Annotated in this window: 196 protein-coding genes, 2 tRNA genes, 5 pseudogenes and 1 riboswitch (2 of these 204 cut by a window edge); of the genes and pseudogenes, 102 read left to right on the top strand and 101 right to left on the bottom strand. The window is 59.4% G+C overall.

Annotated elements, in window-relative coordinates:
- A protein-coding gene (gene thiC, locus TU81_RS17180; protein ID WP_048396126.1) for a phosphomethylpyrimidine synthase ThiC crosses the window boundary here: on the bottom strand, positions 1-1,487 show its 5' portion. Its footprint begins 403 nt before the window's first position; the window shows 1,487 of its 1,890 coding nt (coding positions 1-1,487); the start codon lies at positions 1,485-1,487; the stop codon falls past the left edge of the window.
- A 166-nt stretch (positions 1,488-1,653) separates the two neighbouring features.
- A riboswitch (TPP riboswitch) is annotated at positions 1,654-1,759 on the bottom strand.
- Between the two features lie 193 nt (positions 1,760-1,952).
- On the opposite strand from thiC, the gene TU81_RS17175 reads away from it, so the two are divergent.
- Positions 1,953-3,392, top strand: coding sequence for a TolC family outer membrane protein (locus tag TU81_RS17175; protein WP_048396125.1), 1,440 nt, complete (start codon positions 1,953-1,955; stop codon positions 3,390-3,392).
- Between the two features lie 93 nt (positions 3,393-3,485).
- On the opposite strand, the gene waaA is transcribed toward TU81_RS17175, so the two are convergent.
- Positions 3,486-4,763: a lipid IV(A) 3-deoxy-D-manno-octulosonic acid transferase gene (waaA, locus tag TU81_RS17170; RefSeq protein ID WP_048396124.1), complete on the bottom strand. Its 1,278-nt coding sequence runs from the start codon at positions 4,761-4,763 to the stop codon at positions 3,486-3,488.
- A 22-nt stretch (positions 4,764-4,785) separates the two neighbouring features.
- Positions 4,786-5,676 (bottom strand): LysR family transcriptional regulator, encoded by an 891-nt coding sequence (locus TU81_RS17165; protein WP_038978680.1) that lies wholly within the window; start codon positions 5,674-5,676, stop codon positions 4,786-4,788.
- A gap of 103 nt (positions 5,677-5,779) precedes the next feature.
- Between TU81_RS17165 and TU81_RS17160 the strand changes: the two genes are divergently transcribed.
- The 4 genes from TU81_RS17160 to TU81_RS17145 all read left to right on the top strand — a co-directional run bounded on the left by TU81_RS17160 (position 5,780) and on the right by TU81_RS17145 (position 9,242).
- Positions 5,780-6,112: a DMT family transporter gene (locus TU81_RS17160; protein WP_008004867.1), complete on the top strand. Its 333-nt coding sequence runs from the start codon at positions 5,780-5,782 to the stop codon at positions 6,110-6,112.
- 147 nt (positions 6,113-6,259) lie between these two features.
- On the top strand, positions 6,260-7,435 hold the full coding sequence (locus tag TU81_RS17155; protein ID WP_048396123.1) for an NAD(P)/FAD-dependent oxidoreductase: 1,176 nt from the start codon (positions 6,260-6,262) through the stop codon (positions 7,433-7,435).
- Positions 7,432-8,244: an aldo/keto reductase gene (locus tag TU81_RS17150; RefSeq protein ID WP_048396122.1), complete on the top strand. Its 813-nt coding sequence runs from the start codon at positions 7,432-7,434 to the stop codon at positions 8,242-8,244. The genes TU81_RS17155 and TU81_RS17150 overlap by 4 nt, the downstream gene beginning before the upstream one ends.
- 32 nt (positions 8,245-8,276) lie before the next feature.
- A complete protein-coding gene (locus TU81_RS17145) occupies positions 8,277-9,242 on the top strand; it encodes a hypothetical protein (protein WP_048396121.1) in 966 nt (321 codons plus the stop codon).
- An 84-nt stretch (positions 9,243-9,326) separates the two neighbouring features.
- Here TU81_RS17145 and hldE read toward each other — a convergent pair whose 3' ends face one another.
- Complete coding sequence (gene hldE, locus TU81_RS17140) at positions 9,327-10,748, bottom strand: bifunctional D-glycero-beta-D-manno-heptose-7-phosphate kinase/D-glycero-beta-D-manno-heptose 1-phosphate adenylyltransferase HldE (RefSeq protein WP_038978676.1); 1,422 nt, start codon at positions 10,746-10,748, stop codon at positions 9,327-9,329.
- Positions 10,749-11,009: 261 nt separating this feature from the next.
- A complete protein-coding gene (gene msbA, locus TU81_RS17135; protein WP_038978675.1) occupies positions 11,010-12,809 on the bottom strand; it encodes a lipid A export permease/ATP-binding protein MsbA in 1,800 nt (599 codons plus the stop codon).
- A gap of 116 nt (positions 12,810-12,925) precedes the next feature.
- Here msbA and TU81_RS17130 point away from each other — a divergent pair, with 116 nt between their 5' ends.
- Complete coding sequence (locus tag TU81_RS17130) at positions 12,926-13,567, top strand: BUD32 family EKC/KEOPS complex subunit (RefSeq protein WP_038978674.1); 642 nt, start codon at positions 12,926-12,928, stop codon at positions 13,565-13,567.
- A 42-nt stretch (positions 13,568-13,609) separates the two neighbouring features.
- Here TU81_RS17130 and TU81_RS17125 read toward each other — a convergent pair whose 3' ends face one another.
- From TU81_RS17125 to glnE, 16 genes are all read right to left on the bottom strand, one after another.
- Entirely contained in the window at positions 13,610-14,761 is a 1,152-nt protein-coding gene (locus tag TU81_RS17125) for a membrane protein (protein WP_048396120.1), read from the bottom strand.
- Between the two features lie 4 nt (positions 14,762-14,765).
- Positions 14,766-15,533 (bottom strand): glycosyltransferase family protein, encoded by a 768-nt coding sequence (locus tag TU81_RS17120; RefSeq protein ID WP_038978672.1) that lies wholly within the window; start codon positions 15,531-15,533, stop codon positions 14,766-14,768.
- A 39-nt stretch (positions 15,534-15,572) separates the two neighbouring features.
- Positions 15,573-16,529, bottom strand: a complete 957-nt coding sequence (locus TU81_RS17115) for a glycosyltransferase family protein (RefSeq protein WP_038978671.1) — start codon at positions 16,527-16,529, stop codon at positions 15,573-15,575.
- Positions 16,526-17,956 (bottom strand): PIG-L deacetylase family protein, encoded by a 1,431-nt coding sequence (locus tag TU81_RS17110; RefSeq protein ID WP_048396119.1) that lies wholly within the window; start codon positions 17,954-17,956, stop codon positions 16,526-16,528. Before TU81_RS17110 ends, TU81_RS17115 begins: the two co-directional genes overlap by 4 nt.
- A gap of 8 nt (positions 17,957-17,964) precedes the next feature.
- Complete coding sequence (locus TU81_RS17105; protein WP_048396118.1) at positions 17,965-18,861, bottom strand: antimicrobial resistance protein Mig-14; 897 nt, start codon at positions 18,859-18,861, stop codon at positions 17,965-17,967.
- Positions 18,861-19,991: a glycosyltransferase gene (locus tag TU81_RS17100; RefSeq protein ID WP_038978668.1), complete on the bottom strand. Its 1,131-nt coding sequence runs from the start codon at positions 19,989-19,991 to the stop codon at positions 18,861-18,863. The genes TU81_RS17105 and TU81_RS17100 overlap by 1 nt, the downstream gene beginning before the upstream one ends.
- Complete coding sequence (locus tag TU81_RS17095; RefSeq protein ID WP_038978667.1) at positions 19,975-21,732, bottom strand: carbamoyltransferase family protein; 1,758 nt, start codon at positions 21,730-21,732, stop codon at positions 19,975-19,977. Before TU81_RS17095 ends, TU81_RS17100 begins: the two co-directional genes overlap by 17 nt.
- A gap of 173 nt (positions 21,733-21,905) precedes the next feature.
- A complete protein-coding gene (locus TU81_RS17090) occupies positions 21,906-22,241 on the bottom strand; it encodes a YceK/YidQ family lipoprotein (RefSeq protein WP_048396117.1) in 336 nt (111 codons plus the stop codon).
- Positions 22,242-22,478: 237 nt separating this feature from the next.
- Positions 22,479-23,930 carry a lipopolysaccharide kinase InaA family protein gene (locus tag TU81_RS17085; protein ID WP_048396116.1) on the bottom strand — a complete coding sequence of 484 codons (1,452 nt, stop codon included), beginning with the start codon at positions 23,928-23,930 and terminating at the stop codon, positions 22,479-22,481.
- Positions 23,930-24,682 (bottom strand): lipopolysaccharide kinase InaA family protein, encoded by a 753-nt coding sequence (locus TU81_RS17080; RefSeq protein WP_038978664.1) that lies wholly within the window; start codon positions 24,680-24,682, stop codon positions 23,930-23,932. The genes TU81_RS17085 and TU81_RS17080 overlap by 1 nt, the downstream gene beginning before the upstream one ends.
- Positions 24,679-25,413: a lipopolysaccharide kinase InaA family protein gene (locus TU81_RS17075; protein WP_038978663.1), complete on the bottom strand. Its 735-nt coding sequence runs from the start codon at positions 25,411-25,413 to the stop codon at positions 24,679-24,681. The genes TU81_RS17080 and TU81_RS17075 overlap by 4 nt, the downstream gene beginning before the upstream one ends.
- Positions 25,413-26,219, bottom strand: coding sequence for a lipopolysaccharide core heptose(I) kinase RfaP (rfaP, locus tag TU81_RS17070; RefSeq protein ID WP_007902532.1), 807 nt, complete (start codon positions 26,217-26,219; stop codon positions 25,413-25,415). Before rfaP ends, TU81_RS17075 begins: the two co-directional genes overlap by 1 nt.
- Positions 26,219-27,340: a glycosyltransferase family 4 protein gene (locus TU81_RS17065; protein WP_048396115.1), complete on the bottom strand. Its 1,122-nt coding sequence runs from the start codon at positions 27,338-27,340 to the stop codon at positions 26,219-26,221. The genes rfaP and TU81_RS17065 overlap by 1 nt, the downstream gene beginning before the upstream one ends.
- Entirely contained in the window at positions 27,340-28,401 is a 1,062-nt protein-coding gene (waaC, locus tag TU81_RS17060; protein ID WP_038978661.1) for a lipopolysaccharide heptosyltransferase I, read from the bottom strand. The genes TU81_RS17065 and waaC overlap by 1 nt, the downstream gene beginning before the upstream one ends.
- A 1-nt stretch (position 28,402) precedes the next feature.
- On the bottom strand, positions 28,403-29,437 hold the full coding sequence (gene waaF / locus TU81_RS17055) for a lipopolysaccharide heptosyltransferase II (protein ID WP_038978660.1): 1,035 nt from the start codon (positions 29,435-29,437) through the stop codon (positions 28,403-28,405).
- Positions 29,438-29,784: 347 nt separating this feature from the next.
- The gene (glnE, locus tag TU81_RS17050; RefSeq protein WP_048396114.1) at positions 29,785-32,724 is read right to left on the bottom strand and encodes a bifunctional [glutamate--ammonia ligase]-adenylyl-L-tyrosine phosphorylase/[glutamate--ammonia-ligase] adenylyltransferase; all 2,940 of its coding nucleotides are present in this window, start codon (positions 32,722-32,724) and stop codon (positions 29,785-29,787) included.
- 384 nt (positions 32,725-33,108) lie between these two features.
- On the opposite strand from glnE, the gene aceE reads away from it, so the two are divergent.
- The 5 genes from aceE to msrA all read left to right on the top strand — a co-directional run bounded on the left by aceE (position 33,109) and on the right by msrA (position 43,074).
- Positions 33,109-35,754, top strand: coding sequence for a pyruvate dehydrogenase (acetyl-transferring), homodimeric type (gene aceE / locus TU81_RS17045; protein WP_048396113.1), 2,646 nt, complete (start codon positions 33,109-33,111; stop codon positions 35,752-35,754).
- A gap of 11 nt (positions 35,755-35,765) precedes the next feature.
- The gene (gene aceF / locus TU81_RS17040) at positions 35,766-37,727 is read left to right on the top strand and encodes a dihydrolipoyllysine-residue acetyltransferase (RefSeq protein WP_048396112.1); all 1,962 of its coding nucleotides are present in this window, start codon (positions 35,766-35,768) and stop codon (positions 37,725-37,727) included.
- A gap of 283 nt (positions 37,728-38,010) precedes the next feature.
- Positions 38,011-39,408, top strand: a complete 1,398-nt coding sequence (locus TU81_RS17035; protein WP_038978656.1) for an alkaline phosphatase D family protein — start codon at positions 38,011-38,013, stop codon at positions 39,406-39,408.
- A gap of 236 nt (positions 39,409-39,644) precedes the next feature.
- Positions 39,645-42,353 carry a putative bifunctional diguanylate cyclase/phosphodiesterase gene (locus TU81_RS17030; protein WP_048396111.1) on the top strand — a complete coding sequence of 903 codons (2,709 nt, stop codon included), beginning with the start codon at positions 39,645-39,647 and terminating at the stop codon, positions 42,351-42,353.
- 73 nt (positions 42,354-42,426) lie between these two features.
- Positions 42,427-43,074 (top strand): peptide-methionine (S)-S-oxide reductase MsrA, encoded by a 648-nt coding sequence (gene msrA / locus TU81_RS17025; protein WP_048396110.1) that lies wholly within the window; start codon positions 42,427-42,429, stop codon positions 43,072-43,074.
- Positions 43,075-43,182: 108 nt separating this feature from the next.
- Here msrA and TU81_RS17020 read toward each other — a convergent pair whose 3' ends face one another.
- Positions 43,183-44,019 carry a 23S rRNA (adenine(2030)-N(6))-methyltransferase RlmJ gene (locus tag TU81_RS17020; protein ID WP_048396109.1) on the bottom strand — a complete coding sequence of 279 codons (837 nt, stop codon included), beginning with the start codon at positions 44,017-44,019 and terminating at the stop codon, positions 43,183-43,185.
- A gap of 390 nt (positions 44,020-44,409) precedes the next feature.
- Between TU81_RS17020 and TU81_RS17010 the strand changes: the two genes are divergently transcribed.
- Genes TU81_RS17010 through TU81_RS17000 form a run of 3 tightly spaced genes read left to right on the top strand, consistent with a single transcriptional unit; the run spans position 44,410 to position 45,979 of the window.
- Positions 44,410-44,994 (top strand): PAAR domain-containing protein, encoded by a 585-nt coding sequence (locus tag TU81_RS17010; protein ID WP_048396107.1) that lies wholly within the window; start codon positions 44,410-44,412, stop codon positions 44,992-44,994.
- A complete protein-coding gene (locus tag TU81_RS17005; protein WP_048396106.1) occupies positions 44,994-45,566 on the top strand; it encodes a type VI secretion system amidase effector protein Tae4 in 573 nt (190 codons plus the stop codon). Before TU81_RS17010 ends, TU81_RS17005 begins: the two co-directional genes overlap by 1 nt.
- Positions 45,563-45,979, top strand: a complete 417-nt coding sequence (locus TU81_RS17000) for a T6SS amidase immunity protein Tai4 family protein (protein ID WP_048396105.1) — start codon at positions 45,563-45,565, stop codon at positions 45,977-45,979. Before TU81_RS17005 ends, TU81_RS17000 begins: the two co-directional genes overlap by 4 nt.
- A gap of 68 nt (positions 45,980-46,047) precedes the next feature.
- Here the strand turns inward: TU81_RS17000 and TU81_RS16995 are convergent, their stop codons facing one another.
- From TU81_RS16995 to putP, 9 genes are all read right to left on the bottom strand, one after another.
- Positions 46,048-46,365: a hypothetical protein gene (locus TU81_RS16995; protein WP_048396104.1), complete on the bottom strand. Its 318-nt coding sequence runs from the start codon at positions 46,363-46,365 to the stop codon at positions 46,048-46,050.
- 389 nt (positions 46,366-46,754) lie between these two features.
- Positions 46,755-47,042 carry a contact-dependent growth inhibition system immunity protein gene (locus TU81_RS16990; protein ID WP_048396103.1) on the bottom strand — a complete coding sequence of 96 codons (288 nt, stop codon included), beginning with the start codon at positions 47,040-47,042 and terminating at the stop codon, positions 46,755-46,757.
- Positions 47,042-47,263 carry an RNase A-like domain-containing protein gene (locus tag TU81_RS31180; RefSeq protein WP_390176100.1) on the bottom strand — a complete coding sequence of 74 codons (222 nt, stop codon included), beginning with the start codon at positions 47,261-47,263 and terminating at the stop codon, positions 47,042-47,044. The genes TU81_RS16990 and TU81_RS31180 overlap by 1 nt, the downstream gene beginning before the upstream one ends.
- Positions 47,264-47,419: 156 nt before the next feature.
- Positions 47,420-47,695: a hypothetical protein gene (locus tag TU81_RS16985; protein WP_231983808.1), complete on the bottom strand. Its 276-nt coding sequence runs from the start codon at positions 47,693-47,695 to the stop codon at positions 47,420-47,422.
- A gap of 55 nt (positions 47,696-47,750) precedes the next feature.
- On the bottom strand, positions 47,751-48,167 hold the full coding sequence (locus TU81_RS16980; protein WP_048396102.1) for a hypothetical protein: 417 nt from the start codon (positions 48,165-48,167) through the stop codon (positions 47,751-47,753).
- The gene (locus tag TU81_RS16975) at positions 48,167-52,975 is read right to left on the bottom strand and encodes an RHS repeat-associated core domain-containing protein (RefSeq protein WP_048396101.1); all 4,809 of its coding nucleotides are present in this window, start codon (positions 52,973-52,975) and stop codon (positions 48,167-48,169) included. The genes TU81_RS16980 and TU81_RS16975 overlap by 1 nt, the downstream gene beginning before the upstream one ends.
- The gene (locus TU81_RS16970; protein WP_048396100.1) at positions 52,975-53,712 is read right to left on the bottom strand and encodes a DUF4123 domain-containing protein; all 738 of its coding nucleotides are present in this window, start codon (positions 53,710-53,712) and stop codon (positions 52,975-52,977) included. Before TU81_RS16970 ends, TU81_RS16975 begins: the two co-directional genes overlap by 1 nt.
- A complete protein-coding gene (locus TU81_RS16965) occupies positions 53,702-55,720 on the bottom strand; it encodes a type VI secretion system Vgr family protein (RefSeq protein WP_048396099.1) in 2,019 nt (672 codons plus the stop codon). The genes TU81_RS16970 and TU81_RS16965 overlap by 11 nt, the downstream gene beginning before the upstream one ends.
- A gap of 361 nt (positions 55,721-56,081) precedes the next feature.
- Positions 56,082-57,566, bottom strand: coding sequence for a sodium/proline symporter PutP (gene putP / locus TU81_RS16960; protein ID WP_038978647.1), 1,485 nt, complete (start codon positions 57,564-57,566; stop codon positions 56,082-56,084).
- A 461-nt stretch (positions 57,567-58,027) separates the two neighbouring features.
- Between putP and putA the strand changes: the two genes are divergently transcribed.
- Both putA and TU81_RS16950 read left to right on the top strand, forming a co-directional pair.
- Positions 58,028-61,981, top strand: coding sequence for a trifunctional transcriptional regulator/proline dehydrogenase/L-glutamate gamma-semialdehyde dehydrogenase (gene putA / locus TU81_RS16955; RefSeq protein ID WP_038978646.1), 3,954 nt, complete (start codon positions 58,028-58,030; stop codon positions 61,979-61,981).
- Between the two features lie 218 nt (positions 61,982-62,199).
- The gene (locus TU81_RS16950) at positions 62,200-64,002 is read left to right on the top strand and encodes an acyl-CoA dehydrogenase (RefSeq protein WP_048396098.1); all 1,803 of its coding nucleotides are present in this window, start codon (positions 62,200-62,202) and stop codon (positions 64,000-64,002) included.
- A gap of 145 nt (positions 64,003-64,147) precedes the next feature.
- Here TU81_RS16950 and TU81_RS31175 read toward each other — a convergent pair whose 3' ends face one another.
- The 4 genes and pseudogenes from TU81_RS31175 to TU81_RS16935 all read right to left on the bottom strand — a co-directional run bounded on the left by TU81_RS31175 (position 64,148) and on the right by TU81_RS16935 (position 66,727).
- The gene (locus tag TU81_RS31175; protein ID WP_390176099.1) at positions 64,148-64,879 is read right to left on the bottom strand and encodes a methyl-accepting chemotaxis protein; all 732 of its coding nucleotides are present in this window, start codon (positions 64,877-64,879) and stop codon (positions 64,148-64,150) included.
- A 135-nt stretch (positions 64,880-65,014) separates the two neighbouring features.
- A pseudogene (locus TU81_RS31170) lies at positions 65,015-66,052 on the bottom strand (HAMP domain-containing protein); the annotation flags it as partial.
- Positions 66,053-66,197: 145 nt separating this feature from the next.
- Positions 66,198-66,500: a cell division protein ZapA gene (locus TU81_RS16940; RefSeq protein ID WP_048396096.1), complete on the bottom strand. Its 303-nt coding sequence runs from the start codon at positions 66,498-66,500 to the stop codon at positions 66,198-66,200.
- The gene (locus tag TU81_RS16935) at positions 66,497-66,727 is read right to left on the bottom strand and encodes a hypothetical protein (protein ID WP_048396095.1); all 231 of its coding nucleotides are present in this window, start codon (positions 66,725-66,727) and stop codon (positions 66,497-66,499) included. Before TU81_RS16935 ends, TU81_RS16940 begins: the two co-directional genes overlap by 4 nt.
- Positions 66,728-66,936: 209 nt before the next feature.
- Between TU81_RS16935 and TU81_RS31165 the strand changes: the two are divergent.
- From TU81_RS31165 to trxC, 6 genes and pseudogenes are all read left to right on the top strand, one after another.
- Positions 66,937-67,773, top strand: a pseudogene (locus TU81_RS31165) (MCP four helix bundle domain-containing protein); the annotation flags it as partial.
- A complete protein-coding gene (locus TU81_RS31160; protein ID WP_390176098.1) occupies positions 67,756-68,628 on the top strand; it encodes a methyl-accepting chemotaxis protein in 873 nt (290 codons plus the stop codon). The pseudogene TU81_RS31165 and the gene TU81_RS31160, both read left to right, overlap by 18 nt.
- Positions 68,629-68,850: 222 nt before the next feature.
- On the top strand, positions 68,851-70,593 hold the full coding sequence (locus tag TU81_RS16925; protein ID WP_048396093.1) for a potassium/proton antiporter: 1,743 nt from the start codon (positions 68,851-68,853) through the stop codon (positions 70,591-70,593).
- 34 nt (positions 70,594-70,627) lie between these two features.
- Positions 70,628-73,978 (top strand): mechanosensitive channel MscK, encoded by a 3,351-nt coding sequence (gene mscK, locus TU81_RS16920; RefSeq protein WP_048396092.1) that lies wholly within the window; start codon positions 70,628-70,630, stop codon positions 73,976-73,978.
- A gap of 48 nt (positions 73,979-74,026) precedes the next feature.
- Positions 74,027-75,490 (top strand): protein adenylyltransferase SelO, encoded by a 1,464-nt coding sequence (gene selO, locus TU81_RS16915; RefSeq protein WP_048396091.1) that lies wholly within the window; start codon positions 74,027-74,029, stop codon positions 75,488-75,490.
- A gap of 148 nt (positions 75,491-75,638) precedes the next feature.
- On the top strand, positions 75,639-76,073 hold the full coding sequence (trxC, locus tag TU81_RS16910; protein ID WP_038978638.1) for a thioredoxin TrxC: 435 nt from the start codon (positions 75,639-75,641) through the stop codon (positions 76,071-76,073).
- A 115-nt stretch (positions 76,074-76,188) separates the two neighbouring features.
- On the opposite strand, the gene TU81_RS16905 is transcribed toward trxC, so the two are convergent.
- Positions 76,189-76,959, bottom strand: coding sequence for a ParA family protein (locus TU81_RS16905; RefSeq protein ID WP_038978637.1), 771 nt, complete (start codon positions 76,957-76,959; stop codon positions 76,189-76,191).
- Positions 76,960-77,318: 359 nt separating this feature from the next.
- Here TU81_RS16905 and TU81_RS16900 point away from each other — a divergent pair, with 359 nt between their 5' ends.
- The 21 genes from TU81_RS16900 to TU81_RS16800 are packed head-to-tail and all read left to right on the top strand — an operon-like array spanning position 77,319 to position 95,779.
- Entirely contained in the window at positions 77,319-78,044 is a 726-nt protein-coding gene (locus tag TU81_RS16900; protein ID WP_038978636.1) for a beta-ketoacyl synthase chain length factor, read from the top strand.
- Complete coding sequence (locus tag TU81_RS16895; RefSeq protein WP_048396090.1) at positions 78,020-78,829, top strand: lysophospholipid acyltransferase family protein; 810 nt, start codon at positions 78,020-78,022, stop codon at positions 78,827-78,829. Before TU81_RS16900 ends, TU81_RS16895 begins: the two co-directional genes overlap by 25 nt.
- Positions 78,810-79,085: a phosphopantetheine-binding protein gene (locus tag TU81_RS16890; protein WP_038978634.1), complete on the top strand. Its 276-nt coding sequence runs from the start codon at positions 78,810-78,812 to the stop codon at positions 79,083-79,085. The genes TU81_RS16895 and TU81_RS16890 overlap by 20 nt, the downstream gene beginning before the upstream one ends.
- Before the next feature lie 9 nt (positions 79,086-79,094).
- Positions 79,095-79,349: an acyl carrier protein gene (locus TU81_RS16885; RefSeq protein WP_007903178.1), complete on the top strand. Its 255-nt coding sequence runs from the start codon at positions 79,095-79,097 to the stop codon at positions 79,347-79,349.
- On the top strand, positions 79,346-79,891 hold the full coding sequence (locus TU81_RS16880; RefSeq protein WP_038978633.1) for a COG4648 family protein: 546 nt from the start codon (positions 79,346-79,348) through the stop codon (positions 79,889-79,891). Before TU81_RS16885 ends, TU81_RS16880 begins: the two co-directional genes overlap by 4 nt.
- Complete coding sequence (locus TU81_RS16875; RefSeq protein ID WP_048396089.1) at positions 79,888-81,570, top strand: acyl-CoA synthetase family protein; 1,683 nt, start codon at positions 79,888-79,890, stop codon at positions 81,568-81,570. Before TU81_RS16880 ends, TU81_RS16875 begins: the two co-directional genes overlap by 4 nt.
- Positions 81,563-82,297, top strand: coding sequence for a glycosyltransferase family 2 protein (locus TU81_RS16870; protein ID WP_048396088.1), 735 nt, complete (start codon positions 81,563-81,565; stop codon positions 82,295-82,297). Before TU81_RS16875 ends, TU81_RS16870 begins: the two co-directional genes overlap by 8 nt.
- Entirely contained in the window at positions 82,294-83,241 is a 948-nt protein-coding gene (locus TU81_RS16865) for an LpxL/LpxP family acyltransferase (protein ID WP_048396087.1), read from the top strand. Before TU81_RS16870 ends, TU81_RS16865 begins: the two co-directional genes overlap by 4 nt.
- Positions 83,222-84,766, top strand: a complete 1,545-nt coding sequence (locus tag TU81_RS16860) for an HAL/PAL/TAL family ammonia-lyase (protein WP_048396086.1) — start codon at positions 83,222-83,224, stop codon at positions 84,764-84,766. Before TU81_RS16865 ends, TU81_RS16860 begins: the two co-directional genes overlap by 20 nt.
- On the top strand, positions 84,759-85,184 hold the full coding sequence (locus tag TU81_RS16855; RefSeq protein ID WP_038978628.1) for an acyl-CoA thioesterase: 426 nt from the start codon (positions 84,759-84,761) through the stop codon (positions 85,182-85,184). The genes TU81_RS16860 and TU81_RS16855 overlap by 8 nt, the downstream gene beginning before the upstream one ends.
- The gene (locus TU81_RS16850; protein WP_048396085.1) at positions 85,181-85,783 is read left to right on the top strand and encodes an outer membrane lipoprotein carrier protein LolA; all 603 of its coding nucleotides are present in this window, start codon (positions 85,181-85,183) and stop codon (positions 85,781-85,783) included. Before TU81_RS16855 ends, TU81_RS16850 begins: the two co-directional genes overlap by 4 nt.
- The gene (locus TU81_RS16845; RefSeq protein ID WP_048396084.1) at positions 85,767-88,106 is read left to right on the top strand and encodes an MMPL family transporter; all 2,340 of its coding nucleotides are present in this window, start codon (positions 85,767-85,769) and stop codon (positions 88,104-88,106) included. The genes TU81_RS16850 and TU81_RS16845 overlap by 17 nt, the downstream gene beginning before the upstream one ends.
- Positions 88,103-89,263 carry a hypothetical protein gene (locus tag TU81_RS16840; protein WP_048396083.1) on the top strand — a complete coding sequence of 387 codons (1,161 nt, stop codon included), beginning with the start codon at positions 88,103-88,105 and terminating at the stop codon, positions 89,261-89,263. Before TU81_RS16845 ends, TU81_RS16840 begins: the two co-directional genes overlap by 4 nt.
- On the top strand, positions 89,250-90,497 hold the full coding sequence (locus TU81_RS16835) for an NAD(P)/FAD-dependent oxidoreductase (RefSeq protein WP_048396082.1): 1,248 nt from the start codon (positions 89,250-89,252) through the stop codon (positions 90,495-90,497). The genes TU81_RS16840 and TU81_RS16835 overlap by 14 nt, the downstream gene beginning before the upstream one ends.
- On the top strand, positions 90,494-91,219 hold the full coding sequence (locus TU81_RS16830) for a class I SAM-dependent methyltransferase (RefSeq protein WP_048396081.1): 726 nt from the start codon (positions 90,494-90,496) through the stop codon (positions 91,217-91,219). Before TU81_RS16835 ends, TU81_RS16830 begins: the two co-directional genes overlap by 4 nt.
- Positions 91,219-91,701, top strand: coding sequence for a DUF3261 domain-containing protein (locus TU81_RS16825; RefSeq protein WP_038978622.1), 483 nt, complete (start codon positions 91,219-91,221; stop codon positions 91,699-91,701). The genes TU81_RS16830 and TU81_RS16825 overlap by 1 nt, the downstream gene beginning before the upstream one ends.
- Positions 91,698-92,894: a beta-ketoacyl-[acyl-carrier-protein] synthase family protein gene (locus TU81_RS16820; RefSeq protein ID WP_048396080.1), complete on the top strand. Its 1,197-nt coding sequence runs from the start codon at positions 91,698-91,700 to the stop codon at positions 92,892-92,894. The genes TU81_RS16825 and TU81_RS16820 overlap by 4 nt, the downstream gene beginning before the upstream one ends.
- The gene (locus tag TU81_RS16815; protein WP_007899158.1) at positions 92,891-93,349 is read left to right on the top strand and encodes a hotdog family protein; all 459 of its coding nucleotides are present in this window, start codon (positions 92,891-92,893) and stop codon (positions 93,347-93,349) included. The genes TU81_RS16820 and TU81_RS16815 overlap by 4 nt, the downstream gene beginning before the upstream one ends.
- Entirely contained in the window at positions 93,349-94,077 is a 729-nt protein-coding gene (fabG, locus tag TU81_RS16810; RefSeq protein WP_038978620.1) for a 3-oxoacyl-ACP reductase FabG, read from the top strand. The genes TU81_RS16815 and fabG overlap by 1 nt, the downstream gene beginning before the upstream one ends.
- Positions 94,077-95,303 carry a beta-ketoacyl-ACP synthase gene (locus TU81_RS16805; protein ID WP_048396079.1) on the top strand — a complete coding sequence of 409 codons (1,227 nt, stop codon included), beginning with the start codon at positions 94,077-94,079 and terminating at the stop codon, positions 95,301-95,303. The genes fabG and TU81_RS16805 overlap by 1 nt, the downstream gene beginning before the upstream one ends.
- A 29-nt stretch (positions 95,304-95,332) precedes the next feature.
- Positions 95,333-95,779 carry a hypothetical protein gene (locus TU81_RS16800; RefSeq protein ID WP_048396078.1) on the top strand — a complete coding sequence of 149 codons (447 nt, stop codon included), beginning with the start codon at positions 95,333-95,335 and terminating at the stop codon, positions 95,777-95,779.
- A gap of 134 nt (positions 95,780-95,913) precedes the next feature.
- Here the strand turns inward: TU81_RS16800 and TU81_RS16795 are convergent, their stop codons facing one another.
- The gene (locus tag TU81_RS16795) at positions 95,914-96,810 is read right to left on the bottom strand and encodes a LysR family transcriptional regulator (RefSeq protein ID WP_038978617.1); all 897 of its coding nucleotides are present in this window, start codon (positions 96,808-96,810) and stop codon (positions 95,914-95,916) included.
- A gap of 152 nt (positions 96,811-96,962) precedes the next feature.
- On the opposite strand from TU81_RS16795, the gene TU81_RS16790 reads away from it, so the two are divergent.
- Positions 96,963-98,204 carry an MFS transporter gene (locus tag TU81_RS16790; protein WP_390176097.1) on the top strand — a complete coding sequence of 414 codons (1,242 nt, stop codon included), beginning with the start codon at positions 96,963-96,965 and terminating at the stop codon, positions 98,202-98,204.
- A 181-nt stretch (positions 98,205-98,385) separates the two neighbouring features.
- Here the strand turns inward: TU81_RS16790 and hemE are convergent, their stop codons facing one another.
- The 11 genes from hemE to TU81_RS16735 form a co-directional block, all read right to left on the bottom strand.
- On the bottom strand, positions 98,386-99,453 hold the full coding sequence (gene hemE, locus TU81_RS16785; protein WP_048396076.1) for a uroporphyrinogen decarboxylase: 1,068 nt from the start codon (positions 99,451-99,453) through the stop codon (positions 98,386-98,388).
- Between the two features lie 251 nt (positions 99,454-99,704).
- On the bottom strand, positions 99,705-101,123 hold the full coding sequence (locus TU81_RS16780; protein WP_048396075.1) for an FAD-dependent oxidoreductase: 1,419 nt from the start codon (positions 101,121-101,123) through the stop codon (positions 99,705-99,707).
- 33 nt (positions 101,124-101,156) lie between these two features.
- Complete coding sequence (gltB, locus tag TU81_RS16775; protein WP_038978613.1) at positions 101,157-105,602, bottom strand: glutamate synthase large subunit; 4,446 nt, start codon at positions 105,600-105,602, stop codon at positions 101,157-101,159.
- A gap of 350 nt (positions 105,603-105,952) precedes the next feature.
- Entirely contained in the window at positions 105,953-107,545 is a 1,593-nt protein-coding gene (locus TU81_RS16770; protein ID WP_038978612.1) for an AAA family ATPase, read from the bottom strand.
- Between the two features lie 10 nt (positions 107,546-107,555).
- Complete coding sequence (aroB, locus tag TU81_RS16765; protein ID WP_038978611.1) at positions 107,556-108,656, bottom strand: 3-dehydroquinate synthase; 1,101 nt, start codon at positions 108,654-108,656, stop codon at positions 107,556-107,558.
- Positions 108,657-108,806: 150 nt separating this feature from the next.
- Positions 108,807-109,325, bottom strand: coding sequence for a shikimate kinase AroK (gene aroK, locus TU81_RS16760; protein ID WP_032830073.1), 519 nt, complete (start codon positions 109,323-109,325; stop codon positions 108,807-108,809).
- A gap of 4 nt (positions 109,326-109,329) precedes the next feature.
- Positions 109,330-111,405 (bottom strand): type IV pilus secretin PilQ, encoded by a 2,076-nt coding sequence (gene pilQ / locus TU81_RS16755; RefSeq protein ID WP_048396074.1) that lies wholly within the window; start codon positions 111,403-111,405, stop codon positions 109,330-109,332.
- A 13-nt stretch (positions 111,406-111,418) separates the two neighbouring features.
- On the bottom strand, positions 111,419-111,946 hold the full coding sequence (locus tag TU81_RS16750) for a pilus assembly protein PilP (protein ID WP_038978609.1): 528 nt from the start codon (positions 111,944-111,946) through the stop codon (positions 111,419-111,421).
- Complete coding sequence (pilO, locus tag TU81_RS16745) at positions 111,943-112,566, bottom strand: type 4a pilus biogenesis protein PilO (protein ID WP_038978608.1); 624 nt, start codon at positions 112,564-112,566, stop codon at positions 111,943-111,945. Before pilO ends, TU81_RS16750 begins: the two co-directional genes overlap by 4 nt.
- Positions 112,563-113,129, bottom strand: a complete 567-nt coding sequence (locus TU81_RS16740; RefSeq protein ID WP_038978607.1) for a PilN domain-containing protein — start codon at positions 113,127-113,129, stop codon at positions 112,563-112,565. The genes pilO and TU81_RS16740 overlap by 4 nt, the downstream gene beginning before the upstream one ends.
- The gene (locus TU81_RS16735; RefSeq protein ID WP_007899221.1) at positions 113,129-114,193 is read right to left on the bottom strand and encodes a pilus assembly protein PilM; all 1,065 of its coding nucleotides are present in this window, start codon (positions 114,191-114,193) and stop codon (positions 113,129-113,131) included. Before TU81_RS16735 ends, TU81_RS16740 begins: the two co-directional genes overlap by 1 nt.
- Before the next feature lie 219 nt (positions 114,194-114,412).
- On the opposite strand from TU81_RS16735, the gene TU81_RS16730 reads away from it, so the two are divergent.
- Positions 114,413-116,857: a penicillin-binding protein 1A gene (locus tag TU81_RS16730; protein WP_390176096.1), complete on the top strand. Its 2,445-nt coding sequence runs from the start codon at positions 114,413-114,415 to the stop codon at positions 116,855-116,857.
- A 269-nt stretch (positions 116,858-117,126) separates the two neighbouring features.
- On the opposite strand, the gene TU81_RS16725 is transcribed toward TU81_RS16730, so the two are convergent.
- From TU81_RS16725 to rpmE, 3 genes are all read right to left on the bottom strand, one after another.
- On the bottom strand, positions 117,127-118,395 hold the full coding sequence (locus TU81_RS16725) for a malic enzyme-like NAD(P)-binding protein (protein WP_007899225.1): 1,269 nt from the start codon (positions 118,393-118,395) through the stop codon (positions 117,127-117,129).
- Between the two features lie 183 nt (positions 118,396-118,578).
- Positions 118,579-119,379, bottom strand: coding sequence for a thermonuclease family protein (locus TU81_RS16720; protein WP_048396073.1), 801 nt, complete (start codon positions 119,377-119,379; stop codon positions 118,579-118,581).
- Positions 119,380-119,393: 14 nt separating this feature from the next.
- Positions 119,394-119,624: a 50S ribosomal protein L31 gene (rpmE, locus tag TU81_RS16715; protein ID WP_007899231.1), complete on the bottom strand. Its 231-nt coding sequence runs from the start codon at positions 119,622-119,624 to the stop codon at positions 119,394-119,396.
- A 170-nt stretch (positions 119,625-119,794) separates the two neighbouring features.
- On the opposite strand from rpmE, the gene TU81_RS16710 reads away from it, so the two are divergent.
- From TU81_RS16710 to TU81_RS16665, 10 genes are all read left to right on the top strand, one after another.
- A complete protein-coding gene (locus TU81_RS16710) occupies positions 119,795-122,014 on the top strand; it encodes a primosomal protein N' (RefSeq protein ID WP_048396072.1) in 2,220 nt (739 codons plus the stop codon).
- Between the two features lie 213 nt (positions 122,015-122,227).
- Positions 122,228-123,964, top strand: coding sequence for an arginine--tRNA ligase (gene argS, locus TU81_RS16705; protein WP_048396071.1), 1,737 nt, complete (start codon positions 122,228-122,230; stop codon positions 123,962-123,964).
- A gap of 1 nt (position 123,965) precedes the next feature.
- The gene (locus TU81_RS16700) at positions 123,966-124,673 is read left to right on the top strand and encodes an SPOR domain-containing protein (RefSeq protein WP_038978602.1); all 708 of its coding nucleotides are present in this window, start codon (positions 123,966-123,968) and stop codon (positions 124,671-124,673) included.
- Between the two features lie 230 nt (positions 124,674-124,903).
- Complete coding sequence (gene hslV / locus TU81_RS16695) at positions 124,904-125,434, top strand: ATP-dependent protease subunit HslV (protein ID WP_007899242.1); 531 nt, start codon at positions 124,904-124,906, stop codon at positions 125,432-125,434.
- A gap of 54 nt (positions 125,435-125,488) precedes the next feature.
- Positions 125,489-126,829 carry an ATP-dependent protease ATPase subunit HslU gene (gene hslU / locus TU81_RS16690; RefSeq protein WP_038978601.1) on the top strand — a complete coding sequence of 447 codons (1,341 nt, stop codon included), beginning with the start codon at positions 125,489-125,491 and terminating at the stop codon, positions 126,827-126,829.
- A 139-nt stretch (positions 126,830-126,968) separates the two neighbouring features.
- Positions 126,969-127,346 carry a gamma-butyrobetaine hydroxylase-like domain-containing protein gene (locus tag TU81_RS16685; RefSeq protein WP_038978600.1) on the top strand — a complete coding sequence of 126 codons (378 nt, stop codon included), beginning with the start codon at positions 126,969-126,971 and terminating at the stop codon, positions 127,344-127,346.
- Positions 127,347-127,602: 256 nt separating this feature from the next.
- On the top strand, positions 127,603-129,282 hold the full coding sequence (phaC, locus tag TU81_RS16680) for a class II poly(R)-hydroxyalkanoic acid synthase (protein WP_038978599.1): 1,680 nt from the start codon (positions 127,603-127,605) through the stop codon (positions 129,280-129,282).
- Between the two features lie 134 nt (positions 129,283-129,416).
- Complete coding sequence (gene phaZ / locus TU81_RS16675; RefSeq protein ID WP_030129227.1) at positions 129,417-130,271, top strand: poly(3-hydroxyalkanoate) depolymerase; 855 nt, start codon at positions 129,417-129,419, stop codon at positions 130,269-130,271.
- Positions 130,272-130,400: 129 nt separating this feature from the next.
- Positions 130,401-132,083, top strand: a complete 1,683-nt coding sequence (gene phaC / locus TU81_RS16670) for a class II poly(R)-hydroxyalkanoic acid synthase (RefSeq protein WP_038978598.1) — start codon at positions 130,401-130,403, stop codon at positions 132,081-132,083.
- A 59-nt stretch (positions 132,084-132,142) separates the two neighbouring features.
- Entirely contained in the window at positions 132,143-132,760 is a 618-nt protein-coding gene (locus TU81_RS16665) for a TetR/AcrR family transcriptional regulator (protein WP_048396070.1), read from the top strand.
- A 256-nt stretch (positions 132,761-133,016) separates the two neighbouring features.
- On the opposite strand, the gene TU81_RS16660 is transcribed toward TU81_RS16665, so the two are convergent.
- From TU81_RS16660 to TU81_RS16650, 3 genes are all read right to left on the bottom strand, one after another.
- On the bottom strand, positions 133,017-133,826 hold the full coding sequence (locus TU81_RS16660) for a phasin family protein (protein ID WP_048396069.1): 810 nt from the start codon (positions 133,824-133,826) through the stop codon (positions 133,017-133,019).
- 10 nt (positions 133,827-133,836) lie between these two features.
- The gene (locus TU81_RS16655; RefSeq protein ID WP_007899266.1) at positions 133,837-134,259 is read right to left on the bottom strand and encodes a phasin family protein; all 423 of its coding nucleotides are present in this window, start codon (positions 134,257-134,259) and stop codon (positions 133,837-133,839) included.
- Between the two features lie 243 nt (positions 134,260-134,502).
- On the bottom strand, positions 134,503-134,778 hold the full coding sequence (locus TU81_RS16650) for a polyhydroxyalkanoic acid system family protein (RefSeq protein ID WP_007899268.1): 276 nt from the start codon (positions 134,776-134,778) through the stop codon (positions 134,503-134,505).
- A gap of 153 nt (positions 134,779-134,931) precedes the next feature.
- On the opposite strand from TU81_RS16650, the gene ubiE reads away from it, so the two are divergent.
- From ubiE to TU81_RS31150, 11 genes and pseudogenes are all read left to right on the top strand, one after another.
- On the top strand, positions 134,932-135,702 hold the full coding sequence (ubiE, locus tag TU81_RS16645; protein WP_008005057.1) for a bifunctional demethylmenaquinone methyltransferase/2-methoxy-6-polyprenyl-1,4-benzoquinol methylase UbiE: 771 nt from the start codon (positions 134,932-134,934) through the stop codon (positions 135,700-135,702).
- Entirely contained in the window at positions 135,702-136,325 is a 624-nt protein-coding gene (locus TU81_RS16640; protein WP_048396068.1) for a ubiquinone biosynthesis accessory factor UbiJ, read from the top strand. The genes ubiE and TU81_RS16640 overlap by 1 nt, the downstream gene beginning before the upstream one ends.
- On the top strand, positions 136,322-137,926 hold the full coding sequence (ubiB, locus tag TU81_RS16635) for a ubiquinone biosynthesis regulatory protein kinase UbiB (RefSeq protein ID WP_048396067.1): 1,605 nt from the start codon (positions 136,322-136,324) through the stop codon (positions 137,924-137,926). The genes TU81_RS16640 and ubiB overlap by 4 nt, the downstream gene beginning before the upstream one ends.
- Positions 137,927-138,017: 91 nt before the next feature.
- On the top strand, positions 138,018-138,419 hold the full coding sequence (hisI, locus tag TU81_RS16630; RefSeq protein WP_007899278.1) for a phosphoribosyl-AMP cyclohydrolase: 402 nt from the start codon (positions 138,018-138,020) through the stop codon (positions 138,417-138,419).
- The gene (locus tag TU81_RS16625; RefSeq protein WP_007899279.1) at positions 138,412-138,744 is read left to right on the top strand and encodes a phosphoribosyl-ATP diphosphatase; all 333 of its coding nucleotides are present in this window, start codon (positions 138,412-138,414) and stop codon (positions 138,742-138,744) included. The genes hisI and TU81_RS16625 overlap by 8 nt, the downstream gene beginning before the upstream one ends.
- 24 nt (positions 138,745-138,768) lie before the next feature.
- Positions 138,769-139,047 (top strand): twin-arginine translocase TatA/TatE family subunit, encoded by a 279-nt coding sequence (locus TU81_RS16620; RefSeq protein WP_038978593.1) that lies wholly within the window; start codon positions 138,769-138,771, stop codon positions 139,045-139,047.
- Positions 139,048-139,057: 10 nt separating this feature from the next.
- The gene (tatB, locus tag TU81_RS16615) at positions 139,058-139,483 is read left to right on the top strand and encodes a Sec-independent protein translocase protein TatB (protein WP_038978592.1); all 426 of its coding nucleotides are present in this window, start codon (positions 139,058-139,060) and stop codon (positions 139,481-139,483) included.
- Positions 139,480-140,274: a twin-arginine translocase subunit TatC gene (tatC, locus tag TU81_RS16610; RefSeq protein ID WP_038978591.1), complete on the top strand. Its 795-nt coding sequence runs from the start codon at positions 139,480-139,482 to the stop codon at positions 140,272-140,274. The genes tatB and tatC overlap by 4 nt, the downstream gene beginning before the upstream one ends.
- Entirely contained in the window at positions 140,271-140,978 is a 708-nt protein-coding gene (locus tag TU81_RS16605; protein ID WP_038978590.1) for a 16S rRNA (uracil(1498)-N(3))-methyltransferase, read from the top strand. Before tatC ends, TU81_RS16605 begins: the two co-directional genes overlap by 4 nt.
- Positions 140,979-141,209: 231 nt before the next feature.
- Positions 141,210-142,289 (top strand): annotated as a pseudogene (locus TU81_RS31155) (methyl-accepting chemotaxis protein); the annotation flags it as partial.
- The gene (locus TU81_RS31150) at positions 142,275-143,147 is read left to right on the top strand and encodes a methyl-accepting chemotaxis protein (protein ID WP_390176095.1); all 873 of its coding nucleotides are present in this window, start codon (positions 142,275-142,277) and stop codon (positions 143,145-143,147) included. The pseudogene TU81_RS31155 and the gene TU81_RS31150, both read left to right, overlap by 15 nt.
- A 144-nt stretch (positions 143,148-143,291) precedes the next feature.
- Here the strand turns inward: TU81_RS31150 and mdoH are convergent, their stop codons facing one another.
- The 18 genes from mdoH to hutC all read right to left on the bottom strand — a co-directional run bounded on the left by mdoH (position 143,292) and on the right by hutC (position 166,570).
- Entirely contained in the window at positions 143,292-145,862 is a 2,571-nt protein-coding gene (gene mdoH / locus TU81_RS16595) for a glucans biosynthesis glucosyltransferase MdoH (RefSeq protein ID WP_038978588.1), read from the bottom strand.
- Complete coding sequence (locus tag TU81_RS16590; RefSeq protein ID WP_038978587.1) at positions 145,855-147,660, bottom strand: glucan biosynthesis protein G; 1,806 nt, start codon at positions 147,658-147,660, stop codon at positions 145,855-145,857. Before TU81_RS16590 ends, mdoH begins: the two co-directional genes overlap by 8 nt.
- A 321-nt stretch (positions 147,661-147,981) precedes the next feature.
- A complete protein-coding gene (dtd, locus tag TU81_RS16585) occupies positions 147,982-148,419 on the bottom strand; it encodes a D-aminoacyl-tRNA deacylase (RefSeq protein ID WP_038978586.1) in 438 nt (145 codons plus the stop codon).
- Entirely contained in the window at positions 148,416-149,387 is a 972-nt protein-coding gene (gene pip, locus TU81_RS16580) for a prolyl aminopeptidase (protein WP_048396065.1), read from the bottom strand. The genes dtd and pip overlap by 4 nt, the downstream gene beginning before the upstream one ends.
- A gap of 115 nt (positions 149,388-149,502) precedes the next feature.
- On the bottom strand, positions 149,503-150,423 hold the full coding sequence (locus TU81_RS16575; RefSeq protein ID WP_048396064.1) for an alpha/beta hydrolase: 921 nt from the start codon (positions 150,421-150,423) through the stop codon (positions 149,503-149,505).
- A 185-nt stretch (positions 150,424-150,608) separates the two neighbouring features.
- Positions 150,609-151,556 (bottom strand): choline ABC transporter substrate-binding protein, encoded by a 948-nt coding sequence (locus TU81_RS16570; RefSeq protein ID WP_038978583.1) that lies wholly within the window; start codon positions 151,554-151,556, stop codon positions 150,609-150,611.
- 251 nt (positions 151,557-151,807) lie between these two features.
- On the bottom strand, positions 151,808-152,608 hold the full coding sequence (hutG, locus tag TU81_RS16565; protein ID WP_038978582.1) for an N-formylglutamate deformylase: 801 nt from the start codon (positions 152,606-152,608) through the stop codon (positions 151,808-151,810).
- A gap of 10 nt (positions 152,609-152,618) precedes the next feature.
- Complete coding sequence (gene hutI / locus TU81_RS16560) at positions 152,619-153,824, bottom strand: imidazolonepropionase (RefSeq protein ID WP_038978581.1); 1,206 nt, start codon at positions 153,822-153,824, stop codon at positions 152,619-152,621.
- 17 nt (positions 153,825-153,841) lie between these two features.
- A complete protein-coding gene (locus TU81_RS16555) occupies positions 153,842-155,251 on the bottom strand; it encodes an amino acid permease (RefSeq protein WP_038978580.1) in 1,410 nt (469 codons plus the stop codon).
- A gap of 149 nt (positions 155,252-155,400) precedes the next feature.
- A complete protein-coding gene (gene hutH, locus TU81_RS16550) occupies positions 155,401-156,933 on the bottom strand; it encodes a histidine ammonia-lyase (protein ID WP_038978579.1) in 1,533 nt (510 codons plus the stop codon).
- Between the two features lie 115 nt (positions 156,934-157,048).
- Positions 157,049-158,572: a histidine ammonia-lyase gene (gene hutH / locus TU81_RS16545; protein WP_048396063.1), complete on the bottom strand. Its 1,524-nt coding sequence runs from the start codon at positions 158,570-158,572 to the stop codon at positions 157,049-157,051.
- 169 nt (positions 158,573-158,741) lie between these two features.
- Positions 158,742-159,593, bottom strand: a complete 852-nt coding sequence (locus TU81_RS16540; protein ID WP_053078303.1) for a quaternary amine ABC transporter ATP-binding protein — start codon at positions 159,591-159,593, stop codon at positions 158,742-158,744.
- Positions 159,590-160,441 carry an ABC transporter permease gene (locus tag TU81_RS16535; RefSeq protein WP_030129253.1) on the bottom strand — a complete coding sequence of 284 codons (852 nt, stop codon included), beginning with the start codon at positions 160,439-160,441 and terminating at the stop codon, positions 159,590-159,592. Before TU81_RS16535 ends, TU81_RS16540 begins: the two co-directional genes overlap by 4 nt.
- A gap of 71 nt (positions 160,442-160,512) precedes the next feature.
- The gene (locus tag TU81_RS16530) at positions 160,513-161,481 is read right to left on the bottom strand and encodes an ABC transporter substrate-binding protein (RefSeq protein ID WP_048396062.1); all 969 of its coding nucleotides are present in this window, start codon (positions 161,479-161,481) and stop codon (positions 160,513-160,515) included.
- 68 nt (positions 161,482-161,549) lie between these two features.
- Positions 161,550-163,022, bottom strand: coding sequence for a purine-cytosine permease family protein (locus TU81_RS16525; protein WP_038978576.1), 1,473 nt, complete (start codon positions 163,020-163,022; stop codon positions 161,550-161,552).
- 138 nt (positions 163,023-163,160) lie between these two features.
- A complete protein-coding gene (hutU, locus tag TU81_RS16520) occupies positions 163,161-164,849 on the bottom strand; it encodes a urocanate hydratase (RefSeq protein ID WP_038978575.1) in 1,689 nt (562 codons plus the stop codon).
- A 469-nt stretch (positions 164,850-165,318) separates the two neighbouring features.
- A complete protein-coding gene (locus tag TU81_RS16515) occupies positions 165,319-165,888 on the bottom strand; it encodes a HutD/Ves family protein (RefSeq protein WP_038978574.1) in 570 nt (189 codons plus the stop codon).
- Between the two features lie 13 nt (positions 165,889-165,901).
- On the bottom strand, positions 165,902-166,570 hold the full coding sequence (hutC, locus tag TU81_RS16510; protein ID WP_231669701.1) for a histidine utilization repressor: 669 nt from the start codon (positions 166,568-166,570) through the stop codon (positions 165,902-165,904).
- Between the two features lie 200 nt (positions 166,571-166,770).
- Here hutC and TU81_RS16505 point away from each other — a divergent pair, with 200 nt between their 5' ends.
- Entirely contained in the window at positions 166,771-168,135 is a 1,365-nt protein-coding gene (locus TU81_RS16505) for a formimidoylglutamate deiminase (RefSeq protein ID WP_048396061.1), read from the top strand.
- 123 nt (positions 168,136-168,258) lie between these two features.
- Here the strand turns inward: TU81_RS16505 and TU81_RS16500 are convergent, their stop codons facing one another.
- Entirely contained in the window at positions 168,259-168,828 is a 570-nt protein-coding gene (locus tag TU81_RS16500; protein ID WP_038978572.1) for a lipocalin family protein, read from the bottom strand.
- Positions 168,829-168,861: 33 nt separating this feature from the next.
- Positions 168,862-169,116, bottom strand: coding sequence for a hypothetical protein (locus TU81_RS16495; RefSeq protein WP_008068804.1), 255 nt, complete (start codon positions 169,114-169,116; stop codon positions 168,862-168,864).
- Positions 169,117-169,398: 282 nt separating this feature from the next.
- Between TU81_RS16495 and TU81_RS31145 the strand changes: the two are divergent.
- Positions 169,399-170,433, top strand: a pseudogene (locus TU81_RS31145) (HAMP domain-containing protein); the annotation flags it as partial.
- A 93-nt stretch (positions 170,434-170,526) separates the two neighbouring features.
- Entirely contained in the window at positions 170,527-171,291 is a 765-nt protein-coding gene (locus TU81_RS31140) for a methyl-accepting chemotaxis protein (RefSeq protein WP_370694726.1), read from the top strand.
- Positions 171,292-171,416: 125 nt separating this feature from the next.
- Here the strand turns inward: TU81_RS31140 and TU81_RS16485 are convergent, their stop codons facing one another.
- The 5 genes from TU81_RS16485 to TU81_RS16465 all read right to left on the bottom strand — a co-directional run bounded on the left by TU81_RS16485 (position 171,417) and on the right by TU81_RS16465 (position 180,909).
- Positions 171,417-172,019 (bottom strand): DUF924 family protein, encoded by a 603-nt coding sequence (locus TU81_RS16485; RefSeq protein ID WP_038978570.1) that lies wholly within the window; start codon positions 172,017-172,019, stop codon positions 171,417-171,419.
- Positions 172,020-172,022: 3 nt separating this feature from the next.
- Positions 172,023-173,033, bottom strand: coding sequence for a class 1 fructose-bisphosphatase (locus tag TU81_RS16480; RefSeq protein WP_038978569.1), 1,011 nt, complete (start codon positions 173,031-173,033; stop codon positions 172,023-172,025).
- Positions 173,034-173,335: 302 nt separating this feature from the next.
- Entirely contained in the window at positions 173,336-174,703 is a 1,368-nt protein-coding gene (locus TU81_RS16475; RefSeq protein ID WP_048396059.1) for a DUF3999 domain-containing protein, read from the bottom strand.
- Positions 174,700-178,272 (bottom strand): DUF2339 domain-containing protein, encoded by a 3,573-nt coding sequence (locus TU81_RS16470; RefSeq protein ID WP_048396058.1) that lies wholly within the window; start codon positions 178,270-178,272, stop codon positions 174,700-174,702. The genes TU81_RS16475 and TU81_RS16470 overlap by 4 nt, the downstream gene beginning before the upstream one ends.
- Before the next feature lie 186 nt (positions 178,273-178,458).
- On the bottom strand, positions 178,459-180,909 hold the full coding sequence (locus TU81_RS16465; RefSeq protein ID WP_038978566.1) for a glycogen/starch/alpha-glucan phosphorylase: 2,451 nt from the start codon (positions 180,907-180,909) through the stop codon (positions 178,459-178,461).
- 256 nt (positions 180,910-181,165) lie between these two features.
- On the opposite strand from TU81_RS16465, the gene TU81_RS16460 reads away from it, so the two are divergent.
- Complete coding sequence (locus TU81_RS16460) at positions 181,166-181,603, top strand: YkgJ family cysteine cluster protein (RefSeq protein ID WP_030129267.1); 438 nt, start codon at positions 181,166-181,168, stop codon at positions 181,601-181,603.
- Positions 181,604-181,820: 217 nt separating this feature from the next.
- On the opposite strand, the gene typA is transcribed toward TU81_RS16460, so the two are convergent.
- Positions 181,821-183,641: a translational GTPase TypA gene (typA, locus tag TU81_RS16455; RefSeq protein WP_048396057.1), complete on the bottom strand. Its 1,821-nt coding sequence runs from the start codon at positions 183,639-183,641 to the stop codon at positions 181,821-181,823.
- Positions 183,642-183,780: 139 nt separating this feature from the next.
- Entirely contained in the window at positions 183,781-185,235 is a 1,455-nt protein-coding gene (thiI, locus tag TU81_RS16450) for a tRNA uracil 4-sulfurtransferase ThiI (protein ID WP_008005335.1), read from the bottom strand.
- 330 nt (positions 185,236-185,565) lie between these two features.
- Here thiI and glnA point away from each other — a divergent pair, with 330 nt between their 5' ends.
- The 6 genes from glnA to ntrC all read left to right on the top strand — a co-directional run bounded on the left by glnA (position 185,566) and on the right by ntrC (position 191,739).
- Entirely contained in the window at positions 185,566-186,972 is a 1,407-nt protein-coding gene (glnA, locus tag TU81_RS16445) for a glutamate--ammonia ligase (protein ID WP_007907861.1), read from the top strand.
- Between the two features lie 134 nt (positions 186,973-187,106).
- Positions 187,107-187,655, top strand: a complete 549-nt coding sequence (locus TU81_RS16440) for a chorismate mutase (protein ID WP_048396056.1) — start codon at positions 187,107-187,109, stop codon at positions 187,653-187,655.
- Between the two features lie 101 nt (positions 187,656-187,756).
- Positions 187,757-188,272: a DUF4124 domain-containing protein gene (locus tag TU81_RS16435; protein ID WP_048396055.1), complete on the top strand. Its 516-nt coding sequence runs from the start codon at positions 187,757-187,759 to the stop codon at positions 188,270-188,272.
- Positions 188,269-188,874 (top strand): DUF4124 domain-containing protein, encoded by a 606-nt coding sequence (locus tag TU81_RS16430; protein WP_048396054.1) that lies wholly within the window; start codon positions 188,269-188,271, stop codon positions 188,872-188,874. The genes TU81_RS16435 and TU81_RS16430 overlap by 4 nt, the downstream gene beginning before the upstream one ends.
- 346 nt (positions 188,875-189,220) lie before the next feature.
- Positions 189,221-190,306 carry a nitrogen regulation protein NR(II) gene (gene glnL, locus TU81_RS16425; RefSeq protein WP_038978561.1) on the top strand — a complete coding sequence of 362 codons (1,086 nt, stop codon included), beginning with the start codon at positions 189,221-189,223 and terminating at the stop codon, positions 190,304-190,306.
- Positions 190,303-191,739: a nitrogen regulation protein NR(I) gene (ntrC, locus tag TU81_RS16420; protein ID WP_038978560.1), complete on the top strand. Its 1,437-nt coding sequence runs from the start codon at positions 190,303-190,305 to the stop codon at positions 191,737-191,739. The genes glnL and ntrC overlap by 4 nt, the downstream gene beginning before the upstream one ends.
- Positions 191,740-192,290: 551 nt before the next feature.
- Here the strand turns inward: ntrC and TU81_RS16415 are convergent.
- Positions 192,291-192,731, bottom strand: coding sequence for a hypothetical protein (locus tag TU81_RS16415; RefSeq protein ID WP_038978559.1), 441 nt, complete (start codon positions 192,729-192,731; stop codon positions 192,291-192,293).
- Between TU81_RS16415 and TU81_RS16410 the strand changes: the two genes are divergently transcribed.
- Positions 192,730-193,185, top strand: a complete 456-nt coding sequence (locus TU81_RS16410; protein WP_007949025.1) for a tRNA (cytidine(34)-2'-O)-methyltransferase — start codon at positions 192,730-192,732, stop codon at positions 193,183-193,185. The genes TU81_RS16415 and TU81_RS16410 overlap by 2 nt on opposite strands.
- 164 nt (positions 193,186-193,349) lie before the next feature.
- On the opposite strand, the gene secB is transcribed toward TU81_RS16410, so the two are convergent.
- From secB to TU81_RS16395, 3 genes are read right to left on the bottom strand one after another with little or no spacing between them, the layout of a single operon-like run.
- Positions 193,350-193,835: a protein-export chaperone SecB gene (secB, locus tag TU81_RS16405; RefSeq protein WP_007897410.1), complete on the bottom strand. Its 486-nt coding sequence runs from the start codon at positions 193,833-193,835 to the stop codon at positions 193,350-193,352.
- A gap of 55 nt (positions 193,836-193,890) precedes the next feature.
- Positions 193,891-194,145: a glutaredoxin 3 gene (grxC, locus tag TU81_RS16400; protein ID WP_018929204.1), complete on the bottom strand. Its 255-nt coding sequence runs from the start codon at positions 194,143-194,145 to the stop codon at positions 193,891-193,893.
- A gap of 1 nt (position 194,146) precedes the next feature.
- On the bottom strand, positions 194,147-194,560 hold the full coding sequence (locus tag TU81_RS16395; protein ID WP_038978558.1) for a rhodanese-like domain-containing protein: 414 nt from the start codon (positions 194,558-194,560) through the stop codon (positions 194,147-194,149).
- A 153-nt stretch (positions 194,561-194,713) separates the two neighbouring features.
- On the opposite strand from TU81_RS16395, the gene gpmI reads away from it, so the two are divergent.
- The 5 genes and pseudogenes from gpmI to TU81_RS16370 all read left to right on the top strand — a co-directional run bounded on the left by gpmI (position 194,714) and on the right by TU81_RS16370 (position 201,269).
- Positions 194,714-196,243 carry a 2,3-bisphosphoglycerate-independent phosphoglycerate mutase gene (gene gpmI / locus TU81_RS16390; protein ID WP_048396052.1) on the top strand — a complete coding sequence of 510 codons (1,530 nt, stop codon included), beginning with the start codon at positions 194,714-194,716 and terminating at the stop codon, positions 196,241-196,243.
- Between the two features lie 240 nt (positions 196,244-196,483).
- Positions 196,484-197,776: a murein hydrolase activator EnvC family protein gene (locus TU81_RS16385; protein ID WP_048396051.1), complete on the top strand. Its 1,293-nt coding sequence runs from the start codon at positions 196,484-196,486 to the stop codon at positions 197,774-197,776.
- A gap of 31 nt (positions 197,777-197,807) precedes the next feature.
- Entirely contained in the window at positions 197,808-199,127 is a 1,320-nt protein-coding gene (locus TU81_RS16380) for a S41 family peptidase (protein ID WP_038978555.1), read from the top strand.
- Position 199,128: 1 nt separating this feature from the next.
- Positions 199,129-199,926: pseudogene (locus TU81_RS16375) on the top strand (divergent polysaccharide deacetylase family protein).
- 104 nt (positions 199,927-200,030) lie between these two features.
- Positions 200,031-201,269 carry a trypsin-like serine peptidase gene (locus TU81_RS16370; RefSeq protein WP_038978553.1) on the top strand — a complete coding sequence of 413 codons (1,239 nt, stop codon included), beginning with the start codon at positions 200,031-200,033 and terminating at the stop codon, positions 201,267-201,269.
- Positions 201,270-201,272: 3 nt separating this feature from the next.
- On the opposite strand, the gene TU81_RS16365 is transcribed toward TU81_RS16370, so the two are convergent.
- The 7 genes from TU81_RS16365 to TU81_RS16335 form a co-directional block, all read right to left on the bottom strand.
- Entirely contained in the window at positions 201,273-202,028 is a 756-nt protein-coding gene (locus tag TU81_RS16365) for a substrate-binding periplasmic protein (RefSeq protein ID WP_038978552.1), read from the bottom strand.
- 73 nt (positions 202,029-202,101) lie between these two features.
- Positions 202,102-202,872, bottom strand: coding sequence for an imidazole glycerol phosphate synthase subunit HisF (gene hisF / locus TU81_RS16360; RefSeq protein WP_007897430.1), 771 nt, complete (start codon positions 202,870-202,872; stop codon positions 202,102-202,104).
- A 9-nt stretch (positions 202,873-202,881) separates the two neighbouring features.
- Positions 202,882-203,619, bottom strand: a complete 738-nt coding sequence (gene hisA / locus TU81_RS16355) for a 1-(5-phosphoribosyl)-5-[(5-phosphoribosylamino)methylideneamino]imidazole-4-carboxamide isomerase (protein WP_007897434.1) — start codon at positions 203,617-203,619, stop codon at positions 202,882-202,884.
- Between the two features lie 42 nt (positions 203,620-203,661).
- The gene (locus tag TU81_RS16350; RefSeq protein WP_048396050.1) at positions 203,662-203,919 is read right to left on the bottom strand and encodes a DUF2164 domain-containing protein; all 258 of its coding nucleotides are present in this window, start codon (positions 203,917-203,919) and stop codon (positions 203,662-203,664) included.
- Complete coding sequence (gene hisH / locus TU81_RS16345; protein WP_038978551.1) at positions 203,920-204,558, bottom strand: imidazole glycerol phosphate synthase subunit HisH; 639 nt, start codon at positions 204,556-204,558, stop codon at positions 203,920-203,922. It abuts the gene before it with no gap.
- A complete protein-coding gene (gene hisB / locus TU81_RS16340; protein WP_007897437.1) occupies positions 204,558-205,151 on the bottom strand; it encodes an imidazoleglycerol-phosphate dehydratase HisB in 594 nt (197 codons plus the stop codon). Before hisB ends, hisH begins: the two co-directional genes overlap by 1 nt.
- Before the next feature lie 284 nt (positions 205,152-205,435).
- Positions 205,436-207,100 (bottom strand): OFA family MFS transporter, encoded by a 1,665-nt coding sequence (locus tag TU81_RS16335; RefSeq protein WP_038978550.1) that lies wholly within the window; start codon positions 207,098-207,100, stop codon positions 205,436-205,438.
- A gap of 347 nt (positions 207,101-207,447) precedes the next feature.
- On the opposite strand from TU81_RS16335, the gene TU81_RS16330 reads away from it, so the two are divergent.
- The 5 genes from TU81_RS16330 to TU81_RS16310 all read left to right on the top strand — a co-directional run bounded on the left by TU81_RS16330 (position 207,448) and on the right by TU81_RS16310 (position 211,676).
- Positions 207,448-207,852: an acetyl-CoA sensor PanZ family protein gene (locus TU81_RS16330; protein ID WP_038978549.1), complete on the top strand. Its 405-nt coding sequence runs from the start codon at positions 207,448-207,450 to the stop codon at positions 207,850-207,852.
- Positions 207,853-207,929: 77 nt separating this feature from the next.
- On the top strand, positions 207,930-210,164 hold the full coding sequence (locus TU81_RS16325) for an AsmA family protein (RefSeq protein ID WP_048396049.1): 2,235 nt from the start codon (positions 207,930-207,932) through the stop codon (positions 210,162-210,164).
- Complete coding sequence (gene mutY, locus TU81_RS16320) at positions 210,161-211,228, top strand: A/G-specific adenine glycosylase (protein WP_048396048.1); 1,068 nt, start codon at positions 210,161-210,163, stop codon at positions 211,226-211,228. The genes TU81_RS16325 and mutY overlap by 4 nt, the downstream gene beginning before the upstream one ends.
- Positions 211,225-211,497, top strand: coding sequence for an oxidative damage protection protein (locus TU81_RS16315; RefSeq protein ID WP_007897448.1), 273 nt, complete (start codon positions 211,225-211,227; stop codon positions 211,495-211,497). Before mutY ends, TU81_RS16315 begins: the two co-directional genes overlap by 4 nt.
- A 103-nt stretch (positions 211,498-211,600) precedes the next feature.
- Positions 211,601-211,676 (top strand) — tRNA-Phe (locus TU81_RS16310).
- A gap of 84 nt (positions 211,677-211,760) precedes the next feature.
- Here TU81_RS16310 and TU81_RS16305 read toward each other — a convergent pair.
- Entirely contained in the window at positions 211,761-212,210 is a 450-nt protein-coding gene (locus tag TU81_RS16305) for a hypothetical protein (protein WP_038978546.1), read from the bottom strand.
- A gap of 261 nt (positions 212,211-212,471) precedes the next feature.
- Here TU81_RS16305 and TU81_RS16300 point away from each other — a divergent pair, with 261 nt between their 5' ends.
- From TU81_RS16300 to vapC, 7 genes are all read left to right on the top strand, one after another.
- Entirely contained in the window at positions 212,472-213,530 is a 1,059-nt protein-coding gene (locus TU81_RS16300) for a PDDEXK nuclease domain-containing protein (protein ID WP_048396047.1), read from the top strand.
- Positions 213,527-215,209, top strand: a complete 1,683-nt coding sequence (locus TU81_RS16295; protein ID WP_048396218.1) for an ATP-binding protein — start codon at positions 213,527-213,529, stop codon at positions 215,207-215,209. The genes TU81_RS16300 and TU81_RS16295 overlap by 4 nt, the downstream gene beginning before the upstream one ends.
- Before the next feature lie 55 nt (positions 215,210-215,264).
- Complete coding sequence (locus TU81_RS16290) at positions 215,265-216,239, top strand: alpha/beta hydrolase family protein (protein WP_048396046.1); 975 nt, start codon at positions 215,265-215,267, stop codon at positions 216,237-216,239.
- A 37-nt stretch (positions 216,240-216,276) separates the two neighbouring features.
- A complete protein-coding gene (locus TU81_RS16285) occupies positions 216,277-216,693 on the top strand; it encodes a hypothetical protein (protein ID WP_038978543.1) in 417 nt (138 codons plus the stop codon).
- A 6-nt stretch (positions 216,694-216,699) separates the two neighbouring features.
- Positions 216,700-217,152 (top strand): hypothetical protein, encoded by a 453-nt coding sequence (locus TU81_RS16280; protein WP_048396045.1) that lies wholly within the window; start codon positions 216,700-216,702, stop codon positions 217,150-217,152.
- Between the two features lie 180 nt (positions 217,153-217,332).
- Complete coding sequence (vapB, locus tag TU81_RS16275; RefSeq protein ID WP_038978541.1) at positions 217,333-217,563, top strand: type II toxin-antitoxin system VapB family antitoxin; 231 nt, start codon at positions 217,333-217,335, stop codon at positions 217,561-217,563.
- Positions 217,563-217,970 (top strand): type II toxin-antitoxin system tRNA(fMet)-specific endonuclease VapC, encoded by a 408-nt coding sequence (gene vapC / locus TU81_RS16270; protein ID WP_030129300.1) that lies wholly within the window; start codon positions 217,563-217,565, stop codon positions 217,968-217,970. Before vapB ends, vapC begins: the two co-directional genes overlap by 1 nt.
- Before the next feature lie 76 nt (positions 217,971-218,046).
- Here vapC and gabP read toward each other — a convergent pair whose 3' ends face one another.
- A complete protein-coding gene (gabP, locus tag TU81_RS16265; protein WP_048396044.1) occupies positions 218,047-219,441 on the bottom strand; it encodes a GABA permease in 1,395 nt (464 codons plus the stop codon).
- Between the two features lie 553 nt (positions 219,442-219,994).
- On the opposite strand from gabP, the gene TU81_RS16260 reads away from it, so the two are divergent.
- From TU81_RS16260 to TU81_RS16230, 7 genes are all read left to right on the top strand, one after another.
- On the top strand, positions 219,995-220,768 hold the full coding sequence (locus TU81_RS16260; protein ID WP_007897462.1) for an ABC transporter ATP-binding protein: 774 nt from the start codon (positions 219,995-219,997) through the stop codon (positions 220,766-220,768).
- 13 nt (positions 220,769-220,781) lie between these two features.
- Entirely contained in the window at positions 220,782-221,528 is a 747-nt protein-coding gene (locus TU81_RS16255; RefSeq protein ID WP_038978539.1) for an ABC transporter substrate-binding protein, read from the top strand.
- A gap of 78 nt (positions 221,529-221,606) precedes the next feature.
- Positions 221,607-222,302, top strand: a complete 696-nt coding sequence (locus TU81_RS16250; protein WP_038978538.1) for an ABC transporter permease — start codon at positions 221,607-221,609, stop codon at positions 222,300-222,302.
- Positions 222,299-222,988: an ABC transporter permease gene (locus TU81_RS16245; protein WP_038978537.1), complete on the top strand. Its 690-nt coding sequence runs from the start codon at positions 222,299-222,301 to the stop codon at positions 222,986-222,988. Before TU81_RS16250 ends, TU81_RS16245 begins: the two co-directional genes overlap by 4 nt.
- On the top strand, positions 222,969-224,198 hold the full coding sequence (locus TU81_RS16240; protein WP_038978536.1) for a methyltransferase: 1,230 nt from the start codon (positions 222,969-222,971) through the stop codon (positions 224,196-224,198). The genes TU81_RS16245 and TU81_RS16240 overlap by 20 nt, the downstream gene beginning before the upstream one ends.
- Positions 224,199-224,695: 497 nt before the next feature.
- Positions 224,696-224,771, top strand: a tRNA-Thr gene (locus tag TU81_RS16235).
- Positions 224,772-225,054: 283 nt separating this feature from the next.
- Positions 225,055-226,044: an Abi family protein gene (locus TU81_RS16230; RefSeq protein ID WP_048396043.1), complete on the top strand. Its 990-nt coding sequence runs from the start codon at positions 225,055-225,057 to the stop codon at positions 226,042-226,044.
- A 100-nt stretch (positions 226,045-226,144) separates the two neighbouring features.
- Here TU81_RS16230 and TU81_RS16225 read toward each other — a convergent pair whose 3' ends face one another.
- The 4 genes from TU81_RS16225 to TU81_RS16210 form a co-directional block, all read right to left on the bottom strand.
- Entirely contained in the window at positions 226,145-226,894 is a 750-nt protein-coding gene (locus tag TU81_RS16225; protein ID WP_048396042.1) for a hydroxypyruvate isomerase family protein, read from the bottom strand.
- Between the two features lie 205 nt (positions 226,895-227,099).
- Positions 227,100-227,810, bottom strand: a complete 711-nt coding sequence (locus tag TU81_RS16220) for an SDR family NAD(P)-dependent oxidoreductase (RefSeq protein WP_038978533.1) — start codon at positions 227,808-227,810, stop codon at positions 227,100-227,102.
- A 42-nt stretch (positions 227,811-227,852) separates the two neighbouring features.
- A complete protein-coding gene (locus tag TU81_RS16215; RefSeq protein WP_048396041.1) occupies positions 227,853-228,509 on the bottom strand; it encodes a DsbA family oxidoreductase in 657 nt (218 codons plus the stop codon).
- Positions 228,506-228,727: a tautomerase family protein gene (locus TU81_RS16210; protein WP_048396040.1), complete on the bottom strand. Its 222-nt coding sequence runs from the start codon at positions 228,725-228,727 to the stop codon at positions 228,506-228,508. Before TU81_RS16210 ends, TU81_RS16215 begins: the two co-directional genes overlap by 4 nt.
- A 373-nt stretch (positions 228,728-229,100) precedes the next feature.
- Between TU81_RS16210 and TU81_RS16205 the strand changes: the two genes are divergently transcribed.
- Positions 229,101-229,424 carry a helix-turn-helix domain-containing protein gene (locus TU81_RS16205; protein WP_038978530.1) on the top strand — a complete coding sequence of 108 codons (324 nt, stop codon included), beginning with the start codon at positions 229,101-229,103 and terminating at the stop codon, positions 229,422-229,424.
- Here the strand turns inward: TU81_RS16205 and TU81_RS16200 are convergent.
- The 3 genes from TU81_RS16200 to TU81_RS16190 all read right to left on the bottom strand — a co-directional run.
- On the bottom strand, positions 229,421-229,768 hold the full coding sequence (locus tag TU81_RS16200; RefSeq protein WP_038980193.1) for a type II toxin-antitoxin system RelE/ParE family toxin: 348 nt from the start codon (positions 229,766-229,768) through the stop codon (positions 229,421-229,423). The genes TU81_RS16205 and TU81_RS16200 overlap by 4 nt on opposite strands.
- Before the next feature lie 226 nt (positions 229,769-229,994).
- Positions 229,995-230,672, bottom strand: a complete 678-nt coding sequence (locus TU81_RS16195) for an RES family NAD+ phosphorylase (protein ID WP_048396039.1) — start codon at positions 230,670-230,672, stop codon at positions 229,995-229,997.
- Positions 230,672-230,686 carry the end of an MbcA/ParS/Xre antitoxin family protein gene (locus TU81_RS16190; protein ID WP_038978528.1) on the bottom strand. 396 nt of this gene lie beyond the right edge of the window, so only the last 15 of its 411 coding nucleotides appear in the window; its start codon lies off the right edge, out of view — the gene reads right to left on this strand; it ends in the stop codon at positions 230,672-230,674. The genes TU81_RS16195 and TU81_RS16190 overlap by 1 nt, the downstream gene beginning before the upstream one ends.

Genomic DNA, 230,686 nt, shown 5'->3' with positions numbered 1-230,686 from the left:
AAGTGTTCCTTCGGCGTCACGTAGCAGAGCATGGCGCAACCGAACCAGCCGATCATCGCCGCACCGATACCCGAGGTGATGTGGTCGTAGCCTGGCGCGATGTCAGTGGTCAGCGGGCCGAGGGTGTAGAACGGCGCCTCGTCGCAGCACTCGAGCTGCTTGTCCATATTCTCTTTGATCAACTGCATCGGCACGTGGCCCGGGCCTTCGATCATGCACTGCACGTCGTGCTTCCAGGCGATTTTGGTCAGCTCGCCGAGGGTTTCCAGCTCACCGAATTGTGCAGCGTCGTTGGCGTCGGCAATCGAGCCCGGACGCAGGCCATCGCCCAGCGAGAAGCTGACGTCGTAGGCCTTCATGATTTCGCAGATGTCTTCGAAATGGGTGTAGAGGAAGTTTTCCTTGTGGTGCGCCAGGCACCACTTGGCCATGATCGAACCGCCACGGGAAACAATACCGGTCACGCGTTTGGCAGTCAGCGGCACATAGCGCAGCAACACACCGGCGTGGATGGTGAAGTAGTCGACGCCCTGCTCGGCCTGCTCGATCAGCGTATCGCGGAACAGCTCCCAGGTCAGGTCTTCAGCGGCGCCGCCGACTTTTTCCAGGGCCTGGTAGATCGGCACGGTACCGATCGGCACCGGCGAGTTACGGATGATCCATTCGCGGGTTTCGTGAATGTGCTTGCCGGTGGACAAGTCCATGACCGTGTCCGACCCCCAGCGAATGCCCCAGGTCAGTTTCGCCACTTCTTCTTCAATGGACGAACCCAGTGCACTGTTGCCGATGTTGCCGTTGATCTTCACCAGGAAGTTACGGCCGATGATCATCGGTTCCAGTTCGGTGTGGTTGATGTTGGCCGGAATGATCGCGCGACCACGGGCGATCTCTTCACGGACAAATTCCGGCGTGATGATTTTCGGCACGCTGGCGCCGAAGCTGTAGCCGGCGTGCTGCTGATCCAGCAAGCCAGCGGCACGGGCCACTTCAAGCTTCATGTTTTCGCGGATGGCGACGTATTCCATCTCGGCGGTGATGATGCCTTTACGGGCGTAGTGCATCTGGCTGACGTTGGCCCCGGCCTTGGCGCGGCGCGGGTTGTTCACGTGGGCGAAACGCAGCTTGGTCAATTCCGCATCGGCCAGGCGTTCCTGGCCGAAGTTCGAGCTCAGGCCGGACAAACGTTCGGTGTCGCCACGGGATTCGATCCACGGTGAACGCACATCGGCGAGGCCTTTGCGCACGTCGATGATGACGTTGGGGTCGGTGTACGGGCCCGAGGTGTCATACACCACTACCGGCGCGTTGATTTCGCCGCCGAAGTCGGTCGGGGTCACGTCCAGGCTGATTTCGCGCATCGGCACGAGAATGTCCGGGCGAGTGCCCTGAACATAAATTTTTTGCGAGCGGGTAAACGGCTGAACCGATTGCTGATCGACCTTGGCCGAGTCACTCAGATTGGTTTCGATTTTTGATTTTGTAGTCATCACGGGCTCTCCAGACACACATCCAGGCAGTGGATTTTTGTCGGAGCGAACCTGTAAACGAATGGACGCACGGGCGCTGGGAAAACCAGCTGGTGCTGTGCTCGGTGCTCGAGGGGTGTTCGATTGTCGAACAACATCCCGGACGAAGCACAAGAGGACTCGCCGGGTGACGAGAAATCTTGTTCCCTACGCAGGCGCTAACCTGATCAGGTTCAACGGGATCCGAAATTATTCGATCTCAGCCTCATAGCAAGGCACCCCGACAAGAACCCGGCCAGTCTAGACACAACCGGCAAAGAACGCCAACTCCGCAGCAAACACCATGATGAATGGCGCAATTGCAGGATTGTTGCCTTGCCTGCGTGCAACTACACTCGCTACGCCGTGCCGCGCCTTGACGCTGCAGGGCGCCGCGCCGTAGCCTTGGCGCTCAAATTATCAGCGTAATTTTTTAGGGATGGCCTCATGCTGCGCAAACTCTCACTGGCCCTTGCCGTGTCTTGTGCGTCCAACGGAATGGCCTGGGCAGCTGAAGCGCCCTTATCGACCAAAACTGACCTGGTCAGCGTCTATCAGGAAGCGGTGGACAACAACGCCGACCTCGCCGCCGCCCGCGCCCAATACGGCGCTCAGAAGGAAGTCGTGCCCCAGGCCCGCGCCGGGCTGTTGCCCAACCTGTCCGCCGGTGCTGACCTGAACAACACCCGCACCGAACTCGATCAGCCATCGATGACCTCGACCCGAAGTGGCACGGTGTATCAGGCAACCCTGGCGCAACCGATTTTCCGCGCCGATCGCTGGTTCCAGTTACAGGCCGCCAAGGACGTCAACGAACAGGCGGCCTTGCAACTCTCGGCCACCGAACAGAACCTGATCCTGCAAAGCGCCGAAAGCTACTTCAACGTGCTGCGCAGCCAGGACACCCTGGCCTCGACCAAGGCCGAAGAAGCGGCGTTCAAGCGTCAGCTCGACCAGTCCAACGAACGCTTCGACGTTGGCCTGTCGGACAAGACCGACGTGCTGCAATCCCAAGCCAGTTACGACACCGCACGAGCCAACCGGATTCTCGCTCAGCGTCAGGTGGATGACGCGTTCGAAGCGCTTATCACCCTGACCAACCGCCAGTACAACTCTATCCAGGGCATCGTCCATACCTTACCGATCCTGCCGCCAGCACCGAACGATGCCAAAGCCTGGGTCGACACCGCCGCCAAGCAGAACCTGAATCTGCTGGCCAGCAACTACGCAGTGAGCGCCGCCGAGGAAACCCTCAAGCAGCGCAAGGCCGGACATGCGCCCACCCTGGATGCGGTCGCGCAATATCAGAAAGGTGACAACGACGCCCTCGGTTTTACCAACCCGAACCCGAACGGCGTGCGTTACGGCGGCGATGTCGAGCAGCGCACGGTTGGCCTGCAATTGAGCATCCCGCTCTACAGCGGTGGGCTGACCAGCTCGCAGGTGCGTGAGTCCTATTCACGGCTGACTCAGTCCGAGCAGCAACGCGAAGCGCTGCGTCGTCAGGTCGTGGAAAACACCCGCAATCTGCACCGCGCCGTCAACACCGACGTCGAGCAGGTGCAGGCCCGCCGACAGTCGATCATCTCCAACCAGAGCGCGGTGGAAGCGACCGAAATCGGTTATCAGGTGGGGACGCGCAACATCGTTGACGTGCTCGATGCCCAGCGTCAGCTGTACACCTCGGTGCGCAACTACAACAACACCCGCTACGACTACATCCTCGACAACCTGCGTTTGAAGCAGGCCGCCGGCACTTTGAACCCGGGGGATTTGCAGGATCTGACGCGTTACCTCAAGGCCGACTACAACCCGGACAAGGACTTCCTGCCACCGGATCTGGCCAAGGCTGCGGCGGAGCAATTACGGGCTAATCCGGCTCAATAAAAGCACAAGATCAAAAGATCGCAGCCTTCGGCAGCTCCTACGCGCCCGTTGGGCGCTGCCGAAGGCTGCGATCTTTTTTTGCTCGGCTCGGTCTTAACGCTCGATCAACCTGCCCAACCCATCCAACAACCGCTGCAACGCGCCCTGATTGGTGCGCATCACCTTCAGCCCCGCCTCTGCCATTCGCTGCGCATCGCTCGGCAATTCGAACAGCCGCTGCACCGCCAGCGCCAGACCTTCGGCATCTTCGACCTCAGCCAACGCCCCGGCGCTACGCAACTGCGCGGCGATTTCGAGGAAGTTGAACAGGTGCGGCCCACTGAGCACCGGCTTGGCCAGGGCTGCTGGTTCCAGCAGATTATGGCCGCCGTTCGGCACCAGGCTGCCACCGACGAAAGCGCTGTCGGCTAACGCATAGAGAAACAACAACTCGCCCATGGTGTCGCCCAAGAGCACCGACGTACCTGTGGTAACCGGCTCGCCCGTCGAACGCCGTACCGTGGCAAAACCCTGCTGCCGGCACAACTCGAACACCGGGTTGAAGCGCTCCGGATGACGCGGCACCAGAATCAGCAAGGCATCGGGATGATTGGCCAGCAGCCTACGATGGGCAGCCAGCACCACATCGTCTTCACCTTCATGCGTACTCGCGGCGATCCATACCGGACGATCCTGTGCCTGCCACTGCGCACGCAATTCGCCGGCACGCTGCAGCAGTTGCGGGTCGATGGTCAGGTCGAATTTGATCGAACCGGTCACTTCGACGGTTTCCGGGCGCGCGCCCAAATCCCGGAAGCGCCGCGCCTCGGCTTCGGTCTGTACCGCGAACAGGCTCATCTCGGCGAGCATCGGCCGGGTCAGTTTATGGAAGCGGCCATAACCTTTGGCCGAACGCTCGGACAGTCGCGCATTGGCCAGCGCCACGGGAATCCCGCGCTTGGCGCATTGGTGGATATGGTTGGGCCAGAGCTCGGTTTCCATGATTACCGCCAGTTTCGGCCGGGCCTGATCAAGGAATCGCTTTGCTGCGCAAGGCAAGTCATAAGGCAAATAGCAATGCTGGATGCGCGGCTCGTTGGCGAACAACGCCTGGATGCGCTCGGACCCGGTCGGGGTCATGCAGGTGACGGTGATCGGCAGCGTCGGATACCGTTGCAACAAGGCACGAATCATCGGCGCCGCGGCGATGCTTTCGCCCACCGACACCGCGTGCACCCAGAGGCCGTCCGGCTTCATCGCCGGTAGCGCGAGGGAGAAACGCTCGCCAATGCGCTTGGCGTACGCCGGCGCCTTGCGCGCCCGCAGCCAAAGCCGAATCGCTACCAATGGCAGCCCCAGGTAAAACAGCGCGGTGTAGAGAGTTCTATTCATGGCGGCGGAGTTTATCGGTTTTTTAGCCGATCGCCTGCAAGTGCACGGCAAAACGTTCCGCCAGCCAACGAGCCGCCGGGCCGAGGGGCTCGTCGCGCCGCCATACCAGCTCGACAATCAATGCCGGCGGCGTCCATTCGCTGCTCAGCTCGACCATCAGATCCTGATACGCGGGGTACTGCACCACATGTCGCGGCAACCAGGCCCAGCCAAGGCCGCGCATCACCCATTCAGCCATCACGTAGAAACTGTCGGCGCGCCAGACCTGCGGGCTGGCCGGCTCGCTGCCGGGATAAACGCTGGACTGCGTGGACATCAGCAACTGTCGATGCTGCGCCAATTGCTGACAATCGACCTGCGTCTGCTTCGCCAAGGGATGCCCCGCGCCGCACACCGTGACCATCTCGACGCTGCCCAATACTCGCCGCTCAAGGGCTTCGGGAATCTGGTCATGATAAAACAGCAAGCCCAGGTCAGCCCGCCGCTCCACCAGTTTGCGCGCCACATCACCTTGGGCGGCGCTGGTCAGCTGCACTTCGAGGCTGGGAAACTTTTCTGCCAGGGCCTCGAAGCTTTCAACCACCGCTTGATAGGGCATTGCCTCGTCCTGAGCCACACGCAGACTCGCTTCCTGGCCGCGCATCATCGCCAGCGCCCGGCCATTGAGGCGTTCGCATTGACGCAGCACTTCCCGCGCCTCCTCAAGCAGGGCGGTACCGGCTTCGGTGAGTCTCGGCTGACGACCACTGCTACGATCGAACAGGCTGATGCCCAAGTCCTCTTCCAGCAACGCAATCGAACTGCTGACCGCCGACTGTGCCTTGCGCTGATCCCGCGCCACCGCGGAAAACGAACGCTGTTCCGCTACGCTGACAAACAAGCGCAGCTGTTCCAGATTCCATTGCATGTTCATGGCTCAACCCATCTTCAGAGCAGATAGGTAATGACTTTACCGCATCTGGCGAATCTCTAGAATGCCGACCTCAGAAAGCAACACTTCACACGAGGATTGACCCATGACCGCTTACTACTACCTGGCCATCGCCATCTGCGCCGAAGTGATCGCTACCGTTTCGATGAAAGCGGTCAAGGGTTTCAGCACGCCACTGCCGCTGCTGCTGGTCATCGTCGGTTATGGCATTGCTTTCTGGATGCTGACCCTGGTGGTGCGCAGCGTTCCGGTGGGCGTGGCCTACGCGGTGTGGGCCGGCATGGGGATCGTGATGGTCAGCGTTGCGGCGCTGTTTATCTACGGGCAGAAGCTGGATGTGCCGGCGATGCTGGGGATGGCGTTGATTGTGCTGGGCGTGGTTGTAATCCAGTTGTTCTCGAAGACTGCGGGGCATTAACTGTCGCAACCAATCCCCTTGTGGTGAAGGGGATCCTGTGGCGAGGGGGCTTGCCCCCTCGCCACAATGGTTCTCTTGATCGCCAGCAAAACCTCCAATCTATGAGTCTGTATACTGCGCCCTCGTCTTGAACACTGAGGTCGCTGCATGCCATCTGTTATTTCCACCGACGTTCTGATTGTCGGCGCTGGTGTCGCCGGCCTCTGGCTGAATGCGCGTCTGCGCCATCAGGGTTTTTCGACCGTGCTGGTGGAAAGCGCCAGCCTCGGTGGCGGGCAGAGCCTGAAGTCCCAGGGCATCATCCACGGCGGCGCCAAGTACGCATTGCACGGTGCCCTGACCGGCGCCTCGGAAGCCATCGCCGACATGCCGCGTCGCTGGCGTGAAGCGCTGGCCGGCGACGGCGAACTGGATCTGTCCGGCGTACGCGTGTTGTCCGACGCCCATTACCTATGGTCCCCCGGCACTCTCGCCGGCAACCTCACCAGTTTTTTCGCCAGCAAAGCCGTGCGCGGGCGGGTCGATCAAGTTAAAGGCGATCAATTGCCGCCAGCGCTGCAAGACAAGCGCTTCAAGGGCAAGGTCTATCGCCTGACGGAACTGGTGGTCGACGTGCCGAGCCTGATCCAGCGCTTGGCCGATCTGGCTGGCGACGGTCTGTTGGCCGGTCAGCACATCGAACCGCTGCTGGAAAACGGCGAACTGGTCGGCTTGAAAGTCGACGAACGCGAGATCCGCGCCCAGCGCATCATTCTCAGCGCAGGTGCCGGCACCGCCGACCTGCTCAAGGCACTGGGCCTGAGCCAACCGGCCATGCAGCGTCGCCCCCTGCACATGATCATCGTCAAAGGCCCGGGCCTCAAACCGCTGTACGCCCATTGCCTGGGCGGCGGGCCGAAGCCGCGCGTCACCGTGACCACTCACCCGGCCGCCGATGGCCAGTGGGTCTGGTACGTGGGAGGCGACATCGCCGAAGCCGAAGGCGTGGCCCGCGATCCTGCGGAGCAGATAGCCACCGCGCAGAAAGAACTCGGCAACCTGCTACCGTGGATCGACCTGAGCACCGCGCAGTGGGCGACCTTGCGAGTCGAACGCGCCGAGCCGCTGCAATCGGGCCTGACTCGCCCGGACAATGCCTTCCTCGCCGAGCAGGATCGCGTGCTGGTGGGTTGGCCGACCAAACTGGCCCTGGCGCCGGACTTCGCTGACCGCGTCCTCGCAGCACTGCAACGCGACGGCATTCAGCCGAGCCATCCGGTGCCGCTGCCGGAACTGCCAAAACCGCCGATGGGCGTCCCTGCCTGGGAGCAACTGCTGCCATGAGCCAACCAACCCTGCACGACTTTCATCGCCCGTTGGGGAGCACCGGCCTGCTGGTTTCGCCCCTAGGTCTGGGCACAGTGAAACTCGGCCGCGATCAAGGGGTGAAATACCCCAATGGCTTCCAGATCCCCGACGATGACGAAGCGCGCATGCTGCTCAAACTCGCGCGCGACCTGGGCATCAACCTGATCGACACCGCGCCGGCCTATGGCCGCAGCGAAGAGCGTCTCGGCCCGTTGCTGCGGGGTCAACGTCAGGATTGGGTGATCGTCAGCAAGGTTGGCGAAGAGTTCGCCGACGGCCAGTCGCACCACGACTTCAGCGCCGCCCATACTCGCCTGTCGGTGGAGCGCAGCCTGCAACGTCTGGAAACGGATGTTATCGATCTGGTGCTGGTGCACTCCGACGGCAACGACCTGGCAATCCTCAATGACAGTGAGGTCTATGCGACCCTTGCCGAGCTCAAGCGCGAAGGCAAGATTCGCGGTTTCGGTTTTTCCGGCAAAACCGTCGAAGGCGGCTTGAAGGCTCTGGAACAAGGTGATTGCGCGATGGTCACCTACAATCTGAACGATCAGAACGAGAAGCCGGTCATTGACTATGCTGCTGCTCACGGCAAAGCGATCCTGGTCAAAAAAGCCTTGGCCAGCGGCCACGTTTGCTTGAGCCCGGGCGTGGACCCGGTACGCGCCAGCTTCGAGTTGTTGTTTGAACACCCGGGTGTGGCCAGTGCTATTGTCGGGACCATCAATCCGCTGCACCTCGCCCACAACGTCGCGACCGTTGCCCAGGTCCTTCGTAGCAACTGATGCCGCCCACGCGGCCTTAAGCAGGAGCCGACATGCCGCGTACGCTGATAAGAAAGAACCCGAGCAACTTCAAGACCCTGCCGTTATTCGTCGAAGCGACACCCGAAGGCCTGAGTTACCAGAGCGTCGGGATGCCGTTGAATTTCTCCCAGACTTTGCAACGCCGCCGTCCGGTAACGGTGCCCGACGCCGAGCGGTTCGCCCTGGAGCTGGCAAATCTCGGGGTCTCGGTGCGCCTGACTCTGCATTGGCAGAATCGCGATTACTGGGTGTTGGTGCGTCAGCGTCGGCAGGACCGCGGCGATGTGGTGCTCAAACTGATCTCGGGTTATGTGCCGGCCCATGAACTGAACCTGCCGCTGCACACGGCGACCCAGGAAATTGCCGAAGAGTGCCTTCTGGAAACCCCGGAAGGCTGGCTCAGCGGGCGTTTCAACGACACCTGGCTGCCCGCGCCCTACTCGTCCGCCCTGCATTACCGCGAAGCCCTACCGTTTCGCCTGACACCGCTGTCCGGCTCGGCGCGGCCGGTGCGCTGCGCCAACATGCCGCTGATCGAGCGTCCGCGGGCCTACGTGCATTTACCCACAGCATCGCTGCAATTGATCTATGACTTGCGCCTGGACGTGCCCAAGGAAGCCAAATCCCTGAGCCTGTTTCATGTCGACGAACGACTGGAGGGCGATCAATTGGTGGCCCGGCTCGATCGAAAACGTCCCGATTTGTATCTGATGCCACTGCAGGACGGCCAGCCGATGGCCGAGCTGTACACCCTGAAAAAGGATCAGCTCTACCCGGCGAGTACCCGCGGGTTGTATCTGGCAGAGAGTTTTGCCCGGCAGGAAGGGTGGCTGGTGAAGGATGAGCGGATTCGCTGGAAGGACTGGGTACGGCAACAGGGTTTGAGCCCGCCGGGGAAGGATTCCGGTTTAGCCCGCCTTCACGGAAAAGCAAAACAACTGCTGAAAAGAATCGTGCCGCGCAAGGCCGCACGATAGAACCTTGTGGTGAGGGGGCTGTTGTGGCGAGGGGGCTTGCCCCCTCGCCACAACAAGCTCCCTCGCCACAGTGACCGCGCCGTTTCAGTGATTGCGGATTTTCTCGACAATCGCCGTGGTCGAGCTGTTTTCCACCAACCCCAGCACTTTCACAGTCCCGCCGTAAGCAGTGACGATGTCTGCGCCAACCACCTGGTCGATCCCGTAATCGCCGCCCTTGACCAACACATCCGGCTTGACCTCGCGCAGGAGGTTTTCCGGGGTGCCTTCAGCGAAGCTGATTACCCAGTCCACGGCGCCTAAACCTGCCAGTACAGCCATGCGACGGTCGACGCTGTTGATCGGCCGACCCGGCCCTTTCAAGCGGCTCACCGACGCATCGTCGTTGACCGCCACGATCAGACGATCGCCTTGGGCACGCGCCTGTTCGAGGTAGGTCACGTGGCCGGCATGCAGGATGTCGAAGCAGCCATTGGTAAACACAATTTTCTCGTTGTGCGCACGCGCGTCATCGACCGCCAGCAGCAGCTGCTCCAGCCCCAACACTCCACGCTCGGAACCTTCTTCACGCTGGATAGCACGACGCAATTCCGGGGCACTGATGGCCGCGGTACCGAGCTTGCCGACCACGATGCCCGCCGCCAGGTTGGCCAAGGCCACCGCGTGGGGCAGTTCTTCGCCAGCGGCGATCGCCGCCGCCAGGGTAGAAATCACCGTGTCACCGGCGCCGGTCACGTCGAACACTTCACGGGCACGGGCCGGCAGGTGCAGCGCCGGATGATCCGGACGCAGCAAGGTCATGCCGTGTTCGCCACGGGTCACCAGCAACGCGCCGAGGTCGAGGTCGTGCATCAGCTGCGCGCCCTTACTCACCAATTCGTGCTCATCGGCGCAACCACCGACGATGGTTTCGAACTCGCTGAGGTTCGGGGTGATCAGGCTCGCGCCGCGGTAGATCGAGAAATCCTTGCCCTTGGGATCGGCCAGAACCGGAATCCCACGGGCACGGGCAGCCTGGATCAGCACCTGATGATTTTTCAGCGCGCCTTTGCCATAGTCGGACAGCACCAGCACCTTGATGCCTTCGAGCAGTTCGTCGACTTGCTCGCCCAGCGCCAGGGCGTCGGTTGCGAAAGGTTCTTCGAAGTCGATACGCAGCAATTGCTGGTGGCGGCTCATCACCCGCAGTTTGACGATGGTCGGCTGGTGCGCGATGCGCTGGAACAACGCCCGCACGCCGGCGCCCTTGAGGCTATTGACCAGGCTATCGGCAGCCTCGTCATCGCCGGTCACGCCGACCAGCGAGGCCGGCGCACCGAGCGCGGCAATGTTCAGGGCAACGTTGGCGGCACCGCCCGGGCGGTCCTCGATTTGCTCGACTTTGACTACCGGTACCGGTGCCTCAGGGGAAATCCGTGAGGTACCACCATGCCAGTAACGGTCGAGCATGACATCGCCGACCACCAAGACAGGGGCTTGATCGAATCGCGGCATGGACAACTTCATGGAGCAACCCACATACAAAATGAACAGGGGCGCGATATTAACACAGGGTTGGCGCTGGCTTGTGTGACGGCTGCAACCGGATGAATCGGCAGCAGTTTTTGCTCATTAATTGAGCAGAAATACCGATAACCGACGACAGACGTCCGCCAGTTGCAGCGCCCGGGTGTCGATTTCGCACTTCGCTGTCAGTGGATACAAACCACCGGACGCATTGCACGCCGGTGAACACGAGGGTGAGTCAGGCTCACCCTCGTATCGGGGTCAGGCGATGTCTTCAGCCGGGGCGTCGAGGCCCATCGCATGCAGGCGCGAGTAGTAGCCATTCTGCGCCAGCAGTTGAGTGTGGGTGCCACGCTCGACGATTTCGCCGTGATCCATGACCAGAATCAGGTCAGCCTTCTCGATCGTCGACAGACGGTGAGCGATCACCAGCGTCGTGCGACCTTTCATGACTTTATCCAGCGCGGCCTGAATGTGCCGCTCGGACTCCGTATCCAATGCCGACGTCGCTTCATCGAGAATCAGCAGCGGCGCGTTTTTCAGCAAGGCACGGGCGATTGCCAGTCGCTGACGCTGACCACCGGAGAGCAGCACACCGTTCTCGCCGACATCGGTGTCCAGCCCTTGCGGCAACTGGGCGATGAAATCCATGGCATAGGCGTCTTCGGCAGCTTTCTCGATATCGGCACGCGGCGCGCCGGCCAGATCACCGTAGGCGATGTTGTTGGCCACCGTGTCATTGAACAGCGTGACGTGTTGCGTCACCTGGGCAACATGACGACGCAGGTTGCGCAGGCGATAGTCTTCGATTTCCACGCCATCGAGCAGGATCTCGCCGGTTTCGTGGTGATAGAAGCGAGGAATCAGGCTGGCGAGGGTCGACTTGCCGCTGCCGGAACGGCCCACCAGTGCGATCATTTGCCCCGGTGCCGCGGTGAAACTGATGTTTTTCAGCACTTCACGGTGGGTTCCCGGATACGTGAAGCTCAGGTTACGCACCTCCAGGTGACCATTGACACGATCTTTCGCGACCGTACCCTTGTCCACCTCTGGCTCGACATCCAGTTGTTCGAAAATGCTTTCGGCTCCGGCAACGCCTTTCTGGATCGTCGAACTGACTTCCGATAGCTGCCGAATCGGCTTGGGCAACAGACCCGCCGCGGTAATGTATGCCACCAGGTCACCGGCAGTCGCATCGCCGCGCAGGAACAGCACCAGGAACATCAGCACGGCCATTGCGCTGTAGATCACCAATTGCAGCATGGGTGTGTAGACAGCACCGGTCTTGGTCATGCGCAACTGCTTGTTGGTGTTGCCCTGGCTGGCTTCGGCGAAGCGGCGCTCTTCATAGCTCTCGCCACCGAAACTGCGCACAACGCGATAACCCTGGATGGTCTCGGACGCAACGTGGGTCACGTCGCCCATGGCCACCTGAATCTTCTTGCTCTGCTTGCGGAATTTTTTGCTGGTGCTGCTTACCATGATCGCGATGAGCGGCAGGATCGCCAGCATCACCAGGGTCAGTTTCCAGTTCATCCACAACAGGTAGGCAAACAGGAACACCACGGTCAGGCCTTCGCGGATCACTACCTTGATGGCGTCGGTGGCGGCGCCGGTGACCATGGTCACGTTGAAAGTGATGCGTGAAATCAGGTGCCCGGAGTTATGGGTGTCGAAATAACGGTTGGGCAGTACCAGCAGCTTGTTGAACAGCTCAACGCGCAGGTCGTGCACCAGCCCCAGCGAAACCTTCGCCAGGTAGTAGTTACCAAGAAACGACCCCAGACCTTGCCATGCGGCGATCAGAATGATCAGCATTGGCACAGCCATCAATAGCTGCAAGTCCTTCAGATAAGGCACATTGGGAAAGAGCACTGCTTCCGGGTTGCTCAGGCCATCGACGAAATATTTGAGAATCCCGGCCAACATGGGCTGCGTCGAAGCAAAAATCACGAAGCCTACGATACTGATGGCGAACATGCCCATGTACGGACGCACATACGACAGCAGGCGCAGGTAAATCTTCAAGCTCGACGGCGCAGGCGAATCAGGGCTAGTCATGAGAACCCGTTGTATGAGAAAAGAGCCCGCAAGTGTAACACAGGCCATTTTAGTCACTGAGCTGCGGTAACATGGCCGGCTATCCATGCCTCACAGCGTCGACCACTGGAGTATTGATGCAAGCGCTTGACCATACCCGATATCTCGCCCTGCGCGAGGGAGCACAAGTCCTTGAAGCGGATGGTTCGGGGGACAAGGTTCTGCGATTGACGGACGGCTCAATCCTCAAGCTGTTTCGCCGCAAGCGCCTGCTGACATCGGCTGCCTGGTATCCATACGCCAAACGCTTTGCCGACAATTGCGATGCGTTGCGTGAACGGCAGATTCCCTGTCCGTCGATTCGCCAGGTTTATCGCATCCCGAGCATCGAGCGCGATGCCGTGCATTACGACCCGTTACCGGGCCAGACTCTGCGCCAACTTCTGGATATCCAAGACGATGCCGATCCATTGCGCGGTCAGCTGGGGGCGTTCATGGCCACTTTGCATGAGCGCGGGATCTACTTCCGCTCCGCACACCTTGGCAATATCGTGCTCACACCTGAGCATCAGCTGGGGCTGATCGACATTGCCGACATGCGGGTTTATCGCCGTCCGCTGCGCAAGACCCTGCGGCTGCGCAACTTCAAGCATATGGTGCGCTACCCGCAAGACCGCCAATGGTTGCTCGACGGTCGCGGCGAAGTCTTCATAGACAATTATGGTCAGACCCAGAGCATCTGCTCCCCGGAGGAACTGAGCATCGCCTTGCAAAAATGATCCAGACACCTTCGCCCCCGGAGCGGGGACGGAGGTCAGGTATTACGCCAGCGCCTGGCGCTGCGCTTGCAGCGCTCGCCCGAGGATCATCGCTGCAGGCAACAGGACCAGCGGCCATAACTCGTCCGGGTTACCGATCAACAGGCTGCCATCGAAGTTCAGCATCACCAGGGCACACGCCAGGTAGACGCCCCACACATCGCGCAGACGCCAGGCCTGCCAAATAGTGCTCGCCATCAACACGACAAACAACGCCAGCGCCACCGCGCCACTGTACAGCCCAAGCGCCACATAAATGTTGTGCGGATGCTGAATCGGCATCCAGCCGTCAATCAGCTGGGAGGTGTGGAAGTTGATGCCACAGCCCAACATCCAGCCGCAGTTCCGCCACTCGCCAACCATGATGTTAAAGATTTCGATACGGTAAGAATCGCCTCGAGCCCAGAGCGACTGATACCACGCTTCGTTGTGCACCATCAGAACCAGCAGGCCCAGGACCACAACCCCCAGCGCCACGACACTCCCCACCAACCGCGGCTTGTGGTAAAGGCCGTAAAGCAACCAGACGCCCAACAGGAATACAACCCCCACCAACGCTGTGCGCGCCTGGAGTATGAAGACCACCGCAAATATCGAGAAGACGACGGCCACCGCCCCTTCGATCAACTTTCGCTCCCTAATCCAGATTGGCAACGCCAACGCCAACGCACAAAGCAGCCAGATGCTGGCGTAGATAACATTCTGCAAGCGTGCCGGAAGCAGTGCCACCCGGCTACCGACAGCGTATTCACCCGATACCCAGCTGTAGAGTGCGCAGCCAAAAATGTACAACGCCAGAATCCAGAATTGCCCGCGAACAAACACAGGGCTGCGGAAAAACTGTGGATCGGTGAACGCACCGATCACCATCACGAACATCCAGACATAGAAGACGTGTTTGAAGAACTGAAACTGCCCGGCAATCGTCGCAGGCACCAGAAACCACAGAATGAACGCCGTCCAGACCCACACCAACGGCTGCTTGAACAGGCCAGAGCCTCGTTGCTTGATCAGGAGGACCAGGCCTGGCAATACCATCAGGCCGTAAAACAGATTGTTGGTCCACTTGGACGACCAACCGACCACAAAACTCAGAAGAAACAGACAGAGTGCCGCTCCAAAATACGACGCAATGGTGATCTTTCCGGGTTTCATGCCGCTAGATTCCATGAAGCACCCAACCCGTTGCCAAGCCGATAATAAGGACCGCTATCAGCTTGAGCCGATCGAGACGCTTGCGCTTCAACTTGTTCACACGCTCCTGTGGAACCACCACATGCTCACCGAAACCGGTATGCAATACCGCGTCGTTTTCCAGAATCAACGCGTAGCGGTTTGCCCCGGCATACAGGCGCGACAGGTCTTTCTCTCCGGAGAACCCGGAATACGGTGCATGCAACAGGTAATCCGCGCGACGGCGTAGCCCCGGGTTAAAGGAAAAACCCTGCCAGTCGGCTTTGTGCGAGCCCAGCACGTAGAAAGGAATGCCATGGCTGACTTTTCGTTCGCCCAGGAACACATAAGGACTGTGAACCATCAGGTCATGATTGAAGCTGCGCAACCACACCTGAAGCGCCTGTGGATCTTCTTCCAACAGGCGTTGGGATTCTTCGATAAACCCTTCGCGATAGAAATCCCAGTCGTCTTCGCAATGGAAAATCCACGACGTCTGCACCTGAGCGTAGGCGGCATCGATGGATCGCAACTGACCCAGACGCGGATTGTTGATGAAGAACTGGGTGTGCGCCCTCCAGTGTTCCGGAATACAGGCCTCTACGGCACTGTCGCCGGAGTCCTCGGTAATGAACACTTTATGAATGGGGGCCGTGTTGAACCGGTCAAGTGTCTCCAGAGTCCGCTTCAACAAATCGAAGCGACCGCAACTGGTGATGACGATCGAAATGTCGCTAGTCTCACTGAACAGCATTTATATGCACCGCACCATTGATTGTTTAATCGCCCGGCTTTACAGCCCCAGCGACAAGCGTAGTTTTTCTTTCCAGCTCAGCGGGACATGCTTGCGCAGCGGCGCCCGCATGGCATCGACAATTGCATGCCCCACCGCCCGGAAGGTGTAGCGCTGCTCAACCAGAGCCTGCCCGGCCAACGAAATGGCCTCGGTCAGCTGCGGGGACGCGCGCAACACGGCGAGTTTCTCTTTGAGTTCATCGCGCGTTCGATAGAGCACAATATTTTGCATGTCGACAAAGCCCAGCGCGCGATTCTCTGCTTCCCCTTGATCGTAAGCAAACAGCACGCAACCACAGGCCATGGCCTCGAAATTCTTGATCATGTATTCGCCCATGCCGACATCGGCACTCACGAAATAACGGATCCGGCTCAACGTCTCGCAGTATTCCTCACCCGACTTGGTGCGCGTGATCAACAGGTTTTCGACCTCGGCCACCGACTCGAGCATGGCCTTGCGACCGGCATACGCCACACTGTTGAGGCTGCCGACGAAGCCCAGCTCGATATCCCGTTCGCGCTGGCGGTTCTGCAACAGCGCCTGGTCGTAGCCCTTGGGCACGAAATGCGCGTCAAAACCTTCATCACGCAAGCGCTCGCTGACCATGAAACCCGAACTGATCACACGTGCCCAGGGCAGCTTGCGGTAATGGGCGCTGAACTTGCCGGTGTATTTGCACGGGATGTAGTTCTGATACGCGTCGTGTTCGAGAATAACCAGATTGGGCAGGGTCTGTATGAACCTCACCTGTCTGATCTCTTTTTTGAAGCGCAGGAACAATACGATCCGGTCATAGAGGGTCACATCGACGTGCTTGCGAAAATACCCACGCAAGTCGTCCTGCTCCGCACTGGTCAATTCACGCTTGTCGCAATCGCATTGCTCGGCGATACCGTCATACAGGCGATCGAGGATCGCTCGTTGCTCTTTCTGCACCAGAAACAGAACTTTCAATTGGTCTCTCTCTTTCCAGACAGCTCTTGGACCCAGAACAACTCGTGACGTCGCACCGTTTTACGGAAAAATTCGTTCTCACCGAATGCCGGCCAGCGCCGAGCCACCAGGCAACGCTGCAGCGCCCGGCGAAGCAAACGCTTGAAGGGAAGCCGGGGCTGAAGGTCGTGCATCATGCCCAACGACATTGCCTTGTGCCACTGATTTTCGGTCGACAGACAAAGCGTCCAGGGACGCAATGGTTCATGCATCTCCATCTGTGGCGGCAGTGCCACCCCTGTGCCAGCGTCGCCCATTGGCCAGCGATCGTTGTCGTGCAAATGATTGGCGTAATGCAACAAAGTGTCGGGTTGCCAGGTTGTGCCGCTCAGTGCCTGCATCACTGCCTGCTGCGAGCATAGATGGTCTGGATGAGGGTCGAAGCGCGGATGCGGCAAGACAATGACCTGAGGCTCGATACGTTCGATCAACTCGCGCAGATCTGCCAGCAGATTGTTCCAGGACGGCAGGCCATCAACGTCACTGCCCAGGGCAAACGGATTGAACCGTCGGAAATATCGGGTATCGCCAAGCTGTGCCTCACGGGACGCTACGGCCTCGGCCGGCACGCTCTGCATGGCCGGCAATTGCAGGCAGAAGTAACCCAGTTGAATACAGCGCTCCTGAGGCACCCCTCCCCACAACGGCACGCTGATACTGTCCCAGGCACGCAACGAGCCTTTCAACCGGGATGCTTCGACGCCATCGAGCCCCATCTGTCGATAGTGCCCGGCCTCGATTTCACCGGCGGTCAAGGTAACAATCCAGCTCTCACTCGCGCCGCTGTACAACCCGAATGCGGCCAGCTCGGCATCGTCGGCGTGGGGTGCGATCACCATCACCCGCTGACGGCGGTAGTCCGGATGCTCGAGCGCCCAGAGCACGGGCTCGCCGAGCAATCGGCAGAAACGCCCGCGCAATCGCAGCTCACCTCGCGACAGCACCTGCGCCTGACCCGTGAGGTTCAGGTAACGCAGGCCATTTACACCGCGCTCAAAGGTTTGTCGGTCGGGATTATCGCCACCCGACAACTCGACCACGGGATCGATAAAGCGCCCCAGCCACGTGCTTTTTACCCGCAACGCCAGCACCAGCGTAGCGTCATCGACCAGCATGACGCCCTCATCCAGACGCAGCCGCTCACCATCCAGATAAATCTTGGGCTGCGGGGTGTACGGCGGGAAGTTGTATTGATAATCGTCTTTTGGCGAATAAAACAGATGGTCGGCGAACCACGCCTCATGGGCAACCCAGCCCAGCACCGCAAGCACCAGCGGCAGCCACCAGGCAACCAGCACGCCAATAGCGATCAACAGCATCAGCGCAATCAGCAGGCCTATGCGTTTGTTGCGCCGATGGCGCTTGAGCAGTTGCTGTTTGCGGCTCATGGGTTGGCTCATACCGTGAAGACCGGCACAGAATTGCACCAGCGGTCCTTGTACTCACGGTCGGTCCGACCAAAGGAAAACCGCAGGGGTTTATTCAGCGCGCGTGCATGTTCCCAGGCGCTTTGGGTGTTGAGAAAACTCAGTACGCTGCCGGGGCTGAATTCGCGGGTCTCGGGATCGACACCGCCGTTGACATACTCGACGCTGATCCACTCCGGCGCCTCGACGCGGTACACCAGTTGAATCGCAATCGGTGCGTCGTTGAGGAAAATCACCGAGCCTATGAGCAACTCGCGCAACAGCTCGATCACCTCGCCCATACGCTCGGCACCGGTGGCCGGGAAACCCCAGCGACGCTGGAACAGGTCGCAATAGATAGCCGCCAGTTCGCTGCTGGAAAACTCGGTAACCGGCCGCGCTACACCACCTGCCTCTTCCAGAAGACGCAATTCGCGACGCTGGTTGTAGCGAAACTTCTTCGACAGCTCTTCAGGTGTCCTCGCCATGGCCAGTTGTTCGGTCTGCAGCTTGATGCCGGTAAAACGGCCTTCGCTCAGCGCCGACAGATAACGCCCGCGATGACGCAACGGTGCCTGGGCATCCGCGGCAGCCGGCAGGATCAATTCAGCATTGCCGAGGTCGAACAGGCCCTTTTTACCGCTGCGCTTGAGCACGTCCTTGGACAGCGCCAGGTCGCGACCCCAGGTCGGGATGGCGGCTTTCACTTCGCCGTTATGTTCCCAAGCCAGATAGCGCACCGGAATGTCAGCCAACTGTGCCAGACGCTCGACCACCAGAGGATGAGTCGCGACACTGCCGCCAAAACGTTGCCAGGCTTGTGCATAAGTCGATGCGTCGACCTGCGCCCAGCCACGTTCGCGCCAGCCTTGAAATCGGTTGAGCATCAGCCCCTCGGTGCCAGTTCGGTGACATGCGGCAAATGCCAGAAAGCATCGCGTACCGCGCGATCGGAGAAGCGCTCACGCAAGCGGTCAAACATCAGCTCGGCACATTGGCGACGCTGCTGCTCGTCCATCGCGGCCAGATGCTGCAGCCCTTGAGCCAAACGCTCGGCATCGCCCAACGGAAACAGAATGCCGACGCCTTCGACCACTTCCCTGGCCCCGCCGCACGCGGTCGCGAGCAACGGCACACCGGCGGCCATGGCCTCCAGCAACACCATGCCGAATGGCTCGTGATCGGAGCTTAGGGCAAACACATCGAAAGCACAGAAGTAACGACGAGCATCGGGCACCTGGCCGAGGAACAGCACTCGATCGCCGATACCCAGCTCGCGCGCCAAAGCCTTGAGGTCCTGTTCCAGCCGACCGCTACCAAGGATCACCAACTGACTGTTGGCCGGTAACCTCGGCAATGCCGCGGCAAAACCGTGCAGCAGCGTAGCCTGATCCTTGTCCGGATGCAGGCGCCCGACGTTGCCGACAATCCAGGCATCCATCGACAGACCGAGAGTTTCCCGGGCCTCACGAACCGATACCTGACTGGACTGCAACGCCTGCACATCGATACGGTTATACAGCGTCTGAATCCGCTCGACCGGCCATTTCGGCAAACAACGGCGCATGTCGTCACGCACCGCATCGGAGACCCCGAGCAGGCTCAGGCGCTTGCGGAAAATATTCGCGAACAGTTTGCGGGTGCCGCGCTGGTAATCGCCAAACGCGTGATGCACGCCAATGACCGGCAACGAAGTGCCGAGCAAGGCGATGTAGATCGGTTTGAAACGGTGAGCAATGCAGAAACTGAAATTGCGCGAGGCGGCGATCTTGCGCAAATCGCCGATGGCGCCCAGCTTCAGGCCACGAATGGCCTTGGAGCTGTATTCCATGAACAACACTTCATCGGAAGCGCAGCTCGCGGCGACTTCGGCATCGGCAGCCCCGGTCAGAAACACCGTGGTCACTCGATAACCGGTCCCCGCGAACAGGCTGGCGTACTGCCGGGCGCAGTCCAGAAACGGCCCGTCATAGCCGTGGCAGAACTGCAGCACATGGCGCTCAGCCGAGCGTGTCATAAGCGTCCGCGCCTTCTTTGACCACCAGAATGTCTTCCATGATCAGGTACTGCAGGTCGGAACCGAAGAACATATTCAAGGCGTCGGTCGGTGAGCAGATCATCGGTTCGCCACGACGGTTCAGCGAGGTGTTCAGCGACACGCCGTTACCGGTCAACACTTCCAGCGCCTTCATCATGTCGTAGTAGCGCGGGTTGTATTCGCGCTTCAACACCTGGGCCCGGGACGTGCCATCTTCGTGGACGACTTCCGGCACGCGGGTCTTCCACTCTTCAGCCACTTCGAAGGTAAAGGTCATGAATGGCGCCGGGTGATCGATCTTGATCATCTGTGGCGCAACGGTGTCGAGCATCGACGGGCAGAAAGGCCTCCAGCGCTCGCGGAACTTGATCTGATGGTTGATGCGGTCAGCCACGCCAGTCGCGCTCGGGCAACCGATGATCGAACGACCGCCCAAGGCGCGCGGACCAAACTCCATGCGCCCCTGGAACCAGGCCACCGGATTGCCATCGACCATGATCTTGGCGATGTTTTCCGGCATGTTCTCGAGCTTGCGCCAAGTTGGCTTGCTCGGATGACGGGAGCACGCGGCAATCACGTCTTCGTTGCTGTACGACGGGCCGAGGTAGACGTGTTCCATCTTCTCGACCGGTACGCCACGGGCATGGGACACGTAAGCCGCCGCGCCGACCGCGGTGCCGGCATCACCGGACGCCGGTTGCACGAACAGTTCTTTGACATCGTCGCGAGCGATGATTTTCTGGTTCAGCTTGACGTTCAACGCACAGCCACCAGCGAAGGCCAGCTTGCCGGTTTCCTTAAGCACATCGCCCAGGTAGTGGTCGATCATCTGTAGCGAGATCTTTTCGAACAGCGCTTGCATGCTCGCGGCATAGTGGATGTACGGCTCGTCGGCGATGTCGCCTTCGCGCTTGGGCCCCAGCCACTCGATCAGCTTCGGCGAGAAGTAGAAACCTTTGCCCTTCTCTTTATAACGACGCAGGCCGATGACGTTGGCGTAGTCGGTGTTGATCACCAGCTCGCCGTTCTCGAACGAGGCCAGACGCGAGAAATCGTATTTGTTGGCGTCGCCGTACGGCGCCATGCCCATGACCTTGAACTCACCGTCGAGCATCTCGAAACCGAGGAACTCGGTGATCGCACCGTACAGGCCGCCGAGAGAGTCCGGATCGAAGAATTCCTTGATCTTGTGGATCTTGCCGTTTTCGCCGTAGCCGAAAAAGGTCGTGGCGTACTCGCCCTTGCCGTCGATCCCGAGAATCGCGGTTTTCTCTTTGAAACCGGAGCAGTGGTAGGCGCTGGAGGCGTGGGCCAGGTGATGCTCGACCGGCTCGATCTTGATTTTCTTCGGATCGAAGCCCAGTTGCTCAAGGCACCAGACAATCTTGTTGCGATAGCGCTTGTAGCGACGGTTGCCCATCAGGATCGCATCGAGGGCGCGGTCCGGGGCGTACCAGTAACGCTTGGCGTAGTGCCAGCGAGCCTTTCCGAACAGGCTGATCGGCGCGAACGGAATCGCCACCACGTCAACGTCGGACGGCTTGATGCCCGCCTGCTCGAGGCAGAACTTCGCCGATTCGTAAGGCATGCGGTTCTTTGCATGTTTATCGCGCACGAAGCGCTCTTCTTCAGCCGCCGCGACCAGCTTGCCGTCGATGTACAACGCTGCGGAAGGATCATGGCTAAGGGCGCCGGACAGGCCAAGAATCGTCAATGCCACAGGGGTCTAGCCTCTTTAGTCTGCATGCAGGCGCAACGCGCCTCAAAATTAATGTGCCCTCGCAAGGGGCGAGAGACAGCTAAAGGGCGGGATTATAGCGTAAACGTGGCGGGAATGACCCTGCCCTTATCAGCACCGTGAAGATGACGTCGAGCCCACGCGTTCGCCTTCGCTCATCCGCGACCCGGGCGCCAGTAAATCCTGATATTGCCGTCCGTAGCCTGCCGATAAATCGTGTACGGCAAGGCAACCGTGTCCAGTGCACCAGACAAGGTCAGATCCAGCAATACGAATGGCACCAGAACACCAGTGGGATCAGGCGGCGCATGCAGGAGGCAAAAGTCGTGGGCCAGACCGCTGTAGATGCGAGGGATGGACTGGCAGTAGGTTTTTTGTTTCCTGAGGCCACGGGCGGCCGCCTCGTCATCCTGCAACACCGTGACAGCGGTCCCGCAGCCAGATAGCGCCAGTGAGAAAGTGCCCAGCAACACAGCCATTTTTATCGTCAAAATTTGCCCTCCGAGTACGTCAGGCAAACTAGCATCGTGGCTATTCAGGGCACAGTTCACGGGGTCTGTAGATCATGTAGGACGGTTCATAAGAACTTGTCCTCCAGATCTCGGGGGACTGATCTGACGCCATCGCGGGCAAGCCCGCTCCCACAGTGATGGCGCCGCAAACAAAACTTATGCATACCACTGAAACTGTGGGAGCGGGCTTGCCCGCGATAGGGTCGAAGACCCGATTCAGGCAGCGCTAGAGATATCTTTAGGCAACCTCTGATCAATCACCCGATACAGCGCACTGCTTTCGGGCCAGTTACGCATAAACCGAGCCCGATCCCGCGCGTACGCTGGGGCAAAGCTACTGACCGAGCCATGCTGACACATCGAATCCAGATCAATCAGCGCCCAGCGATCCTGCTGCCAGAACAGGTTATGGCCCTTGAAATCGCCATGGCTGATCCGCTCGCGAATCAGCTCCGCGAACAGGTGATCCAGAGCCTGCAACTCGGCTTGCGGCGCTTCGCCGCTTTCCACGTACGGCGCAAACCGCTCGATGATGTCTGGCCCCGGCAAATACTCGGTCACCAGGTACGCCCGGCTGCGCAGCCAGAGAAAACGCGTCTCCAGCAACGCCAATGGCTTGGGCGTGGCGATACCCAGGAATTCCAGGCGATTGCCTTCACGCCATGAGTGCCAGGCACGGCTCGGGCGCCAGAAACGCTTGAGCCAGTGGGCAAAGCCCTTGATGTTGTAGCGTTTGACCACCAATGTGCGCCCGGCCACCTCGACCTTGCCGACGCTCGCCGCGCCGCCGGTCTTGTACAGATGGCCTTGATCGAGCAAGGCATCGGCCTGCTCCAGCACCGGCAGCATCGCCGTCTCTTCCTCACGGCGAATCGCCCGCAAGCCGAACGCTCCGCGCTGGACGCTGAATAACGTGCACTCGCGGCCGACCTTGATCAGGAAATCCTTCAAGCGCCAGCGACGGACCTTGTCGATCTGCTTCTGCAACGCTTCCATGGGCAAGGCATGCTCGCCGTTTCCCAGCAGGTAATACACCAGCAATTCTTCGGTGAAGGGTTCCAGCGATGTGGGCAACTGGGCAAAAAACACCCCGAGGTTTTCCAGGACTTTCTGCTGCGACAGTGGCTTGCCAGCCGTCTCGGCACAGATCCCGGCGCCATCGATCAAATACAACTGACCGCCATGGCGCAACAGGTTGTCCAGGTGCAAGTCTTCCTGCCACAAGCCTTTGCTGTGCAATTGCCCAATGGCGCCCAACGCCTCGGCCAGCACCGCTGATTGCTCATCCGTCAACACCGGCAAGTGTTCGACCTGTTTCCAGGCGTCTCCCAGGCTCTCGGCACCTTCAAGGAAATCGAACAACAACCAGCCGCCTTCGCCGTCCTTCAGGCCATCAGCCAATAGCAACGGCGTGGTCAGTCCCTGAGCGGCGAGCAAACGCACGCCGTCCAGTTCACGCTGAAAATGCCGCGCCGCTTTACCGCCGACCAGCAACTTGGCCAACACCGGCCGTCCGCGCCAGACTCCGGCGCCAACGTAACGCTGGCCTGGCAACACTCGCAGCAGACTTAGCAGTTGTAACTCCGCAGGCCCCGCGGCATCGGCCAGTGGAATGTTCAGCGGCAGGCTCGGGCTGCGGCCGGCGTTTTTCAGTTCGGACAAACGCATTAACGCGCCTCCTTGTGACTGCGCCGCGCACTCAGGCGCGATACCCAACTGTCCACCAGCGAGCTGTTCAATGGCTGATCCAGATAAACCGCCAACAACTCGCGCAGCTGACTTTCGCTCCATTCCGGCGCCCGACGCAGCAACGGTTCCAGGTCCTTGACCCGATCACGTTGGCCAAACAGCAATGGCCGGGTTTTTTCCAGATCGATCAACTGAGCCTGATAACCGTCACCGGTGGCCCGCAGAAAAATATGCTTGGGATAGAAGCAACCGTGGAGTTGACGAACCTCGTGCAGGCGTCGCGCCAGTTGCCCACAGGCTTTCAGAATCGCCGAGTGCTGCACCGTGCTCAGGTCGGACCAGCGCTGCAACAGTGAATCCAGATCATCCCAACCGTCCAGCGCGCGGGTCAGCAGAATTGCCCGGACTTCGCCGTCGACTTTGCGCTCACCGAAGAACGCCGCCTGCAACGCAGGAACACCCAGCTTCTGATAACGACTGATGTTGCGAAACTCACGGGCAAAACTTGGCTCGCCAAACGGTGAATGCCATGTGCGCGTCAGGTAGTTGCTCTGGCGTTTGAGGTAGTAGCCATGACCTTCCAGCTCCAGCCGAAACACACTGCTCCAGCCATCACCAGCGGTATTGGGTTCATCCACCGCCTCGAGCTGTTTGGCCCAGAGCGCGTCGAAGGTGCCGAGGCCATGACGCTCAAGCAGCGCGCGGTCTTCAGCAGCCAGAAAATCAGTCATTCGCGTCCCTCGAAAAATCTCACCACGTGCCGAATCCGTTTCTTGTCGGCGGTATTGAGCCGGGTGCATTGGCGGTATTGCATGTAAAAGCGCAGACGCTGGGTGGCCGACAGGTGATATTTGGCCACTTTGTCCAGACAAGCCAGGTCTTTGGTGATCCGGTATTTGAGCCAGAAGCCGCGCCAGAAATTACCGTTGGGGCAGTCGATCAAAAATAGCCGGGGCTCATCGTCGATCAGCAGGTTGCGCCACTTCAAATCGTTATGGGTAAAACGGTGGTCGTGCATGGTCCGGGTATAGCCCGCCAGCTGCCGACTGATGTTGTCGACCCAGGCGCGGTCCGCCAGCTTCGGATCATGCCGACCTGCCAGAGCCGACAAGTCTTCGGTATTGGGCAGCTCGCGCGTGATCATCGCCCCGCGATCGTATGCCGCGCCGCGCCGCTCCAGCCCCCAGGCCACTACTTCGGCGGTAGGAATGCCCCACTTGGCGAAACGCTTGAGGTTCTGCCATTCGGCTTTCACCCGCGGCTTGCCCAGATAACGGCGCAGGCCTTTGCCGGCGCCGACGTAGCGCTTGACGTAATAGTTGACGCCATTGCGCTGGACGCGAATGACCTCGGACAGTGGATCGCGGGTCAGCCGCTCGCCCTCGAGCGCGAACACCGCGTCAAGACTGCCGAAGTCTTCTGCCAGATCGCTGTAAGCAGGTTCCAGTGTCCAACCCGACATCAGAGCGCATCCCCGTATCGCTGCTTACGCTCGTAGAGCTTGTTGGCCTTGCCTTCGAGCCATGCCAGCAGCCCCGCTTCTTCAGCCAGAATCTGGCGCAGCGGCTGCTGGAAATAACCCTTGAGGAAACGCAATTTGTCGCGACGGGTCAGGCCAATGTCGAGCGCCGAAAAATACAGCGCCGCCAGGTCCTTGTTGCGCCAGCGTTGGGTAATCGTCGGACGGGTCTGAGCACGGTGCAGATCGATCACCGACAGCTTGAAGTCGTCGGCTGTCACCGGTTTGTCGGTGTGCAGCAGGAAGTGGCAGATGTAGCAGTCGCGGTGGTTGACCCCGGCGCGGTGCATCATGCCGGTCATGCGCGCGACTTCGGCGATCAAGGCGCGCTTGAGTTTTGGCTCGGGCGGCTGCTTGACCCAGTCGATGCTGAAATCTTCGAGGCTGACGGTGGGCGCCAGCTCTTGCGTGACGATAAACGAATGCTGATCCGCCGGGTTGCTGCCCTTTTCGCCGTAAGCCACAGCGGTCATGGTCGGCACGCCGACTTCTTGCAGGCGCTGAATGGCCTTCCACTCCTGGCCCGCGCCAAGCACTGGCAGCTTGGCGGTCAGCAGGTTCTTGAAAATCTCGCCCCAGCCGATGCCACGGTGGATTTTCACGAAGAACCCGTGGCCGTCCACTTCAGTACGCAGTGTCCGGCGCGCTTCAAGCTCGCGGTACACCTCGCCCTTGAGGCCCTCGACTTCGGCGAACGGATCGCGTCCGGCCCAGAGGCTCTTGAACGGTTCAGCCAGCATCAACTTCATTAAGCGTGCTCCGCCAGAATCACATCGGCCGCGTGCTGCGGCATGCTGTAGAGGTCGGCCGTCTCGGCGAAAGCCAGACCGTTGCGGCTCCAGGCCGCCCGTGCATTTGCGTCATTCAACATGCCGGTCAGGTACTGCGTCAGTTGCGCCTGATCGAAAGGCTCGTCCAGCACCAGACCGGCGTCGGCCTCGGCGATGTAATGGGCATAGCCGCACACCGCGCTCACCAGCACCGGCAAGCCAGCCACCACGGCTTCAAGCAGCACCGTGCCGGTGTTTTCGTTGTACGCCGGGTGGATCAACAAATCGGCACCGAGCAGGAAACGCGGGATATCGCTGCGGCCCTTGAGGAACTGCACGTTGTCGCCGAGCCCCAATGTGGCGCTCTGCAACTGGAATACTTTGGGGTCGTCCTGGCCAATTACAAACAGCCGGGTGCGCTTTTTCAGCTCGGCGGGCAAGGCGGCCAAGGCCTTGAGGCTGCGGTCCACGCCTTTGGTCTTGAACCCGGAGCCGATTTGCACCAGCAGCAGTTCATCGTCCTTCAGGTTGAATTCGGCGCGGAACCCGGCTCGAATGTCATCCGCGCTCGCCGGGCGACGACGGTCCTGGGCGATGCCCGGTGGCAGCAGATGGAAACGTTCGATTGGCGTGTCGTAATGCTTGATGAACAGCGGCTGCTGGACTTCGGAAATCATCAGCACTTCGGTTTTCGCGTCCTTGGCGAACACCGCGCGCTCGTACTCGGCGAAGTGGCGATAGCGGCCCCAGCGACGGTACAGCGAGTTGCGCAGGTTCTGCGCCTTGTCTTCGAAGCAGCCGTCGGCGGCGTAGTAAACGTCCAGGCCCGGCATCTTATTGAAACCGATCAGGCGGTCCACCGGGCGCTTGGCCAGATCGGCCTCCATCCACTCGGTGAGCTTCTCGTTGCGCCGATGATTGAAGAACGCCTTCACCGGTGCCACCAGCACTTCGAAGCCCGGCGGAATGTCGCCTTCCCAGATCAGCGTGTAGACGCGAATCTGGTGGCCGCGCTGCTGACATTCCAGGGCGATGCGCATGAAATCGCGCTGCAAACCGCCAAAGGGAAAGTACTTGTACAGGACAAATGCCAATTGCATCAGCGCAGCTCCTCAGCCAGTAACAACGTGCTCAGTCGGCTCGCGACACGCTCGGGATTCAGACGCGTGAAGCACAGGGGCCACTCGCGTTTCAGGTCGAACCGACGGGCATCGTCGGCCGTCGGTTGATAGGTGCATTTCTTTTGCAGGCACGGCGCGCAAGGAAAGTCGCTGGCCATGTGAATCTGCGACTTGCCGTACGCGCCAGTCAGGCCCGGGTTGGTCGGGCCGAACAGCGACAGGGTTGGCACGTCCAGCGCCGCAGCGAGGTGACCGAGACCGGTGTCCACCGCTACGCAGGCTTGCGCCCCGGCCAGAACTTTACCGACACCCGCCAGGTTCAGCTTGGGCAGCACTTCGACGTGTCGCATGTCTTTGGCGATGCGCTCGGCGCGGGACTTTTCGATCGGATTACCCCACGGCAGCTTCACTGCCACGCCGAGGTAACCCACCCGCTCGGCCAGTTCGCGCCAGTAGGCTTCGGGCCAATGCTTGGTGTCCCAAGTGGTGCCATGGAGAAACACCACGTACGGATTCTTGCGCGGCAACTCCACCAGTCGCTCGATGTTCAGGCCGTATTCGCCCAGCCCTTTGGGCAGGTCGTAACCCAGGGCCACCGCGAACAGCTGACGCACTCGCTCTACCGCGTGTTGCCCACGGGCCACGGCCAGACGTCGGGAGTAGAAACGCGCGGCGATCGGTTCGCGGGCCGAGTTCTTGTCCAGCCCAGCCACCGGGGCTTTGGCGTAGCGAGTCAGCAACGCGCTTTTCAGCAGGCCCTGGGCATCGATCACCAAGTCATATTTGGTCGCGCGAATGCTCTGTTTGAAGCGCTTCCACTCGCCACTCTTGATGGTCTGCCAGATGTTCTTGCGCCAGCGACGGATCGCCACCGGAATCACCTTACCCACGGCAGGGTGCCAGGTCGGAATCTCGGCAAAGCCTTCTTCCACCACCCAGTCGAACGTGATGCCGGGGATCGCCCGCGCCGCGTCGGTCAACGCTGGCAACGCGTGAATCACGTCGCCCAGCGAAGAAGTCTTGATCAACAGTACCCGCAAACTATTTGACCTCGACCACAGTGCCCAGCAACCGCTGCAAGGCTTCGTTCACCGCTTTCGGCATGAGCTGGCGCAAGCAATTGTAATGACCGAAACGGCAGGTGCGATCGAAGCACGGACTGCATTCGATGCCCAGGCGCACGATCTCGACGTGCTCGGCCAACGGTGGCGTAAAACCCGGCGACGTCGAGCCGTACACCGCCACCAACGGGCGGTTCAGCGCAGCGGCCACGTGCATCAGGCCGGAGTCGTTGGAGACCACCGCGTCAGCGCAGGACAGCAGATCGATGGCCTCGGCCAGGGATGTGTCGCCACTGAGGTTCACCGACTCTTCACGCAGACCCGGAATCAGCCGCGCGCGAATGTCTTCGCCCACCGCGTGATCGTTTTTCGAGCCGAACAGCCAGACCTGCCAGCCTTCACGGATCTTCGCTTCGGCGACCTTGGCGTAGTGCTCCGACGGCCAGCGCTTGGACTCACCGAACTCGGCGCCGGGGCACAGCGCCAACACCGGACGGTCGAGAGCCAAACTGAATTTGGCCAGTGCGCCGTCGCGGGTCACCGGGTCGATCTGCAGGCTCGGCCGTGGATACGGCTTCGGCAAGTCGACACCGGGCTCAAAGGCCAGGGCCATGAAACGCTCGATCATCAGCGGGTAACGCTCTTTGTCGAGCGTGCGCACGTCATTGAGCAGGCCGTAGCGGAATTCGCCACGCCAGCCGGTGCGTTTCGGGATACCGGCAAAAAACGGTACCAGTGCCGACTTCAGGGAATTGGGCAGCAGGATGGCCTGGTCGTACTGGCCGGCCAGGGATTTACCGATGCGCCGACGCGTCGCCAGCTCCAGCACGCCGTGGCCGAGCGGGAAGCTCAAGGCCTGACGTACTTCAGGCATGCGTTCGAGGATCGGCCGGCTCCACTCGGGGGCCAGCACGTCGATTTCGCACTGCGGGTGGCGTTGTTTGAGACACTGAAAAAGTGTCTGCGCCATCACCATGTCACCGACCCAACTGGGCCCAACGATCAGAATTTTCATGTGGTTTCCAAAAACGAGCCGGGGAGGCATACGCCTCCCCGCCTCGAGAATCCAGCACCTTCGGGGTGAACCGTCAGGTCATTTGGACGAGCCGATTGGGGCTCGTCGGATCAATTTTGTGCACATCCATGCGATGCAGCTTAGCTGCCTCAATCTACCAGACACTGCAGATCCAGTGTGGGAGCGGGCTTGTGGCGAGGGGGCTTGCCCCCGTTGGGTTGCGAAGCAGCCCCAAAAATCTCTGATATGCCAAAGATCTTGTGAGTGCTACGCACTCAAACGGGGGCAAGCCCCCTCACCACAAGCCCGCTCCCACATTGGGTATCAGGTGTTGCAAATATCCCGTTTCAGCTTAACCCCAGCTCGCGCCAGATCCGCATTACCTGCCGTCGTTCATCCACGAACTGGTCGCCCGGTATCACACCGGCGTCCTTCTGCAAGGCCTCCCGGTGAGCGGCGGAGCGGTAGGCCTTATAGGCTTCACGCAACAGGCTGGCATCTTCGGCGGGCATCAGCCCGACCTCCTCCAACCCTTCCAGAATGCGGATATTGTCGGTATAGCGCAGCAATGACGGATGCGCTTGCGACCATGCCAGAGCCGCGTATTGCACCATAAATTCAATATCGACGATACCTCCGGCGTCCTGCTTGAGATCGAACGGCGCCGTGGCCTCGAAGGCATTTGCCGCCGTGCCCGCCGCAGTGCTCTTGCTGCCCAGATTATCGCGCATCTTGGCGCGCATCTCGCTGACCTCCTGGCGCAAGGTCGGCAGGTCCCGCGGCTTGGCCAATATCGCCGCGCGAACCTTCTCGAATGCCTGGCCGACATCCTGGCTGCCCACCAGTACCCGCGCCCGCACCAGCGCCTGATGTTCCCAGGTCCAGGCTTCGTTTTCCTGATACCGGGCAAACGCCCCCAGGGAGCTCACCAGCAAACCGGATGCGCCGGACGGCCGCAGGCGCATGTCCACTTCATACAGCTGGCCGGAGTTGGTCTGCGCCGTCAGCAAATGAATGATGCGCTGCCCGAGCCGGGTAAAAAACTGTGCGCCGTCGATAGGCTTCGGCCCGTCGGTTTCCGCCTGCGGATCGCCGTCGTGGATGAACACCAGATCCAGGTCCGAACTGTGCCCCAATTCCAGACCACCGACTTTCCCGTAACCGACAATGATGAAACCAGGGTCGCACAAGCTGCCGTCGGTGCGCAGCGGCGTACCGTACTTGGCCACCGTCTGGCGCCAGGCCAGGGCCAGCACTTGTTCGAGGATCGCCTCGGCGAGCCACGTCAGGTAATCACTGACCTTCATCAAGGGCAGGCTGCCGGCGATTTCCGAGGCGGCGACGCGCAAGCGGTGCGCCAGTTTGAAATGCCGCAGGGCTTCCATTTGTTGTTCGAGGTCGTCTTCGGGAATCCGCGTCAGACGCTCGCGCAACTCGGCCGCCAGTTCCGGCGCCAGCGGCGGCTTGAACAATCGACCCTCGTTGAGCAATTCGTCGAGCAGCAACGGAAAGCGCGTGATCTGTTCGGCAATCCACGGGCTTGCGGCGCACAGCGTCAGCAAGCGGCGCAGGGCCCCGGGGTTCTCGGTCAACAACACCAGATAGGCGGAACGACGCGCCACGGCTTCCACCAGTGGCAGTACCCGCTCCAACACCAGATCGGGATTGGCATGCTCCACAGCCTGAGCCAGCAAACGCGGAATAAAAGCATCGAGGCGTTCACGCCCCAGGCGCTGCATGGCACGCAATTGCGGGCTGCCACGCAGACTGGCCAAGGCTTTCAGCGCCTTGGAGGCGTCGGCAAAACCACCCTCCTCCAGCTGACGGCACGCGGCTTCCTCGTCCTGGGCCTCTTCCCACAGCGGCAACCATTCCCCGCCGACCACCACTTCGCTCTCGGCGCCGGCCTCTTCATCGGGATCGGCGATCACCTGAGCAAAGTGCCAGGCCACCCGGCCACGCCAGTACATCAGCTGTTCGTGGAATGCCGTCCAGTTGGCAAACCCGAGCATAAAGGCAATGCGCGCCTGATCCTGTTCACCATCCGGCAGCATCTGGGTCTGACGGTCGGCAATCGCCTGAATCGCGTGTTCGGTGTAACGCAGAAATTCGTAGGCTTCGCGCAATTCGCTGACCACCGCCGCCGGCAGGTAACCCTGACCTTCGAGGGTGCTCAGTACTTTTAATAGAGGACGCTGCTGCAGGCTCAGGTCGCGGCCACCGTGAATCAGCTGGAAGGCCTGGGCGATAAATTCGACTTCACGAATGCCGCCGGAACCGAGTTTGATGTTGTCCGCCATGCCCTTGCGCCGGACTTCCTGCTGAATCAGCTGCTTCATCGTGCGCAGCGCTTCGATGGCCGAAAAGTCCAGGTAACGCCGGTAAACGAACGGTCGCAGCATCTCTTGCAGTTGCGCGCCCGCCACTTGATCGCCGGCCACTACGCGCGACTTGATCATCGCGTAGCGCTCCCAGTCGCGCCCCTGATCCTGGTAATACTGCTCCAGTGCATTAAAGCTCAGCACCAGCGCGCCGGACGAGCCGTAAGGCCGCAAGCGCATGTCGACGCGGAACACGAAACCGTCGACGGTCATCGGGTCCAGCGCCTTGATAAGACGCTGGCCGAGACGAATGAAAAATTCCTGGTTATCCAGCGACCGTTTCACGCCGACGGTTTCGCCGCCCTCGGGGTAGGCGAAAATCAAGTCGATGTCCGACGACAGATTCAGCTCCACGGCGCCGAGCTTGCCCATGCCGAGGATGACCATCTGCTGCGGCTCGCCGCTACGTCGCCCGGTGGGCGTGCCGAACTGTTGGCAATGGCGCTGATACAACCACTGATAGGCCTGATCGATGCTGGCATCGGCCATGTCCGAGAGGTCGCGACAGCTCTGGATCAGATCGGCCTGGCGAGTCAGGTCGCGCCAGATAATCCGCACTTGCTGGCGGGCGCGCTGGCGACGCAGGGCGCGGCCAAGCTGGTCGTCGGTTTCGGCGGTGCTCACCGCCGTCGCAATCTGTGCGCACAACTCGCCCGGCGCAAAGGCGCGGTCCAGTTCGCCAGACTGCACCAGCTCCAGCAACATCAAAGGGTCACGCAGACTCTGTTCAATCACAAAGTCGCTGGCAGCAGTGACACGGGCAAATTGCGCCCAGCGCTCAGGCGTCCAGGCAGACAGGCCATGATCGTCGGGAAAAAGCCCGACAGCCGTACGGAACGACTGCTCGGCACGGGTGACAAACGGCAGGAGAACGCCGGGCAGTTCGACAAGCGAAGGGAGGCTCATGGTCTATCCTTGATCGGCGTGTGAAGGGCTGCATGTAGTGATTCTTGAAAACACACTACGTGACTGACTGTCGAACAAAGGTTAGAAATAGCTGAAATTTCTTTATTTTTGGCAGCGACCATCAAGCTTTCACCTTTTCTGGTTGGCAAAAGACCAACCTTAACGATTATTCTCACAACGCAGCCGGAGGCCACAAGCCGATCTTCTGTAGTTTTACTACTCGTCTATACATTCGAAAGGCTGAAATGCCCGATGATTTGTAGTAAAACTACACGCCGCCGGAACATACCTCTCGGCAATCCAAGAATTTATATCGTCTGCCCACAAGGCCAGTCGCAAACTCAGGCAACCGATTCTGGAAGCCTTTCCGCCCTGGAGCAAGCCATGCAAGACCTCGATCCCGTCGAAACCCAGGAATGGCTGGACGCCCTGGAATCGGTTCTCGACAAAGAAGGCGAAGACCGTGCTCACTATCTGATGACCCGTATGGGCGAACTCGCGACCCGTAGCGGCTCGCAGCTCCCTTACGCCATCACCACGCCTTACCGCAACACGATCCCCGTTACCCACGAAGCACGCATGCCTGGCGACCTGTTCATGGAACGCCGCATTCGCTCGTTGGTACGCTGGAACGCGATGGCCATGGTAATGCGTACGAACCTGAAAGATTCTGACCTGGGTGGTCACATCTCCAGCTTCGCTTCCAGTGCGACCCTGTATGACATCGGCTTCAACTACTTCTTCCAGGCCCCGACCGACGAGCACGGCGGCGACCTGATCTACTTCCAGGGCCACACCTCGCCAGGCGTTTACGCCCGCGCATTCATGGAAGGCCGCATCACCGAAGACCAGATGAACAACTTCCGCCAGGAAGTGGACGGTCAGGGCCTGTCGTCCTACCCGCACCCTTGGCTGATGCCTGATTTCTGGCAGTTCCCGACGGTATCCATGGGTCTGGGCCCGATCCAGGCGATCTACCAGGCACGCTTCATGAAGTACCTGGAAGCCCGTGGCTTCATTCCGGAAGGCAAGCAAAAAGTCTGGTGCTTCCTGGGCGACGGCGAGTGCGACGAACCGGAATCCCTGGGCGCCATCTCGCTGGCTGGCCGCGAGAAGCTCGACAACCTGATCTTCGTTATCAACTGCAACCTGCAGCGCCTTGATGGCCCGGTTCGCGGCAACGGCAAGATCATCCAGGAACTCGAAGGCGTGTTCCGCGGCGCTCAGTGGAACGTGACCAAAGTCATCTGGGGCCGTTTCTGGGACCCACTGCTGGCCAAAGACGTCGACGGTATCCTGCAACGTCGCATGGACGAAGTCATCGACGGCGAGTACCAGAACTACAAAGCCAAAGACGGCGCGTTCGTGCGTGAACACTTCTTCAACTCGCCAGAACTCAAGGCGATGGTTGCTGATCTGTCCGACGACGAGATCTGGAAACTCAACCGTGGCGGCCACGACCCGTACAAGGTCTACGCGGCGTACCACGAAGCGGTCAACCACAAAGAACAACCGACCGTCATCCTGGCCAAAACCATCAAGGGTTATGGCACCGGTGCCGGCGAAGCGAAAAACACTGCGCACAACACCAAGAAAGTCGATGTCGACAGTCTGAAGTTGTTCCGTGATCGCTTCGACATTCCGGTCAAAGACGAAGAGCTGGAAAACCTGCCGTTCTTCAAACCGGAACCCAACAGCGCTGAAGCCCGTTACCTGAGCGAGCGCCGCACTGCACTGGGCGGTTTCGTGCCACAGCGCCGCGCCAAAAGCTTCGACATCCCGACGCCACCGCTCGATACCCTCAAGGCAATCCTGGACGGCTCGGGCGACCGTGAAATTTCCACCACCATGGCCTTCGTGCGGATCCTCGCTCAGCTGGTCAAGGACAAGGAAATCGGTTCGCGCATCGTTCCGATCATTCCGGACGAAGCCCGTACCTTCGGTATGGAAGGCATGTTCCGTCAGTTGGGCATCTACTCCTCCGTCGGCCAGCTCTACGAGCCAGTCGATAAAGACCAGGTGATGTTCTACAAAGAAGACAAGAAGGGCCAGATCCTCGAAGAAGGCATCAACGAAGCGGGCGCCATGAGCTCCTTCATCGCTGCCGGTACTTCGTACTCCAGCCACAACCAGCCAATGCTGCCGTTCTACATCTTCTACTCGATGTTCGGCTTCCAGCGTATCGGCGACCTGGCCTGGGCCGCTGGCGACAGCCGCACCCGTGGCTTCCTGATCGGCGGCACCGCCGGCCGGACTACACTGAACGGCGAAGGCCTACAACACGAAGACGGTCACAGCCACATCCTGGCTGCCACCATCCCGAACTGCCGCACCTTTGATCCAACCTACGGCTATGAGCTGGCGGTGATCATCCAGGACGGCATGAAGAAGATGACCGAAGAGCAGCAGGACGTTTTCTACTACATCACCGTGATGAACGAGTCCTACCAGCAACCCGCCATGCCGGCCGGTGTCGAGGAAGGCATCATCAAGGGCATGTACCTGCTCGAGGAAGACACCCGCGAAGCGGCGCACCACGTTCAGCTGATGGGCTCCGGCACCATCCTGCGTGAAGTCCGTGAAGCGGCGAAGATCCTGCGTGAAGAGTTCAACGTCGGCGCTGACGTGTGGAGCGTTACCAGCTTCAACGAACTGCGTCGCGATGGCCTGGCCGTCGAGCGCAGCAACCGTCTGCACCCGGGCCAGAAGCCTAAACTGAGCTACGTCGAAGAGTGCCTGAACGGCCGTAAAGGTCCGGTCATCGCCTCTACCGACTACATGAAGCTGTTCGCTGAGCAAATTCGTCAGTGGGTCCCGTCCAAGGAATTCAAAGTCCTGGGCACCGATGGTTTCGGCCGTAGTGACAGCCGCAAGAAGCTGCGTCACTTCTTCGAAGTCGACCGTCATTTCGTGGTGTTGGCAGCCCTGGAAGCTTTGGCTGACCGTGGTGATATCGAACCTAAGGTGGTGTCTGAAGCCATCGCCAAGTTCGGCATCAACCCGGAAAAACGCAACCCACTGGACTGCTGAGGAGACACTCTGTGAGCGAACTCATTCGCGTACCTGACATCGGCAGCGGTGAAGGTGAAGTAATTGAATTGTTTGTGAAGGTCGGCGACCGTATCGAAGCCGACCAGAGCATCCTGACACTTGAGTCGGACAAGGCGAGCATGGAAGTGCCTGCGCCGAAGGCCGGTATCATCAAGAGCCTGAAAGTGAAGCTGGGCGATCGCCTGAAAGAAGGCGACGAACTGCTGGAGCTGGAAGTCGAAGGTGCCGCTGCTGCGGCCCCTGCACCGTCGCCTGCGGCTGCCGCTGCGCCAGCTGCCAAGGCTGAAGCTGCACCTGCTGCCGCGAAAGCGCCAGCCGCTCCTGCTGCCGCGCCTGCTGCTGCCAGTGTTCAGCAAGTACACGTGCCGGACATCGGTTCGTCGGGCAAGGCCCAGATCATCGAGATCCAGGTCAAGGTCGGCGACACCGTCGCGGCTGATCAGTCGCTGATCACCCTGGAATCCGACAAGGCGAGCATGGAAATTCCATCGCCTGCCGCTGGCGTGGTCAAGGCCATCAGCGTCAAGCTCAATGACGAAGTCGGCACCGGCGACCTGATTCTGGATCTGGAAGTGGCGGGTGCCGCTGCACCGGCCGCGGCCGCGCCAGCCCAGGCTGCTGCGCCTGCTGCTGCTCCGGCGCCAGCCGCTGCGGCTCCGGCGACTCCGGTTGCCGACACCGTTCAGGACATTCACGTCCCGGACATCGGTTCGGCGGGCAAGGCCAAGATCATCGAAGTGCTGGTCAAGGCTGGCGATACCGTCACCGCCGACCAGTCGCTGATCACCCTGGAATCCGACAAGGCGAGCATGGAAATTCCATCGCCTGCCGCTGGCGTGGTGGAAAGTGTTTCCATCAAGCTGGATGACGAAGTCGGTACCGGCGACCTGATCCTGAAGCTGAAAGTCAAAGGCGCGGCACCTGCTGCTGCTCCAGCACCTGCCGCAGCCGCACCAAGCGCTCCTGCTCCAGCCGCTGCTGCTCCGGCTGCGCCTGCTGCTGCCGCTCCAGTTGCTGCTCCTGCCAAGCCGGGCGCGAAAGTTCACGCAGGTCCTGCGGTGCGTCAACTGGCCCGTGAATTCGGCGTCGAGCTGAACGCCGTTGGCGCCAGCGGTCCGCACGGTCGCATCCTGAAAGAAGACGTGCAGGTTTACGTCAAAGCCATGATGCAGAAGGCCAAGGAAGCACCGGCCGCTGGCGGCGCAACCGGCGGCGCGGGCATCCCGCCGATTCCGGTCGTGGACTTCAGCCGCTTCGGTGAAACCGAAGAAGTGCCGATGACTCGCCTGATGCAAATCGGCGCGTCGAGCCTGCACCGCAGCTGGTTGAACATTCCACACGTGACTCAGTTCGATTCGGCTGATATCACCGACCTGGAAGCGTTCCGTAACGCTCAGAAAGCCGTTGCAGAGAAGGCTGGCGTCAAGCTGACCATCCTGCCGCTGCTGCTCAAATCCTGCGCGCACCTGCTCAAGGAACTGCCGGACTTCAACAGTTCGCTGGCACCTAGCGGCAAGGCGATCATCCGCAAGAAGTACGTGAACATCGGCTTCGCGGTCGACACCCCTGAAGGCCTGCTGGTACCGGTCATCAAGAACGTCGACCAGAAGAGCCTGTTGCAATTGGCCGCCGAAGCCGCTGCGCTGGCTGCCAAAGCCCGCGACAAAAAGCTCACCGCTGACGACATGCAAGGCGCCTGCTTCACCATTTCCAGCCTCGGCCACATTGGCGGCACCGGCTTCACGCCGATCGTCAACGCGCCGGAAGTGGCGATCCTCGGTGTTTCCAAGGCAACCATCCAGCCAGTCTGGGACGGCAAAGCCTTCCAGCCGAAACTGATGCTGCCGCTGTCGCTGTCCTACGATCACCGTGTGATCAACGGCGCCGCTGCTGCACGCTTCACCAAGCGTCTGAGCGACCTGCTGGCGGACATCCGCACCATCCTGCTGTAACACCGGCCGGCCCTCCTTCACCGGAGGGCCTGTCGCGTTCCATGTTTTCCGAGCGCCACGCTCGTACCTCAACCCCGCCAATTTGGCGGGGCTTTTTTTGCCCTGAAGAAAGCCCTCCTCTGCGCCTTATTCCTACATTCAAGGCTTACACCGCCTACAACTCGAGTCCACTTCCGCCCGATATTTTTTGCGAGCCAATAACTAGTCTTAGTTCGGAGAATTTCCAATAGAAACTTCGACAACTTAATCTGCTTAGTTAGCATTACTTCGAATGGATTCGAACATGTTCAAACCGACTGTCGGCCCGATTATTGGCCATACCACAACTAACCATGCGCGCATTTTCTTGCGCGGCGAATTACAAAATGATGCCTTGGTATTTGCAGGCATCCGTTATCGACGCGTCGGTGAGGAACACTGGTCCAAAGGCGTATTTGCAAATCTGACAATCTTGCGCGACATGTCCGATGTGATTGCACTCAACAATCTTGCCATCGATACCGACTATGAATATCAGGCAGGTTGGTTCAGTCCCATGAGCCCGGTGCATACCGTGGAGACGATTCAGGAACTGCCACTGCAATGGCCGCGGGAGATCTATCGCTTTCGCACGCAGTCCAGCAAAACCACCACGCCACGGGCTTATATCGTCGGCTCATGTCGTTACCTGCGAATGACCGCCGGCATTGCCTCGGCCCCGCATTTGGGCGACCGGATCTTTGCCTCGATCACAAGCCTGGCGGAGCGCGCCGAGCCGCCTATCAGCGCCATGCTGATGACGGGCGATCAAATCTACGTCGATGACCTGAACCTCGTGGCCCCCGACCGGGAATACAAGGACATCCTCAGCAAATACCGCACGGCTTTTTCTCAGCCGCACATCTCGAAGTTAATGTCCGGCATGCCGACTTACATGATCCTCGATGACCATGAAATTGAAGATAACTGGCCCGCCAATGCAAATAAGAGCGATGTTCACTTATACCGAAATGCCATGGCGGCGTATGAACACTATCAAGTCAGCCACAGCCCCGTACATGAACTGCTTGCCAACGGGCAAGTCAACAGAGCGTGGCTGCCGCACTATTGGTATCAATTCACCGAGGGCGATATCGAATGGTTTATCACCGATAGCCGAACCCGACGCAATCTGTCGGCCAGCGACCGGCGCATCCTTGATGAAGAACAGGAACAGGCACTGCTCAAATGGCTGATCAACAGCACGGCCCGGGTCAAATTCGTGGTCACCAGCGTCATGTTCTACCCCGACCGCAAGCTTCATGGTGATGACGCCTGGAAAGCCTTCCCGGAACAACGACTGCGGCTGCTGGAGACGATTCGTACGCACCGCATCAAGAACGTCTTGTTCATTTCCGGTGATGTCCACGGCTCGCTGACCAGTCGCCTGACTCACAGTGAGGTAGCGGACTTCGAAGTTCACACCATCGTGTCTTCCCCGCTGTGCAACAGCAAACTGCTGCCGTACGCCCAGGCATCGACCTTCATCCTCGACCAGGCGTTGGCCCGAACGGCCGCGGGAGATTATCGGCATGAGCTGACCAGTGAGGTGATCAGCCAGGATAATTTCGCGCATCTGATCGTCGATGCCGAACAGGTTCGCGTCAATTATCACGATCGGGATGGCAAGCCATTGCAGTCGATCAGCATCAAATTGCGTTGATCCCGAAAAGATCGCAGCCTTCGGCAGCTCCTACAAGGCTGCGATTTTTTGACTCACTGCATTACTTTTCGGCGCCTCGCTGGAGAATTCTTCACGCCTGCCGACATATTCTTATAGCACTTGGCCTTCATGTCTCTTGTCAGTCGGTGTTGCAATGATGCAACCTTGCCGCAGACAACAGAAAAGAGGGCGAGAGCCCGGCGCGATCAGCATATTCGAAGCGAGTTTCCCTCCATATGAAGAGCCAACCCGATGCCGCCAGCCGTATGGTGGCCGAGGTAGTGACGCAGTTGCCAGTGCCCTCGCGGCTCGGCATGCTGCGTTTCGAACGGCTGAATGAACCGAGCTGGGCGCTGCTGTTTCTCGACCCCAATTGCGAGCGACAGTTTGGCCTGCCGGCAGTGGAGCTCTGTGCTTTGGTCGGCTCGCCCTATGCCAGCCTGATGGAGCCGGAAGCGCGCTATCAACTGCACGACACGATCCAGCAGCAACTCGCCGATAGCCCGCATTACCTGATCCGCTACACCTTGCACACTGCCGCAGGGGTACTGAGCCTGCTGGAACTGGGCGAAGCTTACAAACAACACAATCGACACCTGCTGCGCGGCTACCTTATGGTGGTGGACGGTCTGTTCGGCGGCGAACCGCTAACGCCGGCGCTGGATCTGGAAACCCAGAACTCACGCCTGCAAATTGCCCTGGAACTCAATCAGCGCGCCCAGCAGGAACAACTGCAGCACCTGGACCGGGTGCGCGCCCAGCAAGATCTGATTCTGCTGCTGACCCGCCAGCGCTACAGCACCAACAATTCCCTGCAAGAAGCCGCCGAGCTGATCACCCGCAGTGCCTGCGACATCTATGAAGTCGACTGCGCCAGCCTGTGGAACCTCGACGGCTCGCTACTGACGCCGATCTCCGCCTATCACCGCGTTACCCGGGGTCACCGACTGCCGGAGCCGATCGATGTCAGTGGTTTCCCCGATTACCTCGACGCCTTGCACACCGGGCGCGCTATCGATGCCCACAACGCCATGCGCGACCCGCGCACCCGGGAAATAGCCGAGAGCCTGCGCCCGCGCGACGTCAACGCCATGCTCGACGCCAGCATCCGCGTCGATGGCCAAGTGGTCGGCGTGCTCTGCCTGGAGCAGATCGGTGCAACCCGCGCCTGGCAGTCGGACGAAATCGCCTTTGCCGGCGAGTTGGCGGATCAGTTCGCCCAAGTCATCAACAACCACAACCGCCGCACCGCCACCAGCGCCCTGCACCTGTTCCAGCGTGCGGTGGAGCAAAGCGCCAACGCCTTTCTGCTGGTCAATTGCGATGGCGTGGTGGAATACGTCAATCCAAGCTTCACGGCGATCACCCAGTACACCACCGAGGAAGTCCACGGCCAGCGGCTGTCGGAACTGCCGGCACTGGAAAACCTCAGCGAACTGCTGTTCGACGCGCCGTCGGCATTGGCCAAGAGCAACAGCTGGCAGGGCGAGTTCAAGAGCCGGCGCAAAAACCTCGAACCCTACTGGGGTCAGCTGTCGATTTCCAAGGTCTATGGCGACAACCGTGAGCTGACGCACTACATCGGTATCTACGAAGACATCACCCAGACCAAGCTCGCCCAGCAGCGCATAGAACGCCTGGCCTACACCGACAACCTGACCAACCTCGGCAACCGCCCGGCATTCATCCGCAACCTCGACGAACGCTTCGCCCGAGACAGCGATACGCCGATCAGCCTGTTGCTGGTAGACATCGACAACTTCAAACGCATCAACGACAGCCTCGGCCACCAGACCGGCGATAAATTGCTGATCAGCCTGGCGCGACGCTTGCGCAACAGCCTGAGCCCGAGCGGCAGTCTGGCGCGCTTCGCCAGTAACGAATTCGCGGTGCTGCTGGACGACACTGACCTCTCGACTGGCCAGCAGGTCGCCAACCAATTGCTGGCGACCCTCGACAAACCGATGTTTGTCGACAACCAGTTGATCAGCGTCACCGGCTCCGTGGGCCTGGCCTGCGCGCCGCTGCACGGTCGCGACCCACAAACGCTGATGCGCAACGCCGGCCTGGCGCTGCACAAGGCCAAGGCCAACGGAAAGCACCAGGTGCAAGTCTTCACCGAAGCGCTGAACGCCGAGGCCAGCTACAAACTGTTCGTCGAAAACAACCTGCGCCGCGCCCTGACCCAGAACGAGCTGGACGTGTTCTACCAGCCCAAGCTGTGCCTGCGCAGCGGTCGCTTGCTGGGGATGGAAGCGCTGCTGCGCTGGAATCATCCGGAAAAAGGCATGATCCGCCCGGATCAATTCATCAGCGTTGCCGAAGAAACCGGGCTGATCATCCCGATCGGCAAATGGATCGCCCGCCAGGCCTGCCGCATGAGCAAAGAACTGACCGCCGCCGGCCTCGGCAACCTGCAAGTGGCGATCAACCTCTCGCCCAAGCAGTTCTCCGACCCGGACCTGGTGGCGTCCATCGCCAACATCCTCAAGGAAGAAGAGCTGCCGGCGAACCTGCTGGAGCTGGAACTGACCGAAGGCCTGCTGCTGGAAGCCACCGAAGACACCCACTTGCAGCTCGATCAGCTCAAACGTCTGGGCCTGACCCTGGCGATGGACGACTTCGGCACCGGTTACTCGTCGCTCAGTTACTTGAAAAAATTCCCGATCGACATCATCAAGATCGATCGAAGCTTCATCCACGAAATCCCCGACAACCAGGACGACATGGAAATCACCTCCGCGGTGATCGCCATGGCCCACAACCTGAAACTCAAGGTTGTAGCTGAAGGCATCGAGACGGCCGAGCAGTTGGCCTTCCTGCGCCGCCACCGCTGCGACGTCGGCCAGGGCTACCTGTTCGACCGACCGATCCCGGGTTCCGAGCTGATCGAAAAGCTCAAACGCTACCCGCGCGGTCCAATCGCCCGCTCCCACATTGGGTAGTGCTTAACCGGGCGTCATTAGGCAAACTGACGGTCTGTGTATTTACATCTCAACCTGACTGAGAGGACTGATCATGGTCTTGCGCTCGGAAATCCTGGTGAACAAAAACGTGCTCCCGACTAAAGAACAAGCTCTGCCTGGCCGCGAAACCCCAATGACCGTGCCGGAAAAACACTTCGTCCACGACGCCCCGCTGCTGGGCCCGTTCGTCACCGACGTGGATTTCGCGATCTTCGGCCTGGGCTGCTTCTGGGGCGCGGAACGCAAGTTCTGGCAGCGCGAAGGGGTGGTCAGTACGGCGGTGGGATACGCCGGCGGTTTTACGCCAAACCCGACGTATGAAGAAGTCTGCTCGGGCCTGACCGGCCACAGCGAAGTCGTGCTCGTGGTCTACGAGCCGGCAAAAGTCAGCTACGAAGCGCTGCTGAAGATGTTCTGGGAACTGCACAACCCGACCCAGGGCATGCGCCAGGGCAATGACATCGGCACCCAGTACCGCTCGGTGATCTATGCCACCAACCCGGCCCAGTTGGCAGCCGCCAAGAACAGCGAGAAAGTATTCCAAGCGGAACTGACGAAGGCTGGCAAAGGCACCATCACCACCGAAATCGAAGAAGCCCCGACGTTCTACTTCGCCGAGGCGTATCACCAGCAGTACCTGGCGAAAAACCCTGAAGGGTATTGCGGGATTGGCGGTACAGGCGTGACTTGCCCGATCTAACCGCTTAAAGCAAAAGATCGCAGCCTTCGGCAGCTCCTACACGGTTTTGCATTCACCCTGTAGGAGCTGCCGAAGGCTGCGATCTTTTGATCTTGCCGTTGATCTACCTTATTCGGCAATCAACCAATCCATCTGCCACCCACCCTGGGTCTGCCCAAGCTTCTTGGACAACCACGGCAGCAACTCACGCAATTCCTCTTCCAGCCCCCACGGCGGATTGGCAATCGCCAACCCCGAACCATTCAGGCTATTGGGCGTATCCAACGGATGCACCAACAACTCCACCCGCAACAACTTCGGCGCGCCCGTACCGGCCAAGTCCTGATAAAAACGACGCAACAGGCGCTGATCCTTCACTGGATACCAGATCGCCGCCACCGTCTGACGCATCCGGCCAATCGCTTCTTTCAACGACGCCGCACAACGCTGCATTTCATCGAGCTGCTCAAACGGTGGATCAATCAACATCACCGCCCGCTTCTCCTGCACCGGCAACATCGCCCGCGGCACATGCCAGCCTTCGCCCAAGTGAACCTTCACCCGACGATCACCGGCCATGTTGTCCTTGAGCAGCAAGCCATCTTCGGGGTGCTTCTCATTGAGCATCAGCCGATCCTGCGGCCGCGTCAGCCGCCGCGCCAACTCCGGCGACCCCGGGTAATAGCGCAACTGGCCATCCGGGTTCATGTCGTGCAGCACCTTCATGTAATCGGCAGTCAGCGCCGGCAAATCCGGCTGATCCCACAACCGCGCGATCCCTTCCAGGTACTCGCCGGTACGACTGGCCTGATCGCCCTGCAGGTCATACAGACCAATACCGGCGTGAGTGTCGAGATAGGCAAACGGCTGCTCCTTGCGCGACATCAAGGCGATGAGGCGGGTCAAAGTCAGGTGTTTGAACACATCGGCGTGATTGCCGGCATGGAAGGCGTGGCGATAATTCATGATTGCTCCTGCGAAGGCCGGGAAGTTTACCTTGTACGGGGCTGGACGTCAGGGGTTGGTGGCTGAGCGGACAATCCTGATGCCGCCAATTCTGCACGGTGATCGTTCCCACGCTCTGCGTGGGAATGCCTCAAGGGACGCTCCGCGTTCCAGCCACACCGCCGCTGTGGAGCCAGACACCGATGTGACGCAGAGCGTCACGGGCTGCATTCCCACGCAGAGCATGGGAACGATCGCGACCCCTGTAGGAGCTGCCGCAGGCTGCGATCTTTTGATCTTGCTCTTGCGCGAGCAACATCAAGTCACATCTTGTCCAAGCCTAGCCATCGTGCCGCTTACATATGAGTGCGAAGATCGGACCGACCTGACACCCGTAAAATGGAGATTTACATGGGACGGAAAATAATTGGTATCGGTGCGCCCACATCAACCGGTGGTTCCGTGCTGGAAGGAAATGTCGGTATTAATATCGATGGCGCGGTGAGCACCTCATCCGTCGGGCACATGGCAAGTTGTCCAGCCTGCAGCAAAGGAAAAGGCCCCATCGTCGCAGTCGGACCTCGAACCATTACGTTACCGGCCGGATTGGTTGCTCTGGAAGGTGATTACGTCGCCTGCGGCTGCCCTCCACAATCCAACAAGGTGATCTCCGCTCAGTCATCTGTGTATGGCGGAGCCGAACACAACAAAGCAGATTTTTCAGGCATTACTGCCCTGATCAATCGTCCCAAGACCATCACCGATATTTCCTTGTCCTATGGCGATGCCCAAGTGCCTGTTGAGTCAGTCTCACGGTTCTATACTGACCTGAACATACACGTAAAAACCTCGGGCTATTTGCCAGGTGAAACAGTTACCGTCAACCTTAGCGGCCCAATCGAAAATACTTTAACAGGGATTGTGGATGCCAAAGGAGTAGCTATCATTCCGAACGCATTTGGAAGCGAAGTTATCAACATGGAAGGTGAAGCATAATGGCTAAGGTCATCATCAATTCTAGCGGCATCTCTTCTAGCATCTCGGTTAAAAGACCGCGATTTAGCACCTTATGGAACGCATATGCAGAAGTAGGACATAAGTCATCCATAGATGTTTATGGCCTTGTCGGAGGTCCTGTCGAGGCGGCAAGGGCAGACAAACCTGACGCCTATGCAAATGCTTGCGCCTTAAGGATAAGTAGGGCATTTAACTACGGCGGATATAAAATACCCAAAGGTACGATCATACCAAATACCTCAATCTATCGACTTGCCGGAGCAGATCAACTCCCCTATATCATGAAGGTGATAGATTTTCTTGCCTTCCTGAAACATAATTGGGGTGAACCTGACCATACAATAACTCAAAGCAATTTAAATTTTATAAATGGAAAGAAAGGCGTCATCATTATGGAAATCACCGGATGGAGCGATGCAACGGGGCACGCAACTCTCTGGGATGGGAACGTGACCGGTGACGGCAGCGACTACCATCGTCAAGATAGCCATACTTATGAAAATCCAAATGTAAAACTGAACAAAATAAACTTCTGGGAATTGAAGGGATGACACGCTCACGGTTAATTCTGTTTTTACTTCTACTCATTTCAAGTCGAGCTATATCTGCGGAAGTGGATATCGACAAAGCTCGGGAAATGCTGAAAGACTATGGATTAGCCAATTGCATAGCCAATCAGTTCAAAGGCGAATCAGAAATAAAATCTGATATAGGCCTTGCCATCGGGGCCTACTCAGCAATGGGAAAAGGCCAGCATCTAATAATACAAAATGAAGACACCCTGGAAGTCACACACGATCCATACATGGAAACCGAAAAATTCATGCTTGACGCTTACACAAACTCTTCATCGGTCAGCAAACACTCAGATAAAAAAATGGTTTTTTACGCTTGCCTTGAGATTTACAACTCCGAAGAGCTGAACACATTCATAAAATCTCAGGATCAATATTTACCAAAATAAACGCTAAAAATCGAAAAAGACATGATCCTTCCTACAGCCATGTGGGAAGGATCACCCTCTCGCCGATGTTACGGTTGCGCCCGTAACCGTCGCCCGATCACATCCAGCACATCACAGCCATCTCGCAATGGAATGGCACAGAGCAAAGCAAAATCACTAAGAATGAACGACTCACACTCAACCGAACCGCGCATAGACATGTTCTCCAGCACCTGCGTAACGGCGCGAATTCGGTAGTTGGCAGCGTCATACAGAACATCGATCGGCGCGTGGGTATCGACGAACAGGGTCGGCATGTCGGTGCAGTTGCTGGTCAATGCCATGAAGCGGTTTTCGGGATGAGGAATTATTTTTTCGTAGGGAGGATCGGGTGTAAGGGTCGTCATTATTTGATAGGCCTTTAGCTATTAACTCAAAAAGCTACCAACGGCCTTCCTACGGGCTTTGGGTGGCAGCCGTGCGCGGGAGTAGGAAACTGAGGGCCATCAAACTCAGCCACGTCGAAACGTGTCCCGCACACAGCCGCCGCGAACGATGTTACGGGCACGTATAAAGTGCCGCAAATCAAACGACAGTACTGATGCGCGAATGACCTTCAAGGGTTCCTACACCCTGCCACTGCATTTGCAGTGACAGCCAAAGACTATCCATGAATCTCACCTCGCACCAGTTCATGGAAACCGATACGTTTTGAAGGAAACTTCCGACGACCTTGCCCAGAAATTTCTCTTCCTCCTTCACCCGATGAGCGCAGAAAAGCTAACAGGATTCACTGCTAAAGCATGCTCAAAATATGCTCCAACCATGCTTTACCTGAGGGCCACGCATAGGGGTAATAGTAAGAACATCCAATTTCCTCAAACAAAAAAACCTGCAATTCCTCTTCACTTTGGATAGAACGTAAAACGACCTGCAACTCATCCTTCACTTGAGAAATCCTTTCTGGAGAAGATTCAGCAACAAACGATCGAACGACATCATCTTCTGACTCGTGATCACAGCTCCAATCCTCATGAAAGTAGCCAGCCAAGAACTGAAATAGTGCCGGAAATCTTGCGCTCATTACTCTGCATATCCTGTATGTATTCGATAACCATCTGGCATTCGCTGGTCCTTGCGTAAAAGTAGATACACCCCGGATACAGGCATAACGGTGGATGCTCTACGTCTTAAAACAACTCCAACTGGATAAGGGACAGAGTCACTAATAATGATCTGAGTGTCTCGAAGCTGGCAGCAAAAATAAACCCATCCTCTTTGTTGGCCTGCCCGCCAATTGAGAATATATCCGCCCCCCGCCGCTCAAAATCCGGCACCAAAATCAAAAAGTCACATCAATACGAATCACATTTATTTTAATAAATTTCTGGTTAAAAAACGGGTAGTCATAATGAATATCTTGAGCATCGAAATCAATAAAAGACCTTAATACGGCACCATCTAATAGCCCGCCAACACACATGAAAAATTATCATCCTCCATTTCAACTCCAATATATTCATCCTGACTTACTTCCATGTCGATGCTATCAGGCAAAACCAATTCAAACTCAACCTCGTAAGTTTTACCGATTTCAATTTTAAATGGACAGAAGTTAATAAAGCATTGGATTATTACGCCATTGACAAACAAAACAAACGCCTCCTCGACGACCTCGTCAATCTCCATGATAAGCGCACTATACTTCTTAGGCATAAAGGGGACGAATTTATTCATTACTCTTGAGAATGCCGACGCGCGGGAGTCCGACTGACAGGCACCACCTTATCCATCACCAACTGTCCCGATCTTCAAGACTCGCCAAAAGAAGATCTTCCTTCCATGCCTCCTGAGCCAACAAATAGACATCTTGAAGAAATCCACGGGGATCCTCCAATGCATACCACTCACCACGCGGCCAACTACCTGCATCTTCTTCATCTATATCAAACAAACTCTGAAAATCATAAGACGCATCGCTTAGCTTTTCCGCTAGAAAATCCATCAGCACGAGCTTATGTCTATAGGACAGATAACCTAGATTCAAGCTGTATCTTTTGATCAGCTCCGCTCTGTCAAAGCGGTCATTAGGATTAAATACTTCCAGTTCCGCACCCCGAGTTTCCTCGCGATCATAAACATCAAAAACGCCAATAAACCACATCAAATCTGGTTGAAACTCTTCATTTAAAAATGGATCTCGCAACATCACTCCCCCCCCGAAGGATAAGCAGTAAAAGGCCGCAGCACATTATCCTTATTGAACTTAACTTCAAACCAATTCAGATCTTCATTTAGTCTTGGTCTACTAACGTCTTTCTTGTTTGGCTTATAACCACGCCCGGCCCCAGGTAGTTCCATCCTTACAATCGGATACTGATTGTGGTCCTTCCCTGTATGCGGGCTCAAACCTAACGCTTCCCTTGTCATAGCTTTATTCAACGCCCCCAAATGCATACGCCAGTTTCTGAATTGAGAGCTCGAGTTCCCTTTAGCGCCTTTCGGAACCTCACCGGTATGAGGATCGGCCCCATTAACTGCTCGTTGTTTGAGCGCTTGGTCAGATATTTCTGAGCTGTGTTTTTTGACTGTGTGCATATCGTATTTTGCTTCCATTTCTTCAACACGGCGCTTCGCATTCGCCTCAGCCAACTCATCAATCCGCGCCCTCCGCTGATCACCTGTCAGCTTCGGCAGCGCCGGCTCACCTTCATCAACCTTAGCGCCAGTCGTATCATCCGGCGCCCCACACCCAGGCTTATTCGGCGGCGGGCAATTCCCGCTCAACCCCAACGGATCAACCCACCCCGTCGGGTTCGGCGTGTACTGGTACTGGTTCAGCCCACCCGCCAACTTGATCGGGTCCGGCGTCAGGTACCGACCAATATCCGGATTGTAGTAGCGATGCCGGTTGTAGTGCAGGCCGCTCTCGGCGTCGAAGTACTGCCCTTGAAAACGTAGCGGCTGTTCGAGTTGTTCTCCCGCGTCGTGTTTGAGGCTGGTGACCTTGCCGTAGGCGTTGTACTTCGCCGACCAGATGATGTCGCCGCCGTAATCCGTCAGTTCCTGTGGCGTGCCGAGGTGATCGAGTTGGTAGTAAAACGGGCAGGCCTTTTTCGGGCCTTTGCCGTCGAGCATCGCCAGCGGGCGGAAGCTGCCGGGTTCGTAGACGTAGCTGCGGTAATGTTCGCGGCTGCTTTCGGCGACGAGGTGGTCGCCCTGCCAGAAGAACTCGGTGGTTTTGCCATCAACGGTTTTGGCGATGCGACGACCGAAGGTGTCGTAGCAGTAGCTTGAGCAACAACCGTCCGGGGTGGTGACGCCGATCAGCCGGTGCTGGCAGTCGTAACGGTATTCGGTGACGAGTTTCTGCGCGGTGCCGCGGCGTTCGCGGATGAGGTTGCCGAAGGGGTCATAGTCGTAGTGGCGGTCGCCCTGCATGAGCAGGCGATTACCCAGCACCTTCGCGGCGCCGGGACGGTCCTGCATCAGCAGGTTGCCGGCCGGATCGTGGGCGAAGGTTTCCGGTGGGGCGTCGCGGGAATGGCGGACGCGGGTCAGATGGTTGAGCGGGTCGTACTGGTAGCTGCGCTGGCCGTGGCGGGTGTCGGCGATCTGGTCGAGATTGCCGTTGAGGCCGTAGGCATAGTCGCGGCGGTAGAGGTTTTTTTGCTGTTGGCTGACAGCGTGGGCCTTTAGTCGGCCCTGATCGTCGTAGGCATATTCGCTGAGCAGCAGGCCTTGCTGACGTTGCTGTTCGCGGCCGGATATGTACGTGTGGGTTGTAAGACGCGCGCCGTTGAGATCGATCGCCGTCAGCGCGCCGCCCTTGGCGTGGTGGTAATCGAGTTTGCTGCCGTCTGGCAGGCGCAGGCGGTTGAGCTGGCCGCAGGCGTCATAGGCATAACGCAAGGTGCCCCAGCCCTGATGTTCGGTGATCAGGCGATCCTGCTGGTCGTACTCGAATTCCAGCGGATGGTCGTGGCCATCGTCGACGCTGATCAATCGACCCAGCGAGTCGTAGCGGTACTCGACCTGGATGCCGTCGGGCAGGGTCTTGGTCAGCAGCCGTCCGGCCGGGTCCCGCTCATAAGCCGTAACCAGTTGCGAGCCGTCGTCGCCGAACTCGGTTTTCTCCAGCAGGTGGCCGTTGAGGTCGTAGGCATACGCGGTGCGGCGGCCGTCGAATCCGGTTTCCTGTCGGATCAGGCCGTTGGCCGTGTAGTCCAGCCGATATTTTTCACCGGATTCGTTTTCGATTTCCGTGAGCAGCAGCTGCGCGTTGTCGTAGCGGTACTGGAGCTGGGTTCCATCCGGATTGATCCGGCGGCTGACCAGGTGCAGGTCGTCGGCGTATTCGTAGCGGGTGACGCGGCCGAGTTCATCGCGTTCAGCGGTGATCTTGCCGTAGGCGTTGTAGCTGAATCCGCGAGTGGCACCGGTAGGCAACGTCGTCTGGATCAGTCGGCCGACGGCGTCCCACTGGTAACGGGTGACCGCTCCGTGTTCGTCCTGACGGGTCGTCTGCCGCCCCAGCGCATCGTAGGAAAAGCGTCGCTGCCCACCGTCCGGCAAGGTTTCTTCGACCAGTTGCCCCAAGGCATTCCAGACGAACACATGCCGGCTGGTGTCCGGGTAGCGGATCGACAGCAGTCGGCCTTGTTCGTCGTAGTGATAGTGGGTGACCTGCCCGTCAGGATCGGTCGCCTCGGTGACATTGCCCTGCGCATTGCGCTGGTATTTCCATACGGCCTTGCCGCGATAGCGCGCATGCAGGAAACCGTTGCGATACTCGAAGGTCGTTGGCTCGTCTTCCGGCGGAATCAGCGCCACCAACCGTCCGACGTCGTCGTAGCGGTATTCAGTGACGGCCCCGAGCGGATCCTGCTCGGCCACCAACCGGCCCTGATCGTCATAGGCCTTGAGCTGTTCGCCACCATCCAGCTCGACCTTGCGCACCAGCCGTGCGCGGTCGTCGTGGAGATAAACCTCTTGGCTGCCATCGACGTTATGAACCGTGACGCTGCCCTGGTCGTCCCAGACGTAGCACGCATCCATCTGCGCAAACGACGCCCAGTGCCGGACGCAGCGCGCCGCCTTGCCGGACCGTTCCCACGCCCAGAAGAAACTCGCGCCACCGGCCAGTTGCCGCTGCAAAATCACGTGCCGGTCGTCGTAGTCGTAGCGCTCGCTTTCCCCGGCGGCGTTGCTCGCTTCGATCAGCTGATCGCATTCGTCGTAGCGATAACTGACCAGCGTCTGCTCGGTGTGCCAGGTCGCCTCGGCGAGGGTCTGCGCCGGAACGAAACGCTGGTAGTCGACGGCGATCAGATGGGCGCGGTCATAGCGCAACAGCAAGGCGCGGCCGGCGCCGTTGTCGAGGCGCTGGATGCGCTGCTGGCGGTCGCGGCTGACGCGCAATCGGTTGTCGTACGCGTCGCTGATCGCCGTCAGCCGACCGTTGTGGAAGTGGTAGAAACGCAATTCATCGCCGGCCTGGGCGAGGATCAGTTCTTCGGGCTCATCGCCGAGATAAATCGCCGCGCGCGACAGGCTATTGTGGATCGCCGGGCGTTCATGGTTCGGTAATGGAAACGGGGTACGGCGGTTTTCGTGGTCGATCCAGATGACCTGATCGCCGTCAATTTCCAACCGATGGGCGAGCGAATGACTCCAGCCAAAACCCAGCCCGCAGTCGATCTCGGCAGCACTGGTGCGATAGAGCCGGGTGAAGTCGAACGACAGGAGCCCGTCCAGCGCACCGTCGGTGAGGGTCAGCAGTTCTTCGCCGGTGACCATCGACACCGGGCATTTGTTGGTGGCGGTTTTATCCGCGGAATCGGCGCTGTCGCCGTTGGGGTTTTTCGCCTGATCCGGGACGTCGTCGTGGTGTTCGTCTTTTTTCAGTGTGGTGTTCTTGCGGCCATTCCAGCGCAATTGCATGCGACCCTTTTTCAGTCCCGCTGCAACACCGCGCGCGGCGACTTTTTTATAGCGGTCGACGTACTCCATGAAGTTGTTGATGATCGCGACCATCGACTTCACGAAGCCCATTGCGGCCTGAAAAATCTGCGCGCTGTACTTGGCCAGGCGCACCGTCAGCCAGGCAATGCCTACCCCCACGACACTCAGCACCAAGCCAATTAACAAGTCGATGACCAAACCGACCACGACCTTGGAAATGGCTTCAGCCGAGGACCCGGCAAGTTGCGAAGGTGGCAATGCTTCGAGCCATAGCACTGCGGTGCGTACCAGCAAACACAGTGCTGCCTCGTCGCTGGCCAGCAACATGGCCTTTTCCATTTTGTCTGGGGCAGTGACGGCCAGATCGGCGAGTTGACCGGCACTTTCACCGAGCTTTTCGGCAAAGGCGTCGGGGTCTTTCAGGATGTCGGTGAGTTCACCAATGCCATCCCAAACAGCCTGAATCGCAGCCCAACTTCCTGCGAGCACTCCATTGCCCACTGCCGCTAACGATGCCGATGTCGATTGCTGCGACCATTGCGGTTTGAACCCTTCCCACTCCTTGCGCAGCCAGCCCTCCAGCTCTATGGTCAGGCCATCGTAGGAGGAGAACAGATCATCGATTTGAGTTGGGGTGACTTCACTCTGGACATGAACGCGATAGAACTTTCCGGGTAAGCCTTCGAACTTCCCTTTGCCGTTCTCATCGAGCGTCACAGGCGTCGACTTACCGCCATCCATGGCGATCACATCGACCTGAATATTCCCCAACGGAATGTCATAAACTGATTCGAACTTGCTCTCGATTTCCAGAATTCCATTTGCCGGACACTGCGCAACACCCGACAAGAAATCATCATCGCCACTGCTCACAGCAGTCGTGGTGTTCCCAAGTTTTATCAGCCGCTCCATGTCCATCAGCGACGGCATATCCATCGCCCGGCTAACCCTGTTCGCACTCCTGCTCAAGAAGCTGCCAAGTTGCTGGCGATACAAACTCAAGGTGTCTTTGAAACCGTCGAGCTCCTGCTCGATCCGTACGATCTGATCCATCAGTCCAGCTCCGATATCAGGTAATCCACCAAAGCTGATTTCGGTGCTTGAGGCAGGTCCGGCGCTTGCAAAAAGGTCGCGACTTTGTGCCGCAACACACTTTCGGAAAGCGCTTCGTAAAGGTCTGGGCGGTCTTCGTTCAACCACTTCATCAAGTTGTTGATGCGGGTTGTGGCGGACTCAGTGGAGAGGTGTTTGAGCAGTGATTCAGAAACTTCCCACCACGGAAAATCCCTAGCGGTTTTCAATGCACTGCCACCGATATCGAGCGGTTGCCCATTGATCAAACAACGCTCGATGACAGGCATTAACTGCGTGGCGTTAACGTCGACAGACTGCAGAATCGACAACAAATAACGCGCATCCCAAAAACGGAAAAACACCACGTTGCCGTTTGGTAAAAGAACTTGAGTGAGACTGCGCAAATGTTCGACCAGCGCTTCTTGAGGGGCAGAAGAAACCGCCAGCCAACCCCAGTCACGAGACTCAGTAGTGGCGACCCACTCCAGAAACTCACTGCCAGCCGCGACGATTCCGACATAGGGCATCACCGCTTCCCACTCGGCATACGCGGTGTCGGCCCAGATCGGGCTCGGCGCTTGAGCCGTGATCGAGCGTTGCCAGGCTTTGAACGGTTCAGCAGCACTGGCACTGCTGAAGATCGCGAACAGTTGCTCCGACGGTTTCAGCGGCTGGCGTTCCAGCCAGGCGAGAGGTGACAAGGCATCAGGCGGCACAAACACCGTCCTTGCAGCGCTCGCATTCTTCGCAGAATGGCGCGTCACTTTGCAGGCTGAGTATTTGTGCGGCACTGAGCAGCGCCGCTGGGGCGGCTGCGAGTTTCAACGGAGCATCCGGCAGGCTCGGCACCGCCGCCATGGCTGCCATCGGCGCACCACCGACCTGAATCGGCACGCTGCTGAAAATTCCGCCGGGGCCGATGTTGATCCACTGCCCCCCTGCTTGAATGGTCGCGCTGGCGCCGCCGTCGATGACCACTTGCTGGCCGGCGCTGACGTGGAATTGCTGACTGGCGTTGAGGGCCTGACTGGTCACGCGAATGTGTCGGTCGCCGACCACCACCAGGTGATCGTCCAGCCGCACTTCGGTCTGGCGCTGACCGTGGGTGATGCGTTTTTCGTCAGCCTTCAACTCATGGCGGGCGGTGCCGGTGACGACGATGCTGCGCTGGTTATCGACCTGTACCTGTTGATCGTTCAGTACATGCTGAGTCCAGTTTCGCTGGGCGCGCAGGTAGATTTCCTCGGCGCCTTTGCGATCCTCGATGCGCAATTCGTTGTAACCGCCGCCACCGGGACTACTTTGGCTGCGGAAAATGCTGCGGGTCTTGTCCGCCGGCAGATCGAGTGGCACCGGGGTCGCCGCGTTGGGCAGGCAACCCATGACCAGCGGTTTGTCGGCATCGGCGTCGACGAACCCCACTAGCACTTCCATGCCGACGCGCGGAATCATCACGCTGCCGTAGCGGTCATGCGCCCAGCCAGTGGCGACACGCAACCAGCAACTGGAATGCTCGTTGAGCTGACCGTCACGGTCCCAGGCGAGTTGAACCTTGACCCGGCCGTACTCGTCGCAATGGATTTCGCTGTCAGTCGGGCCGGTAACCACGGCGGGCTGATAGCCAAGCATGCGTGGCTTTTCTGGCCCCAGCGGCGGGCGAAAGGAAACGTCCCACGGCGTCGCCAGAAAGGTATTGCGATAGCCTTGGAAATCATCCGGGCTGTCGCTGGTGGCCGACTCTTCCAGCACCTGCGGCTGTCGGCCACGGTGTTCGATTTCGGTGATCAACCACAGGTCATTCCACGTCTGACGCGGGTGTTCGGCGAGGTGTAGGAAATGCCCACTGACCAAAGCAGATTCGTCGCCGCGACCTTCGGCTTGGCGGTAATCTGCAGCGTGGCGCTCCAGAGCCCGTTGAGCCAGTTGTTTACCGTGATCGCGATCGGTGAATTGGCCGGGATAGTGGTAGTCCTCGAGCACCGGTCGCTGCTCACTGTCGAGGCGGCTTTCGAGTTGTAAACGCGGTTTATGGAAGTCGTAGTCCCGGCGAGTGACCGCGGTGGTCCGGGTTTCCAGCCGCACGTTGAAACGCTTGATCGCTGGTGCATCTGCCGCCATCCCGCTGCCCGGCAGGTACAGCGTCGGCTCGGGCAGCCGGGGGAAAACCGTCTGATCATCGCCGAACACCAACAGATGCCCGTCGGGGCTGTGCTGGAAGTGGTAATGAATGCCGACTTCTGCACATAACCGCTGGATGAATGCCAGATCGCTTTCGGTGTATTGCACGCAGTACTCGCGCTCGGGGTAGTTGCTGCCGAGCTGGAACTCGTAGGCATCGCGCTGGATGCCGTGGTCTTTGAGGATTTGCGTGACAATCGTCGGCACACTTTTGTGCTGGAAAATTCGCTGATTGATGCGCCGAGCGAGGTACGCCAGACGCGGTACGAGACTGATTTGGTAGCCCGTCAGACGTTGGCCGGAATCGCTCTGGCCGACGCGAAAAATCTGACCGTGAATACCGGAACCTTGCGCATCGAAACTCAGAAACGCCTGACGGTGCAGCAGGCTTTCGAGTTCTAGATCCGGGCGCTCACTGACCAGTTCCAGGTCAAAACGGTAGGGTTGGCTGATGGCTTCCTTGCCCGTGAACTCAAGTACCTTGAGCTCATTCTGGACGCCGTCTAGGGTCAACATGAAACGCGGTTGATTGGCAGGCGCGAACATCCGATGTGTCTCTGCAGAATGAAGGCGGGCGATTCTGCATGAGCGACAAGGGGTGTTGAGGGAGGGACAGGGAAATCAGATTTGTCCTGCTTTTTTAGGGATTTTTCCTTCAAAAATCGGGATGTTTGGCTACAGACATTCCTCGCAGATGTAGTGTGTTGCTGCGGATGGCCTCTTCGCGGGCAAGCCTCGCTCCTACAGTTCTGCGGCGAACACAAATCCTGTAGGAGCGAGGCTTGCCCGCGAAGGCGTCAGTACTGACACCAAACCTTTCCCCAAAACAAAAAAAACGGCCCGCCCCCAAAAGGAAGCAGACCGTTTTTCATGTTCAGCAAAAGATCAGAGCATCAGCTCATCCCCATCACTTGTTCAGGCGGAAATCCTTCTCGGCCGCGGCAAAGCGCTGAAGCATGCCGGCGGTCGGTGCGCCCATTTTGCTGACGAAGTAGATCGCCAGGCTGGCGAAGATGAAACCAGGGATGATTTCGTACAAGCCCAGCAGTTCGAAGTGTTTCCAGACGATCACGGTGATCGCGCCGACCAGGATGCCGGCCAGTGCGCCGTTGCGGGTCATGTCTTTCCAGATCACGGAGATCAGGACGACCGGACCGAAAGCGGCACCGAAACCAGCCCAAGCGTAGCTGACCAGACCCAGTACACGGTTTTCCGGGTTAGCCGCCAGAGCGATGGCAATCAGGGCAACCAGCAGAACCATGGCACGACCAACCCAGACCAGTTCCATCTGGGAAGCGGTTTTACGCAGGAAGGTTTTGTAGAAGTCTTCGGTCAGGGCGCTCGAGCACACCAGCAGCTGGCAGCTCAGGGTACTCATTACCGCAGCCAGAATGGCCGACAGCAACACACCGGCAACCCATGGGTTGAACAGGATTTTGGCCAGTTCGATGAACACACGTTCGTGGTTTTCGGTCACAGGACCGGCCACTTCAGGGTGCGCCGAGAAGTAAGCGATACCAAAGAAACCTACAGCGACGGTGCCGCCCAGGCACAGGATCATCCAGGTCATGGAGATGCGACGAGCGTTGGCGATCGACTTGACCGAATCCGCCGCCATGAAACGCGCCAGGATGTGCGGCTGGCCGAAGTAGCCCAGGCCCCAGCCCATCAGCGAGATGATGCCGATGAAAGTGGTGTTTTTCAGCATGTCGAAGTTGCTAGCGTCTTTCGCTTCGATGGCCAGGAACGTGGTGTCGACGCCGCCGGTCGCCAGCAGCACGATGATCGGCGTCAGCAGCAGGGCGAAGATCATCAGCGTAGCTTGTACGGTGTCAGTCCAGCTCACTGCCAGGAAACCACCGACGAAGGTGTAGGCAATCGTCGCCGCAGCACCGGCCCACAGCGCTGTCTCGTAGGACATGCCGAAGGTGCTTTCGAACAGACGGGCGCCGGCCACGATGCCGGAAGCGCAGTAGATGGTGAAGAACACCAGGATCACGACCGCGGAGATGATCCGCAGCAAGCCGCTTTTATCTTCAAAACGGCTGGAGAAGTAATCCGGGAGGGTCAGTGCATCGCCGTTGTGCTCGGTCTGCACGCGCAGACGGCCGGCGACGAACAGCCAGTTCAGGTAAGCACCGATGATCAGGCCGATGGCGATCCAGCTTTCGGAAAGACCGGACATGTAGATAGCACCTGGCAGGCCCATCAACAACCAGCCGCTCATGTCGGAAGCGCCCGCGGAGAGTGCGGTCACGACGCTGCCCAGGCTACGACCGCCCAGAATGTAGTCAGAAAGGTTGTTGGTGGAGCGATAGGCCATGAAGCCGATCAGCACCATTGCTGCGATGTAGATCACGAACGTGATCAGGGTTGGATTGCTTACGCTCATTGAGTTACGCCCTGGCATTGTTTTTATGTAACGGCGGCTGGTGAACCGCTCGCAAACGACGACGTTTGACAGACGATTCCGGATACCGCGCATTTATGACTGATGTTTCCCCAGGAAAGCCATCAGCCGGCACACCGATCTTTTTGACCGGTTGCACCTTGGCCGCGAATGCTATTCAACAAAGCAAATAAGGTGCAACCAGTTTCGTACGAATAAGTTGCACCTAGTCGGATTTTCCTGAAAAGGGTCGGTTTTTGCTCCTTTTTAGGGCGTTTTTCGGGTTGCACTAGAAGTAAAAGCACCAAGCAGGCGCGGGAGGGATGTACCAGAATTAATTTCCTGACGAGCTGCTTATTATTCCGACAAAAAAAGGGTTGCACCCGGTTGCACCTCGACCGACGCACAGCTAATCTTGCCGCCAGCTGATGCCACGCGGTCGTGGCAAACATGAGGATAAAAATATGGCTACCACCACCCTTGGGGTCAAACTTGACGACCCGACCCGCGAACGCCTCAAGGCCGCCGCGACCTCGATTGATCGCACGCCGCACTGGCTGATCAAGCAGGCAATTTTCAATTACCTGGAAAAACTCGAGGGTGGTGCAACCCTGTCCGAGCTGAACGGTTTGAACGGCAAGGAAGTTGACGAAGCGGGCGAGATCCACGTTGATCACGCACATCAGTGCTTCCTGGAATTCGCTGAAAGCATCCTGCCGCAATCGGTGCTGCGCGCTTCTATCACTGCCGCCTACCGTCGCCCGGAACCTGAAGTGGTGCCGATGCTGATCGAGCAGGCGCGCCTGCCGGCCACGATGGCCGAAGCCACCAACAAGCTCGCCGCCTCGATTGCCGAGAAACTGCGCAATCAAAAAAGCGCCGGCGGCCGTGCCGGGATTGTTCAGGGTCTGTTGCAGGAATTTTCTCTGTCGTCCCAGGAAGGCGTAGCACTGATGTGCCTCGCCGAAGCGCTGCTGCGCATCCCGGACAAAGGGACTCGTGACGCACTGATTCGCGACAAAATCAGCACCGGCAACTGGCAGCCGCACTTGGGCAACAGCCCGTCGCTGTTCGTCAACGCTGCCACTTGGGGCTTGCTGCTGACCGGCAAACTGGTCGCCACCCACAACGAAGCCGGCCTGACTTCGTCGCTGAGCCGCATCATCGGCAAGAGCGGCGAGCCGATGATCCGCAAGGGCGTCGACATGGCCATGCGCCTGATGGGCGAGCAGTTCGTCACCGGCGAAACCATCGCCGAAGCCCTGGCCAACGCCAGCAAGTTCGAAGCCAAGGGCTTCCGCTATTCCTACGACATGCTGGGTGAAGCTGCACTCACCGAGCACGACGCCCAGAAGTACCTGGCCTCGTACGAACAAGCCATCCACTCAATCGGCAAAGCCTCCCACGGACGTGGGATTTATGAAGGCCCGGGCATTTCGATCAAGCTGTCCGCCTTGCACCCGCGTTACAGCCGTGCCCAGTACGAGCGCGTGATGGAAGAGCTGTACCCGCGCCTGCTGTCGCTGACCCTGCTGGCCAAGCAATACGACATCGGCCTGAACATCGACGCCGAAGAAGCCGACCGCCTCGAGCTGTCGCTGGATCTGCTGGAGCGCCTGTGCTTCGAGCCGCAACTGACCGGCTGGAACGGCATCGGCTTCGTGATCCAGGCGTACCAGAAGCGTTGCCCGTACGTGATCGACTACGTGATCGACCTGGCTCGCCGCAGCCGTCATCGCCTGATGATCCGCCTGGTGAAAGGCGCGTACTGGGACAGCGAAATCAAGCGCGCCCAGGTCGAAGGCCTGGAAGGCTACCCGGTCTACACCCGCAAGGTGTACACCGACGTTTCCTACATCGCCTGCGCCCGCAAGTTGCTGTCGGTGCCGGAAGTCATTTATCCGCAGTTCGCCACGCACAACGCCCACACCTTGTCAGCCATTTACCACATCGCTGGTCAGAACTATTACCCCGGTCAGTACGAGTTCCAGTGCCTGCACGGCATGGGTGAACCGCTGTACGAACAGGTTGTAGGCAAAGTTTCCGAAGGCAAGCTGAACCGTCCGTGCCGCGTGTACGCACCGGTTGGCACCCACGAAACATTGTTGGCGTACCTGGTGCGTCGCCTGCTGGAAAACGGCGCGAACACTTCGTTCGTCAACCGCATCGCCGACCAGTCTATTTCGATTCAGGAGCTGGTGGCCGATCCAGTGGCCAGCATCGAGCAGATGGCGACGCTGGAAGGTGGCTTCGGTCTGCCGCACCCGCGTATTCCGCTGCCGCGTGATCTTTATGGTGCCGAGCGCGCCAACTCCAGCGGCATCGACATGGCCAACGAACATCGTTTGGCTTCCCTGTCGTGCGCCCTGCTGGCCACCGCTCACAACAACTGGAAAGCGGCGCCGATGCTCGGTTGCGCGTCCAGCACTGAACCCCCTGCGCCCGTCCTGAACCCGTCCGATCTGCGTGACGTGGTTGGCCATGTGCAGGAAGCCACTGTCGAAGACGTCGACAACGCCATTCAGTGCGCCCTGAAAGCGGCACCGATCTGGCAGGCCACCCCGCCCGCCGAGCGCGCCGCGATTCTGGAACGTGCCGCCGATTTGATGGAAGGCGAGATCCAGCCACTGATGGGCCTGTTGGCTCGCGAAGCCGGCAAGACCTTCGCCAACGCCATCGCCGAAGTGCGTGAAGCCGTGGACTTCCTGCGTTATTACGCGGTGCAGGCACGCAACGATTTCACCAACGATGCCCACCGCCCATTGGGTCCAGTGGTCTGCATCAGCCCGTGGAACTTCCCGCTGGCCATCTTCAGTGGTCAGGTCGCTGCTGCCCTGGCCGCCGGTAACCCGGTACTGGCCAAACCTGCGGAACAAACCCCGCTGGTGGCCGCTCAAGCCGTGCGCTTGCTGATCGAGGCCGGGATTCCGGAAGGCGTGCTGCAACTGCTGCCGGGCCGTGGCGAAACCGTCGGCGCCGGTCTGGTCGGCGACGATCGCGTCAAAGGCGTGATGTTTACCGGTTCTACCGAAGTCGCTCGCTTGCTGCAACGCAACATCGCCGGTCGTCTGGATGCTCAGGGTCGTCCGATTCCGCTGATCGCCGAAACCGGCGGCCAGAACGCGATGATCGTCGACTCTTCGGCACTGACCGAACAAGTAGTGATCGACGTGGTGTCGTCGGCCTTCGACAGCGCCGGCCAACGTTGCTCGGCACTGCGAGTGTTGTGCCTGCAGGAAGATTCTGCTGACCGCGTCATCGAAATGCTCAAGGGCGCCATGGCTGAATGCCGTCTCGGTAATCCAGAGCGCCTGTCCGTGGACATCGGCCCGGTGATCGACGCCGAAGCCAAGGCCGGCATCGAGAAGCACATCCAGGCCATGCGCGACAAAGGTCGCAACGTGTACCAGGTGGCAATCGCCAACAGCGAAGAAGTCAAACGCGGCACCTTCGTGATGCCGACCCTGATCGAACTGGAAAGCTTCGACGAACTGCAACGGGAGATCTTCGGTCCGGTTCTGCACGTGGTTCGCTACAAGCGCAAAGAGATCGATCAACTGATCGGCCAGATCAACGCGTCCGGCTATGGCCTGACCCTGGGCGTACACACCCGCATCGACGAGACCATCGCCAAGGTGATCGACAACGTCAACGCCGGTAACGTCTATGTGAACCGCAACATCGTCGGCGCCGTAGTCGGCGTGCAACCGTTCGGCGGCGAAGGCCTGTCGGGCACTGGCCCGAAAGCCGGTGGTCCGCTGTACCTGTACCGCTTGCTGTCGACACGTCCTACCGATGCGATCGAACAATCCTTCGCTCGCGGCGACGCTATCGCCGCACCGGACGTCCGTCTGCGTGATGCCATAAGCAAACCGCTGACCGCGCTGAAAGCCTGGGCCGACAGCAACAAGTTCGCTGACTTGAGCACCCTGTGCGTACAGTTCGCGGCGCAATCGCAGAGCGGGATCACTCGCGTACTGGCTGGCCCGACCGGCGAGCGCAACAGCTACGCCATCCTGCCGCGCGAACACGTGCTGTGCCTGGCGGAAGTCGAAGGCGATTTGCTGACCCAACTGGCTGCGGTATTGGCCGTGGGCGGCTCGGCGGTATGGCCGGACGCTGAACCGGGCAAGGCACTGTTCGCACGCCTGCCGAAAGAAATCCAGGCGCGGATCAAGCGAGTTGCCGACTGGACCAAGGATGAGGTGGTGATTGATGCGGTTCTGCATCATGGCCATTCCGACCAGTTGCGTGCGGTCTGCCAGCAAGTAGCCAAGCGTGCCGGCGCGATTGTCGGGGTTCATGGTTTGTCGCAGGGAGAGACCAACATTGCGCTGGAGCGTTTGGTGATCGAGCGGGCGTTGAGCGTGAATACCGCGGCGGCGGGGGGTAATGCCAGTTTGATGACGATCGGTTAAACCGCAATAAGACCGGGCACCTGCAATGGGTGTCCGGTGTTTTAGAAGCAAGATCAAAAGATCGCAGCCTTCGGCAGCTCCTACAGGGGATCGTGTTTCTCTGTAGGAGCTGCCGAAGGCTGCGATCTTTTGCTTCTCCATCACCAAGATCAATCATCCTGTTCACCCCGCCCTCCCCACGCCTAGACTCGGTCCATTCCAACAAAAGGTAGGCCGCCATGTCCGAGACGTTGCTCAGTTCCCGCAATTTGGCTTTCGAGCTGTATGAAGTCCTTGATGCCGAGGGCCTGACCCAGCGTGAGCGGTTCGCCGAGCACAATCGCGAGACCTTCGATGCGGCTATCGGCACCGCCCGCAGCATCGCCGAGAAGTTCTTCGCCCCGCACAACCGCAAGGGCGACGAGAACGAACCGCGCTATGAGGACGGTCAGGCGATTCTGATTCCGGAAGTGAAACCGGCGGTGGATGCCTTCCTCGAAGCCGGTTTCCTCAACGCCGCGCGCAGTTTCGATGCCGGCGGCATGCAACTTCCTACGCTGCTGTCGCAAGCTTGCTTTGCGCACTTTCAGTCGGCCAACGCGGCGTCGACCTCTTACCCGTTCCTGACCATGGGCGCAGCGAACCTGATTGAAAGCTTCGGCACCGATGAGCAGAAGCAGCGCTTCCTGCAACCGATGATCGACGGCCGCTTCTTTGGCACCATGGCCCTCACCGAGCCGCATGCCGGCTCGTCGCTGTCGGATATTCGTACACGCGCGGAGCCTGCGTCCGACGGCACCTATCGACTCAAGGGCAACAAGATTTTCATCTCAGGCGGCGATCACCCGCTGTCGGAAAACATCGTGCACATGGTGCTGGCCAAACTGCCGGACGCACCGGCCGGGGTGAAGGGCATCTCGCTGTTTATCGTGCCCAAGTTTCTGGTCAATGATGACGGCAGTCTCGGCAAGCGCAACGACGTATTGCTGGCCGGGTTGTTCCACAAGATGGGCTGGCGCGGCACCACGTCCACCGCGCTGAATTTCGGCGACAACGGCGAGTGTGTCGGCTATCTGGTGGGCAAGCCGCACCACGGTTTGAGCTACATGTTCCAGATGATGAACGAGGCGCGAATCGGCGTCGGCATGGGCGCGGTGATGCTGGGTTATGCCGGTTACCTGTATTCCCTGGAATACGCCCGCGAGCGGCCGCAAGGTCGAGTGCCGGATAGCAAGGATCCGAGCACCGCACCGGTGGCGATCATTCAGCATGCCGACGTCAAACGCATGCTGCTGACCCAGAAGGCTTATGTAGAAGGCGCGTTCGACCTCGGTTTGTACGCGGCGCGACTGTTCGACGACACCACGACCCTTGAGAACGAAGCCGAGCGTAAACAGGCCCATGAGCTGCTGGATTTGCTGACGCCGATCGTCAAATCCTGGCCGTCGGAGTTTTGCCTGAAGGCCAACGAACTGGCGATCCAGATTCTCGGTGGCCACGGTTATACCCGTGAGTACCCGGTGGAGCAGTACTACCGCGACAACCGCCTGAACCCGATTCACGAAGGGACTCACGGCATTCAGTCGCTGGACTTGCTGGGGCGCAAACTGGCGCAGAACGGAGGCGCGGGGCTCAAGCAATTGATCCGTCTGATCGCCGACACCGCCGGGCGGGCGCAGGCATATGAATCATTGACGCCGCTGCGTGAACCGCTGGAGAAACTGGTGGCGCGCCTGCAAACCGTGACCATCGGGCTGCTGACCGACCTGGCTCAGGGCAAGGTCAACAGCAGCCTGGCGAACTCGGCGCTGTATCTGAAAGTGTTCGGGCATACGGTGATCGGGTGGCGCTGGCTGGAACAGGCGATTCGTGCGGAGGAAGGGTTGGGCAAAGGGAACGCGGCGGATGTGAGCTTCTATAGAGGCAAGCTGCAGGCAGCGCGGTATTTCCTGACGTGGGAAGTGCCGGGTTGTCACCATGAACTGGCGATTCTTGAGGCGCGGGATGATGTGTGTCTGGGCATGCAGGATGAGTGGTTCTGATTAGAACTCTGTGGTGTAGCTGAAATCCAATCGCGGGCAAGCCCGCTCCCACAGGGATCTCTGTTGTTCACAGATAATGTGTTCAACACCCAAATCCTGTGGGAGCGGGCTTGCCCGCGATGGCGTCGATACAATCAACGCGATGTCAGCTCAACCGAAACCCACCCATTTGCCGCGCCAAATCATCCGCCAACCGTTGCAGCATCTGACAGTCTTCCCGACAAGCCCTGACCTCCCCCGCCGTCGCTCGCGCCAGGTCGGAAATCCCCTGCACGTTCCGGTTAATCTCTTCCGTCACCGCCGACTGCTCTTCCGTCGCCGTGGCCACCTGATGGTTCATGTCGCTGATGCGCTCGACCTGCCCGGTAATCGCCGTCAGCGACGCCCCGGTGCGCTGACTCGACTCAACACCCGTGCCAGTCGCCGCTTGCCCGGCGTGCATGGAAAACACCGCATTCTCCGCGCCCTGCTTGAGGCTGCCGATCATCTGCTGGATCTCGTCGGTGGACGATTGAGTTCGTCGCGCCAGGGTCCGCACTTCATCAGCCACCACCGCAAACCCGCGCCCCATGTCCCCGGCCCGCGCCGCTTCGATGGCCGCGTTGAGCGCGAGCAAATTGGTCTGCTCGGAAATGCCGCGAATCACCGCCAACACCTGATCGATGGATGCCACCTGATGGGCCAACTCGCCCACCGCACCGGCGGCGATGCCAATCTCGTCGGACATGCTCTCAATATGCCGAATCGACCCGCCCACCACCTCCCGCGCCTGCAGTGCTTCATCCCGCGCGGTTTGCGAAGCGACGGCCGCGTTGCCGGCGTTCTGAGCGATTTCCTGCACGGTCAGGCCCATCTCGTGGACGGCGGTGGCGACCATGTCGGTCATTTCCTGCTGACGGCCTGAGCGTTCGGCCGTGTTGTCCACCACCCGCGCCACTTGGCCGACCGCCGTGCGCAAACGCTCACTGGTGGCCAGGACTTCGCCGATCATGTCGCGCTGACTTTCCAGGAACCGATTGAAGCCGCGAGCGAGGTCACCCAGCTCATCGGCGCGGCTGGAATCTAACCTGTGGGTCAAATCTCCACCACCGCTACCGATGGCTACCAGCGCCGCTGTTACCTGACGAATCGGTCGCACCAATCCACGGGCCAGCAACACCACCAGCAACAGGCAAACCAACGCAACCGCCAGGCCAATGCCGCTGCTCATCCACATCGCGCGACGGGCTTCGGCATAGATTTGCGACTGCGGCACTTCGGCCACCAGGGTCCAGCCCAGATCCCGCAGCGGGAGGCTCAACGCCAGAAAATCTTCGCCATCGCGGACAAAACTGCTGGTGGCGGACGCGATGGAGGTAGAGAGCGGCCCCATGACCGCTTGCGCCGCCGGGGCGCCGACCTGTTCGACCAGCGTGCGTTTGCCGCTGAATTGCGCCTCGGGATGAACCTGGATCAAACCGTCGGAACGCACGAGATAGACCTTGCCGCGCTCACCGAAGTTGAAATTGTGGATCAGCTCCGACAGCTCTTTCATGCTCAGCCCGAGGCCAGCGACGCCCACGACTTTGCCGGCCTGCTCGACCTTGAAGTCGATGAACAGCGCCAATTCGCCGGTGGCGGTGTCATTGTCGATATTGAGGGTGCGCGGCTGGTTGCTGTCGAGGAAAGCATAGAACCAGGCGTCCTTTGGATTGGAGCGACTGAGGGTCCGGTCCAGGCCTTTTTCAGTGAAGTAATGGTTGGACGCGGTGCCAATAATAATCGCGGTAAAGGCTTTGTGCTCGGCGCGGATGCCTTCCAGATAGTTGACGAAGCCAGCGGTCTGGGCACTGTTTTCACCTGCGGCCAACCAGTCACGCACCATGCTGTTACTGGCGATGTCCTTGGCGGCGGTGAGGGGTTGAACGAGGATTCGTTCTATATCGTTGCGCATCGCTTCGATGCTCGACGGCAGCGCTTGTTCGACCAGATAGCGCTGGGCAAGGCGATTGACCACGAGGGTATAAACGCCAACCACGATCAGAATACTGACCAGCAGGGCGGTGCCCATGCTCAGGATCAACTGCCATTGAATACTGCGTCGCCAGAACTGCATGGAGCACCCCCAAAGAATAAGAGGCTGAAACACTGCAACAGCCGTGCCGATTGTATACAACTCAAGCGACAATTTATTCTTTGGTTGTGCGCAAAGCTGATCAGGCTTGATTGATTGTCTTGGCGATCACTTCAACCGTGGCGCTGACTTGCTCTTGGTAACGGTTGAGTTCCTCCTGATGGCGCTTTTGCATTTCGATCTGCTGCGAGCACAGATTCATCGCCGCCAGCACGAGCAAGCGGTCACCGATCAGCGTCGGGTATTTCTTTTTGGTCTCGGCCAGGGCGGCCTTCAACATTAATGCGGCGTCCAGCAGGGTCTGCTCTTCCCCGGCCGGCGCCTTGATCGAATAGTCCTCCCCCAGAATCGAGACGACTTTTACCCCTGCGGCGCCGTAACTCATGCGCTGACAGGGCCGGCGTTGACGCGCTCAACCAAGGCCTGAATACGTGCGGCGGTGGCGCCTTGTTTCTCTTCCTGTTCCATCAGGCTCAGTTGCAGGCTTTCGTTTTCATCCTTGACCTGGGCCAGTTCTGCACTCAGGGATTGATTGGTGCCCAGCAGGGTCTGATTCTGCTGCACCAGGTCGCTGACCAGTTGTTCCAATTGGCTTAGGGATGCTTCCAACATTTTGATTTTCCGGGCATTTTCAAAGGGCGCGTACGATAAAGAAAAGTCACCACAGATGCCAGGGTTATGCAGGCGCAAGGCCTTGATTTTCCTGGCGGGCGACCTTCCTCGCGAGTTTTAAAGACTGTGATTGGCGGTTCTGGTTCCTGCACTTCGTCGCCGCGGCCCTTCTGCGACAAAAGCGCGCAGCGCCTCAAGACTTTAGTCGTATGACCGATAAGTCATGCATACAGCAGTCTCAGCCCCGCACGGATGCGCTTTTTTCGGTGAACACCATGTCTTTACGAAATATGAATATCGCACCGCGGGCGTTCCTCGGTTTTGCCTTGATTGGCAGCTTGATGCTGGTTCTGGGGGTGTTCGCGCTGAATCAGATGAGCAAGATTCGCGGCGCTGCGGAGGAAATCACCTCGAATAGCGTACCGAGCATTAAAAGCCTCGACGAGTTCACTCAGCTAACCCTGCGCCTGCGCGTCCTGTCTTACCGTCTGTTGGTGAACCGCGAGCCGGACGTCCAGCAGAAAACCATGGACCTGCTGGAAACCCGTAACCAACAGATCCGAGCAGCTCAAACCGTCTACGAAAAACTGATCGCCAGCCCGCAGGAACGTGCGGCCTATGATCAGTATGTGCAGTTGCTGGGGCAGTATCGCCAGATCGAAGACCGGATGAAGAGCCTGTCACGCAACAATCAGGTCGACGAACTGCGCACGCTGCTCAATACCGATTTGCTGACTAACTCTGAAGCGATCAACGTCGTGCTGAACCGTTTGCTGGAAATCAACACTCAGCAGACCCTCGACACCAACCAGCAAGCTGCCGAGGAGTACTCATCAGCCTTCAACCTGACGGTGACCCTGCTGGTCATCGCCACCGGCCTGACTCTGCTGTTCGCCTGGCTGCTGACTAATAGCATCACCAAGCCAATTGCCAACGCCCTGAGCGCCGCCGAAGAAATTGCTGAAGGCAACCTGACACGCCCGATCATGGTCGATGGTGAAGACGAAGCCGGTCGCCTGCTGGCCGCGATGGCGAAGATGCAGGACAAACTGCGCGACACCCTGCAACGGATTTCCGGTTCGGCCACGCAACTGGCCTCCGCCGCGGAAGAGCTCAACAGCGTCACCGACGAAAGCGCTCGCGGCCTGACTCAACAGAACAACGAAATCGAACAAGCCGCCACGGCGGTCAATGAAATGACCAGCGCCGTGGAGGAAGTCGCCCGCAACGCCGTGAGCACCTCCGAAGCCTCGAAAAACGCCACCACGTCGGCGGGTGACGGTCGTGACCTGGTGCAGGAAACCGTCAGTGCCATCGAGCGCATGAGCGCCGATGTGCAGAGCACCGCCACCCTGATCGGTGATCTGGCCAACGAATCGCGAGACATCGGCAAAGTGCTGGACGTGATTCGTGGCCTGGCCGACCAGACCAACCTGTTGGCATTGAACGCCGCCATCGAAGCAGCCCGTGCCGGTGAAGCCGGTCGTGGTTTCGCGGTGGTCGCCGACGAAGTACGTGCCCTGGCCCATCGTACCCAGCAGTCGACCAGCGAAATCGAGCGGATGATCGGCAGCATCCAGAGCGGCACCGAACACGCGGTGGATTCGATGCGCAACAGCACCGAGCGCGCCGAATCGACCTTGAATATCGCCCGTGGTGCAGGCATGTCGCTGGACACTATTAATAGCGCCATCGTCGAAATCAACGAGCGCAACCTGGTGATCGCCAGTGCGGCCGAAGAGCAGGCACAGGTTGCCCGTGAAGTGGACCGCAATCTGGTGAACATTCGTGACCTGTCGGTGCAATCGGCTACCGGTGCCAACCAGACGAGCGCGGCCAGCAACGAGCTGTCGCGCCTGGCGCTGGACCTGAACAACATGGTTGGGCGGTTTAGCCTGTAACCGAAGATCGCATCACTGCCGAAAAGATCGCAGCCTCGTTTCACTCGACAGCTCCTACAGGTTTACGCAGATCCTTTGTAGGAGCTGTCGAGTGAAACGAGGCTGCGATCTTTTGATCTGAAAAAGCTTTTTGACAGCATCACATTTCAACAGGTTAGAATCGCTGGCACGCAGACTGCATGGTCAGTTTGTGCCCGCCTTTAGCTTTCTGGAGTACTGCCTTTGAATGCGACGACCATCAACAGCCTGTTCTTGATCGGCGCGTTGCTGGTAGGTGCGAGCATACTGGTGAGCTCACTTTCATCGCGCCTCGGTATCCCGATTCTGGTGATCATCCTCGCGGTGGGCATGGCGGCCGGTGTCGACGGCGCCGGCATTATTTTCGATAACTACCCAACGGCTTATCTGGTCGGCAACCTCGCCCTGGCAGTGATCCTGCTCGACGGCGGCTTGCGCACCCGGGTGGCGAGTTTCCGCGTGGCGTTATGGCCGGCGCTATCGCTGGCCACGGTGGGGGTGTTGATCACTACCGGGCTGACCGGGATGGCGGCGGCGTGGTTGTTCGACTTGAACATGATCCAGGGCCTGTTGATCGGCGCCATCGTTGGCTCCACCGACGCCGCGGCCGTGTTCTCGCTGCTGGGCGGCAAGGGCCTGAACGAACGGGTGAGCGCGACCCTTGAGATCGAATCCGGCAGCAACGACCCGATGGCGGTGTTCCTCACCGTGACCCTGATCGACATGCTCGCCAGCGGCGAAACCGGCCTGCACTGGAATCTGCTGGTGCATTTGGTGCGCGAGTTCGGCATCGGTGGTGTGATCGGCCTCAGCGGTGGTTGGCTACTGCTGCAACTGGTCAACCGTATCAACCTGGCCACCGGCCTTTATCCGATTCTGATGATTGCTGGCGGGTTGGTCTTGTTTGCCCTGACCAACGCCCTGCACGGCAGTGGCTTTTTGGCGGTGTATCTGTGCGGCCTGGTGATCGGCAACCGCCCGGTCCGCAGTCGCCATGGCATTCTGCATATGCTCGACGGCATGGCCTGGCTGGCCCAGATCGGCATGTTCCTGGTGCTGGGGCTGTTGGTTACGCCCCATGACCTGTTGCCGATTGCTTTGCCGGCGCTGGGCCTGGCGCTGTGGATGATTCTGTTTGCTCGCCCGCTATCAGTGCTGGTCGGCCTGTTGCCGTTCAAGGCGTTCCATGGCCGCGAAAAGGCCTTCATTTCCTGGGTTGGCCTGCGCGGCGCCGTACCGATCATTCTGGCGGTGTTCCCGCTGATGGCCGGGCTTCCCAATGCTCAGCTCTACTTCAATCTGGCGTTCTTTATCGTGCTGGTGTCGCTGCTGGTGCAAGGCACAAGCCTGCCTTGGGTTGCCAAGCTTTTGAAAGTGACCGTCCCACCAGAGCCCTTGCCGATTTCCCGATCGGCGCTGGAAGTGCATGTCACCAGCGAGTGGGAGCTGTTCGTGTATCGCCTCGGTGCCGAGAAATGGTGCATTGGATCCCCTCTTCGCGAGCTGAAAATGCCCGAAGGCACCCGTATCGCGGCCCTGTTTCGTGGCCAACAACTGCTCCATCCGTCGGGTAGTACGGTGCTTGAAGTCGATGATTTGCTCTGCGTAATCGGCCATGAACATAACCTTCCGGCCCTCGGAAAACTCTTCAGTCAGGCCCCGCAACGAGGGCTGGATTTGCGCTTCTTCGGCGACTTCGTACTCGAAGGAGACGCCCAGCTGGGCGCGGTTGCTGCCCTGTACGGGTTGAAAGTCGAAGGCATCGATCCGAACATGTCCCTGGGCCACTTCATTGCCCAGAAAGTGGGCGGTGCACCCGTAGTGGGTGACCAGGTGGAATGGAACAACACCCTTTGGACCGTTGCTGTCATGGAAGGGAACAAGATTGGTAAGGTAGGCGTCAGATTCCCCGAAGGAAGTCGCCCCGGACCGGGACTCTTCCTCTAAACTCCATTCTTCGCCTCGTTTTCGATCGGTCTCTATGTCAACCCTGCGCACTTTTATCATCATGGCCCTGCTGGGCTTGAGTCTTTCCATCAGCACGCTGCAAGCCGCCGAACCGCCGTCCAGCGAAGCCGTGCAGGCGAGCCTGAACAAGATCGCCGACCGCAAACTGCCGGAAGCCGATCAGAAAGCCCTGCAGAGCATTTTGCAAAGCACGTTGACGCAACTCACCAACAAGCGTGATTACGAGCAAAAACTGGCTGATCTCAAGCAGCAGCTCGCTAGCGCACCGAAGCAGAACATCGAGAACCAGCGCGAATTGGCCCGCCTCAAGGCCACCAATGTGGTGCCGGTGGCGCAGCGCTATACCAAAGAGTCCATTCAGCAGCTTGAGCAGCTTTTGACCGAACGCTCGACGCAGCAAAGCGATCTGCAGAAAGCACTGGCCGAGGCCAACAGTCTGGTGATTACCGCCCAGACTCGTCCCGAGCGTGCGCAAGCGGAAATTTCCGCCAGCCAGACGCGCATTCAACAAATCAATAACATTCTTAAAATCGGCAAAGACAACGGCAAGACGTTGAGCGCTGAACAGCGCGACCAGCTCAACGCAGAGCTCGCGGCATTGAATGCGCTGATCCCGTTGCGTCGACAGGAACTGGCCGGCAACAGTCAGCTGCAGGATCTGGGCAACAGCCAGCATGATCTACTGTCGGAAAAATCCGATCGCCTGGAGCGGGAAATCCAGGAGCTGCAAAACCTGATCAACCAAAAACGCCTGGCCCAGTCGCAAGAAACGGTGACCCAGCAGTCCATCGAAGCGCAGAAGGCTGGCGGCAGCACCCTGCTGGCCACCGAAAGCGCGGCCAACCTGAAGCTCTCCGACTACCTGCTTAAAAGCACCGACCGTCTCAACGAAGTCACCCAACAGAACCTGCAGACCAAACAGCAACTGGACAGTGTGACCCAGAGCGATTCGGCGCTGGACGAACAGATCAACGTGCTCAAGGGCAGTCTGTTGCTCTCCAAGATTCTCTACAAACAGAAACAGGCCCTGCCGCGCCTCCAGCTCGACCGCGATCTGGCCGACCAGATCGCCGACATTCGCCTGTATCAGTTCGAAGTCAGCCAGCAACGGGAACTGCTCAGCAACCCGACAACCTATGTCGATAACCTGCTGGCGACTCAACCGCCCGAGCAAGTCACCCCGCAACTACGCAAGAGCCTGCTGGAACTGGCCACCACCCGCGCAGACCTGCTGGAGCGTTTGAATCGCGAACTGAGCGCGGTGCTCAACGAATCCATCACGCTGCAACTCAACCAGAAGCAACTGCTCAGCACCGCGCAAAGCCTGAGGGCTACGCTGGACGAGCAAATGTTCTGGATTCCCAGCAACAAGCCGCTGGATCTTGAGTGGATGCGCGGCGTGCCGGAACGCCTGGAGCGTCAGGTCACCACCCTGCCTTGGGCCTCAAGCCTGAGCGAACTGACCGATGGCCTGACGCAGCGGCCGCTGCTGTTTCTGCCGCTGGCCTTTCTGATCGGAGCGCTGCTGTGGCGCCGTAAAAATCTCTATGCCCGCCTGAATAAAGTTCACCTGGACATCGGCCACTTCAAGCGCGACAGCCAGTGGCACACACCGCAAGCGATTCTGATCAACATCCTGCTGGCGATGCCCGTCGCCCTGGGTTTGGCCTTGTGCGGCCTGGCGTTGCAAATCGACGCCCGCGGGCAGAACGCCAATATGGGCGCGGCGCTGCTGCAAATGGCCCAAGCCTGGCTGGTGTTCTACACCGCCTACCGCATCCTCGCGCCGGGCGGCGTGGCCGAATTGCATTTCCGCTGGGAAAAACCTCAGGTCGAATTCCTTCAAGGCTGGATACGCAGACTCGGCCTGGTAGTGATGGCTTTGGTGGCGGTGGTAGCGGTCGCCGAGTTGCAACCAGCGATACTGGCCGATGACGTGCTCGGCATGCCGGTGGTGCTGACCTGCTACGCCTTGATGGCCTGGCTACTCAGCCGCCTGCTGGTTAGCAGCCCGACTCACCAGAACGCTTCACTGTTCCGCAAGGCCGTGGGGGTTCTGTTCACCGCCCTGCCGATCGCGTTGTTCGTCGCCGTGTGCTTTGGCTACTACTACACCGCGCTGAAACTCAGCGACCGATTGATCAACACGCTTTACCTGCTGATGTTCTGGCTGGTGATCGAAGCGACCTTCGTGCGCGGCCTCAGTGTTGCGGCACGGCGCCTGGCCTATCAACGCGCGCTTGCCAAACGCCAGGCAGCCAAAGAAGCAGGCGATGGCGAAGCGGTGATCGAAGAGCCGACCCTGGACATCGAGAAGGTCAACGAGCAGTCCCTGCGACTGATCCGCCTGGCCCTGCTCGGCGGTTTCATCGCGGCGCTGTATTGGGTCTGGTCGGACCTGATTTCAGTGTTCTCGTACCTGGACAACATCACCCTCTACGAATACACCAGCGGCACCGGCGCCAACATGAGCATGGTGCCGATCAGCATCGGCGACATGCTCGGCGCGTTGATTATCATCGGCATCACCTTTGCGCTGGCGCGCAACCTGCCGGGCTTACTGGAAGTGTTTGTGCTGTCGAAGCTGAACCTGGCGCAGGGCAGTGCCTACGCCACGACCACGCTGCTGTCCTATGTGATCGCCGGCATCGGTTTCGTCTCGACACTGTCCACGCTCGGCGTGAGCTGGGACAAGTTGCAATGGCTGGTGGCCGCGCTGTCGGTCGGTCTCGGTTTCGGGATGCAGGAGATTTTCGCCAACTTCATCTCCGGCATCATGATCCTGTTCGAACGCCCGGTGCGGATCGGCGACACCATCACCATCGGCAACCTGTCAGGCACGGTGAGCAAGATCCGCATCCGCGCCACGACCATCACCGACTTCGACCGCAAGGACATCATTGTCCCGAACAAGACGTTCATCACCGGGCAACTGATCAACTGGTCCCTGACCGACACCATCACCCGGGTGACCCTCAAGCTCGGCGTCGACTACGGCTCGGACCTGGACCTGGTGAAAGAGCTGCTGCTCAAAGCTGCCCGGGATAACCCGCGTGTGCTGAAGGACCCGGAACCCCACGTGTACTTCCTGAACTTCGGCGAAAGCACCCTCGACCACGAATTGCGCATGCATGTGCGCGACCTCGGCGACCGTAACCCGGTACTCGACGAGGTCAACCGCTTCATCAATCGCGAGTTCAAGAAGCAGAAGATCAACATCTCGTTCCGACAGATGGAGGTCTACCTCAAGAACCTTCACGGCCAGGAGTACAAGATGGTGCCGGTTGAGCCGGAAACCAAAACCATCGTGCCGCTGCCCGACGGCAATCCGCGGCGAGAGCCGCCGCCTGTCGAACTCGACTAACCGCTCTATCCCTAGCAGAATGCTCGGACATTCTGCTGGAGATGGCCGTTGAAAGCCCTCGACGAACTGACCTTCGACAATCGCTTCGCCCGCCTGGGCGACGCGTTCTCAACCCATGTGCTGCCCGAGCCCATCGCCGCTCCGCGACTGGTGGTCGCCAGCCCCGCCGCCATGGCGCTGCTGGACCTGGACCCGACGGAGGCCGAGAAACCGGTGTTCGCCGAGCTGTTCGGTGGCCACAAGCTCTGGGCCGAGGCCGAGCCGCGGGCGATGGTCTATTCCGGGCATCAGTTCGGTTCTTACAACCCGCAGTTGGGCGACGGTCGCGGCCTGTTACTGGGCGAGGTCTATAACGAAGCCGGCGAGCATTGGGACCTGCACCTCAAGGGCGCCGGTCAGACGCCTTACTCACGCATGGGCGATGGACGGGCGGTACTGCGTTCATCGATCCGCGAATTTCTCGCCTCCGAAGCCCTGCATGCCCTGAACATCCCCACCACTCGCGCTCTGTGCGTGATCGGCTCCGACACGCCGGTCTGGCGCGAGAAACAGGAGCGCGCGGCCATGGTCCTGCGCCTCTCGCCAAGCCATGTGCGCTTCGGACATTTCGAATTCTTCTACTACACCAAGCGCCCCGAACAACAGAAAGAACTCGGCGAGCACGTGCTGGCCATGCATTTCCCGCATTGCCTGGAACAGCCGGAACCGTACCTGGCGATGTTCCGCGAAATCGTCGAGCGCAATGCCGAGTTGATCGCCAAATGGCAGGCTTATGGGTTCTGCCACGGTGTGATGAACACCGACAACATGTCGATCCTGGGCATCACCTTCGACTTCGGCCCGTTCGCCTTCCTCGACGACTTCGACGCCCACTTCATCTGCAACCACTCCGATGACCAAGGCCGCTACTCCTTCAGCAATCAGGTGCCAATCGGCCAGTGGAACCTCAGCGCCCTCGCCCAGGCCCTGACGCCGTTCATCAGCGTCGAAGCCCTGCGCGAAACCCTCGGCCTGTACCTGCCGCTGTTCCAGGCCCACTACCTGGACCTGATGCGCCGCCGCCTCGGCCTCACCACTGCCGAAGACGACGACCAGAAACTGCTGGAGCACCTGCTGCAACTGATGCAGAACAGCGGCGTCGACTACAGCCTGTTCTTCCGCCGCCTCGGCGATGAGTCACCCGAACTGGCCGTCGCCCGTTTGCGCGATGACTTCGTCGACATCAAGGGCTTCGATGCATGGGGCGAGCTCTACATCGCCCGGGTTGCCCGTGAAGGCGTGGTTGACCAGGAACAGCGCCGCAAACGAATGCATGCGGTCAACCCGCTGTACATCCTGCGTAACTATCTGGCGCAGAAAGCCATCGATGCAGCGGAAAGTGGCGACTATGCAGAAGTTCGTCGTTTGCACGCGGTACTGAGCAATCCGTTCGAGGAACAGCCGGGGATGGAGAGCTACGCCGAGCGGCCACCGGAGTGGGGCAAGCATCTGGAGATCAGTTGTTCGTCGTGAGGCTGAACAACGCTGAATTCAATCAGTCGGAGACACCAGCACTCGTAAGGTGTCTCTCTAACCAAGGAAGGTTATCGCCGCGCTTGATAAACATCATTTCCGACTCCAGATCAGTGCCATAGATTGCCTACTCATCCGGAGCCCGATCATGCCTGACCCACTCCTCATCCCCTGCCCCCACTGCAACGGCCTGAACCGCATCCCCGCCGAGCGCCTCAATGACCATCCCAAATGCGGCCGCTGCAAAGCCGAAGTCCTGCTGAACAAACCGTTCGAATTGAAACAAGGCGATTACGCCAGTCAAATCAAGGGCAACCTGCCGTTGCTGGTGGATGTGTGGGCGGACTGGTGTGGGCCGTGCAAGTCGTTTGCGCCGGTGTTCGAGCAGGCGGCAGGGCAATTGGCGGGCAAGTGTCGGCTGGCCAAGCTGGACAGCGAGGCGAATCAGCAGCTGTCGGCGCAGTTGGGGATTCGCTCGATCCCGAGCTTGATTCTGTTCAAGAACGGCCGGGAAGTGGCTCGCCAGAGCGGGGCCTTCCCGTTACCGCAGTTGATGAGCTGGTTGCGCAGTCAGGGGATCTGAAAACCACCGCGAAACTGTAGGAGCGAGGCTTGCCCGCGAAGAGGCCGGCACATTCGAAATCATTGTTGCCTGACACGACGCCTTCGCGGGCAAGCCTCGCTCCTACAGGGGCTTTTCAGGGATTTTCCAGCAGGTTGTGCAGGTCAACGAACTGCTGGGTCAGTTTGTGCCGCGGGTCGAGGTGGATCAGCGGCGTGTTGGCCTGATGGGATTCGCGCATGCGCACCGAGCTGGCCAGGTACACCGGCAACACCGGTAGCCCTTCGGCGATCAGTTCGTCGAGGATTTGCTGGGGCAAACTGGCGCGGGCCTGGAACTGGTTGACGACAATGCCTTCAACTTCCAGCCCTTCGTTGTGGTCCTCCTTCAATTCTTCGATTTCCGCCAACAGGCCATACAGCGCCTGACGCGAGAAACTGTCGCAGTCGAAGGGAATCAGCACACGATCAGCGGCGATCAAGGCCGAGACGGCATAGAAATTCAACGCTGGCGGCGTATCGAGGTAGATTCGGTCGTAATCGCCGTCGAGTTCCTCGAGCAATTTTCGCAGCTTGTTGATCTTGTGCTTGGCCTCAAGCTTGGGCTGCAAGTCGGCCAGCTCGGCGGTGGCGGTAACGACGTGAAGGTTGTCGAATGGGGTTTCGTAGATATCGACCTGATTTTTCTTCGAGAACGGCCCGGAGGACAGCGTCTGCTTGAAGAAGTCAGCGATCCCCATCGGGATATCATCACCGGTGAGTCCCGTCAGGTATTGAGTGGAGTTGGCCTGAGCATCGAGATCCACCAACAGCGTGCGATAGCCTTCGCTGGCGCTGACCGCCGCCAGATTACAGGCAATGCTTGATTTGCCCACGCCACCTTTCTGATTGAACACCACGCGCCGCATGTCAAAACCTCCGTGTATCAAAGAATGACCGAGTGTAGTAGTCCATGGCGCTGCTTAGCTACCTCGCTGGCATCGGGACTACACAGTCATTGGTAAATATCCGGTGGAAAAAGCCGCCAACTCTTCCATCGACAGCCGATAGAGCTGACAGACATGTCCGCTGCAACGTGGATAATGGCCAAACGACAGCTTTTGCCGCGAACCAGACGGTACATTTCGTTGCGCAAAATGTAACCAGCATTTGCTACACGCCCGCCGCACCGGGATAATGCGCACCATTCGGCGTTAAGCGCCACGTAAGGTCAGCCGCGCTTTTTTGCGACTCACCGCGTCAAAGGAAGCCCGCAGGGGCGGGATGAATGTCTGTGATCAATTTCAACATCGCCCAATGGCGCGCATGGGCCCCTGGGCTTGAAAGCGTGGACGATTGGCAGGCCTGGAGCCGACAACCGGTCGTGCTCGAGCCCAGCGATGCCGCCCCCGATGTGTCGTTTCTGCCGGCCATGCAGCGTCGGCGACTCAGCCGTCTGGCCCGGATGGCATTCAGCGTTGGCTGGCCGTTGGCTGATGGACGCCAGGACCTGCCGTTGGTCTTTATTTCCCGCCACGGCGAAACCCCGCGCACTTTCGAAATTCTCAGCGATCTGGCGACTGACCAACCGTTGTCGCCCACCCAGTTCAGCTTGTCGGTGCACAACGCGGTCATCGGTCTGTGGTCGATCATGCGCGGCGAAACCAGCGAAATGACCGCCCTCGCTGCGGCCGGTGATGGCCTTGAACACGGCATGCTAGAGGCGGCGGCGCTGCTTGAGGAAGGGGCGCCCGCGGTACTGCTGGTGGTGACCGAAGAACAACCGCCCGCGGCCTACTCGGCCTGGATCGATGACGTGCCATTCCCTTATGCAGTCGGCCTGCTGATTACGCCCGGCAATGAGTGGCAGCTGTCGCTGAACAGCACCTCGCAAGCGTTGTCCAAAGCCCACTGGCCCCATGCCCTGAATCTGTTGCGTACCCTGCTCGGCCAGCAGACTTCCTGCCAACATGCCTGGAAAAATCGTGTATGGACCTGGCAACGCAACCCGTAACCGATAAAAACCGCGACGCCTATTACTGGCGCCTGCTGGCCACTGCCGCAAGCTTCACCCTGTTCGGGTTGGGCGGGCTTTGCCTGCGACTGGTGGTGTTTCCGCTGTTGAGCTGCCTGCCGGGAGACGCCCAGGCCCATCGTCAGCGGGCACGACAGACCGTCAGCGGGTGTTTCTGGTTTTTCATTCGATTCATGGCTCGCACTGGCGTGCTGACCTATGACATTCAAGGGGCGGACAAACTCGGACGGCCAGGCCAGATGATCGTCGCCAATCACCCCTCGTTGATCGATGTGGTGTTTTTGATCGGCCTGGTGGGCCACTCCAACTGTGTGGTCAAGAAAAGCCTCTGGGAAAACCCGTTCACCCGCGGCCCGCTACGCCGCACCGATTACATCAGCAACGACGGCAGCATGGACATGCTCGACGCCGCTGCCGAGGCCCTGAAAAGCGGTCAGACCCTGATCATTTTCCCCGAGGGCACCCGCACCCAACCCGGTAAACCGCCGGCCTTTCATCGGGGGGGCGCGGCAATCGCCCTGCGCGGTGCGAGAATCCTCACCCCGGTGATCATCAAGGTCAGCCCGACCACATTGACCAAGGCCGAACCCTGGTATCGGATCCCCAAACGCCGCGTGCACTTCAGTTTTCGTGTCGGGGCCGATATAGACCCACAGACCTTCGCCGCGCTGGGCGCTGCACCTCAAGCCTCGCGCAAGCTCAATGACTATTTGCACTCTTACTTTATCAAGGAGCTCGCCGAAGATGAGCGATCTACAACCTAATAGCCTGATGCTGGAAATCAAAGAATTGATCATCGAAGCGCTGGGTCTCGAAGACATCAGCGTCGACGACATCGGCGATGAACAAACGCTGTTCGGCGAAGGCCTGGGCCTGGACTCGGTAGATGCCCTGGAACTCGGCTTGGCGATTCAGAAAAAGTACGGCATCAAAATCGATGCCGACGCCAAGGACACCCGTAATCACTTCACCAACGTGGCGAGCCTTGCGGCGTTCGTCACTGCAAAACAGGCAGCTTGAGACCGGACCATGCAAACTCGTGACGATATTTTCAATACCCTGCGCGATGCCCTGGTCGAACTCTTCGAGCTGGAACCCGAGCGCATCAGCCTGGGGTCCAACCTGTATCAGGATCTGGAAATCGACAGCATCGATGCGGTCGACCTGATCGATCACATCAAACGCCAAACCGGCAAGAAAATCGCCGCCGAAGAATTCAAATCGGTGCGTACCGTCAGCGACGTGGTCGAGGCGGTCTACCGTCTGGTTCAACCCGCCGCATGAGCCGACTGATCGGCCTGGGCCTGCTGCTGGCAGGCCTGTTGTACCCCTTTGCGGTGTATTTCGGCATGGAGCATTTTGCCCCGTGGCAGTTCGGTCTGCTGCTGGGTAGCCTGTGGCTGGCACGGGCGCTGACCGGCGAGCGGCGCCCCGGCAGCCTGTGGATGGCCACGGTCGCCATCGGTTTTTGTCTGCTGCTGGCGCTGTTCGACAGCCCGGTGCTGCTGCGCTGGTACCCGGTGCTGATCAGCGGGTTCATGCTGGTGCTGTTCGGCCTGAGCCTGAAATACGGCCCACCGATGATCGAACGCCTGGCCCGTCTGCGAGAACCGGAATTACCGGCCAGGGCTATTCGCTACACCCGCCAGGTGACGATTGCCTGGAGCGTGTTTTTTCTCTGCAACGGCTTGTGCGCCGCCGCCCTGACCCTTTGGGCGCCGCTGAGTTGGTGGATGTTGTACACCGGCCTGATCTCCTATGGATTGATTGGCCTGATGTTTGCCATTGAATGGCTGATACGACAACGGGTAAGAGGCCGCCCATGAATTGGATAACACTTGAGCAACTGTTGCTCAAGGCTCAGCCAGACCGAGCCGTGACGGTGGAACCTGCGTTGAATCACGCGCAATTGTGCGAACAGGCCCAGAGCCTGGCTGCCGGCCTCCAAGCGCAAGGCGTGCAGCACATCGCCGTGCACCTTGAGGACGCTGCCGACCTGGCCATTGCCCTGCTCGGCGCCTGGCGTGCCGGGGTCAGCGTGCTGCTGCCCGCCGACCTGCAAGCGCAGACTCGCCAGCGCTGGTCGACCGAGGTCGATCTGTGGCTGACCGATCAGGCCGATGATGCGCACCTGAGCGATTATCGGTATCCACCGCTGCCCGCCAACCCGCTGGATCTGGATCGCTGTCAGCTGAGCCTGTGCACCTCCGGCTCCAGTGGCGAACCCAAGCGCATCGACAAAACCCTGCGCCAACTGGCCAATGAAGTCGAAGCGCTGGAGCACCTGTGGGGCGCAGATCTGGGCGAGGCCTGCATCATCGGCAGCGTCGCCACTCAACACATCTACGGTTTGCTGTTTCGGGTGCTGTGGCCGTTGTGCGCCGGGCGCTCGTTCGTGCGTAAACAACTGGCCTTCCCGGAAGACCTGCAGCGCGCCAGCCGCGAATACCCGGTTTTCGCCTGGGTCGCCAGCCCGGCACTGCTCAAGCGCATGGGCGACAACCTCGACTGGCCAGCGCTGAGCGCGGTGCGCCGAGTGTTTTCCTCCGGTGGTGCATTGCCCGCCGAAGCGGCGCAAAGCCTGCATGAGCGCCTGCAACAATGGCCGACAGAAATTTTCGGCAGCTCGGAAACCGGCGGCATCGCCTGGCGTCAGGGCCAGAATCTCTGGCAGCCCTTCGCCGATGTTGCGCTGAGCCAGGACAGCGATGGCGCCCTGCTTATTGCGTCGCCGTACTTGCCGGCCGGCCATATCGAGCACACCGCCGATGCCGCGCGCATCGCCACCGACGGCCGTTTCGAGCTGTTGGGACGGCTGGACCGAATCGTCAAACTGGAAGAAAAACGTATCTCGCTACCGATGCTCGAACAAGCTCTGATGACCCATGAGTGGGTCGCTGAAGCGCGGCTTGGCGTCGTCCAGGAAAACCGTGCTTCGCTGGGCGCGCTGCTGGTGTTGAGCGAGCAGGGTTTGCATGCCTTGCGCAATCAGGGTCGACGCACTCTTACTCAGGAATTGCGCCAACACCTGAGCCAGCATTGCGAGGCACTCGCCCTGCCCCGTCGCTGGCGCCTGTTGCGACAATTGCCACTGAATGCTCAAGGCAAACTGCCTCAGGCCGAAGTGGAGACCCTATTGCTGGCGCCACGCCCAAAGGCGCCGCAAGTGCTGGAACAGATCGACACCGATGGCGAGTGGAGCCTGCAACTGGCCGTCCCGCCAGACTTGGCGTATTTCAGCGGCCATTTCCCTCAGACGCCGGTATTGCCCGGTGTTGTGCAGGTGGATTGGGCGCTGAGCCTTGGTCAGCAATTGATGGACCTGCCGGCAAAATTCGCCGGTATGGAAGTGCTGAAATTCCAGCAACTGGTACGCCCCGGTGACGAAATCCAGTTGCACCTGCGCTTCGACTCGGCGCGCAGCAAATTGTATTTCGCCTATCGCAATGAAACCGCCACCTGCTCCAGTGGGCGGATTTTGCTGGAGGCCTCAGGCGATGCATAACCCCTGCGCCGTAATCCCGGTCTACAACCACGAAACCGCAATCACTGCCGTGGTCGATGCCCTGCTTGCCAGTGGCCTGCCATGCATTCTGGTGGACGATGCCAGCAGCCCGGCCTGTGCCAAGGTGCTTGACCAACTGGCCCTGCGTGACCGGGTTTACCTGATCAGGCTCACCATCAATCAAGGCAAGGGCGGCGCGGTGATGACCGGTTTGCGGGAAGCCTCGCGCCTGGGCTTCAGCCACGCCTTGCAGGTGGACGCCGATGGCCAGCACGACCTGCAAGACGTAAAAGTCTTCATCGAGCATTCACGCACCCATCCCGAGGCCGTGATCTGCGGCTATCCGCAATACGACGCCAGTGTGCCGAAAGGTCGTTTGTACGCCCGCTATCTGACGCACGTCATGGTCTGGATAAACACCCTGTCGTTGCAGATTCGCGACTCGATGTGCGGCTTTCGCGTCTATCCATTGCCGCCGACCCTGGCACTGATCGACTCAGCCAGGATCGGCAAGCGTATGGACTTCGACTCCGACATCCTGGTGCGCCTGGCCTGGCGTAACCAGCCGATGCAGTGGCTGCAAACCAAAGTCCGTTACCCGCAGGATGGCGTCTCGCATTTCCGCCTGTTCCACGACAACGTACTGATTACGAGCATGCACACCCGGCTGTTCTTCGGCATGTTGCTGCGCGCACCGGTGATCCTCTGGCGACGGTGGCGAGCATGAGCGACAACGCAGACAAACAACACTGGGCCGACCGCCAGGAGCGGGGCAGTTTCTGGCTGATGAAGTTCACCGCGCTCTGCGCAAAAGTCTTGGGCCGCCGACTGCTGAGCCCGCTGCTGTACGGCATCGTGCTGTACTTTTTCCTGTTCGGGCGCAGCGCCCGCCAAAGCGCCTGGCAATACCAGCAGCGGCTCGCTGACTGGAGCGGTCGTCGCGAACTGCGCCCGACCCATTGGCGGGTGTTCGGCCAGTTCATGGCTTTCGCCGACTCCATGCTCGACAAACTCGATGTGTGGAACGGCAAGCTGAGCATCGATCAAATCGAAATCATCGACCCGGCGCTGCTGCGCAATAAACTGCGCGGCACACGCGGGCAAATGCTGGTGGGTGCGCACCTGGGCAATCTCGAGGTCTGCCGGGCGCTGGCCGAGATCGGTGAGAAAGTCACCATGAACGTGCTGGTGCACACCAAGCACGCCGAACAATTCAACCGTCTGCTGGGCGAAGCCGGGGCGACCAATCTGCGGCTGATTCAGGTCAGCGAGCTGGACCCGGTGATCATGCTGCAACTGCATGAACGCCTGGAGCGCGGCGAATGGCTGGCGATTGCCGGCGACCGCGTGCCGTTGCATGGCGGGCGCAGCGTGACGGTGGATTTTCTCGGCCATCAGGCAGCGTTCCCGCAAGGCCCATGGTTGCTGGCCGGCCTGCTGAAATGCCCGATCAACCTGATGCTGTGCCTGAAGAAACCGACGGGCGACTATCGACTGACCCTCGAACCGTTCGCCGACGCCATCGTGTGGAAACGCAGCGACCGCGAACAGGTCATTCATCAGTGGGCCTCCCGCTACGCCGAACGCCTGAGTCACTATTGCCTCGAAGCGCCCCAACAATGGTTCAACTTTTACCCTTTCTGGAAGACCGATGACGACGCCAACGCTTGAGCCGGTAACCTTCGGCGAACTCCCTTTGCGCATCGAAGACGTGCTGGCCCTGGCCAACCGTCAGGTGCCGACGCAGTTGCAGGGCGACCCCGAGTTTCGCCAGCGCATCGCCAAGGGCCCGCAGTTCCTTGATTCCCTGTTGGACAAGGAAGGCGTGATCTATGGCGTGACCACCGGTTATGGCGACTCCTGCGTGGTGGCGGTGCCGCTGCACCATGTCGAAGCCTTGCCCCGTCATCTGTATACCTTCCACGGCTGCGGTCTGGGCAAACTGCTCGACGCCCAAGCTACCCGCGCGGTGCTGGCGGCGCGTTTGCAGTCGCTGTGCCAGGGCGTTTCCGGCGTACGCGTGGAATTGCTGGAGCGTCTGCAAGCCTTCCTCGAACACGACATTCTGCCGCTGATTCCGGAAGAAGGTTCGGTGGGCGCCAGCGGTGATCTGACGCCGCTGTCCTACGTCGCCGCGACCTTGTCCGGCGAGCGCGAAGTAATGTTCCGTGGTGAGCGTCGACAAGCCGCCGATGTGCACAGCGAACTGGGCTGGGAACCGCTGGTTTTGCGCCCCAAAGAAGCGCTGGCGTTGATGAACGGCACCGCCGTGATGACCGGCCTCGCCTGCTTGGCTTACGCCCGCGCTGATTACCTGCTGCAACTGGCCACGCGCATTACCGCGCTGAACGTGGTCGCTTTGCAGGGCAACCCGGAGCACTTCGACGAGCGTCTATTCGCCACCAAACCCCATCCCGGGCAGATGCAAGTCGCTGCGTGGTTGCGCAAAGATCTGGCGATCGATGCGCCGACCGCGCCGCTGCATCGCCTGCAAGACCGTTATTCCCTGCGCTGTGCGCCGCACGTACTCGGTGTGCTGGCCGACAGCCTGAACTGGCTGCGCTCGTTCATCGAGATCGAACTCAACAGCGCCAACGACAACCCGATCATCGACGCCGAAGCTGAACGCGTGCTGCACGGAGGGCACTTCTACGGCGGCCATATCGCGTTCGCCATGGACAGTCTGAAAACCCTGGTGGCGAACGTCGCTGACTTGCTCGACCGTCAGCTCGCACTGTTGGTGGACGAGCGTTACAACCATGGTTTGCCGAGCAATCTGTCTGGCGCCACCGCCGACCGCGCGATGCTCAATCACGGCTTCAAGGCCGTGCAGATCGGCACCAGCGCCTGGACCGCCGAGGCCCTGAAAAACACCATGCCGGCCAGCGTCTTCTCGCGTTCCACCGAGTGCCACAACCAGGACAAAGTCAGCATGGGCACCATCTCTGCCCGCGACGCCATTCGTGTGCTGGAGCTGACCGAACAGGTCGCCGCCGCCACGCTGCTGGCCGCCAACCAAGGCGTCTGGCTGCGCGGCCAGGCTGAAGACGCGCGCCCACTGCCACCGGCCCTGGCCGCGATGCACGAAGAATTGGCCAAGGACTTCCCGCCGGTCATCGAAGACCGTGCCCTGGAAAGCGAATTGCGCCTGTGCCTGCAACGTATCGCCGAACAACACTGGAGGCTGCATGCGTAGCAAGGGAGTGCTGCACACCGACACGGAAATCCTCGTACCGTTCTTTGACGTCGACACCATGAACGTGGTCTGGCACGGCCATTACGTCAAATACCTGGAAGTCGCTCGCTGTGCGCTGCTGGACAAGATCGGCCACAACTACGACGCCATGGTGGCGTCGGGTTACGCGTGGCCGGTGATCGACTTGCAGCTGCGCTATGTGCGTGGTGCGGTGTTCGGCCAGAAGCTGAATGTGCGCGCCAGCCTGGTGGAGTGGGAAAACCGCCTGAAGATCAGTTACCTGATCAGCGATCTGGCCACCGGCGAGCGCCTGACCCGCGCCTGTTCCGTGCAGGTCGCCGTCGACATGAGCAGCCGCGAAATGCAGTTGGCCTCACCGAAGGTGTTCACCGACGCGGTTGAAAGGATGCTCCCATGAATTCGCTGTTCAAATGCCTCGGCGCTTTAGCGTTGCTCGGGCTTTCATCATTGGCGCAGGCTTTCGATCTACAGCAACTCAGCGGTCAACTGGCCAAACCCGATGTGATCCACGGCAGTTTCATCCAGGAAAAACACCTGCGCGCCCTGCCCCAGCCGCTGACCAGCAAGGGCACCTTCGTTTTGGCAAAGAATCACGGCCTGCTCTGGCTGCTGAAAACGCCGCTGCAACAGGACTACCGCATCAACGACAAAGGCATTGCCCGGCGTGATGCCAACGGTTGGCAAATGCTGCCGAACAAGAGTGCCGGCGCCGAGCAGAACCGCTTGTTCCTAGCGGTGCTGCAAGGCGACAGCAGTGGCTTGCAACGGGATTTCGAGCTTTCGCTGAGCGGCGACGCACAAAACTGGAAGCTGACCCTGACCCCGCGTTCGATGCTGCTCAAGCAGGTGTTCAATCAGATCAACATTGACGGCGGCGAACTGGTGCACAGCATCGAGCTGCTCGAAACCCAGGGTGACCGGACCCTGTTGCGCCTGCAGGACAGCACCAGCGCACAACCTTTAAGCGATGCGGAGCAACATGACTTTGCCGAGTGAACGGATGCTGCCGCGGCTGTTTCTGATCCTGCTGCTGGCGGTGCTCGCGCTCGCCGGCTGGCAATGGCGTGACGGTGCACCGCTGTCGGCCAACCTGATGGAACTGGTGCCAGGCACCGCGCCAGACGCGCTGGAACTGCGTGCCGAACAACGCATGCAAGAACCGCTGAACCGGGAAATGTTGGTGCTGGTCGGCCATAAAGACCGCCAGCAAGCCATCGCCATGGCGCAAAAACTCGGCGAGCAGTGGCAGGCCAGCGGTGTCTTCGAAAAAGTCCAGTGGAACCTGCAGGCCGACTTGCCGGCGCTGCGCGCACAATTGCTGCAAGGTCGCTTGGCGATGTTGTCCGTGGCCGACCGACAGCAACTCATCGAGCACCCCGATGCCTTTATTCAGCAACGGGTACAAGCCCTGTTCGACCCGTTCACCGGCTTTAGCCTGGTGCCGAGCCAGGACGACTGGCTCGGCCTGACCGGACGCATTCAGAACAGTCAGCCGCAGCATGGTTCGGTGCAACTGGACATCGGCAGCGGTACGCTGGTTGCCGAGGCCGACGGCAAGAGTTGGGTGATGCTGCGGGCGCGAACCGCCGGCAACGCGTTCGACATGAACCTGCCGCTGCAAGTGGCTGACCTACTCCAGCACAGTCGCGAAGAAGCCGCCCAGGCCGATGTGCAACTGCTCGCCGCCAGCGGCCTGTTGTACGCCGCCAGCGGTCAACGGCAAGCCGCGCGCGAAATGACCTGGGTCGGCGGCGGCGCCACGATCGGGATTTTGTTGCTGCTGTTGCTGGCCTTCCGGCGTTGGCGGGTATTGCTGGCGTTCGTCCCGGTGCTGGTGGGCATGTTGTTCGGTGCGGTCGCCTGCGTGGCGCTGTTCGGTCACATGCATGTGATGACACTGGTATTGGGCTCAAGCCTGATCGGCGTGGCGGTGGATTACCCGCTGCATTACCTCTCGAAAAGCTGGAGCCTGAAACCCTGGCACAGCTGGCCGGCGTTACGCCTGACCCTACCGGGGCTGACGCTGAGCCTGATCACCAGTTGCATCGGCTACCTGGCCCTGGCCTGGACGCCGTTTCCGGCCCTGACCCAAATTGCCGTGTTCTCCGCTGCCGGCCTGGTGGGCGCCTATCTGTCGGCAGTGTGCCTGTTGCCGGCGCTGCTCAAGGGCGTGGTTCTGCGGCCGGCGCAATGGCCGATGCGCATCGCCGAGAAGTTGCTGGAGCTGCGTGAATCGCTGCTGAAATACTTGCGCACGCCGGTGCTGCTGGCACTGCTGATCGCCTTCTGTGTCGGCGGTCTGTTGCAGCTGCAGAGCAAAAACGATATTCGCCAATGGGTCGGCACGCCGCAGCAACTGACCGACGAAGCCCAGACCATCGCGCGCATCACCGGCTATCAACCTACCAGCCAGTTCTTCCTGGTGCGCGCGGCCAATCAGCAGGCGTTGCTCGAACGCCTGACGGCACTGAGCGAGCGTCTGGATCAGTTGGTCAATCTGGAAAAACTTCAGGGCTATCTATCGCTCAATCAACTGGTCAGCCAGCCAAGCGAACAGCGCAAAGTGCGTGAAGCACTGAACAAGCTGCCGCAGTTCTGGCAACCGTTGCTCGCCCTCGGCGTGCCGGCCGCCGCATTGCAGGCCGAGTTGGCAACGTTGCAGGCGCTGCCCATTGAAGACATCGACGCAGCGCTGGCCGGCCCATTGGCGGAACCCTATCGCACGCTGTGGCTGGGGCCGACCGATGACGGCGTGGCCGCGATGGTCAGCCTGCAAGGCTTGAACAATCCCACGCTGTTGCGGGTCCAGGCACTGGACTTGCCGGGTGTGGAACTGGTGGATCGTCTCGGCGAACTGAACCAGGTTTTCGCCGCCACTCAAATCAGTGCTGCTGAATTGAAACTCGCTTCCTGCGTGCTGATCGTGCTGGTGCTGATCCTGCCATTCGGTTTCGGTGGTGCGTTGCGTATCGTCTCTTTGCCGCTACTGGCGGCCCTGTGCAGTCTGGCAAGCCTCGGTTGGCTCGGTCAGCCGCTGACGCTGTTCAGCCTGTTCGGCCTGCTGCTGGTGACGGCCATCAGCGTCGATTACGCGATCCTCATGCGCGAACAGATCGGCGGCGCCGCGGCGAGCCTTTTGGGTACGTTGCTGGCAGCGGTGACCACTTGGCTGTCGTTCGGCTTGCTGGCAGTGTCCAGCACGCCGGCGGTAAGCAACTTCGGCCTGTCCGTGAGCCTCGGCCTGGCGTTCAGCTTCATCCTGGCACCGTGGGCCGGACGCCAAGTCCACGCCGCCCCAGTCGTGGAGCCGGCAGCATGATGGTCGCTGCGTTCTGGTTGATGGCCCTGGTGTTGTTCGCCATGGCCACCCGTATCGGTCGTCATTTCGGTCTGATTCCGATCGTCAGCCAGTTGTTGCTGGCGACCTTCGGCCTGCCGTTGTTGATGTACTTCTGGATCGAACCGGGCTGGCAACTGAGTGGTGCCGACCTGATCTCGCCGAGCTGGCTGAAGAACCTCTACAGTTTGAGCTTTGCCTTGCTGCTGGGGCACATCCTCAGCGACGTGATCGACCTGCGGCTGGAACGCCAGAGCCTGAAGATCGCCCTGCCGAGTTTCTGCATTCCGTTTGCCTGCGGGCTGGCGACAGCGGTCTGGCTGTTGCCGCCGCAGCCGTGGATCAGCTCGCTGGCGGTCGGTCTGCTGTTCGCCATCACCGCGATTCCGGTGTTGTATCTGTACCTGCGACACATCAACTACCCGCCCGCTGCCACCCGACGCCTGGTGCAGACCGCGATCCTGATCGACCTGATCTGCTGGACCCTGTTCGCGTTCGCCCAGGGCAGCCTGCACCTGAGCAGCCTCTTGCTGCCGCTGGCCGGCGCCTGCCTGCCATTGTTGCTGCGACTGCTCGGGTTGCGCCAACCGTTGCTGCACAGCGGCTGCTTCTTCGCGCTGCTGGTGGTCGCCGAACACTTCAAACTCAATGCGCTTATTTTCGGCATCGGCTATCTGCTGTGCATGGCCGCGCTCAAGGTGCCATTGGTGCTGCCATTGTCGGCGACGTGGATGAGCCGTTTGCAGACCTGGATCGCCATCCCGTTGATCCTCACGTTCGGCATCGTGCAGATCAACGTGCACAGCGCCATCGACAGTCTCAGCGGGATGCAACTGGCCGCGCTCCTGCTGTTGCCGATCGCCAGCAAACTGTTGGGCAACTGGCTGGGCCTCGGCTGGGCTGGCGCCTCGTTTGAAGGTGCCAGCCGCTGGCGGGAAAGCCTTTTACTGAATATTCGCGGCTTGAGCGAGATCGTCTTTCTCAACCTGCTGCTGCAACAACAGCTCATCAGCCCGGCGCTGTATTTCGCGCTGATGTTGATGGGCCTGATCGCAACCCTGCTGCCGGCACTGGCCGGCATGCACCGAATCCCTTTGAACATCGCCGCCCCGGCAAGGAGCACCCGTGCCAATAGTTGAAATGGAACGTCGCCAGGTACTGGTGATCGGTGCTGGCCCCTCGGGTGCCATCGCCGCCGCGCTGCTCAAGCGCAAAGGTCATGATGTGTTGATGATCGAGCGCCAGCATTTCCCACGGTTTTCCATCGGTGAAAGCCTGCTGTCCCACTGCCTGGATTTCGTCGAAGAAGCCGGCATGCTCGAGGCGGTAAATGCTGCTGGTTTCCAGCGCAAAAACGGGGCGGCGTTCGCTTGGGGCGATCAGTACAGCGCCTTCGATTTCGGCGACACGTTCACCAACGGCAAGCCGACGACGTTCCAGGTCCAGCGCGCCGACTTCGACAAGCTGCTGGCCGATCAGGCTGCGCTGCAAGGTGTCGATGTCCGTTATGGCGAAGCCATTGTCAGCGCCGATTTCAGCCTGCCTAAACCACAGCTCGACGTGCTTCGCGAAGACGGTAGCCAATACCGCGTCGAGGCCGACTTCGTGCTCGATGCCAGCGGCTACGGTCGCGTGCTGCCGCGCTTGCTGGACCTTGAAGCACCGTCGAACTTCCCGGTGCGCCAGGCCGTGTTCACCCACGTCGAAGACTGTATCGACAACCCGGCTTTCGACCGGGAGAAAATCCTCATCACCACCCATCCGACCCAGCGCGATATCTGGTTCTGGACCATCCCGTTCAGCAACGGCCGTTGCTCGGTGGGCGTGGTGGCGGCCGCCGAACACTTCGAAGGCCGCACTGAGAATCTGGACGACTGCCTGCGCGGCTTCATCGCCGAAACCCCAAGCCTGGCCGGTGTGCTGAACAACGCCGTGTGGGATACGCCCGCGCGAACCATCGGCGGCTATTCGGCCAACGTCAAAACCCTGCATGGCCCAGGTTTCGCCCTGCTGGGCAATGCGGCGGAATTTCTCGACCCGGTGTTCTCCTCTGGTGTGACCATCGCCATGCGTTCGGCGAGCATGGCCGCCGGGGTACTGCACCGCCAACTGCAAGGTGAAAGCGTCGACTGGCAGACCGAGTTCGCCGAACCGCTCAAGCGCGGCGTCAACACCTTCCGCTGCTACGTCGAAGGCTGGTACGCGGGGACCTTTCAGGATGTGATTTTCTATCAGGGCGGTACAGCGGAAATCCGCCGCATGATCAGCTCGATCCTCGCGGGTTACGCCTGGGATGAACGCAACCCGTTCGTCAGCGAACCCAAACGTAGACTGCGGATGATCTCGGACCTTTGCGCCCAGGATCCGACATGAGTTACTTGAGCGACAACTACGTCGAAGAGACCCGTTTTGGTTTCTGGTTTCTGCGCAGTCACACCTGGCAGCACCATGTATTGCGAGTGGCGATCAATGATTTGCGCGACCTGTTCCGCGCGCCATTGCCCGACAACCCGGTATTGCTGGATGCCGGTTGCGGCCAGGGCAAGTCGTTCCAGTACCTGCGCCAGACCTTCGCGCCTCGGCGCCTGATCGGCCTGGATGCCGACCCGCACAGCCTGAACCTGAGCGGCGAAGAAGCGGCCCGCCAGGGCATGGATGTAGAGATGATCGGCAGTGACTGCGCGAGCATCAAAGTGCCGGACGCCAGCGTCGATCTGCTGTTCTGTCACCAGACTTTCCATCACCTTGTCGAGCAGGATCAAGCCCTGGCCGAGTTCTATCGGGTGCTCAAGCCGGGCGGCTATTTGCTGTTCGCCGAGTCCACCGAGGCTTACATTGATACATGGGTGATTCGTTGGCTGTTTCGCCATCCGATGCACGTGCAGAAGAGTGCCGCCGGCTACCTGGAGATGATTCGTCGGCAGGGTTTTGAATTCGGCCCGCAGAACGTGTCTTACCCTTATTTGTGGTGGAGTCGCGCCAAGGATTTCGGCCTGCTCGAACGCTTCGGCCTGCGCCAGCCAAAACCCTTTGGCCAACGGGAAGAAACCCTGGTCAATGTAGTCGCGCGCAAGCCCGTTGAAGGGTGTGCCTGATGATCCGTTTCCTGCTTGTGGGTTGTGTCCTGTTGCTGAGCGCCTGCGCCAGCCAGGCACCGCTGCCCGAGCGAACCCCGAACCTGGCGTTGCCGCTGCAACTGCACATCGAACGGCAGATGGCCGAGCAGCGTCAGGACTGGCTGCTGGTGATTCAGCGCGAAGGCCCGGGCATTCGCTGGTCGATGATGGACCCTTTGGGGATTCCCGTGGCACGACAGAAGCTGATCGATGGCCAATGGCAGGCCGACGGCCTGCTGCCGCCCAATCCGGAAGCCCGGGAGCTGTTCGCTGCCTTATTGTTTGCGTTGACCCCTGCGGGCGAGTTGCATCGCAACTATCCCGCCGCCCGGCAGGATGGCGGGCAACGGTCCTTGTCACCCCGCTGGAACATCCGCTATTCACAACCACTGAGCTTTGAATTGAACGTATCCCAAGGCCCGCACTATCGCGTCACTCCGTTAGGCGAGCACACGCCATGACGGCTTATCTGAACGCCCTCGGGGTGATCTGCGCCCTGGGCCGCGACAAGCAGGAAGTCGCCCGCAACCTGTTTGCCGGCGATTGCTCGGGCATGCGCAGCGAGGCCGGCTGGGTGGTGGATCGCACGTTGCCGGTCGCGGCGGTGCGCGGTGAGCTGGCACCGATTCCGGCTGAGCTGGCGCATCAAAGCAGTCGCAACAATCAATTGCTGCTGGAGGCTGCGCTGCAAATTCGCGAAGACATCGAGCAGGCTATCCAGACCTACGGCCGCGACCGTATCGGCGTAATCCTGGGCACCAGCACCTCGGGCATTCACGAGGCCAGCAGCGGCCTGGCGCATTACATCCGCGAGCATCAGTTCCCTGCCGATTATGACTATCAGCAACAGGAACTCGGCGCGCCGGCGACGTTTCTCGCCGACTGGCTGCAATTGAGCGGCCCGGCCTATGTGATTTCCACCGCCTGCACCTCCAGCGCCCGTGCGTTGATGAGTGCTCAACGACTGCTCGATCTGGGCGTGTGCGACGCCGTGTTGTGCGGCGGTGTCGACAGTTTGTGCAAGCTGACCCTCAACGGTTTCTCGGCCCTGGAAGCGGTGTCCGAACAGCGCTGCAACCCGTTTTCGGCAAACCGTAACGGCATCAATATCGGCGAAGCGGCGGTGCTGTTTCTGATGAGCAAAAGCGCCGGCAATGGCCAACCGATTGCCTTGCTGGGCAGTGGCGCCAGCTCCGATGCACACCATATTTCCGCGCCGGAGCCGACCGGCCGTGGCGCCCTGCAAGCGATGCGCAAAGCCTTGAGCCGCGCAGGCCTGCAACCGCAGCAAATCGGTTATCTGAACCTGCACGGCACCGCCACGCAACACAACGACGCCATGGAAAGCCTGGCGGTGACGGCGCTATTCCCGCAAGGCGTGCCCTGCTCGTCGACCAAACCGATGACCGGCCATACCCTCGGCGCTGCCGGTGCCCTGGAGGCGGCGTTCTGCTGGTTGAGCCTGAGCGCGGACAACCGCGAGCAATCCCTGCCGCCCCACGTCTGGGACGGCCAGCTCGACCCCGAATTGCCGGCCCTGGATTGGGTGACCCCGATTGACCACCTGACGTCCATTGCACCTCGCTACCTGATGAGCAATTCCTTTGCCTTCGGTGGCAATAACGTCAGCCTGATTATCGGAGACGCTCCATGATTACCTGGCCGCTCGCCGAACTGCTGCCGCATGCCGGCGACATGATCCTCATTGAGCAAATCCTGTCGTTCGATGACGAGCAAATTCACACCCGACTTACCGTCAAACCCGGCGGCCTGTTCAATCGCCCCGACGGCAGCCTGCCGGCCTGGGTCGGCATCGAGCTGATGGCCCAGAGCGTCGCCGCGTACGCCGGCTGCCATGCGCGTCAGAAAGGCAATGCGGTGGAACTGGGTTTCCTGCTCGGCACCCGTAAATTCGAATGCAACGTGGAACACTTCCCCGCCGGCACCGAGTTGACCATCCATGGAATACGCTCGCTGGAAGACGACAACGGCATGGGTGTGTTCGAATGCCACCTCACCGCCCCCGGCATCCACGCCACCGCCCGGCTGAACGTGTTTCGCCCGCCTCAGGCCGCGCAATATCTTCATGAACCCCAAGGAGTCGAGTGATGACTGAATCCGTACTGGTCACCGGCTCCAGCCGTGGTATCGGCCGCGCCATTGCGTTGCGTCTGGCTCGGGCCGGGCATGACATCGTGCTGCATTGCCGCAGCGGCCTTGCGGATGCCGAAGCCGTCAAGATCGAAGTCGAGGCCCTGGGCCGCAACGCTCGCATCCTGCAATTCGACGTGTCCGACCGTGCCCGTTGCAAAGCTATTCTTGAGGCCGACGTCGAAACCCACGGCGCCTATTACGGCGTGGTCCTCAACGCCGGCCTGACCCGCGATGGTGCTTTTCCGGCCCTGAGCGAGGAGGATTGGGATCTGGTGATGCGCACCAATCTCGACGGTTTCTACAACGTGCTGCACCCGGTAATGATGCCGATGATCCGTCGTCGCGCCGCCGGACGGATTGTCTGCATCACCTCGGTCTCCGGCCTGATCGGCAATCGCGGCCAGGTCAATTACAGCGCGTCCAAGGCCGGTTTGATCGGCGCAGCCAAGGCGCTGGCGATCGAACTGGGCAAGCGAAAAATTACTGTTAACTGTGTCGCACCCGGCCTGATCGACACGGCGATGCTCGACGAAAACGTGCCGGTGGAAGAACTGATGAAAATGATCCCCGCACAACGCATGGGCACACCGGAAGAGGTGGCTGGTGCGGTGAATTTCCTGATGTCGGCGGAAGCGTCGTACATCACCCGGCAGGTTCTGGCCGTCAATGGAGGCCTGTGCTGATGAAGCGCGTCGTCGTCACCGGCATGGCCGGCATCACCTCACTGGGCAGCGACTGGGACACCATCGCCGGCAACTTCGCGGCCAACCGCAGCGGCATCCGCCGCATGGACGAGTGGGATCGTTTTACCGAACTCAACACGCGCCTGGCCGGGCCGATCGATGACTTCAAAGTGCCAAGCCACTGGACCCGCAAGCAACTGCGCAGCATGGGCCGCGTCTCGCGGCTCGCTGTTGGTGCTGCTGAGCAAGCGTTGGCGGACGCCGGGCTGCTGGGTGACGAGTCGATCAAGGACGGACGCATGGGCGTTTCCTGCGGCTCGTCCACCGGCAGCACCGACGAGATCAAGGCGTTCGGCAACATGCTGCTCAACTCAGTGGCCGAAGGCTTGAACGCCAACTCCTACGTGCGGATGATGCCGCACACCACAGCAGCCAACGTCAGCATCTTCTTCGGCCTCACTGGCCGACTGATTCCGACCTCCAGTGCCTGCACCAGTGGCAGCCAAGGCATCGGTTACGCCTATGAATCGATCAAGTTCGGCCGCCTGCCGCTGATGCTCGCCGGCGGCGCCGAAGAGCTGTGCCCGACTGAAGCCATGGTGTTCGATGCGCTCTACGCCACCAGCCTGAAAAACGATGCCCCGCAAACCAGCCCTCGCCCTTACGACACCGGTCGCGATGGCCTGGTGATCGGTGAAGGCGGCGGCATGCTGGTGCTCGAAGAACTCGAACACGCCCTGGCGCGCGGTGCACATATCCACGCCGAGATCGTCGGTTTCGGCAGCAACGCCGATGGTCAGCACGCCACCCGCCCGGAGCAGCTCACCATGCGCAGGGCCATGGAACTCGCCCTGGAAGACGCCGGACTGCAGCCTTCGGACATCGGCTACGTGAACGGTCACGGCACCGCGACAGAACAGGGCGACATTGCCGAAACACTGGCCACCAGCGCGTTGTTCGGCGAACACATGCCAATCAGTTCGCAGAAGAGTTTCCTCGGTCACACCCTGGGAGCCTGCGGCGCGCTGGAGTCCTGGTTCAGCATCGAAATGATGAACCGCGACCAGTACGTGCACACCTTCAACCTCGATGAAGTCGATCCGCAGTGCGGCAAGCTCGATTACCTCCGCGGTGAATTCCGGCAGATGAGCAACCAGTACGTGATGAACAACAATTTCGCTTTTGGTGGGGTCAACACCTCGTTGATTTTCCGCCGCTGGTCGTAATCGAATTACCTAGGGTCAAGGAGACCTCCATGCACTTCAAGAAACTCGCTGTCGCCGCGACCTTGCTGATCTGTGCATTGCCGGGCATCAGCCAGGCCCGTGACACCGCGGTGTATCTGCCTTTTGACAAAGCAGTCGCCGAAGCAACCCGCGCCGGCAAAATCGATGGCAGCGTGAAATTCTACCTGGCGGGCAATACCCCGTCTGGCAACGTCACCGTAGTCAGCGCGGGTGCCGTGACCAACAAGAAAACCAACGCCTTCAACAAGTCTGACGAAGTGGCCTGCGAATGGGTCGCGCAATCGGCAATCATCAGCCTGCACCAGGCAGCGAAGAACGCCGGCGCCAATGCCGTGACCAACATCGTCAGCTTCTACAAAAGCAACGAGCGCAAGGATGCCAAGAACTATGAGTGCCACGCTGGGGCGCTCATGGCGGGTGTTGCGTTGAAAGGGGATTTGGCGAAGGTTCAGTAACGCCTGACGCGGACTAATGCTGCTACAGATTGCATTGATGCTTTGAACATCAGGATCAAAAGATCGCAGCCTTCGGCAGCTCCTACATAGATCGGCGTAGGAGCTGCCGAAGGCTGCGATCTCTTAAACGCTGATCACATTCCTTCAACTTTACGCGTCAACAACTCCACAAACGCCCTGGCCATCGGCGATTTCTGATCCTTGCGCTGCACCAGCCACACTGCAGACACGGCCGCCGGATCGAGTAGAGGGCGGTAGACCACGCCATCAATACGCATCCGCTGATAAGACGCCGGCAACACCGATACCCCCAAACCTGCCGCCACCAGCCCGATGATGGTCATCGCCTCGCCAGCCTCTTGCGCGAAGTGCGGGCTGAACCCGGCATCTCGCGCCAGGCTGAGCAGCTGTGCGTACAGACCGCTGCCATAACTACGTGGGAAAAATACGAAGGGTTCGAGGGCCAGCGCCGATAGGAATAAACCGTCTTCGCTGCCGCTCACCAGCGGATGTTTGGAGCTGAGCACCGCCACCAGCGGCTCGCGCATCAGTTCCACCACGCTGAGCGAGTCCGGTAACCCAAGCGGTCGCATAATCCCGACTTCAATCGACTCATCAACCAATGCATCGGCCACTTGGGTGCTGCTCATTTCCCGCAGGTGCAGGTGCACAGCCGGGAAACGCTGGCGAAACGAAAAGATCGCCTGGGGAATGGTCGAGTTGAACGGGGCCGACGAGGTGAAGCCGATCTTCAGTTCACCCAACTCACCGAGTTGTGCCCGCCGCGCAACATCCGCCGCTTTGTCGACTTGAGCCAGCACCAACCGCGCCTCTTCCAGAAACAGCCGACCGGCCTCACTGAGTTCGACCCGACGATTGGTCCGTTCGAATAACCGTGCGCCGACCTCCTGTTCCAGCGCCTGAATCTGCTGGCTCAGCGGCGGTTGCGAGATGCCCAGCACCTGGGCGGCGCGGCCGAAATGCAGTTCTTCGGCGACGGCGATGAAGTAGCGCAGATGGCGCAATTCCATGAAAACTCCATTAGGTCGTAAAACCTATCAAACAGGTCGAACAATATATTGGATTGAATCATTAGGCAGCTATATGATTTTTTCATTGCCTGATCGGCTGCGCCCCTCCGAGGTCCGAAGTGAAAACTGCTGTCTCCCCACTCGCCCATGAAATTCCGCCCACTCCGCTGGACGACGTCGTCACTGAGCTAAGCGAGATCTACATCGAGAAAGGCACGCCGCTGTTCATGCGCACGGTGCTGGCGCTGTTCTCGGGCGGTTTTGCGACTTTTGCCTTGCTCTACTGCGTGCAGCCGATGATGCCGCTGCTGTCCCGCGAGTTTTCCATCAACGCAGCCCAGAGCAGCCTGATCCTGTCGGTCGCCACCGGCATGCTCGCCATCGGCTTGCTGATCACCGGTCCTGTCTCTGATCGCGTCGGGCGTAAACCGGTGATGGTCGCCGCGCTGTTCGCCGCCGCTCTCTGCACCATGGCCAGCGCGATGATCCCGAGCTGGCAAGGCGTGCTGGTGATGCGGGCGCTGGTGGGGCTGTCGTTGAGCGGTCTGGCGGCGGTCGCGATGACTTACCTGAGCGAAGAAATTCACCCGCAGCACCTTGGTCTGGCCATGGGCTTGTACATCGCTGGCAACGCCATCGGCGGCATGTGCGGACGATTGATCGTCGGGGTATTGATCGACTTCGTCAGCTGGCACACGGCGATGCTGGTCATTGGGGGACTGGCACTGATTGCCGCAGCGGTATTCTGGAAAATACTCCCGGAATCGCGCAACTTCCGCGCCCGCTCGCTGCATCCGCGCAGCTTGCTCGATGGTTTCACCATGCACTTTCGCGATGCTGGTCTTCCACTGCTGTTCGTTGAGGCGTTCGTGCTGATGGGCGCGTTTGTCACGCTGTTCAACTACATCGGCTATCGCCTGCTGGCCGAGCCGTATCACATGGATCAGGCGTTCGTCGGGCTGCTCTCGGTGGTGTACCTGTCGGGTATCTACAGCTCGGCGAAAATCGGCGCCCTGGCTGACCAGCTCGGCCGGCGCAAAGTGCTCTGGGCAACCATTGTGGTGATGCTCGCGGGCATCGCCCTGACCATGTTCACGCCGTTACCGCTGGTGATTCTCGGCATGCTGATCTTTACCTTCGGCTTCTTTGGTGCGCATTCGGTGGCCAGTAGCTGGATCGGCCGTCGTGCGATCAAGGCCAGAGGACAGGCGTCGTCGCTGTATCTGTTCAGTTATTACGCCGGGTCGAGTATCGCGGGTACGGCGGGCGGTGTGGCTTGGCACTTGGGTGGGTGGAACGGGATCGGGTTGTTTATTGGCGGGTTGTTGGTGATTGCGTTGTTGGTGGCATTGAAGCTGGCGAAGTTGCCACCGTTGGGTGGTGTGAAGGCCTGACACAAAACCTTGTGGGAGCGGGCTTGCCCGCGATAGCGATGGTCGGCCCAGCACATGTGTTGTATGAGATGACGCCATCGCGGGCAAGCCCGCTCCCACAATGAACTGCATCCACTGCTCATTTTCTGAACCACAAACAAAAACGCCCGGCATAAGCCGGGCGTTTTTTATTGGGCCACGATCACTCGTGATACCGCGCCGACAGTTCATGCACCGCGCGCAGGAACGCACCGGCGTGTTCTGGGTCGACTTCCGGCGTGATGCCATGACCGAGATTGAACACGTGGCCACTGCCCTTGCCGTAGCTGGCGAGGATCCGGCCGACTTCGGTGCGGATGGCTTCTGGCTTGGCGTAGAGCACAGTCGGGTCCATGTTGCCTTGCAGGGCGACTTTGCTGCCGACGCGTTGGCGGGCTTCGCCAATGTCGCAAGTCCAGTCCAGGCCCAGCGCATCCGCGCCAGCGTCAGCGATGCTTTCCAGCCACAGGCCGCCGTTCTTGGTGAACAGGATGACCGGCACTTTGCGACTTTCGTGTTCGCGGATCAGGCCGCTGACGATTTTGCGCATGTAGGCCAGGGAGAACTCCTGGTACGCCGCCGCCGAGAGGCTACCGCCCCAACTATCGAAGATCTGCACCGCTTGCGCCCCGGCCATGATTTGGCCGTTGAGGTAGCTGGTGACCGTCTGCGCGAGCTTGTCCAGCAGCAGGTGCAAGGCTTGCGGGTTGTCGTAGAGCATGGTTTTGGTCTTGCGGTAGTCTTTCGACGAGCCGCCTTCGACCATGTAGGTGGCCAGGGTCCATGGGCTGCCGGCGAAGCCGATCAGCGGCACGCGGCCGTTCAGTTCGCGGCGGATGGTGCTGACTGCGTCCATGACGTAGCCGAGGTCTTTGTGCGGATCAGGAATCGGCAGGGCTTCGATGTCAGCCAGGGTGCTGACGACTTTCTTGAAGCGCGGACCTTCACCGGTTTCGAAGTACAGGCCTTGGCCCATGGCATCCGGGATGGTGAGGATGTCGGAGAACAGGATCGCCGCGTCCAGTTGTGGGTAGCGGTCGAGCGGCTGCATCGTGACTTCGCAAGCGAACGCCGGGTTCATGCACAGGCTCATGAAGTCACCGGCCTTGGCACGGCTGGCGCGGTATTCAGGCAGGTAGCGACCGGCCTGACGCATCATCCACACAGGGGTGACGTCTACGGGTTGCTTGAGCAGGGCGCGAAGGAAACGGTCGTTCTTCAGGGCAGTCATGTCGGCATCCGGAAAAAAAGTGCGGGCATTTTCTCAGAGCGCGACGTAAAAGGCACGGCAAGAGCCGTTCCTTTTGTCTATCGGGTCAATTTGTCGCGGTGGAACACGGTTTTGGCAACACCTAAAAACCAATGTGGGAGCGGGCTTGCTCGCGAAGGGGCCGTCATATTCAACAGAGATGTTGACTGACACACCGCTTTCGCGAGCAAGCCCGCTCCCACATTTGATCGCATTCCAGTTTTGGAAAGCGATCAGACGCCCAGGTAATCCAGGATCCCTTCGGCGGCATTGCGGCCTTCGAAGATCGCCGTTACCACCAGGTCGGAACCGCGCACCATGTCGCCACCGGCGAAGATTTTCGGGTTGCTGGTCTGGTGCTTGTACTGACCTTGTTCCGGCGCCACGACGCGGCCCTGGCTGTCGGTCTGGATGCTGAACTGCTCGAACCACGATGCCGGGCTTGGACGGAAACCGAACGCGATGACCACGGCGTCGGCTGGGATGATCTCTTCGGAACCCGGGATCGGCTCGGGGCTGCGACGGCCACGGGCGTCCGGTTCGCCGAGACGGGTCTCGACCACCTTTACGCCTTCGACACGATCTTCACCGACGATAGCGATCGGCTGGCGGTTGTAGAGGAATTTCACGCCTTCTTCCTTGGCGTTCTTCACCTCTTTGCGCGAGCCCGGCATGTTCGCTTCGTCACGACGATACGCACAGGTCACCGACTTGGCGCCCTGGCGGATCGACGTACGGTTGCAGTCCATCGCGGTGTCGCCACCGCCCAGTACCACGACCTTCTTGCCTTTCATGTCGACGAAATCTTCCGGCGACTTTTCAAAGCCCAGGTTGCGGTTGACGTTGGCGATCAGGAAGTCGAGCGCGTCATACACGCCCGGCAGATCTTCACCAGCAAAGCCGCCCTTCATGTAGGTGTAGGTGCCCATGCCCATGAACACGGCATCGTATTCTTCGAGCAGTTGCTCGATGGTCACGTCCTTGCCGATTTCGGTGTTCAGGCGGAACTCGATGCCCATGCCGGTGAAGACTTCGCGGCGATTGCTCAGCACGGTCTTTTCCAGCTTGAACTCGGGGATGCCGAAGGTCAGCAGACCGCCGATTTCCGGGTTCTTGTCGAACACCACCGGGGTCACGCCGCCACGTACCAGCACATCGGCACAGCCCAGGCCGGCAGGGCCCGCGCCAATTACCGCGACACGCTTGCCGGTCGGTTTGACCTTGGACATGTCCGGACGCCAGCCCATGGCGAACGCGGTATCGGTGATGTACTTCTCCACCGAACCAATGGTCACCGCACCAAAACCGTCGTTAAGGGTGCAGGCCCCCTCGCACAGACGATCCTGAGGACAAACCCGGCCGCAGACTTCCGGCAGGGTGTTGGTCTGGTGCGACAGCTCGGCGGCCTGGAGGATGTTGCCCTCGGCCACCAGCTTCAGCCAGTTCGGAATGAAGTTGTGCACCGGGCACTTCCATTCGCAATACGGGTTACCGCAACCCAGGCAGCGGTGGGCCTGGTCGGCCGACTGCTGGGGCTTGAAGGGTTCGTAGATTTCCACGAACTCTTTCTTGCGTTGACGCAACAGTTTCTTCTTCGGATCCTTGCGCCCGACATCGATGAACTGGAAGTCGTTATTCAGACGTTCAGCCATTGTTAAAACCTCATCAAACTCTTCAGGCGCATATCACTGCGGGTTGGCACGGGTGCTGGAAAGCAACGATTTCAGGTTGGCAGCCTTGGGCTTGACCAGCCAGAAACGACGCAGATAGTCATCGAGGTTTTCAGCGAGGTTACGACCCCACTCGCTGTCGGTTTCCTCGACGTATTCGTTCAGCACGCGTTGCAGGTGGCTGCGATAGGCTTCCATCGCCTCACCGCTGATCCGCTGGATTTCCACCAGTTCGTGGTTGACCCGGTCAACGAAGGTGTTGTCCTGGTCGAGCACGTAGGCGAAACCGCCGGTCATGCCTGAGCCGAAGTTGTAACCGGTCTTGCCCAGTACACAGACGAAACCACCGGTCATGTATTCGCAGCAGTGATCGCCAGTGCCTTCAACCACGGTGTGAGCACCGGAGTTACGCACGGCAAAACGCTCGCCCGCGGTACCGGCGGCGAACAGCTTGCCCCCGGTGGCGCCATACAAGCAGGTGTTGCCGATAATGGCGCTGTCCTGAGTCTTGTAGATGCTACCCTTCGGCGGAACGATGACCAGCTTGCCGCCGGTCATGCCTTTGCCGACGTAGTCGTTGGCGTCGCCTTCCAGGTACATGTTCAGGCCGCCGGCGTTCCACACACCGAAGCTCTGACCGGCAGTGCCTTTGAAGCGGAAGGTGATCGGCGCGTTAGCCATGCCTTGGTTGCCATGCTTGCGAGCAATTTCACCGGAGATCCGCGCGCCGATGGAACGGTCGCAGTTGCAGATATCCAGGGCGAAATCGGCACCGCTCATGTCGTTGATGGCCGAAGTGGCCAAGTCGACCATTTTCTCGGCCAGCAGGCCTTTGTCGAACGGCGGGTTGCGGTCTACCTGGCAGAACTGAGGCTTGTCTGCCGGGATGTGATCGCTGCCCAGCAACGGGGTCAAGTCCAGGTGGTTCTGCTTGGCGGTCTGGCCTTCGAGGATTTCCAGCAGATCGGTGCGACCGATCAGCTCTTCGAGGGAGCGCACGCCTAGCTTGGCCAGCCACTCACGGGTTTCTTCGGCGACGTAGGTGAAGAAATTCACCACCATGTCGACGGTACCGATGTAGTGATCCTTGCGCAGCTTCTCGTTCTGAGTCGCGACGCCGGTGGCGCAGTTGTTCAGGTGGCAAATACGCAGGTATTTGCAGCCCAGGGCGATCATTGGCGCGGTGCCGAAGCCGAAGCTTTCAGCGCCGAGGATCGCGGCCTTGATTACGTCGAGGCCGGTTTTCAGGCCGCCGTCAGTCTGCACCCGGACCTTGCCGCGCAGGTCGTTGCCGCGCAGGGTCTGGTGGGTTTCGGCCAAACCGAGTTCCCACGGTGCGCCCGCGTATTTGATCGAGGTCAGTGGCGATGCACCGGTGCCGCCGTCGTAGCCGGAAATGGTGATCAAGTCCGCGTAAGCCTTGGCCACACCGGCAGCGATGGTGCCGACGCCCGCTTCTGCTACCAGCTTCACCGAGACCAGCGCCTTCGGGTTGACTTGTTTCAGGTCGAAAATCAGCTGCGACAAGTCTTCGATCGAATAGATATCGTGGTGCGGCGGAGGCGAAATCAAGGTCACACCCGGCACTGCGTAACGCAGCTTGGCGATCAGACCGTTGACCTTGCCGCCTGGCAACTGACCACCTTCGCCGGGCTTGGCGCCCTGAGCGACCTTGATCTGCAGCACTTCAGCGTTAACCAGGTATTCCGGGGTCACACCGAAACGGCCGGTGGCGACCTGCTTGATTTTCGAGCTCTTGATGGTGCCGTAGCGCGCCGGGTCTTCGCCGCCTTCGCCGGAGTTGGAACGCGCACCGAGGCGGTTCATGGCTTCGGCCAGGGCTTCGTGAGCTTCCGGCGACAATGCGCCCAAAGAGATGCCCGCGGAGTCGAAGCGCTTGAGCACCGATTCCAGCGGTTCGATCTCGCTGATGTCCAGCGGCGTATCCAGGGTCTTGACCTTGAACAGATCGCGGATCATCGACACCGGACGGTTGTCCACCAGCGCCGTGTATTCCTTGAACTTGCTGTAGTCGCCCTGCTGCACAGCGGCTTGCAGGGTGCTGACCACGTCCGGGTTGTAGGCGTGATATTCGCCACCATGGACGAACTTCAGCAGGCCGCCTTGCTGGATCGGCTTGCGCGGGCTCCAGGCTTCGGCCGCAAGGGCTTTCTGCTCGGCCTCGATGTCGACGAAACGCGCGCCCTTGATGCGGCTTGGAACGCCACGGAAGCTCAGGTCGCAGACTTCTTCAGACAGGCCGATGGCTTCGAACAACTGCGCACCGCGGTACGACGTGATGGTCGAGATGCCCATCTTCGACAGGATCTTCAGCAGGCCTTTGGTGATGCCTTTGCGGTAGTTCTTGAACACCTCATAGAGGTCGCCCAACACTTCACCGGTTCGGATCAGGTCGCCCAGCACTTCGTAGGCCAGGAACGGATAGACCGCCGAGGCGCCGAAACCGATCAATACCGCAAAGTGGTGCGGATCGCGAGCAGTCGCAGTTTCCACGAGGATATTGGAGTCGCAACGCAGGCCTTTCTCGGTCAGGCGGTGATGCACCGCACCGGTAGCGAGGGAAGCGTGGATCGGCAACTTGCCCGGGGCAATGTGACGGTCACTCAGCACGACCTGGGTACGGCCGGAGCGCACGGCTTCTTCAGCCTGATCGGCGACGTTGCGGATGGCCGCTTCGAGGCCGACGCTTTCGTCGTAGTTGAGGTCGATGATCGCGCGCTCGAAGCCCGGGCGATCGAGGTTCATCAGCGAGCGCCACTTGGCCGGGGAAATGACCGGCGAGCTGAGGATCACGCGCGAGGCGTGTTCCGGCGACTCCTGGAAAATGTTGCGCTCGGCACCGAGGCAGATCTCCAGCGACATGACGATGGCTTCACGTAGCGGGTCGATCGGCGGGTTGGTGACCTGCGCGAACTGCTGGCGGAAATAGTCGTACGGCGTGCGCACGCGCTGGGACAGCACGGCCATCGGCGTATCGTCGCCCATCGAGCCAACGGCCTCGTAGCCTTGCTCGCCGAGCGGACGCAGCACCTGATCACGTTCTTCGAAAGTGACCTGGTACATCTTCATGTACTGCTTGAGCTGATCGACGTCGTAGAACGCCGAACCATGGTCGTTGTCTTCCATGGTCGCCTGGATGCGCAGGGCATTCTTGCGCAGCCATTGCTTGTACGGATGACGCGACTTCAAGCGGTTGTCGATGGCGTCGGTGTCGAGGATCTGACCGGTTTCGGTGTCCACGGCGAAGATCTGGCCCGGACCGACACGGCCCTTGGCGATCACGTCTTCAGGCTGGTAGTTCCAGACACCGATTTCCGAGGCCAGGGTGATGAAGCCGTTCTTGGTGGTGACCCAACGCGCAGGACGCAGACCGTTACGGTCGAGCAGGCACACCGCGTAACGACCGTCAGTCATTACCACGCCGGCCGGGCCGTCCCACGGTTCCATGTGCATCGAGTTGTATTCGTAGAACGCACGCAGGTCCGGGTCCATGGTTTCGACGTTCTGCCACGCAGGCGGAATGATCATCCGCACGCCACGGAACAGGTCGATGCCACCGGTGACCATCAACTCGAGCATGTTGTCCATGCTGGAGGAGTCGGAACCTACACGGTTGACCAGCGGGCCGAGTTCTTCCAGATCCATCAGATCGTTGGTGAACTTGGTGCGACGGGCCACGGCCCAGTTGCGGTTGCCGGTGATGGTGTTGATCTCGCCGTTGTGGGCGAGAAAACGGAACGGCTGAGCCAGCGGCCATTTCGGCAGGGTGTTGGTCGAAAAGCGCTGGTGGAACACGCAAATCGAGGTCTGCAGGCGCTGGTCGCTGAGGTCTGGATAGAAGGCGGTCAGATCCGCCGGCATCATCAACCCTTTATAAATGATGGTCTTGTGCGAAAAGCTGCAGACGTAGTGATCGGCGTCGGCGGCGTTGGCCACGGACGAGCGACGACGGGAGGTGAACAGCTTGACGGCCATGTCCTGATCACTCAGGCCATCACCGGCGATGAACACTTGCTCGATCTGCGGCAGGCGCTCAAGGGCCAGGCGGCCAAGCACGCTGGTGTCGATCGGCACTTTGCGCCAGCCGACCAGTTGCAGACCGGCGGCCAGGATCTCTCGGTTCATGTTCTCGCGAGCGGCTTCGGCTTTGACCGGGTCCTGGTTGAAGAAGACCATGCCCACCGCATATTGCTTGGGCAGTTCGACGCCGAAGGTTTCCTGGGCAATCGCACGCAGGAACACATCCGGCTTTTGAATCAGCAGACCGCAACCGTCACCGGTCTTGCCGTCGGCGTTGATCCCACCGCGGTGGGTCATGCAGGTCAGGGCCTCAATGGCCGTTTGCAAAAGGGTATGACTGGGCTCGCCCTGCATATGGGCTATCAGGCCGAAACCGCAGTTATCCTTGAATTCATCTGGTTGGTACAGACCTGCTTTCATAGACACTTTCTCACCAGGCTGCCTCTTATCGAGGCAAATTTCTTTTCAATTCAGCCAGTTACCATCCACGCCGAACGTACGCCAGCTTTGCGGGGGCAAAAGGGAGGTCATTGTACACACCGACACTGAGGCTCACAAATTTGACGACGAAATGTCGCAAATCTATGTCGCATTTGTGAAAGGTTTAAAGCGATATGCTGTGCTAGTCAAAACTTTTTTTAATTTTGACCGCAACGACTCAAAGACCACTGTGACGCAGACACCACAAGGCACGCGCCCTTGCGGGCAGCGCGCACTTGCAGAAATTTTGAGGTGCTTGGAGAGGCGGCCTGGGTAAGGCCGCCGAATCTTCAGCGAGTTGTTGCCAGTTCCTGTTGGACGCTGGCGACAGTGCGAGGCCAAGGTTTACCAGCCTGAACCTTCGCTGGCAAGGCCTTGATGGCGGTAACGGCTGCATCGCGGTTAGCGAAGCTACCGTAGGTGATGACGTAAAGCGGCTTGCCGTTGAGTACTTTCTTGAAATAACGGTACTCGCCGCCCTGCTCCTTGACGAAGCTTTGCGCGGCCGATTCGGAGCTGGTGCCGAGGATTTGCACCACGTAGTTACCCGGCGCCTGGCCTGCGTACCAGCTGCCACCGGCGGCTTTGGCCACAGTGGCTGGCTTCTCGGCAGGTTTGACAGCGGCGGCCGGCTTGGCGGGCACTGGAGCCGGTTTGGCAACAGGTGCAGGCGCTGGCACTGGCTTGGCTGTCGCGACCTGAGTCGGCGCTGGAACCGGTTTGGCGGCAGGCGTTGGCGCCGGACCCGGCTGGATGCCGGCAGGCGGCGCAGTGGTGGTCACGGTTGGCGGTGTAGCGCTGGAACCTTCGACCGGCACACCGTCGTCGCCTTCGGTGATACCACCGGCGGCTTCGGCCAATGGACCACGCATCACCGGCTGCGAGTTGCCGACCAGTGGTAACGGCATTGGCTGCGAGTTACCGGCGAATTCCACGGCGGGAGCGCCACCGCTATCAGGTTGTGGCGTGCCCTGGCCCAGCGGCAGTTGTGCCTGTTCATTGGCAGGTGCGCCGGTGGTCGGTGCTTTGCTGCGACCCGGCATCAACCAGGCGGCGGCTACCGCGACCACGACTACGGCGGAAATCGCCAATACGTGTTTCTTCGGCATGTTGAACCCCATACTTGGACGCTTGACCGCTGAGCGGCTGGCAATCATGGCTTCGATCATTGCATCGCGGGCGACCTGATTGATGTTGCCAGGCCAACCGTCGGAGCTTTCGTGAATATCAGAGATCTGATCCGCGGTGAAAAGTTCGATACCCCGACCGGCGCCTTCTAGACGCTGATCCAGATATTCGCGGGTTTCTTCTTCGGTATAAGGCTGCAATTCGATGACGTGGAAGCGCTCTTCCTCCAGGCTCAACGCGTCAAGCTGAGCAATCAGAGAGGACTCGCCAAACAGGAACACGTGCGGGCGACCTTCCGGCGCACCAGCGGCCAAAGCCAACAAGGCTTCCAGCGCAGATTCGTCGAGTTGCTCGGCATCGTCGACCAGCAAATAGACTTCCTGCCCCGTGAGGGCAAGCTGGACCACTTGGGCCAGGATCGCGCCAATTTCGGCCTGCTCGACGTTCAGCGCCTGAGCCACCTGACGCAGCATACCGGCTGCATCGCCGGCGCCACGGGCGGAAACCACCACGCTCTGCACTGACTGTTTGTTGGTGCTGGCCACCAGGGCCTGACGCAACAGGGTTTTGCCGCTGCCTTGAGGGCCAGTGACCACCAGCAACAACTGGCTGTAACGGGCCAGATGATGCAGTTGCCCCAGCACCGGTTTGCGCTGGGCCGGGAAAAATTTGAAGCCAGGCACCCGTGGAGCGAAAGGGTCATGACTTAACTGGTAATGGCCGAGGAAAGCCTCGTCGGCATGCAAACTAGTCATCGGGATCTTATTAACCTTTAAGCTGAGCCAGGGCGCGGTAATCCGCTCCCAGCGTGGCCTGTAAAACCTCTTTCGGATAATCGTCGGTCACCACTGCTTCGCCCATGTGGCGCAGCAGCACCAGGCGCAAACGACCGTCGATCACTTTCTTGTCAATTGCCATGTGTTCGAGAAAATCGGCTTCGGTCATCTCTTCCGGCGGGATGACCGGCAGGCCGGCACGCTGGAACAGGCGAATACCGCGATCACGCTCCTGCTCGCTGATCCAGCCCAGGCGCGCGGACATCTCCAAAGCCATTACGGTGCCAGCAGCGACTGCCTCGCCATGAAGCCAGACACCATAGCCCATGTGGGTTTCGATCGCGTGGCCGAAGGTGTGGCCCAGGTTCAACGTGGCACGTACGCCCGTCTCTTTCTCGTCGGCACCGACCACAGCAGCCTTGGCTGCGCAGGAGCGTTCGATGGCGTAAGTCAGGGCGGTCTGATCCAGCGCTCGCAGGCGATCGACGTTTTCTTCGAGCCAGGTCAGGAATGGCTCATCGCAGATCAGCCCGTATTTGATGACTTCCGCCAACCCGGCAGACAGTTCGCGGGGCGGCAGGGTGTTGAGGGTGGCGGTATCGATCAGCACCACATTGGGCTGATAGAAAGCACCGACCATGTTCTTGCCCAGCGGGTGATTGATCCCGGTCTTGCCGCCCACCGAGGAGTCGACTTGCGACAACAACGTGGTCGGTACCTGGATGAAATCGACGCCACGCTGGTAGCAGGCGGCTGCAAAACCGGCCATGTCACCGATCACGCCGCCACCGAGGGCGATGACCGTGGTGCGGCGATCGTGCCGTGCAGTCAGCAGGCCGTCGAAAATCAGTTGCAGGGTTTCCCAGGTCTTGAAGGCTTCGCCGTCGGGCAGCACCACGGAAATCACCGAGAACTGTGCAAGACTGCGGGTCAGACGCTCGAGATAGAGCGGCGCGACGGTCTCATTGGAGATGATCGCCACCTGCCGCCCGCGGATATGCGGGGCCAGCAGCTCAGGCTGATCCAACAAACCTTCGCCAATATGAATCGGGTAGCTGCGCTCGCCTAGATCGACCTTGAGTGTCTGCATGTGTCCCCACAGTGAAGATGGAATCAGGCGTCCTGCCTTGAGTTTACGAATTCCATGGCGTCTGCTGGTGTGACGCCATTCGGTAGCCAGCCGCCACAACCTTGAGCGGCTGCGACAGGACGCCGAGGATAGCGCATTTCGCGCCGCGCATTAACGGGGCGGTAGCTGCTGCAAGCGTTCGAGGATGTCGAGCACCACCATTCGCGGCGGCCGCTCATCGGTTTCCACCACCAGGTCGGCGATTTCCCGATACAGCGGATCACGGATCGCCAGCAAGTCCCGAAGGGTCTTGGCCGGATCAGCGGTGCGCAGCAATGGCCGATTGCGGTCGCGAGCCGTTCGGCCGACCTGCTGCTCGACCGACGCATGCAGATAGACCACTCGACCACCGGCGTGCAGCGCTCGACGATTGGCTTCGCGCATCACCGCGCCGCCGCCAGTCGCCAACACCACGCCATCGCACGCGCACAGCTCGGCAATCATTGCCTGCTCGCGGTCGCGAAAGCCCGGCTCGCCTTCCTTATCGAAAATCCACGGGATATTGGCGCCCGTGCGCAATTCAATTTCCTTATCGGAATCTTTGAACGGCAGGCGCAGCTCTTTGGCCAGCAAACGGCCGATGGTGCTTTTTCCAGCCCCCATCGGTCCAACAAGAATCAAATTTCGCACAGAATCAATGACTCACAGCAATCGCCTGATTGTTCATGATACGCGGAGTGAGAAAGACCAGCAGCTCGGATTTTTTCTCCGAAACCACGTCACGCCGGAAAAGGCGGCCAAGATACGGCACATCACCGAGAAATGGCACCTTATCTACAACCTTGCTCTGAGTATTTGAGAAAACCCCACCAATGACGATGGTCTCGCCGTCGTTTACCAACACCTTGGCGTTGACCTCGTTTTTCTTGATCGGCGGTACATCCTGCACTTTGTTCAGGTAGTCCGGTTCGTCCTTGGTGACTTTGACCTCCATGATGATGCGATTGTCCGGCGTGATCTGCGGGGTCACTTCCAGGGACAGCGAAGCCTCCTTGAACGACACCGAGGTGGCGCCGCTGGAGCTGGCTTCCTGATAGGGAATCTCGGTGCCCTTGAGGATTTTCGCGGTTTCCTTGTCGGACGTGACCACCTTGGGCTGCGAGACGATTTCCCCGTTGCCGGTTTTCTCCATGGCCGAAAGCTCAAGATCCAGCAGCACATTGTCGGTAATGAAGGCGATGCCGATCCCGGAGGTATTGGCAGACGTCCCCAGATCGACGAACGGCGAGTTGGTACTGGTGCTGCCCGGCGTACCAATGGTGGTCGAAGATCCGTTGACCCCGGACGTGTTCCAGTTACCCTTCTGCACCGAACCGCCCCAGCGTACGCCAAGGCTCTTGTCGTAATCGACGTTGGCCTCGACGATGCGCGCCTCGATCATCACCTGACGCACCGGAATATCCAGTTGTGCAACGATGCGACGCAGTTCGTCGAGTCGATCCTGGGTCTGGTAGGCAATGATGTTGTTGGTTCTCTCATCGACAGTGATTGACCCTCGCTCGTCGATTTTCGCCTCGGCGCTGGTCACCGACTGGAACAGCTTGGCGATATCGGCGGCCTTGGCGTAGTTGACCTGTAACAGCTCGCGACGCAGAGGCGCCAGTTCGGCGATCTGTTTCTGCGACTCCAGTTCCTGACGCTCTCGGGCAGCGATTTCATCAGCCGGCGCCACCAGCAGCACGTTACCAATCTTGCGTTTATCCAGGCCTTTGGTTTTCAGCACCAGGTCCAGCGCCTGATCCCACGGCACATTCTGCAGACGCAACGTGATACCGCCCTGCACCGTGTCGCTGGCGACCAGATTGAGATTGGTGAAATCGGCGATCAGTTGCAGCACCGAGCGCACATCAATGTCCTGAAAATTCAGCGAGAGTTTTTCGCCGGTGTAGGCAAAGCGTTCGGCGTTGCGCTTTTGCAGGTCATCGACAGTCATCGGCCGGATGCTGACGGTCAATTTGTTGTCGGTCTGATAGGTCGAATAATCGAAGGCGCCACTGGGCTCGATACTGATAATGGCCCGATCGCCCGTGGCGCTGGCGTTGACGAACTGCACCGGCGTGGCGAAATCCTTGACGTCGAGGCGTACACGCAACCGTTCAGGCAGTTGGGTCCTGGTGAAACCGACGATGATTTTGCCATCGCGCTCCTGGATGTCCGGGGCGATGGACGGATCCGACAGATCGATGACCACATTGCCCTCACCCTGGGTGCCGCGCTGGAAATCCACGCCCCGGATGGCTTTACCCACGGGCGCATTGACCCTGGCGGGCGCTGGTGTCGCAGTGGCTGCGCGCGGTGCGCTGACGGCCGATTTGGGCGCCTTGCTACCGGCCCCTTGCCCGACAACCACGAACAGATTGTTGCCTTCGACGCGGGTGTTGTACGGAGTCAATTGAGTCAGGCTGATGATCAGCCGTGTACGGTCCTTGGCCTCCACTACCGTGGCGCTGCGGGCATTGCCGCCGCCCAGGTCCCGGTTCTTGTTCGCCAGCTGACTGGCGACTCCCGGCAGGTCCAGCGCAATCCGCGCAGGCTGCTCTGTCGTGTAACCGTGGGGCTGCGGTGGCGGCCCATCGAACGACAACTTCAACTCGACACGGTCACCGGGCAGCGCGGCGACATCCAGCGCTTTGAGGTTGGCCGCCACTACCATCGGCGACAGAAACGCTATCCATAGCGAAATACCGAAGGTTGAGAAAATCCTGTTCATTATTCGAGTTCCACTATGAGTGCTCTTTCAAAGGGATGGTTCGCGGCCGTTCCAGCCAGGCACCTTCGCCATCGGGAACGATTTCGACCACGTCGACTTGCGAACCGCTGATGGCGACGATCCGTCCATCGTTACGCCCCAGGTAATCGCCGACTTTCAGCCGATGCACACCGCCCGCCCCGCGCAACAGCGCAAAGGAACCGGCTGCATTGGAGAGGGTGCCGACCATTTCAAATTGCTCGATATTGAAGCCTTCGAGGTACTGCTTGACCCGGTTGGGGTCGGGTTTGACGTTACGCGAGCCGTGCTTCTGGCCGGCCAGATCGACTCTGACCTGCCGGGAGAACGGGCTACGCAGGTTGGCAGCGTTGTAGGTGAATGTCGGGTAAGACCGGAATGTCGGCGTTGGTTCAATCTTGCCAGGTGCACGCAGGCGCACTTCGTTCAGGTAGGCGTCCAGGTCGCTGAAATCATTGTCGCCGCCACAACCGGCCAGGATAACCAGACACATAACCATCGACAGGCAACGAATCGGGCTCATTTCTGCAACCCCTTGTCGTTGTAGCGATAGGTTTTGGCAAGGATGCTCATGCGTAACTTCGGACCGCCATCAGGATTGGCCGGCGCCAGGTCGAAGTCATGCAGGGTGACGATCCGTGGCAGCCCGGCCACGCCGCTGACGAAAGTAGCCAGGTCGTGATAGGCGCCGGTGACGGTGATCCGGATAGGAAGCTCGATGTAGAACTGTTGTGTGACCTCCGGGAGCAGCTTGATCTCTTCGAACTCCAGACCGCTGCCCAGGCCGGTGCGGGTGATGTCCTCCAGCAGGCCGGGCACTTCGGTGTCGCTGGGCAATTGCCGCAATAGCATGCCGAAGGAATTCTCCATTTCCTTCATCTGCTGGGTATACAGCTCCAGATTCGCCGCCATGTGGGCTTTGGTCGCGAATTGCTCCCTGAGCGTCGACTCTTCCTCGTGCCTGAGTTCCAGGTGGTTTTGCAAATCGCTGATCAAAAAGCTGTAGCCCAGGGCCAGCACCAGAACCATCAGCAGGACACTCGCCAGGACCTTGATCGCCGCTGGCCAGGAACCCATGTTGTTGGTGTCCAGATCATTGATGTCGATCTGGCGTAACCCTTCGAACCATTCGGACGGCTTCATTTAGCGCCCCCCAAAACTGTTGGCTGAGTCTGACGGACGGTCAACTGAAACACATTGGCCTGATCCAGCTGACCAGCGGTGGTCGCCTTGACCTCCGTAAGGTTGGGCGCATCGAACCAGTCGGACGCATCAAGATTGCGCATCAGATCCGAAACACGATTGTTGGACTCCGCTGCGCCGGTGATGGACAACGTCTTGCCGACCATTTTCACTTCAGTGAAATAAACTCCGTCCGGCAAGGTACGCGCCAACTGATCGAAGATCCTCCCGCTGATCGGCCGGTTGCCTTGCAGGTCCTGAATAATGCGCATGCGCTCGACCAGTTGCTGTCGACGGGCCTTCAGGTCGCTGATCTGTTTGATCCGCTCGTCGACCACGGCAATCTGCTTGCCGATGTAATCGTTACGGGCGACTTGCCGATTAATGGCGCCGTTAATGACCTGATCCGCGATCAGCAACGCACTCACTGACCCCAGCAGCACACCGACCAACGCCAGTAAAAAGCGTTTGCGACGCCCTTCGCGCAACTCTTCACGCCAGGGTAAAAGATTGATCCGCGCCATCAGTCGAAACTCCTGAGGGCCAGCCCGCAGGCAATCATCAGTGCCGGAGCATCGCTCGCCAAGGCACCGGCGTTGACCTTGCTGCTCAGGGTCATGTCGGAGAATGGATTGGCGACCTGGGTCGGCGTACCCAGTCGCTGCTCGATCAATCGCTCCAGCCCGGGGACCGAGGCGGTGCCGCCGGCCAGGAGGATGTGATCGACCGAGTTGTACTGGCCGGAGGCAAAGAAGAACTGCAATGAACGCGACACCTGCTGCACCAACGCATCACGAAACGGTTGCAAGACCTCGCTGACATAATCGTCCGGCAAACCGCCCTGCTTCTTCGCCAGCCCCGCCTGCTCGACGGTCAGGCCATAACGACGCTGGATTTCTTCCGTCAGTTGACGGCCACCGAACAATTGTTCGCGGGTGTAGATGATCCGCCCGTTGTGCAACACGCTCAGGGTGGTCATGGTGGCGCCGATATCGACCACCGCCACGGTCAGACGCTCCTGAGAAGCGGCCAACTGGGTTGCCAGCAGGCCGAACGATCGCTCCAGGGCATAGGCTTCGACGTCCACCACGCGCGCGGTCAGCCCGGCCAGAGCCAGGGCCGCTTCACGGACCTCGACGTTTTCTTTGCGACACGCCGCCAGCAGCACATTGACCCGCTCGGGGTTGCGTGCCGACACGCCTTGCACTTCGAAATCGATCGCCACTTCGTCCAGTGGATAAGGAATGTACTGATCGGCCTCGATCTTCAGCTGGTTTTCCATCTCGTCGTCGGAAAGACCGGCGTCCATCTCGATGGTCTTGGTGATCACCGCCGAACCGGCCACCGCCACGGCAACGTTCCTGAGACTGGTTTTGGCCTTGGCCAGCACGCGCGCAAGAGCCTGCCCCACGCCTTCGAGCTCGGCGATATTTTTCTCGACCACGGCACTCGCGGGCAGCGGTTCGACCGCATAGGCCTCGACCCGGTACCGGTCGCCCTGGCGACTTAGCTCCAGTAGCTTCACCGACGTGGAGCTGATGTCGATCCCCAGAAGCGTATTGGCTTTTTTATTGAAGAGTCCTAGCACTACCAATTCCCTATGACTATCCGTGAGTTACGGACTCTGTAATATCCATTGCGTTCAATACCCCCCGTCTTGACAGAAGCGCAAATGACGCCCCCGACGGAAAAATGCTTATAATGCTGAGCGTTTTTTCCGCTTTCACTGCAAGCGCGGGTCATTCTCTGTATAGCCTGAACCCCTGATGCCTAATTCATTCTTTACCCTGGATATCCAAAAGCCTTGATTCGTCTGCTGAAATTTTTCGGTTGGTCCATCGTCGCCGTTTTCTGCGGACTGCTCCTGGGTCTGAGCGGCGCTTTTCTTTACCTTAGCCCTGGATTGCCGTCCGTGGAGGCGCTGAGAAGTATTCAGTTGCAGATTCCTTTGCGGGTTTACAGCAGCGACAACAAATTGATCGCAGAGTTTGGCGAAATGCGCCGTACTCCGATCCGTTTCGCCGACATTCCCCCCAATTTCATCAATGCGTTACTAAGTGCTGAAGACGACAATTTCGCCAACCACTACGGCGTCGATCCCAGCAGCCTGATGCGCGCCGCGACCCAACTGGTCAAGAGCGGTCACATTCAATCCGGCGGCAGCACCATCACCATGCAGGTGGCGAAGAACTTCTTCCTGACCAGCGAACGCAGCTTCTCGCGCAAAACCACCGAAATCCTCCTGGCCCTGCAGATCGAACGGCAGTTGACCAAGGACGAGATCCTCGAGCTGTACGTCAACAAGATCTATCTGGGCAACCGCGCCTATGGCATCGAGGCGGCGGCGCAGGTCTATTACGGCAAGTCGATTCGTGACGTCAGCCTGGCGCAGATGGCGATGATCGCCGGCCTGCCAAAAGCCCCGTCGCGCTTCAACCCGCTGGCTAACCCGACCCGCAGCAAGGAGCGTCGCGACTGGATCCTGGGGCGCATGTATAAGCTCGGCAAAATCACCGAAGCCGACTACACCACTGCGATCAATGAGCCGCTGAACGCCAGCTACCATGTGCCGACCCCGGAAGTGAACGCGCCATACGTCGCCGAAATGGCCCGTGCCGAAATGGTCGGCCGCTATGGCAGCGATGCGTACACCGAAGGTTTTCGTGTCACCACCACAGTCCCGAGCAATTTGCAGGAGATGGCCAACACCGCGGTTCACGAAGGCTTGATGACCTACGACCAACGGCACGGTTATCGCGGCCCCGAGTCACGCCTGCCGGGTAAAACCCGAGAAGCCTGGACTCAGGAGCTGACCAAACAGCGAATCATCAGCGGCCTGGAACCGGCGATCGTGACCCAGGTCGACAAGAACGGCGTGCAGGTGTTGACCCGCACGGGTACCGGCGAAGAGCACATCGCCTGGGACACCATGAAGTGGGCTCGTCCGTTCCTGAACACCAACAGCATGGGCGCCAATCCGAAGCAGCCGTCGGATGTCGCGCAGGTCGGTGATCTGATTCGCGTGCAGCGTCAGCCTGACGGCTCGCTCAAATTCAGCCAGATTCCGCAAGCTCAAGGTGCACTGGTTTCCCTCGACCCGCAGAACGGTGCCATTCGTTCACTGGTCGGCGGTTTCGCCTTCGAGCAGAGCAACTACAACCGCGCCATGCAGGCCAAGCGTCAGCCGGGTTCGAGCTTCAAGCCGTTCGTCTACAGCGCCGCCCTGGACAACGGCTACACCGCGGCCAGCCTGGTGAACGACGCACCGATCGTGTTCGTTGACGAATACCTGGACAAGGTCTGGCGTCCGAAGAACGACACCAACACCTTCCTCGGCCCGATCCGCATGCGTGAAGCGCTCTATAAGTCGCGCAACCTGGTATCGATCCGCCTGCTGCAAGCGTTGGGTGTCGACCGCACCATCGACTACATCAGCAAGTTCGGCTTCAACAAGCAGGACTTGCCGCGCAACCTGTCCCTGGCCCTGGGTACCGCAACCCTGACGCCAATGGAAATCGCCACCGGCTGGGCCACCTTCGCCAACGGCGGCTACAAGATCACCCCATACATCATCGACAAGATCGAAAGCCGCAACGGCGACACGCTATTCGTCGCCAACCCGCCGAGCGTTCCCAAAGGCACCGTAGCCAGCGATGGCATCGCTATGCCGGCCTCCGACACCTTCACGGTCAACGCCACCCCAGGCGAAGCGCCAAGCGCCCAGCCAGCGCCACAAACGCCAGCCGTGGCCGAGCGCATCGTCGATGGCCGCACCACCTACATCCTCAACAGCATGCTTGAGGACGTGATCAAACTCGGCACCGGCCGCCGTGCGCTGGCCTTGGGCCGCAGCGACATCGCGGGCAAGACCGGTACTACCAACGAATCCAAGGACGCCTGGTTCTCCGGCTACAACGCCGATTACGTGACCACCGTCTGGACTGGCTTCGACCAACCGGAAAGCCTGGGCAAACGCGAGTTCGGCGGCACTGTCGCCCTGCCTATCTGGATGAACTACATGGCGGCGGCCCTTAAAGACAAGCCGCCTCACACCCAGGCGGAGCCGGAAGGCATCCTCAGCCTGCGGGTTGACCCGATCAGCGGCCGTGCGGCCACCCCAAGTACGCCAGGTGCCTACTTCGAACTGTTCAAGGCCGAAGACACACCGCCGTCGGTTAACGAGCTCAGCAACGGCAATGCGCCTGGCAGTCCGCTGCCCGCGGATGAGGCGGCGCCGATCGATTTGTTCTGATTGCCTGAAGCTGCAAAAAAGCCCCGCCTTCGAAAGAAGAGCGGGGCTTTTTATTGCCTGCCGGTTATGCGCTGAATGACCCGGCCCCTTCGCGGGCAAGCCCGCTCCCACAAGGTTCTGTGGCGCTATCAGAGGTTGTGAATCACCGCGATCCCTGTGGGAGCGGGCTTGCCCGCGAAGAGGCCCTCGAAAGACACCACAAAAACCGCAGACAATAAAAAGCCCCGACTCGCGAGAGCCGGGGCTTTTGGTTGATGCGCTACAACGGCTTAGCCGTTGAACACGTCATCCACGCTTTTCAGCGGGTAGTTCTTCGGATACGGCAGGGTTGCCACACCGGTCTCGATTGCAGCCTTGGCCACGGCATCGGAGATCAGGGTGATCAGACGGGCATCCATTGGTTTCGGAATGATGTACTCACGACCGAATTCCAGCTTGATGCCGCCGTAGGCGTCGCACACTTCCTGAGGCACTGGCAGCTTGGCCAGTTCACGCAGGGCGTTGGCGGCAGCCACTTTCATTTCTTCGTTGATGCGCTTGGCGCGAACGTCCAGGGCACCACGGAAGATAAACGGGAAGCCCAGTACGTTGTTGACCTGGTTCGGGTAGTCCGAACGGCCGGTGGCCATGATCACGTCGTTACGGGTGGCGTGAGCCAGTTCCGGGGAGATTTCCGGATCCGGGTTCGAGCACGCGAACACGATCGGGTTGGCCGCCATGGATTTCAGGCCTTCAGCGCTCAGCAGGTTCGGACCGGACAGGCCAACGAACACATCAGCGCCTTCCAGCGCGTCAGCCAGGGTGCGCTTCTCGGTCGCGTGAGCGAACACAGCCTTGTACTGGTTCAGGTCGTCACGGCCGGAGTGGATCACACCGGTACGGTCAACCATGTAGATGTTTTCGATGTTGGCGCCCATGCTCACCAGCAATTTCATGCAGGAGATGGCGGCCGCACCGGCGCCCAGGCAGACGATTTTGGCGTCAGCCAGGGTTTTGCCAGCGATTTCCAAGGCGTTGATCATGCCGGCCGCAGTAACGATCGCGGTGCCGTGCTGGTCATCGTGGAATACCGGAATATCGCACTGCTCGATCAGAGCGCGTTCGATCTCAAAGCACTCAGGTGCCTTGATGTCTTCCAGGTTGATGCCACCGAAGGTAATGGAGATACGCTTGACGGTGTCGATGAAGGCTTGCGGGCTTTCGGAGTCGACTTCGATGTCGAATACGTCGATGCCGGCAAAGCGCTTGAACAGCACGCCCTTACCTTCCATAACCGGCTTGGAAGCCAATGGGCCAAGGTTACCCAGGCCGAGAATCGCGGTGCCATCGGAAATGACTGCAACCAGGTTGCCCTTGCCGGTGTATTTGTAGGCCAGTTCAGGATCGCGGGCGATTTCGCGTACTGGTTCGGCTACGCCGGGGCTGTAGGCCAGCGACAGATCGCGGGCGGTAGCGGTGGCCTTGGTGAGCTCGACACTCAGCTTCCCTGGACGGGGATGGGCGTGATATTCGAGAGCGGCAGTTTTCAAATCAGACATAGGGGCATTCCGCTTTTTACTGTTGGACAGACGGACCGCCGAGGATACTCGCCTCGCAAAGTCCTCACAAGACTGACCAGTCACCCCTGTCAAGCGCCCGGCCCTACGACTTTGGGCCAAGAGCCACGAAACACAAGGGATAGACTGTTCACAATCAACATGAAAAATGTCTACAATTTTTTCTTACGGCGCCGCCTGCAACATCGCCGGATCGGTCAGCGGCAGAAGCCAACGCGCCTGCCCCGGCTTCAGCCCACCGCGGCGCGAACGATCCACCACCCAGCCACGAGCCTCGATTTGCTTGCCTTTGAGCTTTTCAAGCGATGCGACATCGAATTGATCCAACATATTGGGTGCAACCCGCAATACAACCGAATCCTGCAACTCGATCCAAACCCCGCCGCGATTGCGCTGAACCTTGCTCACACGACCACTGAGCATGGCGAAACCGGAGGCACTGATCTGCTCCGCTTTCAGCACAGGTGATTGGCGCCACAACCCGAGACCGGCCCGACGAGCACTGCGTTCCGCGGCTTGCTGACAGGCGACCAAATCGACATTCGGTGCCACCGCCACCTGAAAACCGAGACCCTCGGCGAGCATCTGTGCCTCAAGGTTGGCCCCATCGACGCTGTAGACATGGGCCAGGGTGCGGCCGTAATGATCCTTGCTTTCTTTACCCGGCAGCAAACCGACCCGCCCATCGCTGGCAGCCACCAGAGCTTCAAGGCGTTTGCGCGCAGCCACGGCGAACGGCTCGTCAGAACGACCCTGCTTGCCCAACTCCGGCGTGTTCAAACCGATCATGCGCACACTGCGGCCATCGCGCAGACGCAAGGTGTCGCCATCCACTACCCGCTGCACCGCGACCGACGTCAGCCCGCTGGGCACCGGGCAGAAGGCCTGGGCAGCGGAAAGCCAAATCGCGGACACAAAAAAGGCGCCCGCGAGGGACGCCTTTTTCATCAGCAAGGAAAAGCCCATCGGGCCCTTCAACCTTACTCTGCAGCAGCTGGAGCTTTCTTGCCGAAAGCGCCGAAACGGTCTGCGAAGCGCTGTACACGACCGCCAGTATCCAGAGTCTTCTGCTTACCGGTGTAGAACGGGTGGCATTCGTTGCATACGTCGATCGCCAGAGGCTTGGCCAGGTTCGAACGAGTTTCGAACTTGTTGCCACAGCTGCAGGTAACTGCGGTGATTTCGTATGTTGGATGGATATCGGCTTTCATGATGTATTCCTCAGGCTAGCGTGCCGCCACTCAACACCATTGTTGAATACCGCACGTAATTAGGCCGCGGATTCTACCAGACCTTCGCAATCACGCAAGCTGTCGCTTAAACCAGTCGTCTGCTAGGCTCCCGGCCTTCTTCACCGCCCTCTCATCGAGAAAACAATCGCGTGCCCAACGCCATTCTGCGCCTCGCCCTGCCTTCGCCCCTGCGCCGCCTGTTCGATTACCGCGCGCCGGCCGGAGTCCTGCGCGCCCAGTTGCACCCGGGCATGCGCTTGCGGGTGCCGTTCGGCAGGCGGGAGATGATCGGGATTCTGGTGGAGGTCACCGATACCAGCGAAGTACCGGCAGAAAAGCTCAAACCGGCCCTGGCGCTGCTCGACGCCACGCCGCCGCTGCCCCCCGCGTTGTTCAAGCTGTGCCTGTGGACTTCTCAGTATTACCAGCACAGCCTCGGCGATACGTTGAGCTGGGCACTGCCGGTGCTGTTGCGACAAGGCGAACTGGCCGAAGCTCGTCAGGAACGCTTCTGGTCCGCCGCACCCGGTGCCAGCCTTGATGACCCGCGCATCGCTCGTGCCCCGCGTCAACGCGAGGCCCTGGCAACCCTGGCCCAACATCCCCATGGCGTCGCTCATCAGCTGTTGAGCAAACTGATGCTGAGCAAGGACAGTCTCGATCTGTTGCTGGCCAAGGATTTGGTGCAAGTAGAAATCCGCAAACACGCGCCCGGTATGCGCCACGAACACTGGCTGGCGCAACCGGAATTACCACTCAACCCCGAGCAGCGCGCCGCTTACGAGGCGATTCGCGCCGGGTTCGACAGTTATCACGCGTTCCTGCTGGCCGGCGTCACCGGCAGCGGCAAGACCGAAGTCTATTTACAGCTGATCCGCGAAACCCTCGAGGCCGGCAAACAAGCCCTTGTGCTGATCCCGGAAATCAACCTCGGCCCGCAAACCCTGGCGCGCTTCGAGCAGCGCTTCAATGCGCGGATCGCGCTGATCCACTCCGCAGTCAATGACCGCGAACGTCTGGAAGCCTGGCTGGCGGCACGGGATGGCGAGGCCGACATTATTATCGGTACCCGTTCGGCACTGTTCACGCCGATGAAGAACCCCGGCCTGATCATTATCGATGAAGAGCACGACGGCTCTTATAAACAGCAGGAAGGCCTGCGCTACCACGCCCGCGACCTGGCACTGGTCCGCGCCCGGCAGGAAAACATCCCGATTGTCCTCGGATCCGCCACACCTTCGCTGGAAAGCCTGCAAAACGCCTACACCGGTCGTTACGGCCTCTTACGCCTGAATGAGCGGGCCGGTGGCGCCAAGCAGCCGCGCTTCCTGCGCCTGGACGTGAAAAGTCGCCCGCTGGACAGCGGCATTTCAGGACCGATGCAGCAAGCCATCGGTCAGACCCTGGCCGCCGGCCAGCAAGTGCTGGTGTTCCTCAACCGCCGAGGGTTCGCCCCGACGCTGCTCTGCCACGACTGCGGCTGGATGTCTGAATGCCAGCGCTGCGACGCGCGAATGACCGTGCACCAGCGCTCCGGCGAGCTGCGTTGTCACCATTGTGGCTACGTTGAACGAGTGCCCCGGCATTGCCCGAAGTGCGGCAAAGTCGATTTGCGGCCCGTGGGCGCCGGTACCGAGCGCGCCGAAGAGCGCCTGGGGATTCTGTTTCCGGACGTCCCGGTGCTGCGGGTTGACCGCGACAGCACTTCACGCAAAGACGCGATGAATCAACTGTTCGCCACCATTCAGAAAGGCCAGCCATGCATTCTGGTCGGCACACAGATGCTTGCCAAAGGGCATCATTTTCCTCGGGTGACGCTGGTGTCGATTCTGGATGCCGACGGCGGACTGTTCTCCGGTGACTTCCGCGCCAGCGAACGCATGGCGCAGTTGATCGTCCAGGTCGCCGGGCGCGCGGGACGGGCCGAAGAGCCGGGCAAAGTGATTATCCAGACGCACCTGGCGGACCATCCACTGCTGGTGCAACTGACCGAACAGGGCTATTTCGCCTTTGCCGAACAGGCGTTGAGCGAACGTCGTTCCGCAGGGTTGCCGCCGTTTGCGCATCTCGCGCTGCTGCGGGCGGAAGCGCATAAACCGGGGCAAGCAGAAGGCTTCCTCGATGAAGCGTGCAGTGAGGCCGAGCGTTTGCTGGCCGAGCAGAATCTGACCGGGATTGAGTTGCTGGGGCCGGTGCCGGCGCCGATGGAGCGCCGAGCCGGGCGTTATCGTGCACAGTTATTGCTGCAAGCCACGGCCCGGGCGCCACTGCATCGATTGCTGAGCAGTTGGTTGCTGGTTTTGGAGCAGATGCCGAGTGGGCGGGCAGTGCGTTGGTCCTTGGATGTCGATCCGGTGGATTTGTATTGATTTAGAGATCGCCTTCGCGGGCAAGCCTCGCTCCTACAGGGATCACGCAAATCTCTGTAGGAGCGAGGCTTGCCCGCGAAGGCGGCCGAATTGTCACCACATATCCATAACCTGCCCGCTATAGTTGGCAAGCCCGTCTTCGCAACGGATAATGCCCAGTTTTTCCACCAGCGCATCGAAGCGCCGCCGCGCTTGCGGTCGACAGAGAACACCATGAAAGACACCATTCGCCAGCTGATCCAACAAGCCATCACCCAACTCGTCAACGAAGGTGTGTTGCCTGAAGGCCTGTCGCCGGCGATCCAGGTGGAAAACTCCCGTGACAAGAAAAACGGCGACTTCGCCAGCAACATCGCCATGATGCTGGCCAAGCCTGCGGGCATGAAGCCGCGTGACCTGGCCGAAAAAATCATCGCCGCGTTGCCGGCTGACGAGAACGTCTCCAAAACTGAGATCGCCGGCCCTGGCTTCCTGAACTTCTTCCAGAACACTCAAGCCCTGGCGACCCGCCTGGACGCGGCGCTGGCCGACGATCACATCGGCGTGCGCAAGGCCGGCCCGGTGCAGCGCACCGTGGTAGACCTGTCGGCCCCGAACCTGGCCAAAGAAATGCACGTCGGCCATTTGCGCTCGACCATCATCGGCGACGGCGTGGCCCGGGTTCTGGAATTCCTCGGCGACGAAGTGATCCGCCAGAACCACGTCGGCGACTGGGGCACCCAGTTCGGCATGCTGATGGCTTATCTGCAGGAAAACCCGATCACCAGCGATGAGCTGTCGGACCTGGAAAACTTCTACCGCGCTGCCAAGCAACGCTTCGACGAATCCGCAGAGTTCGCTGATCGTGCCCGTGGCCTGGTGGTCAAGCTGCAAGCCGGCGACCCGGACTGCCTGGCGCTGTGGACCAAGTTCAAAGATATTTCGCTATCGCACTGCCAGAAAATCTACGAACTGCTGAACGTCAAACTGACCATGGCCGACGTGATGGGTGAAAGCGCCTACAACGACGACCTGATCAACGTGGTCAACGACCTCAAGGCCGCAGGCCTGCTGGTCGAAAGCAACGGCGCTCAATGCGTGTTCCTCGACGAGTTCAAGAATGCCGACGGCGACCCGCTGCCGGTGATCATCGTCAAGGCCGACGGTGGCTACCTCTACGCCACCACCGACCTGGCGGCCGTGCGTTATCGCAGCGGCGTCCTGAAAGCTGATCGCGCGTTGTACTTCGTCGACCAGCGTCAGGCCCTGCACTTCCAGCAAGTGTTTCAGGTCGCTCGTCTGGCCGGCTTCGTGACGCACCCGATGGAAATGGAACACATGGGCTTCGGCACCATGAACGGCGCCGACGGCCGTCCGTTCAAGACCCGTGACGGCGGCACCGTGAAGCTGATCGACCTGCTGACCGAAGCCCAGGAACGCGCGTACACGCTGGTGAAAGAGAAGAACCCGGAATTAGCCGAAGACGAGTTGCGCAACATCGCCAAGGTCGTGGGCATCGGCGCCGTGAAATACGCCGACCTGTCCAAGCACCGCACCAGCGACTACAGCTTCAACTTCGACTTGATGCTGAACTTCGAAGGCAACACCGCGCCATACCTGCTGTACGCCTACACTCGCGTGGCCGGTGTGTTCCGCAAACTCGGCAAGGATTTCAGCGAAGTCGAAGGTCAGATCGTCCTTGAAGCCGCGCACGAACATGAGCTGGCGGCGAAACTGGCACAGTTCGGCGAAATCCTGAATAACGTGTCCGACAAAGGCACGCCGCACATCCTCTGCACCTACCTGTACGATGTTGCCGGCCTGTTCTCCAGCTTCTACGAGAACTGCCCGATCCTCGGCGCCGACACCCCGGCGCAAATGCAAAGCCGCCTGCGCCTCGCCGCGCTGACCGGCCGCACTCTCAAGCAAGGCCTGGAACTCTTGGGTCTGGAAACTCTGGAGCGTATGTAAGTTGGCTGCCAAGAAAAAACCTGCACCCAAGCGTGGCGCCAGCCGTTACCAAGCTCCTGCAAAGCAACCGATCCCGGGCTGGCTGTGGATGGCCATCGGCCTGACAGTCGGCGCGTTCATTGTGTTCCTGATGAAGCTGGAGCCGGGCAAGGGCAGCGATACCGTCAAGCGCGAGAAGATCGAGCAGCAGAAAGCCAGCAAGATCGCCGAGGCCAACAAGACCCCGCCGAGCCCGACGCAACCGGTGAAGCCGAAGTACGACTTCTACACCTTGCTGCCGGAATCGGAAGTCATCGTGCCGCCGGACGCGGTACCGGAAAAAACCCTGCCGACGCCACAAGTGCCGGCCATTCCGACCACGCCGGTGACGCCTGCGGAAGCGGCGAAGATCGACACGGCCCGGGCTCAAGCGGCATTGGCCGGCATCACCCCGCCGCCAGCACCGCCTGTGGCGAAAGCTGCGCCAGTGACCAAGTTCTTCCTGCAGGCCGGTTCGTTCCGCAAGGAAGCCGATGCCGACAAAGTTCGTGCGCAGATCATTCTGCTGGGTCAGGCCGTGGCGGTTGAATCCGGCACTGTGAAGGACGAGACCTGGTATCGGGTTCTGGTCGGCCCGTTCAGCAACCGCGAACAGCTGACCACCGCCCAGAAGCAACTGGCTGGCAGCGGCTTCAGCAACCTGTTGTTACAACAACGTCAGAGCCGCTGATTTCGTTAAGGACACGCGTCATCGTTCTTCGCGGGCAAGCCTCGCTCCTACAGGTTCACGTAAATCTCTGTAGGAGCGAGGCTTGCCCGCGAAGGCGCCCGAACAGACAACACCCCCATCCCCGCCCTACACCGCTCGTCCCCTCTCCCGCTCCACAGTTGAAAAACGCTCCACCACCCCCATATGAGTTGGCATAAGGCATTTTCGCCCCGCTGCGTGGAGACTCTCCCTTGACCACCATCGTTTCAGTTCGCCGCCACGGCAAAGTCGTCATGGGCGGCGACGGCCAGGTTTCGCTCGGCAATACCGTGATGAAAGGCAACGCGAAGAAAGTTCGCCGCCTCTACCACGGCCAGGTTATCGCCGGTTTTGCCGGGGCCACCGCTGACGCCTTCACCCTCTTCGAGCGTTTCGAAGGCCAGCTTGAGAAACATCAGGGCCACCTGGTTCGCGCCGCCGTCGAACTCGCCAAAGAATGGCGCACCGACCGCTCCCTGAGCCGCCTCGAAGCCATGCTCGCGGTCGCCAACAAAGATGCCTCGCTGATCATCACCGGCAACGGTGACGTGGTTGAGCCCGAAGAAGGCCTGATCGCCATGGGTTCCGGCGGCGGTTACGCCCAGGCTGCCGCGAGTGCCCTGCTGAAGAAAACCGATTTGTCGGCCCGGGAAATTGTCGAAACCGCCCTGGGCATCGCTGGCGACATCTGCGTGTTCACCAACCACACCTTCACCATTGAGGAGCAGGACCTCGCTGAGTAAGCCTGTTTCGGCCTAGCGCCACGGCTCACTGTTGCTTGAGGACCGCCAATTATTATGCCCATGACCCCCCGTGAAATCGTCCACGAACTCAATCGCCATATCATCGGCCAGGACGATGCCAAACGCGCCGTCGCCATCGCCTTGCGCAACCGCTGGCGCCGGATGCAGCTGCCCGAAGAGCTGCGCGTCGAAGTCACCCCCAAGAACATCCTGATGATCGGCCCGACCGGTGTTGGTAAAACCGAGATCGCCCGTCGCCTGGCCAAGCTCGCCAACGCGCCGTTCATCAAAGTCGAAGCGACCAAGTTCACCGAAGTGGGCTACGTCGGCCGTGACGTCGAATCGATCATTCGTGATCTGGCCGACGCCGCGATCAAGCTGCTGCGCGAACAGGAAATGACCAAGGTTCGTCACCGCGCCGAAGACGCCGCCGAAGAGCGCATCCTCGACGCCTTGCTGCCGCCGGCACGCATGGGCTTCAGCAACGAGGATTCCGCACCGTCCCAGGATTCCAATACCCGTCAGCTGTTCCGCAAGCGCCTGCGTGAAGGTCAGCTGGATGACAAGGAGATTGAAATCGAAGTGGCCGAAGTGTCCGGCGTCGATATCTCCGCGCCACCGGGTATGGAAGAAATGACCAACCAGCTGCAGAGCCTGTTCGCCAACATGGGCAAGGGCAAGCGCAAAAACCGCAAGCTCAAGGTCAAGGAAGCGCTGAAACTGGTTCGCGACGAAGAAGCCGGTCGCCTGGTCAACGAAGAAGAATTGAAGGCCAAGGCCCTGGAAGCCGTCGAGCAGCACGGCATCGTGTTCATCGACGAAATCGACAAGGTCGCCAAGCGCGGCAACTCCGGTGGCATCGACGTGTCCCGTGAAGGCGTACAGCGCGACTTGCTGCCGCTGATCGAAGGCTGCACCGTCAACACCAAACTGGGCATGGTCAAGACTGACCACATCCTGTTCATCGCTTCCGGTGCGTTCCACCTGAGCAAGCCGAGCGATCTGGTTCCGGAGCTGCAAGGTCGCCTGCCGATTCGGGTCGAACTCAAGGCCCTGAGCCCGGAAGATTTCGAGCGCATCCTCAGCGAGCCGCATGCATCGCTCACCGAGCAGTATTGTGCACTGCTGAAAACCGAAGGTCTGCTCATCGAATTCCTGCCGGACGGCATCAAGCGTCTCGCCGAGATCGCCTGGCAGGTCAACGAGAAAACCGAAAACATCGGTGCCCGCCGCCTGCATACCCTGCTCGAGCGCCTGCTTGAAGAGGTATCGTTCAGCGCCGGTGATCTGGCCAGCACCCACGAGGACAAGCCGATCCTGATCGATGCCGACTACGTCAACAGCCACTTGGGCGAATTGGCGCAGAACGAAGACCTGTCCCGTTATATCCTGTAGGTCACCTACTCTCCTGTGAGAACGGAACACCTGTAGGAGCTGCCGCAGGCTGCGATCTTTTCCGGCTGATGCCGAAGATCAAAAGATCGCAGCCTGCGGCAGCTCCTACACAACGTTCCACATAGACGGACGACCTGCCATGACCCAACTCCCCACCGACATCAAACTCCACAAAGCCTCAAAAACCCTGACGCTCAAATACGCGTCCGGCGAGGAATATCACCTGCCCGCCGAGTTTCTTCGCGTGCACTCTCCTTCCGCTGAGGTCCAGGGCCACGGCAAACCTATCCTGCAATTTGGCAAGATCGGCGTAGGACTGACCAAGGTCGAACCCGCCGGTCAGTACGCACTGAAATTGACCTTCGACGACGGCCACGACAGCGGCCTGTTCACTTGGGAATATCTGTACCAGCTGGCAGTGCGCCAGGAAGATCTCTGGAACGATTATCTTGCGGAACTCAAAGCGGCTGGAAAGACCCGTGATCCGAATGAGTCGGTCGTCAAGCTGATGCTCTAGCTCAGGCCTCTGGGTATTTAGAGGGCATTTTCTAATTCCATCTGTTTGAATGCTCCGCTGCGGTGTCAACGATTGGCCCGCTTGCGAAAAAAATTAAACTCGGGTAACCAATGGAGCTGGCAAGTTCCGTGCAGTGCTCTCTGAACTAAAAAGCAGCGATGCGCAATTTACAGTCACCCGAGCAGTAGTACCTGGCGTGCTGTGTGACTACACAGTTGGACTCAGGTACTCGTCTCAGGACAATGGAGCGTCGTAGATGAGTAACAAGCTTAACGATGACTTGAAATTTCAGGCTTCGGAAAACACCTTGGGGCTGAATCCTGTTGTTGGACTACGTAGAAAGGATCTCTTGGGCTCTGCCCGCATGGTGCTGAGCCAGGCCATCAGACAACCCATCCACAGTGTCAGGCATGTCGCCCATTTCGGCATCGAACTCAAGAACGTGCTGTTGGGAAAATCCGAGCTTCAACCGCAAAGTGATGACCGTCGCTTCCTTGACCCGGCGTGGAGTCAGAACCCGCTCTACAAACGTTATTTGCAAACGTATCTGGCGTGGCGCAAGGAGCTTCACGCGTGGATCGATGACAGCAACCTCTCGCCCAAAGACGTCGCTCGCGGTCATTTCGTGATCAACCTCATGACCGAAGCCATGGCCCCGACCAACACGGCGGCCAACCCGGCGGCGGTCAAACGCTTCTTCGAAACCGGTGGCAAGAGCCTGCTCGACGGTCTCTCCCATCTGGCCAAGGATCTGGTGCATAACGGCGGCATGCCGAGCCAGGTCAACATGGGTGCATTCGAAGTCGGCAAGAGCCTGGGCGTGACCGAAGGCGCAGTGGTGTTTCGCAACGATGTGCTGGAGTTGATCCAGTACCGACCGATCACCGAGCAGGTGCATGAACGCCCGCTGCTGGTGGTGCCGCCACAGATCAACAAGTTCTACGTTTTCGACCTGAGCCCGGACAAGAGCCTGGCGCGCTTCTGCCTGCGCAACAACGTGCAGACGTTTATCGTCAGCTGGCGCAACCCGACCAAGGAGCAGCGCGAGTGGGGTCTGTCGACCTACATCGAAGCGCTCAAGGAAGCGGTCGATGTCGTCACCGCGATTACCGGCAGCAAAGACGTGAACATGCTCGGTGCCTGCTCCGGCGGCATCACCTGCACCGCCCTGCTGGGTCACTACGCAGCGATCGGCGAGAAGAAGGTCAACGCCCTCACCCTGCTGGTCAGCGTGCTGGACACCACCCTGGACAGCGATGTGGCGCTGTTCGTCGACGAGCAGACCCTCGAAGCCGCCAAGCGCCATTCCTACCAGGCCGGTGTGCTGGAAGGTCGCGACATGGCGAAAGTCTTCGCCTGGATGCGCCCCAACGACCTGATCTGGAACTACTGGGTCAACAACTACCTGCTGGGTAATGAGCCACCGGTTTTCGACATCCTGTTCTGGAACAACGACACCACCCGGTTGCCCGCGGCGTTCCACGGCGACCTGATCGAGATGTTCAAAAACAACCCACTGATCCGCTCCGATGCCCTGGAAGTGTGCGGCACGCCGATCGATCTCAAGCAGGTGACCGCCGACATCTTTTCCCTGGCCGGTACCAACGATCACATCACTCCGTGGAAGTCCTGCTACAAATCCGCGCAGCTGTTCGGTGGCAAGGTTGAGTTCGTGCTGTCCAGCAGCGGGCATATCCAGAGCATTCTGAACCCTCCGGGCAATCCGAAAGCGCGCTACATGACCAGCACCGAAATGCCGGTCAAAGCCGAAGAGTGGATGGAAAATTCCACCAAGCACACCGATTCCTGGTGGTTGCATTGGCAGGCGTGGCAAGCCGAGCGTTCGGGCAAACTGAAGAAATCCCCCGCCAACCTTGGCAACAAGGCCTATCCCGCGGGTGAAGCTTCGCCGGGTACTTACGTGCATGAACGTTGAGCTTCAAATAACTCGTAGTCCGCGGCACTGGGAGGTGCCGCGATCTCTATTGATTACTCTCGAGGCCAGCCTCGAACATTCTGCGACGGCCCGGGACGGCTCGATCAGCGTTTAAAAACTACAGGGCTCTGTGCATGCCGCAACCGTTCGTCTTTCGTACCGTCAACCTGGATGGCCAGACCCTCCGCACTGCGGTACGCCCCGGCAAGCCTCACTTGACGCCCTTGCTGATTTTCAACGGCATCGGCGCCAACCTGGAGCTGATATTCCCGTTCGTCCAGGCTCTGGATCCGGACCTGGAAGTCATCGCCTTCGACGTACCCGGCGTCGGCGGTTCATCGACTCCCAATCGCCCGTATCGCTTTTCGGGCCTGGCGAAACTCACTGCACGAATGCTCGACTATCTCGATTACGGGCAAGTCAACGTGATTGGCGTTTCGTGGGGTGGCGCTCTGGCGCAGCAGTTCGCCCATGACTATCCCGAACGCTGCAAAAAACTGGTACTGGCGGCCACGGCAGCCGGCGCCGTGATGGTTCCGGGCAAGCCGAAAGTGCTGTGGATGATGGCCAGCCCACGGCGCTACATCCAGCCATCCCATGTGATCCGCATCGCACCGATGATCTATGGCGGCTCGTTCCGTCGCGATCCGACCCTGGCTGCCAGTCACGCTGCCAGAGTCCGCTCGGCAGGCAAACTCGGTTATTACTGGCAGCTGTTCGCCGGCCTCGGCTGGACCAGCATTCACTGGCTGCACAAGATCAACCAACCGACCCTGGTGCTGGCCGGCGACGATGACCCACTGATCCCGCTGATCAACATGCGCATGCTGGCCTGGCGAATTCCCAATGCCCAATTGCACATCATCGACGACGGCCATCTGTTTTTGATTACCCGGGCCGAAGCGGTGGCACCGATCATCATGAAGTTTCTTGAGGAGGAACGTCAGCGCGCAGTAATGCATCCACATCCGGCGCCATCGGGCGGTTAACCGATCCCGACTTTTGTTTATGAAAAGGAGTCGGCAGGAGGCCGTGCCGCGCAACAACCCGCAACAACGTCTATGGTGTTTTGTTCGGGTGTGTTTGTTTTTGGCCTGATGACGAAGGAGTGTTAACTCATGCGCGATAAACCAGCGAAGGGCTCTTTGCCCACTCCCGCTGCATTCATCAATGCACAAAGTGCGGTTACCGGTCTGCGCGGCCGGGACCTGCTTTCGACCTTGCGCAGCCTGGCCACCCACGGCCTGCGCAATCCGGTGCATACGGCCCGGCATGCCTTGAAACTGGGCGGCCAGTTGGGCCGTGTTCTGCTGGGTGAAACCCTGCACCCGACCAACCCGCAGGACAGTCGCTTTGCCGACCCGACATGGAGCCTCAATCCTTTTTATCGCCGCAGCCTGCAGGCCTATCTGAGCTGGCAGAAAGAAGTCAAAAGCTGGATTGACGAGAGCAACATGAGCCCGGACGATCGTGCCCGCGCCCACTTCGCCTTTGCCTTGATCAACGACGCCGTAGCGCCGTCCAACACCCTGCTCAATCCGCTGGCGATCAAGGAGTTTTTCAACTCCGGCGGCAACAGTCTGGTGCGAGGTATCGGCCATCTGCTAGATGACCTCCTGCACAACGACGGCCTGCCCAGACAGGTCACCAAGCAATCGTTCGAGGTAGGCAAAACGGTTGCCACCACCACTGGCTCCGTGGTGTTTCGCAATGAGCTTCTGGAGCTGATCCAGTACAAGCCGATGAGCGAAAAGCAGTATTCAAAGCCGTTGCTGATCGTGCCGCCACAGATCAACAAGTACTACATTTTCGACTTGAGCCCCGGCAACAGCTTCGTCCAGTACGCCCTTAAAAACGGTTTGCAGACCTTCATTATCAGCTGGCGCAATCCCGATGTGCGTCATCGCGAATGGGGGTTGTCGTCTTACGTCGAAGCCGCCGAAGAAGCGATGAATGTGTGCCGGGCGATCACCGGCGCTCGCGAGGTCAACCTGATGGGGGCCTGCGCCGGTGGGCTGACCATCGCCGCGCTACAAGGGCACTTGCAGGCCAAGCGGCAGCTACGACGGGTGTCCAGCGCGACCTACCTGGTCAGCATGCTCGACAGCCAGATAGACAGCCCGGCCACCCTCTTCGCCGACGAACAAACGCTGGAAGCGGCCAAGCGCCGCTCGTATCAGAAGGGCGTTCTGGAAGGTCGCGACATGGCCAAGGTGTTTGCCTGGATGCGGCCCAACGATTTGATCTGGAATTACTTCGTCAATAACTACCTGCTCGGCAAAGAACCGCCGGCGTTCGACATCCTCTACTGGAACAATGACAACACGCGCCTGCCGGCGGCGTTTCATGGCGACCTGCTGGATTTCTTCAAGCACAACCCGCTGAACCATCCGGGCGGGCTGGAAGTGTGCGGCACGCCGATCGACCTGCAGAAAGTCACCGTCGACAGTTTCAGCGTGGCAGGCATGAATGATCACATCACCCCATGGGATGCGGTGTATCGCTCGGCATTGCTGCTGGGTGGCGAGCGGCGCTTTGTGCTGTCCAACAGCGGTCATGTGCAGAGCATTCTTAACCCGCCGAACAATCCGAAAGCCAACTACGTCGAGAATCCGAAACTGAGCAGCGACCCGCGGGCCTGGTATTACGACGCCAAGCGCGTCGACGGCAGTTGGTGGACGCAATGGCTGGGCTGGATTCAGGAACGCTCCGGCGCACAACGTGAAACCCAAATGGCTCTCGGCAACCAGAACTATCCACCGATGGAGGCGGCACCCGGTACTTACGTGCGCGTGCGCTGACGTTCAACGAACCACGGCCGCCAATGGCCGTGGCATGACTCGACCATTAAGAAGACTGGATGAAAACCCGCGACCGGATTCTCGAATGTGCCCTGCAGTTGTTCAATCAGAAGGGCGAACCGAATGTGTCCACCATGGAAGTGGCCAACGAAATGGGCATCAGCCCGGGCAACCTCTACTACCACTTCCACGGCAAGGAACCGCTGATCCTCGGGCTGTTCGAGCGTTTCCAGGCCGAATTGACGCCCTTGCTCGACCCACCGTCCGATGTGGAATTGGCGCCCGACGATTACTGGCTGTTCCTGCACTTGATCATCGAACGCCTGGCCCATTACCGGTTTCTGTTCCAGGACCTGTCGAACCTTGCTGGCCGCCTGCCGAAACTGGCCAAGGGGATACGCAACCTGCTCAATGCGTTGAAGCGCACACTGGCGTCATTGCTGGCACAGTTGAAAGCTCAAGGTCAGTTGGTCAGTGACACCCAGGCGCTGGGGCAGTTGGTGGAACAAATCACCATGACGTTGCTGTTCTCGCTGGACTATCAGCGGATTCTCGACCGTGAAGGTGAAGTGAGGCTGGTGGTGTATCAGATCATGATGCTGGTGGCGCCGCACTTGCTGCCGCCGATCAAGGTGGCGACCGAGCGGTTGGCATTGCAGTACCTCGAGGAGCATTAAGATCAAAAGATCGCAGCCTTCGGCAGCTCCTACAGGTGTACGCAATCCCCTGTAGGAGCTGCCGAAGGCTGCGATCTTTTTTCGACAAGCGACCCAAACCTCGAATCTTCAAAACAAAAACGCCCGACCTTTGCAGGCCGGGCGTGATCGTTCCCATGCTCCGCGTGGGAATGCAGCCGGTGACGCTCTGCGTCACTGCCGCAATGGACGCGGAGCGTCCGGTGAGGCATTCCCACGCGGAGCGTGGGAACGATCATCAGGACTGACTGGTTGGCGTCGATGGAGCCGGCGCGGCAGTCGGGGTTACAGCAGGGGTCGGTGCAGTGGCGGAGTTCGCCGTGCTGACCGGGGTTACCGGCTTGGCAGCAGCCGCTGCTGGTTTCGGTGCAGCCGCTTTCGGGGCGGCTGGTTTTTTCACTGCTGGCTTCTTCGCTGCGGCAGGTTTGGCTGCTGCGGTTTTAGCTGCAGGTTTGGCCGCCGGTTTAGCAGCTGGTTTGGCGGCAGGTTTTGCGGCAGGTTTTGCAGCCGCTTTGGCTGCAGGTTTCGCTGCGGCAGTTTTGGTTGCCGGTTTAGCGGCAGCCTTGGCCAATGGCTTGGCTACGCTTTTGGCCGCTGGTTTGGCCGCTGCGGTTTTCGCCGCAACAGGCGCAACCTTGGCACCGGTGAGTTTTTCGATTTGCTTGGTCAGGGTATCGACCTTGCTGTGCAGTGCCTTGACCTCATTGCGGCTCGGTACACCGAGGCGCGAAATGGCGCTGTTCAGACGCTTGTCGAAAGCCCCTTCCAGCTCATCCCATTTGCCCAGTGCGCGATCTTTCACGCCGCTGATGCGCGACTTGGCCGACGAAGCGGAGTCCTTGGCAGCATCGACTTTTTTGCCGACAGCGCTCTTTGTGAGCTTCTCGGCTTTCTCGCCGTCCTTAACCAATGTATCGAAGAGCTTGCTGCCGTCAGTGTCAATCTTCGAGTACACGCCTAAACCAGCCAGCCAGATCTTGCGGGAGTAGTCTTCGACCTTCCCGATCCACGAGCTGCCTTCTTTTTCAGTATTCTTTTTACCAGCCATCCCGTTCTCCTTAAGATTTACGCGCGACACGTTCGAGCAATGCCGTCAGCTCATCGAGCTTAGCAGAGAGTGTCTCAACGTCATGTTTAGACGGAATGCCGATACGATTCAAGGCACTTGCGATACGTGTATCGAAAGCCCTTTCGACTTTGTCGAGTTGAAGTTCGACTTTGCCTTTGAAAGTGCTTACTTCACTCTTGGCTTCATCGATCTCGGCATTGGCCGCTTCAAGTTTTTCAGTGACTACTTTTTTGCCTTTCTTTTCAACAGCTTGACCAGCCTTGATCAGCTCTTGAACGTACTCGCTACCTTCTTGGCCGACCTTGGTGTAAGCACCCAGACCAGCGAGCCAGATCTTGCGGGCATACGATTTGACGTCGCCCAAGGCGTTAGTTTCAACGTCGACTTTTTTCTTCAAAATAACTTTGGCCATGGTGCACCTCACGCGCAGAAGGGTCGAGGAACTGCCCGCAGAGAGTCGGGCTCAGGCACAAAGTAGTGAGAATAATTAGAAACGGCACCCTAACAAGTGACACAAAACCTGTAGATGCAGAACAAATGTGGGAGCGGGCTTGCTCGCGAATGCGGTGAGTCATTCAGCATTGATGTCGACTGACACACCGCTTTCGCGAGCAAGCCCGCTCCCACATCAATCGCATTCCACATAACGACCGGATTATGCCAATGCCTTATCGAGCGCCCTTTCGATTTCCGATTTGATGGTGCCGCTCATGGCGGACATCAACAGGCCCAGTTCAACATCAACCTTGATCGAGTCCTCGCCCACATACACCGCCCCTTTTACACCCGAGCGTCTGAGATTCAGGGTGTCACCTGACCACTGCGGTTCCAGGCCATATTGTTCGGACAGTTTCTGCGCCAACTTGTCGGCCTTCTCGCGGGCCGCTTCCTTACCCAGGCCGTGGGCACGCTCAACACTAATACGGGCCATCGAATGACTCCTGCTTTATGAATACTTCCTGAAGATCTTGACCATTGCTGCGTCAAAACGTCCCGGTGGTTGCCTATCTTACCTTCAGCCTTGCCAAGACAAAGCAGGCCACCGGGATTAGAATGTCCCGCATTCTCTTTTGGTGACAGCGATATGACTGATCAGCGCAAAGGCAGCGATGCCGAACCCACCACTCACTTCGGCTTCAAAAACGTTCCGGAAAGCCAGAAAGCGGAAAAAGTCGCTGAGGTTTTCCACTCGGTAGCCGCCAAGTATGACCTGATGAACGACCTCCTGTCGGGCGGCATGCACCGTCTGTGGAAGCGTTTCGCGATCGAACTGTCGGGCGTGCGCACCGGTAACCGCGTGCTGGACATCGCCGGCGGCACTGGCGACCTGACCCGCAAGTTCTCGCATCTTGTGGGACCGACGGGTCAGGTTGTGTTGGCCGACATCAACGAATCCATGCTCAAGGTCGGTCGTGACCGCCTGCTGGACCTGGGTGTGTCCGGCAACGTCGAATTCGTCCAGGCCGACGCTGAAAAGCTGCCGTTCCCGGACAACCATTTCGATTGCGTGACCATCGCCTTCGGCCTGCGCAACGTGACGCATAAAGAAGACGCCCTGCGCTCGATGCTGCGCGTGCTGAAACCGGGCGGCCGTTTGCTGGTACTGGAATTCTCCAAACCGACCAACGCGCTGATGTCCAAAGCCTACGACGCCTACTCGTTCGCCTTCATGCCGTTGATGGGCAAGTTGATCACCAATGATTCGGAAAGCTATCGCTACCTGGCCGAATCGATCCGCATGCACCCGAATCAGGAAACCCTGAAGTCGATGATGGTCGAGGCCGGTTTTGACCGCGTGACCTATCACAACATGACCGCAGGTATCGTCGCCCTGCATCGCGGCATCAAGCCCTGATGTTGCTGGCCGGCCTGCTTGCCAGCGTTGAGCTCGGCCTGAACCGGGTGCTGCGTCTCGACAGCACGGCGCTGCCGCGGCTGGCGCATTTGAGTGGCAAGGTGATTGCCGTCGACTGCCGCAGCCCGGCGCTGCAACTGTTCATCCTGCCCAGCGATGAAGGCCTGATGCTCGCCTCCCAGTGGGAAAGCGGTGCCGATTGCACCTTGCGCGCACCGGCCTCAAGCCTGCTGAAACTGGCGACGAGCAAGGACAAGACTTCGGTTCTGCATGCCCCGGAAGTCGAACTCGACGGCGACAGCGGCGTGCTGCTGGAACTGGCGACGATCCTTCAGGACCTCGAACTGGACTGGGAGTACGAACTCTCGCGCTGGCTGGGACCTGTGGCCACGCAACTGGTCGGCGGTCACCTGCGCAGTCGCGCACGCTGGTATCAACAAGGGTTCGCCAGCCTGAATCAGAACCTGGGCGAATACCTGGCCGAAGAATCGCGCGCCCTCGTCGGTCAGCGCGAAGCTGACGCCCGTTTTAATGAACTGGACCAGATCAAGCTCGATCTGGAACGTCTCGAGGCGCGTTTCGAGCGCCTTTTCCGATCCCTCGACCCAAGCGATAACGCATGAAGCTGCTTGCCGTCCGCCGTTTGTTGCGCATCCAGCGCGTTGTGATTCGCTACCGCCTCGATGACTTGCTGTTCGCCCTGCCACTGCCCTGGTTTCTGCTGGCGCTGCGCTACGCCTTGCCGTGGCGCTGGTTTCCGCGCAAGACGCTGGACCTGAGCCGTGGTGCGCGACTGCGCCTGGCGTTGCAGGACCTGGGGCCGATTTTCATCAAGTTTGGCCAGATCCTTTCGACGCGCCGCGACCTGCTGCCCGAAGACATCGCCGATGAACTGATGAAACTGCAGGACCGCGTGCCGCCATTCGACTCGCAAGTGTCGGTCCGGCTGATCGAAGAGCAGCTTGGCAAAAAAATCAGTGAAGTCTTCAGCCGTTTCGACGTCGAGCCACTGGCCTCGGCCTCGGTGGCGCAAGTGCATGCCGCGCAGCTGAAAACCGGTGAAGAAGTAGTGGTCAAGGTGATCCGCCCGGGCCTCAAACCGATCATTGCCCAGGACCTGGCGTGGCTGTTCATTCTTGCCCGCGCCGCGGAAAAACTCTCGGCCGACGCTCGCTTGCTACACCCGGTGGACGTGGTCAGCGACTACGAAAAAACCATCTACGACGAACTCGACCTGCTGCGCGAGGCGGCTAACGCCAGCCAGCTGAAGCGCAATTTCGAAGGTTCGCCGCTGCTCTATGTGCCGCAAGTCTATTGGGACTGGTGCCGGCCGAAAGTGCTGGTGATGGAGCGCATCTACGGGATTCAGGTCACCGACCTCGCGACCCTGGCCGACCAGCGCACCGACATGAAAATGCTCGCCGAGCGTGGTGTGGAGATTTTCTTCACCCAGGTGTTCCGCGACAGCTTCTTCCACGCAGACATGCACCCCGGCAACATCTTCGTCAGCACCGTGCAACCGTGGAGCCCGCAGTACATCGCGATCGACTGCGGCATCGTCGGCAGCCTGACCCCGGAAGACCAGGACTATCTGGCGCGCAACCTGTTTGCGTTCTTCAAACGTGATTACCGGCGTGTCGCGCAGTTGCACATCGATTCGGGCTGGGTGCCGGCGGAAACCAAACTCAACGAGTTCGAAGCGGCTATCCGCACAGTGTGCGAACCGATCTTCGAAAAACCGTTAAAAGATATTTCCTTCGGCCAGGTGCTGATGCGCCTGTTCCAGACCGCTCGACGCTTCAACATGGAAGTGCAGCCGCAGTTGGTGTTGCTGCAAAAAACCCTGTTGAACATCGAAGGCCTGGGCCGTCAGCTGTACCCGGACCTCGATCTGTGGAACACCGCCCAGCCGTTCCTCGAACGCTGGATGCGCGAGCGCGTCAGCCCCAAAGCCTTGATCGGCAACGTGCAGAGCCAGTTTGAGCAACTGCCGCATCTGGCCAACATGGCCCGCGACCTGCTTGAGCGCATGTCTCAGCCCCACGCCAACGACCCGCCGCGTCCTTGGCACAAGCGCAAGGACGACTGGTTCCTGCGGTTGCTCGGCACCGCTCATTTGGCCGGTGGCACGATACTCGCCGCCGGTGGCCCGCTGAACGAACTGGGGCATTGGCCCGCCGGAATCATGGTGGCGGTCGGCTTGTATCTGGTCGTTCGCCGATAGCCAGTTGGATGATCGGCTGGCACACTGTTTGAACGCTGAATTTGAACATTGGCCTCAACTATTGAAGTAGAGCCCGCTGTCGGAGTCGAAGATGAAAAACTGGCTGGACGAGATCAAGTGGGACGCCGATGGCCTGGTGCCGGCGATTGCCCAGGATCACAAGACCGGACGCGTCCTGATGATGGCCTGGATGAACCGCGAAGCGCTGGAACTGACCGCTGCCGAGAACCGTGCCATTTACTGGTCACGTTCCCGTGGCAAGCTGTGGCGCAAGGGCGAAGAGTCCGGCCACGTGCAAACCCTGCATGAGATGCGCCTGGACTGTGACGCTGACGTGATCATCCTGATGGTCGAGCAGATCGGCGACATCGCCTGCCATACCGGCCGTCAGAGCTGCTTTTACCGAGTCTTCGAGAACGGCGACTGGAAAACCGTCGACCCGGTTCTGAAAGACCCGCACGCAATCTACTCCGCAGGACATACACATGAGTGACACCCTGACCCGTCTGGCCCAAGTGCTGGAAGAGCGCAAAGGCGCCGCTGCCGACAGCTCGTATGTCGCCAGTCTGTACCACAAGGGCTTGAACAAGATTCTGGAAAAAGTCGGCGAAGAGTCGGTCGAAACCATCATTGCCGCCAAGGATGCCGCCATCAGCGGTGACTGCAGCGATGTGATCTACGAGACCGCCGATCTGTGGTTCCACAGCATGGTCATGCTCGCCCAACTGGGGCAGCATCCACAGGCTGTGCTCGATGAACTGGACCGTCGCTTCGGTCTGTCCGGACACGCCGAGAAAGCCTCTCGCCCGTCCGCCTGAACAACTATTAGAGAGGAACGCAACATGGGCATTTTTGACTGGAAACACTGGGTCGTCATCCTGGTTGTCGTGGTGCTGGTGTTCGGCACCAAGAAGCTGAAAAACCTCGGCACGGACGTGGGCGAGTCGATCAAGGGCTTTCGTAAAGCCATGAACGATGAAGACAAGCCGGTTGACCCGACTGTTACCCCGGCCCAACCGGTTCCACCTGTTCAGCCACAGACCACACAGTCCGTGAACCCGCCGCACACCATCGACGTGCAGGCGCAAAAAGTCGAAGAGCCGACCCGCAAAGACTCGTGAGCACTGACTAATGTTTGGTATCAGCTTCTCTGAACTGCTGCTCGTCGGCCTCGTTGCCCTGCTGGTGCTGGGGCCCGAGCGTCTGCCGGGCGCTGCGCGCACCGCCGGCCTGTGGGTCGGGCGGCTGAAGCGCAGCTTCAACGCGATCAAACAGGAAGTTGAACGTGAAATCGGTGCCGACGAGATCCGCCGGCAACTGCACAACGAGCACATTCTGTCCCTGGAGCAGGAGGCGCGGAAGATCTTCACGCCGACTCAGCAGGAGCCGACGCCGGTGGAACCTGTAGCGACGCAAACGATTCATGCGCCGGCGGTTGAGGTTATGCCGGTGATTGCAGCCGCTGAACCTGCTACTCCAGTAGAACCTGTTCCTCCTGCGGCGACGCCTGTTGCGCCAGCCCCTCATGACCCAACATTGCCGCCGCGAGCCCCATGAGCGATCTCCCCGAAAACGACCAGCACATGCCGCTGGTTTCGCACCTCACCGAGTTGCGCACTCGCCTGCTGCGTTGTGTCGTGGCGGTGTTCATCATTTTTGCCGGGCTGTTCGCCTTCACCCAGCAGATCTACACCTTCGTCTCCACGCCGTTGCGCCAGTACCTGCCGGTGGGCGCGACGATGATCGCCACCGACGTGTCGTCGCCGTTCCTGACGCCACTGAAGCTGACCATGATGGTCTCGCTGTTCCTGGCGATCCCGGTGATCCTGCATCAGATCTGGGGCTTCATCGCACCGGGCCTGTACAAGCATGAAAAACGCATCGCCGTGCCCTTGCTGGTATCGAGCATCATGCTGTTCTACGCCGGCATGGCGTTCGCCTATTACCTGGTGTTCCCGCTGATCTTCAAGTTCTTCGCCGCCGCCACCCCGGCCGGCGTGGAGATGATGACCGACATCAGCAGCTACCTCGATTTCGTCATGACGCTGTTCTTCGCCTTCGGCGTGGCGTTCGAGATTCCGGTAGCCGTGGTGCTGCTGGTATGGATCGGCGTGGTCAACGTCGCCTACCTGAAGAAGATTCGTCCGTACGTGATCATCGGCTGCTTCGTGGTCGGCATGATCCTGACGCCGCCGGACATCTTCTCGCAGACACTGTTGGCCGTACCGATGTGGCTGCTGTTCGAGATCGGCATCCTGTTCGGTAGCCTGATCAGCAAGCGTGGCGAGCATTCGGACGATCAGCCGGCTGACGATCACAACGACCAGCCGCCAGCGACCCAAGCGTGAACCTGCTGCTCCTCGAAGAGGCCGACTTCATTGCGGCCGACCGGGCGATCCTGCGCGATCGGCGGTTGACTCATATGCAGGAAGTCCATCGCTCGGTGGTAGGCGACAGTATGCGCGTCGGGCGTATCGGCGGCTTGATGGGTTCAGCCGAGGTGCTGCGCCTGGACGCCGATGAAGCCGAGTTGCGCGTCACCCTCGACCAGCCGCCACCGGCCAAGCTGCCACTGACCCTGGTCCTGGCCCTGCCGCGACCGAAAATGCTCCGTCGGGTGTTTCAGACCGTGGCCGCCATGGGTGTGCCGCGCATCGTGCTGGTGAACAGCTATCGCGTCGAGAAGAGCTTCTGGCAAACCCCGTTCCTGGAACCCGAGGCGATTCGCGAGCAGTTGATCCTGGGTCTTGAACAGGCCCGCGACAGCGTGCTGCCGGAAATCGTCATCGAGAAGCGCTTCAAGCCCTTTGTCGAAGACCGTCTGCCGGCCATTACCGAAGGCACCTTAGGCCTGGTCGGTCATCCCGGTAACTACCCGCCCTGCCCTCGTGGCCTGAATGAACCCGTGACCCTGGCCATCGGCCCCGAAGGCGGCTGGATTCCCTACGAAATCGATTTGCTGGGCAAGGCCGGCCTGCAACCGGTGCAACTCGGCGACCGCATCCTGCGGGTCGAAACCGCCGTCACTGCGCTGCTTTCGCGACTGTTTTAACGTCAATCATCCTATCTGTGGTGAGGGGGCTTGCCCCCGTTTGGGCGCGAAGCGGCCACCGCTTTTTTTCAGAAACAACGCATCCATTGATTTCACGACGGCTTCGCCGCCGAACGGGGCGATGCGGCGTTCCGACAAGCCCCCTCGCCACAAAAGCCTCGCCGCCCGAACATTGCGCCACGCCTACAGAACGCCGCCAGCCGGCCGATACAGTTCCCATAAAACCGATTAATGGTCCGAGGGAGTTGCAGCATGTACCGTTGGCTAGCCGAGAAACTGGGAAACGTAAGCGTCAATCGCAAACTGGGTGTCGGCTTCGGTCTGGTGCTGCTTCTAACCTTATTGATCACCTTCACCGGCTGGACCGGCCTTGGCGGTGTGATCAGCCGTGGCGATACGCTTGGCTTTATTTCCAGCCTCAATGAGCTGACCAAAGACCTGCGACTGGCCCGTCTGGATTACGACATGCGCCGTGGCGAACAAGGTCCGGGCGCCGTCAACGAGCTGATCGGCCAACTCGATACCGGCCTGAAAACCGCCCGCACGCTGATCGAACAGCCTGCCGACGTGGCGATGATCGACCAGCAATTGGCCGCGGTCAGCGAGTACAAACGCGCCTTCGCTGATATGACTCAGGCCACCGCCACCCGCGAAGATGCTCGCAGCAAACTGGGCGCCACCGCCGATAACGCCGTGGCCCGGGTCGCTGAAGTCGAAAAATCCATGCTGCAAGGCGACAGCGTCGCTCAGTTCAACAGCGTGATCGACCTGAGCAAGCTGATCCAGCAAGCGCGTTTCCAGGTCCGCGGCTACACCTACAGCGGCAAACCAGAGGCCGAGCAGCCGGCGCTGGACGCCATCGGCAACGCCCTGAAAAACCTCGAAAGCCTGCCGTCTCAACTGCCGGAACAACACATCGCCAACCTGCAACAGGCAACCGACTCACTCAAAGCCTATCGCGCGGCCGTCAGCCAGTTCCGCGACTCCCAGGTTGCCAGTGCTGCCGCCCTCAAGCGTATGAGCGCGCAAGGCGACATTCTGCTCGACGTCAGCAAAAAGCTCACCGTCTCGCAAACCGTCGTGCGTGACACCGATGCGGCACACGCCAAAAACCTGCTGCTGATGGCCACCGTCCTGGCGTCGGCCTTTGGTTTGTTCGCGGCTTGGGCCATCACTCGCCAGATTGTCATTCCTCTGAGCCAGACCCTCAAAGTGGCCGAGCGTGTCGCCGCGGGCGACCTGACTCATAACCTGACTTCCGAACGCCAGGACGAACTGGGTCAGCTACAACGCGCCATGCAGAACATGACCCTGGGCCTGCGGGAATTGATCGGCGGCATCAGCGATGGCGTGACCCAAATCGCCAGCGCCGCTGAAGAGCTGTCGGCCGTCACCGAGCAGACCAGCGCCGGGGTCAACAGCCAGAAGGTCGAGACCGATCAGGTGGCTACCGCGATGCACGAAATGACTGCCACCGTTCAGGAAGTCGCGCGCAACGCCGAGGAAGCGTCCGAAGCTGCCGTTGCCGCCGACCAGCAGGCCCGCGAGGGTGACAAGGTGGTTGGCGAAGCCATCGCCCAGATCGAGCGCTTGGCTACCGAAGTCGGTAACTCCACCGAAGCCATGGGGCATCTGAAGCGCGAAAGCGACAAGATCGGCAGCGTGCTCGACGTGATCAAGTCCGTGGCCCAGCAAACCAACCTGCTGGCGCTCAACGCCGCCATCGAAGCCGCCCGCGCCGGTGAAGCCGGTCGCGGTTTTGCGGTGGTCGCTGACGAAGTTCGCAGCCTGGCCCAGCGCACCCAGAAGTCCACCGAAGAAATCGAAGAGCTGATCGTCGGCCTGCAAACCGGCACTCAGCAAGTCGCGACCATCATGGACAACAGCCGCAGCCTGACCGACAGCAGCGTCGAACTGACCCGCCGCGCCGGCAGCTCGCTGGAAAGCATCACCCGCACCGTGTCGGCGATCCAGTCGATGAACCAGCAGATCGCCACCGCCGCCGAGCAACAGAGCGCAGTGGCCGAAGAGATCAACCGTAGCGTGCTGAACGTGCGTGATGTGTCCGAGCAGACCTCGGCCGCCAGTGAAGAGACCGCGGCCTCCAGCGTCGAGCTGGCGCGGTTGGGGACGCATTTGCAGATGCTGGTGGGGCGGTTCAAGGTTTGAGCTGATGCGGGTATCCCGGCTCGCTTGAAACCGGGGTGATGCAATCGCGGGCAAGCCCGCTCCCACAGGATCCGCGCCGAACACAAAGTTGTGCTCAGTCAGATCATCAGCCCAAAAAAAACCCCGCTTTCGCGGGGTTTTTCATTAGGCCAACTGAGGCTGCACGCTCACAGGCTTGAGCGGCAACAGCGGCGCATGGGGATCGGCATCCACCGATGTGCGCCAGGCTTGCAGCCACTCGGCGTGGCCTTCGTTCCACACCTGCTCATGCAAGCGACCCAGTGCCACCGGATCACTCAGCAGGGCCACGCGCTCGTCGTTGGTCAGCCCGGCAGGCCCGACCTTCATCGCATGGCGAACCCGCTCGATACGCAGCCATTCGATTGGCTCGGCCTGACGGTGACGGGATGTCGCCAGCGCACACGCCAAGGCGTTCTGCTGTGGATCGACCACTGCCCGGACGAAGCCGTCGTTCAGCGCATGCCAACGGTTTTCGTGGGTGTACTGGTCGGTTGCCAGCAACGCCTGTGGCGGATTGTATTCCTCAGGGATCAGGAACAGGCTTTCATCACGGGACTTGAGGCCCAGGCCAACACGGCTGGAGATCACCGATACCGGGATCGACAGCATCAGCGAACCGACAATCGGCACCAGCCACCAGAGAAAGCTCGGGTTCAGCCAGATCACCAACAGGGCCCAGAAGAAGCCCAGCAAGGTTTGCGGACCGTGGCGTTTTACCGCTTCGCTCCATGGCGTGGAGTCATCGTCACGTTGTGGCGAGTTCCAGGTCGCGGCCCAGCCGAGGAACGCGGCGAGTACGAAACGGGTGTGGAAAATCATTCGCACTGGCGCCAGCAGCATGGAGAACAACATCTCCAGCAGCATCGACAGTGTCACCTTGAACTTGCCACCGAACTCTTTCGCGCCCTTGGTCCAGATCAGGATGATGCTCAGCAACTTCGGCAGGAACAGCAGCACGATGGTCGTCGAGAACAACGCAATTGCTTTGTCCGGCTGCCATTGTGGCCACAGTGGATAGAGCTGACGCGGTTCCAGGAAGTATTGCGGCTCCATCAACGTGTTGACCGCCAGCAAGGCCGTCGACAACACCAGGAACAAGAACCACAACGGCGCAGACAGGTACGACATCACGCCGGTCAGGAACACCGCACGGTGCACCGGGTGCATGCCCTTGACCAGGAACAGCCGGAAGTTCATCAGGTTGCCGTGGCACCAGCGACGGTCACGCTTGAGTTCGTCCAGCAGGTTCGGCGGCAGTTCTTCGTAGCTGCCCGGCAAGTCGTAGGCAATCCATACGCCCCAGCCGGCACGGCGCATCAGCGCAGCTTCGACGAAGTCGTGGGACAGAATCGCACCGGCAAACGCGCCTTTACCGGGCAACGGCGCCAGGGCGCAGTGCTCGATGAACGGCTTCATGCGGATAATCGCGTTGTGGCCCCAGTAGTGGGATTCGCCCAACTGCCAGAAGTGCAGACCGGCAGTGAACAGCGGACCGTACACGCGCGTGGCGAACTGCTGCATACGCGCATAAAGGGTGTCCATGCCCGACGCACGCGGCGCGGTCTGGATGATCCCGGCGTCCGGCGTGGCTTCCATCAGGCGCACCAGACTGCTCAGGCATTCGCCGCTCATCACGCTGTCGGCGTCGAGCACGACCATGTACTTGTAGTCACCGCCCCAACGACGGCAAAAGTCGTCGAGGTTGCCGCTTTTACGTTTTACCCGGCGGCGACGGCGACGATAGAAGATCTTGCCGAAGCCCTTGGCTTCACGGCAGACATCCAGCCAGGCCTGTTGCTCGGCAACGCAGATGTCGGCGTCGTTACTGTCGCTGAGCACGAAAAAGTCGAAGCGATCCAGGTTACCCGAGGCCGCAACCGATTCGAAGGTCGCCCGCAAACCGGCGAACACCCGCGGCACGTCTTCGTTGCAGATCGGCATCACCAGTGCGGTGCGTGCGTCCTTGGCGATCGGCTCGTTACCGGCGCTGGCGCCGGAAATGCGGTACTTGTCACGGCCGGTGATCAACTCGAGGAAGCCCATCAGCGCAGTCCAGAAACCAGCCGACACCCAGCAGAACAGAATCCCGAACATGATCAGAATGCTGGTTTGCAAGGCATATGGCAGCACTTGCGTGGCGGTTTGGCTCAGAGGTTGATGCAGGACTTCTTCAAGATCGACGAACGACCAGCCCTGGTACGGCATGATGCCTTTCATGTACCAGCCGGCGACGATCGTCTGACCGAGCATCAGCACCAGCAGAATGTAGCGTCGGATCGAACCGACGGTGCGCCAGCGAGCTGCCGGCAGCACGTTCTCATCCTTCGGCGGGGCCGGCGGATTGGTGCGACCGGTCAGCCGACGCCAGCCACGCACCAGAATGTTGGTGCGCCACGGCTCGGGCACGACTTTGGTCCGACGGATCGGCGGGGTTGCCTTCAGGCAAACCCGACCGCTGGCGTCGAGCACCAGCATTTCCGCGTCCGCCAGTTCTTCGGCGGAGTTCAGGGTCAGGCGCCGGCCGACAGAGGCTTGAGCAGCCTCGGTGGGCGCGTCGAACGTCGAGGACGACAGACGTTCGTGCAGTTCACTGAAAGACTTGCAGCCCGCGAGTTCCGCGCGCTGCTCGTCGCTCATCGGCAAATGCGCCAGGTACTCGGCAAGCGTTTGTGGCTGTACTTGTGAATTACTCATCGGCGGGCAACTGATAGCTCCAGGTCTCGGTCAGGACTTGTTCAGTCGGTGCCGATTCCGTTGTGGCTGGGGCCGCTTCGGCAGCGACAGGCTGCTTGGCGTCTTTGTTGTCCTTGTCCTTGGTATCCTTGACTTGCTGGGCTTGTGCTTCAGTCTGCTTGGCTTCCTTGTCCTTCTTCTCTTGCTGGCGGGCGGCGATCTTGTCGGCCTTGGCAACGGAAGAAGTGGACGCTGGCGCCGCGGTCTTGAGCGCCTCGGCAGGCGAGATGTTCTTGACCAGCGCTGCGCGCATTTCGGTGGCCTTGCCCGGATCCTTGATCTTCATCCGCAAAGTCAGGCGCCAGCCCTTGGTTTCAGGGTTGTAACGGACGCTGTTCTCGACCAGTTCCGCGTTGTCGCCAACGCTCACCTGGCTGCGCACTTCGGCATCTTCCGGCAGGACTTGCAGGGACGGGCCTTCGAAATCCACCAGATAGGCCACGCTGCCGTCCGGCTGACGAATCAGGTTCGACTGCTTGACGTCACCCGTGGAACGCAGGGTCTGTTGAACCCAGGCGCTGTCCGGCGAATGCAGGGAGGCTTCGTCAAGGGTCCAGTGCATGCGGTAGGCAACGTCCAGGGACTGGCCAGGCTCAGGCAGTTTTTCCGGGCTCCAGAAAGCGACGATATTGTCGTTGGTTTCGTCGGCCGTAGGAATCTCTACCAGATCGACGGAGCCTTTGCCCCAATCGCCTTTCGGTTCGATCCAGGCACTTGGGCGCTTGTCGTAGCGGTCATCGAGGTCTTCGTAGTGACTGAAGTCACGGCCACGTTGCAGCAAGCCAAAACCGCGCGGGTTCTCGATCGAGAAGTTGCTCACGGACAGGTGTTTCGGATTGTTCAGTGGGCGCCAGATCCATTCGCCGTTGCCGGCATGGATCGACAGGCCGCTGGAATCGTGCAGTTCGCGACGGTAGTTCAGCACTTTCGACGGCTGGTTGGCGCCGAACAGGAACATGCTGGTCAGCGGCGCAACGCCAAGCTTGGTGACTTTGTCACGCAGGAACATCTTGGCCTTGACGTCGACAACCGTGTCGCTGCCCGGACGCACGGTCAGGCGATAGGCACCTGTGGCACGTGGCGAATCCAGCAGGGCGAAGATCACCAGGTGCTTGTCGCCCGGCTTGGGCTGTTGAATCCAGAACTCGGTGAAGCGCGGGAACTCTTCGCCGGATGGCAGCGCGGTATCAATGGCCATGCCGCGAGCGGACAGCCCGTAGGTCTGCCCCTTGCCGATGACGCGGAAATAACTCGCGCCGAGCATGGTCATGATTTCGTCTTGCTTGTCGGCCTTGTTGATTGGATACAGCACACGGAAACCGGCATAACCCAGTTGTTCGGTGGCTTTAGGATCGAACTTCACATCCCCGAAGTCGAAACGACTTGGGTCGTATTTGATCTCTTCGACGGTGTTGGCCGTGATTTCGTTGATTTTCACCGGCGTATCGAAATGCATACCCTGGTGATAGAACGACAGCTTGAAGGGGGTTTTCTGGTTCGCCCATTCGGCTTTTTCCGTGAGGAACCGAATTTTTTGATAGTCCGCGAATTTCATCTCGCGAAATTCATTCGGCAGGTTACTGCGCGGGGCTTCGTATTTTTGCCCGGCCAGCTCTTTTGCCTTGACCGATACGTCATCCAGATTGAATGCCCAAAGTTGGCCGGCGCTGAACAGGCAGAGCAGTGCAGAGCCTGCTACCAGAGCGCTTCGAAACCGTTTGGCAGACAATTTTGGTGCATTACAGGGACTAACAATCACGAGCAACCCTCGCCGAAAACAGATCAAAAAACCAACGGCCAGTTAAAGTGCCAGCACGGTGTGCGGTGGAAAAAAACCGACCCTGCGAACGACTCTTGCCAAGTTGGCGAGCATTGTTCCGACTCCTATGGGGCAAAATGATTCCCCAACAGGTCTCGGACAAGTCTCTACCTAAGTCAAAACGGACCAACGAACGCTGATCCCCGTAGCGCGCGATTATCTAGTAGGCCGCGTTACAACGCATCAGGGGGAACCAAGTATTTATCGGGAAAAGCCCCCGTTTTCAGTCGAAATGCACTTAAAAAGATGTTTCAAGCGCTTTCACGTCTGTAACAGGAAGGTTACCGGGCCATCATTGACCAGATGCACCTGCATATCCGCGCCGAATCTACCTGATGCCACAGTGCCATGCACCTGTTTCGCTTTGCCCAATAGATAGTCGAACAGCTCCTCGCCCAAAGCAGGAGGAGCCGCAGTCGAAAAACTGGGGCGCAACCCGTTTTTGGTGTCGGCGGCCAGGGTGAACTGCGAGACCAGCAGCAACCCGCCGCCTACGTCCGCCAAGGACAAATTCATCTTGCCCTCGGCGTCACTGAATACTCGATAGTTAAGCAGTTTATGCAGAAGTTTGTCGGCGCTGGTCCGAGTATCGTCGGGCTCGACCGCCACCAGCACCAGCAACCCCTGATCTATCGCGCCAACCACCTCTCCCGCAACCTCGACTCGCGCGCCACGCACGCGTTGCAGCAAGCCCTTCATGCTTCGTCAGGCGACAAGTTGAGCATACGACGGGCCATCAGATCAGCGGCACGTACCAAGGCATCGGTGATGCCCGATTCGGACGCCGCATGGCCGGCGTCGCGAATCACCTGCAATTCGCTGTTCGGCCAGGCCTGATGCAGTTCCCAGGCGTTGTCCAACGGACAGATCACGTCATAACGACCATGGACGATGACGCCGGGCAGGTGGGCGATCTTGGCCATGTCACGAATCAGTTGGTTCGGCTCCAGGAAAGCATTGTTGGTGAAGTAGTGGCACTCGATACGGGCGATGGACAACGCACGCTGAGGCTCGGAGAAGCGGTCGACCACCAGCGGATTCGGTCGCAGGGTGGCGGTGCGGCCTTCCCACATGGACCAGGCTTTGGCCGCGTGCATCTGGGCGATCTGATCGTTGCCGACCAGCCGCTTGTGGAACGCCGAGAGCAAGTCGTGGCGTTCATCCTGCGGGATCGGCGCGATGTAGTCCTGCCAGTAATCGGGAAACAGGCGACTGGCGCCACACTGGTAGAACCACTCGATTTCCTGGGGACGGCAAAGAAAAATCCCGCGCAGAATCAAACCGTGCACGCGCTCCGGATGGGTTTGCGCGTAGGCCAGGGCCAGGGTCGAACCCCAGGAGCCGCCGAACAGCACCCATTTGTCGATGCCCAAGTGCTTGCGAATCCGCTCGAGGTCGGCGACCAGATCCCAGGTGGTGTTGTTTTCCAGGCTGGCGTGGGGCGTGGAGCGACCGCAACCACGCTGGTCGAAGGTGACAATGCGATACAGGTTCGGATCGAAATACCGACGGCTCTGGGCATCACACCCGGCGCCAGGGCCGCCGTGGATGAACACCACCGGCAAACCTTCCGGCGAACCGCTTTCGTCGACATACAGCGTGTGGGTTTTATCGACAGCCAGATCGTGCCGGGCGTGGGGTTTGATCTGCGGGTACAAAGTCTGCATTGCGCGCTCCGTAAGGGGTCGAGGTCATCCCTGGGGGGACTTCTATTATTCTGCCGTCCGGCATCATAAACCCGAATTACTTCAATGAGCATGCCCCTTGCAGCGTCAGAGTTTGTCAGCCCGTCGTCTCAGCCAAATAGCCGAGCAGGGTTTCATAGAGTCGGTCGACTTCGGCGACCTGCCCCCGCGCCCGCAAACAGCCGTGAACCAGCCCTTCCCCGTGATAAAGCGTTGCGCTCACGCCTGCGGCGTTGAGTCGCTCGGCGTAAAGCACGCCGTCATCGCGCAGCGGGTCGAACTGCGCCACGGCGATCAACGCCGGTGGCAGACCGCTGAAATCGTCGGCGAGCAAGGGCATCGCATAGGCACCCGGTTGTCGGGTTCCGCCTAAATACAACGCGTGATAACAATCCAGATCGCTGCTGCTGAGCAATGGTGCATCGGCGCATTCGCTGCGCGACGGCAATCGGTGATCGCCGCCCAGTCCCGGATAGATCAAAACTTGCGCGCATGGTATTGGCTCGCCGGCATCACGCAGAGCGAGGCACAACGCAGCGGCGAGATTGCCGCCAGCGCTGTCGCCCGCCACCAGGGTGCGCGCAGGGTCGAGCTGAAACGGTCCCTTGCGCAACGCGCGCCAGACACTCAGGCAGTCATCGAACGCCGCCGGAAACGGATGCTCCGGTGCCAGCCGATAATCGACGGCGATCACCAGCACACCGAGCACCGACGCCAGTTCGGCGCAGATGAAGGCGTGGGAATCCAGATCCCCCACCACCCAACCGCCGCCGTGCAGGTACATGATGCACGGCCAACCGTTGGTCGGCGGCGTGACCGGCGGTTGCCAGGAGCGTACGGCCACGCCTGCCAACTCGAAATCGACCACCTCAAGCATAGCGGGAGACGGCGGGGTAAATGCCCGGCACATCTCGCTGTAGGCCTGACGCAGGCCGGTGAGGCTGCTGTCGGTGCTGTTGAAGCTGAGGGTTTTCTCGACGAAAGCCGCCATGTGTTCAGAGAGTGGATAAGGAGCCATGAGCCTGCAGCCAGCCAAATAGAGGAAGTCAAAAAATTTGAACGACGCAAATCCTGTGGGAGCGTGGCTTGCCCGCGAAGAATGCACCGCGGTTTTTCAGGTATTACGCGTCATCGTTCTTCGCGGGCAAGCCACGCTCCCACAGGTTCTGCGCCCCCCTCGCCACAGTGATATCTTTCGACCACTCAGTTTTTCAAACTGGCCTGAACGGTTGCCACACCCTCCTTGCCATCAAAACTGCTGACACCTGCCAGCCAACGCTGAAGATCTTCGGGATGATCACGCAGCCATTGTCTGGCGACATCCTGCGGCGTCTTGCGCTCCATGATCGGCACCATCAACTGACTTTCCTGGGCGGCGGTGAAAGTCAGGTTTTCCAGCAAGCGATTCACGTTCGGACAGCGTTCGGCATAGTCCGGCGCGGTCACGGTGGAAACGGTCGCCGCGCCTTCGTTCGGACCATAGACGTCTTCGCTGCCGGTCAGGTAGGCGATGTTCATGTTGATGTTCATTGGATGCGGGGTCCAGCCGACGAACACCACGAACTCCTTGCGATTGACCGCCCGCTGAACGGCGGCAAGCATGCCGGCCTCACCGGACTCGATCAGTTTGAAGTCCTTCAAGCCAAAGTGATTGGTCTCGATCATGGTTTTGATGGTGGTGTTGGCGCCGCTGCCCGGCTCGATGCCGTAGATCTTGCCGCCGAGCCGGTCCTTGAATCTTGCGATGTCGGCGAAGGTTTTCAGGCCGGCGGCAGCCACGTAGTCAGGCACGGCGAGCGTCGCCTGGGCGTCGGCCAGGCTCGGTTTGTCCATGACCTTCACCTGGTTGGCTGCCACGAACGGCGCGATGTTTTTGTCCATCGCCGGTTTCCAGTAACCGAGGAAGATATCGAGGCGTTTGTCGCGGATGCCGGCGAAGATGATTTGCTGCACAGCGCTGGTTTGTTTGCTTTCGTAGCCGAGGCCGTTGAGCAACACGTCAGCCATGCCGCTGGTGGCGATGACGTCGGTCCAGTTGACCACGCCCATGCGTACGGTCTTGCAGGAAGCGGGGTCGTTGGCGAAAACGCTGGTGCTCAGAAGAGCAGTGCCGCAGAGGGTTGAGAGACAGCGGGTGAACAGTCTTTTCATCGGGAGAGTCTCGTGCGGCAGATTATTGTCAGGGCCGGTGTCTTCGTGCACCGTGCCCAGAACATTACGCAGCGTCGAGAGGGTAAAAGTGAACTGTGGCGACCGTGTTTTGCACGGTGGCGACAGTTCCAGTGTCGATCGTTCCCACGCTCCGCGTGGGAATGCCTCAAGGGACGCTCTGCGTCCAGTGACGCGGAGCGTCACGGGCTGCATTCCCACGCGGAGCGTGGGAACGATCAGTCAGCGATCAGTCAGCCGTAGTGCTTTGCGCCCCACGCCAACAGCCCTTGCAGCAATTCCCTGAGCACCACTTGCGTCGGTGCCGCCAAGTCTGGGCGATAGCGGAACGGTTCAAACTCTTCCATATACGTGCACTGACCCAACTCCAGTTGCACGGCATGGATGTTCTCGACCGGGTTGCCGTAATGCCGGGTGATGTGCCCACCCTTGAAGCGACCGTTCAGCACATGGCTGTAATCGAGGTGCTTCGCGCAGATCGCTTCCAGTTGAGTAGCCAACTGTGGATCGCAACTGGCGCCGTTGAAGGTGCCGAGGTTGAAGTCCGGTAGCTTGCCGTCGAACAGGTGCGGGATGATCGAGCGGATCGAGTGCGCATCGAATAGCAGTGCGTAGCCGAATTCGGCATTCAGCCGTGCCAGTTCCTCCTGCAAGGTGCGGTGGTACGGTGTCCAGATTTGCTCCAGATAAGTCGCTCGTTCCGCCGCTGACGGCTCCATGCCCTCACGGAACAATGGAATACCGTCGAACAACGTCGCCGGGTATAGACCAGTGGTGGCGCCGACATACAAAGGCTTGTCGTCGGAAGGCCGGTTCAGGTCGATGACAAACCGCGAGTACTCGGCCGTCAGGGTGCTGGCACCCAGCTCGGCGGCAAATTCGTAAAGCCTTGGGATGTGCCAATCGGTGTCCGGCAGGCTTTTCGCGTCGGGAATCAATCCCGCTTCGACCGCCGGGGTCAGGCGCAGACCGGCGTGGGGCATGCTGATCAGCAGCGGCACGCGGCCTTGTTTGAAGTTCAGAACCTTATCCACAACTGCTCTCCTAAACGCTCGTTTCGACGCCGTGACGCACGACGCGTTTTTCCAGGTCGCCGCCCAGCCAGTACGACAGGTCGGCCGGTCGATCAATCTGCCAGGCGACGAAGTCTGCGACTTTTCCGGCTTCCAGCGAACCGTGAGTCTCGGCCATGCCCAGCGCGGTGGCGGCATGAATCGTTGCGCCAGCCAGGGCCTCTTCCGGGGTCATGCGGAAGCAGGTGCAGGCCATGTTCAACATCAAGCGCAACGACAACGCCGGCGAAGTGCCGGGATTGAGGTCGCTGGCGATGGCGATTTTTACGCCGTGTTTGCGCAGGGCTTCCATCGGCGGCAATTGGGTTTCCCGCAGGAAGTAGAACGCGCCGGGCAGCAATACCGCGACAGTGCCCGATTTGGCCATGGCAATGGCGTCGTCTTCGGTCATGAATTCCAGGTGATCGGCAGACAGGGCGTGGTAACGCGCCGCCAGGCTCGAACCGTGCAGCGACGACAATTGCTCGGCATGCAGCTTCACCGGCAAGCCGAGGTTCTGCGCGGCGACGAAAACCCGTTCGACCTGTTCCGGCGAAAACGCCAGGTATTCGCAGAAAGCGTCCACCGCATCCACCAACCCTTCGGCCGCCAGCGCCGGAAGCATTTCGCTGCAGATGTGATCGATGTAAGCGTCGGCGCGGTCCGCGTATTCCGGCGGCAGAGCGTGGGCGGCCAGGCAGGTGCTGCGCACGCTGACCGGCAGCTCGGCGCCAAGACGACGGATGACCCGCAGGATCTTGCGTTCGCTGGCCAGGTCCAGGCCGTAGCCGGACTTCATCTCGACCGTGGTCACGCCGTCGCGCATCAGGCTCTTCAGACGCTTGGCAGCGCTGGCGAACAGCTCGTCTTCGGAGGCTAAGCGAGTGGCGCGCACGGTGCTGGCGATGCCACCGCCGGCCGCGGCGATTTCCGCGTAGCTGACGCCTTGCAGACGTTGCTCGAATTCACCGCTGCGGTTACCGCCGAACACCGTGTGGGTATGGCAGTCGATCAGGCCCGGAGTCACCCAGGCCCCTTTAAGATCATTGACTGCCGGGTACTCGCCTGACGGCAGTTCGCCGCGCGGACCAATCCACTCAATGTGCGCACCTGACGTCACAATGGCCGCATCCTCGATGATCGAGTAGACGCCTTGCGCCATCGTTGCGACGTGGCAGTGTTGCCAGAGAGTTTTCATCCGTGGCCTCCGTTAGGTTATCGATGAGAAAAAGAGGGTTCCCGCTCAACCGGTACTGCCTTGCCTGCCGCCGGTTTCACCCACGTCAGGTAGGCCAGCACCAGCAATACAATCCAGACCACGCCGACGATCAGCGCCGCCTGGGTGTTCGGGAAATAGCCCAGCACGCCAAAAATGAACAGCATGAAGGCAATCGCCGCCATAGGCGCATAGGGCCAGAACGGCACGGGGAATTTCAGTTGTGCGACCTGTTCGGCGCTCATGGAACGACGCATGGCCACCTGGGTGCACAGAATCATCAGCCAGACCCACACCGTGGCAAAGGTCGCGACAGAGGCGATCAACAAAAACACGTTTTCCGGAATCAGGTAGTTCAGCAGCACACCCAGCAACAGCGCGGCGCTCATCACCACCACGGTCATCCATGGCACGCCATTGCCCGACAAGCGGGCAAAGCCCTTGGGTGCGTGCCCTTGCTGGGCCAAACCGTACATCATGCGACCGGCGCCAAAGATGTCACTGTTGATGGCCGAGACTGCCGCCGAAATCACCACGATATTGAGGATGGTCGCGGCCGAGCTGATGCCCAGGTTGTCGAAGATCTGCACAAACGGACTGCCCTGGCTGCCGATCTGCTGCCATGGAAAGATCGACATCAGTACGAACATCGTCAGCACGTAGAACAGCAGGATACGCAACGGTACGGCATTGATCGCCCTGGGCAGCACGCGCTGTGGGTCTTTGGCTTCACCAGCGGTCACGCCAATGATTTCAATGCCGCCGAACGCAAACATCACCACGGCAAATGAAGCGATCAGACCACCCGCGCCGTTGGGCATGAAGCCGCCATGGCTCCAGAGGTTGCTGATGTCGGTCGCCTGGGCGCCGGGCGCGGTGCTGATACCGAAGAGCATGATGCCGAAGCCACCGAGGATCATCGCGACGATGGCCGCGACCTTGAGCAGCGACAGCCAGAACTCCATTTCACCGAAGACTTTGACGTTGCACAGGTTCAAGCCGCCGACCACCGAAACGATGCCCAGTACCCAGATCCAGCGGTCGACTTCCGGAAACCAGAAGCCCATGTAAATACCGAACGCGGTGACGTCTGCCATGCCGACGATGACCATTTCGAACGCGTAGGTCCAACCGAGAATGAAGCCCGCCATCGGCCCCAGGTAGGTGCTCGCGTACTGGCCGAAAGAGCCGGCCACCGGGTTGTGCACCGCCATCTCGCCGAGGGCGCGCATGACCATGAACACCGCCGCGCCACCGATCAGGTAAGCGAGCAATACCGCAGGACCGGCCATTTGAATGGCCGAGGCAGAACCGTAGAACAGCCCGGTGCCGATAGCCGACCCCAGCGCCATGAAGCGAATATGTCGGGCCGAGAGCCCGCGTTTCAAACCTGTTGTTGGCTGTTGCATTTCTCGTCCTTAATTATTTTTATTGGCGACTGATCGTTCCCACGCGCAGCAAAGGAATGCAGCCCGTGACGCTCCACGTCACTGGACGCAGAGCGTCCCTAGAGGCATTCCCACGCAGAGCGTGGGAACGATCATCAGAGAAGGAGCCATTACAGGCTAGGCAGCAACTTCACCGACACCAATTCATTCAGGCAACGCGTGGCCAACAACTCACTCGCCGCGTTGATGTCCGGCGCAAAGAAGCGATCCTTCTCATAGAACGGCACTTCAGCGCGCAAAATCGCCCGGGCCTTTTCCAGTTTGGCCGAGGTTTTCAGACCTTCACGCAGGTCGAGGCCTTGAGCCGCCGCCAGCCATTCCACTGCCAGAACCCCACGCGTGTTTTCCGCCATTTCCCACAGACGCTTACCTGCCGCCGGGGCCATGGACACGTGGTCTTCCTGGTTGGCCGACGTCGGCAGGCTGTCCACCGAGTGCGGATGAGACAGCGCCTTGTTCTCGCTGGCCAATGCTGCCGCGGTCACCTGGGCGATCATGAAGCCGGAGTTCACGCCGCCATTGGCCACCAGGAATGGCGGCAGTTGCGACATGTGCTTGTCCATCATCAGCGAGATGCGGCGCTCGCTCAGGGAGCCGATTTCAGCGATGGCCAATGCCATGTTGTCGGCGGCCATGGCGACCGGTTCGGCGTGGAAGTTACCGCCGGAGATCACGTCGCCTTCAGCGGCGAACACCAGCGGGTTGTCCGAAACGGCGTTGGCTTCGATGGCGAGCACTTCGGCGGCCTGACGGAACTGGGTCAGGCAGGCGCCCATGACTTGCGGCTGGCAGCGCAGGGAGTACGGGTCCTGGACCTTTTCGCAGTTCTGATGCGAGTCGGACACTTCGCTGCGCTCACCCAGCAGATCGCGGTAAGCGGCAGCGGCGTCGATCTGGCCTTTCTGGCCGCGAGCCGCATGAATGCGTGCATCAAACGGCGAGCGCGAGCCCAGTACCGCTTCTACAGTCATGCCACCAATGGCCAGGGCGCCAGCAAACAGGTCTTCGCCTTCGAACAAACCGCGCAATGCATAAGCGGTAGAAACCTGAGTGCCGTTGAGCAGCGCCAGACCTTCTTTGGCAGCCAGGGTCAACGGGGTCAGACCGGCGACTTTCAGCGCTTCGGTTGCTTCCATCCACTCGCCTTTGTAGCGAGCTTTACCTTCGCCCAGCAGCACCAGCGACATGTGGGCCAATGGCGCCAAGTCGCCGGAGGCACCGACCGAACCTTTCAATGGAATGTGCGGGTAAACCTCGGCGTTGATCAGGGCGATCAGTGCATCGATCACCACGCGACGGATACCCGAGAAGCCACGGCTCAGGCTGTTGACCTTGAGCACCATGACCAAGCGAACCAGCGCGTCGCTGATCGGCTCGCCGACACCGGCGGCGTGGGACAACACCAGCGAGCGCTGCAGGTTTTCCAGGTCTTCGCTGGCGATACGGGTCGAAGCCAGCAGGCCGAAACCGGTGTTGATGCCATAAGCAGTGCGGTTCTCGGCGAGGATCTGTTCCACGCAGGCAACGCTGGCTTCGATCTGGCTCGAGGCACTGTTGTCGAGGGTGATTTTGACCGGTTGCTGATAAACATCACGCAGTTGGGCAAGGCTCAGTTGGCCGGGAATCAGGTTTAGCGCAGTCATTTCGTGCTCCTTTTGAGAGTTTGTCATTAACTCACCAGACGCTCCGGAGATGTCCGTTGTCCGTCGCGTCTCGCCTTCTGGGGAGCCGCGCCTTGGCACGCTGGTGTGGTGGAAATCAGTTCAGGTTCGGTAACACTTTGTGCAACAAAATCGGGTCTTTCAAAACACTGGCAGCGGCGGCAATGTCCGGCGCCAGCCAGCGATCCTGGTCGTAGGCCGGGACTCGCTCACGCAGCAGACGCCACGCGGCATCGGTGCCAGCGCCAAAGCGTTGCTCTTTGAGGAATTCAAACGCCTGGGATGCCAGCAAATATTCAATGGCGAGGATCTGCGTGCAGTTTTCCAGCGCGCGATGCAACTTCAGCGCCGCGTTGGTGCCCATGCTCAGGTGATCTTCCTGCAAGCCCGAGGTGACGTAGTTATCGAGCACCGCTGGTTGCGCCAACTGGCGGTTTTCCGCACACAGGGAAGCGGCAACGTATTGCACGATCATCATCCCGGAGTTCACTCCCGGATTGGCCACCAGAAACGCCGGCAAACCGCTGACATGCGGGTTGATCAAGCGGTCCAGTCGACGCTCGGCGATGGAGCCGATTTCGGCCATGGCGATCGCCAGCAAATCCGCCGCCAATGCCACTGACTGGCCGTGCGGGTTGGCCTGGGACACCACCCGGAAGTCGTCCGGCGTGCCCAGCAGCATCGGGTTGTCGGTGACCGAGTTGAGTTCGGTTTCGATCTGCTTTTTCGCGTGCTCAAGTTGATCGCGAGCGGCGCCGTGGACTTGCGGGATCGAGCGGATGCTCAGCGCATCCTGAGTGCGAATGCCTTTACTGCTGGCAATCACTTCACTGCCATCGAGCAACGCCCGCAGGTTGATGCCGACTTGCTGCATGCCTGGATGAGGCTTGAGCGCGATGATCTCGGCATCGAACGCCGCAATCTGACCGCGCTGGGCTTCGAAGCTCATGGCACCGATCACATCGGCCCACTGCACCAGACGCGTCGCATCGGCAATTGCCAGACAGCTGAGACCGGTCATGCACGGCGTGCCGTTGACCAGGCATAAGCCATCCTTGGCGCCGAGCTGAACCGGTTGCAGACCTTCCTCGCTCAAGGCCTGCTGCGCGGAAACGATCTGCCCGCGATAGCTGACATTGCCGACACCCAGCAGCGTGATTCCGATGTGGGCCATGTGGGTCAGGTAGCCCACCGAACCCTGGGACGGCACTTGCGGGGTGATGCCGCGATTGAGCAGTGCCAACAGGGCTTCGACCACCCGGCGATGAATGCCGGATTTGCCATGGCTATAGTTGCGAATAGCGGCGCAGATGATTGCGCGGGTCTGCTCGTCGGCCAAAGGCGCGCCAACGCCACAGGCGTGACTGAGCAAGGTGTTGCGCGACAGTTGGCTGAGTTGTTCGCCTTTGAGCGAGACGTTGCACAAGGCGCCCAAGCCGGTGTTGACGCCGTAGGCACGCTCGCCGCTGGCGACGATGCGCTGGACGATCGCCTGGGCGTTCTCGATCCGCGCCCAGATCTGGGGCGACAGCTCGAGCTGCGCGCCGTGACGAGCGACTGCGACCACATCCTGCCAGCGCAATGGAGCGTCGGCGATAACGATTTTTTCAGCCTGGGACATCTTCAACCTCGTGCGTACAACCTGAATATTGATGCAGCTTTACCGGCGCCATCGCGGGCAAGCCCGCTCCCACAGTGCTCTGTTGTGTGAAGAAAATTTGTGCAACACAACCAATTCCTGTGGGAGCGGGCTTGCCCGCGATGGCGCCGGCACAGACACCGCAAATCTCTCAAACCACCGCAGCACGCCGCTGTACAAACCGATCGACATACTCATCCGCCGGCGAATGCAGGATCTCTCGTGGCGTGCCGACCTGAATCAGGCGGCCATCCTTGAGGATCGCGATGCGGTTGCCGATGCGCACAGCCTCGTCGAGGTCGTGGGTGATGAAGACGATGGTCTTGTGCAGGGTCTTTTGCAGTTCCAGCAACTGGTCCTGCATCTCGGCACGGATCAACGGGTCGAGGGCGCTGAAGGCTTCGTCCATCAGGATGATGTCGGTGTCTGCAGCCAAGGCACGAGCCAGGCCCACACGCTGGCGCATACCGCCGGAAAGCTGATGCGGGTATTTGTTTTCGTAGCCCTTGAGGCCCACGGTGTTGATCCAGTGCAGCGCGCGCTCGGCGCACATTTGCTTGCTCTCGCCACGCACTTTCAGGCCGTAGGCGACGTTATCCAGCACGGTCTTGTGCGGCAGCAGGCCGAAGCTCTGGAACACCATGCTGATCTTGTGCCGGCGAAATTCGCGCAGGGCTTCCATGTCGTATTGCAGGATGTCCACGCCGTCCACCAGGATCGCGCCGCTGGTGGGGTCGATCAGGCGATTGAAGTGGCGCACCAGGGTCGACTTGCCGGAACCCGACAGGCCCATGATCACGAAGATCTCGCCAGTGCCGATGCTCAGCGACAGGTCGTTCACGCCGACCACGCAGCCGGTTTCGGCCAACACCTGGTCTTTGGTTTTGCCCTGGCCAATCATGCCCAGCGCATCCTTGGAACGGCTGCCGAAAATCTTGAAGACGTTTTTGACTTCGATCTTGCTGATGGCTTCATTGCTTTTGCTAATGGCTTCGCTGCTCATTTGCTCACCTCATGCCGTGGCCGACCATACGCCTGAGTAATGCGGTCGATGACCACTGCCAGAATCACGATCGCCAGACCGGCCTCAAGCCCACGTCCGACGTTGAGGGTCTGAATCCCCACCAACACATCTTCACCCAAGCCACGGGCACCGATCATCGAGGCGATCACCACCATCGACAGGGCCATCATGGTGGTCTGGTTGATCCCGGCCATGATGCTCGGCAGGGCCAGCGGCAGTTGCACGCCAAACAGTTGTTGCCAGCGATTGGCGCCGAAGGCGTTGATCGCTTCCATCACTTCACCGTCGACTTGGCGAATACCCAGATCGGTCAGGCGGATCAGCGGCGGCGCGGCGTAGATCACCGTGGCGAAAATCGCCGGGACCTTGCCCAGGCCGAACAGCATCAGCACCGGGATCAGGTACACGAAACTCGGCATGGTCTGCATGATGTCCAGCAGCGGCATCAGCACCGAACGCAGGCGATTGCTGCGCGCCGAGAGGATGCCCAGCGGAATGCCGATCAGCACCGAGATGACCGTCGCCACCATCATCAGCGCCAGGGTCTGCATCAGCTTGTCCCAGAGGCCGACCGCACCCACCAGGAACAGCAGACCGACGATGACCGACGTGGTCACGACTTTGCGGGTCGCGTGCCAGGCAACGCCCGCCACGATCGCCAGCATCAGCCACCAGGGCGCCGCACGCAGCAGCCCTTCGAGATTGACGATGGCCCACAACAGGGTGTCGGAGATGCTGCGGAACACATCGCCGTAGTTGGTGACCAGCGAATCGACCCAACTGTTGACCCAGTCGGCGATGGAAAAGGTAAAGCTTTCGGGAAACATAAAAAGACTCTCAATCAAGGGGTTGCGATCAAGCATCCGACTGCCGTTGCCAACAGTCGGAGACACTCGACCTACAAGGCCGCGTCGATCTTTTTGGCTGCGTCTTCGCTCACCCATGCGTGCCAGACTTCAGGATGTTCCTTCAAGAAGATCTTGGCCAGTTTTGGCGATTCGATCCGCTCTTTGGCCATGCGCCCGAGGTTCTGATTCAGCAGGTCGATCGGCAGGTTGACCTTTTCCAGCACGGCCACCAGTTCCGGGGCTTGCTCGTGGAAAGTCTTGGACAGGCCGACCTTGATGGTCACGCTCTTGTCCACGCCAGGCTTCTCTTCGAGTTTGACCAGGTCGACCTGGCCCATCAGCGGGGTTGGCGACCAGTAGTAGAACAGGATCGGCTCGCCACGTTTGTAGCTCGACAGCACCGCGGCATCCAGCGCCGGGCCGGTGCCCGGACGGAAGTTGGTGTAGGTGCTTTCCAGGCCGTAGCTTTTCAGCATTTCGCTGTTATCCAGCTCACAGGTCCAGCCCGCCGGGCAGTTGTAAAAACGGCCCTTGGATGGCTCTTCCTGATCCTTGAACACTGCAGCGTATTTACCCAGATCGGCAATCGCTTTCAGGTCCGGTGCTTTAGGCTCCAGCTTGCGCTTGGCATCGCCTTCGATCACGTAACGCGGGACGTACCAACCTTCGATGGCGCCAACCACCGGAGCGCCGACACCGACAACCTTGCCGGCCTTCTCGGCCTTGTTCCAGACCTCGCTGCGACCGACCCATTCTTCGGCAAACACTTGAATGTCGTTGCTGCTCAGGGCGTTTTCCATAGTGATGGAGTTGCCTGGCAGGCTGTCGGTCTTGCAGTCGTAGCCTTTCTCCAAGACGATTTGCATCACGTCGGTCAGCAGCATGCCGCTTTCCCAATTCAGGCCGGCGAATTTCACCGGTTTGCCCGATTCGCACCAGCCAGCCGCCTGAGTGGCGCCAGCACTGGCCAACAGGCCCATGGAAAGCAATGTGGTCAGCAGGGTCTTGTTCGATTTCATTGTTTGACGCTCCTAATCATGAGTTGGCTTACGGCAGTCAAGAGGCATCCAGCCCTGTCCACGTCCAATCAGGCCTGCGCCGCAGCGCGACCGGCCCCGCTTGTTATAGGTGCTGCATTGCTGTCCTGCTCGACTGGCAGAATCAGGTGATCGGGTACTGCGCTGTGCCATTTTTTTGCGCACACGTAATACAGGCCTGCGGGAAGCACCAGACCGATGATCCAGGAAATATCCACACCACCCAGAGCGTGCACCAGCGGACCGGTGTAGAACTTGGTAGAGATGAACGGCAGTTGCACCAGCACACCGAAGACATAGACGCTGATACCGAGGGGGTTCCAACGGCCGTAGCGACCGTTCGGATCGGCCAGCGCCGGCACGTCATAGCGCTCGCGAGTGATGCAGTAGTAGTCCACCAGGTTGATCGCGCTCCATGGCGTGAAAAAAGCCAGCAAAAACAGGATGAAGGACTTGAACGCACCGAGGAACGAGTGCTGACCGAGCAACGCGATCAGGGTCGCAGTGCCGACGATGACCAGCACGAAGACCAGACGCTGCAAACGCGTTACTTTCAGGTCACCACGGAAACCGCTGATGACCGTCGCAATGCACATGAAGCTGCCGTAGGAGTTCAGTGTTGAGATGGTGACCTTGCCGAACGCGATGCTGAAGTACAGCAGCGCAGCGGTGGCACCGCTGCCGCTCAAACCAACGATGTAGGCTACTTCGTGGCCGGCGAATTGCCCGTTGGCCATGGCGGCGGCAAACACGCCGAGGATCATCGCCACCTGTGCGCCGATAACCGAACCGGCGCCGGCGGCGAAAAAGGTTTTCACCGAGGACGTACTGCTTGGCAGGTAACGGGAGTAGTCAGCCACGTAGGGGCCGAAGGCGATCTGCCAGGACGCTGCGAGCGAAACCGCGAGCAGGAAGCTGCTCCAGCTGAAGTGGCGGATTTGCAGGAGTGCGCCAACGTCAGTCTGGCTCATCAGGCGACTGAACAGGTAAACGAAGGCAATCACGCCAATGACGCTGGCGACACGGCCGATGAAATGAATTACCCGATAACCGAGCACCGTGACCAGCACGATGACACTGGCGAAGATGAGGATACCGACGCTGTCGCTGACGCCAAACAACTGGCCCAGCGCCTGGCCGGAAAGCACGGTGCCCGTTGCGGTGAAGCCCAAGTACATCAGGCACACCAGCACAATCGGGATGGCCGCGCCATACACGCCGAACTGTACCCGGCTGGAGATCATCTGCGGCAGGCCAAGCTTGGGCCCTTGCGCCGCATGCAGCGCCATTACGCCACCGCCGAGCAGTTGACCGATCAACAGACCGATCAACGACCAGAACACGTCACCGCCCAACACCACGGCCAGGGCCCCGGTGACAATCGCGGTGATTTGCAGGTTGGCCCCCATCCACAGGGTGAACTGGCTCAACAGACGACCGTGTCTCTCCGCTTCCGGGATGTAGTCGATCGAACGTTTCTCGATCAACGGTTTACTGCCTGCACGATCGTCATTAACAGCCATTGTTCAACCTCTGTGGATTGTTTGTCGGTGTTGGTGATCCCTGTAGGAGCTGTCGAGTGAAACGAGGCTGCGATCTTTTGCCTTTAAAGGATCAAGATCAAAAGATCGCAGCCTTCGGCAGCTCCTACAGGGCAAGCATTACTTGCCGGTAATCATCGGCAGGTTCAGGCCCTGCTCCTTGGCGCAGTCGATTGCGATCTGGTAGCCCGCATCGGCGTGACGCATGACACCGGTCGCCGGGTCGTTGTGCAGGACGCGAGCGATACGCTCGGCCGCTTCGTCAGTACCGTCGCAGACAATCACCATGCCCGAGTGCTGGGAGAAGCCCATGCCGACGCCGCCGCCGTGGTGCAGGGAAACCCAGGTCGCGCCGCTCGCGGTATTGAGCAGAGCGTTGAGCAGTGGCCAGTCGGACACGGCATCGGAACCATCCTGCATCGATTCGGTTTCGCGGTTCGGGCTGGCTACCGAACCGGAGTCCAGGTGGTCGCGACCGATCACGATTGGCGCGGACAATTCACCGCTGCGAACCATTTCGTTGAACGCCAGACCGAGCTTGGCGCGCAGGCCCAGGCCAACCCAGCAGATACGTGCCGGCAGCCCCTGGAAGCTGATGCGCTCACGGGCCATGTCCAGCCAGTTGTGCAGGTGGGCGTCGTCCGGAATCAGTTCTTTTACTTTGGCGTCAGTCTTGTAGATGTCCTGCGGATCGCCCGACAGCGCAGCCCAACGGAACGGGCCGATGCCACGGCAGAACAGCGGACGGATGTAAGCCGGTACGAAGCCTGGGAAGTCGAACGCGTTCTCGACGCCTTCTTCTTGGGCCATCTGACGGATGTTGTTGCCATAGTCGAAGGTCGGAATGCCCATTTTCTGGAATTCGAGCATCGCTTTAACGTGCACGGCCATCGATTGCTTGGCGGCTTTGACGACAGCGGCTGGCTCGGTCTTGGCGCGAGCGCGGTACTCTTCCCAGGTCCAGCCGGCTGGCAGGTAACCGTTGAGTGGGTCGTGGGCGCTGGTCTGGTCGGTGACCATGTCCGGGCGCACGCCGCGCTTGACCAGTTCCGGCAGGATTTCGGCCGCGTTGCCAAGGAGGGCGATGGAAATCGCTTTGCCTTCCTTGGTGTATTTGGCGATACGCGCCAGAGCGTCGTCGAGGTCAGTAGCTTGCTCATCGACATAACGGCTGTTCAGGCGGAAATCGATGCTGACCTGCTGGCATTCGATGTTCAGCGAGCAAGCGCCGGCCAGGGTTGCGGCCAGTGGTTGAGCGCCGCCCATGCCACCGAGGCCTGCGGTCAGGACCCAACGACCTTTCAGGTCATCGTTATAGTGTTGGCGACCGGCTTCGACGAAGGTTTCGTAGGTGCCCTGGACGATGCCCTGGCTGCCGATGTAGATCCAGCTACCAGCGGTCATCTGGCCATACATGGCCAAGCCTTTGGCGTCGAGTTCGTTGAAGTGTTCCCAGCTCGCCCAGTGTGGCACCAGGTTGGAGTTGGCGATCAGTACGCGCGGGGCGTTGCTATGGGTCTTGAACACGCCGACCGGCTTGCCGGATTGCACCAGCAGGGTCTCGTCGTCGTTCAGGTTGGTCAGACTTTCGACGATCTTGTCGTAGCATTCCCAGTTACGTGCCGCACGACCGATACCACCGTAAACCACCAGTTCTTTAGGGTTCTCGGCGACTTCCGGGTCGAGGTTGTTCATCAGCATGCGCAGCGGCGCTTCAGTCAGCCAGCTTTTGGCGGTCAGCTTGTTACCGCGGGCAGCGCGGATTTCGACATTGCGGTATTTAGTAGGTTTCTGGGTATTGTCAGTCACGAAAAAGACTCCTCAGCGATCAATTCAAACCAGCCCTGGCAGTGGGCGAGCCAGCCTGTGCGCGTCACAGCGCCCCAAGCGAATCAGTGGACGCTGCGAGGAGTCTCGAATCGACTCATACGCATACGTCTTTACTTGTACATACAAGCATATGCAATCAAGCGGCCAACTTACTGGATGAGTGTTCAAGAAAAGTTTTGAAAGGTCTGGAAAGGCTGTAGATCAAGGGTTTTAACGGAGATGAAATTTTTCGGGGGGATTTGGTGTGAGGAAGATGGCTGTTACTTGAGCGTGGTTTTGCGTCACGCTGGGGCGTTCGGTAACAAGTTGGTGCGCGATGGGGAACGCTTAAAAGCAAAAGATCGCAGCCTTCGGCAGCTCCTACAGATTCAATGTCCATCCACAATATTGCGGCGAACATGATCAATGTAGGAGCTGCCGAAGGCTGCGATCTTTTGAGGATTTTGGATCAGCGTGCGATCAGCTCGATCACACAGCACTGCCCCTTGATGGAGATATCCAGCAGGCCAACGTTACCGTCCAGCTGCAGACAATCATGGCGTCCTAGCTGAGAGGCGTTGTTACCCACCGTCACTTCAAGCTGTTCAGCGACGCTGAACACCAACACGGTGCCAGCCGAACTGAAAAACCGCGGCTCGCCCTCCAGCCACTGCAACCGCGCGCTGTAACGGTCCGGTGCATAAATCAGGTTGAAATCACGAATCGGCCCACCGAGCAATGTGCAGGACACATGACTCTCGCCACTGAAAGCAAACGGGTCCAGCGGTAACAACGACCGCGTGTCCTGACCGTCGACCCGCAAGGTCATGCCCTCGCCTTGCAGCACGGTGATCACTCGCTCATAGCCGGCAAAGGTGGAAAACCCGCCCGACTCGCCGATGTCGGCAATCGACAGGCGCCAGCCAAAACCATCAAGGCCCACACCGGTATCACGGGTGATTTCTTCGGTGCTGCCGCCGCCGTTTTTCCACGGCATGCGCGGGTAACCGGCCGCGCGTAAAACCTTCAACTGACTCATTTATGTCTCTTTCTTATTTATGAAACCGTCCTTCCAGACGATGACGGGAACCGGGGTGGATCAAACGGGCGGCGGTCACGGGCTGACGGCCGGACCAGGTGCGGCGACGAATCAGCAGGCAGGGTTCGCCCTTTTCAATCTGCAGCAACTTGCATTCGGACGGCTCGGCGAGAATCGCTTCGACCACATGCTCGCCTTCGGTCAACGGCGCGACCTGATTGAGATAGGCGTAAGGCGTTTGCAAGGTGAAATCTTGCTTGAGGTAGTCCGGCGCCACCAGCGCGTTGACGAAACGGTCTTCGATTTGCACCGGAATATCGTTTTCGAAATGCACGATCAGCGAGTGGAAAACTTTCTGGCCTTCGCGCATGTCCAGGGCCACGGCCCGCTCGGAACCGGCGGCCTCTTCTTCGAGGGTGATCACCTTGCAGGTGTGGCGATGGCCACGGGAGGCGATCTCGTCGGCGATGTTGTGCACTTCAAACAAGGCAGACTGACTTTTCGGCTCGGCGACGAACGTACCGACACCCTGCATGCGCACCAGTAAACCGTCGGCGGTCATCTCACGCAAGGCGCGGTTGATGGTCATGCGGCTGAAACCCAGCTGGTTGACCAGCTCGCTTTCCGACGGAACGCGGTAGTGCGGTGGCCAGTTCCCGCTGTCGATTTGCTGGGTGATCATCTGTTTTACGCGGGCGTACAAGGGCGCCGGACTGTCGCCCAGATTGGCGCTCAGATTGGCATTCGGCGGCAATGTGGCAGACGGAGTTGGCACGGTTAATCCTTGTTCATTTGTTGAGGGCTACTAGCTTGCCGGAGTTTACCGAGCAGGCAAACGTCTGTATATGTATATACAAATAACACACGATGGGGTGCTGAACCATGTCCGCCTTCTTTGCCGAACGCGCACTGCTGCCTAGTGGATGGGCCAACAATGTACGTCTTGAGGTCAGCGCCGATGGCGTGTTGACCCATATCCAGGCCGATTCCAACGCAGATGGCGCCGAACGGCTGAGCGGTCCGCTGCTGCCGGGTATGCCGAATTTACACTCCCACGCCTTCCAACGGGCCATGGCCGGGTTGGCGGAAGTGGCGGGTAATCCGAATGACAGTTTCTGGACTTGGCGCGATTTGATGTACCGGCTCGTCGGAAAAATCAGCCCGGACCAACTCGGCGTCATCGCCCGTCAGCTGTACATCGAAATGCTCAAAGCCGGTTACACCTCGGTCGCGGAATTTCATTACGTACACCACGATACGAACGGCCAGCCGTACGCAGACCCGGCCGAACTGGCACTGCGCATCAGCCAGGCTGCCAGTTCCGCCGGTATTGGTTTGACCCTGCTGCCGGTGCTCTATAGCCACTCCGGTTTCGGCGGCCAGACCCCGAACGAAGGTCAGCGCCGCTTTATCAACAGCACCGAAAACTACCTGAAACTTCAGTCGCGCTTGCAGCCGATCCTGGCGCAGCAACCGGCCCAGGCCTTGGGTTTGTGTTTCCACTCGTTGCGCGCGGTCACTCCGCAGCAGATCAGTGAAGTGCTGGCGGCCAGCGACAAGCAGTGCCCGGTGCACATCCACATTGCCGAACAGCAGAAGGAAGTCGATGACTGCCTGAGCTGGAGCGGCCGCCGTCCGCTGCAATGGCTGTACGAAAACACTGAAGTCGATCAGCGCTGGTGCCTGGTTCACGCGACCCACACCAACCCGGAAGAAGTCACGCTCATGGCCCAGAGCCGCGCCATCGCCGGCCTGTGCCTGACCACCGAAGCCAACCTCGGCGACGGGATTTTTCCGGCGGTGGATTTCCTCGCGCAGGGCGGGCGCATGGGCATCGGTTCCGATAGTCACGTGTCGTTAAGCGTGGTGGAAGAATTGCGCTGGCTGGAATACGGCCAACGTCTGCGCGATCAGCGGCGTAATCGTTTGTATGGCGCGGATCAGCCGATGGTCGGCCGCACACTGTACGACGCCGCGCTGGATGGCGGTGCCCAGGCGCTGGGCCAGCCAATTGGCGCCCTGGAAGTCGGCAAGCGCGCGGATTGGTTGGTGCTCGATGGCAACGATCCGTATCTGGCGACGGCCAGTGGCGACGGGATTCTGAATCGTTGGCTGTTTGCCGGTGGTGATCGTCAGGTGCGGGATGTGCTGGTCAACGGCCAGTGGGTCGTGCGTGATGGGCGGCACGCCGGGGAAGAAGAAAGCAACCGCGCCTTCACCCAGGTTCTGCGCGAACTGCTCGGTTAACCGAAAAAGCAAAAGATCGCAGCCTTCGGCAGCTCCTACCTTGGTCCGGTTGGCCGCAATAATGCGGATCAACACGGACTCTGTAGGAGCTGCCGCAGGCTGCGATCTTTTTCGGCCGCGCCGCTAGTTCGAAGTCTTGGCCATCTTGGTATCCGACGTGCGCCAGATCAGTCGCGTCGTGTCATAACCCTGCTGACGCGCCTTGCTCAGCAGTTCTTCGCGCACTACACCATTGACTGTCGGGGTGCGTGACAGCAGCCAGAGGTGACGGCGGCTCGGATCGCCGACAATCGCGGTCTTGTAATCATCGCTGACGTACAACACCCAGTACTCTCCCTTCGCCACACCGGGTATCAGTCGCGAGAACCAGGTATCGAACTCGACCCACAGCTTGTCGGCCTTGCCGGGCACCTGTGGATAAGCCGTGCCTTTGGCCTCTTCCCATTGCCAGTCCGACGTCAGACAGCGGTTCAGCACCGCCATGTCACCTTCAGGCTTGAGGCTGTAATGGGCTTCGGATTGCGCGCAGTTGCGCTGGAAATACACCGGCAGACGCGCCAGTTCGTACCAGGTTCCCTGGTAGCGCTTGAGGTTGACCGAATTGACGGTCTTGGGTGCCAACGGATCTACGCCAGAAGTGGCGCAGCCGGCCAGTACCAGGCCGGCAAAAAGAACGATCAGTAACCGCTTCATTATTTTTTTCTCCCGTGGGCGAATAGCCCCGGTTTACTTCAGGCCTTGGCCGGAAAACATCAGCACTTTGTCACCGGCATACTGCACGCTGATAAAGCTGTTTTTGTCGCCCCAGGTGCAACTGGACATGCCGAGCGCGCCCGAGCAATCGGCAGGTTTGCCCAGCAAGGTTTCAACCTCGGCCTTGGGCATGCCGGTCGACAGCTTCGAGTAATTTTCCTGATTGATCTTGCCGCACGCGGCCAACAACACGCAGAACGAGAGCAAGGCGATAGAACGCAGCGACATGGTGTAACTCCTGGGGCGTAGGGAATGGCATGGCTGCCAAGCTGAAGCTTAGAAGAGAAAACCCCTGTCTGGTTCCCTGAGCATTCGGCTATTTGTTCAGCCACCCATCTGCCTTTTACGATAAATCAGCCACTTTTTCGCGCCGTTGAGTATTTCGTCGGTTTTCCCGCAAGCCACCTAATCTTTGGCGCTGGCCAGTCGACATAAGAAAGCAGCGCAAAGCCTTCCACTGTGGCAAATTGACACCCCTTGCTGACCAGCCCCTTCGCGGTAGCTCATTTAATGACCAGAAACATGAAATTCAGCCACAAAATCCTGTTGGCAGCCGCTCTCGTGGTGGCCGTTGCATTCGCCTGTTTCATCCTGTTCAACGATTACCGCCAGCGGCAGACTTTGCTCAGCAGCACCGAGTCCTCAATGCAGGAACTCGGCAGCCTGACCACCAGCAACATCCAGACCTGGCTGGAAAGTCGCATCCAGTTGCTGCAATCGCTATCCCAGCAGATCGCCGTGGACGGCAGCGCCCAGGCCAACCTCAAGCGCGTCATCGACCTGCCGGCCTACACCAGCAACTTCCAGCTGAGCTACTTCGGCGGCACCGATGGCGTGATGTTCTCGGTCCCGGCCGGCAATCGTGCGGCGGACTACGACCCGCGCGCTCGTGGCTGGTACAAGGCGGCCAACAACGCGCAACAGACCATCGTCACTGAACCCTACATTGCGGCATCGTCGGGCAAACTGGTGATTACCGTTGCCACCCCGGTGAAGCACCAGAATCAAATGATTGGCGTCGCCGGCGCAGACATTGATCTGTCCAGCGTCAGCGCGATCATCAACTTGCTGAATTTCGGCGGTCATGGACATGCATTTATCGTCAGCGCCGACGGCAAGATCCTGATCCACCCGGACAGCAAACTGGTGCTCAAGAACCTGGCCGACGCCTACCCCAACGGCGCGCCGAAAATCAGCCCGGGCCTGAAGGAAGTCGAACTGGACGGCAAAACCCAGTTCATCTCCTTCACTCACGTCAACGGTGTACCGTCTGCCGACTGGTATGTGGCGCTGGTGCTGGATAAAGACACCGCGTTCTCGATGCTCAGCGAATTCCGCACCTCGGCGTTCATCGCCATGGTCATCGCCGTGGTGATTATCATCGCGCTACTGAGCATGTTGATCCGCGTGCTGATGCAACCGCTGCTGACCATGGGCCGCGCCATGCATGACATCGCCGAGGGCGAAGGCGACCTGACCAAGCGCCTGACCATTCATGGCCAGGACGAATTCGGTGCGTTGGGCACCTCGTTCAACCGTTTTGTGGAACGTATTCATACCTCAATCCGCGAAGTGTCCTCGGCCACTGGCCAAGTCAACGAAGTCGCCTTGCGGGTCGTCGCGGCCTCCAACTCGTCGATGTTCAACTCCGATCAGCAAGCCTCACGCACCAGCAGCGTGGCGGCAGCGATCAACGAACTGGGCGCCGCCGCCCAGGAAATCGCCCAGAACGCCGCCCTCGCCTCGCAACACTCGAGCGACGCCCGTGCCTTGGCCGAAGACGGTCAGCAGGTGGTGGATAAAACCATCGCCGCAATGCAGCAGCTGTCGGCGAAGATCAGCGATTCGTGCGGCAACATCGAAACCCTGAACAGCAACACGGTGAACATCGGCCAGATTCTGGAAGTGATCACCAGCATCTCGCAGCAAACCAACCTGCTGGCGCTCAACGCCGCCATCGAAGCAGCCCGTGCCGGTGAAGCCGGCCGTGGTTTTGCCGTGGTCGCGGATGAGGTGCGCAACCTCGCCCACCGCACTCAGGATTCGGCGCAGCAAGTGCAGAAGATGATCGAAGAACTGCAAGTCGGCGCCCGGGAAGCGGTGAGCACCATGACCGACAGCCAGCGCCAGAGCGAAAGCAGCGTCGGCATCGCCAACCAGGCCGGCGAACGCCTGGGTAGCGTGACGCAGCGCATCGGTGAAATCGACGGAATGAATCAGTCCGTGGCGACCGCGACCGAGGAGCAAACCGCTGTGGTGGAGTCGATCAACGTCGACATCACCGAGATCAACACGCTGAACCAGGAAGGTGTGGAGAACTTGCAGTCGACGTTGCGTGCATGTGCTGATCTTGAACAGCAGGCGGCGCGGTTGAAGCAGTTGGTGGGTAGTTTCAGGATCTAATTACCGAGCGCTGATCGTTCCCACGCTCTGCGTGGGAATGCCTCAACGGACGCTCCGCGTTCGGCTCTGGAAGGGACGCGGAGCGTCCCGGGCTGCATTCCCACGCGGAGCGTGGGAACGATCAGCTAGAACCGGGATCCAGGTCCTGAAAGGAACTCAATTTCCTCAGCCGTAGATTCGCGCCCCAACACCGCATTGCGATGGGGAAACCGTCCAAACCGCGCAATGATCTTCTGATGCCGCTCGGCATAATCCAGGTTGTCGGCAAACACCGCCCGATCCGCCTCCGGTTGCTGTTCAACCAGATCAAGAAACCGCGAAACCGCTTCGTTCTGCACTGCCAGATTTTCGCAGTGCTCGAACACCAGATAGATAAACACCCGCTGGATCGGTCGCAGTTGCCGATCGAAATCCGCAGCAATGCCTTGCGCTACCAGTGCCTGAGCCCTGAGATCGCCTGAAAAGGATTTGGGGGTGTCGCGAAAGATCATTCGCGGAAGTTGATCGAGCAGTAGCACCAGGGCCAGCCAACCTTCAGGGCATTGCACCCATTCGGTCAATCCGCCGGCCAGTGCCCGCTCGACCTGGTCCCCGAAACGCTCGCGCGCTTCGAGGTCCTGGCTGTCGCGCTTGCCGAACCATAACTTGCCCTTGTCAGCCGATATTTCGTTGGGTGATTCGCAAGATCCGAACCACCATTCGAGCAACGGCTGCCAGGGCGCGGTCATGGTTTATTCCTTGTGGTAAGCCGTGACGCGGGCAACTTCTTCTTTCGAACCGAGGAACACCGCAACACGCTGGTGCAGGCCTTCCGGCTGGATGTCGAGGATGCGCTGGTGGCCGTCGGTGGACGCTCCGCCCGCTTGCTCCACCAGGAACGACATCGGGTTGGCTTCGTACATCAGGCGCAGTTTGCCCGGTTTCGACGGCTCGCGGCTGTCGCGTGGGTACATGAACAGGCCACCACGGTTCAGGATGCGGTGCACGTCGGCGACCATCGCGGCAACCCAGCGCATGTTGTAGTTCTTTTTCAGCGGGCCTTCGTCGCCTGCCAGCAATTCGCCGACGTAACGCTGTACCGGAGCTTCCCAGTGACGCTGGTTGGACGCGTTGATGGCAAATTCCTGGGTGGTTTCAGGAATGGTGATGTTTTCGTGGGTCAATACGAAACTGCCCATTTCACGGTCCAGGGTGAAGCCTTTCACGCCATCGCCCAGGGTCAGGATCAGCATGGTCTGCGGACCGTAGATCGCGTAGCCGGCGGCCACTTGCTGGGTACCTGGCTGCAGGAAGGCCTTTTCATTCAAGGGCTCATTCTGGGTCAGGTATTCGTTCGGGCAACGCAGTACCGAGAAGATCGTGCCGACCGGCGCGTTGATGTCGATGTTCGACGAACCGTCCAGCGGGTCGAATACCAGCAGGTAGGCGCCTTTCGGGTATTTGCCCGGGATCTGGTAGGCATTGTCCATTTCTTCGGACGCCATGCCGGCCAAGTGACCGCCCCATTCGTTGGCTTCGAGCAGGATCTCGTTGGAGATTACGTCGAGCTTCTTCTGCACTTCGCCCTGGACGTTTTCAGTGCCCATGCTGCCCAGAACGCCACCCAGGGCGCCTTTGGACACGGCGTGGTTGATCTCCTTGCAGGCACGCGCCACCACTTCGATCAGGAAGCGCAGATCGGCAGGAGTGTTGTTGCTGCGGGTCTGCTCAATCAAATAGCGACTCAAGGTAACGCGGGACATGGAAGGCTCCGGTGGAATGGGGGGCTAAAAACCCGCGCAGTTTAACGCGAGTCGGGGCGCATTTCCTCCTATCAGACGTGATACACCCAATAGAGTTCATGTGCGGGGTTGAGCGTAGTTCGAAATGGGGCCGATGTGGCTTGTGGATCAGTGGCAGATTGAGTTTTTTTGTGGCGGATAGACCGCTTTCGCGAGCAAGCCCGCTCCCACAGTAGATCTTCAGCGTACACAACATTTGTGTACGACCGAGATCCAGTGTGGGAGCGGGCTTGCTCGCGAATGGCGTGTAGCGCCAGCCATCCTCAGGACTTAACAACCGGCTTGCGCAGCAAGCTGAACGCCATGGCCCCCAAAAACAGCACGCTGAGCAACAGCACCGCCCACAACCCGAATTTCTTCCAGTTCGTGTCCGCCGCCGTTGGCACGGTCGCCGCCGGCGTCACCACGCCCCCACCCTCCACGGTCGCCTTGCCCAACGCCGCCAGCTTCGCAGCGCTGTAATCCGGAATCAGCGTCGACAATGGCAAGCTCGCCGCCTTCACCGTTGCACTCCCCAGCGCCAACGTATAAGGCCCGGCCCCGCGCGCCAGGAACACCAGTTGCGTGGAGCGCACGGCAAATCGGACGGTCGGCGCTTCGGCGCCCAGGCCACCGCCGCGCTCATCCACCGTCAGCTTCAATTGCTGCACGGTTTGGCCCGGCAGCTGTAGTTCGTTCTGCACCACGTCCTGGCCATTCTGGGTCAAGCGGTAGAGCAAACCGCTGGTCAGCGTTTGCCACGGCAGGCTGGTTTCCCGGCGTCCCGACAATGTCACCGGTGCCAGGCTGTTGGGTTGATTCAGCTCGATCTGCAAGCGCTGGACGTTCAACCCCATCGGCAATTGCCAGATGTACTCACCAGCCTTCACGCTGGTGCCAGCCAACGGTTGCGACCAGACCAATGGCAGCGGCAAGGTGCGAGGGTTGGTGCTTTCCAGTTGCGCCGACGTCAGCACTGGCGCCGATTGCGGTGAACTCCAGAGCAAGCGCAGGTAACGCGCCGATTGCCCCGGCAGGCCGACTTCATGTTGCTCGACCCGCTCGTCGGCAAACGTCAGACGCGCCACTTGCCCTTCACCCCATGACTGCCAATGTTGCAAATCGTCGCTGGCTTCGATGCTGAAACGCTGGAAACCGTCGCGATCGCTGGTCCAGTCAAGGATCAATTGCTGTAACGGCGCCTTGATTCGACTGGCATCGAGTAACCAGCCGCGCAGCTCCTCTTCGCCCGCCTCCAACTGGCTGGACGGCTGCACTTCGATCAACGTGCCGTTGGTGTTCGATTGCACGCGCACACTCGGCGCGCGTTCGGTGGCATCCGCCGAGTTGTACAACGGGAACCACTTCACGTCGTTCAACGTGCGGTTTTCGCGGGTCTGCGCGGGTTCTCGGGCCAGAGCATAAGCCTGAGGCTCACCGGCGGCGTTGAACACGCGTAGATCGCTGAGATCGGTTTGCCGCGCTTTCAACTGCACACCCAAGGGTAGTTCCAGGCGATACCACGGGCCCTCGCCACTCACCGACAATGGCACCTGCGCGGCAAAGTCCGCCGGTTTTTCCTGCGCGCCAGCCGACAGTGTCACACCCAACACCACAGCCCCCCACCAGCCCAGGTTCAGATTCTGACTCAAGACGACACTCCTTCGGTTTCAGGGGCCGGTTTTTCAACATCCGGCACAGCTTCGGCACGCTTGGGCGGCAATGGAGCGAAATAGCCCACCACCAACAGCAACACGCCAACGCCGATAAACGACACGATCCGCGCCAGCCCGCCGCGGTTACTCAATTCAACGAAGAACAGCTTGGCGACCACCAGCGCGATCAGCGCCGCGCCGATCAGCCAGACTTCGCGGCGATGACGCAGATGCCCACCGATCATCAGACTCAGGGCCATCAGGGTCCAGACGATGGACAGGCCGGCCTGAACCAACATCGACCCAAGCAGCAGATCCAGCGCGTACGGCACACCACCCCAATGGTGAGCCGTGCGCATCACCAGTGCGGTGAAGAAGACGAACAGCGAAACCCCGGCAATCACTTGCGTGGCGTTATCGGCGTAATCCTTGCGAATCGCCAGTTGCGTCACGGCGCTGCGAGACCAGACGTAAACGCCGAACAGGGCAAACAGCAGGCCCAGTTCCAGCGGGTTGATCAGCGGCACATATGGCAACGGCTCGGCGGTGCCGTCACTGGCGATGTTCGCCAGCCAGAACCAGCCGAGCATCAACAACGCCAACGGCGCAGCGGCATAGACCCGGTACTCGCGGGAATACTCCGACACCGGCCATGGCCACGCACGCGGCGCGGCCATCAGCACCAGATACAGACTCGGCAGAATCGCCCAGCCCAACCAGCGCCAGGCGTTGTACTGCTCCGACAACAGCAGCAAGCCGTAACGCAGCTCCAGGGCCAGCACGCCGATCAACAGCCAGCAGCCGAGCACATGAGCGGTGCTCAGGGCGCTTGCAGGCAGCGTCGGCGCCAGGCGCCGCAGGGAGATGAAATGCACGACAAACACCGCAGCCCAAACCAGCCAGCCGAAGTTGGCGGCCGGGTGATAACGCGAATGCCAGGCAGCGAGCAACACCAAACCGGCCGCGGGAATCAGCAAGGTGCAGAGCAAGCCCAGCGACGACCACTTCAGGCGCAGTGCCAATACCGTCCACAGCGCGACACTCACGGCGGCGACGGCCAGCAACAAAGTGGCTTGCAGATTCAACGGTGCGAACCGCAGCACTTCGCTGACCCACGCCAGCGCCCACCAACCCGCGCCCCACACCAGCAACACTTCGGACAAGCGTTGCAGACTCAGCCCATCGAAGGCCGAAGCATGGTTGCCGACCTGCAAACGCCAAGCCCCGACGAATGCGGCCAACCCCAGCACCAGCGGCGTCCAGAAACCGCTATGCGCCAGCGGTCGCAACCCTTCGCTGAGCAGCGGGCCAAGCAGATCCGGCCCGGCGAACAGGAACGCAGCGCCACCGATCACCTGCAACAGCAGACCAAAGACAAAACTCACGCGCTGCTTCAGGTACAGGCTCAGCCAGATGATGAACAAACCACTGGCGGCCCACACCGCACTCGCGGTTTGCCATGGCAACACAAACAACACGGCGAGGTTGATCAGCACCAGACCGGCCAGCAACACCACTGACAAGCCGCGCAGCAAACGCACGTCGCTGCGCACCATGTCGTCGCGGGCCGCCAGCAACATCCCGGCGATCAATGCCAGCCCGATCAGTGACGCACTGAGCAAACCGCTCCAACCGGCACTGAACACCGCAACCGACTCACCACCCGCCCCTTGCAGCCGCAACAGGAACAACGCACCGCCGAGCAGTTGCACGGCGAACGCGGTGAACAGGAACGTCCTCGATTGCAGGCGCAGGCCGACGAACAGCGTCGCCAACCCGGCCAGCGCCCAACTGATCGCCGTGCCATGGGTGAAGAAGAACAGTGGCGCCAGCAGATAAAGGAATGTCAGCCCCAGGCAGGCCAGCACCGGCAGTGCTTGGCGCTCCCACTGCGACGCCTGTTCAGGCAACGCTTTGCGTAATTGATAGAAGCTGAACAGCAGCGCCACGCCGAGCATCAACGCCCCCAGCGGAGCGCCATCGACCAGGCTGCTCTCGCCGATCCGCAGCTCACTGAGAAAGGCCAGTGCCGAGCCCAGTTGCAGCAGCAAGGCAAAGGCTCGCGCCAGCGGTCGTTGTTGGCGCAGGCCGAGCCAGAAAATCCCCGCGCCTTCCACCGCCCAGGCGGCTGCGGTCCAACGTGCATCGAGCCCCAGCGGAATTGCCAGGCTGGCGAAGATCACGCCAAGTGCCAAACAGGTTTCCGCCAACAACAGCGCTCGACCACCCATCAGCAACCGGGCCAGGCCCATGTAAATCATGCCCAGTGCCAAGGCGCTGAAAGCGGCGGCAAATTCCAGATGTTCCACCAGCGCGAACTGCAAACCGAAGCCCACCAGCGGCGGTGCGAACAACATCGTGCCGTCGACATAATCACCCTTGCGCGCCGACCAGTGCAGCAGTGCATCGCGGCTATCGTCCTCGGGCGCGTCGCTCATTTCCAGCAGCTTGCGCCGGGCGAACAACAGGCCGATGGCCAGGTACATCAGGAAAAACAGAATCAGGAACGGCTCGGTGCTCCACAGCAATTCCGGCGTATAGGAACGCAGACCCCAGGCCAACCCGATGCCGAAGGTGCCGACAAAGCCGATCAGGTTAAGCAGCCGCCAGGCCTTGAACCACGCGATGGCGAGGATGCCGGTGTTGAGCAAGGCGAAGTAGCTGAACAACGCGACATGGTTGCCAGCGCCGGTGGAGGTCAGGATCGGCGCGGCGAAACCGCCCAGTGCGGCAGCGGCGGCCAAGCCCAAGGCGTTTTGGGTAATGGCGAGAATCGCCGAGAACACTGTTACCACCACCAGCAGTCCCAGTGCAGCCGTGGGGTCGAGCAATGGATGCAGACGCATCGCGGCAAATACTGTCAGGTACAACACCGCGATCCCGGTGCCTTGCAGCATCAACGCATAATTGCTGTTGCGCAGGCGTAACCACCAGCCCAGCGCGAGCAGGCCCAAGGCCGACGCCGCGACACCGGCGTAACGCAACTCGACCGGCACCACCATGCCTTCAGTGGCGTAGCGCAACAGGAAGGCCAGACCGAGGAACAACAGCACCACGCCGACCCGCAGCACGGTATTACCGCCGAACAACCAGTTGCGCGCGCCGCTGATGGCCCGCTCGATGAAATTCGGGCCGCGAGGCGCCGCCGGTTGTTGTGGTTCGCGGGCGACCGGTTCGGGTTTCCAGAGATCATCGGGCAGCGGACGACTCGTTTCGGCGGCCGCCGCCGTGATGGGTTCGAGTTCGGGCGGTAGTTCCCAGATCAGCTCCGGGGCTGCGACAGGGGCTTGCTCGAGAATGATTTCAGGGGATGGAACCGGTTCACTGGCTTCAGGTGTTTTGACGCCCGACACTTCCAGCAACGCCAGTCGCTGCTCGACCGCATTCAGCGCAACCTGCGCTTGATCGAGCAAGCGCCTCTGCTCGGTGGTTTGAGTACTCAAGCCGCTGATGCGGATTGCCTGGCCGATACCCAGCCCGAGCAAAGCGCCCAACAGCGCATCGCTGAACGACTCATCGAGTAGCCAGCCCAGTAGCAGCCCAATCAGCATGAACATCCATTGCATGGTCGATATCCCTAAGCGCATTGGCCAATCCAGAAAGATTAGCGCAGCCCGTACAGCAAAGATCGCAGCCTTCGGCAGCTCCTACAACGACCGCGTTCACCACAATGTTAGGTGAACGCTGACCGTAGGAGCTGCCGAAGGCTGCGATCTTTTCCGGCGCGCCAGTATATCGAGCCGGTCGAAGACTTACTCCAACGCCTTCCAAATATCCGTGGCGTACTCGCGAATGGTCCGGTCGGACGAGAACCAACCCATCCGCGCGCTGCTCAATACCGCCGAGCGCCACCATTCTTTCGAGTCGTGCCAATGAGCCTCGACGCGCATCTGAGCGTGCCAGTAGGAGTCGAAATCGGCGCAGACCAGGAAGCGGTCATAGTCCACCAGCGAATCGATCAGTGTGGTATAGCGGGACGGATCGTCCGGTGAGAACACCCCGCCGCGAATCGCTTGCAGCACGTCGTTGAGTCGATGGGAGGCGGCAATGTCCGGTGCCGCGTTGAACTCATGGTTGAACTTGCGCGCCTCCACTTGCTCGGCGCTCAGGCCGAAGATGAACATATGTTCGGCACCGATGCGCTCGCACATCTCCACGTTGGCCCCGTCCAGGGTACCGATGGTCAGCGCGCCGTTGAGGCCGAACTTCATGTTGCTGGTGCCTGAGGCTTCGAAGCCTGCGGTAGAAATCTGCTCCGACAAGTCCGCCGCCGGAATGATGCTTTCGGCCAGGCTGACGTTGTAGTTAGGCAAGAACACCACTTTGAGCAAACCACGCACGGTCGGGTCATTGTTGACCACCCGGGCGATGTCGTTGGTCAGCTTGATGATCAACTTGGCCTGGTGATAACTGGCCGCCGCCTTGCCGGCGAAGATTTTCACCCGCGGCACCCAGTCGATTTCCGGTTCGGCACGAATCGCCTGATACAGCGCGACGGTGTGCAGCAGGTTGAGCAACTGACGCTTGTATTCGTGGATCCGCTTGACCTGCACGTCGAACATCGCCGCCGGGTTGATCGCGATCCCCAGCCGCTCATGAATCAGGTACGCCAGGGCTTTTTTACTGTGCAGCCGCTGCTCGGCGAACTGTTTACGGAATGCAGTCTTTTCGGCAAACGGTTCCAGCCCTATCAGGCTTTCTTCGGGGTTATCCAGCATATCCGGGCCGAGGGCGTCGACCATCATCGAGGTCAACTCCGGGTTGGCTTGATAGAGCCAGCGGCGGAAGGTAATACCGTTGGTCTTGTTGTTGATCCGTTCTGGATAGAGTTTATGCAGTTCGGAGAACACCGTGCTGCGCATCAGCTGCGTGTGCAGGCCGGAAACGCCGTTGACGCTGTGAGAACCAAGGAATGCCAGGTTACCCATGCGCACGCGTCGACCGTTGTCTTCCTCGATCAACGACACCGCACGCAACACGTCGAAATCGTGAACGCCCTTGGCCCGCAATGAGTCGATGTGCTGGGCGTTGATCAAATAAATGATCTGCATGTGCCGTGGCAGCATCCGCTCCATCAAACCGACCGGCCAGGTTTCCAGCGCTTCCGGCAACAGCGTGTGGTTGGTGTACGACAGCGTGTCGACGGTGACCTGCCACGCCGCATCCCACGCCACGTCATAAACGTCGACCAACTGACGCATCAACTCGGCGACGGCGATCGAGGGGTGAGTGTCGTTGAGTTGAATGGCCGCGTGATCGCCCAGGGTCAGCACCGAGGTGTGCATGTTGCGATGGCGGCGCAGCAAATCCTGCAGGGATGCGGCAACGAAGAAGTATTCCTGACGCAGGCGCAGTTCCTGACCGGCATCGGTGCTATCCGCCGGGTAGAGCACGCGGGAGATACTTTCGGCCCGGGCCACTTCGGCTACCGCGCCCAAGTGGTCGCCAGCGTTAAAGCGCTCCAGGTGTAAATCTTCCATGGCCCGGGCACGCCACAGTCGCAGCGTGTTGACACTCGCGCCGCGCCAACCGACCACCGGGGTGTCATAGGCAATGGCCCGCACGGTTTCCGCCGGGGACCAGACTTGCCTGGATTTGCCGTTTTCATCGGTCACGGTTTCGACACTGCCGCCGAAGCCGATCGGGTAGGCGACCTCCGGCCGCTCGAACTCCCACGGGTTGCCGAAATCCAGCCAGTGTTCGGTCTGCTCCTGCTGCCAACCGTCGACGATGGCCTGGCGGAACAAACCGTGTTCGTAACGAATGCCGTAACCATGGCCAGCGATGCCCAGGGTCGACATGCTTTCCATGAAGCACGCCGCCAGGCGCCCGAGGCCTCCGTTGCCCAGAGCCGCATCGGGTTCCAGCAGACGGATGCGCTCGATGTCGACGCCAAGTTCGGTCATGGCCTCGCGAGCCACATCGAGCAGACCGAGGTTGCTCAAGCTGTCGTAGAGCAAGCGGCCGATAAGGAATTCAAGGGAGAGGTAATAGACCCGTTTCTGGCCTTTACGGTAGATCTGCCGGGTGTGGTCCATCCAGTGCTCGACCATGTGATCGCGCGCCGCCAAGGCGATGGCTTCGAACCAGTCGTGGTCGAAGGCGTGATCAGGGTCTTTGCCCACCGCGTAGGTAAGCTTGGTCAAGACGGCGTCGCGGAATGCGGCCACCTCTGCTTCGCGAACAAGTGGTTCTTGAGTCATCGATAAGACCTCGAGCGAGCGTGAAGTTGTCTGAGCCTAGTCGGTCTGACAGACCATTGAGACTCTGGTTCGGCAGTTTTCCCTGTTAGTGCGAGATAGATCGACATTACGTTGTCGCGTGCCAGAAACAATGCAGGGGCCGTGCCGGACACAGGGATTATTTTGCGCCAAGTGAAAAAATCTGGCGAAAGGTTGTTCAAAAATCCACCAGTCCCGGTATGATCGCGCGCCCTGATGCACACGCTGGTAACAACCGATGATGAAGCCCAACCTGATCGCCGCCGCGGAGATCGATCGCCTCGATACCTGGGCCAAGTACTCTGCCCCGATGTGCGGTTCCTGCGTGTCCAGCTGCTGCACCTTGCCGGTCGAGGTCAAGATCAAGGATCTGATCCGTATCGGCATCGTCGATGAGTTCGAGCGTGGCGATCCGCCGAAGAACATCGCCAAGCGTTTGCAGAAGGAAGGGATCGTCGAACGCTATAACCAGAAGTCCGAGATCTTCACCCTTCAGCGCATGAGCAACAACGATTGCCTGTACCTGGATCGTAAGAGCCGTCTGTGCACTATTTATGATAAGCGCCCGGACACCTGCCGCAATCACCCGAAGATCGGGCCGCGACCGGGGTATTGCGCGTACAAGCCCAAAGAAGTGGTGCGCGAGAGCAATCCTCGGACGCTGGATAAGTTCTGATCCAGAATCCCGCTGTCTGACAGGGCCTCATCGCGGGCAAGCCCGCTCCCACAGGGTTCAGCGCCGAACATAGATTATGTAAACACCACAAATTACTGTGGGAGCGGGCTTGCCCGCGATGGGGCCCGAACTGACACCGCACAAGCCCCAGACAAACAAAAACGCCCCCGACCTTGCGGTCGGGGGCGTTTTTTTTAAGCGCTAACTAAGTCGAAACTCAGTTACCAGCTTTCTTGGCAGCGCGGGTACGCTCGCTTTCGCCCAGGATCTTCTTACGAAGACGAATGGACTTAGGAGTGACTTCGCACAATTCGTCTTCTTGAACGAATTCCAGAGCCTGCTCCAGGGTGAAGCGGATAGGCGGAACCAGAGCGATGGTTTCGTCTTTACCCGAAGCACGCATGTTGTCCAGCTTCTTGCCTTTGGTTGGGTTGACGCCCAGGTCGTTGTCGCGGCTGTTGATGCCGACGATTTGACCTTCGTACACGTCTTCACCGTGACCCAGGAACAGTTTGCCGCGAGCTTGCAAGGTTTCCAGCGAGTAAGTCAGCGCCTTACCGGTAGCAACCGAAACCAGCACGCCGTTCTGACGGCCGGACATGTCGCCGGACTTCATCACGTCGTAACGGTCGAAGATCGAGGTCAGGATGCCTGCACCGGAGGTCAGGGTCAGGAACTCGTTACGGAAACCGATCAAGCCACGAGCCGGGATGTTGTACTCAAGGCGCACACGGCCCTTGCCATCCGGAACCATGTTGGTCAGGTCGCCTTTACGGATACCGATCTGTTCCATGATCGAACCTTGCGATTCTTCTGGCAGGTCGATGGTCACGTTTTCGTACGGTTCGTGCTTGACGCCGTCAACCATGCGGATGATCACTTCCGGACGACCAACACCCATTTCGAAGCCTTCGCGACGCATGGTTTCGATCAGTACCGAGAGGTGCAGCTCACCACGGCCGGAGACTTTGAACTTGTCGGCGGTGTCGCCTTCTTCAACGCGCAAAGCAACGTTGTAGAGCAGTTCTTTGTCCAGACGTTCCTTGATGTTACGGCTGGTGACGAACTTGCCTTCTTTACCGCAGAAAGGCGAGTCGTTTACCTGGAAGGTCATGGAAACGGTTGGCTCGTCAACGGTCAGCGGCTTCATCGCTTCGACGTTCAGTGGGTCGCACAGAGTGTCGGAGATGAACAGCTGGTCGAAGCCGCTGATGCAGACGATGTCGCCGGCAGCTGCTTCTTCAACGTCGATACGGTGCAGACCGTGGTGACCCATCAGCTTCAGGATACGACCGGTACGCTTCTTGCCGTCGGCGTCGATAGCGACAACCGGAGTGTTCGGCTTGATGCGACCACGAGCGATACGGCCAACGCCGATAACACCCAGGAAGCTGTTGTAGTCCAGAGCGGAGATTTGCATCTGGAACGGACCGTCACGGTCGACTTTCGGCGCAGGTACGTTGTCGACGATCGACTGGTACAGCGGAGTCATGTCTTCAGCCATGTCGGTGTGTTCCAGACCGGCAATGCCGTTCAGGGCCGAGGCGTAGACGACTTTGAAGTCCAGCTGTTCTTCGGTAGCACCGAGGTTGTCGAACAGGTCGAAGATCTGGTCCAGAACCCAGTCCGGACGCGCGCCTGGACGGTCAACCTTGTTGATCACCACGATTGGACGCAGGCCGGCTTCGAAAGCCTTCTTGGTCACGAAACGGGTTTGCGGCATAGGGCCGTCTTGAGCGTCAACCAGCAGCAGAACGGAGTCAACCATCGACATTACGCGTTCAACTTCGCCGCCGAAGTCGGCGTGGCCCGGGGTGTCCACGATGTTGATGTGGAAGCCGTTCCAGTTGATGGCGGTGTTTTTCGCCAGAATGGTAATACCGCGCTCTTTCTCCTGGTCGTTGGAGTCCATCACGCGCTCGTCGTTGAGCTCGTTGCGCTCCAGAGTGCCGGATTGACGCAAGAGTTTGTCTACCAGGGTGGTTTTACCATGGTCAACGTGAGCAATGATGGCGATGTTGCGTAGATTTTCGATCACTTGTGTATCTCGATCAGAGGATTCGGTGTGCTGACAAGTCTTGGCAGCGATTTACAGTAGAGTCCGGCAAAGCCGTTACAGCTTGACGGCGGCGTCGGGGGGCCGGTGACGCAGGCCACAGGCAAACAGCCCCGGGCACTTAGCTCGGTCGATAAACGCGCACATTGGCATGCCCCTCACTGAGCAAATGGTGGGCATGCAGGCGACTCATCACGCCTTTGTCGCAATACAACAGGTACTGGCGAGTAGGGTCCAGTTCCTTGAAACGAGCGTTCAATGCATAAAACGGCATCGTCTGCACCTCAATGCCAGCGAGTTCCAGCGGCTCGTCTTCAGCGGCATCCGGGTGACGGATGTCGATGATGATCTGGCCCGCCAGTGCTTCGCTGACTTCTTCGATCTGCAAATCCTGGCCCAATTCGTCGATCACGCGATCGATCGGCACCAGCTTGGCGTTCTCGAGCGCACGCTCGAGTACTGCCATGTCGAATTCTTTCTCTTCATGCTCCACGCGCGGACGCTTGGCGTGGGTCTTTGGGTTCACCGAGATGACCCCGCAGTATTCCGGCATGTGCTTGGCGAAATCGGCAGTACCGATTTCGTTGGCCAGGTCGATGATGTCCTGCTTGTGACTGGCGATCAGCGGTCGCAAGACCAGCTTGTCAGTCACGCAGTCGATCACGGACAGGTTTGGCAACGTCTGGCTCGACACCTGGGAAATCGCTTCGCCGGTAACCAGCGCTTCGATCTCCAGCCGATCGGCAATACGGGAAGCAGCGCGCAACATCATACGCTTCAAAACTACGCCCATATGACTGTTATCGACTTTCCCGAGAATTTCTCCCAGTACTTCCTCGAACGGCACACTGACAAATAACACGCGTTGGGAGCTGCCGTACTTCTTCCAGATGAAGTGCGCGACTTCCATGACGCCCAGTTCGTGGGCACGTCCGCCCAGATTGAAGAAGCAGAAATGGCTCATCAGCCCGCGGCGCATGATCTGGTAGGCGGCGACGGTGGAATCGAAGCCACCGGACATCAGTACAAGCGTCTGTTCCAGGGCACCCAGCGGATAACCGCCGATGCTGTTGTGCTGGCTGTGGATCACGAACAACCGTTTGTCGCGAATTTCGATGCGAACTTCGATTTCCGGCTCTTTGAGCGAGATTCCGGCGGCACCGCACTGACGACGCAGTTGGCTGCCGACGTATTTCTCGACGTCCATGGAGCTGAATTCGTGCTTGCCGGCACGCTTGCAGCGCACCGAAAAGATCTTCCCGGCCAGGGCGTCACCGAAATGCTGCTTGCACTTGGCGACGATGTCGTCGAAGTCGCCCAACGGGTATTCATCGACCTGCAGGAAATGCGCGATGCCCGGCATGCAGCTCAGGCGCTCGGTCATCTCCTTCAGGGCTTTCGGCTCGCTGACGCGGGTTTCCAGCTCGAGATTGTCCCACACACCGTTCACCACCACAGCCGGGTCCAGATCGCGGAGCACGGTACGGATGTTTTTGGCCAACTGGCGGATGAAACGCATCCGTACCGGGCGGCTCTTGATGGTGATCTCGGGGAAGACTTTTACGATTAGTTTCATGAAAACAGCGCGCGCTGGGCCAGCCGAAAAAGGGGGGCGCGGATTATAGCGGAAATTGCTCAAGGTTTAACCAGTTAATGTGCAGAAGGTTTTGCGCGCACCAAAACAGGTCATTTATGGAATTCAACGCTACATTACAGGGCGAGGTTTGGCGCTTTTCGAGGCTTTGCACCTTTATAAGCGTGATATTGGGGCAAAAAACCCATGGTGGGGCACTGGCATGCAATTTGCTCCCTTGTGAGGCAGGTTGCCTTGGCAGAGTATTCGCGCCGGCATCACCCACATTCTAAGGGCATCCACTACTAAGCCCGAAGCCACCCGGAGGACACTATGTCGAAGTCGGTTCAACTCATCAAAGATCATGACGTCAAGTGGATTGATCTGCGCTTCACGGACACCAAAGGCACTCAGCACCACGTGACCATGCCGGCTCGCGATGGGCTGGATGAAGCTTTCTTCGAAGAAGGCAAAATGTTCGACGGTTCCTCCATCGCTGGCTGGAAAGGCATCGAAGCTTCCGACATGATCCTGATGCCGGACGACAGCACTGCCGTTCTCGACCCGTTCACCGAAGAGCCGACCCTGATCCTGGTTTGCGACGTGATCGAGCCTTCGACCATGCAAGGCTACGACCGTGACCCACGTGCGATCGCCAAGCGTGCCGAGGAATACCTGAAGTCGACCGGTATCGGCGACACCGTATTCGTGGGTCCAGAGCCTGAGTTCTTCATCTTCGACGAAGTGAAGTTCAAGTCCGACATCTCCGGTTCGATGTTCAAAATCTTCTCCGAACAAGGTTCGTGGATGTCCGACCAGGACGTGGAAGGCGGCAACAAAGGCCACCGTCCGGGCGTCAAAGGCGGCTACTTCCCTGTTCCGCCGTTCGACCACGACCACGAAATCCGTACCTCCATGTGCAACGCCATGGAAGAAATGGGCCTGGTCATCGAAGTTCACCACCACGAAGTGGCGACTGCCGGTCAGAACGAAATCGGCGTGAAGTTCAACACCCTGGTTGCCAAGGCTGACGAAGTTCAAACCCTGAAGTACTGCGTACACAACGTTGCTGACGCATACGGCCGCACCGCGACCTTCATGCCTAAGCCTCTGTACGGCGACAACGGTTCGGGCATGCACGTTCACCTGTCCATCGCCAAAGATGGCAAGAACACCTTCGCTGGCGAAGGCTATGCCGGCCTGTCCGACACCGCTCTGTACTTCATCGGCGGCATCATCAAGCACGGTAAGGCTCTGAACGGCTTCACCAACCCGTCGACCAACTCCTACAAGCGTCTGGTCCCAGGTTTCGAAGCGCCAGTGATGCTGGCTTACTCGGCTCGCAACCGTTCGGCTTCGATCCGTATTCCTTACGTGTCCAGCCCTCGCGCTCGCCGTATCGAAGCTCGCTTCCCGGATCCAGCAGCTAACCCGTACCTGGGCTTCGCTGCACTGTTGATGGCTGGCCTGGACGGCATCCAGAACAAAATCCACCCTGGCGACGCAGCTGACAAAAACCTGTACGACCTGCCGCCTGAAGAGGCGAAAGAGATCCCACAAGTTTGCGGCAGCCTGAAAGAAGCCCTGGAAGAGCTGGACAAAGGTCGTGCGTTCCTGACCAAAGGCGGCGTTTTCAGCGACGACTTCATCGACGCTTACATCGCCCTGAAAAGCGAAGAAGAAATCAAGGTTCGTACCTTCGTACACCCACTGGAATATGAGCTGTACTACAGCTGCTGATCCGGTAGCGCCGCGCTACGCGGCGTGACAAAAGAGAGGCCTCCTTCGGGAGGCCTTTTTTATGGGCGACCGTCTGTCATCGGATGCCCGGTTGCGTGCATCATGGCCTTCATCCGATAAAGCCGAGATGCCCCATGCACCTACGCCCATGCCTTGCCCTGCTCACCGCCCTGCTGGCCAACAGCGCTTTTGCCAGCCCGGCACCTGCCGCCCTCGCCCCGCTGCTTGGCACCATCGACGAACGCCTGGCAATTGCCGATCAGGTCGCGCTGAGCAAATGGGACAGCGGCAAACCGGTCGAAGACCGGCAGCGCGAGCGCGAAGTCATTGCCGGCGCTGTCGCCCTGGCACCTGCCTATAAATTGAGCAACGAAGCCGTCGAACAGTTCTTCTCGGCGCAGATCGAGGCCAACAAACTGGTGCAATACGCGCACCTGTCTGACTGGCACGCGCAAGGCAAGGCGCCCAACGACCCTCGCCCCGATCTCGTCGGGCAGATCCGCCCGCAACTTGATCAGTTACAAAAACGCCTGCTGCAACAACTGGCCGATTTCAGCCCTTATCGCAACGACCCGCAGTGCCCGGCCTGGCTGGCCAAGGCCAATAAAACCGGCGCCCACGCGCCATTGCGCGAACTCGCCCAAGTACGCGCCACCGCTGAGTTGTGCAGCGCCAGCCGCTGAGCCTGACTGCCGACGTGCGCTGAAGTGCTCTATGCTCAGCGCTTAGTCGTCATGAACGGAACAGGGCCGGACACTTGCCCAACGGCCAATGGAAGCCTGCAATGCGCTCATTGTTGTTATGCCTGCTTGTGCTGATCGCCCTGCCCGCCGCCGCGCAGATCTACAAGTACACCGACGCCAACGGCAACACCGCCTACAGCAATCAACCGCCCGATGGCGTAAAGGCTCAACCCGTGGAGTTGCCACCGCTCAACAGTATCGAGCGCCAGCCATCGGGCGAACCTGTAGCACCTGCGCAAGCCAGTAGCCGTGAACAGCCCGGCAGCGCCTATCAGGTGCTTGAGCTGAGCGGTTTGCCCACCGAAGAAGCCTTGCGCGCCAACAACGGCACGTTCACCGTCAGCGTATTGATCCAACCGCGCCTGCAAGACCCTCATCGATTGAGGCTGTTACTGGACGATCAACCCTACGGCCAGCCGAGCAACGTACCGATCCTGCAACTGGTGAACATCGACCGTGGCGAACACCGCCTCGCGGTTCAGGTGATCGACGGGCAAAACGTCGTGCAGCAAAGCCCCACTGTGACCTTCACCGTACAACGGGTGCATAAGCCTTGAGGTTCTGGCTATTGGTCGCCTGCCTGATCAGCCTGCCGGCCATGGCCGAGGTTTTTACCTACATAGACGCCCAAGGCAATCGGGTTTTCACCGATCAGCCGGGCACCCGTAATGCCAAGCGTGTACCACTGGCGACCAGCAATCGAATGTCGGCCAACCCGAGCGGCGCCGCGCCAGTGACGGCCACGAAAGCCAAACCACTGTTTCATTACGACATGCTTCGTGTGCTGGTGCCGGACCCGGATGCCACGATCCGTAGCACAGCCGGTGAATTGATCGTCAGCGTTACCAGCGAACCCGGCCTGCAACAGGGCCATCGCTACCGTTTGCTGCTGGATGGCCAACCCACCGCCGAGCCCGGCCCGAGCCCAGTGTTCGCCCTGAGCAACATCGACCGCGGCAGCCATCACCTGTCGGTGGAAATCCTCGACGAACAGGGCCGTACCGTCGAACGCACGGCCAATCAACCGTTCCACATGCAGCGCATTTCCCTCGCGCAGAAACGTCAGGTCAAACCCTGCATCCTTACCGACTACGGCCAACGGCCGGAATGCCCCCTCAAAGACAAACCCGAAGAAGAAAAAAGCTTCTTCTGGCGCTGATGCCTGTGTAGGAGCCAGCGGTGCGGCGATCCGACTTGCCGGCGAAAGCGTTCTTAAGGACGCCTTCGCCGGCAAGCCTGGCTCCTACATATTCGACCTTCCTGCCCTTCTTCTAACTTCGTTCAGGTTTGCGCACTATATTGGTGCATTAGAGTGCACAGTACTCACATCACAACCCATTTTGGTTCGAAAGTACCCGCGAAAGCTGGCAGAACGCCACGCAAATGAGCGTCAAACGCCTGTTTCAGGCTCTAAACGCTTCTTTTCGGAGCCTTGGTTTGGTTTTTGCATTTTCCCCGTATCGGCGCGTTATTCATGCGCATGCCCTGCTCCAAAAGAGGTCCTGATGACCATTAGCGACGCACTACACCGCTTGCTACTCGACAACCTGACCACCGCCACCATTCTGCTCGACGCCGAACTGCGCCTTGAGTACATGAACCCGGCGGCGGAGATGCTGCTGGCCATCAGCGGCCAGCGTAGCCATGGGCAGTTCATCAGCGAGTTGTTCACCGAGTCCACCGAAGCGCTGAACTCCCTGCGCCAGGCAGTCGAGCAGGCGCACCCATTCACCAAGCGCGAAGCGATGCTCACCGCCCTCACCGGCCAGACCCTGACCGTCGACTATGCGGTAACGCCGATCCTGAGCAATGGCGCTACGCTGCTGTTGCTGGAGGTTCACCCGCGTGACCGCTTGTTGCGGATCACCAAGGAAGAGGCGCAGCTGTCGAAGCAGGAGACCAGCAAGATGCTGGTACGCGGCCTCGCCCATGAGATCAAAAACCCTCTCGGCGGGATTCGCGGCGCGGCGCAGTTGCTCGCCCGTGAATTGCCGGAAGAAAGCCTGCGCGATTACACCAACGTCATCATTGAAGAAGCCGATCGCCTGCGTAATCTGGTGGATCGCATGCTCGGCTCCAACAAATTGCCGTCATTGGCCATGTGCAACGTCCACGAAGTGCTGGAGCGCGTGGGTCAGTTGGTGGAGGCCGAAAGTCAAGGCTGCATCACTTTGGTGCGCGACTACGACCCAAGCATTCCGGATGTGTTGATTGATCGCGAACAGATGATTCAGGCCGTCCTGAACATCGTGCGCAACGCGATGCAGGCCATCAGCAGCCAGAACGAGCTGCGCCTTGGCCGCATCAGCTTGCGTACCCGCGCCATGCGCCAGTTCACCATCGGCCACGTGCGCCATCGCCTGGTGACCAAGATCGAAATCATCGACAACGGCCCGGGGATCCCCGCCGAGCTACAGGAAACCATCTTCTTCCCCATGGTCAGCGGCCGCCCGGACGGTACCGGGCTCGGTTTGGCCATTACCCAGAACATCATCAGCCAGCACCAGGGCCTGATCGAATGTGATAGCCATCCAGGCCACACCACGTTCTCGATCTTTCTGCCACTGGAACAAGGAGCCACATCGACATGAGCCGTAGTGAAACCGTGTGGATCGTCGATGACGACCGTTCTATCCGTTGGGTCCTGGAAAAAGCCTTGCAGCAGGAAGGCATGACCACGCAAAGCTTCGACAGCGCCGATGGCGTGATGAGCCGCCTGGCGCGCCAGCAGCCGGACGTGATCATCTCCGACATCCGCATGCCGGGTGCCAGCGGTCTGGACCTTCTGGCACGGATTCGCGAACAACACCCGCGGTTGCCGGTGATCATCATGACCGCGCACTCCGACCTGGACAGCGCTGTCGCGTCCTATCAGGGCGGTGCTTTCGAATACCTGCCCAAGCCGTTCGATGTCGACGAAGCGGTTTCACTGGTCAAGCGCGCCAACCAGCACGCTCAGGAACAGCAAGGCCTGGAAGTCCCGGTCGCCCTGACCCGCACCCCGGAAATCATCGGTGAAGCGCCGGCGATGCAGGAAGTGTTTCGCGCCATCGGGCGCTTGAGCCACTCCAACATCACCGTGTTGATCAATGGCGAATCGGGTACCGGTAAAGAACTGGTGGCCCACGCCCTGCACCGTCACAGCCCACGGGCGGCCTCGCCGTTCATTGCGTTGAACATGGCGGCGATCCCCAAGGATCTGATGGAGTCCGAACTGTTCGGCCATGAAAAAGGTGCCTTCACTGGCGCGGCCAACCTGCGTCGCGGACGTTTCGAGCAGGCTGATGGCGGCACGCTGTTCCTCGATGAAATCGGCGACATGCCGGCGGATACCCAGACTCGCTTGCTGCGGGTATTGGCGGATGGTGAGTTCTACCGTGTCGGCGGTCATGTGCCGGTGAAGGTCGATGTGCGAATCATCGCCGCGACTCACCAGAATCTGGAAACCCTGGTGCATGCCGGAAAATTCCGTGAGGACTTGTTCCACCGCCTCAACGTGATCCGCATCCACATTCCACGGCTGTCGGACCGTCGCGAAGACATCCCGACCCTGGCCAAGCACTTCCTCAGCCGCGCCGCGCAAGAACTGGCGGTGGAACCGAAGCTGCTGAAAAGCGAAACCGAGGAATACCTGAAGAACCTGCCGTGGCCAGGCAACGTGCGTCAGCTGGAGAATACCTGCCGCTGGATCACTGTGATGGCTTCGGGTCGCGAAGTGCACATCAGCGATCTGCCGCCAGAGCTGCTGAGCTTGCCGCAGGACTCGGCGCCGGTGACCAACTGGGAGCAAGCGTTGCGTCAGTGGGCTGATCAGGCGCTGGCTCGCGGTCAGTCGAGTCTTCTGGACAGTGCCGTGCCGACCTTCGAGCGAATCATGATCGAGACCGCCCTCAAACACACCGCCGGCCGCCGCCGCGACGCGGCCGTTTTGCTGGGTTGGGGACGTAATACCCTGACGCGCAAGATAAAGGAATTGGGGATGAAGGTTGATGGCGGGGATGATGATGAGGGGGATGAGGGTTAAACACCCTTTAGCTCTTCGTTGACCGCAAGATCCAATCGCGGGCAAGCCCGCTCCCACAGGATTTGTGCCAAGCCCGTCTTTTTGTGGCTGACATCAAATCCATGTGGGAGCGGGCTTGCCCGCGATGCTTTTAGGGGCTCAATGCACCGCAGTAAGGCACCATGAACCGCAATCGCGCATAACGCCCTATTCAAAACCCGCCGTCATCTGCAGAAAAATCCATATCGAAAAAACACAAAAGCCCCGAATGACGGGGCTTTCAGCGCTGCTATACGGCTTTCTGTTGCAACTTGTCAAAAACTGGCACGCCCCCTGCAACAGTCCATTCAGTGATTCAGTTCACTACCCAGTTTCGGGGACCTTGGTACAGGCAGGCCGGGGATTCCCCTCTTTACACCGGGCTCATACCGCAATTGCGACGAGCCCATCCCGTTTTGGGGTCCTTGGTACAGGCAGGCCGGGGATTCCCTCTTTACACCGGGCTCACGACGCAATGCGCGAGCCCTCCCGTTTTGGGGACCTTGGTACAGGCAGGCCGGGGATTCCCTCTTTTATTGCTCTCGGAGATGGATCTCCAGCCGCCAGCGGTCATCGACCTCGCTACCGGCCCATTCGCCCTGCAGCGGACGGGCCGCCACCACCGTCAGCAACAACCCCCCATCACTCAACCGCGTTCGCCAGTTCACGTCCTTGCCGTTGAGCTTAAGCTGACCTTTTTGCGCCTTGCCTTCAGCCTCGAACAACAGCGCCACGCTGCCGTCAACCAGCTCACCGTGGGTTTTGGGTTCGTTGTTGAACCACACCACCAGCCCATCGTTCGTCACCTCGACTTGCTCTAAAACGCTGGGCTCAGGCGCGGTCAGGCGACCGATCATCAGGCCCACCATCACCCCGACAATCGCCAGCGAAGCCATCACTCGCGGGAATAGTTTCGAACGAGGGTCCTTTGGCGGCGTAGAATGCCCGTCATCTTTACCTTCGGAGCCGTGCATGTTTCACGTCATCCTTTTCCAACCAGAAATTCCGCCGAATACCGGCAACGTTATCAGGCTGTGCGCCAACAGTGGCTGCCACCTGCATTTGATCGAACCGCTGGGCTTCGAGATGGACGACAAGCGTCTGCGTCGGGCCGGCCTCGATTACCATGAGTATGCCACCCTGCAACGACATGCGGACCTCGCCAGCTGCCTGGAAAGCCTCGGTCATCCACGGTTGTTCGCCTTTACCACCAAGGGCTCGCGGCCATTTCACGACGCCAGCTTCGCCGAGGGCGATGCCTTCCTGTTCGGCCCGGAAAGCCGTGGCTTGCCGGCCGAAGTGCTCGACGCCCTGCCCGGCGAACAACGCCTGCGGTTGCCGATGCGCGAAGGCTGTCGCAGCCTGAACCTGTCCAACACCGTGGCCGTCGCCGTGTATGAAGGCTGGCGCCAGCTCGGGTTCAAGTAAGGGACACGCCCCCGTAGGAGCTGCCGAAGGCTGCGATCTTTTGATCTTAAAAATCAAAATCAAAAGATCGCAGCCTTCGGCAGCTCCTACTCGAAGGTTTCGTTTGCTCCACGAAAAAAGCGCCTTCAACGGCGCTTTTTTCATGGAGCAAACGAAGCTTCTTTTTACTGAACGGTTGGAGTCTCGCCAGCCGCCTGCATGCGTTGCAGCTCTTGTGCGTACAGCGCGTCGAAGTTCACCGGGGCCAGCATCAGGGCCGGGAACGAACCGCGGGTCACCAGACTGTCCAGGGTTTCGCGAGCGTACGGGAACAGGATGTTCGGGCAGAACGCGCCGAGGGTGTGGCTCATCGAAGCATCATCCAGGTTCTTGATCAGGAAGATCCCGGCCTGTTGCACTTCAGCAATGAACGCCACTTCTTCACCGTTTTTCACGGTGACCGACAGAGTCAGCACAACTTCATGGAAGTCGCCTTCCAGAGCCTTCTGGCGAGTGTTCAGATCCAGACCGACGCTCGGCTCCCACTGCTGGCGAAAGATCGCCGGGCTTTTCGGGGCTTCGAAGGACAAGTCACGTACGTAGATGCGCTGCAAGGAGAATTGCGGTGCGGTTTCTTCTTCGCTAGCTGCAGTGTTCTGTTGGTCAGTCATCTCAGATCCTTTCTGATCTCGGGTCTTGTAGGGTTGGCTATTTCAAGTAAGGCAGTCAGGCCTTGAGCATGGCGTCGAGCTTGCCGGCGCGCTCCAGGGCAAACAAATCATCACAGCCGCCAACGTGGGTGTTGCCGATCCAGATCTGTGGCACGGACGTTCGTCCGGCTTTCTGAGCCATCGCGGCACGCACCTGCGGCTTGCCATCGACCTTGATCTCTTCGAAGGCTACGCCTTTGTTCTCGAGCAGGTACTTGGCTCGCGAGCAATAAGGGCAGTAATCGCTGGAATAGACGACGACGTTGTTCATATCACTTCACCAGCGGCAGATTGTCGGCTTTCCAGCTGGAAATACCGCCGGACAGCTTGGCGGCGGTGAAGCCGGACTTCATCAGCTCGCGAGCATGAGTGCCGGCAGTCTGGCCCATGGCGTCGACCAGGATAATGGTCTTGGCCTTGTGCTTTTCCAGTTCGCCGACGCGAGCGGTCAGTTTGTCGTGAGGAATGTTCAACGCGCCAACAATGTGACCGGCGGTGAAATCCTTGATCGGACGGATGTCGATCACCACGCCTGCGTCTTTGTTGACCAGCCCGGTCAGTTCACCGGTGCTCAGGCTGCGGCCGCCGCCCTGCATCTGATAAGCGATCAGCAACGCCAGCAGTACGACGAAGATACCGACGAGCAAATAGTGGTTAGTGGCAAATTCAATCAGGTGAGCAACCATCGAAGGAGGTTCCAGGGCGTTAAAATGTCGGCCAGTATACACAGCCACTATGGTGGGCCAAACCCCGTCCGGCGGTGACGTGGCTGGAACTTCGCTTTAAACTGCCACTCCCTTTTCCATCGCCTTCTTTTAATTCAGCCACGAGTGGAATCCATGACTACCACGCCTAAACCTTTGGTCCTGATTATTCTCGACGGCTTCGGTCACAGTGAGAGCCCTGAATCCAACGCCATCTATGCGGCGAAGAAGCCCGTTCTGGACCGCCTGTGGGCCACCGTGCCGAACGGCCTGATCTCGGGCAGCGGCATGGACGTCGGCTTGCCGGACGGCCAGATGGGCAACTCCGAAGTCGGTCACATGAACCTTGGCGCCGGCCGCGTGGTGTATCAGGACTTCACGCGCGTGACCAAAGCGATCCGCGACGGCGAGTTCTTCGAGAACCCGACCATCTGCGCCGCGGTGGATAAAGCCGTTGCTGCCGGCAAAGCCGTGCACTTCATGGGCCTGCTGTCCGATGGCGGCGTTCACAGCCACCAGGATCACTTGGTCGCCATGGCTGAACTGGCCTACAAGCGCGGCGCCGAAAAAATCTACCTGCACGCCTTCCTTGATGGCCGTGATACGCCGCCGAAAAGCGCCCAGTCGTCGATCGAGTTGCTGGACGCGACCTTCGAAGCCCTCGGCAAAGGCCGGATCGCCAGCATCATTGGCCGCTACTACGCCATGGACCGCGACAACCGTTGGGACCGCGTATCCCAGGCTTACAACCTGATTGTCGATGGCAACAGCGAATTCAATGCCGCCACTGCACAGGAAGGCCTGCAAGCCGCTTACGAACGTGGCGAAAGCGACGAATTCGTCAAAGCCACCAGCATCGGTGAGCCAGTGAAAGTCGAAGACGGCGACGCCGTAGTCTTCATGAACTTCCGCGCCGACCGCGCCCGCGAACTGACCCGCGTGTTCGTCGAAGACGATTTCAAGGAATTCGAACGTGCTCGCCAGCCTGCGCTTGCCGGTTTCGTCATGCTGACCCAATACGCCGCCAGCATCCCCGCGCCGTCGGCCTTCGCCGCAAGCAGCCTGGACAACGTGCTGGGCGATTACCTGGCGAAAAACGGCAAGACGCAGCTGCGCATCGCCGAAACCGAGAAGTACGCCCACGTGACTTTCTTCTTCTCTGGCGGTCGCGAAGAACCGTTCCCGGGCGAAGAACGCATCCTGATCCCGTCGCCGAAAGTCGCCACCTATGACTTGCAGCCCGAGATGAGTGCCCCGGAAGTCACCGATCGCATCGTCGATGCTATTGAAAACCAGCGTTACGACGTGATCGTGGTCAACTACGCCAACGGCGACATGGTCGGCCATAGCGGTGTATTCGACGCGGCGGTCAAAGCAGTTGAATGCCTGGACCTGTGCGTCGGCCGCATCGTCGATGCGCTGGAAAAAGTCGGCGGCGAAGCCCTGATTACCGCCGACCATGGCAACGTCGAGCAAATGTCCGACGAAACCACCGGCCAGGCGCACACTGCGCATACCACCGAGCCGGTGCCGTTCATCTATGTCGGCAAGCGTGATCTCAAGGTGCGTGATGGCGGCGTGCTGGCGGATGTCGCGCCGACCATGCTGATGTTGCTGGGGCTTGAGAAACCGGCGGAGATGACCGGGACTTCGATACTGGTGTAATCCGGTCGCTCAAACGCCGTCAACCCTGTGGGAGCGGGCTTGCTCGTGAATGCGGAGTATCAGTCGACATCAAAGTTGCCTGACACATCGCTTTCGCGAGCAAGCCCGCTCCCACATTGGTTTTCCGGTGATTTCAACACCGATTCAGCTCCAGTTATCACACAGCCCCAATTGGGCATTTTTTTTGCTGCGCTTGGCGGGCATACTAGGCCGTCCCTTTCCCTGGTGCCGCCCGCCTCTATGCTTCGCGTCCTGATAGCCCTTGCCCTGACTTGCCTGCTTCAACCGGCCTTTGCCGACGAGCGCACGCAAACCCAACAACAGTTGGACGCCACGCGTCAGGACATTGCCGAGCTGAAGAAACTGCTGGGTAAACTCCAGGAAGAAAAATCCGGGGTGCAGAAAGACCTCAAGGGCACCGAAACCGAGATGGGCAAGCTCGAGAAGCAGGTCGAAGCCCTGCAAAAAGAGCTGAAGAAAAGCGAATCCGAGCTACAGCGACTCGATGCTGAGAAAAAAAAACTCCAGAGCGCGCGCATTGAACAGCAACGACTGATCGCCATCCAGGCCCGCGCGGCCTATCAGAATGGCCGCCAGGAGTACCTCAAGCTGCTGCTCAACCAGCAGAACCCGGAAAAATTCGCCCGCACCCTCACCTATTACGACTACCTGAGCCAGGCCCGCCTGGAGCAGCTGAAGAATTTTAACGAAACCCTGCGCCAACTGGCCAATGTCGAAAAAGACATCGGCCTGCAGCAAGCGCAATTGCTGGTGCAGAAAAGCAGCCTCGACAGCCAGCGCGACGAACTCGACAAGGTCCGCAAGGAGCGCCAGCAAGTCCTGGCCAAACTCAGCGACGACGTGAAGGCCCGCGATCAGAAACTGGCGGCGCGCGAGCAGGATCAGGCAGATCTGTCTAAAGTCCTTAAAACCATTGAAGAAACCCTGGCCCGCCAGGCCCGAGAGGCAGAAGAGGCGCGGCAAAAAGCGCTGATCGCCCAGCAGGAAGCCGAAAAAAAGCGTTTACGTGAGGCTCAGGCTGAAGCAGATGCCACTGACGCCCCACGCAAAACCGTTAAATCGACACCCGGTGCACTGGTTTCAAGTTCAGGCGAAACCTTTGGCGGCCCCTTTGCTTCCTCCCGCGGCAAACTTCCATGGCCGGTTGATGGTCGACTGCTGGCGCGCTTCGGTGAAAGCCGTGGCGACGATGCCCGCTCCAAATGGGACGGCGTGATGATCAGCGCCTCCGCCGGCAGCCAGGTGCATGCCGTTCACGGCGGCCGCGTGGTGTTTGCCGATTGGTTGCGAGGCGCCGGGTTGCTGGTGATCCTCGACCACGGCAACGGTTTTTTGAGTCTTTACGGTCACAACCAGACGCTGCTCAAGTCTGCGGGTGACGTGGTAAAAGCCGGTGAGTCCATCTCCACTGTCGGTAACAGTGGCGGACAGGACACACCAGCACTGTATTTCGCTATTCGTCAGCAGGGTCACCCGAGTGATCCGGCGCAATGGTGTCGTGCGCAAGGATAAGTACGCCATCTACTTCAGGAGTTCGTTCGACATGCTGTATTTGTCCCGCCTTACCTCGCTGGCCCTGACGATTGCCCTGGTGATCGGCGCACCGTTGGCGTTTGCCGCTGAGCCTGCCCCGGCGGTCGCACCTGCAGGCACCGCTGCGACCACCAAGGCGCCATTGCCGCTGGACGAGTTGCGCACCTTTGCCGAAGTCATGGACCGGATCAAGGCAGCCTATGTAGAGCCGGTGGACGACAAGACCCTGCTGGAAAACGCCATTAAAGGCATGCTCAGCAACCTCGACCCGCACTCCGCCTACCTGGGCCCGGAAGACTTCGCTGAACTGCAGGAAAGCACCAGCGGCGAATTCGGCGGCCTGGGCATCGAAGTCGGCGCCGAAGACGGTTTCATCAAGGTAGTTTCACCCATCGATGACACCCCAGCCTCCAAGGCCGGCATTCAGGCCGGCGACTTCATCGTCAAGATCAACGGCCAGCCGACTCGCGGCCAAAGCATGACCGAAGCCGTGGACAAGATGCGCGGCAAGATCGGCCAGAAGATCACCCTGACCCTGGTACGCGACGGCGGCGCGCCGTTCGACGTGACCCTGGTCCGCGCCATCATTCAAGTGAAGAGCGTGAAGAGTCAGCTACTGGAGTCCGGCTACGGCTACATCCGCATCACCCAGTTCCAGGTCAAGACCGGCGAAGAGGTCTCCAAGGCTCTGGCGAAGTTGCGCAAAGACAACGGCAAGAAGCTCAGCGGTATGGTCCTCGACCTGCGTAATAACCCGGGCGGTGTGCTGCAATCGGCGGTGGAAGTGGTCGACCACTTCATCACCAAGGGCCTGATCGTGTACACCAAGGGCCGCATCGCCAACTCCGAACTGCGCTTCTCCGCCACCGGCAAGGACGAAAGCGAAGCCGTGCCGCTGGTCGTGCTGATCAACGGCGGCAGCGCCTCGGCCTCGGAAATTGTCGCCGGCGCCCTGCAGGATCAGAAACGCGCGGTCGTCATGGGCACCACCAGTTTCGGCAAAGGCTCGGTCCAGACCGTGTTGCCGCTGAACAACGAGCGCGCACTGAAAATCACCACGGCGCTGTACTACACGCCGAACGGCCGCTCGATTCAGGCGCAAGGTATCGTCCCGGACATCGAAGTGCGCAAAGCCAAGATCACCAACGAGCAGGACGGCGAATACTTCAAGGAAGCCGACTTGCAAGGTCACCTGGGCAATGGCAACGGCGGCGCCGACAAACCGACCGGTTCCAGTGGCAAAGCCAAGGCCATGCCACAGGATGACGATTATCAGTTGGCCCAGGCCCTGAGCCTGCTCAAAGGGCTGAGCATCACCTCCGGCCGCTGAGATGCGCCTGCGGTTGCTCCTTGGTCTGCTGTGCTGTCTGGCGGGTGTCGCTCACGCGGCGCCTGCCACAACAGCGGCCACACCTCACAAGGCTTATCTGAGCCTGATCATCGATGACCTGGGGCAGAACCTGCTCCAGGATCGCCGTGTGCTGGCGCTGCCCGGCCCGGTCACCGCGGCAATCATGCCCGACACTCCCCACGCCACCGAGTTCGCCCGCGAAGCCCATCGCGCCGGCAAGATCGTCATCCTGCACATGCCCATGGCCCCGGCCACCGGGCCGTTTGCCTAGCATCCCGAATTACCTATCGAAGAACTCGAGAAGCGCTTGAACGCAGCGTTCAAGGCTGTGCCGTATACCGCTGGCATCAACAACCACATGGGCAGCCGCATGACCGCGCAGCAACCGGCCATGGCCTGGCTGATGGCGGACTTGCAGCGTCGGCACAAATTCTTCGTCGACAGCCGCACCAGCGCGCAAACCGTGGCGGCCGCGGAGGCGCAGAAGATCGGTTTGGCGAGCGTTTCGCGGGATGTGTTCCTGGATGACGAGCCCACTGAAGCCGCGATCTTCACTCAGTTGCAGACGGCTATCAGCCTGGCGCGAAAGCAGGGTTCTGCGGTAATGATCGGGCATCCGTATCCGCAGACATTGGCGGTGCTTGAACGTGAATTGCCCAAGCTCAAGGCTCAGGGCATTGCCTGGATCGATATCCAACAGATGATCAGCGTGCGCGGCAATCGTGCAACGGCAGCGCACGGCAAGGATGGCCAGTACCGCTTCCCGACCGCCCGGTAATTCCTCGCAGCCCACTCCATTTCGCGATAACTATTTATATCTGTCGGCACACAGACGCGTGCCACGATAGCGCTCACCCCGAATTTCATCACCAAGGAATGGACATGAAATATCTCAGCTTCTTTTGCTTCGCCGGCGTGATTGGCCTGCTGGCTATTTCCGCCGTGCAGGCCCGCGACCTGGGCGAAGACGCCGTCAACGATTCACCGTCAAGAGCCCTGCAAAACAGCGAAAATTTTTATGAGATCTGGAGCGGCGTGGGACGACTCAGCCTCCAATCGGGCGAGACCTGCAGCGCCGTTCTACTGGACACGCGTAACAGACAAGGCCAAGCCACTGGTCCTGCTTACCTGCTCACCAGCGGTCATTGCGTGTTCTTTGAGTACGGTTCGGCGCGGACCAATCTGCCTTTGAAAGCCAGCGTCACCTTCCACTACTTTCATGACGTGCCACAGCGCAAACGCCAATACGCCATCCGAACTGCCCGATGGAGCAGCCTGGTCGGGACCGATCTTGCAGTACTCGAAGTCGACGCGACATTGGCGTCGCTGATACAGGCCGGGGTCAACCCGCTCAAGCTGGCGTCCCATCAAACCTACGAGAGTCAGGATGCGCTTAACATTGGCGCGCCGGGCGGCTTTACCGAACAGGGGCTTCGATTGAGCGCCTGCGCCGAACAAACCGCCGGAACATTCGTCGATCACCCTGGGGTGTTCCCTTTGGCCATGAAAAACAGCTGCGACCTTTACGCTGGCAGCTCCGGTAGCCCGATGCTGAATCGCCGCACCAACGAAATTACCGGCATCGTCAGTAAAGTCGTGGCCTCCCGCAATACCCCATCGCCGCCCGACTGTGAGCACTCGATGTCTTGCAAGGCCGCCCGTTTTAACTACAGCTACTCGGCCAACTTTCTGCACAAGTGCTTTATTGACGGGGTCTTCAACGGCGATGGGGCGGACTGTTCGTTGGAGCCGGTCGAGCTGACTGTCGCGGAGCCCTGGAAGCTCAAGTCATACGTTCATAGAACGCAAAATGCGGATGGGCAGATCGTATTGCCTACCTGGGATTTCAGGTTTTCCCTTGAGGCGCCCTTCTATCGCTATAAAACGGTCCATAACGCCAGGGACTGCAAGGCCCCCGACAATTACAGCGCCGCCACCAGCGCTGAAGATGCTTACATCAATACTGAAATCGGGCCACAAAGCGGCGCACATGCACTGTGCATTATCGGCGTCGCCTCAAGGGAGCAGCAGCTGACAAGGGCGACGTTGAATAACGTGTTTACAAGTGCCGTGTACTTGAGCGCGACGCCGGACACTACGCTTCAGACCACATCGAGATGATTGCTACAAATACCGCCCCATGATGTCGTCCACCACGCCTTCCTTGCGCAGCTGATCCAACGCTGCCTGAAGCTTGGCCACGACGTCATCCGGAACGTCTTTATTCAGCGCCAGGTACAACTCGGCGCTGTTGAAGCGCAGCACGGTCTTGAGCCCGCTCACGCCTTCCTGGCGCGCCAGATAGCGGCCTGCCGGGTCACCGGTGGCCCACAGGTCGATCTGGCCATTGACCAGTTTTTTTGCATTGTCTTGATCGCGCAGCACAACAATCGGTTTCAGTCCTTGCTTGGCCAGCGTCTCGGCAATTGCATCGCCCTTGTAGGCGCCGATCTTGTATTTGCGCGCCTGCTCCAGTGACTCGAGGGTGATCTTGCTATCGGCCTTGGCCAGCAGGATCCAGTCGTCCGGGCCGATAGGGCCGACCCACTTGAAGAGTTTCTCGCGGTCCGGTAACCGCGCCATCACGAACACGCCATAACCAGGCTTTTCCAGGGCGAGCTTGTAGATTCGCTCCCAAGGGAAACGCAGCGTCAGGCTGTAAGTGATGTCGGCGCGTTTGAACATCTCACGGACGATGTCCACGGCAATGCCATTGATGTTCTCGTCCTGAGCGAAATTCTTGCCATTCTTCGCCATGTTGTACGGCGGGAAGTTTTCCGTCAGCAACACCAGACCGGTGCCGGGATTTTCTTCGGCGTGGGCTCCGCTGATGAGCAACAGAGAAGCGCTGGCGAGGACAAGAAGAAGACGTTTAAGCATGTCGGGCTACCGGAATCCATGGCGTGCCCAAGAGTGCCTTGAGCCCGCCATGCTGTCCACTGGCCTGTACTGTTTAGCGCATCACGATGCCGCGATGAGCCATGTAGGCCTTGGCTTCCTGCACGGTGTATTCGCCGAAGTGGAAAATACTCGCCGCCAGCACCGCGCTGGCGTGGCCTTCAAGGATGCCGTCGGCCAAGTGCTGCAAGTTGCCAACACCGCCGGACGCGATCACCGGAATCCCCAGCGCATCGCTGATGGCGCGGGTGACGCCCAGGTCGAAGCCGTTTTTCATGCCGTCCTGGTCCATGCTGGTCAACAGGATTTCACCGGCACCCAGGCCTTCCATCTTCTTCGCCCACTCAACGGCGTCGAGGCCGGTTGGCTTGCGACCACCGTGGGTGAAGATTTCCCAGCGCGGGGTTTCGCCCGGACCGGAAACCTTCTTCGCGTCGATGGCGACGACGATGCATTGCGACCCGAAATGCTGGGCCGCTTCGCCGACGAATTCCGGATTGAACACCGCAGCGGTGTTGATCGAGACCTTGTCCGCGCCAGCATTGAGCAAGTTGCGAATGTCCTGCACGGTACGCACACCGCCACCCACGGTCAGCGGAATGAACACCTGGCTGGCCATGCGTTCGACGGTGTGCAGCGTGGTGTCGCGACCGTCGACGCTGGCGGTGATGTCGAGAAAGGTAATCTCGTCGGCACCTTGCTCGTCGTAACGACGGGCGATTTCCACCGGGTCGCCGGCGTCGCGAATATTCTCGAACTTGACGCCCTTGACCACCCGGCCGTTATCCACGTCCAGGCAAGGGATGATGCGTTTGGCCAGCGCCATGGTGAGTCCTCAGCCTTTGTACGAATCGCAGAAAGCTTGCGCTTCAGCGACATCGAGGGTGCCTTCGTAAATCGCCCGGCCGGTGATGGCGCCGATGATGCCTGGCGCCTTGGCGTCGAGCAGCGACTTGATGTCACCCAGATTGTGGATACCGCCGGAAGCGATCACCGGAATCTTCGTCGCCGCGGCCAGGGCGGCGGTGTACGAAACGTTGCAGCCCTGCATCATGCCGTCTTTGGCGATGTCGGTATAAACGATCGCGGACACGCCGTCGGCTTCGAATTGCTTGGCCAGGTCAATCACCTGAATGGTGCTGATTTCAGCCCAGCCGTCGGTGGCGACAAAACCGTCTTTGGCATCCAGACCGACGATCACCTTGCCTGGGAACGCACGGCAGGCTTCAGCAACGAAAGCCGGATCTTTCACGGCTTTGGTACCGATGATCACGTAGCTCACGCCCGCTTTCACGTAGTGTTCGATGGTTTCCAGCGAGCGGATACCGCCGCCGATCTGAATCGGCAGGTTCGGGTAGCGCTTGGCGATGGCGGTGACCACTTCGCCGTTGACCGGCTGGCCTTCGAAAGCACCGTTCAGGTCGACCAGATGCAGACGGCGGCAACCGCCTTCCACCCACTTGGCAGCCATGCTCACCGGGTCATCGGAGAACACCGTGGAATCTTCCATGCGGCCCTGGCGCAGACGAACACAGGCACCGTCTTTGAGATCGATAGCGGGAATAATCAGCATCTGGCAAACCTTCAAATTCGAGTATTCAGCTTCGCTCGGAAATCAGTTTTTCTCGAGCGCCCACAGGTCGCTTTCGATGCTTTCGAACCTCTCTTTGAGGTGCGTCTGCACATCGAAAATCGCCCTGTTGTAATAGTGCGGAGCAATTTCGCGGGTAAACAGCTCAAGGATTTCAGCCGCTTCGAACGAACCCAGGTCCAGTTCGAAGCGATCCTCCATGAAGCGTTTGATCTTGTGATTGGCCTCGTTCTCCTGTTCGGGAGTGAGGGTCAGGATCGGCAGCTTCTTCTTGACGGCCATTTACCAGCGACCATCCCACGCAGCGAAGTTCTGCAGCAATTGCAGGCCATGGGTATGGCTCTTCTCCGGGTGGAACTGCACGGCGAAACGCGAGCCATCGGCCAGCGCTGCGGCGAAATCGACACCGTAGTGACCGCTGCCCACCACCTGCCGCGCATTGCCGGCAGCAATGTAGTAGCTGTGCACGAAGTAGAAACGCGCCAAGTCCGGAATGTCGTGCCACAGCGGGTGACTCACCGTCTGCCTCACTTCGTTCCAGCCCATGTGCGGGACTTTCAGGTGTTCGCCGTCTTCATGCAGGTCTTTGCCGAAAAACTTCACCGCGCCCGGAAACAGGCCAATGCAATCGACGCCGTCGTTCTCTTCGCTGTGGTCGAGCAAAGCTTGCATGCCCACGCAGATGCCAAGGAACGGACGGTCCTGGCTGACTTCACGCACCAGCGAGTCGAAGCCCAGGCGACGGATCTCCGCCATGCAATCGCGAATCGCACCGACGCCGGGAAATACCACGCGATCGGCTTCGCGAATCACATCGGCATCGCTGGTGATCAGCACTTTGCCGGCACCGACGTGCTCGAGGGCCTTGGCCACCGAGTGCAGGTTGCCCATGCCGTAATCGATAACCGCGACCGTCTGCATTACAGAACGCCTTTGGTCGACGGCATCTGACCGGCCATGCGGTCATCCAGCTCCACAGCCATGCGCAGGGCGCGGCCGAAAGCCTTGAACACGGTTTCGATCTGGTGGTGGGTGTTGGTGCCACGCAGGTTGTCGATGTGCAGGCTGACAAGGGCGTGGTTGACGAAGCCCTGGAAGAATTCCTGGAACAGGTCAACATCGAAACCGCCGACGGTAGCGCGGGTATAAGGAACATGCATCTGCAGGCCAGGGCGGCCGGAGAAGTCGATCACCACGCGCGACAGCGCTTCATCGAGCGGCACGTAGGCATGGCCGTAGCGACGGATGCCTTTCTTGTCGCCGATGGCTTTGGCGAAGGCCTGACCCAAAGTGATACCGACGTCTTCCACCGTGTGGTGGTCGTCGATATGCAGGTCGCCCTTGCTGACAATATCCAGGTCGATCAGCCCGTGACGGGCGATCTGGTCCAGCATGTGCTCAAGAAAAGGTACACCGATATCAAATCGGGCCTTTCCGGTGCCATCCAGGTTGATCGAGGCTTTGATCTGGGTTTCCAGAGTGTCGCGCTCGACAGACGCCATACGTTCGGCCATCACCAGCTCCGCAAAAATCATTGGGGCGAAAAAGGCAGCCATTATAGGGTCGCGGGCGCTAAACAGAAACACGAGAGGTGATATCACTGACGGAGTGAATCCCTTGCTGTCGGGGATAGACATGTCAGTACAAGCAAAAGATCGCAGCCTCCGGCAGCTCCTACACCGACCGCGTCCACACAATGTGATGTGAACGCTGACCGTAGGAGCTGCCGAAGGCTGCGATCTTTTCGGGCATAAAACCAATGTGCCTGATACAACACATGCCAGGCACAAAGCGTCTCTTAGTGGAACAGCACTGCGGTTTTCTGCAGCGTCACCCAAACACCCCATGCCAACGGAATGCCCACCACCAGCCACGCAGCCACCGCCAATGGCTTGGTGCCCGCATCCGCTTTCCACTCCAGCACGGTGCTGGCGTCAGCACCTTTGTCGTGGCCCAGCGCCTGCTCGGCGGCCAGTTCAGCGTCGGTCATGAAGTACTTGTCGGCCACCGGGCGAACCATCAGGTTGCACAGGAAACCCAGCACCAGCAGGCCCGCGAGGATGTACAGGGTGATGTCGTAAGCTGCGGCACGTTCAACGCCGATGCTCAGCTGATATTCACGCAGGTAGTTCACCAACACCGGCCCCAACACACCCGCCGCCGCCCACGCGGTCAGCAGACGACCGTGGATCGCACCGACCATTTGCGTACCGAACAGGTCCGCCAGATAAGCCGGCACTGTCGCAAAACCACCGCCGTACATCGACAGAATGATGCAGAACGCCGCCACGAACAGCGCGACGCTGCCCAGATGACCGAGGTTCGGGATCAACGCATACAGCGCAAAACCCAAGGCGAAGAACACGAAATAAGTGTTTTTGCGACCCAGGTAATCCGAGAACGAAGCCCAGAAGAACCGGCCACCAATGTTGAACAGGCTCAGCAAACCGGTGAAACCGGCCGCAATCGCTGCGATCGAGGCCAGTTGCCCGGCATCCAGCTGACCAAATGTCTGGTCAGTGCCCAGCAATTTACCGGCGAAAACTTCCTGCAACAGCGGCGAAGCCATGCCGAGGATGCCGATACCCGCCGAAACGTTCAGGCACAGCACCAGCCACACCAGACGGAATTGCGGAGTTTTCCACGCCACATTCACATGGACGTGACGGTGAGTGATCATCGAGTTCGACGCTTTTTTCGCCGGAGCAGTCCAGCCTTCAGGCTTCCAGCCAGTTGGCGGAACGCGGTAGGACAGCGCGCCACCGATCATGAACACGAAGTAGATCGCGGCCATTACCAGGAAGCTCTGCCATACGCCCACGCTGGTTGGCGAAGCAAAGTGGCCCATCAGCGCTGCAGCCAGAGGAGCACCCACCATCGCGCCACCGCCGAAGCCCATGATCGCCATGCCTGTGGCCATGCCGCGCTTGTCCGGGAACCACTTGATCAGGGTCGAGACCGGCGAGATGTAACCCAGGCCCAGGCCAATACCGCCAATGACCCCGGAGCCGATCCACATCAACCAGATCTGGTGGGTATAGACCCCCAGCGCCGAAATCAGCAGACCGCCACACCAGCACAGTGCCGACACCACACCGGCCTTGCGAGGACCTGCGTGTTCCAGCCAGCCGCCCCAGATCGCTGCCGAGCAGCCAAGGAAGATGAAGAACAGGGTGTAGATCCAGCCGAGCATCGAGATCGGCCAGTCGCATTGAGACGAAAAGACCTGAGCGATGAAGCTCATGTCCGGCGCGCAAGTCACGGCCTTGGTGACGCCCAGGGCTTTGGACAACGGCAACCAGAACACCGAAAAACCGTAGGCCATGCCGATGCACAGGTGGATGGCCAGAGCGGCCGGTGGTACCAGCCAACGGTTAAAACCGGGCTTGGCGATGATGCGCTCCTTGGAAAGGAACGCGGGCTGGTCGGCTTTGAGGCCGTCCGCCGTGATGCTCGTAGTCATGGTGTTTCCCCCAATTATTAGTATTGTTCGCCAGCCGTACTTCACCCCCAGCCTTAATGCACGCAGGCATGACTGTTTTTTAGGTGAAGCTCCATTTTGGTGCGACATCACGCCGCAGAAGGGACGGACGAACGGGCAGAGGTTACCATTTGCACGTGACAGAAAAACCAAACTGATATCACCTTTTGTATGTCATCTGTTCTCGTACAACCGTAAGAACATGTATTCATACGTAGGAGCTGCCGAAGTCTGCGATCTTTTGATCTTTTGCAACGTGAACAGAAGATCAAAAGATCGCAGCCTGCGGCAGCTCCTATGGGACCAGATTAGCTTTCAAGGGAGACACCATGCCGATCGTTGTCGAGCTGCTGAACCAAGCCACTTATCAGGATCAGCAAGATCTGCAGAAGATCTACCGCGACGCCCCGGACTGGCTGTTTGCGCCATTTACAGGGGAGATGCATCTGATCGAAGACTGCCTGCAGGACGGTTCGCTGATCGCCGGACGCTTCAACGATCGGTTGTTGGGTGCGGCACGTCTGCAACGGCACCACGACGTCTGGCATTTGTCCCATTTATGCGTACGAAAAATCACCCGTCGTCGTGGGGTTGCCGAGCGCATGGTGAACGAAGCGCAGAAAATGGCGTCGCAATCAGGCGCGACATTGCGGCTGTTGGCGCCTGCCGGGCACCTCGAAGCTCAAGCGCTGGCGGCTAAGCTGAAGGTGCCGCTGGATGAGCTCCCGATGTGATCGCTGACCGGTCAGCCACTTCGGAGCGCTATACTCCCCGGCTAAATTTCGAATTCGACTAATACAAGGACTCGCCCATGAAAGCGTTCGGCAAAATCCTGGGTCTGGTACTTCTCGGGCTGTTGCTGATCATTGTGGCGCTGGGCTTTGCCCTGACCCACCTCTTCGATCCCAACGACTATAAAGACGAGATTCGCCAGATTGCCCGCGACAAGGCCCACATCGAGCTGACGCTCAATGGCGATATCGGCTGGAGCCTGTTTCCCTGGCTGGGCCTGGAATTGCATGAAGCCAGTGTTGCAACCCTGGCCAAGCCTGCCGAACCGTTCGCAGACTTGCAGATGCTCGGCCTGTCGGTCCGCGTGATTCCGCTGCTGCGCCGCGAAGTGCAGATGAGCGATGTGCGCGTCGAAGGCCTGAATCTGCGCCTGAATCGCGACAAGAACGGCCACGGCAACTGGGAAGACATCGGCAAGGCCCCGGCGCCAGCCACCCCGAGTACTCCGGCCACGCCGCCCGCCGCCACCGGCGAACCTGCACCAACCACTACCGCTCAGGCAGAAAAACCGGCTCAGCCGATCCGCCTGGACATCGACAGCCTGACCGTCAACAACGCCCGCGTTGAGTACAGCGACGAGAGAACCGGCAAGCAGTTCAGCGCCGAAAGCATCCAGCTCAGTACTGGCCCGGTACATGACTCGACCAACATCCCGGTCAAACTCACCGCATTTCTCGGCACCAACCAACCGGTTCTGCGAGTACGAACCGAGCTGGCCGGCGAGTTGCGTTTCGAGCGTGCACTGCAGCGCTACAAATTCGAAGACATGAAACTTTCCGGTGAAGTCGCTGGCGATCCACTGCAAGGCAAGACCATGACCTTCGCCGCTCAAGGTCAGTTGCTGCTGGACAGGGCTGCCAACGTCGCCGAATGGACCGGCATCAAGATCTCCGCCAACCAGCTGCGCGCCTTGGGTGAACTGAAGGCCAACGACCTCGACAAGACCCCGCAAATCAGCGGTGGCCTGTCGATTGCCCAGTTCGATCTGGCGAAATTCGTCGACAGCATCGGCCAGAAACTCCCGGCGATGGCCGAAGGCAGCCTGAGCAAAGTCGAACTGGCCAGCCAGGTTGCCGCCACGCCGACCAGCCTGTCCCTCGACAACCTCAACCTGAAACTCGACGACAGCACTTTCAGCGGCCGCATCGCTGTCGAGGACTTCGCCAAGCAATCGCTGCGCGTGAACCTCAAGGGTGACACTTTCAGCGTCGATCGTTACTTGCCGCCAAAATCCGCCGAAGCCAACAGCGCGAAGCAGGTGCGTCAGGCCGAAGTGGCCAGCACCGAGAGCGAGGCGATGGCTGGTGCAGGCAGTTCACCGCTGCCGCCCTCACCGACCAAAGGCCCGTGGAGCACCGAGCGTCTGTTGCCGGTGGAACGCCTGAGCAAACTCGACGTGAACGCCGACCTGACTTTCGGCCAGCTGACCCTCGACAAACTGCCGATTCAGAATGCGGCACTCAAGGCCACAGGCCAAGGCGGCCTGCTGACGCTGGAGAACCTGCGCGGCGACCTGTACGACGGCAACTTCGAAGCCAAAGGTACCCTGGACGTGCGCCAGCAAGTGCCGGCGCTGAACATGCAGACGCGCATCAGCAAAGTGCCTGTAGAAAAAATCCTCGAAAGCCAAGGGAAAAATCCACCGGTCCAAGGCCTGGTTACCCTCGATAGCGCGCTGACCAGCAGCGGCAATAGCCAGAGCGTGCTGATCGACAACCTCAACGGCAATGCCAGTTTCGTCATCAACAATGGCGTTCTGCTCAATGCCAACCTTGAGCAGCAACTGTGCAAAGGCATCGCCACCCTGAATCGCAAAACCCTCACGGGCGAGCCACGGGGCAAGGACACACCGTTCGAAGAGCTCAAGGGCAACCTGACCTTCCACAACGGCGTGGCCAGTAACCCCGACCTGAAAGTGCGCATTCCGGGCATGACCGTCAACGGTAACGGCGACATCGACCTGCGGGTGCTGGGCATGGATTACCGCGTCGGCGTGATCGTCGAAGGCGACAAGAGCGACATGCCGGACCCGGCCTGCCAAGTCAGCGAGCGCTTCGTCGGCATCGAGTGGCCACTGCGCTGCCGTGGTCCGCTGGAACTGGGTGCCAAGGCTTGCCGCGTCGACAATGAACGCATGGGACAAGTCGCGAGCAAACTGGCCGGTGAGCGGATCAGCGAAAAAATCGACGAGAAGCTTGGCGATAAAGTCAGCCCGGAACTGAAAAACGCGCTCAAGGGGCTGTTCAAGCGATGAGAGCCGAGCAGTTTTCAACGGCGGTGCTGGACTGGTACGACCGCCACGGCCGCCACGATTTGCCTTGGCAGCAGGGCATCACCCCTTACCGGGTGTGGGTCTCGGAAATCATGCTGCAGCAGACCCAGGTCAGCACCGTGCTGAATTACTTCGACCGTTTCATGGCTTCGCTGCCAACGGTCGAAGCCCTGGCCGCCGCGCCGGAAGACGAAGTGCTGCACCTGTGGACCGGCCTCGGTTACTACACCCGCGCGCGCAACTTGCAGAAGACCGCGAAGATTGTCGTTGCCGAATATGGCGGCGAGTTTCCCCGTGATGTGGAAAAACTCACCGATCTACCGGGTATCGGCCTGTCCACCGCCGGCGCGATTGCCAGCCTGAGCATGGGCCTGCGGGCGCCGATCCTCGATGGCAACGTCAAACGGGTGCTGGCGCGCTTTACCGCGCAAGAGGGTTATCCGGGCGAGCCCAAGGTTGCCAAACAGCTGTGGGCCAACGCTGAGCGCTTCACGCCATATGATCGAGTCAACGCCTACACCCAGGCGATGATGGATCTGGGTGCCACGCTCTGCACCCGCAGCAAGCCGAGCTGCCTGCTCTGCCCCCTGGAAAAGGGCTGCGAGGCGCACATGCTGGGCCTGGAAACCCGCTACCCGATCCCCAAGCCACGCAAAGCCGTGCCACAGAAGCGCACGCTGATGCCAATGCTCGCCAACGGCGAAGGGGCGATTCTGCTTTACCGTCGCCCTTCCACGGGCCTGTGGGGCGGTCTCTGGAGCCTGCCGGAACTCGACGACCTCGACGACCTGCAACATCTGGCTTCGCAGCACTCGCTGGAACTGCGCAGCCAACAGGCCCTGCCGAGCCTGGTACACACCTTCAGCCACTTTCAGTTATCCATCGAACCCTGGCTGGTTCAGGTTCAGGAGGCCGGCCATCACGTGGCCGAGGCCGACTGGCTCTGGTATAACCTCGCCACCCCGCCGCGCCTGGGCCTTGCCGCCCCGGTCAAAACCTTGCTCGAACGCGCGGCCGCCGTATTGAACGCAGGAGAGTCGTCATGACCCGCACCATCATGTGCCGCAAGTACAAAGAAGAATTGCCCGCCCTGGAGCGAGCTCCATTTCCGGGTGCAAAAGGCCAGGACATTTTTGACCACGTCTCGGCCAAGGCCTGGGCCGACTGGCAGAAACACCAGACCCTGCTGATCAACGAAAAACGCCTGAACATGATGAACGCCGAAGACCGCAAATATCTTCAAGGCGAGATGGACAAGTTCTTTTCCGGCGAGGAATACGCCAAGGCCGAAGGCTACGTTCCGCCGGCTGAATAATCCCGTTTTTTCGGGGGTCGGATCGTAAGCGACGGTAATAATTAAAATTTTTTTGAAAACTTTCTTGACGACCCCCTGAAAAACCAGTTTAATGCGCCCCGTTGCCCAGATAGCTCAGTCGGTAGAGCAGGGGATTGAAAATCCCCGTGTCGGCGGTTCGATTCCGTCTCTGGGCACCAAATACCGAAAACCCTGAATCGCAAGATTCAGGGTTTTTTTATGCCCGCGATTTGATCAGGCATCGAGCAAGCGTCTCTCTTGGACTAGTTTTCAGTATTCCAGTGGAAGACAAGATTGCGAGCGGCACCACTTCCTACATCCGCCGTATCACGCCGTTCCTCACCATTGCGAGTCGCGACGACGGTGTACTTGCCAGGTGGCAGCTGAACATAAACCAACGGGCCGGCTTCGCTCAGCGTCAGCACGGGTTGCCCCGGGTCTTTCTGAATGACCAGATTTACATCCGGAACATATTTGCCCTCCGCCCCGATGGAGAAAGTCATGTGCAGGTTGTAGCCCTGCGCTTGTTCAATGGCTCGCGCCTCATCCTCTCCGATCCCCCCGGACAGGTAAGTAATCCCGTTTTGCTGTTGCTGCTGGACTTGCACGCCTGTGCTGTCGATCGGTTCAAGACTGGCTGCGTTAAGCACGACTGGAAACATCAGTACGCCGACAGCGGCGATGGGCAGCATGAATGAATGGACGTTCTTCATGATGGCGACTCCCGGGTTACGCAGAACCCAATCGTTACTCTTTTTAGATTTGTTGCTGAATGTTCAAGTTTTAGATCGATTAGCACTTGGGCTCACTGCGAATCGGACTACGTGATGTGCTCCTCATGCATGGGCTGCCGTCGGCCCGGTCCTGCAAAGCAAATTCGCCTTTCCTTCCGATTTACCAGTAACGCCCGGCATCGCGGACTATCTCTCTCTTGCCATCCTCTTCCGCTTGTTTCCTTAGCCGCGGAAAATGTCATGAGCTCCCTAAAACCCGGTAACACTCAAGATCCACAGATCACTTCACTGCTCGGCAATCTTGGCGAGTTGATCCGTGAAGCGCGTCAGAAGGTGCTGCGAGTGGTCGATACCGTTCAGGTGCAAACCTGTTGGCAGATCGGACGGCATATTGTGGAGTTCGAGCAGGAAGGCGCTCGGCGGGCGGTTTATGGCAAGCAGTTGCTATCGACGCTGGCGAAAGTCCTCACTTCCGAGTTCGGGAAAGGTTTTGACGAACGCAACCTGCGATACATGCGGGACTTTTATCAGACCTTTCCAATTTGGAACGCAGTGCGTTCCGAATTGAGCTGGACCCACTACCGCAGACTGCTACGAGTCGACAACGACAACGCTCGCCACTGGTACATGAACGAATCTGCTCTGCAGAACTGGTCAAGTCGCGCCCTCGAGCGCCAGATCAATACCCTCTATTACGAACGCCTGCTGGCGAGCCGCGACCGGGCCGCCGTCAAACAGGAAGCCGCCACCAATATCCAGCAAATGAACGCCAGCCCTCGGGATTTCATCCGGGACCCCGTGCTACTGGAATTTCTCGGCCTGCCCAATGCGGGTTTGATCCAGGAAAGCGAACTTGAACAAGCATTGATCAATCAACTCCAGGGCTTCCTGCTCGAACTGGGCAAAGGCTTCGCCTTCATCGCTCGCCAGCAACGCATCAGTACCGAGAGCAAAGACTTCTATATCGACCTGGTGTTCTACAACTACCTGCTCAAGTGCTTCGTCATCTTCGACCTCAAGCGCGGCGTACTGACCCACCAGGATGTCGGCCAGATGGACATGTACGTGCGCATGTACGACGACCTCAAGCGCGGACCGGAGGATAGCCCCACCGTCGGTCTCATTCTCTGCGCGCAAAAAGATGAATCGGTGGTGCGCTATTCAGTGCTGCAAGGCAACGAACAGCTGTTTGCCAGCACCTACAGACTGGTGCTACCGAGCGAGGAGGAACTTTGCACAGAACTGGATCGGGAATGGGCGGTGATTGAGGAGCGGTTGTGTGGCCGGGTAATCCGGTGAACGAATTGACCCTTCAAAACTACCTACGCGGCAAATACCCCAAGGAAAACACTGCCTGCGAATGGAAAGAGTTCAAGAACCTTACTCACGCCGTGTCCGGACGCAAAGGTGCAGATATTGCGAGTTATCTATCCGCCATCGCAAATATGGCCGGAGGTCATTTGGTGATCGGCGTTCAGGATTGTTCGCTACACATTGTCGGAGTCCAGCAGCTTCATGACTACACACCTGAAAACATTCGCCAGCGTTTGCTGGGGCGTTGCTGCAATCTGAACTCGGAAGGTTTTTGCATCGAAAGTTTCACTACCAGCGATACCGGCAAAACCGTTTGGGTGTTTCATATCCCCAAGCATAGGCCGAGGCTGCCGGTTTATGCGCACGATAAAGCCTGGCAGCGGCTGGACGATGCATTGACTGAGATGCGGCAGGAACGGCTGGAGGCCATTTTGAATGAGCCAATCGACATACAGGATTGGTCGGCTCAGACGGTATTAGGCGCGACCCACGCCGACCTTGATGAACAGGCGGTCGACGTAGCACGACAGAAGTTTGCGGAGAAACACCGCAATGCTTCATTTGCTGAAGACATTCAAACCTGGGATCTGGCGACTTTTCTGGACAAAGCGAAGCTGACTATTCAGGGATGCATCACGCACTCCGCTTTGTTGTTGGTGGGCAAACGAGAAGCCAGTCATTTTCTGCCAACCCTGGCACAAATCACCTGGAAACTCGCAGGTGAAGAACAGGCATACGAACACTTTGGCCTACCGTTTTTACTGACGACGACTCAGGTGCTGCATCGCATACGTAATATTGACTACAAGCTTTTTCCACAAAACCAATTGCTGGCCACCGAAGTCAGCAAATATGACACTCGCGTTATCCTGGAAGCCTTGCACAACTGCATTGCCCATCAGGACTATCAACTGCGCTCACGCATTATGGTCGTAGAGCGCGTCGACAGATTGGTATTCGAAAATGCTGGCGGTTTCTATGAGGGTGAACCTGAGGATTACTTTAGCGGCGAGCATACGCCAAGCCGCTACCGTAACCCTTGGCTGACCCAAGCGATGGTCGGCTTGAACATGATCGACACCATGGGTTTCGGTATTTCCACCATGACTCTGTCCCAACGTAGCCGGTACTTCCCACTGCCGGACTACAGCAAGTCCAAGGAAAACAAAGTTGTGCTGGAAATTTACGGGAACGTGATCGACGAAAACTACACCCGTCTATTGTTAGAAAATCAGGATCTGCCATTGAATACAGTCATGCTGCTGGACAGGGTGCAGAAAAGACAACCCATCACAGAAAATGCCGCGGTCTTGCTGCGCAAGCAAGGGCTTATTGAGGGGCGAAAACCGAATTATTACGCGGCCGCCCAAGTGGCGCGCAGCACGGGCAACCAAAGCGACTATATTCGCAACCGGGCTTTCAATGATGGCTACTACAAAGATCTGATTCTCGACTATTTGAGGCAATATGGGTCAGCATCACGCATTGAGCTAGTCGCGCTAATCCTAGACAAACTGTCGGATGCTTTAGACGAAAAACAAAAGCAGAACAAATTTCGCAATTTGCTGCACTCGATGTCGACACGCGACCAAAGTATTGAAAAATCAGGTAGTTTGCACAAAGGCCGCTGGATTCTCAGGAGTTTTACTGACGCCATACCGTAGACAAACTCTAGACAAACTTTCGCTCTAAATGGGCCCGGTTTGCAACGGAGCACCAATGAGACAACAAACCCTGCTCACGCAACTTCCAACGATCCAACTCGGAAAATCGCCCTCCAGTGCCGCCGGAGAGCCGTTCAACGAACCCGCCACCGACGGCTTCATCCTTGGCGGCTTCACCTGGCGGCATGCGAATCAAGACCCAACCCGTCCGGTGGTGATCATCAACGCCGCTACTTCAGTCCGTTGCCGACACTACTCGCGCTTCGCCGATTACCTGTTCGCCAACGGCTTCGACGTGATCACCTATGACTACCGCGGCATCGGCGAGTCGCGCCCTGCGTCACTGAAGGGGCTTGAGGCCTCATGGTCCGATTGGGGCGCGCTGGATTTCGAGGCGATGCTGCAAAGGGCGCAACGCGAGTTTGCACAACAACCCATCAATGTCGTCGGCCACAGCTTCGGCGGTTGCGCGGCCGGGCTGGGAGCCTCCGGGCATGTGATCCGACGCTTGGTGACGGTGGGTGCGCAGTTCGCTTACTGGCGCGACTATGCCCCTGCTCATCGCTGGCGAATGTTTGGCAAGTGGCATGTGGTGATGCCATTGATGACCATGCTGTACGGCTACTTTCCCGGCAAACGCCTCGGCTGGCTCGAAGACACCCCGGCCGGTGTAGTTCGCGACTGGAGCAAGCCCACCGCCCGATACGAGAAACGCCCCAGCGGTCGTGTCATCCACGCCAAAAACGGCCAGCTTCCCTTCGCCAACGTCACAGCCCAGACCCTGGCGATCAGCCTCAGCGACGATCCCTACGGTACGATTCCGGCGATCGAACGCTTGCTCGGCTACTTCACTGGCAGCACAAATACCCACCTGCGAATCGCCCCCGAAGATATCGGCGAAGAAGAAGTCGGACATTTCGCCTTTTTTCGCAGCGCATACCAAGCCACACTATGGCCCATTGCATTGTCCTGGCTGCAGACCGGCGAGCTGGCCCCCGATACACCCGGGCGGCGAGTGCCACGCAGTTGATGCATGCGCCCTCTCAACGAATTACGGAACGACGCCCATGGCCTCCGCCAACAAGCAGAACAAACGCGCCTCCCGCGCCAAAGCCAAGGCCAAGCAGAACCGCACCCAGCGGGCTGCCGCGCCGGTCGAGCTGGACCCGAACGACGATCGCATCGACTTCGAATCGGTGGACCTGACCGAACTGTTCAAAGAAATGATCGATGCGGCAAAGATCAGTCAACAGGCGATGTGCGCGGCCTTTCTTGAACACCCACTGCTCGCGCTGGTGCTGGAACAGGAAGGCGAAGAAACCGCGACAGACTTCATCATCGCTGCGCTGATCGAGTATCGCCAATGGTCCACCGAAGCTGACGAAGCCAGCGCCTTGGCGTGGATCGAATCCCCGGCCTTCCAGGCTGACTACGTGGCAGCGTCCGAAGTCATCGCGGCCCAAACCCAACAGAAACCAAACTGAGTTCCCATGGCATCCCTGAACAAGCAACAGAAACGCGCCAAGCGCGCAAAGGCCAAAGCCAAGCAAATCAATATTCACGGCAGAAAACCCGCCGAACTGGATGATGACCTGGGCGAACTCGGCGAGCCGATCCCGGAATACACCTTGGCGATGTTCAGCAAAATGCGTGACGTCGAGGCCACCAGCCGCAACGACATGCTGCTGACCCTACTGTCGAACCTCGCCGAAATCATCAGCGACCATCCAGAACTGCTGGACATGGAAAACGCCGACAACGAAGCCATGGCCGCCACGCACCTGGCCGCCGACATGCTGATCGACTACCGCATGTGGGCCGATGGCATGGACCGCGACGCCGCCCAGGCCTGGCTGACCGATCCGCAATTCATCACTGACTTTGGCGATGCGCTGGACAGTTATCGTCAGTCGCTGGACTTGCCGGTGGAAAAGGCTGAGTAAGGCCACTCTGGAAGTAAAAACGGCTGCTTGTCATCTCTGACAGCAGCCGTTTTTTGTAACCATTGAAACTGTCGTGACTATCACAACCTTTCATCAGTCATCGTGTATATCCCATTGACATATCCCAACAAAATTCTATGCTTCTGACTTCAAGCGTCAGCAAAGCGCAGGAGGCCTGCCATGGAACAAACCACCCTTTTTATGAGCAATCGAAGCCAGGCCGTCCGCCTGCCCAAAGCTGTCGCAATGCCCAGTGATGTGAAGCGTGTCGATGTTATCGCTATCGGCAGGACTCGCCTCATCACCCCGGCAGGAGAAGCCTGGGATAGCTGGTTCGACGGCGAAGGCGTGAGCGCAGACTTTATGGCTGACCGTGAGCAACCAACCGATCAGGAGCGTGAGTCGTTTTAATGATCAAATTCATGCTCGATACCAACATCTGCATCTTCACCATCAAGAACAAGCCACAGGTTGTACGCGAAGCCTTCAATCGTCATCACGGCCAGCTATGCATAAGCGCTGTCACCTTGATGGAGTTGATTTACGGTGCAGAAAAATCTGCCGCACCGGAAAAAAACCTCGCTGTCATCGAGGGCTTTGTTGCCCGTCTTGAGATCTTGCCTTTTGACTATGAAGCAGCAGCACACACCGGAATGATTCGCTCGGAATTGGCTAAAGCAGGGACACCAATAGGCCCTTATGACCACATGATTGCCGGCCACGCACGCTCACGAGGGTTCACCATCGTGACGAATAATCTACGGGAATTTGAGCGTGTATCCGGTTTACGAGTTGAAGACTGGGTGCACCCCGCTTGAATCGAGCACAACAGACAAAACAAAAACGGCCGCTTGTCATCACTGACAGCGGCCGTTTTGCGTTACGCGGTACGAATCAGCTCAGCACCACCGCGCCCACTTTCTGCAGCTTGCGACGACGAGCCACGAACAACCCGGCAGCCACCACCGACACACTCAGCAAACCAGTCGCGAGGATCTCCACGCGATGGGCGTCCTGGAACAGCATGATGGTCAGGGCCGCAACGATGAATATGATCACCGCGTAGGTCAGGCCCGGGAACAGCCACATGCTGAAGGCGATTTTTTCACCGCGAGCCATACGCTGTTTACGCATGCGCAGTTGTGAAAACGCGATCACCAGGTACACCAGCAGCGCGATAGCGCCGGAGCTTGCCAGCAGGAATTCGAACACGGCGGCCGGGGCCACGTAGTTGGCGAACACTGTAAGGAACGCTGCACCGGTGGACAACATGACGGCCCAGTACGGCGTGCCGCTCTTGTTGGTGCGCTGGGAAACGGCCGGCGCATCGCCGCGTTTGCCCAACGAGAACATCATGCGCGAAGCAGTGTAGAGCGCCGAGTTCAGGCAGCTGGTTACCGCAACCAGAACCACAATATCGACGATCAGCTTGGCATTCGGGATACCCATGCGTTCCAGCACGGTCTGGTAGGAACCGACGCTGGCCAGAATCGGGTCGTTCCATGGCACCAAGGCCACAACGATGAAGATCGACACGAGATAGAACAAACCAATCCGCCAGATGACCGAGTTGGTGGCCTTGGAAATTTGCTGGCCAGGGTTCTTCGATTCCGCGGCCGCGATGGTCACGATCTCGGTACCCATGAAGGAAAACATGGTGGTCAGAATGGCCCCCAGCACCGCGCCCATGCCGTTTGGCAGGAAGCCTTGAGTGTCAAACAGGTGCGACACGCCGCTGACCTGGCTGGTAGGCAGGAAGCCGAAGATCGCCAGAATGCCAAGACCGATAAAGCCGATGATCGCTACGACTTTGACCAGGGCGAACCAGAACTCGAACTCTCCGTAGTTCTTCACACTGAACAGGTTGGTCACCGTCAGCAGCAAGGTGATGACCAGCGTGAACGCCCAGATTGCCACGTCAGGGAACCAGGCATGCAGGATGGTCGCGGCGGCGTTGGCCTCCAACGGAATGACAAGCACCCAGAACCACCAGTAGAGCCAGCCGATGGTGAAACCGGCCCAGTGACCGATTGCGCGGTCGGCGTATGTGGAGAAGGAGCCAGTGTCCGGCGAGGCGACGGCCATTTCGCCAAGCATGCGCATCACCAGCACCACCAGCATACCGGCGGCGGCATAGGCCAGCAGTACGGCTGGACCGGCAGCTGCGATGGCATGACCGGAGCCGACAAACAGCCCGGCACCGATCACCCCGGCGATCGACAGCATGGTCACATGACGCGGTTTGAGCCCCTGTTCGAGGCCATTGGAGGAGCTTTGGCTACTACTCATTGAGACTACCTTTGCAAGTAAAGCGATGACGTCGGCCCGGTCTGACATTCCTTCTCGTAAAAAGAATCCAACAGGGCGTTTCTTATTCTGCACGCAATAATTGCGCCAAAATATTTCATACGCCCGCGACACGGGGCCTTCGCGCGAATCGAGCAGTCATCGCAAGTCATTGAGATTAATGGCATTTCGCCAGAACGTTACCCTGCCACCCACTTCAAGGAACGAATCAGCGCACCAGAAACACATCAAAAAATTCGGGCACGCACAATAAAAGTTCAGATCAGGAACGTTTGTCCGGTTAGCGCTTCCAACACCCCGCCAAAGCTGGCAACATCGCGCCTTTTTTTACGCGATAGCCACGCCCAAGCGTGTTCAAACGGCTGTTCGGTTGTTGATGGGGCGACAGTCTGCTGTGCCGATGCGACAACCTGCCACATGCCACCCGTTTACCGTCCGTAGCGCTGTTGGCTGCCATTCGAACGCTATGCTAGCTTGGCCGCCTCGCCAGGAAGGCCACCAACAGCAGGAGCGCAAAACACTATGAGGAACGCACATGGCTGAGGCCACGCCCGCGCTTGAAATCCGCAACTTGCACAAACGCTACGGACAGCTTGAGGTGCTCAAAGGCATCTCGCTGACCGCCCGCGACGGCGACGTGATCTCGATCCTGGGTTCCTCCGGTTCCGGCAAGTCCACGTTCCTGCGTTGCATCAACCTGCTGGAAAACCCGCACCAGGGCCAGATCCTGGTAGCCGGTGAAGAACTCAAGCTCAAAGCCGCCAAGAACGGCGAACTTGTTGCTGCCGACGGCAAGCAGATCAATCGCCTGCGCAGCGAGATTGGTTTTGTATTTCAAAACTTTAATCTCTGGCCGCACATGAGCGTGCTCGACAACATCATCGAAGCCCCGCGCCGCGTGCTCGGCCAAAGCAAAGCCGAGGCTATCGAAGTCGCCGAAGCCTTGCTGGCCAAGGTCGGCATCGCTGACAAGCGTCACGCCTACCCGGCGCAACTCTCCGGCGGCCAGCAGCAACGCGCGGCCATCGCCCGCACCCTGGCGATGCAGCCCAAGGTCATTCTGTTTGACGAACCCACCTCCGCCCTTGACCCGGAAATGGTCCAGGAAGTACTTAATGTCATCCGCGCATTGGCCGAAGAAGGCCGCACCATGCTGCTCGTGACCCATGAAATGGGCTTTGCCCGTCAGGTTTCCAGCGAAGTGGTGTTCCTCCACCAAGGCTTGGTAGAAGAACAAGGATCGCCGCAGCAGGTGTTCGAAAACCCGCTTTCGGCACGCTGCAAACAATTCATGTCCAGCAACCGCTAACGGAGCTACCCGCATGCAGAACTACAAAAGAATCTTTCTGGCCGCTGCTGTCACCCTGGCCTTCAGCGCCGGTGCCGCCGCCGAGACCTTGAAGATGGGCATCGAAGCGGCCTACCCGCCGTTCAACAACAAAGATGCCAGTGGCAATGTCGTCGGCTTCGATAAAGACATCGGCGATGCCCTGTGCGCCAAGATGAAAGTCGAGTGCACCGTGGTTACCTCCGACTGGGACGGCATCATCCCGGCCCTGAACGCCAAGAAGTTCGACTTCCTGATCTCCTCGATGTCGATCACCGACGAGCGCAAGCAAGCGGTGGACTTCACCGAACCGTACTACTCCAACAAACTGCAGTTCATCGCGCCGAAAAACGTCGACTTCAAAACCGACAAGGCTTCGTTGCAAAGCAAGGTGATTGGCGCCCAACGCGCGACTCTGGCCGGCACCTGGCTGGAAGACAACATGCCCGGCGTTGAAGTCAAACTCTACGACACCCAGGAAAACGCTTACCTGGACCTGACCTCGGGTCGTCTGGACGGCATCCTTGCAGACAAGTACGTCAACTACGAGTGGCTGAAAAGCGACGCCGGCCGTTCGTATGAATTCAAGGGTGACCCAGTGGAAGAAAGTGACAAGATTGGTATCGCCGTGCGTAAAGACGACACCCTGCGCGCGAGGCTGAACCTTGCCCTGAAAGAAATCGTCGAAGACGGCACTTACAAGAAGATCAACGACAAGTACTTCCCGTTCAGCATCTATTGATTCTGAGCTGCATGACCGGCGCCGTTCTCTGACGGTGCCGGTCCTTCGCAATGCCTGCCGCGATTTGAAAAGAAATCCATGATTATCGACCTCTACGGATTCGGCCCGGCGCTCGCCGCTGGTGCGCTGATGACTGTGAAGCTGGCACTCTCGGCCTTGTGCCTGGGGCTGGTGCTCGGTCTGCTCGGCGCCTTGGCCAAGACTTCCCCGTACAAGCCGCTGCAATGGCTTGGCGGCACTTATTCGACGCTGGTTCGCGGCATCCCGGAATTGCTCTGGGTGCTGCTGATCTACTTCGGCACGGTCAACCTGATGCGTGCCCTGGGCGAGTTCTTGGGCAACCCCGACCTCGAACTCAACGCCTTCGCCGCCGGCGTGATTGCGCTGGGGCTGTGCTTCGGCGCCTACGCCACGGAAGTGTTTCGCGGTGCGATTCTGGCGATTCCCAAAGGTCACCGTGAAGCCGGCGTGGCCCTGGGCCTGTCGAAATTCCGCATCTTTACCCGGCTGATCATGCCGCAAATGTGGCGCATCGCCCTGCCGGGCTTGGGCAACCTGTTCATGATCCTGATGAAAGACACCGCGCTGGTCTCCGTCATCGGCCTGGAAGAAATCATGCGTCACACACAAATCGGCGTGACCATATCCAAGCAACCGTTCACCTTCTATATGGTGGCCGCCTTCATGTATCTGGGCCTGACCATTCTGGCCATGACCGGCATGCACTTTATGGAACGACGCGCCGCTCGCGGCTTCGCGAGGAGCACCCAATGAACTGGGAAGTCATCATCAAGTGGCTGCCGAAACTGGCTCAGGGCGCGACGCTGACCCTGGAACTGGTGGCCATCGCCGTGATCGCCGGTTTGCTGCTGGCGATTCCACTGGGCATCGCTCGTTCGTCGCGACTCTGGTACGTGCGGGCATTCCCCTACGGCTACATCTTCTTTTTCCGTGGTACGCCGTTGCTGGTTCAGCTGTTCCTGGTCTACTACGGCCTGGCGCAGTTCGACGCGGTGCGTAACAGCTCGATGTGGCCGTACCTGCGCAGTCCGTTCTGGTGCGCCACCGCGACCATGACCCTGCACACTGCGGCCTACATCGCCGAGATCCTGCGCGGTGCGATCCAGGCAATTCCGCCGGGCGAGATTGAAGCGGCGCGGGCGTTGGGCATGTCCCGGGCCAAGGCGCTGTTCTACATTATGCTGCCGCGTGCGGCGCGCATCGGCCTGCCGGCCTACAGCAACGAAGTGATCCTGATGCTCAAGGCCAGCGCCCTGGCCAGTACGGTGACCTTGATGGAATTGACCGGCATGGCCCGCACCATCATCGCCCGCACCTACCTGCCGGTGGAGATCTTCTTTGCCGCGGGCATGTTCTACCTGCTGATGGCTTACGTGCTGGTTCGTGGCTTCAAGCTGCTGGAGCGCTGGTTGCGCGTCGATGCCTGCCAAGGGCGTTGATTCCTGCGTGCTGACGGGCGAGGCCTTGCTCGCCCGTTTCACCGCGCTGGATGCTTTTCTGATCGAGCATCAGGCGCTGTGGAAGCCTCGACCGTTTACTTATCTGCAATTGCCTTGGGAAGCGTCCTACCCGGAGTTGGCGTTCTGGCTACGCCGGCGGTCGCTGGAGGATGCGGAAAGCAGTCATAACCAACCTTGTTTGCTTGATGCGCCGAAGCCGTTTGCTTCATTGGCGGCGATGTCTGCTGAACTGAGCACGGTGGATGAATTGCCGAGTCGTGCGCTTGAAGCAGCGGGTCATCGCTTGAATGTGGATGTGCCTGGACGCAAGTGGCAGCAGATCGAAGCGTTCACCAGTTGTTTGCAGTTTGCTCATGCACCGACGCATTGGCTGGACTGGTGTTCCGGCAAGGGCCATTTAGGGCGACGCTTGCTGCAAACCGGGCAACAACTGACCTGCCTGGAATACGACCCAACGCTGGTTGCCAGCGGTCAGGCACTCAGCCAACGTCATCAATTGCATGCGCTGCATGTCGAGCAAGATGTGCTCGCGCCTGGTGCAGCCTCCTTATTGAACGCCGATCACACGCCCGTAGCGCTGCACGCTTGCGGTGATCTGCATGTGCGACTGATCCAGCTCGCCAGCGCAGCCGGTTGCAAACAACTGGCCATCGCACCCTGCTGCTACAACCGGATCAGTCTGAACACCTATCAGCCGCTTTCCTCTGCGGCTGAGCGCTCCGACCTACACCTTTCCCTCGATGACCTTGCGCTGCCGATGAGCGAAACCGTCACCGCCGGCGCTCGCGTCCGACGCCAGCGCGACACCTCCATGGCCCGGCGCCTGGCGTTCGACCTGCTGCAACGACAACTGCGCGGCGTCGACGAATACCTGCCGACCCCTTCTCTGCCCAGCGCCTGGCTGGACAAACCTTTCGCCGATTACTGCCGCGATCTGGCCGCGCTCAAAGACTTATCCACAGTCGGTGCGCCAGATTGGACTAGACTGGAAGCCGCCGGTTGGCAGCGATTGGCCGAAGTGCGCAACCTGGAGCTGCTGCGAGGCCTTTTCCGACGGCCGCTGGAACTGTGGCTGGTACTTGATCGGGCACTTTTCCTCATTCAGCAGGGTTATACCGTTCGCCTCGGCACCTTCTGTGAAACTCCACTCACGCCGCGCAATTTCCTACTCCTTGCAGAACGTCCTTAAACAGCCACAGCCTGTGGATAACTCTGTTGATGGAATTATCGTGGATCCAATATCCACGCTGTTTTACGCCTAAAACACTGCTGGTCATTTTTTGTTCACACAAATAAAAAACCCGCAAAACAGGCATTTGCGGACAAATGAGAACGAGTCTACAAAATCGTAATGAACAGGTAGTCGCCCCTGGTCCATTGTGCATAAGCATTTCATCAAAACGACATAGCCGCCGAATACCGGACACCCATAGCGGGAAATTGCGCCTTGCAACGGCCTTGCTATACACGCATACAAGGGCACCTCGAAAACCACCTCGCCGCTGCCCCGCAACGCGCCGAACAAGCTGAAGCAGAACTGCGAGCCATGCAAAACAGCCGAGCCTGGTGCCCCCTCAGAAACTCAAGAAAGTGCTGGTTCGCGCCAGATCAAACGCCTGCATAAAAATAGTCTGAATTCAGGGGTTTACAGAACCAACCCAATCGCTATAATCGTCGCCCTAACACGCCGGTATAGCTCAGTTGGTAGAGCAACTGACTTGTAATCAGTAGGTCCCGGGTTCGACTCCTGGTGCCGGCACCATACAAAACGAAGCCCTCGCAGAAATGCGAGGGCTTTGTTGTTTCTGGGGCTTGGAAACTCCCCCGGAAGCTGCCAAATTGCTGCGATAAGACCAACAAAGCCTTATCTCCATCGACAGCCCAAACATTGCCCGCGCGCCTCTACCCGTTACAATTTCACGTCAGCGCAACGTTGACGGGCTCTTACACCTACCTATAATGCACCCCAACACACCCGCCAAGCCTAGGTTGACCCAGTCAGCAAGCTCAAATCGTGCGGGTTTTTTTTGCCTGGAGAAAACTACATGAGGCCCTTCGACAAACCGGCCCTCAGCGTAGAACAGCAATTGGAACTGCTAAAGCAACGAGGCCTGCACGTCGCCAACGACGATCGGGCCATGCGCTTTCTCGAAGTGGTCACGCTGTTTCGCCTGAGCCCCTACATGCGCCCCTTCCAGGAGGCGGGTCCCGAACACACCTTCAAGCCCGGTAGTACACTGAAGGTTGTCGTCGATATCTACCGCTTCGATGGTTCGTTGCGACGCATAACCATGGATGCAATCGAACGTGTCGAAGTTGCCATACGAGCGACTATCAGCAATCACATGTGCCCTAAGTATGGGCCTGACTGGATAGCTGACGTTTCAGTCTTCTCCTCGTCATACTCGCATTCTGATCTACTGCGCCCCCTGCAAAATCAGCTGGACAAGGAACGAAAAAAACTTGGACGTGAGATTGATCGCATAAAAAAGAGCCGTCAGGCTGATGGAGTCCAGCAACAACGGATTGAAAATCGCATGCGCGATAACTATTTCCGATTCTATGGGTCGACTTATGCCCATCCTGAGTTGCCGCCCGCTTGGGCTGTTCTGGAAGAGCTCAGCCTTGGAACGGTATCCACCCTCTTCAATGCCATAGGCAAAAGCGCCGACAAGAAAGCGATCGCTAGCAGATTCAATCTGCCCTTTGAAGTATTGGCCTCCTGGCTCCACACCCTGACCTTCATCCGAAACTGTTGCGCCCACCACTCACGACTATGGAACCGAGAGCTCTCGATTCGACCATCCTTACCCAAAGAATGGATCATCCCAAATGCACCTGCCGACCGGCCTCAACCCAAGCAGCGGCTATACATCGTATTGACGATGCTGGCCTATCTAACCGACTTGATCAGTCCAGACAGCCAGTGGAAGTTTCGCTTGGCCGAAATCATGGATCAGCAGGAACTGGGCTATTTGAGACTCATGGGATTTCCAAATGATTGGAAACGCCAGCAGCAATGGTGTCTGGAGTAAGTAAGCCAGAAACAGACTGCGATTAATTTATCTCCTGCTTGATCACTCAAGCCAGAAATCGTGGTCTGTTCCCATCGAACCCGTTCGTGCGTCGCAAGCACTACGCACTTAGCTGCTTTATCCAGTCAAGGCTCGCAACGGTAGAGCCGGAAGGACGGTATTCACAGCCGATCCATCCTGTGTAGCCGCGCTGCTCCAGCGCCGCGAACAAGGCAGCAAAGTCGATGCTCCCCGTTCCCGGTTCGTGACGACCCGGGCAGTCGGCAATTTGCACATGGACTGTTCTGTCATAAAACCGGGCCAGAACATCTGCTGCATCTGCGGTCAGAATCTGGGCATGGTAAAGATCGAGAATCAGCCCAACACTCGGGAAGGTCTCCAGCACCTGTTGCGCCTTGCTGAAGTCAGACATGTAGTAGCCCGGCATCGCCTGCGAACTGATCACTTCGATAAGCGGCCGCAAACCCTGATCTTCGAAGTACTTGACCGCATACTCCAGGTTACCCCCGAAGATAAGCGCCGCCTCATCCTGCGTCGTAACGCCAGACATGATGTGGACATCCGAACACGCCAGCGCCTTTGCATAGCTGGCGGCCTGGAGCAACCCGCTGCGAAACTCTTCTTCCTTACCCTGCAAGGCAGCGATGCCTTTGGTAACGCCAGCCGGTGCAGCGAACTGAATCAGCGGCAGACTGTATTGAGCCAGGTGGTCGGCCAGAAGACTTGCGTCGAATTCATAGGGCGACGGGAACTCCACCGCCCGAAAACCAGCTGCTGCGGCAGCTTCGATGCGTTGTAGAAAAGGCAACTCATTGAATTGGAAACCGAGATGAGCATTGAACTTGAGCATTGGCAAACATCCATGTAGTGATTTATGACTTTTATATACATTGTAACTGCTTCATGAACCCCACATTCAAAGCGCCTATCTGATCCCGAATGGTGTGTTCCCGATTCCATCGGGAGCCATCGACTCCTGGTGCCGCACCATACAAAACAAAGCCCTCGCAGAAATGCGAGGGCTTTGTTGTTTCTGGGGTTTGGAAAATCTGGTCTTAGTGACCCGCACTCTGCCCACCATCGACATGCAAAATCTCGCCGGTGACAAAGTTTGCGCTGTCCAGATACACCACAGCCTGAGCAATATCGCTGATCTCCCCCATGTGCCCAACCGGGTGCAAATTCCCCAGGGCTTCGTGGGTTTCCTCACCATGCATCGGCGTCTTGATGATGCCCGGGGAAACCGCATTCACCCGAATCCCGCGTTTGGCGTACTCAATGGCCAAGGATTTGGTCGCCGCATTCAAGCCACCCTTGGTCAACGAAGCCAATACCGACGGCACACCGTCAATCGCATGGTCCACCAGGCTAGTGGTGATGTTGACGACGTGGCCGCGGCCCTGTTTTTCCATCTCGGTGATCGCGAGTTGGGTGATGTAGAAGAAACCATTCAGGTTCACCGACAGCACCGCTGCGTAGTCTTCGTGGGTGTAGGCGGTGAACGGCTTGGCGACGAAGATCCCGGCGTTGTTGACCAGGGTGTCGATGCGGCCAAAACGTTCAATCGTTTCACGGATGACTCGCTGGGCGATCGCCGGGTCGCCGATGTCGCCGGCAACGGTGTAGATGTCCGGGTCGGTGGATGGCTGGATTGAACGCGAAGTGGCGACTACTTGGTAATCGAGATCACGGAAGGCCTTGACCATGCCTGCGCCGAGACCTTGGGAGGCGCCAGTGATAACGATGACTTTTTTAGAATTGCTCATGATGAACCTCTACTAATAAATGATGGTTTGAAAAGTGATCAATCAGGCTTCGGCAGGGGATTTCGCCATTTGCCTCAGCATCTGTTCGTAGTACTCGACCGATTGCGAACCGGACACCAGGTGACGACCGTTAAGCACCATGGCCGGTACCGAATTGATGCCGCGCTCGTGGTAAAACGCTTGAAGTTCACGCACCTCTTTGGCGAATGCTCCGGAGGCCAACACCTCGCCTGCACGCTCCGCATCCAGCCCCGCTTCAGCAGCCAAACGCACCAGCGTCTGGTGATCGCTCGGGTTCTGGCCGTCGGCGAAGTAAGCGCGTAGCAACGCTCGCTTGAGTGCGATCTGCCGCCCTTCCTGCGACGCCCAGAACAACAAACGGTGAGCATCAAAGGTGTTGTAGAAATGGCTGCGCTTCTCCAGATCGAACTTGAACCCGATGGCCTCACCGCGAGCGATCTGCATCGCTTTGCTGGCGGTGACTTCATCGGCGGTGCGCCGGTACTTGCGCATCAAATGCTCGACCGCGTTCTTGCCTTCCGCTGGCATGTCCGGGTTTAACTCAAAGGGCTTGAAGGTCAGCTCGACGGAGACTTCACCGGCGACGTTCTCGATCGCTTGCTCCAGCGCAGTGGCGCCCAAGGCGCACCAGGGGCACACCACATCGGAGACGAAATCGATGGTGACGGACGCGGTCATGACTGCCCTTGCGCCTCAGCCAGTTGCTTGCGGTACTGGGTAGTGGTGATCCCGGCATAGCCCCAGTTATCGGTGTCGACCTCTTCGATCACGATGTGGGTCAGGTCCGGGCGTTTGTTGAGGACGCGCTCCAGGGTTTCAGTGATTTCAGCGATCACCTGAGCTTTCTGCTCTGGGGTAACGCCATCGCGGGTGATGCGTACGCTTACGAAAGGCATGGGGAAATCTCCAGTGGTCTTCTCATCGGAATGATGAGGAGGCGTTGGAGAGGAATGTATGAGGTTGGGTCAGGGGGATAAAGGTGGGGGCGGGAACTTCATTAGTTACTTGGTGTAATGACTACATCGATATCGATTGGAGACGCCAACGGAAAATATGGCCTAACCGTAAGGCTCGCCAGCGGTCAAAACGGGCTTCAATCCATGCTGATAAACCTCATCGTATTTTCGAAGAAAAATGCACCGCAGCAAGTGGCCGCTAATTTTGCCGGTGATCGACAAACACAAAAAACGTTTGCATCAAAAATGATCAATCGGCTAATCTCCATTTATCGTAAATTTTAGATACCGCCTAAAAATGGGATAAATGCTCATGGCACTTCAATTCTTTGATAGCCCGTTCCATGTCACGCATGACGAGGAAGTCGCCAGCAAAATGGCGTTGAAAATGGAGCTATCGATATTCATCACTGATTGCATCAAAAAACTGGGCCTCAAACAGAGTGAGGCTGCATCCAGGTTAAATGTGACCCAATCACGCGTTTCCGAGCTAACCACTGGCAAGATCGAGAAATTTACGATCGATGCAATGATGGACATGCTGGATAGACTCGGATTTCGCACTACTTTTACGTTGCCGTCCAACGATGCCGGGGCCTTACCTCAGATCGTCATTTCACAATCTCACGCCTGCTAGACGTTGTAACCCATCTTTCGAAGCTCCCTTTTCAGTTCCTTCAACCGGTCTTGCGCAACAGCCATTGCGTGACGATCGGTTCCATTCGTCGTCTTCACGAATGAATGAAGGACGAAAATGGTGTCCGCATACTTCGCAATGTAGATGCATCGGTATGCCGGGCTGCCATTGATAATCAACTCAACAGCCCCCGCACCTACTGAACTCAGTTGCTTTATTGCCAGCTCTGGATCACCGCTGTACTGCACACGCATCAGATCTTTCCCGAACTCATCCTGTACCCACTCCGGCAAATCCTTGTACTCACGTGTTGCCGCCTCACTTACAAATGCAAATCTCTTCAAATGATGGATTCCTACCTGGAACAGTGGATGCCCTCCGAACATCTCAGTAGACGATTTAAAGGGTGCTGTTTAGTAGTCATCGCAGGCTATTTCCGCAGTAGGACTTAGCCACTTTTGATGTAGTCCATTTAGATACGTGCGCAGTTTTTCCATTTATGCGACGCGTATTCGTCCAGCGACACAGAAGACCCCGAACGCATCGGGGCTTTTTGCGCTTCGTTGGGCTTCACATCTCGCTGACTTCAAACACAAACGAGATCTTCCGACTGCTCGCACTCCAAACATACCGAATGTGCTTCCCTTGCTTCGGAATGGACACAGCGGGCGGTCGAAACGCCGCTACACATTCATGGCCCGGCAAACGAACGCTGTTGTAAAGCAATCCCCAGGACAGGGTTTCGCGCAATTGGCGGGCGAAGGCCTGGGCTGGGCCGTACGCGGTTGGGTCCGGGTCATGAAGGTGAGGATAGTTTTGCCGGATGTCATGCAGCGGTTTGACGACCCGGTTGACGTAGGTGCGCATGGTCAACTCGAGGTCCGGTTCGTTGGTCGCGGCGAGGAAGCGTTCCTGGTGATAGCTCGTCTCGGCGATGGCAGCGGCCTGGCTGCTGGCGGCGTAGTAGACGCCGAAGGTGCCGTCGGTGAAGCGGCTGGTTTTGCCGATGTGGGTGAACGCGGCCATGACGGGCGTGGAGCCGGGGCCGGAGATGCGGTCTTCGGGGCGCACGCGGGAGAGCACGCCGGCTTCTTCCATCAGCCGATCGTTGGTCAGGGCTTCCAGCGCGTAGGCGGTGGTCAGGTCTTCGGGGTCGAGCACGTCTTCGAACAATGAGATCGGCGGGAAGCAGCTGTTGACGATCCGATAGGCCCGCGGCCACTGCGGGTCGGCCAGCTCCGGCGCCATCAACCGCGCACTCC

It is taken from the genome of Pseudomonas lini (genome assembly GCF_001042905.1).
Lineage (GTDB): Bacteria > Pseudomonadota > Gammaproteobacteria > Pseudomonadales > Pseudomonadaceae > Aquipseudomonas > Aquipseudomonas lini.
This window is presented reverse-complemented; position numbering and strand designations above follow the sequence as displayed.

Coding starts and splice junctions, on each gene's coding strand:
- secB (WP_007897410.1), bottom strand. CDS start 193,835: ATGACTGACCAACAGAACACTGCAGCTAGCGAAGAAGAAACCGCACCG.
- TU81_RS16965 (WP_048396099.1), bottom strand. CDS start 55,720: ATGTTCGCGCCTGCCAATCAACCGCGTTTCATGTTGACCCTAGACGGC.
- msrA (WP_048396110.1), top strand. CDS start 42,427: ATGGTCTTGCGCTCGGAAATCCTGGTGAACAAAAACGTGCTCCCGACT.
- TU81_RS16440 (WP_048396056.1), top strand. CDS start 187,107: ATGCACCTACGCCCATGCCTTGCCCTGCTCACCGCCCTGCTGGCCAAC.
- TU81_RS16805 (WP_048396079.1), top strand. CDS start 94,077: ATGAAGCGCGTCGTCGTCACCGGCATGGCCGGCATCACCTCACTGGGC.
- TU81_RS17130 (WP_038978674.1), top strand. CDS start 12,926: ATGCAAGCGCTTGACCATACCCGATATCTCGCCCTGCGCGAGGGAGCA.
- TU81_RS16505 (WP_048396061.1), top strand. CDS start 166,771: ATGTCCGCCTTCTTTGCCGAACGCGCACTGCTGCCTAGTGGATGGGCC.
- TU81_RS16725 (WP_007899225.1), bottom strand. CDS start 118,395: ATGTCTGATTTGAAAACTGCCGCTCTCGAATATCACGCCCATCCCCGT.
- TU81_RS16655 (WP_007899266.1), bottom strand. CDS start 134,259: ATGGCCAAAGTTATTTTGAAGAAAAAAGTCGACGTTGAAACTAACGCC.
- TU81_RS16415 (WP_038978559.1), bottom strand. CDS start 192,731: ATGCACGGCTCCGAAGGTAAAGATGACGGGCATTCTACGCCGCCAAAG.
- TU81_RS17100 (WP_038978668.1), bottom strand. CDS start 19,991: ATGACACGCTCGGCTGAGCGCCATGTGCTGCAGTTCTGCCACGGCTAT.
- TU81_RS16885 (WP_007903178.1), top strand. CDS start 79,095: ATGCAAACTCGTGACGATATTTTCAATACCCTGCGCGATGCCCTGGTC.
- TU81_RS31160 (WP_390176098.1), top strand. CDS start 67,756: ATGGCGAAGATGCAGGACAAACTGCGCGACACCCTGCAACGGATTTCC.
- TU81_RS17075 (WP_038978663.1), bottom strand. CDS start 25,413: ATGTCGGGTTGGACACTGGAACCTGCTTACAGCGATCTGGCAGAAGAC.
- TU81_RS16650 (WP_007899268.1), bottom strand. CDS start 134,778: ATGGCCCGTATTAGTGTTGAGCGTGCCCACGGCCTGGGTAAGGAAGCG.
- TU81_RS16365 (WP_038978552.1), bottom strand. CDS start 202,028: ATGCTTAAACGTCTTCTTCTTGTCCTCGCCAGCGCTTCTCTGTTGCTC.
- TU81_RS16820 (WP_048396080.1), top strand. CDS start 91,698: ATGACGGCTTATCTGAACGCCCTCGGGGTGATCTGCGCCCTGGGCCGC.
- hutI (WP_038978581.1), bottom strand. CDS start 153,824: ATGAAAACTCTCTGGCAACACTGCCACGTCGCAACGATGGCGCAAGGC.
- TU81_RS16290 (WP_048396046.1), top strand. CDS start 215,265: ATGAGACAACAAACCCTGCTCACGCAACTTCCAACGATCCAACTCGGA.
- TU81_RS16205 (WP_038978530.1), top strand. CDS start 229,101: ATGGCACTTCAATTCTTTGATAGCCCGTTCCATGTCACGCATGACGAG.
- TU81_RS31175 (WP_390176099.1), bottom strand. CDS start 64,879: ATGGTCGCCACCGCCGTCCACGAGATGGGCCTGACCGTGCAGGAAATC.
- TU81_RS16895 (WP_048396090.1), top strand. CDS start 78,020: ATGGACCTGGCAACGCAACCCGTAACCGATAAAAACCGCGACGCCTAT.
- TU81_RS16900 (WP_038978636.1), top strand. CDS start 77,319: ATGTCTGTGATCAATTTCAACATCGCCCAATGGCGCGCATGGGCCCCT.
- TU81_RS16380 (WP_038978555.1), top strand. CDS start 197,808: ATGCTGTATTTGTCCCGCCTTACCTCGCTGGCCCTGACGATTGCCCTG.
- TU81_RS16625 (WP_007899279.1), top strand. CDS start 138,412: ATGAGTGACACCCTGACCCGTCTGGCCCAAGTGCTGGAAGAGCGCAAA.
- TU81_RS17160 (WP_008004867.1), top strand. CDS start 5,780: ATGACCGCTTACTACTACCTGGCCATCGCCATCTGCGCCGAAGTGATC.
- gltB (WP_038978613.1), bottom strand. CDS start 105,602: ATGAAAGCAGGTCTGTACCAACCAGATGAATTCAAGGATAACTGCGGT.
- TU81_RS16325 (WP_048396049.1), top strand. CDS start 207,930: ATGAAAGCGTTCGGCAAAATCCTGGGTCTGGTACTTCTCGGGCTGTTG.
- mscK (WP_048396092.1), top strand. CDS start 70,628: ATGTCAACCCTGCGCACTTTTATCATCATGGCCCTGCTGGGCTTGAGT.
- TU81_RS16485 (WP_038978570.1), bottom strand. CDS start 172,019: ATGACCGCGCCCTGGCAGCCGTTGCTCGAATGGTGGTTCGGATCTTGC.
- hisF (WP_007897430.1), bottom strand. CDS start 202,872: ATGGCGCTGGCCAAACGCATCATCCCTTGCCTGGACGTGGATAACGGC.
- TU81_RS16195 (WP_048396039.1), bottom strand. CDS start 230,672: ATGGCGCCGGAGCTGGCCGACCCGCAGTGGCCGCGGGCCTATCGGATC.
- TU81_RS17010 (WP_048396107.1), top strand. CDS start 44,410: ATGGGACGGAAAATAATTGGTATCGGTGCGCCCACATCAACCGGTGGT.
- mdoH (WP_038978588.1), bottom strand. CDS start 145,862: ATGAGTAATTCACAAGTACAGCCACAAACGCTTGCCGAGTACCTGGCG.
- TU81_RS16465 (WP_038978566.1), bottom strand. CDS start 180,909: ATGACTCAAGAACCACTTGTTCGCGAAGCAGAGGTGGCCGCATTCCGC.
- hisA (WP_007897434.1), bottom strand. CDS start 203,619: ATGCTGATTATTCCCGCTATCGATCTCAAAGACGGTGCCTGTGTTCGT.
- phaC (WP_038978599.1), top strand. CDS start 127,603: ATGAGTAACAAGCTTAACGATGACTTGAAATTTCAGGCTTCGGAAAAC.
- TU81_RS17020 (WP_048396109.1), bottom strand. CDS start 44,019: ATGAATTATCGCCACGCCTTCCATGCCGGCAATCACGCCGATGTGTTC.
- TU81_RS16815 (WP_007899158.1), top strand. CDS start 92,891: ATGATTACCTGGCCGCTCGCCGAACTGCTGCCGCATGCCGGCGACATG.
- TU81_RS16215 (WP_048396041.1), bottom strand. CDS start 228,509: ATGACCGCGTCCGTCACCATCGATTTCGTCTCCGATGTGGTGTGCCCC.
- TU81_RS16825 (WP_038978622.1), top strand. CDS start 91,219: ATGATCCGTTTCCTGCTTGTGGGTTGTGTCCTGTTGCTGAGCGCCTGC.
- TU81_RS16720 (WP_048396073.1), bottom strand. CDS start 119,379: ATGGGCTTTTCCTTGCTGATGAAAAAGGCGTCCCTCGCGGGCGCCTTT.
- hisB (WP_007897437.1), bottom strand. CDS start 205,151: ATGGCCGAACGTATGGCGTCTGTCGAGCGCGACACTCTGGAAACCCAG.
- grxC (WP_018929204.1), bottom strand. CDS start 194,145: ATGAACAACGTCGTCGTCTATTCCAGCGATTACTGCCCTTATTGCTCG.
- TU81_RS16685 (WP_038978600.1), top strand. CDS start 126,969: ATGACCCAACTCCCCACCGACATCAAACTCCACAAAGCCTCAAAAACC.
- TU81_RS16495 (WP_008068804.1), bottom strand. CDS start 169,116: ATGTCGCTGCGTTCTATCGCCTTGCTCTCGTTCTGCGTGTTGTTGGCC.
- rfaP (WP_007902532.1), bottom strand. CDS start 26,219: ATGAAGTTGATGCTGGCTGAACCGTTCAAGAGCCTCTGGGCCGGACGC.
- TU81_RS16260 (WP_007897462.1), top strand. CDS start 219,995: ATGGCTGAGGCCACGCCCGCGCTTGAAATCCGCAACTTGCACAAACGC.
- TU81_RS17175 (WP_048396125.1), top strand. CDS start 1,953: ATGCTGCGCAAACTCTCACTGGCCCTTGCCGTGTCTTGTGCGTCCAAC.
- TU81_RS16660 (WP_048396069.1), bottom strand. CDS start 133,826: ATGGCTGGTAAAAAGAATACTGAAAAAGAAGGCAGCTCGTGGATCGGG.
- putP (WP_038978647.1), bottom strand. CDS start 57,566: ATGAGCGTAAGCAATCCAACCCTGATCACGTTCGTGATCTACATCGCA.
- TU81_RS16330 (WP_038978549.1), top strand. CDS start 207,448: ATGCCGATCGTTGTCGAGCTGCTGAACCAAGCCACTTATCAGGATCAG.
- hutH (WP_038978579.1), bottom strand. CDS start 156,933: ATGACTGCGCTAAACCTGATTCCCGGCCAACTGAGCCTTGCCCAACTG.
- TU81_RS16280 (WP_048396045.1), top strand. CDS start 216,700: ATGGCATCCCTGAACAAGCAACAGAAACGCGCCAAGCGCGCAAAGGCC.
- TU81_RS16230 (WP_048396043.1), top strand. CDS start 225,055: ATGAGGCCCTTCGACAAACCGGCCCTCAGCGTAGAACAGCAATTGGAA.
- TU81_RS16880 (WP_038978633.1), top strand. CDS start 79,346: ATGAGCCGACTGATCGGCCTGGGCCTGCTGCTGGCAGGCCTGTTGTAC.
- TU81_RS16530 (WP_048396062.1), bottom strand. CDS start 161,481: ATGAAATCGAACAAGACCCTGCTGACCACATTGCTTTCCATGGGCCTG.
- TU81_RS17105 (WP_048396118.1), bottom strand. CDS start 18,861: ATGCTCAACCGATTTCAAGGCTGGCGCGAACGTGGCTGGGCGCAGGTC.
- hldE (WP_038978676.1), bottom strand. CDS start 10,748: ATGAAGTTGTCCATGCCGCGATTCGATCAAGCCCCTGTCTTGGTGGTC.
- rpmE (WP_007899231.1), bottom strand. CDS start 119,624: ATGAAAGCCGATATCCATCCAACATACGAAATCACCGCAGTTACCTGC.
- aceE (WP_048396113.1), top strand. CDS start 33,109: ATGCAAGACCTCGATCCCGTCGAAACCCAGGAATGGCTGGACGCCCTG.
- thiI (WP_008005335.1), bottom strand. CDS start 185,235: ATGAAACTAATCGTAAAAGTCTTCCCCGAGATCACCATCAAGAGCCGC.
- TU81_RS17110 (WP_048396119.1), bottom strand. CDS start 17,956: ATGAGCCGCAAACAGCAACTGCTCAAGCGCCATCGGCGCAACAAACGC.
- TU81_RS16555 (WP_038978580.1), bottom strand. CDS start 155,251: ATGCAACAGCCAACAACAGGTTTGAAACGCGGGCTCTCGGCCCGACAT.
- TU81_RS16515 (WP_038978574.1), bottom strand. CDS start 165,888: ATGAGTCAGTTGAAGGTTTTACGCGCGGCCGGTTACCCGCGCATGCCG.
- TU81_RS16620 (WP_038978593.1), top strand. CDS start 138,769: ATGGGCATTTTTGACTGGAAACACTGGGTCGTCATCCTGGTTGTCGTG.
- TU81_RS16210 (WP_048396040.1), bottom strand. CDS start 228,727: ATGCCTTTCGTAAGCGTACGCATCACCCGCGATGGCGTTACCCCAGAG.
- TU81_RS17155 (WP_048396123.1), top strand. CDS start 6,260: ATGCCATCTGTTATTTCCACCGACGTTCTGATTGTCGGCGCTGGTGTC.
- hutH (WP_048396063.1), bottom strand. CDS start 158,572: ATGTCCCAGGCTGAAAAAATCGTTATCGCCGACGCTCCATTGCGCTGG.
- TU81_RS16255 (WP_038978539.1), top strand. CDS start 220,782: ATGCAGAACTACAAAAGAATCTTTCTGGCCGCTGCTGTCACCCTGGCC.
- TU81_RS16640 (WP_048396068.1), top strand. CDS start 135,702: ATGTTGCTGGCCGGCCTGCTTGCCAGCGTTGAGCTCGGCCTGAACCGG.
- TU81_RS16990 (WP_048396103.1), bottom strand. CDS start 47,042: ATGAGCGCAAGATTTCCGGCACTATTTCAGTTCTTGGCTGGCTACTTT.
- TU81_RS16240 (WP_038978536.1), top strand. CDS start 222,969: ATGCCTGCCAAGGGCGTTGATTCCTGCGTGCTGACGGGCGAGGCCTTG.
- TU81_RS16570 (WP_038978583.1), bottom strand. CDS start 151,556: ATGAAAAGACTGTTCACCCGCTGTCTCTCAACCCTCTGCGGCACTGCT.
- glnA (WP_007907861.1), top strand. CDS start 185,566: ATGTCGAAGTCGGTTCAACTCATCAAAGATCATGACGTCAAGTGGATT.
- TU81_RS17035 (WP_038978656.1), top strand. CDS start 38,011: ATGTTCAAACCGACTGTCGGCCCGATTATTGGCCATACCACAACTAAC.
- TU81_RS16845 (WP_048396084.1), top strand. CDS start 85,767: ATGACTTTGCCGAGTGAACGGATGCTGCCGCGGCTGTTTCTGATCCTG.
- TU81_RS16800 (WP_048396078.1), top strand. CDS start 95,333: ATGCACTTCAAGAAACTCGCTGTCGCCGCGACCTTGCTGATCTGTGCA.
- TU81_RS17005 (WP_048396106.1), top strand. CDS start 44,994: ATGGCTAAGGTCATCATCAATTCTAGCGGCATCTCTTCTAGCATCTCG.
- TU81_RS16350 (WP_048396050.1), bottom strand. CDS start 203,919: ATGGCCGTCAAGAAGAAGCTGCCGATCCTGACCCTCACTCCCGAACAG.
- putA (WP_038978646.1), top strand. CDS start 58,028: ATGGCTACCACCACCCTTGGGGTCAAACTTGACGACCCGACCCGCGAA.
- hisI (WP_007899278.1), top strand. CDS start 138,018: ATGAAAAACTGGCTGGACGAGATCAAGTGGGACGCCGATGGCCTGGTG.
- TU81_RS17000 (WP_048396105.1), top strand. CDS start 45,563: ATGACACGCTCACGGTTAATTCTGTTTTTACTTCTACTCATTTCAAGT.
- TU81_RS16225 (WP_048396042.1), bottom strand. CDS start 226,894: ATGCTCAAGTTCAATGCTCATCTCGGTTTCCAATTCAATGAGTTGCCT.
- TU81_RS16850 (WP_048396085.1), top strand. CDS start 85,181: ATGAATTCGCTGTTCAAATGCCTCGGCGCTTTAGCGTTGCTCGGGCTT.
- TU81_RS17080 (WP_038978664.1), bottom strand. CDS start 24,682: ATGACTGATTTTCTGGCTGCTGAAGACCGCGCGCTGCTTGAGCGTCAT.
- TU81_RS31150 (WP_390176095.1), top strand. CDS start 142,275: ATGCAGAACATGACCCTGGGCCTGCGGGAATTGATCGGCGGCATCAGC.
- TU81_RS17030 (WP_048396111.1), top strand. CDS start 39,645: ATGAAGAGCCAACCCGATGCCGCCAGCCGTATGGTGGCCGAGGTAGTG.
- TU81_RS16470 (WP_048396058.1), bottom strand. CDS start 178,272: ATGCAATGGATGTTCATGCTGATTGGGCTGCTACTGGGCTGGCTACTC.
- TU81_RS16435 (WP_048396055.1), top strand. CDS start 187,757: ATGCGCTCATTGTTGTTATGCCTGCTTGTGCTGATCGCCCTGCCCGCC.
- TU81_RS16395 (WP_038978558.1), bottom strand. CDS start 194,560: ATGGTTGCTCACCTGATTGAATTTGCCACTAACCACTATTTGCTCGTC.
- TU81_RS17165 (WP_038978680.1), bottom strand. CDS start 5,676: ATGAACATGCAATGGAATCTGGAACAGCTGCGCTTGTTTGTCAGCGTA.
- TU81_RS16285 (WP_038978543.1), top strand. CDS start 216,277: ATGGCCTCCGCCAACAAGCAGAACAAACGCGCCTCCCGCGCCAAAGCC.
- TU81_RS16665 (WP_048396070.1), top strand. CDS start 132,143: ATGAAAACCCGCGACCGGATTCTCGAATGTGCCCTGCAGTTGTTCAAT.
- TU81_RS16750 (WP_038978609.1), bottom strand. CDS start 111,946: ATGAGCCCGATTCGTTGCCTGTCGATGGTTATGTGTCTGGTTATCCTG.
- glnL (WP_038978561.1), top strand. CDS start 189,221: ATGACCATTAGCGACGCACTACACCGCTTGCTACTCGACAACCTGACC.
- TU81_RS16300 (WP_048396047.1), top strand. CDS start 212,472: ATGAGCTCCCTAAAACCCGGTAACACTCAAGATCCACAGATCACTTCA.
- TU81_RS16975 (WP_048396101.1), bottom strand. CDS start 52,975: ATGGATCAGATCGTACGGATCGAGCAGGAGCTCGACGGTTTCAAAGAC.
- TU81_RS16315 (WP_007897448.1), top strand. CDS start 211,225: ATGACCCGCACCATCATGTGCCGCAAGTACAAAGAAGAATTGCCCGCC.
- hutC (WP_231669701.1), bottom strand. CDS start 166,570: ATGATCACCCAGCAAATCGACAGCGGGAACTGGCCACCGCACTACCGC.
- TU81_RS16935 (WP_048396095.1), bottom strand. CDS start 66,727: ATGTTGGAAGCATCCCTAAGCCAATTGGAACAACTGGTCAGCGACCTG.
- TU81_RS16940 (WP_048396096.1), bottom strand. CDS start 66,500: ATGAGTTACGGCGCCGCAGGGGTAAAAGTCGTCTCGATTCTGGGGGAG.
- TU81_RS16460 (WP_030129267.1), top strand. CDS start 181,166: ATGATGAAGCCCAACCTGATCGCCGCCGCGGAGATCGATCGCCTCGAT.
- tatC (WP_038978591.1), top strand. CDS start 139,480: ATGAGCGATCTCCCCGAAAACGACCAGCACATGCCGCTGGTTTCGCAC.
- TU81_RS16980 (WP_048396102.1), bottom strand. CDS start 48,167: ATGTTGCGAGATCCATTTTTAAATGAAGAGTTTCAACCAGATTTGATG.
- tatB (WP_038978592.1), top strand. CDS start 139,058: ATGTTTGGTATCAGCTTCTCTGAACTGCTGCTCGTCGGCCTCGTTGCC.
- TU81_RS16840 (WP_048396083.1), top strand. CDS start 88,103: ATGATGGTCGCTGCGTTCTGGTTGATGGCCCTGGTGTTGTTCGCCATG.
- TU81_RS17065 (WP_048396115.1), bottom strand. CDS start 27,340: ATGCAATTGGCATTTGTCCTGTACAAGTACTTTCCCTTTGGCGGTTTG.
- TU81_RS16985 (WP_231983808.1), bottom strand. CDS start 47,695: ATGAATAAATTCGTCCCCTTTATGCCTAAGAAGTATAGTGCGCTTATC.
- TU81_RS17150 (WP_048396122.1), top strand. CDS start 7,432: ATGAGCCAACCAACCCTGCACGACTTTCATCGCCCGTTGGGGAGCACC.
- TU81_RS16575 (WP_048396064.1), bottom strand. CDS start 150,423: ATGGCTCCTTATCCACTCTCTGAACACATGGCGGCTTTCGTCGAGAAA.
- TU81_RS16535 (WP_030129253.1), bottom strand. CDS start 160,441: ATGTTTCCCGAAAGCTTTACCTTTTCCATCGCCGACTGGGTCAACAGT.
- phaZ (WP_030129227.1), top strand. CDS start 129,417: ATGCCGCAACCGTTCGTCTTTCGTACCGTCAACCTGGATGGCCAGACC.
- TU81_RS16525 (WP_038978576.1), bottom strand. CDS start 163,022: ATGGCTGTTAATGACGATCGTGCAGGCAGTAAACCGTTGATCGAGAAA.
- ubiE (WP_008005057.1), top strand. CDS start 134,932: ATGACTGATCAGCGCAAAGGCAGCGATGCCGAACCCACCACTCACTTC.
- hslU (WP_038978601.1), top strand. CDS start 125,489: ATGCCCATGACCCCCCGTGAAATCGTCCACGAACTCAATCGCCATATC.
- aroB (WP_038978611.1), bottom strand. CDS start 108,656: ATGCAGACACTCAAGGTCGATCTAGGCGAGCGCAGCTACCCGATTCAT.
- gabP (WP_048396044.1), bottom strand. CDS start 219,441: ATGAGTAGTAGCCAAAGCTCCTCCAATGGCCTCGAACAGGGGCTCAAA.
- msbA (WP_038978675.1), bottom strand. CDS start 12,809: ATGACTAGCCCTGATTCGCCTGCGCCGTCGAGCTTGAAGATTTACCTG.
- TU81_RS16500 (WP_038978572.1), bottom strand. CDS start 168,828: ATGAAGCGGTTACTGATCGTTCTTTTTGCCGGCCTGGTACTGGCCGGC.
- vapC (WP_030129300.1), top strand. CDS start 217,563: ATGATCAAATTCATGCTCGATACCAACATCTGCATCTTCACCATCAAG.
- pilO (WP_038978608.1), bottom strand. CDS start 112,566: ATGAAGCCGTCCGAATGGTTCGAAGGGTTACGCCAGATCGACATCAAT.
- TU81_RS16305 (WP_038978546.1), bottom strand. CDS start 212,210: ATGAAGAACGTCCATTCATTCATGCTGCCCATCGCCGCTGTCGGCGTA.
- TU81_RS16860 (WP_048396086.1), top strand. CDS start 83,222: ATGACGACGCCAACGCTTGAGCCGGTAACCTTCGGCGAACTCCCTTTG.
- TU81_RS16950 (WP_048396098.1), top strand. CDS start 62,200: ATGTCCGAGACGTTGCTCAGTTCCCGCAATTTGGCTTTCGAGCTGTAT.
- waaA (WP_048396124.1), bottom strand. CDS start 4,763: ATGAATAGAACTCTCTACACCGCGCTGTTTTACCTGGGGCTGCCATTG.
- argS (WP_048396071.1), top strand. CDS start 122,228: ATGAAAGACACCATTCGCCAGCTGATCCAACAAGCCATCACCCAACTC.
- glnE (WP_048396114.1), bottom strand. CDS start 32,724: ATGAGCCTCCCTTCGCTTGTCGAACTGCCCGGCGTTCTCCTGCCGTTT.
- TU81_RS17125 (WP_048396120.1), bottom strand. CDS start 14,761: ATGAAACCCGGAAAGATCACCATTGCGTCGTATTTTGGAGCGGCACTC.
- TU81_RS16245 (WP_038978537.1), top strand. CDS start 222,299: ATGAACTGGGAAGTCATCATCAAGTGGCTGCCGAAACTGGCTCAGGGC.
- TU81_RS17120 (WP_038978672.1), bottom strand. CDS start 15,533: ATGCTGTTCAGTGAGACTAGCGACATTTCGATCGTCATCACCAGTTGC.
- TU81_RS31140 (WP_370694726.1), top strand. CDS start 170,527: ATGTTCAACTCCGATCAGCAAGCCTCACGCACCAGCAGCGTGGCGGCA.
- TU81_RS16335 (WP_038978550.1), bottom strand. CDS start 207,100: ATGACTACGAGCATCACGGCGGACGGCCTCAAAGCCGACCAGCCCGCG.
- fabG (WP_038978620.1), top strand. CDS start 93,349: ATGACTGAATCCGTACTGGTCACCGGCTCCAGCCGTGGTATCGGCCGC.
- TU81_RS16220 (WP_038978533.1), bottom strand. CDS start 227,810: ATGAGCAATTCTAAAAAAGTCATCGTTATCACTGGCGCCTCCCAAGGT.
- TU81_RS16870 (WP_048396088.1), top strand. CDS start 81,563: ATGCATAACCCCTGCGCCGTAATCCCGGTCTACAACCACGAAACCGCA.
- TU81_RS16780 (WP_048396075.1), bottom strand. CDS start 101,123: ATGGCTGAACGTCTGAATAACGACTTCCAGTTCATCGATGTCGGGCGC.
- TU81_RS16410 (WP_007949025.1), top strand. CDS start 192,730: ATGTTTCACGTCATCCTTTTCCAACCAGAAATTCCGCCGAATACCGGC.
- TU81_RS16740 (WP_038978607.1), bottom strand. CDS start 113,129: ATGGCGCGGATCAATCTTTTACCCTGGCGTGAAGAGTTGCGCGAAGGG.
- TU81_RS16250 (WP_038978538.1), top strand. CDS start 221,607: ATGATTATCGACCTCTACGGATTCGGCCCGGCGCTCGCCGCTGGTGCG.
- trxC (WP_038978638.1), top strand. CDS start 75,639: ATGCCTGACCCACTCCTCATCCCCTGCCCCCACTGCAACGGCCTGAAC.
- vapB (WP_038978541.1), top strand. CDS start 217,333: ATGGAACAAACCACCCTTTTTATGAGCAATCGAAGCCAGGCCGTCCGC.
- TU81_RS16385 (WP_048396051.1), top strand. CDS start 196,484: ATGCTTCGCGTCCTGATAGCCCTTGCCCTGACTTGCCTGCTTCAACCG.
- TU81_RS16865 (WP_048396087.1), top strand. CDS start 82,294: ATGAGCGACAACGCAGACAAACAACACTGGGCCGACCGCCAGGAGCGG.
- ubiB (WP_048396067.1), top strand. CDS start 136,322: ATGAAGCTGCTTGCCGTCCGCCGTTTGTTGCGCATCCAGCGCGTTGTG.
- TU81_RS16995 (WP_048396104.1), bottom strand. CDS start 46,365: ATGACGACCCTTACACCCGATCCTCCCTACGAAAAAATAATTCCTCAT.
- hisH (WP_038978551.1), bottom strand. CDS start 204,558: ATGCAGACGGTCGCGGTTATCGATTACGGCATGGGCAACCTGCACTCG.
- gpmI (WP_048396052.1), top strand. CDS start 194,714: ATGACTACCACGCCTAAACCTTTGGTCCTGATTATTCTCGACGGCTTC.
- TU81_RS16770 (WP_038978612.1), bottom strand. CDS start 107,545: ATGACTAGTTTGCATGCCGACGAGGCTTTCCTCGGCCATTACCAGTTA.
- TU81_RS16855 (WP_038978628.1), top strand. CDS start 84,759: ATGCGTAGCAAGGGAGTGCTGCACACCGACACGGAAATCCTCGTACCG.
- dtd (WP_038978586.1), bottom strand. CDS start 148,419: ATGAAGGGCTTGCTGCAACGCGTGCGTGGCGCGCGAGTCGAGGTTGCG.
- waaF (WP_038978660.1), bottom strand. CDS start 29,437: ATGAAAATTCTGATCGTTGGGCCCAGTTGGGTCGGTGACATGGTGATG.
- TU81_RS16875 (WP_048396089.1), top strand. CDS start 79,888: ATGAATTGGATAACACTTGAGCAACTGTTGCTCAAGGCTCAGCCAGAC.
- TU81_RS16830 (WP_048396081.1), top strand. CDS start 90,494: ATGAGTTACTTGAGCGACAACTACGTCGAAGAGACCCGTTTTGGTTTC.
- ntrC (WP_038978560.1), top strand. CDS start 190,303: ATGAGCCGTAGTGAAACCGTGTGGATCGTCGATGACGACCGTTCTATC.
- pip (WP_048396065.1), bottom strand. CDS start 149,387: ATGCAGACTTTGTACCCGCAGATCAAACCCCACGCCCGGCACGATCTG.
- TU81_RS16890 (WP_038978634.1), top strand. CDS start 78,810: ATGAGCGATCTACAACCTAATAGCCTGATGCTGGAAATCAAAGAATTG.
- TU81_RS16795 (WP_038978617.1), bottom strand. CDS start 96,810: ATGGAATTGCGCCATCTGCGCTACTTCATCGCCGTCGCCGAAGAACTG.
- phaC (WP_038978598.1), top strand. CDS start 130,401: ATGCGCGATAAACCAGCGAAGGGCTCTTTGCCCACTCCCGCTGCATTC.
- TU81_RS17085 (WP_048396116.1), bottom strand. CDS start 23,930: ATGCGTTTGTCCGAACTGAAAAACGCCGGCCGCAGCCCGAGCCTGCCG.
- TU81_RS16540 (WP_053078303.1), bottom strand. CDS start 159,593: ATGAGCAGCGAAGCCATTAGCAAAAGCAATGAAGCCATCAGCAAGATC.
- pilQ (WP_048396074.1), bottom strand. CDS start 111,405: ATGAACAGGATTTTCTCAACCTTCGGTATTTCGCTATGGATAGCGTTT.
- mutY (WP_048396048.1), top strand. CDS start 210,161: ATGAGAGCCGAGCAGTTTTCAACGGCGGTGCTGGACTGGTACGACCGC.
- hemE (WP_048396076.1), bottom strand. CDS start 99,453: ATGACTGCCCTGAAGAACGACCGTTTCCTTCGCGCCCTGCTCAAGCAA.
- TU81_RS17145 (WP_048396121.1), top strand. CDS start 8,277: ATGCCGCGTACGCTGATAAGAAAGAACCCGAGCAACTTCAAGACCCTG.
- TU81_RS16480 (WP_038978569.1), bottom strand. CDS start 173,033: ATGTCCCGCGTTACCTTGAGTCGCTATTTGATTGAGCAGACCCGCAGC.
- TU81_RS16370 (WP_038978553.1), top strand. CDS start 200,031: ATGAAATATCTCAGCTTCTTTTGCTTCGCCGGCGTGATTGGCCTGCTG.
- TU81_RS16905 (WP_038978637.1), bottom strand. CDS start 76,959: ATGCGGCGCGTGGTGTTCAATCAGAAAGGTGGCGTGGGCAAATCAAGC.